We start from the raw sequence: 201991 nt of genomic DNA, 5'->3' as shown, positions 1-201991 counted from the left end.
TCTCCTTGGTGGCTTTTAAAAACAACCACACTATCGCACAAAAGCGGATCAGGAGGCCGTCCACCACATCAAGTCCATTACATCCATCATTAATAATGCTGGAGAGCAAAGCGAATGGGAAAATAAAGGTTGCGCAGTGGGCGCTAAACCAAGTGCCTCAAGCACATAAAAAGATTATACAAGCATCTGTTCTTTCAAGCCTGACTTACCCAGTTAATATTTTTAGGATTTATCCCAATATTAACAGCAGCTTGAATAGCCCGCTCTCTTAATTCTGTTGGCACATTAGGGGTACGGGATAACACCCAAAAGTATTTCGGACTGGATCCGGCGATTATCGCCCACTGGTAATCTTCGTCTAAGGCGACAATGTTGTAACCGCCATAGAATGGACCAAAGAAAGAAACTTTCAGCGCTCCGACGTCTTTCCCTTGCACAAACACAGCTGTTCCGGAAGCACGTTTGTGTCGATCGGATACTTCATCAACACCGCTATTTAGTACACTTACAGTGCCATCACCGTTAAGAGTATATTCGGCTGTCGTTTTGATTAAGCCTTTCTCGAAACGGTTGTCGACGCGGGCGACTTCAAACCATTTGCCAAGATAGCGGTTTAAATCAAACCCTGTGACCGGTACCACATTCTCAGGAATTTTAGGATTGCTTGCTTTATACAATTTATAGCCAGCGACTAATCCTATTGCGGCCAATAATATCTTTTTAGCGCTCATAACAAACTCCTGTTGGCTATAACATCAACGTATATAAGTATTTAGTGTTCCCAAAGCGATATGGATAAAAAGCAAAACCGCTTTGCATAACCTCATGACATATTCACTCATCATTGTTGCTTTATCAGAACATAAAGCGCATGGTGGGTACCTCGATAGTATTTGAAGCGGGCGCTATCGGTTACGGGTGCGACCCCCTAGCCCCAACAAGGATGGCGATGTGTCCTCCAGAAATATGCGTAAAAACAATCGTTTTCTGATACGCGTCTCCAATATGCGCTGTATATCACCAGTTCCTAGCTTAATTCAGCATAAGAGAACCATGTTGCATTTAAAGCATACAACAAACAACAGAAATGTAATCCACGCTAAGTTCTGCTGATATTTTACGAAGAAATTACATCAATTAAATTATGTTCAAATAAAGGAATGCATCATGGCAAAAGGTATGAATCGCGGAAACCGTGAAGCCAAAAAGCCTAAAAAAGATAAAACGGTAACAAATACAGCAACACCAGAACCGGGTGCCAGCCGGTTTCCAACACCTCAAAAAACTCCATTAAAAAAATAAGTTTTACTTATAATTTTATGGTGGCCTCTCATAAAATAAAATAACGAGGCCACGAAGTTAAGTCATTTTTAGCATCCTAAATATGATGAACTTTGCTCATAACATATACATTGGCATCTCAGATTTAAACGCGAATTCGCACAAGTGCATAATGACTATGAAAATTATATTTTTACTTTAACCCATATAGATTGGATACATCATGAATATGCCAGTATGGATTAAACCAGCTCTTTATGGAGCTGTGGCCGGAGCACTTGTTCTGTGGGCGGTTGGTTTCAGCTGGGCAGGCTGGGTTACGCAGTCGACAGCTCAGCAGCAATCAAGCAGCGCATCAATCGCAGCTGTAAGTACTGCCTTAACACCTTATTGCGTTGCATTATCCCAAAGCGACCCACGTGTTACAGACATCCTAGCCGAACTCAAAGCTGTAGCAGGATATAACAAAAGAAGCGTCATTGAAAAAGCAGGATGGGCTACTCCTTTGGGAACAGATAAACCTAACAACGATTTAGCAAGAGCATGTGCAGATGCACTAGCTGCTGGTTAATTTTCATTTTCTTAAAAAGCTACCATCCCATAGAAGAACTATGTGGAATGGGCAGTTAAGAATTAAAATACGCAAACTGAAAAAGGGCGTTTTAAACTGCCCTTAAATCAGATTATGCTTTAACTGAAAATCACGACGATACAAAATACCGTACATTCCTCTGAAGCAAGCAACGACTTAGCGTGTTTTATATCCCCAATCATCAGCTAAAGCGTCGAGATCACCTTTAAGATAATCGCCGTAGGTGGTATTTTCGCGCTACGTCTTTGCGATGTCTGCAATCTCCATGCCCTGTCCGGTAGCGGAGGCCTTTCTTCGCAATGACAATATACTTTTCCGCAAGATAGAATTGTACAGCTTAAAATTGCCCCCTCTCCTTGCTTGAACTTACGAGCGTCACCGTTCTTGGAGAACCAGTCATTGATAAGCATAGTTGCTGGTTTCATTACGCCATCCCCAACGCATCCATATAAAGCTAAAGCATGTCTCCCAAAAGTGGGCACCGGTTTTGGGATAAAGACATGCGTAAAAACAAAACGCTAGAGCGAGCACAGTGGATACGATTAAGTGCGACACGCTCTAGATATTCGCGGTCTTTTCATTGCCTTCACGCACTGAGCGCCAAGACCATTGGCTTACGCTCTGCAAGCCTTATAACCATGCGGATAGCTTGATTTGTTAATTGTGCTGACAACCGGATTATCTGCTCTAAAGCCGCCTTTAGCCGCACTGCTTGATTGAACCACTTAAAATATTGCCATCTGATCCACTCCATAGAATGGGATTATGATGACTAGCAATTGTCAATATACTTATGGTTAACAAACAACTACTCAAGCTACTTGAAAAAGACTAATACGTAGCCCTGTAGGCTCAAATGCAGCCTGACAAAAAGAAAATTCAAACCCATTCAATATGCAATGTAATTGAAACCCCGTACTAGCGGGGTTTTTAGTATGACAGACTAAATAGCCTTACTGGAAGCAAATTTATTTCTGTACCTAATCGAACTGAACCTCATAGGTCGTTTTAAACTGTTTTGGATCGGCTAATCGGTATTGCTTCAGCAATTCTTTCCACCCGTCTTTGCAACCTATCCGACATATTGATGGAAGTCAGAAGATAATCGACTAGCTTTTTTTGATGAAATTTGCCGGTTAAATACTGACGCATTGCTGAATTAGCTAATGCTTGACCTTCAGTACTATCGATTTTAATTAAAGTTGCAGTACACACCTGTAAAAGTGCTGCATTGATAATGGCAATATCCTTAGAATATAGCTGAGTGATTACATTGTTGGATGACATGTTTTTATCCCTCCGCCTTCGTAATGGGTTACCCAATGAAGACAAAAACATTATAGCACCTAAGTTTAGTATTACCTAACTATCCGGAATCAGGCCGGCCAGTGCAGTTTTTTTGTTGCCCTAATTTGACCAGATCCCCGGTCGGATGCAAAGTGTACATGGAATAATTACCATATTGGCAATTTAAATCCATCAACAGCGGGAAGAGACAATAGCCGTGATCCGCTAAATGATAGAGTTAGAAAATGTCCGCAGCTTTAAAGATTGCACACACAGATTTAGCAGATGCACAAAAGGTTACAGCCATATCCGCCGTCGACCTGCTAAGCACCCCCGCGATTATTCAAAACAGTCAAAACTTATGAAAATGCATGGAAAAACTACCACAAATGGTCGGCTGACTGGCTCCAGGAATATGGTGAGGAACTCCCGCTCCTTTATTACTGATTCAACAAGTGCTTGCGTGATGCCTATCTGGAAATCCGCATCTTCGTCACCGCACCTGTGACCGTCACCACAGAAGCCTTTTCATCGGCTCAGACAGCCGCTCCTCAATTTGGAGGCAGTTAGAAGCGGCAGGTTTTTTTGTACAGCATCAACCCGCTTGATCTAGTAGATAATAAGGAGCTCGCAGCATAAGCGCGGCACTTGAAATTCATACTGAAACAACAATCAGTGCAGCCAAAAAACCAAGGCAGTGCAGCCTTAACTCCAATGCAAATGGCATAATATCAGCTTATCCAAGGCGAAGCTGATTTAGGCTTAGTCAAAGAAATGTTGGTCGTAAGTAAGAAATTTGTAGCGAAACAAGCAAAGCGTTCCCTATCAGTTGCAATTTATATAAATAAGATTTAAAATATATATCCATAATAGATTTATTATTTAAATATAAATTAAAAAATATATTTTTATATAGAGTATATAATAGTAAAAGTAATTTTATTATCAATATTTTAGGATGCCCCGATGCTTAGTTCAATAGAATTATAGTCGATTCAGTTAAATCAACTGTATATGATATCGGGGTGAAATTCGCCCATGTTTATTCAGATGATATTTTTAATATACAAAAAATCAAATAGCCCGAGCACATTCCCAAATTATTTATAATGGCGAAAAACTTCATGACTTCCTAGATTGGTTAATAACTTATCCTGAATACAGACAACCTTTTTCAATTTTAAAGATAGCTTCCCATAAACCAATTCGCATAATTACAAATTAGATGACCAGAATATTGAGCTCTACAACATAATTAAACGAGCAAAAATAGTTTACACTTCAATTATAACCACTTAATTTAATTGAAGAAAAACTATTGACATTTATAAGGATAAGACACGAAAACAAGAAAAAACTCCGACCTCTTAATCAGGAGATCACAGGCTCGATCCCTGTCGCACCCACCAAACTCTCTTCATGATTTAAATATTCCGGCGTGACCGGAAAATATTTTGCGACAATAGCACAAGATAATGCTTCAACTCCCTCAATCTTAATTGCCGCTTCTTTAAAACCACAATAAGTCATGGTGTTTTTATGCTGCCTTTAAATTCTCTAGGGGAACGTATCGTTATTATTGGCCCTTCAAATGCAGGTAAATCCACATTAGCTGTTGCCATTTCACGCAAAATTGGCGTTCCTGCATACCATCTTGATCAATTTCGCCATTTACCCAACACAAATTGGAAAATGCGCGCCGATGAAGAGTTTGAAAACTTGCATAATCAGGCGATTCTAAAAGATCAATGGATTATTGAAGGCAATTACAGCAAATTAATGCCGGCACGGCTTGAGCGGGCAACAGGCGCCATCCTGCTGACATCCAATCGTTGGTTGCGCCTATACCGTTATTTCAAACGGACCCTCCTCAATAATCCTGATCGTGCCGGCCATTTGGAGGGTGCACAAGATGGCATCAAATGGGAAATGATCGACTGGATTGCTTTCAAAACCAAAGATAGTGATCAAAAATATTCCCGAATTCTACACGCTTCGCAACTGCCGCTTGTCGAAGTGCACTTAACCAATGAACTCAGAGCTCTTTATAAAGATTGGGATTTACAAGCTTATACCCGCAAACGACAAAGAGGTTAATTATGAACAATGTATTTGACAAATTCATCGTTCTGACAGGTGGGCCGGGTGCCGGAAAAACCAGCCTGTTGAATGCTTTGGCTCAACAAGGCTGTCACACTTCTGAAGAGGCAGGCAGAGGCATTATTCAAAGCCAGAATTTGATTGAAGGCCCTTATCGCCCCTGGATTGATCCTGCCGGTTTTGCCGAACAAATGCTAGGTTGGGAAATGCGCTCATGGCATATAGCTGAAAAAGCGGGATGCCTGACTTTTTTTGATCGTGGCGTACCCGATATTATCGGTTATTTGAACCTCACTGCGCTTGCAGTGCCAGCGCATATTGTTAAGGCCGCTGATCATTATCGGTATAATAATAAAGTCTTTATTCTGCCACCCTGGAAAGACATTTACGCTCAGGATGAAGAACGCAAACAAACCTTTGAAATTGCAATCGATACTTATAATGCGATGGTTACGGCCTATCGCTCATTAGGCTATCAGCTGATTGAAGTGCCTAAATTGGCGCTTTCCAGCCGCGTTCAATTTATTCTCGATCAAACAGCCGATATTGTTTAAATTGGCGTTTTCAGATTTTTCGACTGACCATCAAACCGGCTAGAATAAAGAAGATACCAATCGCGGTCGGAATATAAAAAACACTGACTGCCCAATCATCGGTAAATTTCAGACATTTAAAAATACCCGCATTGCACCAGAAATTGCTCAGGTAATAGAAATATAAACTACTTCCGGCACAGATAAGAACCCCGAAACTCATCAAAATAATTCTGGTCATACAGTGCACCGGTATCCAAAGCGCGTATTTATAAAAGTACCACAATAATAGCTTGAAGCTGCTGTAAAATATAGCAAGATCATAAAATTACGGAACCAAGACGGGTTTAGATCATTACAATAACAAGCACTACGATCGCAATGACTGCAAGGAGAACACTATGATAACCGGGCCACTATGTCGTGCAGCACGAGCACTAACTGAAATTTCTCGCGACCGACTAGCTTCCACTTCAGGCGTTGATGAAAAAACGATTGAGCATTTCGAAAGACAGCTCGATAAACCTGACGCTGCCACAATCGAAAAACTTCAAGATGCCTTGGAAGATTTAGGCGCAGTCTTTATACCGGAAGATACACGCGGTGTCGGTGTACGGTTGAAATTCACCGCTTCGGAAACCAGACGCCTTTCGACACTAGAAAGTGAAGGAGGCATTGTGCGCTCGGATGACGTGCCTTGAACTCATTCAAACAAAGCGACCCTTACGGGTCGCTTTTTAAATTTGATTACAACATTTATTTTTGCTGATGAAAGCGGATGTGAAGCTTATGCACTTCACTGGCAAAAGGTTCGACCGGCCCTTCAACCACTGTATCTTTGATCACTTCACCAATGCGAAGCGGCTTAACTTTGCCTGATTTTACGCCAAGCTCGCTTAGCCAAGTGATCAATTGTTCTGTGGAACTGGCATAAACAATGCGGCCAAGCTCCGCCCAACCATGCGCCGCTGCACACATCGCACAATGTTCACCGGATGTATAAACTGTGGCAGCCCGCCGTTCTTCTGGTGACATATTTTGCCCTGCCCAGCGGGCAATGGCAAATTCCGGATGCTGGGTATGATCGCCGCCTGCGACGTGATTGTGATCTTCAAAGAGAATTTTGCCATCAGCGGATACCAAAATCGAACCGAAGGGCTCATCGCCTTTATCAACAGCCACACTTGCCAACGCGACACAGCGTTGCAGATATTTATGATCATTTTCCGTAATCATCCACGTTCCTTTCTCGAAGTTTTTTTGCCTTATATTTTCCTGAAAAAAGCAGGATGCGCATATTTCTGCCGCAGTCTTCAATTTCATTAAATGGAATAAAATCAATTTTATAGCTTGAAGAATATAATTTCTCGTTGAATAAAGTATATTCAATAAATTTAATGCTTCAACATGTGTTAAATTTAATTGCGCATCAAATGAACGGAAAGGAAATAAATAATGGCCATCACCCGTAAAGATGAAGACCGCGCGCTGAATAAAGATGAGCTTGAGCTTGTTTCAAAATCGCGCCACCCTGAGCTTCAAGACCTTTCTGATGCTGAACTTAAATCTTTGATTAAACTGGTACGCGAACGCCGTGAAAAAGCAAAAACAGCTGCCAATCAACGCCGCCGCGAAATGAAAGGCCGTTCGGCACCGCGTGGCACGACGCCATCTACAGCTGATGACGGCTCCCGCTTGAAAGTCCGCGTTCTGGCCATGGCAATGAGCCGTTTGAATGCGGAAAGCCAGCGTCGTCAGCAAATGGCTGCTCATCTTGAGCTTATCGCCAATGCCGAACATGCATTGGAACTTAAAAAGGCCGCAGCCGACACCAAAACGCCTTTCAACACACGTCACGCTCATAAAGGCGTTAAAGATACCGCTGCCATCCGTGCAAAAAATCTGATCAACCCTATGGAACGTGGCCGTCAGAAAAAAGCAGCAAGCGTGGCACAGGCAAAAATCGACAATCGCCAGAAAAACGCATCCTGATTGATTTTAAAGCGAGGCTTCGTCAAGCCTCGCTTTTTTTAATGACTGAGCAGATGTTTTATCAAAACATAGTTTAAGTCGTTAGAAAATAGCTGTTTCATTGATTATAATCATTGCTACAGCCTGTAAAGAACAGCATTTTATCCGAGCGATAAAAAGGTAGTCCCATGTATAATCATATTCTCATCACCACAGACGGTTCCGCTCACTCCGAAAAATCAGTCGAGCAGGGTTTGAATCTGGCACAGAAGCTCAATAGTAAATCCACCATCATCACTGTCACATCGCCATATACCATTTCCGGTTTGCCGGGCGGCTGGACAGACACGCAGGCTTTCATTGACCAGTATGATCAAGAATGGAAAGATTATGCCGACAAAACGCTGAATGAAGCCAAGCAGCGCGCTGACGGATTGAACATCAAGGTTGATACACTGCATATGAGCAATATTTCAGCCGCCGATGCTATTTTGGAAGCCTCGAAGCAACTTGGCTGTGATTTGATCGTGATGGCATCACATGGCCGCACCGGCTTGAAGCGCATGTTGCTCGGCAGCCAGACCAATGAAGTCATCAATATGAGCCAAGTACCGGTTCTGGTCGTTCGTTGATTATCAAAAAAATCAAATTATCAATGAAAAGAGCAGTTCCAAGAGCTGCTCTTTTTTATTTTTGTCACAAATAAAGATGCCCGTCAGCAACTTTAACCGCACTGCCGCCAATACGCGCATTGATTAAAATCTGCTGTTTAACCTCCAGCTCCAGACGGATGCGCGACTGGCGCCCCATCTCGATGCCCTGTTCGATCCATAATTGCGCAATGCCATCAAGCGGCTGATCAAATTTATGCACGACCCCGGAAAAAGCAGCAACAGCCGAGCCGGTCGCCGGATCTTCATAAACATTGCCTTCAGTTACAAACATTCTGGCGTGATAATCACTGTCAAACAAACGCGTATCGCGGCAATAAATATAAACAGGCAATGAACGCCCGTTTACATTCGCCAGATTTTCACGCACAAAAACTGGATCAATAGAAACTTTGGCGGCAGCAATCATATTGGCAACCGGTATCATCAGATAAGGTGCACCTGCACTCCACACACCCGGCACATGATTTTCAAAACCAACCTCATGTGCACCAAGGCCGATGGCAGCAGCGGCTTCTTCACGCTCGATTTTAATTTCCAACTGTTTAGGCAATTGCGGCAAATCAAATTCGGCAAAACTTACTTTTTCCTGCCTATTGACGACACAGCGCACCAGACCGATTTTTTCTTCCAGAACAATTATCTGATCAACTTGCGCTTGATTTTGCAATCTTTCCACCAGCGAAATGGCGGTGCCAACGGTCGGATGACCGGCAAATGGCAGCTCAAAACCAGGCGTAAAAATTCTGATTGCTGCCCTATGCTGCGGATTATCAGCCTCGCAAATAAATACCGTTTCCGATAAATTAAACTCGCGTGCGATGGAAAGCATTTCCGCATCCGTCAACCCTTGTGCATCATGAACGATAGCAAGTGGATTTCCGGCCAAAGCCTTATCGGTGAAAACATCGTAGATTTCATAAAATCTTGCAGATGACATCCGGTAATTGCCTCACAAATCTGTCGAAATCAGAGGCGCTCTATTCAATAGAATAACGCCACTCCGTCGCGCCTCTATAGATACCCGATTTTCTTACAATGTCATCCACTGCTTAGAGTTTATTTATCGCTAAAATGCCAGTCCGCAAAAGCACGTACATATGTGGGGGTGTCCTCGCCCATCATTCCCGCCGCCGAAACAGCAATAACATCATCAAGTTCCGGCTCGACTTGTGCTGCTAATGTCTCACGAATTTGCGCCGTCAGTTCTGCTGCTGTTTTGTCAAAATAATGACGTTTGAACAAAGCAACCGAGCGATTTCCGGTGACAAGTATATAGCCCTCCTCTGCCTGTGCATCTCTCAAATCCAGCCCTGTTTCTTCTTTAACCTCACGGTGCATATTAAAATCATAATCAACGAAGCCGTTTTTCACATCATGATCATCAATCGAACCGGCAGGAAAATAGATGCGGGATGCGGCAGCCGTCGAGCCTCCCATACGCGCCGCGATAAGAACATTATCGGATGAGACGATCACCCCGATACCGAAAATATGCCAAGGGCGCACCGGTTCCTGATCTTTGCGCCAATACATCAATGTCGCATAAAAATCGCGGATAAAACCTGCTTCAAAAACACCATTTTCAAACCGTGCTTCAGGCGCCAGATAAAGCTCGCCGTTAAAAAGCGCCGACTGTCTTTTCACTTCCTGCTGCCAGTTTTCTGCAATCGCCTCACTGTGTTGCACTGCATAATCAAGCGGCCCATCCACAATGCGCACATCAATTTGTGTGGCTTTATAAACGGTATTTTCACGGCATTGATCCATTGATTTATCCCATTCAATTGATGCTGCACCATAGCGCACTGTGTTTGAAAATTTAAACGGTGATTATCCAAATAGATATCAGACAATAAAAAAAGCCGCCCTGCCTTATTGAAAAGACAGGGCGGCTTTCAATCATGCAAAAACTGCAAAATTAATTACGGGTGTTATCAACCAGCTTGTTCTTAGCGATCACCCTCGCGGCATAGCCGCGAAAATAACGAATTAGTTGCGGGTTTTGTCAACCAGTTTGTTCTTAGCAATCCATGGCATCATACCACGCAGCTTTGCACCAACTTCTTCGATCTGGTGATCGTCGTTCATACGGCGGATACCCTTGAAGCGGGATGCACCAGCTCTATATTCCTGCATCCAGTCAGAGGTAAACTTACCAGTTTGAATATCATGCAGAATGCGCTTCATTTCCTGCTTGGTTTCAGCATTGATCACGCGTGGACCCGAAACATACTCACCCCATTCAGCAGTGTTGGAGATCGAGTAGTTCATGTTGGCGATACCGCCTTCATAGATCAGGTCAACAATCAGCTTCATTTCGTGCAAGCACTCAAAGTAAGCCATTTCAGGTGCGTAACCTGCTTCAACCAGAACTTCAAAGCCAGTGCGGATGAGTTCAACAACACCACCGCAAAGAACGGCCTGTTCACCAAACAAGTCGGTTTCGCACTCTTCTTTGAAAGTGGTTTCGATAACGCCGGAACGACCGCCGCCAACGCCTGAAGCATATGACAAAGCCAGATCATGCGCATTGCCGGAAGCATCCTGATGGATAGCAATGAGGCAAGGAACGCCGCCACCTTTCTGATATTCGCCGCGCACGGTGTGGCCAGGGCCTTTAGGCGCAATCATCACAACGTCAACGGTCTTTTTCGTTTCGATCAGACCGAAATGAACGTTCAGACCGTGTGCGAAAGCAATCGCTGCACCGTCACGCAGATTAGCATGGATATGATCTTTATAGATGTCGGCCTGCAACTCGTCAGGGGTCGCCATCATCATCAGATCAGCCCATTTGGCTGCATCTGCAACATTCATAACTTCAAAGCCGTCAGCTTTAGCTTTAGCAACGGTTGCTGAATCTTCACGCAGTGCAATGCGGATTTTTTCTGCACCGGAATCTTTCAAGTTCAGTGCGTGTGCACGACCCTGTGAACCATAACCAACAATAACAACATTCTTGGTTTTGATCAGGTTTACGTCGGCATCACTATCATAATAAACGCGCATTTTAAGTGTCCCTTTGTTAAAGCGTGTTATCTTTTAAGGCTTCCTTGCGGTCGCCGTTCCTCTATGCCCCGTAGAGGGCAAAAAACTGTCGTGTTGCCCGTCTGGCATCACGAATAACTTCAGCATCATCCAGTTTGCGCTCATCCCCCAGCAGCAAACGAATTTGTATGTCACGTACAACCAGACCGAAAAATGTCCGGAAAGCTTCATCTGCATCATCAAAAGAAAGCAAGCCCGCTTCCTGCCCCATGGTTAAAACCGGCTTCAAACGCGCAGCCATTGCAGCGGGGCCGTTGGCCACAACTATACGCCCCAAGGCGGACTTACCCGAACCTGCATGACTGACCGCCAAACGGTTCAAAGCAATGGAAGTCTCGCCAGACAAAACCAACAACCAGTCACGGGCAAAATGTTCGAGCGTTGAAAAAAGCGCTTCTGCGTCCAGCTTTTCACGCGCCACCGGCACAACCCGCACTTTGGATGCTTGCCAGCGCACCATTTCAGTCAGCAAACCATCACGATCGCCAAACCATTTATAAAGGCTTTCTTTCGAGCAATTGGCAGCGCGCGCAATACCTGATGTCGTCAGCGCACGGTCGCCCCCTTCCACCAGCAAACGCAAGGCCTGCTCCAGAACATCGTTCTGACGCGGCGACAATCCATGCGAAAATTCAGCACGCATATTATCCGCGGCTTCATTATGCATTGAACTGTTTTGCGTATCTTCTGCTGACATGATGAATCAGAACCCCTCCAGATCTCAAATCTGTACCGTACGGTACGGTTCTTATTCATAAAAGGAGATTCCACACGCGTCAAGGGTGTTTTACATTTCAGCTAAATTTTGAAATTTTATTACGCTAAGCGCTTTAGATATTCACCTGTGTCCCGATTTCCACCACACGTCCTGTCGGAATATGGAAATATTGCGTCGCATCGGCGGCGCTGCGCGCCAATATAATGAAATATTTAGACTGCCAAAGCGGCATTTCTGATTGCGGTGAGGCTTTTAATGTACGCCGTGACAAGAAAAAAGACGTGGTCATGATGTCATATTTCCAGCCAAGTTTGCGGCAAGCCCCCAAAGCACGCGGGATATTCGGCTGCTGCATATAGCCAAAGCTCAACGTCACCTGCATGAAGCGCTCATTAAATTGCGAAACACGGGCGCGGTCGGCCGCTTTGACCCAAGGTTTATGCACTGTCGCAATAGTGAGAAAAACATTACTTTCATGCAAAACCTTATAATGTTTCAAACTATGCAGCAGTGCTGTGGGCGCCGAATGCAAATTGCTGGTCAGGAAAACCGCAGTGCCGGGCACCAATAATGGTGGTTTCTTATCCAGTTGCTTTACAACAGCCTCAAGCTCCACCTCGCTTTTACGGGTTTTAGCCAGCAACAACCGCGAGCCACGCACCCATGTCCACATGGTCAGACCAACGAGCATTGCCATCAGCAATGATACCCAACCCCCATCCAAAACTTTAAAAATATTTGCGGTGAAAAAGAGCAGATCAATTACCAGAAAACCAGCGATCAACGGCACAACAACAGCCAAACGCCATTTCCACACTTTGGACATCACAAAGAAGAACAGGCTGGTGGTCACCAGCATATTGCCCGTGACGGCTATCCCGTAAGCAGAAGCCAGATTACTGGATTTTTCAAAACCAAAAACCAGCAAAATCACCGTAAGGCCGATCACTAAATTCACTTTAGGAATATAAATCTGTCCATGCAGTTTTTCTGATGTGTGCTGAATTTCAAGTCGCGGCAGCAGTCCCATCTGCACGGCTTGGCGCGCCACCGAAAAAGCACCGCTTAGCACAGCCTGACTGGCAATCACGGTGGCAAGGGTTGCCAAAATCACCATCGGCCAAAGCGCAAATGTCGGCAACATCTGATAAAATGGCAGATCCGGCATACTACCATGAGAAAATACAAAAGCGGCCTGCCCGAAATAATTGAGCAACAGACATGGGAAAACAACCCAAATCCAAGCGCGCACAATCGGCTTAACGCCAAAATGCCCCAGATCGGCATATAATGCTTCCGCACCAGTCATCGCCAAAAACACGGCGCCTACGGTGATAAAAGCCGTTGCAGGGCTGGAAATTAAGAAATGTAAAGCAAAATAAGGGTTTAATGCAGCCATCACCGATGGGTCATCAAAAATATGATACAGGCCAAATCCGCCTAAAGCCAAAAACCATATCAGCATTATGGGGCCAAAGATGATTGCCACTCTGCCAGTGCCGTATTTTTGAATAGCAAAAAGCACCAACAAAATGGCTACCGTAATCGGCACGACAAAATGACTTAAATTGGGAGCAACTATTTCCAATCCTTCAACGGCGGATAGAACGGAGATGGCTGGCGTAATAACGGCATCACCAAAGAAAAGTGCCGCCCCACAAATCCCGACGCCTAAAATAATATCCGGATATTTTTTAACGCCGCTTTGCACCAGCGCCATCAGCGATAAAATACCGCCCTCACCGTTATTATCGGCGCGCAAAACAAAGAGCACATATTTGACGGTCACAACCAGCGTCAAAGCCCAAAAAATCAGTGAGACAACGCCTAAAATATCAGCGCGTTCGATCGCATCATCACCGCTTGCAGCACGCAACGCTTCACGAAAAGCATAAATCGGACTGGTGCCGATATCGCCATAAACCACACCCAAAGCACCGAGAATTAAAAGCCGCATCGAATCCGGCTTTGGATTGTCGATCTCCAGATCATCATTTTCAAAACGTGGTGGTTGAGACATATGCGAAAAACTGCTTCCGCTGTTCATGCTCTGACGCCTTATAAATAAAGTAATGCGGCTTGGCTAAGATAGGCATACATATTTATAGTCTGCCTGCAAGCGCCAAGACCGTTAACAAACGACATAAAAATTCGTTCCGTAAAAAAATGCATTTATTTAAACAAATGGCCTGCACGTCTCTACAACGTACAGGCCATGTCAAACAAACTTAAGTAATTGGGTGAAAGTTTAATACTCAACTTTCCAAAGCAGCGATAAAGCGCTTAACGCTTGCCTCCATTCCGTAAATCAAAGCATCTGCCGTCAAACCATGACCGATAGACACCTCTTTTAAAGATGGAATAACCATAGTTAGCGCTGTAATATTCTCGACAGTCAAGTCATGTCCAGCATTGATTTCCAAGTCCAGACTATCAGCTTTGGCAGCCGCCAGACGCAGCTGTTCCAATTCAATTAAAGCCTTTTGCGGCTGATCGTAACAGGCGCCATAAGGGCCGGTGAAAAACTCCACCCGATCCGCGCCCAAGTGTTTCGCAATGTCGAGACCCTTTTCGGTCGGATCAACAAACAGCGACACACGTATATGCTGCGCCTTCAAACGTGCAATGACAGGCACCAATGTTTCTGCACTTTTATCAAAATCCCAACCATGATCGGAGGTGGATTGCGCCGGATCATCAGGCACCAATGTCACCTGCTCCGGCTGATGCTTTTCCACCAGTTCCAGAAAGTCCTCGCTCGGATAACCTTCAACATTAAATTCGGCTTGCGGAAACTCATCATCCAAAAGTGCACGAATATCAGTCAGATCAGAAAATCTGATATGACGTTGATCAGGGCGCGGATGCACGGTCAACCCGCAAGCGCCAGCAGCTAAAGCAATGCGCCCTAGTCCTGTAACACTTGGCCATGGCAAATCACGTCGATTGCGCAACATGGCGATAGCATTCATATTTACAGATAATTTTGCCGACATAACCGCCCCTGTCTTTATCAGTTCAAGTGGGACTTGATTACAAACCCCGCATCCATTGGTCAATGATGCTATATTGGGGCAAGGTTTTTAGCGAAAGCCGGTTTTCAGCCGTCTTGCTATGCCACGAGAATGCCATTTCCTGCCCTCACACTGTTATCACTTAGCACAAGGAGAAGTTGTATGCGTAATGACACTGTTTCAGCCATCCGCAAAATTGAAACCAACCGGGATGATTTATTCGCTTATGAAATAGCGGGCCATATCACCAGTGCAGAAGTGGAAAACATCTATGGCTTGCTTACCGGTGCTTACAGCCAGCATGAAGCTATCGACCTTCTGATCCGGCTTGTGGATTATGAAGGTGTAGATTGGCCAACTCTGTTTTCGCAAACAACTCAGGATTTACGCAATGATGCACTCAAGCATCTTAAAAAATACGCTGTGATCAACGGGCCATTATGGCTTGAGGCCAGCATCGCACTGGTGCAGCCATTTCTCTCCGTCGAAATCAGAGCTTTCAATGCAGACGACGAGAGCGAGGCTTGGGCTTGGCTTGACGCCAAACCTGTTTGAACTTATTTGACGATGATCAACTGTTCAGCCGCGCGGGTGATGGCCGTATAAAGCCAGCGCTCGCGCGTATCGCGAAAGGCATAGCTTTCGTCAAACAGCACCACATTATTCCACTGCGAACCCTGCGCCTTATGGGTAGTAAGCGCATAGCCATAATCAAAATCATCAAAGCGCTTTTTGGTGCTCCAAGGAATTTCCGTATCCGGATCTTCAAATTGTGCTTTCAATAGTTTGATCTTGGCAACGCCGCGACCCGGCTCGTCATCTTCCGGCGAAACCAAAAGATTAATGCCCGGCTTCACGGTCTCGCGTGATGAAGTCATCACCTTCCACAATGAACCATTGAGCAAGCCTTTGGCCGGATCATTGCGTAAACAGACAAGCTTGTCGCCCGCTTGCGGATAATCGGCTGTGAAGCCTTTCAACTCACGCAGGCGCTGATTATAGCGTTTGCGCGTTCTGTTGGTACCAACCAATACCTGATCGGCTGCCAGCACTTCCGCCTGATCGACTTGTGATTTAGAAATCACCCGTGCACGGCCATAATCGCCATAAGCCAGATCACGCCCTTCCCGCACATCGAGCGCCATCTGGATGATTGGGTTGTCACGCGCTTGCCGGTGAATTTCAGTCAGCAGATAATCCGGCTCATGTTCGGTGAAAAAGCCGCCACCGGAAATCGGCGGCAGCTGACCCGGATCACCCAGCACCAAAATCGGTGTGCCGAAAGACATCAAATCGCGTCCCAATTGCTCATCAACCATCGAGCATTCGTCAACAACAATCATGCTGGCTTTGGCGACAGGGCTTTGACGGTTCAATGAGAAGGTCGGCGCAATGGATGTTTTACCCGTTGTTTCATCCTCAATCGCCTCTTCGCCTTTAGGGCGATAAATCAGTGAATGAAGGGTGCGGGCATTGCTCGCACCTTTGCTGCGCAAAACCTGCGCGGCCTTACCTGTAAAGGCTGCGAACTGAACATCGCCGTCGACGTGTTCAGCAAAATAGCGCGCCAATGTTGTCTTACCAGTCCCCGCATAGCCGAACAGGCGAAAGATCGGGCTACGACCCGCTTTCAACCATTTTTCGACTTCCTGAAGAGCCTGATCTTGTTCCGGTGAAAACTGCATACCCCTTCAGACAGGATTCGCCGCGTAAGGGCAAGACCAACCGGAACAAAGAGTGAAGATTATTTTAACATCGGCCAAAGACTGGCCACTAAAAGCAGGGCCATCACGATATTGAAAATTTTAAGCTTCACCGGATCAGAAAGCCAATTACGCAGCAAAGTTCCAAACCCCGCCCATAAGGAAACGCTAGGAAAATTAACCAGCGCAAAAACTACGCTCACCAGCAATAGTGACAGCCAGTAATTATCGTGACTGACATAAGTAGCAATGCCGGTAACACCCATCACCCATGCTTTCGGGTTTACCCATTGAAAAGCAGCCGCCTGCAAAAAGCTCATCGGCTTGCCATCCGCCTTTTTGCTTTCGCCAACACTCGTGGAGGTGGCAATTTTCCAGGCCAGATAAAGCATATAAGCCCCACCGGCAAATTTTAGCGCCAGATAAAGCGGCGGCACCATTTCCAGCAAGGCGCCAAGCCCCAAACCGATACCAATCAGCAGCACGAAAAAGCCAACACCGATGCCGATCATATGCGGCAGCGTGCGACGAAAACCAAAGTTTACGCCCGATGCCAGCAGCATCAGATTGTTTGGGCCGGGTGTGATTGAAGTTGCAAAGGCAAAAACTGCAAGGGTCAAAAATATTTCAGCAGACATAGCGCTGATGCCCTCCCGCGGGCGCAAAAATGGTGACTGCATGAAACATGCACATACAGCCACCTTTTATATAAAATTACATGCCTTGCGGGCCGCGGTTCATCGCAGAAACACCGGTGCGGCAAACCTCAACCAGCCCGAGCGGTTTCATCAGCGAAATAAACTGATCCACCTTGGCAGTTTTGCCGGTAATTTCCACAATGAAATGCTCGGTCGTTGCATCAACGATTTTTGCATTAAACGCATCGGTCAAACGCAAGGTTTCAGCGCGTGCTTCACCTTTGCCTGCCACTTTAATCAGTGCCAGTTCACGCTCGATCGGGCGATCATAGCCAAGCTCAATCGCGCGGTGGCTCAAATCGACCACGCGGTGAACCGGTACAATACGCTCCAGCTGATGACGGATCTGATCGAGCACATGCGGTGTGCCGCGTGTCACGATGGTAATGCGCGACAAATGCTGTTCGTGCTCGGTTTCCGACACGGTGAGGCTTTCAATATTATAGCCACGACCGGAGAAAAGACCAATCACGCGGGCAAGAACGCCCGGTTCATTATCAACCAGAACGGCCAAAGTGTGGGTTTCTGGTGTCTGTGTTTCGGTCGCAATGAAATATGCGGAACCGGATGCTAGATTTTGTGCATTCATAATATCTTCCCTCCGGCTCAAACGAGCAAACGACCTTCAGCATCAATGGCATTGGCAACAACTTCATCCGTTGCTTCATCCGGCAAAAGCATTTCATTATGCGCTTTACCAGATGGAATCATCGGGAAACAGTTGGCTAGATTAGCCACACGGCAATCAAAGATCACCGGCTTGTTGACGGCAATCATTTCTTCAATGGCTGCATCCAGTTTCGATGGCTTGTCGCAACGGATACCATGCGCGCCATAAGCTTCTGCCAATTTAACAAAATCAGGCATGGCTTCGGTGTAAGAATGAGACAAACGGTTGCCATGCAGCAATTGCTGCCATTGACGCACCATACCCATATATTGGTTATTCAAAATAAAAATCTTGATCGGCGCACCATGCTGAATGGCGGCAGACATCTCCTGAATACACATCTGGATAGACGCATCGCCGGCCACATCAATCACTAAGGCATCCGGATGGGCAATCTGCACGCCTAACGCTGCCGGCAGACCATAGCCCATCGTGCCCAAGCCACCTGATGTCATCCAGCGGTTCGGCTCGTCAAAATGGATAAACTGCGCTGCCCACATCTGATGCTGGCCAACTTCAGTGGTGATAAATGTTTTGTGCTTTTTAGTCAGCTCATTCAAACGTTCCAGCGCATATTGCGGCATAATAACATCATTATTCGTCTTATATGCCAATGAGTTACGGGCACGCCAACGCTTAATTTGATCCCACCAGCCGCCAAGCGCATTCTTGTCTTGGCTTGTGGAGGACGCACGAATCTGACGGTTCATATCTTCCAGAACATGCGCGACATCGCCGATGATCGGCAGATCAACACGAACGGTTTTATTGATGGAAGACGCATCAATATCAATGTGAATTTTCTTCGAAAACGGCGAGAAAGCATCCAGACGTCCGGTGATACGGTCATCAAAACGCGCACCAACACACAGCATCACATCACAATCATGCATGGTCATATTGGCTTCATAAGTACCATGCATACCGAGCATGCCAAGCCAATTATCGCCCGACGCCGGATAAGCACCCAAACCCATCAGCGTTGAAGTGATCGGGAAATTGCCAAGCTCGACCAATTCGCGCAGTAACTTGGAAGCAGCAACTCCGGAATTGATAACACCCCCACCGCTGTAGATGACCGGCTTTTTCGCCTTCAACAGCATTTCCACGGCTTGCGCGATATCACGGGTGTCGCCGTTTAAAACCGGACGATAACTGGTGCGCGGCGAAGTTTGTGGTGGTGTGTAGATACCGGTCGCGAACTGAATATCTTTAGGAATATCAACCAGAACAGGCCCGGGACGGCCCGTAGTCGCCACATGGATAGCTTCATGCAGGATACGAGACAGGTCGTTGACGTCTTTCACCAGCCAGTTGTGCTTGGTGCAAGGACGGGTGATGCCGATGGTATCAGCTTCCTGAAACGCATCCGTACCGATCAATGAGGTCGGCACCTGACCGGAAATGCACAACAGCGGGATGGAATCCATCAAAGCATCTTGCAAAGGGGTCACCGCATTGGTGGCACCAGGGCCGGAGGTTACCAGCATCACGCCGAGCTTGCCGGTAGAACGCGCATAACCTTCAGCCGCATGACCGGCACCCTGCTCGTGACGCACCAGAATATGCTGCACCTGATCCTGCTGGAAAAGCTCGTCATAGATAGGAAGGACAGCACCGCCGGGATAGCCGAAAATATGTTCCACACCATGGTCGATCATGGCCTGAATGACCATTTCAGCTCCGGTCATTTCCCGTTGTTCTGTCGAACCCGTGCCCGCCTCGCGTTTACCTGCAGTCATTTCCTTAGTTCCTGTCTGTGTTCACTTAATCTGCCGTTGTATTTTGATAATAAAAAAGGCTCCCTTTAGGGAGCCTGTCTTTCGCGCATGGGAGCTTTCGCCGGATGGTTACACCACCCTGCCCATGCGCCTTACCACCACAAGAATAATAAACTTTTTCATGAGTGAACAGTAATCACGGCTTTTGCGAAGGTCAACGCATAAATTCAAATAAATATTAAAAAAATCGCAAAATTCGCATGAAAATTACGTACATCTTGCTGCATCATTCCAATCCGACCGGCAAAAACCCGTCTTTTCATCAATCAGGCCCGTTTTTTCATCAATCAGGACGGTAAATCTTCCAGCTTTCATCCAACTGATTGCGAAACCACGTGCTTTGACGTTTGGCATATTGGCGCGTAGCTGTCACCGCCAGTTCAATCGCGCGTTCGCGGCTCAAGTACCCAGCCTGATAGTCAGCAATCTCGCGTACACCAATCGCTTTCATGGCAGGCAAGCTCGGGTCAAGCTGCAAGGCCATCAGCTTGGCGACTTCACCTTGGGCGCCACCATCCCACATCAGAGCAAAGCGATCAGCAATCCGCTCGCGCAAAACCGGACGCTCCTGTGTGACCACAAATTTCTGTGCCGCCTTTTCATCCACCAAAGCTTGGCCTGTCTGCTTTTGCCAATAAAGCAATGACTTTCCGGTGGCTTTGATAATCTCGAGGCTACGCAAAATGCGTTGACCATCGGCGGGCATCAGACTTGCTGCCATTTCCGGATCAATTTCGGATAGAATCTTGTGCAGATTTTCTGCGCCCTCATCTTCCATCCGGCTGCGCCAATATTGACGGATATCATCCGGTACATCAGGAATTTGCGACAAGCCACCCACAAGAGCGCGAAAATAAAGTCCTGTTCCGCCTACAAAGACCGGCACCCGACCTTGGTTTTCCGGCCGCGCCAACAAGGATTTCACATCATCGAGCCATTTGCCGGTTGAATAAGTAACCGATGGCGGCACATGACCATATAAATAATGCTGGGCTTCAGCCAAGTCTTCTTCTGGTGGCCGCGCAGTCAAACGATCCAAAACATCATAGACCTGCATGGAATCTGTATTTACAATGAAGCCACCGTGTTCTTTTGCCAGTTTGAGTGCAAGAGCTGACTTGCCGCTGGCGGTTGCTCCGGCTATCAGAATAGCATTCTTAACTGCTTCACTCATTACAGGTATTGCTCCATGTCATCGTCTGCGCCACTTGTTGCTACTCTGATTTCCAACCCTGAAGTGCATGCTCTCACCGCAAGTCTCGGCAGTAAAGCGTCAGAAGCAGTAAAGGCAAGCGGTCTTTACTGGCTGGCAGATGGCATTGCTTGTGATCTGGCTTTACCCAAAGACATCACCATTGAACAAGCCAAAAGTGAACTAGCACTTATAATCGGCGACGAACCAATCGATATTATTGTGCAGCCACAAGAAACCAGACGCAAGAAATTGCTGCTGGCAGATATGGATTCTACCATGATCCAGCAGGAATGCATCGACGAACTGGCCGAAGAGGCCGGTTTTCGCGATCAAGTGGCAGGTATCACAGCACGCGCCATGAATGGGGAAATTGCTTTTGAACCAGCTTTGCGTGAACGCGTGGCACTTCTTAAAGGTCTTTCCTTTTCCGTGATTGATCACGTCATTGCCAATCGCATCACCTTGATGCCGGGCGGCACTGAACTGGTGCGCACCATGAAAAAACATGGTGCTTATACCGCACTTGTCTCCGGCGGCTTTACTGCCTTCACTAATGTAATTGCAGAGATGGTCGGCTTTGATGAACACCGTGCCAATACATTGCTCACCCATGAAGGTCTCCTCACGGGTGAAGTCAGCGATCCGATTTTAGGTCGTGAAGCCAAAGTCGAGCGCTTGGAAGATATTTCCGCACGTCTTGGCATTTCCGTGGCTGAAGCGATTGCTGTGGGCGATGGTGCCAATGATCTTGGCATGTTGCAGCTTGCCGGCAGTGGTGTCGCACTGCACGCCAAACCATCGGTTGCCGCACAAGCAGAGATGGTTGTAAATTATGGTGACCTGACCGCCCTTCTCTATATTCAGGGCTATCGAAAAACGGATTTTGTCAAATGATTATCCTTGAAACTGAACGACTGATTATCCGCAATTGGCGCGAAAAAGACCGGGAATTGATGCATCGTCTCAACCACGATGATCAAATCATGGAGTTTTTCCCTTTCCGTCGCAATCGTGAAGAATCTGACCAGCTCTATGATCGCTTCTATAAAATGATTGTCGATACTGGCTACGGCTTTTACGCATTAGAGCGAAAAGACAATGGCGAATGCATCGGGTTTTGCGGGCTTGCCGAAACACATATGGAGCCATTTTTTAAAGATGGTACCGTAGAAATCGGCTGGCGTCTGATCCCTGAAACATGGGGCAAAGGCTATGTCAGTGAAGCTGCAAATGCGCTGCTCGAATATGGCTTTATGGAAAAAAACTTAGACGAGATCGTCTCATTTGCCGTTCATAATAATGAGCGTTCCACCGCAGTGATGAAACGTATCGGCATGAATTATGACCAGACACGTGATTTCTCTCATCCTAATGTCAGTGACAACTATCCGCAGTTGCAGCCCCATGTCACCTATGTGATGAGCCGCGATGAATTCTTGCAAAAACGTGAATCACATTCTGAGTAATCACGTTTAACGCACTGTAAAAACAATAAAAAAGCCGCCGGAAACCTTGATCGTTTCGGCGGCTTTTTTGTATAATCTGATGCAATTAATCGATACGGATGGTCACAAAACGCAATTCGCCACTGCGTGAGGCGAGCATAATCAAAGCATTTTTACGCCCCTGACGTTGCAACGCTTCAATGCGCTTTTTCACATCTTGCGGGGTTTTCATCACTTCCTGCCCGATATCGACAATAACTTCACCGGCTTCAATACGCTTTGTGGCAGCCGCTGAATTTGGTACCACATCCTGCACCACAACGCCCTCCACCTCATCATCAATACCATAGATGCCGCGCATATCATCATCCAACATACCAAGCTTCATACCCAAAACGTTTATGGCAGGCGCAGCGGGCGCTTCAGGCTTCGTCGGATCAATTACCTTATCACCACTTGTCTCAGCATCTTCTTGTGATGGTGCAAGCGCTGGCGGCGGCGCCTGATCTTCTGTTTCCAGCTCGTCACCATCCATCATCTCTTCATCTTCCTCATCCACGGAAGAAGATGCCTTGTCACTCTCGACCATACGGCCAAGCTTCACTTTAACTGTCTGCTCTTTGCCATCACGCTGGATGACAATATCAACCACATCATCAACGGCACTTTCCGCCACAAGACGCGGCAGGTCGCGAGCGGCCTCTACCGCCTTGCCATCAAAACTTAAGATCACGTCACCGGCTTTCAGCGCTTTGTTGTCAACCTCGGCATCATCAATCAGACCGGCAACCAGTGCGCCTTTCACTTCTTTAAGACTGAGGCTTTCCAGCATATCATCGCTGATAGGCTGGATACGCACACCAAGCCAACCACGGCGCACTTCGCCAAACTCTTTCAGCTGATCTAAAACGCTAGCCGCAATTTCTGATGGAATTGCAAAGCCGATACCAATCGAACCACCGGATGGCGAAATAATCGCCGTATTGATCCCGATGACATTGCCATCCATATCAAAAAGTGGGCCACCGGAATTACCACGGTTGATCGCTGCATCGGTTTGGATAAAACTATCATAAGGGCCGGAATTAATGTCGCGTTTTCGCGCCGAAATAATGCCAACCGTCACCGTACCGCCAAGGCCGAACGGGTTACCAATAGCCATCACCCAATCACCAATGCGGGCAGTTTCCGAATGCCCCAATTGTACCGCAACCAGCTTGCGTTTCTTCGGATCCACTTTCAAAAGGGCAATATCGGTTTTAGTATCGGTGCCGACAAGCTCAGCTTTCAATTTGCTGCCATCATTGAAATTGACGATGATTTCATCGGCATCCGCAATCACGTGATTGTTGGTAACGATAAAACCTTTATCCGCATCGACGACAAAGCCGGAGCCCAATGACTGCACTTTGCCGGATCGCTCATCACCGCCATTCTGATCTTTTTTCTTGAAATAATCGTCGAAGAATTCCTGAAATGGTGAACCTTCCGGTACATCCGGCACCTGAATAACACCGTCGCCCTCACCTTTAATCGTCTGCGACGTGGAAATATTAACCACGGCGTCAATCAAGCCTTCAGCAAGATCGGCAACCGATGCAGGGCCTTTACCTTTGGCGTGAAGTTCCGCAGCCGTCGACTGCGCCACAGCCTGATTGAATGCAATATCAAATGGCAGAGCCAGAGCTGTCAGGCTCAGCGCAATAATCGTGTTGCGAACCAATCCTGTTTTAAGTGCGGATACCATAAAGCCCTGCTCCAATATTCAAATCCCATATTCAATCACTGACACGCTAACTGAATGCTAAAACTTTAACAAAGCAACATTCAATAAGCAGCAGCCATAAAGTGCATAAATTAACAATGCCCCGCTCTATGCACAACACATTCTCAATGAGGCCATGTCATGAGACATTTTGATTTTTTAGTATTTTTTCTGATCCCGCATTCCAGCAGGATTAAGGCGTATCGTGAAAAAGGGCAGAACGGGCATTAAAAATTAGCCGCGTACCAACCAGACAATACCCACACCAATTGCAATCGCAATGATACCGGCCAAACGCAAAGCCTGTTCGGGTGCTTGGGTCACATCCCAAGCCATACGTTTTGCAATTAAAGGAAAGCCGCCGTAGAGCAGCCCCTCAAATACGAGGAGAAGTCCTACGGCGGCTAAAAAATCATTCATCACTTAAACCTGACGCACTTATTGTGCAGGAGCGGCAGAAGTTTCGCCCGCTGCATCACGCACGGCTGGTGCTGCTTCGGCATCAACGGCAGGCTTTGCAGTTCCGGCATCACGGAAGAAGCGGAAGAACTCTGAATCAGGTGAAATCACCATACTGGTATCCGGTGTCTGCAATGCATGTGCATAAGCCGACATCGAACGGTAGAATGAGAAGAATTCTGCATCACGGGAAGCGGATTCGGCAAAGATCCTTGAGCGTTCTGCTTCGCCCTCACCGCGAAGGATTTCCGATTCCTTACGCGCTTCGGCAATGGTTTCCACAACCTGACGCTCTGCCACCGCACGAATACGCTGTGCAGCTTCACGACCACGCGCACGCAAACGCTCGGCTTCAGCCAGACGTTCTGCCTTCATACGCTCAAAAGTCTGCTGTGACACTTCAGCTGTCAGATCCGTACGACGGATACGTACATCGACAATCGTCAGCCCCAGCGATGTTGCATCAGGACGCAGCTGGTCACGCAGTTCACGCATCATGCCTGAACGTTCTTCAGAAAGCGCTGCTTCAAAGCCACGCTGACCGTAAACGCTACGAAGAGCGGCATCCAGACGTGTACGCAAACGCTGTTCAGCCAGAACGGTATTACCGGAGACCGTCTGACGGAATTTACGTGCATCAGTAATACGATACACAAGGAAAGCGTCCACATCATAGAATTTACCGCCAGCAACCTGCACGCGGATATCATCCAGATCAAAGCGCAACAGACGGTCATCAATCATCTGCACATTGTCCGCTTCCAGAAAGCCAAATGGCAGCTTGAAATAAATACCCGGCTCTTCTTTTACATCAACGATCTGACCAAAGCGCAAGACAATCGCCTGCTGACGCTCATTAACGATGAACACAGAAGAATAGGCCAGCAATGCAATGACTGCGATCAGACCAGCAATTAACGGAAATCTGTTCTGAGCCATCTTATTGCGCTCCTTCATTATTGCGTGCCTGACCGTTTGAACGCGTCAATTCATTCAATGGCAGATAAGGCACGATACCCTGACCCGGCTCTACGATAATTTTCTTGGTGCCTTGCAGCACTTGCTCCATAGTTTCCAGATAAAGACGTTTGCGGGTTACTTCCGGTGCTTTCACATATTCGTCATAAACAGAGATAAAGCGCTGTGCCTCACCCTCTGCTTCCTGCACGATACGGTTTTTATAAGCAGCCGCATCTTCACGAACCTGTGCTGCTTCACCGCGAGCCTGACCAAGCTTCTGGTTGGAATACTGGTTGGATTCTTCTACAAAACGATCTTCATCCTGTTCGGCGCGCTGCACTTCATCAAAAGCATCAGCCACTTCACGTGGCGGCGCTGCATCTTCAATGGAAACCGCATTAATCTGAATACCGGCTTTATAATCATCCAATGTCTGCTGCACAATTGTGCGGACATCCTGTGCAATCACGCTACGATTATCACGGAAGACGTCTTGTGCCGGACGACGACCAACGATTTCACGGATCGCACTTTCAGAAATCTGCTGTACCATGTTGTCGGGATTTTGCACGTTGAAGAGGTAATCACGCGGATTATCCACACGGTAAAGTACGGAGAACTGAACATTAACAATGTTTTGGTCACCGGTAAGCATCAGGCCTTGTGTGGCTGTGCGTGAACCCTGCCCGCCAATATTGATCTGCTTTTCTACGATTTCAGCTTTTTCATAAGTTTCAATCGGCCACAAATGGAAATGCAAACCTGGTTCGGAAATTTCTTCCTTTGGCTTACCAAAACGCAACTCTACTGCAAGCTCATCCGGCTGCACGGTATAAACCGCCTGAAAAATCCAGAATGCAAAAGCAATAATCACTATCAAAATGATAAAGAAGGAATTACCGCCAGCACCTGTTCCGCCGCCGCCACCCGGAAACGCCTTTTTCAGACGATCCTGACCTTTGCGTAAAATATCCTCCAGATCAGGTGGCGTATTAGGGCCATTACCCTTTGGCTTCTGAGGGCCTTGGCCCCACGGTCCGCCATTATTGTTATTATCGCCGCTTCCCCACGGGCCGCCGCCATTTTGATTGCTCCAGGGCATCCTTACCTCTCGTTTGATATGCAAGAGGCATGAATGACCTCCCGACTTCAAATGGACTTACCCGTTTATAGGGATCAATCTACGCTCTTTCAACGCAAGCCGTGTAAATTAAAGCTGTTCTTGAGCAATATCGGGCTAAAAAACTCCGTTTTATTCAAGAAATCAACCTTAGGGCCTGCATCTACCCGTCAAACGGCATTTTTGCGTTGATAAACGCAAAAATGTGTCGGGTAATTGTCTTTTTCACCAGCAGGTACATCTTCGCTTGAAACCTCCTGCCACTCAGCCGGATCAAGCTCCGGAAAATCTGTATCACCCTCAATATCGGCGAGCACATGGGTCAAATATACCATATCCGCCATCGGCAATGCCTGACGATAAATATTGCCACCACCGATGATGCAAATCTCGTCTATATCTGTTTCTTGAAGCTGTTTTTTGGCCACATCAATTGCGGCTTCCAGCGAATGGACGACTGTCGCACCTTCAGGCGCAAAATCCGCATTGCGGGTAATCACTACATTCAATCGTCCGGGCAACGGGCGACCAATAGAGTCCCATGTTTTGCGCCCCATAATTACCGGTTTACCCAATGTCAGCGTTTTAAAACGCTTCAAATCGGTTGATAGACGCCACGGCATATCATTATCTTTGCCGATAACTCGATTTTGCGAGACTGCAACGACCATAGATATTTTAATTATTTTACTCATACCGCAATCGGTGCCTTGATAGTTGGATCAGCTTCATAGCCTTCCAGCTTGAAATCATCGAAAGTGAAAGCAAACAAATCTTTCACTTGCTTGTTCATTGTCATTACCGGCAGCACTTTCGGTGTACGGGTCAATTGCAACTTAGCCTGCTCGAAATGATTGGCATAAAGATGCGCATCACCAAGGGTGTGAACAAAGTCACCGGCTTCCAACCCGCAAACCTGTGCAATCATCATGGTCAGTAAAGCATAAGAAGCGATATTAAAAGGCACGCCCAAAAAAATATCGGCAGAGCGTTGATATAGCTGGCACGACAACTTGCCGTTCGCCACATAAAATTGAAAAAGACAATGGCATGGCGGTAAGGCCATTTCATCCACTAAAGCCGGATTCCACGCTGAAACAATTAAACGCCGTGACTGCGGATTGGTTTTGATCATGTGCAAAAGATTGCTGATTTGGTCGATAGAACCACCATCACGTGCGGGCCACGAACGCCACTGCGCGCCATAAACAGGGCCCAGATCACCGTTTTCATCAGCCCACTCATCCCAAATCGAAACACCGTTTTCTTTCAAATAAGCGATATTGGTATCGCCTTTGAGAAACCATAAAAGTTCATGGATGATCGAGCGCAAATGCAGCTTTTTGGTCGTTAAAACAGGAAACCCCTCTGCCAAATCAAATCGCATCTGATAACCAAAAACCGATCGTGTACCAGTGCCGGTACGATCACCGCGATCAATACCATTCGCTAGCACATGGCTCAACAGGTTAAGATAGGTTTGCATGGATGGGCTCTCCTGCTCGGTTAGGCTCATATCGATTCGTATTTTAAATATAGAAACAGCAAAGCTCTAACCGAGTCACGCGGCTAGAGCTTTGCAAGTCTCATATAAGCTAAAACGAATTAAAGCTATCTGCTATATCAGATTAAAGAGAGCCGAGAAGACCCAGCTGCTTTGCAGTCAGATAATAGAAGGTAACGCGATTTTTATTACGGTCGCCCTTCATCACTTCTGCCACATGGGCAATAGCTGCATCAGCTTTTGCTTCGTCAGTCACACCAAGCTTACGTCCAATCCAGCTTTCACGCACGCGCTTAAGCTCTTCCGGATCGCTTACTGCAACCAGAGATGCATCGCGGCTGCGCAATGCAATGCCCAGATGTTTGATGATTTTGTCTACAATCGCTTCATCTGCTGCCGCATCATAACGGCGCACATCGGCAAGATGGTCACTCATTTACCTACTCTCCTTCAAACAGCGCCTATACGCCCATATCAATGAAGACACTATAAGCTTAAAGCGCGTAATAGCTTGAAGATTGACCACCCTGTTATTTCTGTCAATGAAAAAAGCCTCGGCTTTCTCATAATCCGTCAGTGTTCAAATTTTTTATGCACAATCATCTAAAAAATGACGTTGATATGAAAGTCAGCCCTTCCATTCACGAATAAGCCTGACTATATAAGTTCTGCTGGCTTATGCCAGCTATGGTAATAAACGGACGGTGTAATAAACCATTTGGACCCGGGGGCGGTACCCGGCGCCTCCACCAGAACATAGCTAAAACAACAAGCTATGCTGTGGCGGGGGCGAAATAGGATCGACAAGGGTGTAAAGATCGCTCTTTTACTCGGCATGATACCACCGTTATCGGGTCAAACGAGTAGTTGCAAATGACAACAAAGCTCAGGGTTACGCTCTCGCTGCTTAATTGCGGTGCGAGAAACCCAACCTAAGTCCTTAGGGTTAGCACCTTAAGGCGGGGTCCGGAGGCACCTGGCAACAGAAGCCTCCACCTTCCCACATTTTTAATTCAGCCGATCACCGATGATTGCAGATCACGCATCTTCGGCTTCTTGCGCAATACAATCAGTGTCAAAACAAACGCTGTCACGATACTGAGCGTGATACCGGCCACCATCGGCAAAATTGTTCCGTCACTGAAAACTGACGAAATGCCGATTGCAAGGGCCGCCACCAAAAACTGCAATGTCCCCATCAAAGCGGAAGCTGTTCCGGCAATTTTCCCGTGATCTTCCAGTGCGAGCACGGCAGTGGTTGGGATAACCAATCCTAAAAAGCCGAAACCTGCAAACAGGAAACTTGCAATCATCAAGTAGGAATGCGCACCTGACAAAACCAAAACCAACATAGCGGTCAAGATAATCGCCGCACAACTGACCGAAAACAATACAACCCGCTTCAAGCCAAATCGGCTTGCCAATATGCCATTCAATTGCGACATACCGATAAAGGAAATCGCATTAACCGAAAAAGCCAGCGCATATTCGCGTGGTGTGAAGCCATATTGCTCGATAAAAACGAATGATGAATTGGCCAGATAAACCATGAAACCAGCCATACACATGGCGCCAATCATCACCAGACCAATAAAATTCCTATCTTTTATCAAAACACCATAGCCGGAAAGTGCTGAGTTCAGATTACTTTCCAGTCTGGCGGCCACCGGACGCGTTTCCTTTTGCCATAATGCCAGCAAGATAATGCCGGCAATAGCAGCCACCAGCACAATCCAGAACACCGCACGCCAACTATATGTGTCGATGATCAGCGAGCCGGACAAAGGTGCCATAATTGGTGACACAGAAAAAACCAGCATAAGCAACGACATCAAGCGTGCAGCATCCACACCGGTATAAAGATCACGCACGATTGCACGTGGAATGACCATGCCCGCAGCCGCACCTACCCCTTGTAAAAAGCGAAATGAGACCAGCATATCAATGCTTGTGGAAAGCGCCGCCCCCACACAACCAATAGCGAACAACATCAAACCACTATAAAGCGGCACTTTACGGCCATACATATCGGACAAGGGGCCGTAAAAAAGCTGCGAGATTGCGGCCGCAATAAAGAAGGTGAGCAAGCTCATCTGAACTGCACCGCTTTCGGCATTCAGATCAGCTCCAATATTGGGCAAAGCCGGTAAATACATATCAATAGCAAAAGGCCCGATTGCGGAAATCAGGCCCAAAACAAGAGCATTTCTCAAGAGTCCGGCGGGGGGCATAGGACAGACTTTCACCAGAATGAAGATAAGAGAGAGCTATAATATCGCCCCAATCTCACGGATTTGTGAAATAAGAATTGTTAACCGTTACGTCAAGTCACACAGGCGCATAAAACTAAAGTCATAAGCTCATATTTTTATCGTGTCGCATAAATGCAGTTTTTTCATCCATAAAAAGGAAAATAGCACGACCAAACTGGCATAATTTCAAAAAAAGAAATATATTTTTCAACACATGCCAATTAAAAAGATGAAACGAAATTCGCACTCACTTATGAAATCCACCTTGACATCCAAGGCCGAATCCGTGGGATAAGGAACTTATGGTTCAGGATATGCTGCGTTACGACATTCTTGCTCAGGAAGCCTTGAGAGGCGTCATCCGTAAGGTACTTGCGGAGGTGGCCAAGGCTGGCCTGCCGGGCAATCATCACTTTTTCATCACCTTTCTGACGGGTGCACCAGGTGTGCGCATCTCGTCCAGATTGCGGGAAAAGTACCCCGAACAAATGACCATTGTCATTCAACATCAATATTGGGAATTGGTCGTCACCGATCACCTGTTTGAAGTTGGCTTGTCTTTTGGCGACATTCCGGAAAAGCTGGTCATTCCTTATTCAGCAATCCGTGGTTTTTACGATCCTTCGGTTAATTTCGAGCTGGAATTTGATGTGTCCATCCTTGAGCCGGAAGGCGACAATGATAGTGAAGCTGTCATTGCCGATCTGGAAGTGCTGGAGCCGCAACCGGTAAAAACGGAAACAACAAAACCTGCCCGCAAATCTTCGGCAAAAACCAAAAAAGCCGATGCCGAAAAGCAGGAAGAAGCAAAAGAACCGACTGAAAACAAACCAAGTGCGGATGTTGTTTCACTTGATTCATTCAGAAAAAAATAAACAACAACCTTTAAACTGGATTCGTTGGCTATGAGCGACGTCGTCAATCTCAAACAGTTTAAAAAACAAAAAGCCCGAAAGAGCCGCGAAGATATTGCCCAGCAAAACCGCGTAACTTTCGGGCGTACATTGGCGCAAAAACAATTTGATAAAGTGCAATCCGATAAAACAAGCCGTTTTCTTGATCAAAACAGATTAGAAAAAACCAATCCGGACGACAAAAAGTCTTGAGCAAACTTGGCGCGCACAAGCTCAAAAAACATTCCGTCACCATTCGCGGCCATTCCACCAGTTTTACGCTGGAAGATGAATTTTACCACATTGTTTGTCGTCTTGCTGCATCACGCACAATGGCTTTGGCAGCACTGATTGCCGAAATTGACGGGTTACGTCCTGCCGACTGCAACCTCTCCTCTGCAATCCGCCTTTATGCCCTGCAAAGTGTCTTAAATGATCAGCGCGATAAAGCTTAAAAAGCAGCTTATCCTATCGCGGCGCATCTAGATCTTTTAAAAACTCTTCCACCGACTGACCGATGCTTTCCATATTATTGGGCGCTGCATCCTCGCTCTCTTGCGCTTTTTCTAAAGCTTTACGTTCGTCTTTCAGCAGTCGTTCACGCTTCAATCGCTCTTGGTTCAACCGTTCCTGTTCACGCTTTTGCGCTTCGGCTTTATTGCGCGCTTCCGTTTCCGCCAATGCTCTGTCACGCACTTCTTTTTGCGCCTTTAATCGTTCAGCTTCACGACGCAAATTCTGCTTTTCACGTAAAGCCGATTGCATGGCTTCTACCCGCTCTTGCTCTCGCTCCAAAGCGCGCTGTGTCAAAAACTGCACCAATGGTTGATGATCAGTCGTTATCTTGGGCGCGCTATATGTGCCGGACAATAAAACTCCGATAGCCGGATAACTACCGGCCATTGCCGCCCCGTCGTTGAATTTATAGGTAAAACGGCTGTTACCGTTAAGGCTCATATCAGACAAATCAATCTGCAGATCACTTTCGAGCACGCCCTTGCTGTTTTCCAGCCGCGTCAGCCCCATCCGTGCAACGCCACCGGCGATCATAAAATCAAACTGCGCATTGCTTGCTTCAAAGACGCCCTCACCGGTTGCCTGCGCCGCAATCGCTTCAAAACGCTTCGTGGTATTTTTCTGGCTTACGGTTTCATTCTGATCAGCTTGTTCCAGCATTTGCGGTAAATGCGCGGCATTAAGATGGGGCACAATCAATCCATCCACCACCAACTGCGCTGATCCGGAAAGCGATTTAATGACATCTGCAACGCTTGCACCACTGCCTTGCAATTTAGCCGTTAGCGAGGTCTTGCCGTTCAAAGGCGCGTCATCGCCCTTAAGCGAATTGATCTGATAAACATGTGTCAGATCAAAGCCTTTCCAGCTCATATCACCTGAAAAAAGTGCATTGCCTTCGCTATTTCGCAATTGAGCCATACCGGACACCTGACCGTCTTGCCAATTACCTTGCACATCGCTCAATTCAAGCTGATCATCTGTCTTGGCGATTTTAGCAGAAAAATCTTTGACGACACCATATTGCCCCACATCAGCAACAGCAGCCTTAACGCGCAGATCAAAAGAAAATGGCAGCATCGGCACACGCAAGAATTTTTGTTGCGGCCAAGTATTTTTACGGCTGGTAAAAGCATCTGTTCCAAGCATAATTTCACTCAGGAACTGCAAATCCGCATCATCCGCTTCCACCTCGCCACGCAACAAAGCACTGGCATTTTCAGGCTTTAAAGCTTCCAGCTTGGCGCTGATTTTATTACCAGAAACAGAACCTTGTAAATTTGGCAGCCGTATAATGCCTTTGGCAAATTGCACATCACTGACAAGCTCAACCGGAAGCCCCAGCCCGAAACCGGGCAGACTATAACCGTTGGACGCCAAAAACGGCTCAAAATTTTCAGCCTTTATATGCGCTTTACCGCTGGCGGTCACATCATCGGCCAATACGGTCACAACGCCATCAAATCCGGCTTTGGCATCAGGTGCCTGCAATTGGATTTGCGTGCGAACACCAATATTGAGGGCACCTTGCAGCGTAACGTCGGCTTCAAGCTCGCCAACCAATCCCAATGGCAAAACCGGCAGCCCAAGCAGCGCTAAAATCTGTTCGCCTTCTTCTGATTTAGCACGACCATTCAATTGGATTTGCAAACCTTCGTCGCTATTCCACTGACCACCGGCCGTTCCGGAAAAATCAAGCTGCATGCGTCCGGCTTTGCCATTCACACTAAAAGAAGTTTCACTATTCAATGCACCAGCTGAAACTGGTGCCTGATCTTTGCTATCCGCATTCTGTTTGATATGCGGTACCACGGTGCTGCCGATAAAGTTGATCTCGCTTTGGCTAAATAAATCCGGATATGCAAGACTACGCTTGAAAAGCGCCTGTACCAGCGGCTGATCAGGCATCATTTGCTGTAACCAACTGATAAAACCGGCCAGATCATCACTGAGCAATGTTGCGTCAACCGTGCCTGTCAATTCATCTTGATGAGGCTCGAAATTACCCGCTGCGGTAATTGTCGCCCCATTTAAATCCTGCAACATGAAACGGTCAAAATCCATTCGCCCGTTGCCGAACCGGAAGCGTGTATCAAGAGCACCGGTTGCACTGGCACCTAAAACCAGCGCATCCGCTTTCAAGGATACATTCAAAGCCTGATTACCAAAAGCCGTAATGCCTTCAACACTTGATAAAGGCGACATCATCATTTGCAGCGCCGCATTGCTGATCTTTTTGCTATGCAAATCCAGATCAATGGATGGCACACCACCATCCAACATCCGCCGGTAAAAAGATCCGGTCAATGACGTATCATCAAGGCCGATTTCCAGATCATCAATCTGCTGGATACGATCATTGAGAACAACCTTACCCGAAAGACCAATTCCCGATAATTGCCGGACAGTCTCATCAACATCTGCAGTCAACCACCCGACAAGGCCGGAGGGCTGACGCGAAGCAACCAATAGATTACCTTCAAAACCAAACTGATCGCCAAGTCCTAAATGACCTTGTGCTTCGACGCGGGTGCGCCCCGGCAAATCAGCCGAAAACTCTTTGATCTGCCACCCCTGCCCCTCAGGCACCGCACTAATGGTAATTGTGCGGATGGTTGTGCCGCCAGCAACAATGGCCGGCAATCTCAAATCAACACTGCCCGGAATGGAAGGCACCGGAATATTGCCGATAAATTTGCGGAAAGCTGCCAAAGGCTCTTTAAGCGGCACGGCCTCGCCACTTTGTTCACCAGCACTGCCACCAAAAAAGAATTGCTGGCCATCGGCGCTGATTTCAAAGCGCGGATCATCGCCAAAATTAAACTGTGCCTTGCCATTGACCACATAAGGATCATCAGCAATGCCCTGCTCCATTCGGAATTCATCAATGACAAATTGCTGGTCGCTGGCTTTAAACGTGCCCTGAATGCGTAAATCCGTCAGAAGACTGTTGGTTGTCTCCTGCACCCGATCACCTTTACCATCGCCTTTGGCATCCGTTTTTTCTAAATTCTTCTTCTTGGCCGGTTCAGGTGTGCGCAGATTAAAATTACCGGCATAGTTCAGCAAACCATCCTGCAATGTCACATCACCATCAGTTTCAAAACTCACCGCTTTATTTTCCGGCGTAAAACGGCTGCGTACTCTTAATGATCCATCCGGCTTCAACTCGCCGGTTGACAGATCAAGCGCAAATTTCTCGCTCTCGCTTTCCAGCGAACCATTCATTTGCCACGGGCCGGTAATATTGCGTGCCGATAAAACAGCATTGATGTTTTGTAAATCATGATGACGACCATTACGGCCATCAGTAATCGAAACACGACCATTGCTGACGGTTAGTTTTTCAACTTTGACCTGTGCATTGCCAAGCAGAGCATCCTCATGCCATTTCCAGTCCACCCGTCCTTTTTCATCCAGTGCAACTTTTAAAACAGGCTTTTCTACCTGCATATCAAAAATCAGCACTTCCCCGCGCAAAAACGGCATCAGTTCTGCATTAATTGAAAATTTATCAATGCTTAATGTCGTCGTGTCATCTTTACTGCCGACCAAAACATCAGAAAAAGTAACGGATGGAAAAGGCAAAAGCCGCGCATTGGCCGTGCCGCGCACATGAACCTCGCGCCCCATAATCCGGCTGGCTTCGCGCTCGAAATCAGCACGATAGCCTGTCCAGTTGATAAAAGGCGGAATGACCAGTGCAGCGGTCAGAAGCAAAACCAGGAACCCACCAACGATGACGAAAATGCGCCCCAAAATCTGGCTCCATTACTTTTGATTCATGTCTGATTACTGCATGCAACATAACGGCAACAGCTAAGCAACAACAAGGCAGCAAACGGCTACATGGGTCGATAAATCACATTATTCAGGCAATTTTATCGCCAAATCCCGCAAATTTTACAAAAATGATCAATCACACCTTTAAACCACAATCAAAAGCAATCATGTACAAACAGAAACGGCTTTGCAAAATTCTACAAAAATGAATTCGCCCTTGCAGAACAGTCGGAGAACAAGCTATACCCGAAGCACTCAGGAAAAGCGCACCCAGTACCTGATGCCATCCTTGATCTTTTATTTATATGAGTACACTCTCAAGCAATGTCTGACTTTCCTGACGATATGCCCTTCTTTGGTGAACCGGATGCCCCACGCGAACCGCAACAGCGTGTAGGCGGCGGCATTGCAGCGCGCGCTATGGCTGCGCGCAACCAGCAACGTGGCGAACCGACATATCTGACAGGATTGAACCCCGAACAGCGTTTGGCTGTTGAAACAACCGAAGGCCCTGTGCTGGTTCTCGCCGGTGCCGGAACCGGCAAAACCCGTGTTCTCACCACCCGCATTGCCCATATTATCAATCAAGGGCTTGCCTATCCAAGCCAGATTCTAGCCGTAACATTCACCAATAAAGCCGCACGCGAAATGCGTGAGCGTATTGGTGTGCTGCTCGGTGACTCGGTTGAAGGCATGCCATGGCTCGGCACCTTCCACTCCATTGGCGTGAAACTTTTGCGCCGCCACGCAGAGCTTGCGCATTTGCGCTCTGACTTCACCATTCTTGATACCGATGATGTTATCCGCCTCATCAAACAGCTGATCCAGGCTGAAGGTCTGGATGATAAGCGCTGGCCTGCCCGCAGCTTCGCCAATATGATTGATGCATGGAAAAACAAAGGTTTGAGCCCGTCGGAAATCTCCGAAGGTGATGCACGTGCCTTTGCTCATGGTAAAGGACGCGAACTTTACGAAGCCTATCAAAATCGTTTGCGCACGCTCAATGCCTGTGATTTTGGCGACCTTTTGCTGCATCCGATCCGCATTTTCCGCACTCATCCCGATATTTTGCGCGAATATCATCAGAAATTCCGCTATATTCTGGTCGACGAGTATCAAGATACCAACACCGCACAATATATGTGGCTGCGTCTGCTGGCACAGCGCCCGCAAAGCAAAAATCGCCCGGATAATCCGGATGGTTTTTCTGCCCAGCAAGGGGTCAATCTGTGCTGTGTGGGTGATGATGACCAGTCGATTTACGGCTGGCGCGGCGCCGAAGTCGACAATATTCTGCGCTTTGAAAAAGACTTTCCGGGCGCTGCCGTTATCAAGCTGGAGCGCAATTATCGCTCCACCGCCCATATTCTGGGTACTGCCGGTCACTTGATTTCCCATAATGAAGGACGCCTTGGCAAAACGCTTTTCACCGATGCGCCGGATCCCGATGACTCGCTTGTGCAAGTTCATGCCGCATGGGATTCGGAAGAAGAGGCTCGTGCAGTTGGTGAAGCCATCGAGCAGGCACAGCGCCACGGCCACAAGCTCAATGATATGGCGATTTTGGTACGCGCTTCGTTCCAGATGCGCGAATTTGAAGATCGCTTTGTCACGCTCGGCCTCAATTACCGCGTTATTGGTGGCCCGCGTTTTTATGAACGCCTCGAAATTCGCGATGCCATGGCCTATTTGCGCGTTGTTGCGCAAGGTGCGGATGATCTGGCCTTTGAGCGCATTATCAATACGCCGAAACGTGGCCTTGGCGATGCGTCAATGCGCCAAATTCATGATTATGCGCGTGAGCGCGGCATTCCGATGCTGGAAGCCGCCCATGATCTGGTGCAAACAGAAGAGTTAAAGCCAAAGCCTCGCTCTGCACTGCGTGAAGTGGTCGAAAATTTCTATCGCTGGCAATCACTGATCGACATCACCCCGCACACCGAATTGGCCGAAATGATTCTGGATGAATCCGGCTATACGGCGATGTGGCAGAATGACAAAACCGCCGAAGCACCGGGCAGACTGGAGAACTTGAAAGAGTTTATCCGCTCGATGGAAGATTATGAATCTTTGCGCGGATTTCTGGAACACGTCGCCCTTGTGATGGATGCCGACAAAAATGAAAACATGGACGCCGTCAATATCATGACGCTACACTCGGCCAAAGGGCTCGAGTTTGAAACCGTGTTTTTGCCGGGCTGGGAAGAAGGTCTGTTTCCGCACCAGCGCTCGCTCGATGAAGGCGGGCGTTCGGGATTGGAAGAAGAACGGCGTCTGGCCTATGTCGGAGTCACCCGTGCCAAGAAAAACCTGCATATCTGGTTTGTGTCCAATCGCCGTATTCATGGTATGTGGCAATCCACCATTCCATCACGCTTTTTGGACGAATTGCCGGAAGCGCATGTGGAAATTGCCGAAATGGACGGCAATTATGGCGGTTATGGTTCAAGCGGCGGCTACGGCCAGTCGCGCTTTGAAAAAGCCGACCCGTTCCAGAACTCCTATTCCACACCGGGCTGGCAGCGCGCACAACAAAACCGCAATGATGCTACCCGTAACAATTGGGGCTCACGCTCGGGTGCCAATGTCGAGCGCATCGGCTATGGCGAAGCGGATTCTTCTTTTGGTGCCGGTCGCGGTTCAGTTAAAACCCGCACGATTGATGGCGAAATTGTCAGTAAATCGGTCAATGACAGTAATTCTGATTTTAAAATGGGTGCCCGTGTCTTCCATATCAAATTCGGCAATGGCACAGTTACCGTTGTTGACGGCAACAAGCTGACGGTTGAATTTGATAAGGCGGGGCAAAAACGTGTTCTCGACAGCTTCGTGAAGCCGGTATAATTTTCTAATATTTGCAGTATTAGAAAATATTTTCTCAAAAATTGGCTTCATCAGGATAAACGCATCGCGTAACGCCTGTAAGCCGGAATAGCATAGCTTACTCCGGCTTATGGACTGAGATATTTTCAGTCGCAATGAATAATGGTTTTTAACCTCCCATTGCCGACTTTGAAAGTATCATCATGTCACAGTCACAAAGTGTCAAAACATCAGGCTCCAAACCGCTTTATCTGAACTTTGGTTTTCAGGTTATCGCGGCGATGATCATCGGCTTGATTCTGGGCTTCATCGCCCGCAACATGGGGTCAGATGCGGCAGGTAATGCCAACTGGCTCGCCGTCACCCTACAAACGATCGGCACCATTTTCGTGCAGATGCTACGCGCATTGGTTCCGCCATTGGTTTTCACCGCAATCATTGCTTCGATTGCCAATCTGGCAGCGCTTAACAATGCCGCCAAGCTGGTATGGCAAACCCTGTTATGGTTTGCGATCACCTCTTTTGTTTCCGTGCTGATCGGAATTGCACTGGGTCTGATCATTCAGCCTGGTATCGGTTCCGGCGTGCTGGAATCAGCGGCCAAAGCCCCTGCATCTTCAGGCTCATGGCTTGATTTCCTCAAAGGTCTGGTACCTGCCAATATTATCGGGATCGAAGCGTCAACCCGCTTGAATGGCACAGCCGCCTCCACCTCGCTCAACTTCAATGTGTTGCAAATCCTCGTGGTTGCCATCACAGTCGGTGTTGCAGCGCTTAAAGTCGGTGAAGCCGCCAAACCGTTCCTGACCTTCAACCAGTCTCTTCTTGTGGTGGTCAGAAAAATCCTGTGGTGGGTAATCCGCCTCACCCCCATCGGTACCATTGGTCTGCTTGGCCGTGCGGTTGCACAATATGGCTGGGAAACGCTCTCACAGCTCAGCTGGTACGCTGCTGCAATTTACATCGGTCTCGCCATCGTCTTGTTCGTGGTCTATCCCGTAGTGCTGATCATCCATGGCTTGAAGCCTTCACGCTTCTTTGCAGGCGCATGGCCGGCAATCCAGCTGGCCTTTGTGTCGCGCTCGTCAATCGGCACATTGCCGGTGACCGAAACCGTGACAGAGCGCAATCTTGGTGTGCCGCGTGAATATTCAGCCTTTGCCGTGCCGCTTGGTGCAACAACGAAAATGGACGGTTGTGCTGCCATTTATCCGGCTATTTCCGCCATCTTCATCGCCCAGTTCTTCGGCATTCAGTTAGGCTTGCAGGAATATGTACTGATCGCTTTTGTCTCGGTCTTGGGTTCTGCCGCAACTGCTGGTCTCACCGGCGCGGTTGTCATGCTGACACTGACCCTTTCCACGCTCGGTCTGCCACTTGAAGGTGTTGGTCTGTTACTGGCAATTGATCCGATTTTGGATATGGGCCGTACCGCCGTTAACGTTGCCGGTCAAGCACTCATCCCAACCATCGTAGCCAAACGCGAAGGTATCTTGAACGAAGAAATTTATAATTCGTCCAAGAATATCGACAATGCTGATCCATCAGAATTAATCGCACAACCTGCTTGAAAAAGCTTAAACATAAAACAAAAAATGCCGGGCTTTATTGTCCGGCATTTTTATTTATACCAATCATAACATAGGCCGCAGTTTATTGCGGCTTGCCTTTTTCCCACATCACATCGCCACGATAAAGCGGCACAGTGGAAAGTGAAGTTTTAGCCGAACCATCCTGCACCTGTGCCGCATGTGCCAGATAAAGCAGCGTATTGTTTTTCTGATCATAAATGCGGGTGATAATCAGCTTTTTCCAAATCAGGCTGGTGCGCTCGGCAAAAACACGCTCACCACCTTTGCCAAGCTTGATATCACCAATCGTAATCGGGCCTGTCTGTTCGCAGGAAATCGACGCATTGGACGGATTTTCAAACCAGTTGCCCTTTTGAAGGCGATCAATAATCCCGCGCGAGAAAGAAGCCAGATGGCAGGTGACGCCCTGCACCTTCGGGTCAGCGACGGCATCAATCACAATATCATTGCCGAACCAGTCCACACCGACTTTGCCCACATCTTCAGCCTGTGCGGGGTAAAGTGCAGCTGTTAAAAGTGCCGCAACCAATCCTGCCTGAAATAATCTATGCATTTGCCGGCAACCTTATTGTTGATGGATATTTTAAAAATTTAAAAATATAGATCAAACCGCACCGCTTGCAAGAAGGCAGACAGGGCAGAATTATTCTTGATTAACTCTTAGCTCCTCAGCAGCAATCACTTCCCACTTGTCCAGAAATTCAGAAATTTCCAGCATCTGTATATCCGGCATCGCGCGGTAGATCATCTCCACCGGCCAATCCCACCATTGCAGTTTCAACAAACGCTCAACAATTGCTTGCGGAAAACGTGGACGAATGGAACGTGCCGGAGAGCCAGCCACAATAGTATAATTGCCAACATCACGTGTCACCACTGCATTGGCACCAATCACCGAGCCATGACCAATGGAAATGCCCGGCATAATGACCGCGCCATGACCAATCCAAACATCATTGCCGATTGTCACACGCTTGGCTTGCCGATAGGCACGATAATCCATATCAAGTCCGATATGGCGGAAATATTCGTTCGGCCGATAGGTCATTTTATGCGAGGTCAGACGCTCAATCGGATGCTCCAACGCATTGATACGCACATTGGCAGCAATAGAGCAGAATTTGCCGATATCAGCATAAATACCCTCGCCATGACGTTCCATATAGGTAAAATCGCCGATCTTCACATCACGCAAAATAACCCGTTCGCCAATATCGGCATAGGGTCCAAGTTTGACCCCTTGCAATTTTGCATTGGGGTGAACCTTCGGCTCTCTGATCTCAAGGCGTTCAAAATCATCTGGTATCGTCAATTACAAAGACCTCATCAGCCGAAACTGCCGCAGCAGAACAATGGTGCTGGTTGCAAGTTTTTCTTACTATTTGTCTTAAGCCTATAACCTTGTTACATTTTGCTTGCACGGCACTTTTTGTCACCCTCCCTGACAATTAAATGCTATAGCAGTTTTAAGCTTCCCCCAAGCTCCTTAAGCTTCAAGAAAAGCTGGTAAAATTGGTAATAGATTTACGCGCGAAGGCTTGTAATTTATGAAAAAAATCCTCCCCCTCCTCATCATTGCAGTGGTTGCAGCCATCGTCGGCGTCGGCGGCTATACCTATATTCAGGATAAAAAAGCAACCAATCAGCCTTTTGGCGGCCCGCTTGATCTGATTGCCATGGACGGCTCAAAATTCACTGAAACTGATTTACGCGAAACCCCAGCGGTGATTTTCTTCGGCTTTACCCATTGCCCTGATGTCTGCCCGACAACCCTTTTTGAACTTGACGGCTGGTTCAAAGAAATAGGACCGGATGCAGACAAGATCAAAGCTTACTTTATCACTGTTGATCCGGAACGCGACACACAGGAAATCATGCAGACCTATGTCACCAATGTGTCAGACAAGATCATCGGAGTAACCGGCACACCGGAAAAAATCGCTGAAGCTGTAAAATCCTACCACATTTACGCTAAAAAAGTGCCGGGTGAAGGTGACAATTACAATATGGATCACACCGCATCACTGTTTTTGCTCGACAAAGGCGGTATGTTCCGCGGAACCATTGCATATGGTGAAAATCCTGATACAGCGCTTGAAAAGCTGAAAAATCTGGCCAAACGTAACAGCTAACCTATTGCTGAAATCGGGGCTTCATTTCAAAGCCCCTTTTTCGCTCTGCTTATTCCCGAAAGTGATTTCGCACTATGTCCCAATCCCGCCTCTGCTATGTTACGCAAAAAGACGAAGCTGAACAAATCTATGCTCAGCTCGAACCGATTTTTGAAGATGACGGCTATCCTATCGCCATTACAGAAGTGGACGAAGACAAGGAAATCTTCGAAGTTTCACTTTACATCGAAGAAGGTGCGGAAGAGCTTCTCAAACGCGTTGAAACTGTTGTGGGCACCGGCAAGTTCCAGATTGAAGAACTGCCGGATATAGACTGGGTTCTGCACTCTTTGGAAGGTTTGAAGCCGGTACGTGCCGGGCGCTTCTTTGTGCATGGCTCGCATGACCGCGATAAACTGACCGCCAATGATATTTCCATCGAAATTGATGCAGGTCTTGCTTTTGGTACCGGCCATCACGGCACCACAGCCGGTTGCTTGGAAATGATCACCGAATTGGTTGAAAAAGAACATCCCACCAATGCGCTGGACCTTGGCACCGGCAGCGCCGTGCTTGCTATTGCCATTGCCAAGCTTGCTCCGATTGAGGTTCTTGCCACCGACAATGACCCGATTGCCGTGACAGTTGCTGCTGAAAATGTGGTGAAAAATGGTGTTGCTGAGCATGTCACCACCGCAACGGCCGAAGGTTTCGACCACGCAATTTTCCGCAGCCATACCCCGTTTGATCTGATCGTTGCCAATATTCTGGCGCGCCCTTTGATGGATCTGGCACCCAATTTAAGCAGCCATAAAGCCGAAGGCGGCTCCATCATCTTGTCCGGCATTCTGGAAAGTCAACATGATGCGGTTGTCGAAGCCTATGAGGCGCAAGGCTTGAAGCGTCAAAACACCCTGCACCGCGAAGGTTGGGTCACCATTCATCTGAAATAATTTTCAAAGGGGCAATTATGAGCCAGACATTTCAGTCATTTGAAGTGAAATCAGACCCGTCTCACGCTTCCCCACGCGTGAGTATGCTGCGTGCGCTGATGGCAGACAATAAAATTGATGGTTTTTTGGTGCCGCGTGCCGATGAACATCAAGGCGAATATGTGCCGGAATGCGCACAGCGCCTTGGCTGGCTCACCGGTTTCACCGGTTCGGCAGGTGCTGCCCTTATTTTGAACGACAGCGCCTATCTGTTTGTTGATGGTCGCTATGAATTGCAGGCGGCAACCCAAACCGATCCGGCCATTTTCATCATTGAAAGCCTTGTCACCAATCCGCCTGCCACATGGCTCAAAGCCAATGGCAAAGGTTTGGTGATTGGTTTTGACCCGTGGTTGCACACCATCAATGAAGCCGCAGCTTTGCGTAGTGCACTGGAAGCCAATGGCGGGCGCTTGATAGCGCTTGAACAAAATCTCGTTGATCAGGTCTGGCAAGACCGCCCTGCCGCACCACTGGCACCGGTCACCATCCAACCGGCACGCTATTCCGGTCAGGAAGCAGCAGACAAAATTGCCTTGATGCAAAAAGCATTGAGCGAAACTGGCGCGTCGGCCACCATTTTGACCGATCCGTCATCGTCCGCATGGGTGTTCAATATTCGCGGCAAAGATGTTTCCAACACGCCATTGCCGCTTTGTTTTGTAATTCTGTCAAGCACAGACGCCCCCCAGATTTTCATTGACGAGCGTAAGCTTGCCATTGAGCCTCGCGCCTATCTCACCCAGCTTGCCACATTATGTGAACCATCAAGCTTGGAGGCAACCTTAGCCAAACGTGCGGCTGACGGCGAAATTTTCATGCTTGATCCGGCATTGGCGGCAGAAAAATTCCGCCTCATCATTGAAGGGGCTGGCGGCTCTTTTATCAGCGGCAAAGACCCTGCACGTCTGCCACGCGCCATCAAAAACAAAGCCGAACTTGACGGCAGCCGCACCGCTCATGAGCGTGACGGCGTTGCAATGGTGCGTTTCCTCTCATGGCTCGACACACAAAAGCCAAAAGATTTGACTGAAATTTCTGCCGCGCAAAAGCTAGAAAACTGTCGCGCCGAAACAGGCAAAGACTTCCAGATGCCATTGGAAGAACTGTCTTTCGACAGTATCTCCGGCAGCGGGCCTCATGGTGCGATTATCCATTACCGCGTCAATACCGATACCAACCGCCAATTTGAAAACGGCGATGTCTATCTGATTGATTCCGGCGGTCAATATCGTGACGGCACCACCGACATCACCCGCTCAATCGCTATCGGCGATGTGACGCCTGAGAAAAAGCGTGCCTTTACGCTCGTGCTCAAAGGCATGATCGCTATTTCCACCACCCGTTTCCCGAAAGGCACGCGTGGACAGGATATCGACGTGCTGGCACGCATCGCCCTATGGAAACAGGGCTTTGATTACGGCCACGGCACCGGCCACGGTGTCGGCTCTTATCTCTCGGTGCACGAAGGGCCGCAAAGCATTTCCAAGCGCGGCGATCAGGAACTGATGGCTGGTATGATTTGCTCCAATGAGCCGGGTTATTACAACCCGGGTTCATTCGGTATTCGTATTGAAAACCTGATTATCGTCACCGAAGCAACTGTACCTGAAGGCGGCGATCTGCCGATGATGGGTTTTGAAACCCTCACCTTCTGCCCGATTGATCTGCGTCTGATTGATAAAGCTCTGCTTTCTCCTGAAGAGATTGAATGGCTCAATCAGTATCACCAGCAGGTGCGTGAAAAGCTGACACCCCATATGGACAAGTCAGCCAGCGAATGGCTGGCAGAGGCAACCAGACCTCTCTGATAAACAAAAACACCGGCTCTGATATCAGAGCCGGTGTTTTACTATTCAATACCTAGAGGATGTTTTCAGGCTTCACCGACCAGCACAAACCACGCATCTTCATCAATCACTTCAATGCCCAGTTCCTGCGCTTTGGCAAGCTTGGAGCCAGCGCCTGGGCCAGCTACCACCAGATCGGTTTTCTTCGAAACCGAACCAGCCACCTTGGCACCATAGCGGTCAGCCATGGCTTTGGCTTCATCACGTGACATTTTTTCCAGCGATCCGGTAAAGACAATTGTCTTGCCTTCCACCGGTGAGCCTGTTGCCACAGGTGCGGCTTCATCAAGCGGTGTGACTTGCCCAAGCAGCGCATCCAGCACTTCTATATTATGCGGCTCGTGATAAAATTCGACAATCGCCTCCGCAACGATGTGGCCAATGCCTTCAACATTGGTTAGTTCCTGCCACGCTTCATTACCCTTGTCGCCTTTGACACCTTCGCGCGGTGCTTGAGCCGCCTTCACACTATCCGCAAACGCTTGATAAGAACCATAGCCACGCGCCAGACGCTTGGCGCTCACTTCACCGACATGGCGGATACCAAGACCAAACAGAAAGCGGCTTAACGCAATTTCACGCCGCTCATTGATGGCCGCATATAGTTTTTTGACCGAAACCGCACCAAAGCCTTCTATATTCTCAAGCTTTTTGAGCAGTGATTGGCTTTGGCGTTTTTCCAGCGTAAAAATATCGGCAGGGGTACGGATTTTTAAACTTTCATCTTCCGCATGGAAGAAAAACTCCACCTGTTTTTCGCCCAAACCTTCAATGTCAAACGCATTGCGCGAGACAAAATGGCGGATACGCTCAACCGCTTGCGCTTCGCAAATCAAACCGCCGGTGCAGCGCCATGCCGCCTCGCCTTCTTCGCGCACAGCATGACTGCCGCAAACCGGACATTGATGCGGAAACTGAAACGGCATCGCATCACTTGGGCGCTCGGATAAAACCACATCCACAATCTGCGGAATAACATCACCGGCGCGCTGCACAATCACCGTGTCGCCGATGCGGATATCGCGCCCCTCGCGCAAAGGCTCGCCTTTAAGGCCGATACCTTTGATATAATCTTCATTATGCAATGTGGCATTGGTCACCACCACACCGCCAACGGTAATTGGTGTAAGGCGTGCCACAGGTGTCAGCACACCCGTGCGCCCCACCTGAATGTCGATCTCGCGCAATATGGTGGTGGCCTGTTCTGCCGGAAATTTATGCGCAATTGCCCAGCGCGGGCTACGCGAACGAAAACCCAAGCGCTCCTGCAATTTGAGATCATCAACTTTATAGACAACACCGTCGATGTCATAATCAAGTTGCGCACGTTCCAAACCGATATGATTATAATGGGCAATGATATCTTCAATGCTCGTCAATCGTTTAGTCAGCGGGTTGGTGCAAAAACCCCACTGTTGAAACAATGCCACCATACCGGATTGTGTATCCGCTGGCATTGCCGACATTTCACCCCAGGCATAAGCAAAAAACCGCAACTTGCGATTGGCCGTTACTTTTGGGTCAAGCTGACGCAATGAGCCCGCAGCGGTATTGCGCGGATTGACATAAGTCTGCTTGCCTTCCGCCGCCATCTGTTCGTTCAATGCCAGAAAATCGCTTTTAGCCATATAGACTTCGCCGCGCACCTCAACAATATCGGGCGCAGAGGCTGGCAGCGTTTGCGGAATTTCCTTGATGGTTCGAATATTGGCCGTAACATTTTCACCCGTTGTGCCATCACCACGCGTGGCTGCTGTCACTAATTTGCGATTTTCATAACGCAATGACAGCGACAACCCGTCAATTTTTGGCTCCGCCGTAAAGGCAATCGAATTATCCGGCAATCGCCCTAAAAAACGATAAACACTCCCGACAAAATCACCGACATCTTCATCGGAAAAGGCATTATCAAGAGACAACATCGAACGCGCATGGGTCACTTGAGTAAAGCCAGCGACCGGTGAGGAGCCCACTTTACGCGACGGACTATCAGCACGAATAAGAAGCGGATAAAGCTTTTCAATGGCTTCATTGCGGCGCTTTAAAGCATCATAATCGGCATCTGAAATTTCCGGTTGATCATTACCGTGATAAAGCTCGTCGTGGTGAGCAATGAGTTTGGCCAACCGCTCCAGTTCCAAAGCTGCATCTTGTTCGCTCATATGATCAATAGAAATTTCACTCATTACCGTTCCGCAGGAATCAATTGAATATATGGCGAAGTCTATCGGACAATGCGCTTATCCGATACGCCATGACACGAATATTTAGCTATTTTGAATTCAGGCTTTTGCCTTGCCCGTCTCGCCAAGCAGACGTTCCGCTGCCGCTCTTGCCTCATCTGTTACACTGGCACCAGCCAGCATACGGGCAATTTCTTCTTGCCGTTCTGCCGTTTCCATCACACGGATAGAGGTGCTGACACGGTCACTCTTATCGGCAGATTTGGCAATCAGAAAATGCGTTGAAGCGCGCGCTGCCACCTGCGGTGCATGCGTAACCGACAAAACCTGCACACGCGAAGACAAACGCGACAAACGCTGACCGATCGCATCGGCCACCGCACCGCCAACCCCGGTATCGATTTCGTCAAACACCAGAGTTGGGGCCGAGCCTCGATCCGCAAGCGCCACCTTCAAAGCCAACAGAAAACGCGACAACTCACCACCGGAGGCGACTTTCATCATCGGCCCTGCACGGGTGCCCGGATTGGTGCGCACCCAATATTCAACAATATCAATGCCTTCGGCACTGCGCGCTTCCGCATCTGTCGTCATTTCGACGATAAATTCAGCGCGTTCCAGCTTCAAAGCCGGAAGCTCCGCCATCACCGCAGCTTTCAGATGCTCAGCCGTTTCATGACGCGCAGCCGACAAAAACTTGGCCACATCATCATAGGCCTTTTTAGCAGTAATCGCTTCAACTTCGAGCTTTTCCAGCTTTTCAGCACCCGCGTCCAAATCAACCAGATCGGCATCCATTTTATCGCGCAAGGCCGGCAATTCACTGACCGGAACCGAATATTTGCGTGCTGCAGCGCGAAGAGCAAAGAGCCGCTCTTCCACTTGCTCCTGCAAGCGCGGGTCAAAATCAATGGCACGAATGGCCGCTTCAATTCCATCTTGCGCCAGTGCCAGCTTGTCAAGCGCCTCATCAATCGCATTGATGACCGGTTCTAACAGTTGCGGTGCTTCCGACGCTTTTCGCTCCAAACGGCGCACCAGACTGGCAAGAGAAGGAACCGGTGAACCCTGCCCCGACAATAGATCATTGGCTTCGTTGACATCACTGGCAATGCGCTCGGATTTCATCATCACGGCGCGGCGTTCAGCCAAATCTTCTTCTTCACCTATTTGTGGATTGAGTTTATCCAGCTCCTCAACGGAGGCGCGCAAATAATCACCTTCGCGTTCTGCCGCTTCCACCTTGGCACGGTGACGGTTCAAAGCCTGCTCAGCATCGCGCCAAGATTTAAACTTTTCACGCACCACTTCCGTCTGGCTATCCAAGCCGCCAAAAGCGTCAAGCAGACTGCGATGAATATCAATATCGACGAGCGCGCGATCATCATGCTGACCGTGAATTTCCACCAACCTGCGGCCAAGCTCACGCAAAAGCGTAACACTTGCCACCTGATCATTGATGAAAACACGGGTGCGGCCATCGCCGGATTGAACGCGGCGCAAAATAATATCACCGTCGTCTTCCAAACCGTTATTGGCTAAAAAAACACGTGCCGGATGTTTCGCCGGCACATCAAAAACGGCTGTAACCTGCCCCTGATCGGCACCGTGACGCACCAGTGATGCATCACCACGCGCCCCAAGTGCCAAAGACAAAGAATCCAGCAGAATGGACTTCCCCGCACCGGTTTCACCGGTAAGCACAGAAAGTCCGCTGCTGAATTCAATATCAAGCCTTTCAATCAGAACTATATCGCGGATCGAGAGGTGCGACAGCATGAGGTGCTTTTCTTTATGCGCCGCCGCCGGTAATCAGCGCGCCGGCTTTCGACAACCATGAACCACTATTGTTGCGCGGCTCCAAACCACCCGACTGCAACAGCTTGTAACTATCTTTGTACCACTGGCTATCCGGATAGTTCTGACCCAATACCGAAGCTGCCATCTGCGCTTCGCTGGTCAGACCCAGTGCGTAATAGGCTTCAACCAAACGGGCGAGCGCTTCTTCTACGTGCCGTGTGTTGGAATATTCTTCCACCACACCACGGAAGCGCTTAACCGCTGCCAGATAGTCTTTGCGTTCCAGATAGTAACGGCCGACCTGCATTTCTTTACCGGCCAGCTGGTCACGCGCAAAACGTATTTTTGTTTTGGCATCTTCGACATATTCACTATCAGGGTAACGGTCGATCACTTCCTGCATAGCCGCAATTGCGCGCTTGCTGGCAGCCTGATCACGGGTTACATCCGGGATCTGACGGAAATAGCTTAAACCGATAATATAATATGAATAAGCGGATTCAGGTGATGTCGGATAAAGCGTATTATAACGCTTCGCCATATTGATCGCTTCTTCGTAATTGCCCTGACGGTAATTGGTAAATGCGCCCATCACGAGTGATTTACGTGCCCATTCCGTATAGGGGTGCTGGCGGTCGATAGCTGCAAACTTCTTTGAAGCCTCACCCAGTCGTCCAGCTTCAAGATTAGCCAATGCTTCATTGTAAAGCTTATCCGGCGCATCGATGGTTTCAACATATTTTGATAAATCAATATCATCATCTTTACTGGCACAACCTGAAAGGATTGCAACCACGGCAACCGTTCCCACAAGCATTGCGGTTGCTTTATTTACCGGGAATTTGAAACTCGTCATGCGGTCTCCGGCCTGCTGGCAGCGTCATTAAGACAAGAATAATACACCATCACAAGTTTTCTCATTTGGTGCATCTTATGGTCTGATTACATCCTTAACACGATAACTGTGAAAATATAAAGGATGCAACATTGAATCTATTGGATGTCCATAAATCACAAGCCGGCCCATTCAGCAATGATATTAAAGACATCTTAACCTTGGCATTGCGGATTTTTCACTCAAAAAATCGGTTTTTAACAGATAGATGAGTAAAAGACTCCACAATCGCGCCTCAACTTCCCTCATTGAAACTGGCTTATGAATAGAAAAATTGCTTAAGCCAACTCAATGATTTCATGTGTCGACTTATCATCAAACAATGCCTTCACCACATGGAAATTCATTTTATGCCCGCCCTTGAACGAACTGAAACGACCGATAAATGGTGTACCAAGCATCGCAAGGTCGCCAATGGCATCCAGTGTTTTGTGACGAACGAATTCATTTTCAAGCCGTAAACCACCTTCATTGATGATGGTATCATCATGACCAATCACCAGTGAATTTTCCAAGGAGGAACCAAGCGCCAAACCTGCGGCCCACAAAGTTTCAACATCTTTCATGAAACCAAAGGTACGCGCTGCTGCAATTTCATTCTTGAAGATATCGGCATCAAGATCAGCGGCAAATTTTTGCCGTCCGATCACGGTAGAAGAAAACTCGATTTCCACATCATAATGCAATCCGTCATAAGGCGCAAACTCTGTCCATGAACCATTATGTTCGATACGAACAGGCTTTAAAACACGGATATATTTACGTTTAGCAGACTGCACCTCGATACCCGCCGCGTCAAACGCATTGATAAAATCCAGCGCCGATCCGTCCAAAATCGGCACCTCTTCGCCATCCAGCACTATCTCCAGATTATCAAGCCCCAGCGCTGATACCGCAGACATCAGATGTTCAATCGTATGAATACGAATATCACCTGTGCCAAGTGTCGTTGACAGATCGGTAGAGCCAACCTGATCCGCATGGGCTGCAAAACGGTGTTGCACACCATCCGCATCTTCGCGGATAAACACAATACCGCTGTTTTCAGCTGCCGGAATTAACTCCAGATTGGCGACCTTGCCGCTATGTACGCCCACACCAGCCAACATTACCGGCTTTGCGAGAGTCTGTTGAAATGGCTTTAAGGTCATCACGCGTCATCCGAATTATTGTGTCATCATTATCAAACAGGCCTCATAAAGCACCTGTCTGATATAAGCTACCTTAGGCATAAACGACATTACGGCCAAATCATGCTCAATAGCCATAAAGCAGTGCAACTTATCGAGAAATATAAAAATGCATACTGTGTGGTCACAAGAGATAACGTGCTTTTTATATTTGTCAGAAGCGAATCGGGTTCATTATAACCGCCATCAAAAAAGCCCTCCCGATCTGAACCGGAAGGGCTTTTGATTTTTTAAAGACGCATCAGCTTAGTTGGACTGACGACGCAAGAATGCAGGGATTTCCAGCTGATCTTCTTCAGAAGCCGGGCGCTGCTGACGTGGAGCCTGTTCATTCAACTGACCACGGCGCGGAGCGTAGATTGAAGCATCCTGTGACAGCGGACGACGGGCTTCTGGCTGGCGCATGCCTGGTTCTGCACGACCTTGTGCCGGTTCCAGACGAGCAGCTGGCTGCTCTTCTTCACGACGGGTCAGACCGCTCATCAAACGATTGAGCAAGCCTTTAGGGCCGCGTTCTTCAGGAGCCGGTGCCGGTGCACGACGTGCATTCAGTTCCGCCTGAACCACCGGAGGAAAGTCAGACACCGAAGGCATGCGCGGAGCTTGGCGCGGCTGTGGTGCAGGCTGTTCCATCTGTGACTGCTGGTATTGCGGCTGAACCTGCTGCTGTTGCTGTGTGTGCAACTGAACCTGTGGCGCATGCTGTGCCTGAGGTGCCTGATGCTGAGCCTGCTGGCGCGGTGCTTGTCCACGGGCTTCCATGCTTTCAGGCGTTGGCGCCTGGAAAATACGGCTAGCCGGACGGAAAGACTGGTCTTCCTCACCCTGATAGAAAGGCATTTCTGCCTGTGCTGTCTGGGTGTTCTGCGGAGCCGGTGCTGCTTCTACCGAACGCGGCTGTGCTGGCTGTTCAACCTGTACAGGAGGTCGCAGAGCGCCATGCGGGGCTGGCTTTGGTGCAGCTGGCTTTACTGGTTGACGAAATTCCAGCGGCGCAGGCGCCGCATCTCCAATCTGCTTGTCAATGCCGGTAGCCACAACAGAAACGCGAATAACGCCTTCAAGACCTTCATCAAATGTTGCACCGAGGATGATGTTTGCATCCTGATCAACTTCTTCACGGATACGGGTTGCTGCTTCATCCACTTCAAACAGTGTCATATCACGACCACCGGTAATGGAGATCAACAGGCCGCGTGCACCGCGCATTGATGTTTCATCAAGCAATGGATTGGCAATCGCTGCTTCAGCAGCTGCAATCGCACGACCTTCACCTGAAGCTTCACCGGTACCCATCATTGCCTTGCCCATTTCACGCATAACAGCGCGAACGTCAGCAAAGTCGAGATTGATGAGACCCTCTTTGACCATCAAGTCAGTGATGCAGGCAACGCCTGAATAAAGCACCTGGTCAGCCATCGCAAAAGCGTCGGCAAAAGTGGTCTTGTCATTGGCAATGCGGAACAGGTTCTGGTTCGGAATAACGATCAGAGTGTCGACGTTTTTCTGCAGTTCTTCTATGCCGAGATCTGCGGTTTTCATGCGACGCTGGCCTTCAAAATGGAAAGGCTTGGTCACAACACCAACAGTCAGAATACCACGATCACGGGCAGCACGCGCCACAACAGGAGCAGCACCGGTACCGGTACCACCACCCATACCGGCGGTGACAAAGCACATATGGGTGCCGTTCAGGTGATCAACGATTTCGTCAATGCACTCTTCAGCAGCTGCGCGACCAACTTCCGGCTGCGAACCCGCGCCAAGGCCTTCAGTCACAGCAGCACCGAGCTGGATGATCCGGTCTGAGCGTGACATGGTCAACGCCTGGGCGTCTGTGTTGGCAACCACAAAATCAACACCACGAAGACCGGCATTGATCATATTGTTGACTGCGTTACCGCCGCCACCACCAACACCGAAAACGGTGATGCGAGGCTTCAGCTCTGTAATATCTGGCTTTTGCAGATTGATGGTCATTGTTCTTCGTTCCTCTTAAGCCTCTACACCGCCATTTGCCGCTGCGGTGTTAAATTGTTCTGAACCGATAATACGCCCGGCTACTCAAAAACTCTCTCTCAGCCATTGGCCGACACGCTGTATTCGTCCACCTGTCCCGGTCAGACGACCGGAACCGGCCAGCCTGATTGACCGCTCTTCGACACCCGCAATCTGCGGGTAGATCAACAAGCCAACGGTGGCGGAAAAAGCCGCTCCTTTGGCCGCATCCGGCAGGCCAGAAATCCCTAACGGCCGGCCGATCCGGGCATTGCGCGCCAGAATACGACGGGCTGCTTCCGGCATACCCGGCAGCTGGCTGGCACCACCGGTCAGCACAACACGTTTTCCAACGATTGTACCAAAACCGGACTGATTCAGTCTGTCACGCACCAGTTCCAGTGTTTCTTCAACACGGGCACGAATGATGCGCGTCAGGACTGAACGTGGATACTGATTTGGCATGTCGCGCTCATCATCACCAATCGGGGGAACGCTGATCAGATCGCGCTCATCCGCAGCACTTGGCAAGGCTGAACCATACATAACCTTTAAACGTTCGGCGTCTTCCATACGGGTGGAAAAGCCGCGCGCCACATCCATGGTGACATGATTGCCGCCAATGGCAATCGCATCCGCATGGATAAATTTACCTTCCGAGAAAACAGAAATCGTTGTGGTGCCACCGCCCATATCGATGCAGGCAACACCCATTTCCGCTTCATCATCCACCAATGCAGCCAAGCCGCTGGCATAGGGGGTTGCAACCATCGCTTCCACTGACAAATGGCATCGATTGATGCATAATTCCAGATTCCGCAAGGGGGCGCTATCGGCTGTTAACACATGCATGTCAACGCCTAAGCTATCACCAAGCATCCCCATCGGATCACGAATGCCGCGCTCGCCATCAAGCGTATAGCCAATCGGCAAGGAATGAACCAAATTGCGCTCTGCGGCGAGTGCCTGCTTGGCACCGGCAGATAAAACGCGGCGCACATCCGAACGGTCAACTTCATGACCACCAAGATTGATACTGGCCGACAAAATTTCGCTTTTCAAACGACCGGCAGAAATATTGACGATCAGACTGTCAACCGTCAAACCAGCCATACGTTCTGCTGCATCCACCGCCAGACGAATGGACTGTTCAGCCGCATCCAGATCAATAATCACACCGGATTTAACACCGTAGGATTTTTGATGGCCAATGCCCAAAACTTCCATACGATGGGTGCGACCCGGCAGCATCGCACTTTCATCACGCGGTGTCAGACGCGCAATCACGCAGGACACCTTGCTTGATCCCACATCAAGAACCGTCAAAAGACGCACCTTGCGCCCTGCCGATCCTGAATTTGCTGCCGACTTGTTACCAAAAATACTCATGCGCGTTTCCTCGCACGTGCGGCCTGCTGGCGTTCTTTTAATAATTTCTCACGTGCAGCCTGTCCGGTCTCCGTCAACAAAACAGTAACGCGGTCATTCAAACGCATATCAACGGATACAATATCACGGGACAACAAATTCTGATCCCGATCCAATTTCTCAATCTGTGCCAATGCTTTTTCAGGCTCGAATTCCGGCAGCATCACCCGCACGCCGTTTTCAAGCAATAAATCCCATCGCCGGTCTGCGACTCGAATATAGGCACGCACTTTCGATGCCAGATCCGGATGGATACTCACATCAGCAATAAAATCTTTGACGCGGCTTTCCGCACCTTCACCCACCACCAACGGCAACTGCGCGTAACGGCCCGAACGATAAGGTACAATTTCCTTACCCTCGGCATCAATCAGCGATAAGCGATCTTCATTTTGCCAGATTGCCTGCGCCTTACGCTCTTCAAGCGATACCAGCACGGTGCCCGGATAAATTTTACGCACTTCAGCGTTTTCGACCCAAGGCAGCTGCGAAATTTCTTCGCGCGCCCGCTCGACATTCAAACCGACCAGCGAAGTGGAACCGTCAAGATTCAACTGCCCCAGCACATCGATATCGGAAGTTTCAGAATTACCAACCACCTGAACACGCTCAATAGCAAAGCCGAGGGTTGAGGTTGTCACTTTGATGACATCGTCTGAATGACCACCAGCCACCATACCATAAGCACCGGTGGCCGCAAAAAAGCCGGTCAAGCCAATAGTACCGGCAAAACGCGGAATATGGATGCGCCCCTGAAACAGACGAGCGATAAAACGAAACGGTCTACGTAAGAATTTAGGCAATACAAAAGCAGCACTCTGCACGGACGACGCATGACGCATCGACGAAGCATTGTAATGAGCTTTAGCCTTTTTCTTTAACGCGAGCACGAAGCGTCCTCCACCATCCAACTCAGTAACGCACCAAAGGAAATACCTTCAGCACGGGCAATATCAGGCACAAGAGAGGTGGGCGTCATGCCGGGCTGCGTATTGACCTCCAGCCAAACCAGCTCGCCATCTTCTGAAAAACGGTCATCGTACCGGAAATCCGAACGACTCACACCTTTACATCCAATTGCCCTATGTGCCTCAAGCGCCATTATTTGAATTTTTTGGTAAATATTTGGTAAAATTTTTGCCGGACACTCATGCTTTGATGCGCCAACTACATATTTTGAATCATAATCATAGAACTGATGACCGACAGGAATGATCTCGCAAACACCAAGCGCCCTGTCCCCCATCACGGCACAGGTCAATTCACGCCCGCCGACATAATGTTCCACCATCACCTCATCGCCATATTTCCAGTCTGGTGATGATATGACTTGCGGCGGATGGGACTGATCTTCCTGAACAATCACCACACCAAAAGATGAACCTTCACGCACAGGCTTTACCACATATGGCGGCTTGATCGGATGCTCATTGCCCAAATCAAAACGGTTCATCACCACAGATTCAGCAACAGACACACCGGCAGCAGCAGCCACTTTTTTAGCGCGCGCCTTATCCATTGCCAAAGCCGAAGCCATCACACCGGAATGGGTGTAAGGAATTTGCAGAAACTCAAGAATACCTTGAATGCAACCATCTTCGCCGTAAGGGCCATGCAGCGCATTAAACACCACATCAGGTCGAAGCTCCGCCAAAACAGCCGCAACATTACGATCCATATCAATACGGCTAACGCGATAACCTTCCGCGTCGAGCGCCTCTGCACAAGCAGCACCTGATGACAAGCTGACAGGGCGTTCTGATGAAAAACCACCCATCAATACGGCAACATGTTTTTTAGCCATATGAGACCCCTCTCCTGTCAAAACCGATGCAAAATACAAAAAACCGTTTCCGGCAAAACTCGCAACAGAAAATATATATGTTCGAAACGAGAAAACCTCGTCGAATCAAATCACTGAACGCTTTACCCTAAAGAATCAGATCGTTGATTCTGTGGCAAGCCCCCAGAGAAATTTGTTGTTTGTTCGATATGCCGGAAACATCAGAAAAGACTCGGTTTCTTGGCAAAATAAGCATCAAAAAAAATATTTATTTATGCAAAATAAATTGAAATATGCACCCAATTAAGCGAGCACAACCGCATCTTCTGCAACCTGCAGTTCAAACAGGCTCTGACCTTCGCCAAACAAACCAATGCGTTTGATTTCCCATTCCAGCAAAATACCGGAATTTTCCAGTACCTTTGCCCTTACGGTTTCACCTAAACGTTCCAGATCAAAGCCGCTGGCCTCGCCATTATTGATCATGAAATTACAATGCATGACCGACATCTGCGCATCACCAATACGCAAACCTCGGCAACCTGCTTTGTCGATTTCCTTCCAGGCAGACGTACCTTCAGGATTTTTAAACGTCGAGCCGCCGGTTTTCTCCCGCACCGGCTGAACGGTTTCACGGTGATGCAAAACCTCGTCCATCGCTTGGCGAATAGTTTCAGGCTCGCCCTTCTTCCCTTCCAGAATAGCGGAGGTGAAAATCAGATCCGAGGGCACAGAAGAATTGCGATAGCTATAGCCCATATCGGCATTGCTCAAAACATGCAGATTGCCTTTTCTGTCGAGCGCACGCACCTCTACAACGCGTTCGCAAGTTTCAACGCCATTGGCACCGGCATTCATCCGCAACGCGCCGCCAAGCCCGCCCGGAATACCGCTATAAAAATGAAACCCTGCAAGCTGCGCCTCCAAGGCGGAAGCCGCCAGCCGCTTGTCGGTTGCCGCAGCTCCGGCCTTCAGACGCGTGTCACTCACTTGCTCGACGGTACCGAAGCCTTTTGCACCTAACCGCACAACAAACCCCGGTATGCCGCCATCACGCACCATTAGGTTGGAGCCGATGCCGACAACCATCAGCGGAACCTCTTCCGGCAATGATCTTAAAAATAAAGCGAGGTCTTCTTCATCGGCTGGTTGAAAGAACACTTGTGCCGGACCACCGGTACGAAACCAGGTGATTTTGTCCATTCCGGCATCAACTGTCATCTTACCGCGCAGACCTTTTAAACGGTCACCCAAACGCGCCAGAAGAAGCTCTCCGCTTTCCATGTTTTTATGCCTTATCCAGTGCAGCCAACTCGTCAGGCAGCGCATAAGCCCATTGAGTGATATTGCCCGCACCCAAGCAGATAACAAAATCACCTGGGCGTGCAATCTCATGCACTATAGGCGCCAAGTTTTCAGCTCCAGCGGCAAAGCGTGCATCACGATGACCGGCGGTTTTAATCCGTGAAACGAGATTTGGTGAATCAACGCCTTCAATCGGTTCTTCGCCAGCGGTATAGACCGGCGCCACAATCACAGTATCGGCGTCATTGAAGCAGGTTGCAAATTCATCATAAAGGCTGTGCAGACGCGTATAGCGATGCGGCTGAACAATTGCCACCACGCGACCCTTGGTGGCAGCACGTGCCGCATTCAGCACCGCGCGGATTTCCACCGGATGATGTCCGTAATCGTCAAAGACTTCAACGCCATTCCATGAACCGGTATGGGTAAAACGACGCTTCACACCGCCAAAGGCACCAAGACCTTTAACAATATCTTCTGCTGAAATGCCAAGCTCATAAGCCACCGCAATCGCGGCGGTCGCATTGGAGACATTATGCATGCCCGGCATTGGCAGGCGCAGACCTTCGATCAGCACCACATCGCCCTTGCGGGAGCGGATCTGCACGTCAAACACGCTTGTCGCACCGTCCATATGATGGTTGATATAACGCACATCCGCCTGCGGATTGTGACCGTATGTGATGATGCGGCGATCTTCAATACGGCTGACAAGTGCCTGCACTTCAGGATGATCAAGGCACATAACGCCAAAACCATAGAAAGGCACATTCTCAACGAACTGGCGAAAAGCCGCGCGCACATTGTCGAAAGAACCATAATGATCCAGATGCTCCGGATCGATATTGGTAATCACCGCAATATCGGCAGGCAGTTTCAGGAAAGTGCCGTCACTTTCGTCAGCTTCCACCACCATCCAGTCGCCGTCACCCATACGTGCATTGGTGCCATAGGCATTGATGATACCGCCATTAATCACGGTCGGATCGAGTTTGCCCGCATCAAGCAATGCCGCAACCATTGATGTGGTGGTGGTTTTGCCATGCGTGCCGCCAATGGCAATCGCATGACGGAAACGCATCAATTCGGCCAGCATTTCAGCGCGGCGCACAACCGGCAGTAATTTCTCGCGCGCTGCCATCAGCTCCGGATTGCTAGGCTTGATGGCAGTGGAAACCACCACCACATCCGCATCGCCCAAATTTTCGGCTTTATGGCCGACAAAAACCTCGATGCCCTTTTCACGCAGACGCTGCACATTAGCGCCATCTGCCTGATCGGAGCCCTGCACTTTATAACCAAGATTGTGCAGCACTTCGGCAATACCGCTCATCCCAATGCCGCCAATACCGACAAAATGTACGAGCCCGATATTTAACGGCATCTTCATCGACGCAGTCCTTCCTTATAATCTTTCACTGACTTACCAGCTGCAATAACCTCTGCCAGATCGGCAAGCAACCGTGTTGCATCAAGTTTGCCGGCAGTTTTTGCAGCTTCCGCCATTTTCATTAATCGTTGCGGCTCATCCATAGCGGCTTGAAGTATTTCCGCCAGTTTTTGTGGCGATAATTCTGTTTGCTTGATCACTTGAGCACCCCCCACATCTGCCAGCGCTTCGGCATTGGCGGATTGGTCATGGTCAAGCGCGTGAGGAAACGGCACCAAAATCGCCGGACGGCCAATGGCGGCAATTTCCGAAACGGTGGATGCACCAGAGCGCGCAATGATAAATTGTGCATCAGCCTGACGTGCCGGCAAATCACTGAAGAATGGCGCGACCTGCGCCCCCACACCTAGTTTTTCATAAATCGCGGTGACAGTTTCCTGATCTTCAGGACGTGCCTGTTGAGCAATCAGCAAGCGTGCCTGATATGCTTTCGGCAATAAAGCAATGGCTGCCGGAACTGCTTGGCTGAAATATTGCGCACCCTGACTGCCACCAAAAACCAGCAAATGAAAACGCTCATTGCCGCCTGAGAGTTGATAAGGCTGTTTCGCTGCTGCAACGACAGGTGGGCGCACCGGATTGCCGGTGGTGATGATTTTATCGGCGAATGCACCTTTGCCTTCCGACAAAAAGCCGCCCGCTATTGCCTGAACACGCGCAGCCAAACCTTTATTGGCACGCCCCATCACCGCATTTTGCTCATGAATAAGGGTCGGGATATTCATACGATGCGCCGCATAAAGCGGTGGCAAGGTCGGATAACCACCAAAGCCCACCACCAGTTTCGGTTTTAACTTTTTGAATAAAGAACGGCTGTCGAGATTACCGCGCCATAATTCCCACATGGTGCGGGCAATGGCGATAGGATTGCGCCCCGACAAAGTTGCCGAGCGGATCACATGCACATGGTCGGCCGCAAATGCACCGGAAAAGCGCTGTGCTCTGGCATCAGTTGCCAGATGCACATCATAACCGCGTGCGGTCAGTTCATAAGCCAAGGCTTCGGCCGGGAACAGATGACCACCAGTACCGCCGGCAGCAAGCACGATCACATCTTTTTGCATCATTTTTCTCACAGAGCCGGTGCCTGTGTCCCCATACGAACTGTTGCCGACATACGACCTTCCGGACGGCGGCGTGTTAAGGCCAGCAGAATGCCCATCGTGATGGCAATCGCGATCAGAGACGAACCACCATAAGAAATAAACGGTAATGTCATACCTTTAGCAGGCATCAGGTGCAAATTCACCGCCATATTAATGACCGACTGGAAGCCGAACAGAATGACCACACCGGAAATCGCCAGACGGCTGAACGGATCATTCTGGCGCTGTGCAATCAACAGTCCACGCACCACAATGAAGGCAAAAAGCAACATGATGAGCAGGCACAGGATAATGCCATATTCTTCTGCTGCCACAGAAAAGATAAAGTCGGTGTGACTATCAGGAATGATACGTTTGACGGTACCCTCGCCCGGCCCCTGACCAAACCAACCACCGCGCAAAATCGCTTCGCGTCCGCTATCTACCTGAAACGTGTCACCCTCACCGGTCATGAAGCGATCAATACGGCCAGCCACATGCGGGAAAAACATATAAGCGCCGAAAGCGCCAACAGCACCGATAACACCAAGCAGCAAAATCCAAAACATGTTCAATCCTGCCAGAAAGAACATACCGCCCCATGTGCCTGCTGTCAGCATGGTTTGCCCGAAATCCGGCTGCAACACCAAAAGGCCAACTACCAGCCCGCATAAAAGCATGGCGAAGAAATTGCCCGGAATGTCGGAGCGGCGCTGCTGCTCGGCAAAAAGCCAGGCGCAAATCACCACAAAAGCGGGTTTCATAAATTCTGAGGGCTGAATGGAAATGCCTAGAATAGAGATCCAGCGTCGCGCCCCTTTAACCTCAACGCCGATGAATAATGCGGCCACCATCATCAGCAGTGCCCCGATCAACAGGATCAGCGAATAACGGCGAATTTCCCGCGGCGAGCAAAAAGACACGCCGATCATGATAACCACCGCCGGAACCATGAAAAAAGTCTGACGTTCAACAAAGTGAAAACTATCGAGGCCGATGCGTTCGGCAACCGCAGGGCTTGCCGCAAAAGACAGCAAAATGCCTAACCCCATCAGGCTCAAACAGGCGGCAAGAAAGTAGCGATCAATCGTCCACCACCAATTTGCAACAGGGCCACGGTCAACACGACTTACCATCAGTTTGCCCCTTCAATCTTTCTCGTGCCAGCCAAAGAAAACACAAAATTACGAAATGCATCGCCGCGTTTTTCAAAGTTTTGAAACTGATCAAAACTGGCGCAAGCTGGCGACAAAAGCACAACCGGCTCCTGCGCCGCATCGGCTCCCGCATCCTGCGCTGCGTGGGTAACGGCAACCTCTAATGTATCAGAAATTTCATAAACAACATCATTGCCCAACGTGGCAGCAAAAGCAGCAGCCGATTCACCGATCAGATAGGCTTTGGCAATGCGCGGGAAAAATTCGCGCAAGGCTTCAATGCCACCGGCCTTCGGCACACCACCGACAATCCAGTAAATATTTTTGGCAAATGAAGATAAAGCCGGTGCCGTGGCTTCCGCATTGGTCGCTTTGGAATCATTGACAAACAATACTTTGCCACGGCGCGCCACCTGCTCCATGCGATGCGCAAGCCCCGGAAAGCTTTGCAAACCTGTTTCAATTTCTGAGGGGCTCAAACCAACGCTCATGCAAGCTGCAATCGCCGCCAAAGCATTTTGTGCATTATGGCTGCCACGTAGTGAGCCAATCGATTGCAGCGAGCCTAATGATTTCACATCGCCGGAACGCGCATAGAAAAGCTCTGATTCTTTAGCAAAATAGCCGTTTTGCAGCGGCTTATCTTTCGAAATACGAATAAGATGATCGCCTTTTACCGCCAAACTATCGGCAATTTTCACACAGTAATCATCATCAACACCGATAATCGCTACATCGCTTTGCGCCACCAGCCGCGCTTTAATCGCGGCATAATTGTCCATCGTGCCATGACGGTCGAGATGGTCAGGCGTTAAATTCAATAAAATACCGGCACTCGGATTAAGTGATGGTGCCAGATCAATCTGATAAGACGAACACTCAACCACATAAAACTTGTCTGCCGCTGGTGCATCCAAAGTTAAAATCGCAGTGCCGATATTGCCACCAAGCTGCATATCACGGCCAGCCGACTTTAAAATATGAGCAATCAGGGCTGTTGTGGTGGATTTTCCATTCGTGCCGGTAATGGCAATAAAAGGGCAATCCGGCGCCAAAAGCTGACGTTCACGCACAAATAATTCCACATCACCAATAATCTCGACACCGGCATCTTCAGCCAGTTGCACTGTCCAATGCGGTTTTGGATGGGTCAGCGGCACACCGGGCGACAAAACAAGGGCAGAAAACTGCGACCAGTCTGCCAGACGTAAATCACCGGTGGCGATGCCTTCAGCCTGCGCCTTGGCAACACTTTGCGGATTATCATCCCATGCAATGATCTGCGCGCCTCCAGCCACAATAGCCTTGGCAGTCGCAAGACCCGATCCCCCTAAACCAAAAAGGGCAATGGTTTTATCTTTTAATGCGGTGATCGGGATCATTGCAGGTGCCTATCGAGTTTAAATGCCCTTAACGGAGCTTCAATGTAGAAAGACCAATCATGGCCAGAATGATCGCCACAATCCAGAAACGGATCACGACCTGACTTTCCGTCCAGCCTTTTTTCTCAAAATGGTGATGGATCGGTGCCATCAGGAACACCCGCTTGCCGGTCAACTTGAAAGACCCAACCTGAATGATGACGGAAAGCGCTTCCACCACAAACAAACCGCCGATAATTGCCAGTACGATCTCGTGCTTGGTCGCAACAGCAACTGCACCCAACATGCCGCCAAGCGCCAATGAACCGGTGTCGCCCATGAAAATTGCAGCAGGCGGTGCATTGAACCAAAGGAAGCCAAGACCGGCACCAATCACCGCGCCAAGCACCACAGACAATTCACCCGTACCCGGCACAAAGTGGATCTGCAGATAATCAGCAAAAATCGCATTACCGGAGAGATAAGCAATCAGACCGAAAGAAGCAGCAGCCACCATCACAGGCACAATCGCCAAGCCATCCAGACCATCGGTAAGGTTCACCGCATTACCGGCACCAACCATGACAAAGGCTGCAACCGGGATAAAGAAGAGACCAAGATTCAAAACAAATGTTTTTACAAACGGGAATGTCAGCGAAGATGAAAATGGCTCCTGCCCTGCGCTCATAATGAACCATGCAGCAATACCGGCGATCAGAAATTCTAATCCTAACCGGGACTTGCCGGAAAAGCCTTTATCGGTCTGCTTTGTCACTTTCAGATAATCATCATAAAAACCAATCGCGCCAAACCCGACCGATACCATCAGCACAACCCAGACATAAACGCTGGAAAGATTAGCCCATAATAGCGATGAGACCAGAATACCGGTCATGATCATCAAGCCGCCCATTGTCGGTGTACCGGCTTTTTTGAAATGGGTCTGCGGGCCATCTGCACGGATCGGCTGACCACGCCCCTGACGCACACGCAAGGCATCAATGATACGCGGACCGAACAAAAAGACGATCAGCGCCGAGGTAATCATCGCACCGCCGGTACGAAACGTGATGTAGCGAAACACGTTTAATGGTGCCACATGGTCAGCAAAAAATGTTAAGAGCATCAGCATGGGCAGCTTATCCTTACAGGCATCATTTTTTATTATTCCCCAATCTTTATTCCACTGCCTCTGCTGGCGGGTAGCGGGTAATCAGGGCTTTCACAATTTTAGAAAACGCAATCGACATGGATGATTTGACCATCACCACATCACCTGCACGAATATCATTGAGCACAACCGGCAATAATTCATTGACGCTCTGCCCGTATTCAACATGAACTTCAACAGGCATCGCTGATTTCAGCACTGCCATTTCAGCGCCGCCGATATAAAGGGCGTTCACGTCCGCATCGACAATCGGTCGGGCAAGATCGGCATGAAGTTTACCCGATTGACGGCCAAGCTCCAGCATATCCCCAAGCACCGCAATGCGGCGACCACCCTCTTGCGGTTCAACCGATTGTAGCAGTACAAGGGCGGCACGCATCGAGGTCGGATTGGCGTTATAGCTTTCATCAATCAGTGTGAATGTGCCATCCCCGCAACGCAGTTTATAGGTAGCGCCGCGCCCCTTTTCCGCCTGCAAATCAGCCAGTGCCGCAATAACTTTTTCCATATCCGCACCAACAAGATGAGCCGCACCGATCACGCCCAGCATGTTCTGCACGATATGACGACCTGGCGCACCAATTTTGACCGCCAAAGTTTTCTTGCCAATGCGCATTTCAATATCGGAATAAGTCGGATGCAATTCGAGCCTGTTGAGACGGTAATCTGCTTGCGCATTTTCGCCAAAGGTCACGACATGCTCGACACCTGCTTCTTCAGCCAGAGCTTCCAACTGCTTGAAGCGTTTGTCATCACGGTTGAGCAGGGCATAACCGCCCGGCACAATGCCTTCAAAAATTTCGCCCTTTGCTGTGGCAATGGCTTCCAGATTAGCAAATTGGCCTAAATGCGCCGGTGCAATGAGCGTGATCATCGCCACATGCGGACGCACCATTTTCACCAATGGACGAATTTCATCGGGATGGTTCATACCGATTTCAAAAATGCCGTAATCAATATCGCGTGGCATCCGCGCCAAAGTCAGCGGTACGCCCCAATGATTATTGAAAGAGGCAACAGAAGCATGCACCGTTCCGGACCTGCTCAATACATGACGCAATGCTTCCTTGCTGGTGGTTTTTCCAACCGAACCGGTCACGGCAATGATTTGTGCTTGTGAGCGTTTGCGCGCAGCAATCCCCAAACGGGTCAGCGCTTCCAACACATCTTCCACCACAATCATCGGCACCTGCAAATTGCCGAAAGCCGCCAAACGCTTTTCGGCAACGACCATCAGACTCGCACCTGCTGCCATCGCGTGGGTGGCAAAATCATGACCGTCGAATTTATCACCTTTAATGGCAAAAAACGCCTCGCCCTCTTTCAGAGAGCGGGTATCAATAGAAATGCCTGTTATGCCTTTTGGAAGGGTGCCAAACGGGCGCCCTTCCATTGCCTTGACCATTTCATCAGCTGTCCACAGCCACTGGCTCATTCTTAATCTTCCTTCTGACGAGCCTGAAGCGCCAATGCGATTTCGCTGTGATCGGAGAACGGCAATACCTTATCTCCAACCGTCTGGCCTTCTTCATGCCCTTTACCGGCAACAATTAATGTGTCGCCTGTATTCATCATCGCAACGGCGGCCTGAATTGCCTGTTTGCGATCACCAATTTCCTGCACATTAGGTGCCGCCACCATGATTTCCTGTCGGATCACTTCCGGCACTTCAGTGCGTGGATTATCGTCGGTGACAATCACCACATCTGCCAAACGCGTTGCAATTTCACCCATAATCGGGCGTTTACCCTTATCACGATCACCGCCGCAACCAAAGACCACGATAATACGCCCTGTCGTGAACGGACGTACCGATGTCAGCACATTTTCCAACGCATCAGGCTTATGGGCATAATCGACATAAGCGAGCGCGCCATTTTCAGTCGAGCCCACCAAATCAAGACGACCCGGCGCACCTTTGAGACGCTCAAGCGCCTTCATTGCTGCTTGTGGCGGAACCCCTGTTTCAATGGCAAGCGCTGCCGCAATCAAAGCATTGGCCACCTGAAACTCACCGGCCAATGGCAGACTGACTTCAAAAATCTCGTCATTAATGGCGACTTCAATATGCTGACGGAAACGTTCATGCTCCAAACGCTTCAGTTTGATAAAGTCACCTTTACGGCCAACGGTCTTGATATTGCAGCCAGCCTGACGCGCAATTTCAATAGCTTTTTCCGAATAAACATCATCGGCAAAGAAAATAGCTGGCGCATTTTTAGGCAAAACTTCGGTAAAAAGACGCATTTTTGCAGCCAGATAGTCATCAATGGTCGCATGATAATCCATATGATCACGGCCAAGATTGGTAAATGCAGCAGCCGACAATTTCACGCCGTCCAGACGACGCTGATCAAGCCCGTGGGAAGAAGCCTCCATCGCCGCATGGGTCACACCTTCATCGGCAAGCTCTACCAAAACACGATGCAATTCCACCGGATCAGGCGTGGTCAGCGAATTATAATCACTGCGTGTTGGCGAGAAAACACCGGTCGTACCGATATTAGCAGCGGCAAAACCTGCATATTCCCAAATCTGACGGGCGAAAGAAGCAACCGATGTTTTACCGCTGGTGCCGGTCACAGCCACCATCACATCCGGTTGTTTGTTATAAAAAGCGCTTGCTGCCTGCGATAAAGCCAGACGCGGATCGGTAGTTTTAATCTGCGGGACACTCAAACCACCAGCATGGTCTTCATCAGTAATTACAGCCGCGGCACCGCGGGCAATCGCATCGGCAATAAATTGACCACCATCGGCTTTTACGCCTTTGAGAGCCGCGAACAAATAACCCGTCTGCACTTTACGCGAATCTGACGTCACACCTGTAATTGCGATATCTGCGATTTCCGGGCTCAAAATATTCGAGAATGCCGCGATTTCTTTCAATTTCATAATGTTCCAGACCCTGTTTGCTGACAGCCTCATCGCGGCCTGTAACTTTTTTTGTTACGAGCGCGAATCAGTCATTACCATATGAGACTACTGTTGAAGTGGTATCCTGTTTAAAATCAGGCTTTACACCCAAAAATGATGCTGATCGACGAATAATATTAGCGACCATCGGAGCAGCGTTCAAACCTGCGGTCGCACTATACATACCTTCTTCCGGTTTCGGCTCATCAATAATGGTCAAAACCACATAGGTCGGATCATCCATCGGAAAAGCTGCCAAAAAGGCGTTAAAACGCACATTATTGGCATATTTACCATTCACGACCTTTTCCGCCGTACCGGTTTTCCCACCGACACGATAACCTTTAACTTCCGCACGACGACCGGAACCGATTTCGGCATTGAGGCGATAAAGATAACGCATATCTTCACTCACCTTCGGCGAAACCACTTGAACGGCAACCTGATCGGCTTCGGCTTGTGAGCGCTTTAAGAATGTCGGCTGAATAAGCTTGCCGCCATTCATCAAAGCTGCCGAGCCGACAGCTGTTTGCAGCGGTGTTGTCATCATGCCGTGACCAAATGAAATGGTCATCGAATGAACCTTCTTCCAAACGCGCGGCTCTACAGGACGTGCCACTTCCGGCAGCTCCGTCTGCATGCGGTCAAGCAAACCAATGCGCTTCAAGAAATTGCGGTGACCTTCAATACCAACCGCATCGGCTTCTTTACCCGAACCAATATTGGAGGAGTAAATAAAGACTTCCGCCAATGTCAGCCAGCGGGCTTTACCGTGGAAGTCACGGATGGTCTGACGACCAAACACCATCGGACGGGTCGCATCAAATTTGGAATTGATGTTAAACAATCCGGAATCAAGCGCCATCGCCGTGGTAAAGGTTTTAATGGTTGACCCCATCTCGTAAGTACCGGCAGACATACGGTTGAGGCGGTCTTTTTCCAGCGCATTGACCGGATTGTTCGGATCAAAATCCGGCAATGATGACATCGCCAGCACTTCGCCGGTTTTTACATTAAGCACAACAGCACCGGCAGCAATGGCGCGGTATTTCTCCATCGCCTTTTCCAACTCGTCGCGCATAATGTGTTGCACGCGGATATCAATCGACAATTTGATCGGCTCAAGATTTTGTTCGCTCACAAGACCCGTAGAGCGCAGATCACTCAATCCGGCTGAATCAATATATTTCTCCATACCGGCAATCCCCTGATTGTCGATATTAACGAGACCGAGAATATGCGAAGCCGTTGGCCCGCCCGGATAAAAGCGTTTGGTTTCAGTTCTAAACCCAATGCCCGGCACACCAAGCGCCATAATCTGGCTTTGCTGGCGCGGGGTTAAGCCACGTTTGATCCATGCAAAACCGGAGCCGCTTTTCAGCTTCTTATAAGTTGCTTCCCAATCAAGATCAGGCAAAACGGTCGAGAGAAGCTCAATTGTTTCGTCCGGATCAATAATACGCTTTGGCTCGGCATAAAGCGAAGCGGTCTTGATATCGGTGGCCAGAATTTCACCATTGCGATCCAAAATATCAGGACGCGCTGCCAAATTATGGGCAGCTGATGCGCGATATCCTTCTTCGCGGTCGCTTTGCAATCCAAAATAAACCAGTTTACCACCAATAACGCCATAAATAGCGATGAAACAGGTCATCGCCATGATCAAACGGTTACGGGCGCGGTTGCCGTATTTTTTGCGATTGCCGTCAAAAGCCATATTGCCGGCAACTTTCACTTCCTGACCTTCAGCTGAAAAATCAGTATAGCCAGTGACCTCGGCTTTATTTTTTTTCGAGCCCTTCCAACGCATGACTACTGCCCCGCTTTTGCAGGGTTGACGCTGCCGGTGGCCATACGGTCGATGCCGGTCATATTATTGGCGATCAATGCATCACTACCTGAAATCAGCTTTTCGATTTCATCAACAGGACGATTAGGAATTTCATTGAACTGCACAATCTGCTTGGCATCGATATTTTGTAAGCTCAGTTCTTTGGCATAAACATCAACCAGATTTTGCAAACGACCAGGTTGCGTCATGAGGCTCCAATCGGCGCGCAGCAGGGTAATCGTATCTTTTTCCGACGCGATCTGGCGTTTCAGCTTATTGATGACAACTATCTGTTTTTCGGAATCATATTTGATCTTGTAAGTGACAGTCGCCGCCACCAACATTGCCGCAATCAGAATAAGGTCAAAAGTGCGCAGCACTGGCTCAACTCCTGCTCAGGTCTTGGGTGTCAGGCAATTTCGGCAAACCAAAAAGCGCGTAATCTGCCGCCATTGACGGCGCGTCTGTACGCATTCCGGCCCGCAATTTTGCTGATCTTGCCCGTGGATTACGGTTTGATTCTTCTTCATTGGCGCTCACGGCCCCCTTCACGACAGATGTGAAACTTGGCCGGCGTTCATAGACTTCCGGCATATGACGTGATCCACCGCTGCCACCGGCGCGGTCGGCAAAGAAGCGTTTGACAATGCGGTCTTCCAGTGAGTGGAATGTCACCACGACGAGACGCCCACCTGGCTTCAACCGTTCTTCAGCGGCGATCAGCGCATCTGCCAATTCATTCAGCTCTTCATTGACATAAACGCGCAATGCCTGAAACACGCGGGTTGCCGGATGAATACGATCTTTAGGATGGCGTCCCACCAGCATTTCAATCGCATTGGCTAAATCAAGTGTGCGGGTAAATGGCTCAACCGCACGGCGTTTCTCAATCATGCGCGCAATGCGACCGGCATGACGTTCTTCGCCAAGAAAATTAAAAATACGCGCTAAATCGCCGGTCTTCAAACGATTGACCACATCAGCAGCACTGGGGCCTTCGACCGACATACGCATATCAAGGGGTCCATCTTTTTGAAAAGAAAAGCCGCGATCCGCTTCGTCGATCTGCATCGAAGAAACACCGATATCAAGCACGATACCGTCAACTTGCTTACCCTCGCCCAGCACCTGCTCGATAGCTGCACCCAGTTGCGAAAAACGATTTTGCACCAGTGTAAACCGACCGGCAAACTCCTGTTCCATCGCACGGCCATTGGCAATCGCGGTGGGATCGCGATCAATACCGATCAGGCGTGCACCGGTTTGTAAAATTGCGCGCGAATATCCGCCGGCACCGAAGGTTCCGTCTACGAACACACCATTCTCATTAGCCTGCAAAGCGTCCAGCACTTCGCTGAGCATCACCGGAATATGACGTGAATAATCGCCTTCAGCCTGCACAGCCTGAGACTGTTTTGCGTCAATGTTCGCCATCACGGTCTCCCTTTCTTTCGCGTTATCGCCACTAAATCCGGCTCCAACTATGATTTTGCTGTCTTTTGAAGGCATTTCACTTCCGCAAGCATCGGCATATCGAGCAATTGAACTGAGATAAGCGTGTTTTTTGAGCACACGTTTCCCCAAGAATTAGTTATCCATCATTAAGCTTAATGAAGAGTTAGTCTTTTGCGCTGCAAGGGCTGCGGAAACCGCAATACACAAAAATTTTCGCAAAAAATTTTCACAAAATATGAATGTCGGAAAAGATCGGCAGCGGTGAGAAAATGTCAGTCGGTCTGTAAGCCGGGTTCTGTATGGCCGAGCCAGTGCTCGGCGTGGCAACCATTCATCTGGGACGGATGTCGCCACCCGCCTCATGCAACCCACCCGGACGGCTATCCGGAAACTGATTGCTGGTTCTTTCGAATCAACACGCCGTCCCTATTCGGTCTTGCTCCCGGTGGGGTTTACCTTGCCATTACTGTTACCAGCAATGCGGTGGGCTCTTACCCCACCCTTTCACCCTTACCCCGTCACCGCTTATGTCCGTAATGACACAACCGGAGACGGGGCGGTTTGCTTTCTGTGGCACTTTCCCTGAGGTTACCCTCGCCGGGTGTTACCCGGCACCGTGTTTCCATGGAGCCCGGACTTTCCTCACTCGCCGTCTTTCGACATATGACAAGCGCGGCTGCCCAACCGACTGACATCTGCCTTAAATGCTCTTTCGCAACAAAAGGCAACAAAAAAGCCGGATCACACCAATCAATCCGGCTTTTTATTCACGCAATCTCTTGAAGACCGAAAACCTTCAAAACTGCATAAAGCTTAGAACGAGCGCATATAGGCCTGTACATTGCTGCAATATTTGGCAGAAGTCGGGTTCATGCGCTTGGCACCATGGCCGGCATTATATTTGAGAATGGTGCCGCACACGCTGCCGCCACCAAGCTTTTGCGCCTGTGCCAGATATTTCATACCATATTGCACATTGGTGCTCGGTTCATAAAGACCTTTGGCAGAACCGGTATAACCCAAGCCGCGCGCTGTTGAGAGTTTGATCTGCATCAAGCCGATTTCACCGGCACGACCACGTACATGCGGCTGAAAATTACTTTCATGACGCACAACCGCATGGGCAAGCGCTGAGTTGACGCCGTAAGTGCTGGCATAATGATTGATGATGCTCGAATAACGGGTATTGCTCGGCTTGCTTTGTTTTACCGCAGATTTTTTAGTCACTTTAGGCTTCGGCAGATATTTGGCTTTGGCCGTTGTTTTTGTCTGCGCTTGTTTGTTGGTTTTTACAGATTTCTTGCTCGCATCAGACTTTTTCACAGCCTTGCTATCTTTAGACTTCAAAAGTTCCACCAAGTTTGTGGGACTTGATGCCTGCGCAGCATTTAAGTTAAAGCTAGCTACGGCGCCAATGAGGGCGCAAGCAAAAACAAATTTTAATTTCATAATGTACCGTTCTAAAAGAACACCCGCACCTTGGGAGATGTGCGAATGTTCAGTCCCTTTCGAAAATATTCCATTCAGTGATCGAGCTTAAAAAACTGCAATCATTAGGAATATCCTTGCTGATTAAAACTGCGCATTATCCATTTTTGTTAAGGATCGCAGTATGACTGGCCCCACGAGAACCTCACAAAATAAATTGGATACTCTCAAATGATCGGGGTAAGATTTGGCGTCAAAATGCAGCCGAAGATTGATCGGTAAAGTAAAGTTATCTTACAGATTGTAATAATTCACACCGAGAGCGTGATTAAACCGTTATGAATCAAATCATTAAGCAGTCAGATTTTTTAACGAAAAAAGTATTTTGTAAAGCGTCTCAATGGTTGAAACATCAGCGACTCCATCAACTTTGTGGCGACGAAAATGCCGCTGAAACGCATTTACGACACTTTCTGTCTCTGCGCCGAACACGCCATCAATGGTAATTTGATAGCCGACAAGTGCCAGCATCGATTGTAAAGCTTCGACCGGCTGGCCTGATTCTCCGCGTTGAAAAAAGCGTCCGCCTTTGATGGGGGCCGGCTCGACATAATGACCGACACCTGCGGCATATAATGTCTCCCACGGAAAATTTTGACCCGGATCAATTTTACGATCCGGTGCAATATCAGAATGTGCCAGCACACAATGCGGCTCGATCTGATGACGTTTGGTAATGTCTTGGCAAAGCTTGATGACAGCTTCGATCTGCACCTGCGGAAAGCTTGGAAAATCATGCAAAACACCGGCATTGACAATCTCTATTCCGATGGAAGCAGAGTTGATATCGCTCTCGCCCTTCCAGAAACTTTTACCTGCATGCCATGCACGGGCTTTTTCCGACACCATCTGCACGATACGACCGTCTTCATGTACGAGATAATGGGCAGAAACTTCGCGCGCCGGATCTTTTAAAATCTCAACCGCTTCTTGTGCTGTTTCCAACCCCGTATAATGCAAAATAATAAAACGGGGTGTTTTTGCGTCTTTACGCACGCCAAAATTAGGGGACGGATCAAGTTCGGCACCACTAAAATCGGCCTGAACGAGTTCCAGCTCTTCAAGCGATTGCGTCATATCCTGCCCGCCCATTCAATTCTCTCTTTTATTTCAGAATTCTTTCAATCTCAGCCCAGGCCGCATTGATATCCGCTAAACGATGATTGGCAATAGAGACAAATTCCCGCGGCAAGCCCTGCGCCACCAAGCGGTCGGGATGATGTTGTTTGACCAGCGCACGATATTGCGCTTTGGCTTGATCAAAGCTGGCATTGCGTTCCAACCCCAGCACGTCATAAGGATCACATTCGCCGCGCACGATATGACGGACTGTAATACGTTCAAACTCAGTTTCACTAAAGCCGAAAATCAGCGCAACATTGGTTAAAAATTCCAGTTCTTTTTCATGGACATAACCATCTGCCTTGGCAATATGAAAAAGTCCGTCGAGAATATCTTCCAGCAAATGGCAATTGGGCTGATCTTCACTGCAAAGACGCGCCAATTGACGTGCATAAGCTTCATATCCGGCCACATCCTGCTTGGCCAAATTATATAGCCGCGCCACATGGTTGGCTTCTTCGGCAGGAATTTCAAATATCTCCTGAAAAGCAATGATTTCTTTCTCGTTCACCACACCATCGGCTTTCGCCATTTTGGCCGAAAGCGCGATCATCGCGATCGAAAAAGCAACGCGACGTCTAGTGTCGACATCGCCTTCAAACAATGTGCGAACAGCTTCAATTACGCTCATCAGCGCATTTGTGGCTGTTTCACTCACAAATTCTCCAAGGCGAACCCAGATAGACATATGCGCTTTCTAATATTTAAAAGCTTGCAATGATAAACTGCTTATTGCTGGACAGGTGTTTTTTTCGCAGCCAGAAACTGCTTTGCTGATGCTTCGGCTCTGTCACCGGCAGCTTTGATCTGCTCGTCATTTTGCCCCACAGATTTAGCTGCAGATTCTGCATTTTTGCGGGCGCTTGCAACAATTTCAGCTTCTTGTTCAGGCGTCAAAACACCGGAATTTTCTTTCAAGGTTTCAAGCAAATCAGGCGCATCAACGGGTGCTTCCGGCTCTTGGACAGCAGGCACGGTTTCAGCAGGCTGCACGGTAGCAGGTTCTTGCTGAGGTGCCTCAGCATCATCTTTGCCGCAAGCCGTTAAGGCCGACAATGAAAACAGGATCAAAAAAGGCAGAGCGTAAGGTTTCATGCAATGATCTATAGACCAGACAAGTGATTGTTGAAATATCTAATTAAAAATTTCGCGACCAAATTCTTGGTTTCCTGCGCTATACCAAACTTTTCCAAACATGTGGTGGCCTGAAATCATTTCAGGCCACCACATTCTGCACCCTTCAGCAAGGTTCTGTGCAAAAATTTTAATTCGCAGGCGCCGGTGAAGTTGTATCAGGTGTTGTCGGCGCTGGTGCGGATGGTGCTGGCTCGGCTGGCGGCGTTGCAGCAGGGGGTGCTGCAGGTGCAGTCGGAGCCGGATCAGCAGGCATAGTTTCGGCCGGATTGTTGTTACCGGTATTTTCCTTCTTGCTGTCATCACAGGCAGCCAGACCCAGCATCATAACGACAGCCGAGGATGCAATAATTAGCTTTTTCATAATTGTCTCCTTCCGATGAAATTTGCTTCGTCAAAAGGTGAACTCACGAAAAAGAAAAAAGTTCTTTCAACTAATTAAACGCATCGTAACAATCAGAGAGTATCCCTATTTATTGTCCCGCTCGTTTTTAATCGCAAATAGTTGGGGTGCAAATGGTGACGCAACGATTCTGATCGCGTAATCCTAGCGCTTCAAGTGATTCTCTTTCATCAGGCCAGACAATGAAACGACTTGCAGTCACATTAACATTTCTCGCAAGTGCTGCGCTTTTAAGCGCCTGCACGACTGTGGATTATGATTTTTCTGATGTGCGCAAGCCGTCGACCCAAACCACCCAAATCAAACCACCGTCTGGTAATGTACGCGCGCCACGCTTCGGTGACCGCAAGCCGCATGAATGGACAGGTAAAACACCTTGGCACTATCCAATCCACGGTACTGATGTTTCTAAATATCAAACGACTGTTGATTGGAATGCAGTACGTAAGAGCGGTATTTCTTTTGCTTTCATCAAAGCAACCGAAGGCGGTGACCGTTTTGACGAGCGTTTCACCGAACATTGGGGAGCTGCACGCGCCGCCCATGTAAAGCGCGGCGCTTATCACTTCTATTATTTTTGCCGCACGGCAGCCGATCAGGCACGCTGGTTTATTAAAAACGTCCCCAACGACCCCTCCGCTCTGCCACCGGTTTTGGACATGGAGTGGAACGCCAGTTCACCAACCTGCAAATTGCGCCCCAATGCAGCAATTGTGCGCAAAGAAATGCAGACTTTCCTCAATATGGTTGAGAAACATTATGGCAAACGCCCGATCATTTATACGACCGTTGACTTCTTCGACGATAATGATCTGCGCCAATTAAGCCATTACCCATTCTGGCTACGCTCCACCGCAGGTCATCCGGATGAAAAATACGGGCCGCATCCTTGGACATTCTGGCAATATACCGGCACTGGTTCGATACCGGGCATTTCTGGCGACGCCGATATCAATGTCTTTGCCGGTGATGCCAATGCATGGAAAAAGTGGCTGGAAAGCAACAATGTCCGCTGACTCTGCAAAGGGCGCGCATTTTTAGCAAGTTTTGCTTCATTTTATAGATTTGATAGGGCAATAGATTAGGTCATTGTTGCTGACAGATTACTCTCAGCTTTTTTAAATGAGCTCGTCCTCCTATGAAAATTATATCCGGCCTTTGTGCATCTTTGCTTTTGGCATCCACCAGCCTGTCTTTTGCTCAAGTTCCGGCTCTGGCTCCGGCTGCCGCCACCACGCCTTCCTCCACGACCGAGGCTGTACCGCCAAAGCCTGCTTGCGAAATAGATTTCAAGCAGTGGATTGAAGATGTCGCAGCCGAAGCACGCGCTGAAGGCGTAAGCGACAAAGGCATTAGCGAATTACACAAAGCCTCGCTGGATGAAAAAGTGCTGGCGCGTGATCGTTCGCAGTCCGTTTTCAATTTGACCTTCATCGAGTTTTCAAAACGTCTGATTTCAGAAAACCGCCTGAAAAAGGGCAGAGAAAACCTGATCAAATATGCAGATGTTTTCCGCAAAGTGGAAGACACCTACGGCGTTCCGGGGCCGGTTCTCGCAGCCTTCTGGGGGCTGGAAACAGATTTCGGTGCCATTCAGGGTGATTTCGACACCCTTAATTCGCTCGTGACTCTCGCTTATGATTGCCGGCGCCCTGAATTATTCCGTCCGCAATTGATTGCACTTTTGAAACTTTTTGATCAGGGCGTTGTCGATGCCTCCACCACCGGCGCATGGGCTGGCGAAATCGGCCAGATGCAATTGCTGCCGAAAGACTATCTGGAGCGCGGGGTTGACGGTGATGGCGATGGCAAGGTTGATCTGAAAAACAGTGTCGCCGATGCGATGATGACTGCCGGACGGATGTTGAGCGAATTGGGCTGGCGCAAGGGCGAGCCGTGGCTGGAAGAAGTCCGCGTCACCAGTCAGGATTTGCCTTGGCAAGAATCCATCCGTGAAAACCGCAAACCGCACTCGCAATGGGCTGAATGGGGCATCACCGGCCGAGACGGCCCTTTAGGCTCAAATGATGGCGAAGCCTCATTGATGCTGCCATTAGGTCGTAATGGGCCAGCCTTCCTGTCCTATCCAAATTTTGACATTTTTGTGGAGTGGAACAAATCGATCGTTTACTCGACCACTGCTGCTTATTTTGCAACACGTTTGGCCGGTGCTCCGGCTTTTGATCACCGTAATCCTGATCAGGGGCTCGATACCGAGCAAATGAAAGAGTTGCAAACCAAGCTGCAGGCACGCGGTTATGATATGGGCAAAATTGACGGCGTCTTTGGTTTCCGCACCCGTGATGCGGTACGAACCGAGCAATTGCGCTTAAATATGCCTGCCGATTCATGGCCGACACCTGAACTATTGGAAAAATTGTAAAAAACAAAACTGGCAAGACCAATGTTATCAACATTACTGGTTGTGCTGCCCATTTTCGCATTGATTTTTGCGGGATGGGCAGCCGCCAAAACCCGCATTTTGGGCGGGCAAGCAAGCACAGAACTCAACCGCTTCGTCGTTTATCTGGCATTGCCCGCACTTCTTTTCGACATCACAGCCACCACCGATCTGCATGAAATCTGGCAACCGGCCTTTATCGGCGCTTTTTGTTTGGCGAGCTTCATCATCTTCGGTCTTGCTTTTCTTTCTCCGAGCAACAGGGGAAGAGATCTCACCACCAAAGCCATTGATGGCCTTAATGCCAGCTATCCCAACACCGCCTATATGGGGTTTCCGCTTTCCATGCTGGCTTTTGGCAGCGCAGCCATGCCGCTGGTTGCAATGGCAACCATCATCACGGTTTGCATCATCTTTGCGGTTGCCATCACTTTAATTGAGCTCAGCCGCCAAAAAGCAAGCCGTAAAGCAAAGCTTATCATCAAAACGATCGGCTCACTGGCACGCAATCCGCTGCTTTTTTCGCCAGCACTTGGCGTACTTTATTCCCTCTCCGGCCTGCCGCTGCCAGAATCTGCCCATTCATTTTTGAAGCTGCTTGGCGCAGCCGCCTCCCCTTGTGCCTTGGTGGCACTTGGTCTTTTTCTGGCAGCCAGCAAACCGCTGACCCGCACCAATATCAGCAGCATTTCATATCTGGTCAGCCTCAAACTGGTGGCTCAACCGGTGCTGGCCTATATCGCTGCGGTTTACATTTTTCAGCTACCGCCGCTGCTTACCCATACGGCTGTTCTGATTGCGGCATTACCAACAGGCACCGGCTCTTTCATGCTGGCTGAATATTACCGTACCGATGCGACAATAACCTCCAACACCATTTTGGTTTCAACCGTGATTTCGGTGCTGACTGTCTCTGCCTATCTTTCGTTGATTGCGTAAAAGCTGCTTCGTCAGAATCAAATCAAACCGCAAAAACGCTGCCACAACTATGAATTTCCGTTAATCCAGATGGCGTTTTTGTGTCTTTTCCGTGAATAATTCTTCATAAAATTAGCATTTAAATTCATATACTTACAAATAATCAGGTAATTATTTCTCTTAAATAGCCACAAAAATGCATGAATTTGCTTTGTTTTTGCTCATAAAGCCACTAGATTCATAGCATCTGCCAACGCATTTGCGCTTGATTAAAACCAAGTACAATCATGAAGGAGACAGACCTATGGGACTGACAAGACCTATGAACGTCCTGATGTTCTGCGCAGCATTCGCTTTTGTTGCAGCTGTGATTGTAGGCATCTTTCCTTGAAGCTGGGGTGCTTTAGGAAATAAAATAAAAAACCCGGGGCAAACCCCGGGTTTTTTATTTTTCCTCAATGCACTCGTTTCATGCAACCGTTTGCTGTTTCGAGCGCACACCCAACAAATGACAAATGGCATAAGGCAAATCGGCACGGTTCATTGTGTAAAAATGAAAGTCCTGCAAGCCGCGCTCCATCAAATCCATCACCTGTTCTGCTGCAATTGCGGCAGACACCAATTGATGCGTATGAGGATCATTATCAAGCCCTTCAAAACGCTCAGCCAACCATTCCGGAATATGCTGACCTGAACGCGCACAAAAGCCAACCAATTGCTTGAAGCTGTGAACAGGAAAAATCCCCGGCACAATCGGGATATAAACACCTGCACGGCGTACGCGCTCGACATAGCGCTCATAAACATCATTATCGAAAAAGAACTGGGTGATCGCGCGGGTGGCACCATTATCCACCTTTCGCTTCAGCATATCGATATCTGTTGCAAAATCAGGGCTCTCAGGATGCTTTTCCGGATAGGCCGAAACCATGATGTCGAAATCATCAATCGCTTTCAATCCGGCAACCAGCTCCGAACCATTATTATAGCCACCCGGCGTCGGCATATAAGCATTGCCCACACCATTGGCTGGATCACCGCGCAGCGCCACAAAGCGCTTCACACCCATTGCGGAAAAATCACGGATAACCTGATCCACTTCAGCTTTTGTTGCATCTACACAGGTTAAGTGTGCCGCCGGTGTCACATTGGTTTCGGTCAAGATACGCTGCACCGTACGTGCGGTGCGCTCACGTGTCGAGCCACCTGCCCCATAAGTAACGGAGAAAAATGATGGCTCCAAAGGTGCCAATCGCGTTACTGTTTCCCAAAGTCGGTTTTCCATTTCTTCGCTTTTCGGCGGGAAAAACTCAAAGGATACCCGAAGGTTCTTACCGCCCTCAGAACGTCGGGAAAGCCCGTAAAAGCGCATGAAACAGTCTCCATCAGTTTTGTGGCGGCGATTATCTGGCACAATACCACTTTAGTCTTGAATAATTTGCAAGCCGCAGCCAAGTACAAATCGACGGCTTTCTTTTAAAATGTCAGGCGATCAATTGACGTGGATCGCGCGCCAGCCAAAGCTTGACGGTCAAGCCGTCTTTCTTCGCATCTGTCTGTTTCAACTCTTGAATATCGGCCATTTCCAAACCTGCCTCACGCAGCCAGCCGGTCATCTGCTCGTCACTGAAACCAAGACGCAAATGCGCATGCTCTTCACGCAAGAATTCCAGCACATGCGGCGCAAAATCAACAATTAACAATCGCCCGCCAGCACGTACCGAACGCGCAGCTTCTCGAATGGCAGCCTGCGGATCATCCAAAAAATGCAGCACCTGATGGATGGTCACCAAATCAAAGCTTTCACGCTCAACGGGCAACGCATAAACATCGCCTTGGCGCACCTGCGCATGGGAAATGTCGGCCTGATCGAGATTGGCTCGTGCCACCATCAGCATGTCGCGGTTTATATCCACACCAACGCCACGCACATAAAGCGGCGCAAAGAGTTCAAGCAAACGCCCTGTACCCGTGCCAACATCAAGCATGGCCTGAAATGGTACATCACCTACAATATCTTTGACTGCTGTTTCAACAGCCCCTTCGGCAATATGCAGGCTGCGGATTTTATCCCAGCTTTGCGCATTGCTGCTGAAATAAGCGGTCGCCTGTTCCTGACGCTGTGATTTTACTTGGGCCAGCCGGTCAAAATCACGCTCGATCAGCGGATCTCTTTCATTAAGTCGCTGCAATGTTTCACGGATGATAGCACCAAATTCATTATTGTCTGAGAGGCGGAAATAAGCCCATGCACCTTCCTGATAACGATTGATAAGCTGTGCTTCACTCAACAGTTTCAAGTGCCGCGACACACGCGGTTGCGACTGACCAAGAATGAGGGTCAGATCAGAAACCGTCAGATCACCACGGGTCAACAGCATCAAAATACGCAAGCGGCTTGGTTCAGCCGCCGCTTTCAACACTTCAATCATTACATCAAGCTGCAAGCTCATACCGCCACACCCCTTATAGACATAAAGATATGTTTATATAAAAATTAAAGATTGCGCAAGTTGATAATCAGCGATTTACAACCAATGTGGGCAAGCTTCAAAACGTTCACATAAAGAGACACTGTCACGAGCTTGCAATTGCCTTAACTTAATGATCAATAAAACCAGTTAAGTAATAAAAGCAGAGCACTATGCAGGCCAAGACAAACCGGCAAAAACTCATCGCCAAATCTTTGACCCTTTTGATACCGGGTGCTCCTTTCAGCGATGCGGAGCCTATTCGCGCGGCCGCTCTCAGTCCGCATATGCGCGGACTAACACCGCCAGTTGCCTTATGGCTGGCAACGGTTGCCTATATCCGCCATCAATATACCGATTACGATGCTTTGCGTGATGAAGGTTATGATAAAGAATCTGCACGGTTTTTCGTGCTTGATGCGATTAATGACAAATTGACCGAATGGCGCGCAACCCGCCTGCTCTCACCCGATGATGATGAAATGCTGAGTTAAAAATGCAGTTTTCTTTACACCACAAAACACGCTAGACTAGAGCATGTCTCCCAGAAGTGGGCACCGGTTTTGGGATAAAGACATGCGTAAAAACAAAACGCTAGAGCGAGCACAGTGGATATGATTAAGTGCGACACCCTCTAGCAGCAATGCATTCCATCCCAAGCAAAGTTGATAATGTTCAGATTAACGCATATTTCCGATATTCATCTCAGCCCTTTACCGCCGGTTCGCTATCGCGATCTCGCCTCAAAGCGCATCACCGGCTATGTCAATTGGATGAAAAACCGCAAAAATGCACTGGAATGTTCGGTTCTGGATGATCTGATCAATGATATGAAAGCCCATAATCCCGACCACATCGCAGTCACCGGCGATCTGGTAAATCTGGCACTGAACAGCGAAATCGACATTGCACGTGCGTGGCTGGAAAATTTAGGCAACCCCGATCAGGTCTCTGTGGTTCCGGGCAATCACGATGCTTATGTGCCGGGTGCGTTGCGTAAATCCTGTCAGGCATGGGAACCATGGATGCGCGGTGACGGCATTGATAATGGCGGTAAAGCACCACAATTTCCATATCTGCGCCAGCGTGGCAACCTTGCCATCATTGGCGTTTCTTCGGCGCGCGCGACAGCGCCCTTTATGGCAAGCGGCGATTTTCTGCCTGCTCAAGCGCATCGTTTGGCATTGATGCTGGAGCGCGCAAAACAAGCAGGCCTGTGCCGTGTGGTGATGATCCACCATCCACCCATCCGCGGCGCTACACCAAATTACAGGCGCTTGTTCGGCATTGGCCGCTTTCAAAAAATCATTAAAAGTTATGGCGCCGAGCTGGTGCTGCACGGTCATACCCACCTGGCCACCCATTATGAGGTTGAAGGCACCAATGGCGCGACAGTACCGGTTATTTGTGTGCCATCCGCCAGCCAATCTTTTGGCGGCCATAAACCACCGGCGCGCTATAATATGTTTGATATCAGCAAAAGCCAAAATGGCTGGACTTGTGAATGGAGACAGCGCGGAATTTTAACGGAAGATAATAAAATCACCGCAATAGGCACGCATCAATTAAGCCTACCCGCCCGTTAAACTATGCAGGGCGGGCATTAACCTCTCTTGAAAAGTCAGGAACAAAAGCACCGCCCCAACCAAGGCGCCGGTAATAAACCATGCTAAGGCCGGCAAAAAGCCATTAGATGTTTGCGTGATCAACGGTGGCTTTGCATCAGACTGCACGGCCGAAACAGGTTTACTATCGCCCAATAACTGCTCCCGCTCCACCAAACGATCAGCAATATAAGCGGTGACACCTTCACTTACCCGCCTCATATCCGTTGATTGCGCCATCACTACCCGTCCCTGACGGCTATCACGCACAAACTTATATGTGCGCCGATCATTGCACATCATCACAAAAGCGGTCGCATCAAGCCAAAGCCTGGGCTGCATCCCTGATGAAACAGTAAAATCAAACAGATCGACATTAGCCGGAACGGCATCAAAAACCGGTTGCAAATCCGCTGCCAGCAAATCCAGCCGCGCCAGTTCTGCTTGCCTGACATCCACGATGCTGTCACCGCGATCCGCAGCAGCCATTTTGGCTTGTCGCATCGCATTGGCAAGCCGCAACGCCCCGTCGGAGTTTTGGACAGCATGTTGCGCATCAATTTCTTTCTCAAGATCATTTTCACGCATGATAGATCCCTTAGTAAGACTTGATGAAAACGTTCCGCACGGAAAGTGAATTAATAAGACCAAGCTTATTCAAATCATCCAATAGAAGCAATAATACGGCAATTCACAGTAACTTAAACACAAAAAAGGCGACCCGAAGGCCGCCTATTTTTCAAATATCAATGCAAATTTTATTCGGCCAACAGGCGATTGGCTGCCGAAACAATCGCTTCCAGCGAAGCAGACACGATATTGTCATTAATGCCGACACCAAAGATTTTGCCATTCGGATGGGCAATTTCCATGTAACAAATCGCGGTTGCGTCCGAGCCCTGCTGCAGCGAATGCTCCGAATAATCCACCACCGACAATTTGATGCCGATATGGCGCGATAACGCATCCACAAAACCATCAATTGGCCCGGTGCCGGTACCTTCAATATTTTTGATCACACCATTATCATGAATTTCGGCGGTCAGAATACGGCGGCCTTTATTGGCCGGATCAGCAACAGTGTGGTGATCCGCAAATTTGAGCCGTGCTGTTTCCTGCGTCACATAACGGGCGATAAACTCGTCGTAAATGCGCTTGGACGGCAGTTCCTTGCCTTCATCATCAGTGATTTTCTGAATGATTTCACGGAATTCCACCTGCAAATTACGTGGCAGGTTCAAACCGTAATCCTGTTGCAGAATATAAGCCAAACCACCTTTACCCGACTGCGAGTTGATACGGATGATCGCTTCATATGAGCGACCGACATCCTGCGGGTCAATTGGCAGATAAGGCACTTCCCACAATGGGGAATTGGCGGTTTTCTTGGCTTTCATGCCCTTATTGATCGCATCCTGATGCGAACCGGAGAAAGCGGTATAAACCAGTTCACCCACATATGGATGACGCTCAGGAATAACCAGCTGATTGGAATATTCGTAAACTTCCTTCATACGGTTGATGTCCGAGCAATCCAGTTCCGGGTCAACACCTTGCGTGAACATGTTCAAGGCCAGTGTCACCACATCCACGTTACCGGTACGCTCACCATTGCCAAACAATGTACCTTCCACGCGGTCAGCACCAGCCATCAAACCCAGCTCGGTGGCCGCAATGCCAGTGCCGCGGTCATTATGCGGGTGCAATGAGATAATCAGGTTCTCGCGATTATCCAGCTGACGGCACATCCATTCGATCTGGTCGGCATAGACATTCGGCGTATTCATTTCGACCGTGGACGGCAGATTGATGATCAGCTTGTTATCCGGTGTCGGCTTCACAATTTCGCTCACCGCATTACAGATTTCCAGCGCCACTTCCAACTCTGTTCCGGTAAAACTTTCCGGCGAATATTGGAAACGATAACCGCCACCAGCCTTGGCCGCCATATCAGTGATCATTTTGGCAGCATCAGTTGCGATCTGTTTGATACCGCTGACATCTTTGCCAAACACCACGCGGCGCTGCAATTCAGATGTAGAATTATAGAAGTGAATAATCGGTGTTTTAGCCCCTTCCAGCGCTTCAAAGGTACGGATGATCAGTTCAGGGCGGCACTGCACCAGCACCTGCAAGTCCACCTCGTCAGGCACATTGCCCTCTTCAATGCACCAGCGGCAGAAATCAAAATCTGTTTGCGATGCGGAAGGGAAACCGATTTCGATTTCCGGAAAGCCCATATCCAACAGCAGCTGGAACATCCGTGCTTTGCGGTCATGACCCATGGGGTCGATCAGCGCCTGATTACCGTCGCGCAAGTCAACCGAACACCAGATCGGTGCTTTTTCGATACGCTTGGACGGCCATTGACGGTCTTGCAGCTGTGTCAGCTGAAACGGCGCATATTTTGTCTGCGCCACCGGCATGCCTTTTTTGGCGGAAGCAACTGTTTTATCTGCAATATGGTTCATAACTATTCTCGTTCTTCGTGAACGATCTGCCCGCCACCCGCGGCTCAAACCGTTATTCGTTAACTACTAAAATTTCCGGATAATCGATGAAAAGATTATCAAAATTCAGACTATAAGGAGCATGGACCAGCGTGGTCTCTTGTCGACCGCCGGACGCTCCTCTTTAACGAGCCCAGCGATCGCCGCTAAGGCTAAGAAGAAGCGAGTTTAAAACACAAACATGTACAGCGCCACTCACGTGATCGCCGGAAAAAGATTTCGCCATGTTTAAAGTTTTACAAGCCATAGATGTATTTCTAGCGATTCACCGCAACAGTTGCAAGCCTGCAATCACTGATTTTAAAGTAAAATTTTGTGCACCTTTGCTCATGCAAAAGGCACCGCACAAGTGCCCGGTGGCAGCTTGGCTTCATCTTCCGGCTCAACATGGATAACCACAACCGCATTATCAATCTGATCGCGCAAAGCATCTTCGATACGATCACAGATAATATGTGCGTCACCAACAGTCATATGAGCCGCCACGACTAAATGAAACTCGATGAATGTCGCACGACCCGCTATGCGGGTTTTAAGATCATGTACCTCAATCGCCCCTTCGGCATTGGTGGAAATGATGTCACGAATATTCATTGTTTCATCAATATCAGCACCAACATCCATCAAACCCTGCACCGAGGAATTGATAACCTGCCAACCCTGCCACAAAATATTGATCGCAACGATGATTGCCAGCAGCGGATCAAGGATCGCCCAACCGGTGACAATAGAGGCTACCAAACCAATCAACACACCAGCGGAAGTTACGACATCAGTCATGATATGCTTGCCGTCGGCAGTCAGCGCCGGTGACTTGTCACGTTTGCCGACACGTATCAAAATTGTCGCCCAAATGGCATTGAGCACACCTGCGGCAATATTGATGCCAAGCCCCAGCCATGGCTCATCCATCAAACGCGGCGCACGCAATGCTTCCCACGCTTCACGGAAAATCAGCAGTGCCGCAACGATAATCAGTACGCCCTCAATCACAGCCGAAAAATATTCAGCCTTATGATGGCCATATGGATGGTTGCGATCAGCCGGCATATAACTGACCCGAATTGCCCACCAAGCAGCCAAAGCTGCAATCACATTAACAATGGATTCGAGCGCATCCGAATAAAGTGCCACCGAACCGGTCAGATGATAGGCCAGATATTTAAGCGCAAGGACAGCAAGGGCGACGGGGATTGACCATGCGGCCAATCGTTGAATCTTTTTCTTCGTATCCATGGTCAACCCTTTGACGTTTCACATCATTATCATGTGGAACGCGCCATCAATCAGGCACGTGAAATGCCCGAAAACGCTTTAAAATTGTCATTAATTACATGCTTCGAATTCGATAAGCTTATTCTCTATAACGAAACAAACTTAAAACCGAAACCCCCGCCACTTAAAAGCGGCGGGGGATAACAGATTTATCATCAATTTATTAGACTATACTAATATTTATGTTCGGGCTTTTGCCACCAGCCCTGCCACGACATTTTCAATCATCCGGATTCCGGCTTCATCTTCAAGAGTCATGATGGATTCCGGATGGAATTGCACCGCAGCAATCGGCTCATTTTTATGTTCAATGCCCATAATAATGCCGTCTTCCGTCACCGCTGTCACATCAAACACATCCGGCAAATGCTTTGGATCGGCATGCAGCGAATGATAACGCCCGACATTGAACCGTTCCGGTAGCCCCGCAAAAACCGTACCCGCCTTCAAAATATGGATCGGCGATGGTTTGCCATGCACCGGAATATCCAGCTGGTTGAGCTTACCGCCAAAAGCTTCCGTCAGTGCTTGCAGTCCCAGACACACACCAAAGATCGGCAATTTACGTGTGCGCGCAGCTTCAATAGTAGCCGTGCAATTAAAATCACTCGGCGTACCAGGTCCTGGTGACAACACCACCAAATGCGGCTTCACTTCATCAAATATCGCATCAGTGATCGGCGCGCGAACGGTTGAAACTTTCGCACCAGTTTGGCGGAAGTAATTCGCCAATGTGTGCACGAATGAATCTTCATGATCCACCAGAAGAATATTGGTGTCCTGCCCGACCATATCCGCTTCCTGCTTTTCTGTTTCTGCCTGCACTTTATGTGCCTCACGAATGGCTGTCAGCATAGCAGAAGCCTTCAATTCGGTCTCGGCCTCTTCTTCCTGCGGGTTTGAATCATAAAGCAAGGTTGCACCGGCACGCACCTGCGCCACACCGTCTTTAATCCGCACTGTACGTAAGGTAAGACCGGTATTCATATCACCATTAAAATGCATCATACCAACCGCGCCGCCATACCATGCACGCGGGCTTTTCTCATGATTTTCGATAAAACGCATTGCCCATAATTTTGGCGCACCGGTTACTGTCACCGCCCATGCATGGCTCAAAAAGCCATCAAAGGCATCCATATCAGCACGCAATCGCCCCTCAATATGATCGACCGTATGAATAAGGCGCGAATACATTTCGATCTGACGGCGGCCAATCACCCGTACAGAACCCGGATCACAGACACGGCTTTTATCGTTGCGATCAACATCCGAGCACATGGTGAGTTCAGATTCGTCCTTTTTCGAATTGAGCAGTTTCAAAATCTGCTCCGAATCCGAAATCGCATTTTCCCCGCGCTTAATGGTGCCGGAAATCGGGCATGTTTCAATACGGCGACCATTGACACGCACGAACATTTCTGGTGACGCACCCACCAGATATTCACCTTCACCCAGGTTGATAAAGAAACCGTATGGTGACGGATTGATGCTTTTCAGGCGGCGGAAAATTTCTGATGGCTGGCTTTCACAACGCTCATAAAAGGTCTGCCCAGGCACGACTTCAAACAAATCACCGCGTTTGAAACTGTCTTTGGCTTTTTCAACAAGTTTTGCATATTCGCCTTGGGTGTGATCGCCACGTCCCGGATTTTTGGTGGAAGGTTCAAACACTTTCGAAGGCGTTTCACGCGCCAAACCGTGGGTGCTTGTGCCATCGATGCTGAATTCATAAGAATCCACCCATGCTTTGGTGGAGTAATGGTCGACAATGACAATCTCGTCAGGAATAAACAGCACCAAATCACGCTGATCGTCCGGACGCTTCATCTTGAAATCAATTTTGTCGAATTGAAAAGCCAGATCATAACCAAAGGCACCGTAGAGACCTAAATTGGCGTCTTCTTCTGAGAAAAACAGGGCAACAATCGCCCGCAATACGGTGAAAACCGATGGCATGCGGGAGCGTTCTTCTTCCGCAAATACGCCTTGCGGCTCGGCAACCGTCAAATCAATGCGGGCGACATTCTGTTGATCGATGGTGACACAATCAATCAACTGCAACGCTTTTAAAATCGGCGCCAGCAAGATCTCACCACGCTTGTTCAGCGCTTCAATCCGCATAACACGACCATTGGCAGTGATGACAACAGGTGGATCAATAATGGCGGTATCCCAGCGGGTATAACGGCCCGGATATTCATAGTTAGACGAAAAAACTGCACCGCGGCGTGTATTTAAAACATCAATACGCTGCTCAATGGCACCTTTATAATCGATCAACTGACGCATGCGCTCAACGGTAATGCCGCCTTGGCTGACATGGGTATGTGTTTCGATCTTCGACATTTTAGTCATTCTATCAACCATTCTGTTTGCCATGATCTGCTTTCCCCCTCTGTTTAAGCTGGAAAACCGATCCGATCCTGTCCGCACGTCTTCAAATCATGCTTTTTTATCGGTCGTTATAAGGATATCGGGCAAACAAAAAGGCCGCCCGGATTACCCGTTGCGACCCCAAATTTCACTTTCGCTTATGCACAAGTGTTTCTATGGCCGCTGTTAACGGACCCACCACCAACCATTCATCAGGATGTGCGACTTGTTCATACCTAGTTGATAGCGCTGCCGGCGCATGAAGGCAACTGCAAAAATGCGGGAAAAAAAGAAAATTAACTTGCCTGTCAATAATGACAGTGTTCCCTCTCCCTGTGCTTCTCTATAAAGCCAACGCTTAACAAACAAAAACTGCACAGCACCTGATAAGCCTACACTGCAGCCAATTAACGTCATATAAAAAAAGTCCGGCCTGTATAAACAGACCGGACCATATTAAAGCTCATAGGTTGAGCAAATCAGGCCGCGAATTCCCGAATGCTGCTGCCTGTATGTTAAGGCGCTGTTGGCATTAAAAAAGCAACGCCTTAAAAGCAATGATTACGTGTAATATAAATTAAGTATGTCAAGTAACTACTACAGGTTGTATTCCATTGCAACCCATATTTCTAACAGGTTGTATTTTTTTTCAAACATGATCCTTAAACCTTTGAAGTCCCTTATAAAAAATTCGTACAATCTGAGCTGAAAAAATACAACCCGTATTTACAATGCATCACCCCAATCCGCACGACGGGCTTTTTTAAACAAATCACCGTCGCGTTTGGTGATGATTTGCTGAGCAATCGCACCATCATTGCGGCAGAGCTTGAGTTCGGCTTTACCACTACTGGTTTTAACCGGTGCCAACACACGGTTTTCTGCCCGCTTCCCCTCAAAGCGGGAAACGGCCAGGTAAATATATTTCTCATCTTCCCACGGCACATCAGCTTGTTTGGTCAGGCGATGCAATTTCGAACGCGCCACACGTCTGGAAAAGTGACACCAATCAGAACCATCAATCGCGCAAGTCAATTGATGCGGACATGGCGCCACAATAAAAGCCCCTGCCCCGATCAATTGCTGACGCGCATCCATAATCCGCTGCCAGCCAGCCGGTGTGCCCGGCTCAATGAGCACCAGCATATTCTCACATGCGGCCCATAGACGGCTAATCAGATCGGCACGCTCAACGCCAGACAACTCATCCAGTACATAAGCCAATGTGACGAGATCTGCCTTTGGCAATGCGGCGCGCTCTTTGACAATATCACGCGCCACCCAATCGACTTTATCCAAACCCGCTTCATCGGAGAGTTTGGAGCCCACCGCACGAATGGCACTGCTTGCTTCCATCAATGTAGCTTGGCGCAATTCTGGCCAGCATTGTGATGCAGCCCATAAAACAGTGCCAGGCCCCGCCCCCACATCCAAAAGCGACTTCGGGCTGAAATCTGGGCGCAACTCTGCCGCATAATCAAAGCTGGAAAAAACCGCCGCATAGGTGGCAGGCAAACGCGCTGCCAGATAGGCATAAGCTGCTAACTCGTCCGATAAATGCAGCCTTCCGTCACGCGTCTCGGCGCGGTAGCGCTTGGATAAAATGTCGGAAGCACGTTGCAAATCGGCCAACGCAACACCGGTCAGGAGGTTATCTACCCCCTGACGTAATCGTGCCGGTAGTTCCATAAAACTAAATCACCTTAAAATCAGCGCTCCAGAACCTGTCTGATATCCACCAGATTGGAACGAACGCGCAAAATGTAAAAGCCCATTGTGGTCAGATGCGACGGGGTAAACCAAGCATCCTGACGGCCATTGGAAACAATAGTCGGCTGCATATCCAAGGCATCACGCACCTGTTTTTCCATCGAATCCCAGATGCTGTCGAGATGCTTTTCCGACAGAACAGAGCGGAAATCGGAATGCGCTGCTCGCAACAAACCATAGTAGGCATAAAGCTGACCATAAGCGAACCAGAAACGGTCATCGGCGCGGGTATCAAACCAACCGGCATGATAATTTTCGGCGCGGTCTTTCAAGATCGCCGAAGTCGAACCCAGATCATTGGCGATACGGTCAATATATTGGATCAGATTATCGGCACGCGCATCAAACACGGCTTCACAATTTTCCAATCGCTTGTTAAAATTGCGGATATCTTTGATCGCAGAACGGTAATAGCTTGGCGTTGGCGTTTTCGGGCCAAACGGGCTCAAGCCGAAATACCATGAATCTTCCGCAAATTGCATATTGCCGCGCGCTTTTTGCAGATCTCCGTCCACCTGAGATGTGCCACGCAAGCGACCTAAATTATCAACAAGCTCAACCGTTGTACGACGTACGGCTGCGTTAATGCCACGCTGGAATGATGCTTTATTATCGAGAAATGGTGTTCTGTCCCAATCAAGACCAAAGAAGCCGGCCTTATAAAGCACCATCGAAGAAATCCATGCATTCTGATTGACGTTGAAGTCGGTCAGATCAGCAGTCACCTCAGCAATTGCGGAAATTGCGCAAGCTTTATCACCAACAGGCAAAGCGGCAGCCTGCATCGGCATGCTTGGTGTTTCAGGCTTTAGCTCATCAGCCGTATCGGTAGGCACGGTTTCTGTAGATGTTTCAGCTCTGGCATCTGCACCTTCTTCCGGTTTAACTGATTCAGTAACCGGTGTTTCAGGTGCAGGCTGGATCAAGGGAGTAATCGTATTATTGATCTTCTCACCTGGGGTACTCGCAGTCTGATAGGTATATTTCGCCGGATAATCCGGATCAAAATTCGTCCAGGCTTGTGTCTGCCAGATAAAATAGCCGTAGAGAAAAACTGTGCCAAGCACGACAACGCCGATGCCAGCCTTCCACAACAAGCCAAGACGCAAATAAATGCGCCACAGCGCACCAAGCGGGACGGCAATCACCCGTCCAATTGCTGCCAGCAAGCGCCAGATGAAAGAAACGACGCCGACAATACCATTCCACATACTGCTTCTTCCCTCTAACATGCACGGCAAGGCGGACTTGCCAAACACCTAATAATGTTACGATTATGCGTTTATCACTATATCTCTACACGCAATTGAAATAGAAACTAAATCCGTTTTCAACAAGCATCGCTATCAAAATAACCGGCAAAACAAATGTTTTTTTAATAAAAACTTGCGATTGCGCGCTTAATCCGTAACATCGCCCCTGTTTTCGCAAGCCAATAATATAGTTGCACCCTTGCAACCTAAGGCAATCCATCTGTTTTGAGCGCGCGTTATTTCTGCGTGTAAAACAGGAACATTTCCGTTTAGGGGTCAAATCCCTCGTAGAACTAAAGCAATTCATCTGTTATTTGCTAAACAAACGGAACCGGAAAAATTAAATTGAAAAAACCGGACAATGGAGAGATTAACAATGAAATCCGTAACTGACTATGCAGTGTCGCTCGGCCTGTGCGCAATCGCCTTTACCAGCCTGATGCCTGCCAGCGCAGCACTTGCAGCAGAACCGGCCAGTTGCTCGACCATACGTTTTTCTGATGTGGGTTGGACAGATATTACCTCCACCACAGCAGTTACAACCGAAATTCTAAAAAGCCTGGGCTATAAGCCTGACGTTAAGGTTTTATCCGTGCCGGTCACCTATGCGTCTTTGAGCAAAAAAGACATTGATGTGTTTTTGGGCTACTGGAATCCGTCAATGACCGCAGATTTGCAGCCTTATCTTGATGATAAAACCGTTGAAACCCTGCGCGTTAATTTGACCGGTGCCAAATATACCTTGGCCGTGCCGCAATTTGCCTATGATGCCGGACTGAAAGACTTTTCAGATATCGCCAAGTTTAAAGACCAGCTCGACGGCAAGATTTACGGGATTGAACCCGGTAATGACGGCAACCGTCTCATTCTGGATATGATCGAAAAAGACGCATTTGATCTAAAATCCTTCTCACTGGCAGAATCATCCGAGCAAGGCATGCTGGCGCAGGTTGCCAAAAACATCAAAGCCAAAAAGCCGATTGTTTTCCTTGGATGGGAACCGCATCCGATGAATAGCAATTTCGATATGGTTTACCTCACCGGCGGCGATGATTTCTTCGGTCCCGATCTGGGCGGCGCAACCGTTGAAACCAATATCCGTGCAGGTTACGCACAAGAGTGCCCGAATGTTGGCAAGTTCCTCACTAATCTGGAATTCCAGCTTGATATGGAAAACCAGATCATGGGCAAAATCCTTGATGATGGCGAAGAACCTGCCAAGGCTGCCAAAGCATGGATTAAAGCCAATCCGGTTGTCCTCGACAAATGGCTTGATGGCGTCACCACTGTTGACGGCAAAGATGGTTTGGAAGCTGCAAAAGCTGCCTTCGGCCTCTGAGTTCAATTATAGGATTGCAGGCGGGGTGCATTTTTGCTTTAACCCCGCCGTTTTCAATTATCGTTTAAGCTTTATTTTCATAAAAACGCAGCAGGAGACATTTCGTTGGACTGGCTGACGGACAATAAAATTCCGGTGGGTCGCACCGCCAAAACAATCGTAGACTGGCTCACAAATAATCTGGGCGGTTTGTTTGATGCACTTGCAGCAGTGATGCAAACACTGATTGATGGTTTGCTTTTTGCACTCAAAGCACCGCATCCGTTCATTCTGATTGCCATTTTTGCAGTCATCGCATGGGGGCTGCAACGCCGCATCAGCGTTGCAGTGCTGACCGTGCTTGGCTTTCTTTTCATTCTCAATCAAGGCTATTGGGATCAGACCTTGGAGACGCTCACCCTTGTGCTCTCTGCCTGTTTCTTATGCATGGCCATCGGGGTGCCACTGGGCATTGCTGCCGCGCATCGCCCGACACTCTATGCGTTCATGCGCCCTGTGCTTGATCTGATGCAGACATTGCCGACCTTCGTCTATCTCATTCCGGCGATTGTATTTTTCGGTATCGGCATGGTTCCGGGTCTGTTGGCAACAGCCATTTTTGTGCTGCCTGCCCCGATCCGCCTCACCCATTTAGGCATTTCATCCACACCGGAGCATCTGATTGAAGCCGGTGAAGCCTTTGGTGCCACAAGACGTCAATTGCTGTGGAAAATTGAACTGCCATACGCCATGCCGCAAATTCTGGTCGGGTTGACGCAAACCATCATGCTTTCTTTGTCGATGGTTGTGATTGCTGCACTCGTTGGCGCTGACGGCTTGGGTGTACCTGTGGTACGCGCACTCAACTCCGTCAACACCGCACTCGGTTTTGAAGCAGGACTGGTGATCGTTGTGGTAGCCATCGTGCTTGACCGGATTTTCCGCTCGGTGAAGGAATAAAAATAATGAGCATGATAGACCTGAACGATGTTTCTATCGTGTTTGGCAAACAGCCGCAAAAGGTTCTGAGCCTTGCCGATGAAGGTCTGTCCAGAGCAGAAATTCAAACCGCGACCACTCAGGTTTTGGGTGTTCACAATTGTGATTTGCAAATTGCCGAAGGTGAAATGCTGGTGCTGATGGGCTTGTCCGGTTCGGGCAAGTCCACGCTTTTACGTGCGATCAACCGGTTGATACCGGTGGCACGCGGCCATGTTTCACTGCAAGGCAAAAACGGACCTATTGATGTGGTCAATGCCGATCGCAAAACCTTGCGGCATCTGCGCACTGAAATCGTCTCGATGGTTTTCCAGCAGTTTAGCCTGCTGCCTTGGCGCACGGTGGTTGAAAATGTAGCTTTCGGCCTCGAAATCAACGGCATCAAGAAAGCAGAACGTCTGGCTCTAGCGCACGAACAACTGGAGCTTGTCGGCCTGCAAGACTGGGCAAGTCACAAGGTCGGTGAATTGTCGGGCGGTATGCAGCAGCGTGTGGGATTGGCACGCGCCTTTGCAACGGGCGCCCCGATTTTGCTGATGGATGAGCCGTTTTCTGCCCTTGATCCACTGATCCGCACACGCCTTCAGGATGAATTGCTGCTGCTGCAATCGCGTTTGAAAAAGACCATTGTCTTTGTCAGCCACGATCTGGACGAAGCAATGAAACTCGGCAATCGCATTGCCATTATGGATGGCGGGCGTATCGTCCAATGCGGCACACCACAGGATATTCTGCTCAATCCGGCGAGCCAATATGTAGCGGATTTTGTCACCCACATGAACCCGCTTGGCGTGTTGCGGGCTGCCGACATCATGTCGCCGCTTGATCGCAACAGCCCTGCCCGTCCTTTTGCCGCAACAGCGAGACCAGCAACACCGGTTCGTGATCTGATGAATGCGATTGCACAAAACGGCGGGGATGTCGGCATTGTCGATAATGGCAAGATTTTGGGCAAAATCTCTTCAGACGAGATTGTCCGCGCTCTTGCATGGCATCAGCAATCATAAAATCAATTTCTGATTTCAGCATATAAAAAAACCGCCGGATTGCTACGGCGGTTTTTTTAATTCCAACACAATGAATATTACGCAGAAGCAGCCAAAGCGCGGGCTCTGGCGCGAGCAGCCACACGCGCTTTGATAGTTTCCACATCCGCACGCGGCGTCGCGGAAAACAGCTTCTTGGTGTAGTCATGCTGCGGATTGTTGAACACGTCGTCACGTGAGCCATATTCAACCACTTCACCGAAATACATCACCATCACATCATCAGCGATATAGCGCACCACTGAAAGATCATGACTGATGAAAACATAAGTCAGGTTGAACTCTTCCTGCAAATCAGAAAGCAGGTTGAGAACCTGCGCCTGCACGGAAAGATCAAGTGCTGATACCGGCTCATCCAGCACAAGCAAGCTTGGGCTCAGCATCAAAGCACGGGCAATCGCGATACGCTGGCGCTGACCACCTGAAAACATATGCGGATAGCGGTTGAAGTGCTCACGCCCCAAACCGACTTTCAGCAACATTTCCATCGCTTTTTCACGACGTTCGGCTGCGCTCATTTTAGTATTGAGCAGCAGAGGCTCAGCCAATACATCACCGATTTTCTGGCGCGGATTGAGCGATCCATATGGATTTTGAAACACGATCTGCACCTTCTGGCGCATTTCGGCGGTGAGGCCATCGCGTGCAATATTCACATCCTTGCCGTCAATCAGCAATGTGCCGGAGGTTTGCGGATCAATAAGGGTCAGGATACGGGCAAGCGTTGATTTCCCGCAACCACTCTCACCAACGATTGCAAGGGTTTTACCCTTTTCTACGGTGAAATTGACCTCCTTGACCGCATGAACGGTTTTAGCCTTTCCGAACATGCCGCCCGACACATGATAGTCACGCACAATGTCGCGTGCTTCTAAAACAACTTCACTCATGCCGCACCTCCTGCGCGCGGTGCATCAAAGACGAAATCCGAAACAGTCGGCAAACGGTCGCCTGTTGCGTTTTCCGGCAATGCAGAAAGAAGTGCGCGGGTATAGGCACTCTTTGGCGCTGTAAACAGCGAGAGCACATCCGCATCTTCCATCTTGTGCCCTTTATATTGAACGATCACACGATCAGCAGTTTCCGCCACGACACCCATATCATGGGTGATCATAATCAGCCCCATGCCGTGCTCGGTCTGCAACCGCATCAGCAGGTCAAGGATCTGCTTCTGAATGGTCACATCCAGCGCGGTGGTTGGTTCATCGGCAATCAGCAGTTTCGGGTTGCAAGCAATCGCAATCGCAATCATCACACGCTGGCATTGTCCGCCCGACATCTGGTGCGGATAGCTGCCAAGACGATCCCCCGCATCACGAATACCAACGAGTTCCAGCAGTTCAATCGAACGTGCACGGGCAGCGGCTTTATTCATGCCCATATGCTGACGCAGCACTTCCTGCAACTGGAAACCTACGGTGAAGCAAGGGTTAAGACTTGCAATCGGCTCTTGAAAGATCATCGAAATTTCACGACCGATAATGGCACGGCGCTCGCTGTCGCTCAGCTTCAAAAGATTGCGGCCTTCAAACTCCATTTTATCGGCGGTTACTGTGGCAGTTTTTGGCAACAAGCCCATCACCGCCAGCATACCAACCGATTTACCGGAGCCGGACTCACCGACAATCGCCAGCACTTCACCTTTATCAACCGTAATATCGATACCATCAACAGCACGAAACGGGCCGGAAGATGTTTCAAATGAAACGATTAAGTTTTTAATATCTAACAGAGCCATCATCAGCTCCTTTTCAGCTTCGGATCAAGCGCATCACGCAAGCCGTCACCGATCAGATTGATTGCCAGCACCGTAATCAGGATTGCCAGACCCGGGAAGGTAACCACCCACCAAGCGCGCAAAATAAATTCACGGGCTTCAGCCAACATAGTACCCCATTCCGGTGTAGGCGGCTGTGCGCCCATGCCTAAAAAGCCCAGTGCTGCCACGTCCAAAATCGCGTTGGAAAAGGACAAAGTTGCCTGCACCACCAATGGTGCCAAGCAGTTTGGCAAAATCGTTTTGAACATCAGCCGCAGTTTTTTTGCACCTGCCAGCTTGGCAGCAATGACATATTCACGCTCTTTTTCGGCCATCACAGCCGCACGCGTCAAACGTGAAAAGTGCGGCAGCAACACAAGCGTAATCGCGATTACCGCATTGATGAGGCCAGGCCCCAAAATGGCAACCATCACCAGCGCCAGCAGCAAAGACGGGAATGCAAGCATCACGTCCATAATACGCATGAATGTATTATCGACAACACCACCAAAAAAGCCGGAGAGAAGGCCGATGGTAATCCCTACACACATGGCGATAATCACAATGACAAAGCCGACAAGCAGTGAATATTGTGCACCATAAATCAAACGCGAAAGAATATCGCGACCAACCGCATCCGTGCCGAGCGGAAAGCTCCATAAGCCACCATCCTGCCAGAATGGCGGGCGCAGCATGAATTCGCGATATTGTTCGGTCGGATTATGCGGCGCGACCAATGGCGCGAAAATCGCTACCAAAATGATTGCCGTAAAAACAAATAGACCGATCACCGCACCGCGGTTCACACTAAAATAAAACCAGAAATCCTTCAAACCGCGCATAGTTGATGGCGCATCTGAGGTTTCCGTCTGAACAGTTACTTCACTCATAACAGCCTCACTTATGCCGGATACGCGGATTGATCAGACCATAGAGAAGGTCAACGATCAAGTTTACAGCCATCACCATCATCGCAATCAGCAGCAAGCCACCCTGCACGACAGGATAGTCACGGCGTGAAATGGAATCGAGCATCCATTTACCAATACCAGGCCATGAGAAAATCGTTTCGGTCAAAATTGCACCGGCCATCAACACACCAACCTGCAAACCAATGGTGGTGATCACTGGTATCAGCGCATTGCGCAAAGCATGAAGACCGATAACACGACGCAGCGGCAAACCTTTGGCACGGGCTGTGCGGACATAATCCTCGCCCAACACTTCCAGCATGGCTGATCGAGTTTGACGGGCAATCACCGCTAACGGGATGGTCGCCAATACAATGGTTGGCAAAACAAGATGAGAAGCAGCAGAAGCAAAAGCGCCCTTTTGACCCGACAATAGACTATCAATCAGCATGAAGCCGGTGACCGACGGGAAATAATACATCAGCGAAATACGACCCGAAACCGGCGTCCATTGCAAAATCCCTGAAAACAGGATGATCAACAACAAGCCCCACCAGAAAATCGGCATGGAATAACCAACGAGAGCCGCGCCCATGGATGTTTGGTCAAACCATGATCCGCGTTTGACTGCGGCCAAAACACCTGCCGGAACACCAATCAACACAGCCAGGAGAATGGCGCAGGTGCTGAGCTCCAATGTTGCAGGAAAAAGTGTGAAAAACTCTTTCAGCACTGGCACTTTCGTCACGATTGACGCGCCGAAATCACCATGCAGAAGCTTCCATACATAATCTAAATATTGTTCCCATAAGGGACGATGAAAGCCGAACTGCTCCAACAGCTGCGCATGTCGCTCAGGCGAAAGTCCGCGCTCGCCTGCCATCAGCAATACCGGATCACCAGGCAAAACACGAACAAAGCCAAATGCGACAATCGTGATGCCGATGAAAGTTGGGATAAGATATAAAATCTTGCCAAGAATAAAACGTATCATTGTCCAATTGAAAACCGGGCGCTGAACTATTTGAAAAGTTCAACGCCCGGTATTTCCCCTTTACGGATTACTCGGAAAGATCAACACCGTCAAATCGGTGCGCACCCAGCGGGCTCATCTTATAACCAACAACCTTCTTGGACATTGGCATATAAACTGTGGAGTGAGCGAGTGTGTTCCACGGAGCCTGCTCTTTGAACAGCACCTGTGCCTGTTCGTAAAGCTTGGTACGCTCTTCCTGATCAGCCGTTATTTTAGCTTTGTTGATAATTGCGTCAAACTCTTCGTTACACCACTGTGCACGGTTATTGCCACCAACACCAGCGCATGAAAGCAACGCACCGAGGAAGTTGTCCGGATCACCATTATCACCTGTCCAGCCAAGCATCACAGCACCATCGCGGTCCTTTTCAGCAGCCTTCTTGAGGTATTCACCCCATTCCATCGAGACGATTTCTGCCTTAACGCCGGCTTTCGCCAAATCAGCCTGAATAAGTTCAGCTGCACGTCGCGCATTAGGCATATATGGACGGCTGACAGGCATTGCCCAAAGCTTCATTTCTGTCAGACCAGCATCTGACAATACTTTTTTAGCAGCTTCCGGATCGTATTTGTCGTCTTCAATGGTGTCGTTATAGCTCCACATTGTCGGTGGGATCGGGTTTTTGGCAACCTGACCGGTGCCCTGGAACACAGCTTCAATAATCGCGTCTTTATTGACAGCCTGATTGAGTGCACGACGTACTTCCGGTTTATCGAAAGGCGCTACCATGGTGTTGTAAGCCAGATACGCAACGTTCAAGCCGGCCTGTTCGTCAACCACCAAATTACTGTCGGCTTTCAGGCCATCAATATCAGCTGGTGCCGGATACGGGGCAATGTGGCACTCACCTGCCTTGAGCTTCTGCATGCGTACACCCGGATCGATGGTGATGGCGAAAACCAAATCATCGATCTTTTCTTTGCCTTTCCAGAAATCAGGATTCGCTTTATAGCGAATGACCGCATCTTTCTGGTAAGCTACGAAGGTGTAAGGGCCGGTACCGACAGGGAACTGGTTAAGATTTTCTTTTTTACCTTCAGCTTCAAGCTTGTCTGCATATTCTTTAGAGACAATAGAGGCAAAGTCCATGCCGAGGTTTGCGATAAAAGGCGCTTCCGGACGTGTCAGCACAAATTTGACAGTGTGATCATCAACCTTCTCAATCTTATCGATCAAGGTGGTCATTTCCATACTGTCGAAGTACTGATAAGAAATGCCAGCAGTATATTCATACCAAGGGCTGTTTTTGTCGCGCTGACGTTCAAAAGAGAAAATCACATCATCAGCAGTAAATTCACGGCTTGGTGTGAAGAAATCAGTGGTCTGATACTTTACGCCTTTACGCAAATGGAAAGTATATTCCTTGCCGTCTTCGCTTACATCCCAGCTTTCAGCCAATGCCGGTACAACTTTGGTGCCACCCGGCTCAAATTCTACCAGACGATTGTAAATCGGATGCGAAGAAGCATCGAAGGTATTACCTGTAGTATAAGGCGCAGGATCAAATCCCTCTGGTGACGCTTCCGAGCAATAAACCAATGTTTTTGCGGAAGCTGCACCGGTCATCCCGATGACACCTGCCATAGTAGCAAGTGCTGACGCTGCTAACAATTTTTTGTAAATTTTCATATGTAAATCCGCCTCCACGGAAATGTCGGTTTGCAGAGCCCCCATTGCGCTGCAATCAAACCCTATCGAAACCTTTGCTACTAAACTTTGCAAGCTCCGTCTGTAGAACTAAATTACAATATCAACCATTTTTCAGTCGATTTAGTAGATTTTTCTTCTAATTTTTATGAGTATGAAAGAAAATTGCGTTCAAGGCATTTTATTATCGCTAAAATATCATCAAAAAACCATCTCCATCAGAGCCGCAAAAAATCTTTTCTAAATCAAAATGATGGGCCGCCAACAAAAAGTGCTAACTTAAAATATGATTTTAAATATCCACTTTTATAACAAAATGTGTAAGCTGCAAAAATCTCAATCACAAAGCAGTGGAAACAATGCAGAATAATCCTGAACAAAATAAAGATGTCATTCGCCCAACCACACCGCAAGCCATCCAAATCGCCAAAACCTTGATCCGCACTGCCCGTTTTGCAGCGCTGGCCTGCATCTCGGCCAGCACGCAACGCCCCAATGCCAGCCGGGTCGCGCTTGCCACAGACAATGACGGCACGCCGCTCATATTGGTTTCAGCGCTCGCGCCGCACACAGCCAGCCTTATCGCCAATCCGTATTGTTCATTACTGGTCGGCGAACCGGGTAAAGGCGACGCAATGGCGCATGCCCGCATGACCCTGCATTGTACTGCCGTGCAAATCACCAGAGCACATGAAACTTACCAGCACTTGCGCATCCGCTATCTCAATCATAACCCGAAGGGCGCGCTATATGTTGATTTAGGTGATTTCAGTTTCTTTCGGTTGCAAGTGGACGGCGCCAGTCTCAATGGTGGTTTTGGTAAAGCTTTTAATTTGACCGCAGCCGACTTGATATGTGATGCGGATACCAGTGCAGCTATCGCAGTAGATGAAGCTGAAAATCTGGAAAATCTTAACAGTAATTACAAAGATAATATTCGCGCTTTTGCCAATAAATACATCAAAAACAATACATCCTCCACTACATGGGCGATCAGCGCTATTGATTCCGATGGTTTCAATTTGCGCGCTCAAGACAGCATTGAAAGAGTATGGTTTGAAAAGAATGCGCTGGATGGTTCATCAGCAAAAACTCAAATAATCTCACTATTACATGCTTGATAATGATGGATAATTTCAAGAAAACCCCATCATGTTTTTGTTTAATTTCAAGAAAGGCTTGCCAACTGAACTTTTCCTCGCTACTTATTTTGAGATAAAAATAGTTATTAATCATGTTGTCTTACGGGGGTGGAGCGCGGCATGAAGCATCAAATTAACTTTAATAATCTCGAACAACACGTAGACTATGCTGCTGATTTTTTAACAGCATTGGCCAATAATAAACGTCTTCTTATTCTCAATAAGCTTTTGCACAATGAGATGTCGGTGGGCGTTTTGGCGAAAGAAGTCAACTTAAGTCAGTCGGCGCTGTCGCAGCATCTGGCTAAATTGCGTGCAATGAACCTTGTTTCAACGCGCCGTGATGCGCAAACCATCTATTATATGGTTTCATCACCACATATTGAAACTATGCTTTCAACACTTGCCGGAATCCATCAGGCACCAGAACATCAGCGTGTAGCAGCATTTGCCTGAAGCTGGTGTCGGTTTCATCTGCGAAAGACAGATATTGGAACTGTTAATATCCCCGCCATTTCCAAATGGCGGGGTTTTCCGTTTGAACTATATTGTTCAATTACCGGCCAGCAGCTGCTAAAGCATGTCTCCCAAAAGTGGGCACCGGTTTTGGGATAAAGACATGCGTAAAAACAAGTTGTTAGAGTAAGCGCAGTGGATAAGATAAAATGCGACACGCTCTAGAAGGAAATAAATTTATCTCTCAGCTGACATGTTGCTCAATGACTACTTCTTTTCCTGACCATAATATTATTTATATCGACAACGCCGATGATGAGCGGCTGCTTGCTTATCATGCGATCAAGGAAAAAGATCTCGTCGGCAGAGACGGACTTTTCATCGCTGAAGGCAAATCGGTACTCAATGTTGCCTTGCGCTCAGAACGATTTGAAATCCTCTCGCTGCTGATATTAGAAAATCGTCTTTCGGGGATGGTGCAACAAATGGCGCTTTGCCCCACCGAACTGCCCATCTATGTCGTCTCTTCCGAAATCATGGACAAAATCGCCGGTTTTCATGTTCACCGCGGCATTCTGGCTGTTGGCAAGCAAAAACAGCCAAGCTATCATAGTCAATTAATTGCACAATTACCGCCGGAAGCCTTGGTGGTGGTCATGTGCGGTTTAAGCAATCACGACAATGTCGGTTCAATTTTTCGCAATGCAGCCGCTTTTGCTGCCGACGGAATTTTGATGGATCAAACCAGCTGCGATCCGCTTTACCGCAAAGCCATTCGTGTATCAGTCGGGGCGGCGTTGAAAACGCCCTATGCACGGGGCGGTACTATTGATGAAATCATCGAAGCACTGATTGCCGCCGATTTTGAGATTTTAGCTTTAAGCCCATCCGGAGCCATAAACATGCATCAAGTACCGCGCGTCAAACGTCGGGCACTTCTGCTTGGCACTGAAGGTGACGGCTTGCCACCTTATATTTTGCAAAAGCTACAAACTGCGCGCATTCCGATGGCAGAAGATTTCGACAGCCTGAATGTGGCGACCGCATCCGGCATTGCGCTCAGCCAATGCAGCCGTTTTTCACAATCATAAAACAATGTATTGACGAAAAACGACCAAACAAAAAAGCCGCCATGATTGCAATGACGGCTTTTTTTTGATTAATCACGTCAGCTGTTAAGCAGCAGTTACAACCGTTTCACCACTGACCAGACGGCGTAACATTGCTTCTGCTTCCGGTTCACGTTCCGATCGCTCGATAAAACCGCCGCCAAAGACGCGCGCAGTGTTGCTGTCATCAGAATAAAGCACGCAAGCCTGTCCCGGTGCAATGCCGCTTTCACCATCAATCAGCTCAACCCACACTTCACCGTCCTTGCTGTACAAGACAGCCGGACGCGGCGCACGGGTGGAGCGCACTTTGGCAAATACCGATACGCCCTCTTCCGGCAGTGCATCAATTGCCTGATCGCCGAGCCAATTCACATCGCGCAAGAAAACTTTATGGGTTTCCAGTGCTTCACGTGGGCCTACAATCACGCGCGAGCGTGCCGCATCCAGATGCACCACATATAATGGATCACCCGTTGCAACACCGATACCGCGGCGCTGACCAACCGTATAATGTACAATGCCTTCATGCTGGCCGATAATACGGCCATCAATATGGACGATTGCGCCCGGGCTTGCAGCAGCCGGATTCAGGCGCGAAACAATATCGGAATATTTACCCTGCGGCACAAAACAAATATCCTGACTGTCCTGTTTTTGCGCAACGGTCAGCTCCAGCTCTTCGGCAATCTTACGCACCTCAGATTTAGGCATACCACCTAAAGGAAAACGTAAATAATCAAGCTGTTCCTGGGTCGTTGCAAACAGGAAATAGCTCTGGTCACGATCCGTATCGACCGGACGGAAAAGTGAGCGGTGCTCACCATTGGTACGGCTGCGGATATAATGGCCGGTTGCTAAAGCTGCCGCCCCCAAATCACGCGCGGTCTGCAACAGATCGGCAAATTTTACGGTTTGGTTACACGTAACACATGGAATAGGCGTTTCACCCGCGATATAAGAATCCGCAAATGGATTGATAACCGCGTCGCGAAAACGTTTTTCATAATCAAGAACATAATGCGGAATGCCAAGAGTTTCGCAAACCCGGCGCGCATCTTCAATATCCTGACCGGCACAGCAAGAGCCGGCACGGTGCACAGCTGCTCCATGATCATAGAGCTGCAATGTCACACCAATAACATCATAATTCTCTCGTTTAAGAATGCCGGCCACTACAGACGAATCAACACCGCCAGACATGGCAACGACTATTCGTGTATCTTCCGGTCTTCCCGGCAGGTCCAAGCTATTCAACATCATTTTGGAATCCAGTCCTAGAGCGCACTGCCCTCGTTTCCAGCAATTTCGATTAATTAATGCCTATATAGGTCATAGTGCGGCATTTTGCCAAGCCCTACTCTCTCTTTGCACCAGAAAACTCGCAGATAACAATCAACTTTATATGAGAATCTGTTCTGCCAGTTGTGACGCTCATAACATCGCTTCACCATGGGCAATGATTAACATTCAGGGTGTTTATATTAACACTTCCCCCGCATCCAGTGCCAAAACGCGAATTGTGGCGAAAAATAAAATTAAAAAACATCTGTTAAAAGCCCTGAATTCCGGCCTTTTCACATCAATTTTTCAATTCGTTACCAAGGCGTTACCAGGTGCTTAGCTCTTTTTTAAAGCTGTGTGTCTAAAGTGAGTCTTGATTAGGTCCTTGAGTGAATTGTGTAGAGAGTACAATGACCGATCTGGTAAGACCACGAATTAAATATGTGATCGGCCCTGATGGCAGCCCGCTGACCATTGCCGATCTCCCGCCCGCCAACACGCGGCGTTGGGTTATACGTCGTAAGGCAGAGGTTGTCGCCGCAGTGCGCGGTGGTCTCCTTTCCCTTGACGAGGCATGCCAACGCTACACTTTGACGGTCGAGGAGTTTCTGTCCTGGCAGTCTTCAATCGACGAGCATGGTCTCGCCGGTTTGCGGACAACCCGAATTCAGCAATACCGCCACTAGGCTGTAGCATGATTTCGGGCAGTTATTTTAACTGGCCCTCTGGTCACGTGGCGGTTGAAAAACTGCGCCTGAACAGCTCAACACCTATAAAGCCGGCTTCGTGCCGGCTTTATCTTTTTTTAAAACTTAATTCTCAGATTATAAATATAAATAATGCCACCGAATATGCTGGCAGATAATTTTCAATACTGACGGGTTGGCATAAACAAAACGTCACGTCGGTGATCCGTTTAGCAAGCCACACGTCAATCCACGCCTGCACTCAAGTTGCAATGCTAGATAAATTCAGTTTATCAGAAAATATATCAAGCGAATCATTTTAACCGCAGCGCATTATCTGCCTCCGGTTCGTTTAGAATTGATTTTTAAAAAAACATGGCGCGTGCAAAGAATTAACAGGCGTCAAACAAGCACCAAAACAGCTAAGACCAGAGACAGCCACAAGTTGCAAATTTTGGGTTCCAGAATTTAAATGCCGGAAAAAGATCCGGCATTTTCCATTGATTCGTTTTAGAGCAAATTACGGTCTAAACTTCCCACCCCTGAATTTTTAAACCGTCATTCGATCAAATCAGCCAATCATCGCACGCCGGTCAAATGCAGGGCGTTCATCCATATCACGCAAGACTTTACCGTCACGCTCTTCCAGAGCTTCTGCCTTGGCAAGGTCAGCTTCCGCAACAACCAAATCGGCTTCAGCGGCTTCTTTTTGCACATGCAGATCGCGGATCGACACCATCAGATTATCACGGCGCTGGCGGGCAGCTTTGGCAAATGTCGGATAGGCAAAATGTGTTAAATCCGTAATGCCCGCTTTTTTCTCTTCCGAGATGATTTGCGCTTCCAGCTCACTGGCCATGCGTTCAAACTCACCCATCATGAGATCAAGCTGTCCGAGCTGACGACGCTTTTCCTTAACTTGAAAAAGCTTCAGCCTAACCAGACTTTCACGTGGTTTCATACGCAATACTCCTTGAAAACCAGCCCTGCAAAAACCTTCATCAGGGTGACCCCACACAACACACTTAAACACTTGAACTCTGTAAACAGTCCCAATTACAAAAAATAAGTTAAGATTTTTTACTTTTGGTAACCATTCCTTTACGAGCTTCCTTAATCATAAGCGTTAGGAATTAAGGCTCGGTAAATATGATGTGATTTTTTGGCAACGGTCAAAAAGATAGAGTCCAATGAGTCACTTAGCATAATTTCTTAAAGTGATTTGCGAACAATCACTGAAGGATAGTTATGCTTTGGATTCAATCGGATACGATATTTCTTTCAATGACAAATAAATATGCTTGCCAAAGGGAAACATATTTTGTTAACCATTTGCTGGCACCTTCACAATAAGGCAACGACAGTTCCGTGTGCTGCTTTGAAGGACAAAACTGGTCAGCTGCGGAAAGGGGATTTTGAAATGCGCGTCCTATTGATTGAAGACGACAGTGCAATTGCACAGAGCATTGAATTGATGCTTAAATCAGAGAGTTTTAATGTCTATACCACCGATTTGGGTGAAGAAGGCATCGATCTGGGTAAGCTTTACGATTACGATATTATTCTGCTTGATTTGAATTTGCCGGATATGTCCGGTTATGAAGTATTGCGTACATTACGTCTGTCCAAAGTTAAAACACCTATCCTGATCCTGTCAGGTATGGCTGGTATTGAAGACAAGGTTCGTGGCCTTGGCTTCGGCGCAGACGATTACATGACCAAGCCTTTTCATAAAGATGAGCTGATTGCACGTATTCATGCAATCGTTCGTCGCTCGAAAGGTCACGCCCAATCTGTCATCACCACCGGTGAACTTGTGGTTAACCTGGATGCTAAAACTGTTGAAGTTGCAGGCCAGCGCGTCCACCTGACCGGTAAAGAATATCAGATGCTGGAGCTTCTTTCTCTGCGTAAGGGCACAACCTTGACCAAAGAAATGTTCCTCAACCATCTTTATGGCGGTATGGATGAGCCGGAATTGAAGATTATCGACGTCTTCATCTGCAAATTGCGCAAAAAACTGGATGCTGTTTCCGGCAATCAGAGCTTTATCGAAACCGTTTGGGGTCGTGGCTATGTATTACGTGAACCGGATGAAGAAATGCGTGAAAGCGCTTAAGTTTCAAAGCTCCGAACTTGATAAAAACCCGCTTTTAGCGGGTTTTTTCTTGCGCTGAATCCAAATAAAAAGAATGTGTTTCAAGGTCAAACATAAAAACGCGACCTCAATCTAATAATCGAAGTCGCGTTTTGAAATACGATCAAGCGTTTAAAAGTCGTGCAAAACTATGCGCAATCAAGCGGATTTTTCAGCTGCCGAGAAGACAATTTCTTCTTCGCGGACGTCAACAGAGATTTCCATATTGGTTTCTTGTGCCAAAAGCAGAGTATAATACGGCTGAACCGCATGCGCATCAATTGGGTCTTCCGGAACAATGCCTGAATAAAGTTCCTGAAATTTAGGCGCGACACGCAGCATACGGCCTTTGACCGTAATTTTAAAAGCCGGATTAACATCACCATTTTCCAGCACGACATCAAGGTTACCACCGCGCGGGATGGCGGAATTGGCCACCAAAATAAGGTTGAGCAGCAGCTTCACCTTATTTTTAGGCAATAAAACACGGGCACCTTCCCATGAAAGTTCCGCTTTTTCATTTTTAAAATATTCACGCGTTACGCTATGAGCGTCACCAGTGTCGATCTGAACACTTGCTGATCCGGCTGCACCAAAAGCAATACGTGCAAATTGCAATCTGGCGGACGCATTGCGAGCACTGGCCTTGATCAGTTCCATTGCATCTTCGTCAGCGCCGCCCTCTTCAAGCAATTCCAGACCATTATTAATCGCGCCAACGGGTGAAATAATGTCATGGCAGATGCGGCTGCATAATAATGCACCAAGATCGAGAGCTGAAATAACGACGGGCAGTGACATAATTGATCTCCGGAATCTAATTTTTCAGCAGCATAAGTGAAATGCTGACCAAGCGGATGCGATGAAACGAATCACCTGTTGAAACTATCGATACAGTTCTGCATTGTAAGCGACAATAGAGCCGCTGAACCAACACGGTTTGTAGCTATTCTTACAAACAAGAAGTTTGCATATCTTTACGAAAACCGGTTTCTGCCATTTTTTTCAGCTACTTTGGCAACAATTTTATTTTGTAACCATTTAGCAAATGATTCGCTTTTATCATGGCGATGATTCTGCTCGCAGCCAAAGAGCCGCGTCGCTTATAAAATTAACAGGGTCGTATGTCAGACAGAGATGCGAGTAGCCAGAAGGAACCCAATATGGCCAACTTTCCCCTGTCGGGGCGCCTCGCGCGCTTCAAGACAATCACTTTCATGCTGCTGGCATTGATTTTTGCCTCAGCCCAAAACGCATATGCGAACAACACTTATACTGCCGCAGAAATCGTTGATTCAGGCCATCGTTTCTTCGGCTCCACCAGCGGCGGTATTGCATCGGCAATTGAAAAAATCTTCCAAAGCTATGGCCTTCCCAACGGCTATATTCTGGGTGAGGAAGGTTCCGGCGCATTTATCGGCGGCCTGACCTATGGTGAGGGTACTTTATTCACCAAAAATGCAGGTGATCACAAAACCTTCTGGCAAGGACCATCGCTCGGGTGGGACTTTGGCGGTCAGGGATCACGCGTCATGATGCTGGTTTATAATCTGGATGACATTCAGAGCCTTTACGGACGCTACGCCGGTGTTTCAGGCTCTGCCTATGTCATTGCCGGCGTCGGCTTCAATGTCGTCAAGCGCGGCAATATTCTGCTGGTGCCGGTACGTACAGGCGTTGGTGCCCGTCTTGGTGTCAATATCGGTTATCTGAAATTGACAAATTCACCAACATGGAACCCGTTCTAAAAACACTTTGAAAATAATGTGGGGCTGAAATCCCTTTTCAGCCCCAATATAAATCAACTAGCCCTCTTATAAGGGTTCCATTAAGATTGCGGCGATGGCTTTAAGCAATATGCAAGCGCCATTGGTTTTGCCAATTGGAAAGTTAAGCTGTGATTGAAACTGCGCTTTTCTTCATTCTTGGTTTTTTATGCGCGGTATTTATCGGCATATTCATTGCACCTGCCCTTTTCAAACGCGCATATAAACGCGCCCGCAAAGATGTTGAAACCTCGCTCCCGCTGACACTGGAAGAGATAAATGCCCGAACCGACGGCCTGCGCGCCCGTTATGCAGCCGAAATTGCCGGACTTGAAATGCGTATCAAACGTTCAGAGGCCACACGGGCCGAGCTAAATATTACCATCGGTAAAAATCACCAAGAACTCAAACAAATACCTGAGTTGGAAAACACCATTGCATCGTTGACCGAGAATAAAGCCCATCTTGAAGGCGAGCTCGAAAATCTTGGCATAGCCATGCAAGAGCAGCAGCGTGAATTAGCTGAACTCAAGCAAAATTATGCAGAGCTGCATCAGCTTCATGCCGAATTAAAAGAACTTGGCAATGTTACCAGACTGGAGCTGGCGGCTAAAGAAACAAATAATGATAATCTGCATAGTCAAATCGCAGAGCTCAGACGGTCACACAAGGATTTTGATATGCGCGAGAACAAACTCAAGGCTGAAATCACAGCCACCCAGACAGCGCTGAACAATGAAAAACAAAAAAATGTCCAATTGGAGCAACGCCTTGCCCGTCTCATCACGCTTTTGTCCGATGCTGAAGAAAAACTAAGCCGGAATTCTAAAGAACCAAGCGTTGAAGAAGAAAAAATCCGTGAAGAAATTCAGGAAATCGCTGCGGAAATGGTGCTTTCATCGGTAGAACAAGAAGGCGAACAGTCACCCATCCCTGCTATTTTAGCCAAAGAAGCAGCCGTCTCTGCTCTTGCCAATGCCAATGCTGGCCGCAAGTCAAAATCACGTAAAAAAAGCAGCCTTGCCAAGCGCATTGACTCGCTTTCCGGCAGTCGATAATGCTAATTGAGTGGTCATCACGCTGATTGGCCACCAATAATCAAATGCATTTTATGCCATGCTGCTTGAGTCAGCAGTCGGAGCAAGCAATGCCTCTCTTATCTTTGAGTGGAAAACCAATCATCATGCAGTGGGCGCTGATGATCGGCTTGTCTGTGCTTATCATCACTGTTTTGGAATATTTCAATCTGCCGGCGGGATTTCTGCTTGGCTCGATGATTGCGGCAATCATCATCGCCACTCATGAAGGCACAGTAAAGGTTCCGCAAACACCGTTTTACTGGGCGCAAGGTCTGATTGGTTGTTTGATTGCGCTTAGCATCAATGAAGCTTTCTTTCGCTCGATGGTGCTCAATCTGCCGCTCTTCATCTTTTCGGTATTGTTTGTTCTTGTTGCCAGCACCTGCCTTGGCTATCTGCTCGGCAAGTTAGACATTCTCAATCCCACAACCGCGATTTGGGGCTCATCGCCCGGAGCCGCTTCTGCACTCATTTTACTTTCTGCCGATTATGGTGCTGATCCGCGCATTGTCGCATTGATGCAATATTTGCGCGTCGCCCTTGTCGCTGGTGCAGCATCCCTTGTAACCCATAGTTTCATGGATGTTTCTGCTGAAGCTGCGGTAAGCGTTGACTGGTTTCCACCAATTGACTGGCACAATTTGGGCGCAACGCTGCTTTTTGTTTTTATCTCAGTCACCATCGGTAAATTTATCAGAGCGCCCTCTGCTCCCCTGATGCTGCCGCTGTTTGGCGGCATTGCCCTGCAAGAAATCGGCTGGCTCACCATTGTGCTGCCGCCTTGGTTGTTGGTCATCGCCTATGTACTGGTAGGCTGGCGTATTGGTTTAAGCTTTACCCGCGCCATTCTCGTCTATGCTTTGAAGGTATTCCCCTCAATCTTGCTGGCCATTATGTCACTGATTGTCATATGCGGTCTCTATGGCGCCTTTTTAAGTTATATGACCGGCATTGACCTGCTCACAGCCTATCTTGCGACCAGCCCCGGCGGTGCCGATACAATCGCCATTATCGCGGCATCCAGCAATGTAGATATTGCCTTCATCATGGCGATGCAGACATCACGGTTTTTTGTCGTGCTGCTGATCGGGCCTTGGCTGGCCAAAATCATCTCCCAGCTCATCAATAAACGCTCAGAAAAAACCACATAAAAAAAACCGGGCTTAAAGCCCGGTTTTTATTCACAACAGAAAATTTTAACGGCCGTAGAAACCACGGATCGTCTGAATAATCTTGTCCTGATCTTCTTCAGACAGATAAGCATGCATTGGCAAGCTCAAAATACGTGAAGGAAGCTCTTCAGAAACCTTCAAACCTGCTGGCGCAACAGGATTATGCTTGTAAGCATCCTGCAAATGCAAAGGTTTGACGTAATAAATAACGGAAGGGATACCCTCTTCGCCAAGCTTTGCGCGCAGATCATCACGCTTTTCAGCTTCGATCGAATATTGTGCCCATGCAGAGCGGAAACCATTCGGCGTGACCGGAACCTTCACCACATCCTTCAAGCCTTCATTGTAACGCTTGGCAACGATTTGGCGTTTTTCCATTTCGTCTTCGAGGATGGCCAGTTTTTCAATCAAAATTGCCGCCTGAATCGTATCCAGACGTGAATTCAGACCGACACGGACATTGTCATACTGGGTCTCGCCTTTGCCATGAAACAAGACTGAACGAAGCGTTTCAGCCAGTTCAGCGTCATTGGTGAACATTGCACCACCGTCACCGTAGCAGCCCAAAGGCTTGGCCGGATAGAAGCTGGTTGCGCCCACATGGCCAAATGCACCACACATGACATTGTTGGCTTTACCGCCGATGGACTGTGCCGCATCTTCAATGATGAACAGTTCCTCACGCTCGGCAATCGTCATCAATCGTGAATAATCAGCTGGCAGGCCGAAGAGATCGACCGGAATAACAGCCTTTGGCTGCAAACGGCCTTCCTGGCGGATCATCGCAATTGCATCTTCGAGATGATCGAGATTGATATTGTATGAATCCGGATCAACATCAATGAAAACCGGTGTCGCACCAACCAGTGCTACAACTTCAGCAGTAGCCGCAAAGGTAAAGGCCGGACAAAATACAGCGTCGCCCGGGCCGATACCACGTGCCATCAAAGGCATCTGCAGTGCATCTGTACCGTTGGCGCAGGCAATCACATGTTCAACGCCTAAATATTCACCAAGCTGCTTTTCAAATTCAGCAACTTCAGGGCCCAAAATATAGCGGCCTTCTGTGATCACCTTGGCAACAGCACTGTTTATCCGGTCTTCGATACGCGCGCGTTGCGCAGCAAGATCAATGAATTGCATAGTGGCTCCATAAAGACCGTGTTTTCAAATATCCGCAGAATTTAACTGCGAATCATATTCCATATGTAAGAGGTCGGTAGCTCTGCTACCATGCCTTACCTGTTCAAACTTTCGTGCTTTTATGAAACAGACTTTAAACTTTGTTAAAGGCTGCAACATTTTGGCACAGCACCGCCAGTTGGGAGGACTGACGGTGCCTAATTTTTAATTCGTTCTGTTGATTAACTGCTGTGCTTAACAGTGCCAGCAGTTAAAATACGCAGAACGCTGATGGCTTCTTCGCCGTCAGTGCGCGGGTTTTCCCGTGTTTCAATACAATGAATAAAATGCTCCAGCTCGCGCGTCAGAGGCATTCCTTCCTTGTATTTTACATAGTCAGGTTCGGCCATCGAAAATTCCCACGCATTATTATTGCGCCAGACCTTATGATTATAAAGGGCCAGTTTGCGCTCAAATGGCTCCATATCATCAAAGACGGCCATAGCTTTGCTGCCAACCACCGACAAACGACGCTCGCGATATGGGGTCAAACGCGAGGCAAACAAATGTCCGCGAATGCCATTCGGGAATTTAAAGTGCAGATGGGCAAAATCGCTCAAATGATCCAGTGTTGCGGTGCCTTCACCATGCACTTCGCTCGGCTCACAACCGGTGAGCGCCAAAATCATGGAAAGGTCATGCGGTGCGAGATCCCACAAAGCATCATTTTCATTGTGGAATTTTCCAAGACCGACGCGGTGCGAGTGAATATAGCGCAACTCGCCCAATTCACCGGACTTTACCAGTTCCATCAGTTTTTCAAACGCCGGATGGAAACGCAACACATGCCCGACCATAAAGATACGGCCATTGTCTTTAGCAAGCTTCACTTCTGCTTCAGCATCTTCCACCGTCAAAGCGATCGGCTTTTCAACCAGCACATCTTTGCCATTTTCAATAGCGCGCATAGCCATTTGTGCATGCAACTGCGCCGGAAGCGCCATCACGATGCCGTCAATGTCGGTGCGGGTGAATAAATCATCCACAGCCACGGCCTCTACGCCATGCTCGTGCGCGATTCGCTCTGCCCGTGCATGATCGGCATCAGCAACGGCCTGAAGCGCGCCCAAGCCCTTAAGTGTACGAATATGGTTGCTGCCCCAATAGCCACAACCCAAAACTGCGATACGCGGTGCCATATTTTGCTGCCTTTAATCTGAATAATTACCGTGTATCGGTGCAAATTATGGAAAACAAGCCTTTGATGCAATAAGAGTGCTTGACAGAGCGTCATTCCCCACTTATTACCCCGCATATTCCTTGCAAGAACAACATCTTGGTAGGTGCTTCACCCAAAGGTGACCACTTGAAAGTTCTTGAACAAGGCATGGCGGAGTAGCTCAGTAGGTTAGAGCAGAGGAATCATAATCCTTGTGTCGGCGGTTCGAATCCGTCCTCCGCTACCAAATTTCCCTTAAAACGTTAACAATATAAGTTCCCGCACAATGCATCTTTGCGAGTTTTTTGTGTCTGTATATTTATGTCCTTCATATCCATATGCACACTCTGCAAAGCTCGCGCGCCTCCCGTGGCAGTGACAGTACGCCAAAAAAACATTAAAAAAGGCGGCACATGAGCCGCCTCATTTGTAATAAGCTCGTTTTGACGGCCGTACTTATCAAGAGAACAAGCGCTCGCCCTGTTCATCAATGATCTGACGACCTTTATTAAGCGCGATATTCGCCGCATCCTCAATAGTCGGGCATTTATCGGCACGGATAAAACGATTTTCTTTCATTTCATCACCGATCTGCTTCGAGATCACTCCACAGACCTGATACTGCCCGCCTTCTTTAAACGGCGTCGCAACAACTAAAAAACCTTTATGCTCCAAACGTCCGGCTTCCTGCACGCTTTCCGCTTCATCACTCTGCGATTTGCCACCAAACAGACGTTTCAAAAAAGACATTCTACCCTCACCCTTAATCATCGCCGTTCATAACGGCCATATTAAAAAGCCACCCGCGATGAACGGGTGGCTTGAATTTTAAACGCTTAGCTATCCAGGAACGAACGCAATTTCCGCGAACGGCTCGGATGTTTGAGCTTACGTAGTGCTTTGGCTTCGATCTGACGGATACGCTCACGCGTTACCGAGAACTGCTGGCCAACTTCTTCCAGCGTGTGGTCGGTATTCATACCAATACCAAAACGCATACGCAGTACGCGTTCTTCACGTGGTGTCAAAGACGCCAACACGCGGGTTGTTGTGTCACGCAAGTTCGCCTGAATAGCGGAATCAATCGGCAACATCGCATTCTTGTCTTCGATGAAATCGCCAAGATGTGAATCCTCCTCGTCACCAACAGGTGTTTCAAGGGAGATCGGCTCTTTGGCAATTTTAAGAACCTTGCGCACTTTTTCCAAAGGCATTGCAAGCTTCTCGGCCAATTCTTCCGGTGTCGGTTCACGACCAATTTCATGCAGCATCTGGCGGGATGTGCGGACAATCTTATTGATTGTTTCGATCATATGCACCGGAATACGGATGGTGCGTGCCTGATCCGCAATCGAACGGGTGATCGCCTGTCTGATCCACCATGTGGCATAAGTCGAGAACTTATAACCACGGCGATATTCAAACTTATCAACCGCCTTCATCAGACCGATATTGCCTTCCTGAATAAGATCCAGGAACTGCAAGCCACGGTTGGTGTATTTCTTGGCAATAGAGATCACCAGACGCAGGTTCGCTTCAACCATTTCCTTTTTGGCAATGGCTGCTTCACGTTCACCTTTTTGCACCTGATTGACAATGCGGCGGAATTCACCAATCGAAATCGCGGTTTCGGTTGCCAGAATCTGAATTTCAGTACGCAGATATTCAATCGTACGCGCTTCTTTTTCAGCCAGTTCTTTCCAGCCGCGTGTCGTCAGGGTGGCAATACGCTCTGTCCAGTTCGGATCAAGTTCGCTGCCCTGATATTCCTTGAGGAAGTCTTCGCGGCGCACACCAAAAGATTCCGCCAAACGTAGCAACTTGCCTTCGTTCTGAACCAGACGCTTGTTGATGTCATAAAGCTGCTCAACCAGCGCCTCAATACGGTTCTGGTTCAGCGACAATGACTTAACCGCGGTAATCAGCTGATCTTTAAGCTCTTTGTAGCGCTTTTCCTGACTGTTGGACAATTCGCCGGTAGCAGCCAGACGGCCTTCAACCTGCTGATCCTGCAATTTGCGCAGTTTGGAATAAGTTTCCGCGATCAGGTCAAGAGTTTCCATGACCTGCGGGCGCAATTCCGCTTCCATCGCCGCAAGCGACAGGTTCACTTCGTCTTCATCGTCCTCGTCATCTTCCTCAATCGGGGCTTCGCCGCCGACATTGGTGATGTCGTCATCGCGCACACGGCGCTGGAAACGCTCTTCAGGACGCTTCTGTGCTTCTTCCACCCGTTCAATTGCTGGTGCCTGCTTTGCTTCAGGGCCGGCATAGGTGGTTTCAAGATCAATGATTTCACGCAGCAAAATCTGCTGGTCGTTCAATGCTTCACGCCAGATGATGATCGCCTGGAAAGTCAGAGGACTTTCACAAAGACCCGCAATCATGGTTTCGCGGCCAGCTTCAATACGCTTGGCAATCGCGATTTCACCTTCACGCGACAAAAGTTCAACCGTACCCATTTCACGCAAATACATGCGCACCGGATCATCGGTGCGGTCGGTTGGTTCTTTTTTGGTCGTCGTGGTGGCAACCGCAGTGCCGGAAGCTTCTACCAGCTCGCCGCCTTCTTCTGCGTCGTCTTCAGGCTCTTCGCGATCTGCGTCCTGCTCATCGTCTTCCACTACATTGATGCCCATATCTGAAAGCATCGCCATCGTATCTTCGATCTGCTCGGAGGTAACCTCTTCAGAGGGCAGCACAGCATTCAGCTCATCCATCGTGACATAGCCACGTTTCTTGGCGAGCTTGATCATTTTCTTGACAGCGTCGTCAGAAAGGTCGAGAAGCGGGCCATCAGTGGCGCCATCGCGCTCGACTTCAGCCTCTTCGTTTTCTTTCACCTTCGTTGCCATATACTTGTCTCCAGGCGACCGGGTCGCTTCTCTAAAGAATTAGATAGGTCGACGAACTTGTACACGAAGATACAATTCGTCTGTGTAATTCAGCCAGTATAAGATTGCCCTTAATAGGCAATTAACCCTATACCCTATGTACTGATATTAAGGCGATTTATGCTCATTTTAGCGAGTTTACGCGTTAAAATGAGCATTTAAGCTCGTTTTTGCCACGTATTTCAGCTTTTAAAGCGTGTTTGTTTTCGTCAATTTCACTACATCTTAAGTGCGACTCACATGATTCGCGCTAAAAAAGCGAATCATTTGTTGTCGCAAGGCAAAAGCTGTACATAAAACAACGACTTCAACTGCCCCTTTAACCCGCCTTCAACATCACATTAAAAGCCGCCGGCAGGTCTGCCGGAGGATAAACCAAACCCTTCAATCAGTGCTTCAGTGGCATCAGCTTTGCGAATTTCATTTTGAATTTCGAGCAAACGTCCAAAGACTTCTCCGGTTTCGTCATTCGCCATTGCCGTTTCAAGGGCTGCCTCAACTGCACGCAATTCCTTATGTAGTGTGCGTGCACGCTGATGCAAGTGAAGAGCCTGTTTTAATGCTTCGCGGGCATCATCTTCCGCAGCTCTTGTAGTAGCTGGCCAAAGCCGCGCACGACGCACAATCTGGTCAAGCTGCGCCAGTTCTTCCCCATGCCCGGCTTTGGCCAAAGCCTGATGCATGGCAATACCGTCTTCAACGCGCGAAAGAGCCAGCACATCCAGCATCGCCAGATGCAAATTGCGCAACTGCTCATGTTCCAGATCAAGCGCAGCCATGGCTTCAAAGTCTTCTTCCACCAAACGCGGATGATTGATGAGCGTCATCAAAATAGCAGTTTCGCGCAAAGGCGGCGCAATCGAACCACTGCCTGTGCGTCCGCCCTTTACCAGCGTTGAACGTGCAAGACTATCCGAAATAGTCAGACGAGCTGAACCTCCACCACGTTGTCCAAATTGCCCGAACTGATAATTGCCTTTGCCATTGCCGCCTTTATTTTTATTCCAGCCGGATGTCTTGCGGCCACGGCCAAAGAACTGCTGCGCCCGGTCGCGCATTTCCTGCCCGTAATGGCGACGAATATCCTCATCGGCAATTTTTTGGGTAATTTCACGCAAACGCGCTTCCAACTCGGCGCGCCTTTCAGGCGTGTCGAATGTACCGCCCATCGTTTCACGCATCCAGAGCATATCGGCAAGCGGCTTAGCCTCCTGAAGCACGGCACGAAACCCCTGTGCCCCTTCTGCCTTCACCAGATCATCAGGGTCTTTGCCCTCTGCCAACAAGGCAAAATGCAGCGAGCGACCGGGTTTAAGCACCGGTAGCGCCAGATCTACCACACGATTGGCCGCACGTAAGCCGGCCTGATCGCCGTCAAAACACAAAATCGGTTCAGGATTCATCCGCCATAACAAATTGAGCTGATCTTCGGTCAAAGCCGTACCCAGAGGTGCGACCGCTTGCCCGATGCCAGCCTGCGCCAAGGCAATCACATCCATATAGCCTTCCACCACTATAACCGGTTTGGCTGGCTGACCGCCTTGCGGCTGCGAGGCTTTACGTGCGCGCAAACCATTATAAAGCACACGGCCTTTATGGAATAATTCAGTTTCCGGCGAATTCAGATATTTGGCGGGCGCATCAGACGACATGGCACGGCCGCCAAAAGCAATAATACGGCCGCGCAAATCTTCAATCGGAAACATGATGCGATCACGAAAACGGTCATAGGACACCGGAATGTCAGGCCCCGCCACCACCATGCCGCACGCTTCCATCTGTTCTTTCGACACACCTTTGGAAGCTAAAAATTCTTTCAGTGCATTGCGGCTGTCGGGCGCATAACCGATACGGAATGTCTGCTGTGTGGTGGCTGAAAGCCCGCGATCACGCAAATAAGCGCGCGCTTTGGCACCATTGGCTGCCTGCAACTGCGCCTCAAAATAAGAAGCGGCTAAATCCATCACGTCAAAAAGCGTCGAACGCTGCGCCTCGCGTTGTTCCATCTCCGGATCACGTGCCGGCATCGGCACGCCAGCCATGTCGGCTACACGCTCTACCGCTTCGGGAAATTTCAACCCTTCCAGTTCGGTCAGAAAGTTAAAATGATCACCGCTGACCCCGCAACCAAAACAATGATAGCGACCTTTACGATCTTCGCAGTGGAAGCTTGGGGTGTTTTCCCCATGAAACGGACAACAACCCCAAAAATCGCCGCGTGACGGATTGCTTTTTTTGCGATCAAAGGGAACGCGCGTTCCAATCAATGTTGAGATCGGAACGCGGTCTCTGATCTCATCAAGGAAAGACGGCGGAAAACGCATATATAAAAACCACTTCTCGTAAATCCGTAGCCATGAAAGAGCATGCAGCAATCATGCGCACAGCAATTCAGAGCCGGAAATTTGAACCTTCATCCGGAAAATCAGAATATCACATATATAGAGCTAAGGTCGCTCAAATCCAAAGCTCTGTCACACGACATTTATCATTTAGTGCTTAACCCTGTGCAAAACTTATTTTGCGTGCCAGAACCATGATAAAACTCTGATGTATCAATGGTTGGATTATCCATATTTTAATTCTATATTGTGAGACTTAAGCTTAGGACTTAAAGCGTGATAAAATTTAATATAATCATACGCACGTCACACTTTTCTGGCCCATTCACATTGTTTCAAAACCAACGGAGGGGTAAAATTCATTGAGCGGCTCCGTTGTCCTTTTAAATTTGGCTGGTGCAGTAGCTTTGCTATTATGGGCAACCCGCATGGTGCGCACCGGTGTTGAAGAAGCCTTTGGCGAACAATTGCGCCGTGGTTTGCGCAACCGCATGCAAAATCCGTTGCTGGCCGTCGCTTTCGGCACCGGTCTTGCCATAGCGTTGCAAAGCTCCACCGCCGTCACATTGCTGGTCGGTTCTTTTGTCGGCTCCGGCTTTGTCTCTGGCCTTGCAGGACTCATGGCCGTGCGCGGCGGCGAGCTTGGCTCGGCGCTGGTTGTCAAAATCCTGACCTTTGACCTGACCTTGATGGTGCCGCTTCTGCTCGTTGCAGGTACTGCCATTTCCATGACCACAGAGCGCCATCAATGGCGCCAGATTGGTCGCATCTGCGTTGGTATTGCGTTACTGATCCTGTCACTGGAAATGACCTCGCACGCAACCGAACCTTTGCGTGACAGCCAGTTATTGCCGGTGATCGTCAATTATCTGAAAGGTGATCCGATCACTGCTTATTTGCTGGCAGCATTGATGACGTGGCTGTTTCATTCCAGCGTTGCCGCCATCATCCTGCTGGTCAGCTTTGCCTCACGCGGGTTGATTGATGCCAATCTTGCAGTCGTTATGGTGCTGGGCGTCAATCTGGGTTCATCTGTTATTGCGCCAATTCTCACCCGTAATGCTTCACCGGAAAACCGCATTGTACCGCTCGGCAATCTGCTAATGCGTGGTGCAGGCTCGCTGGTGATGTTGATTTTGGTTGAGACTTTCAACCCTGATTTAACGCTTCTTGGTCATGATTCTGCCTCGCAAGTCATCAACGCCCATATTGTCTTTAACGTCATCATTCTGATTGCCGGCATTCCACTTTCCGGTCTGGTGCTGCGCACCACCAAAGCATTGGTACAAATCAATGCGCATAAATACGGCCCTCAATCTCCGGCAGAGCTTGAACAATATAGCGCGCTGGATAAAGGTGCCTTAAAACATCCGGCACAAGCACTGGCCAATGCGACGCGCGAAGTTTTAAGCGTTTGTGAAACCGTGGAAGTCATGCTTCAGCGCATAATTGATGTTTTTGAAAAGCCTGACCAAACCCGTATTGATGAACTGGCCGCCCTTGATGACCGTGTCGATAAACGGCATATGGCGGTCAAACTTTACCTGACCCAGCTTGCCACACAAAAACTCAACCAAACCGAAGCAGCCCGGATGCAGGAATTGCTCGAAGCCTGCATCAAGCTGGAACAGGTGGGTGACATTATCGTGCGCAATATGCTGGTGCATGTACAGAAGAAACTTGATCAAAATCTGAACTTCACTGAAGAAGGCTGGAAAGAAATTGTCGAGTTTCACGATGTGGTTCTCTCCAATGCGCATCTTGCTTTCAACGTGCTGCTCTCGCGTGACAGCAATACGGCGCGTCAATTGGTGCAGCAGAAAGACCGTTTGCGTGAATTAGAGCGCGAAACCACGCGTCAGCATTTTGCCCGTCTTCGCGCCGGCTCTCCGCGCAGCATTGAAAGCAGTACTATTCATCTGGATACAATTCGCGATTTGAAACAAATCAACTCGCTATTGGCAGCGCTTGCCTATCCGGTGCTGGAAGAAGAAGGTCAGCTTGGCGGCACGCGGTTACGTAAGCTGCCGAAAAATCCAACCTCTGAAAATGCCTGACCATTAAAAAAGCCGCGCTTCATTTTTAAAGCGCGGCTTTTGATATTCTTGCAGGGCTTATATCTGACGCTAAAAGTTCCTTAACGAAGCTACATTTTTAGTTATCGCAGTGTCGTTTCAAAACATAGTCTCAGCACAGACGTTCTTTGACGAAGCTACATTTTAGTGGTCGCAGTTTCGCTTCAGAGCTTCTATCTTACGATAGCAGTTCTTTAACGAAACTGCTGGCCAAAGCAAAATCCATCTGGCCGGTATAGCGCTCTTTCAGCACCGCCATGATCTTGCCCATATCGCGCAATCCCTGTGCATCAATTTCCTTGATAATATCAGCACAAATCGCCTTCACTTCGTCAGCTGATAATTGCTGCGGCAGAAAATCACGAATGATTTCGATTTCTTCCTGCTCGTTTTGCGCCAGCTCCGGGCGATTCCCTTCTATATAAATTTTGGAGGAATCTTCACGCTGCTTGATCATTTTCGCCAAAATGGTCAAAAGCTCTTCATCGCCGACCGGATCCTTGCCAGCTGAACGATTGGCTATATCGCGGTCCTGAACGGCGGCCATAACCAAACGCAGTGTAGAAACACGGCGTTTTTCCTGTGCTTTCAAAGCATTGTTCAGTGCCTCAGTAATCTGCTGGCGCAACATCTTCGTCTCTCCTGACGGTCATAAAATTCAAAGGAATTTGTGCATTATTCATAAAAACCGACGGTCAGTACTATTAAAACTGCCATAATTGCAAATTATTTTGCAAGGATTGCGTGACAGTCATTGACCGATGCGTCGTGTTTCTCTATTGCCCAAGGCTTAGCAGAGAACTTTGACTATGCACAACGGCGGGAGCATCATATCCCGACGTCTTTACGTGTGTCATATGGCGAGAAACCGGTTTTGTTTCAAGTCACGCTGTGCAACGCTATAACATCAGCCCGATCAGGAGTGCCTCAAATGACAAATACCACACACACAACTGCACCCTGGTCCAAGACCAAGCCAACCGCTGTACTCGTTCTTGCCGATGGCACTGTCATCGAAGGTATGGGCGCGGGTGCAACCGGAGCAGTTGAAGCAGAAGTTTGCTTTAATACGGCCTTGACCGGATATCAGGAAATCCTCACTGACCCGTCTTATGCAGGTCAGATTGTTACCTTCACCTTCCCACACGTTGGCAATGTTGGTGCCAATGATGAAGATGTTGAAGATTTGACACCAGCCAATCATGCCGGTGCTGTCGGTGTCGTATTTAAAGCACCTGCAACGATTGCTTCCAACTACCGCGCCGGACAGGAACTTGATCCTTGGTTGAAAACCCGCGGCATCATCGGCATTTACGGCGTTGATACCCGTGCTCTCACAGCGCTTATCCGCGAAAATGGCGCACAGAACGCAGTGATCGCGCATGATCCAAATGGCAATTTCGACATTGAAGCACTGAAAACCCGTGCGAAAAGCTGGGCCGGTCTTGAAGGTCTGGATCTGGCCAAAGAAGTCACCAGCGGCCAGTCTTCGGTCTGGACACAAGCACCTTGGGTTTGGAATCAGGGCTACGGCGAATTGAGCGAACCGAAATACCACATTGTTGCTGTCGACTACGGTGTAAAGCGCAACATTCTGCGCATTCTGGCAGGCCTTGGTGCAAAAATCACCATCGTTCCAGCCACCACTTCGGCTGAAGATATTTTGGCCTATCAGCCGGATGGTATTTTCCTGTCCAACGGCCCCGGCGATCCGGCAGCAACGGGCGAATATGCGGTTCCAACCATTCAGAAACTGATTGAAAGCGATATTCCTCTGTTTGGTATTTGCCTTGGTCACCAGATGCTGGCACGTGCACTGGGCGGCAACACGCAAAAGATGCATCAGGGTCATCACGGTGCCAACCATCCGGTTAAAGACTACACCACCGGCAAGGTTGAAATCGTTTCGATGAACCACGGCTTTGCAGTGGATTCAGACAGCTTGCCTGACAATGTCGAAGAAACCCATGTTTCGCTGTTTGACGGTTCAAACAGTGGCTTGCAGGTTATCGGCAAGCCGGCCTTCTCCGTGCAGCACCACCCGGAAGCAGCACCTGGCCCGGAAGACTCACATTACCTCTTCCGTCGTTTTATCAACTTGATTCGTGCCAAGCGCGGAGAAGTTTTACTTCCAGAACGCGACGCAGCTTAAAGCCTGTAAAATTCAAGACAATAAAAAAAGCCGGACACCATGTCCGGCCTTTTTCATATCAACTGAAGCGTTGTTAAATCGCGCCACTGAATGTATCGCAGGCATCAAGCTTGCCGGTTTCAAAACCCCGTTTGAACCATTTTGCACGTTGTTCGGATGTGCCGTGATTGAAACTATCCGGCACCACATAGCCCTGTGAGCGCTTCTGCAAGGTATCATCGCCAATCTGGTGGGCGGCATTCAGCGCATCTTCCAGATCACCGCTTTCAAGCAAACCCTTTTGTTCAGTGTAATAGCCCCAGATACCGGCAAAGCAATCGGCCTGCAACTCAACACGAACCGACATTCTATTGGCTTCGACTTCGCTCATATTCTGACGCATCTGATTGAATTTTGGCAAAATACCCAGCAAATTCTGCACATGATGTCCGACTTCATGCGCCAAAACATAGGCTTGCGCAAAATTACCCGATGCACGGAAACGATTGGCCAATTCATCATAGAAAGTCAGATCAATATAAACCTTCTTGTCGCCCGGACAATAAAACGGCCCCGAAGCCGATGACGCAGTACCACAGGCAGAGCTCACGCGGTCCTTAAACAAAACCAGCGAGGGTGCCGGATATTGTGCGCCCTGTGACTGAAAAATACCGCTCCATGTATCTTCGGTTTCGGCCAGAATGGTGCGGACAAACTGTGTCATTTCATCATTTTGCACCTGTCCGCCTTGGGCAACAGAACGGCCGGATTGCTGTGACTGGGTTTGCGCCGGCATGGAGCCGTCATTAAAAAGCACAGCCCACGGATCAACACCTACAGCCTTCAACACGAAGAACATAATCACCAGAATGACGATGCCGGACACACCGCCGCCGCGCACGATACGAAAACCGGGGCCGCCAAATCCGCCGCCAAAACCGCCTCGGCCGCCACCCAAACCATTATCGCCGTTCACACGACGATCTTCCACATTGTCACTTTGCCTGCGGCCTTGCCAACGCATGCGCGAACTCCCTGTTCAGCTTTAACTTTTAAACTTATAGCACAAAATGGCCCAAACGATCATTTTGAGCTGTAACTTGCCCATTTTTATCTTCAACGATTGCATAGGCCATAGGGTTCCCGCACAAGAAATATGAATGAACCGATTTTGTGTTTCCCATTATTAATCACACAGAGATTCTTTATTCTATTCAGAAACACATTTTCTTTGACAAAAGACGTCTGCTGTTTATGCATATTTGCCAAATTCGCACGCCCCTCTGCTCTGACAGACACCGCTATGCAAAAAATATGGTGCTAACATGCAAAATAATGCCATAAAAATGAAATTAGAGGGTTCCGCTTAAAGCGATCATTGCCTATAAGGCACGCTTAGCCCAATAATTTAAATTGCCGCCAACCCGCCGGATATCCGTGCGGGCTTTTCTGGCAGGCTAAGCAAACAATAGGATGTCACCATGCCGAAACGTACAGATATAAAATCTATCCTTATTATCGGTGCCGGACCTATTGTTATCGGTCAGGCATGTGAATTTGACTATTCAGGTACGCAAGCTTGTAAAGCACTGAAAGAGGAAGGCTACCGCATCATCCTCGTCAACTCCAATCCGGCCACCATCATGACCGATCCGGATTTGGCAGATGCGACTTATATCGAGCCGATCACACCGGAAGTTGTGGCAAAAATCATTGCCAAAGAACGCCCCGACGCATTGTTGCCGACGATGGGTGGCCAGACAGCACTCAATACTGCTTTGTCCCTGCGTCGCATGGGTATCCTTGAACGCTATAATGTAGAGATGATTGGTGCCGACGCGCAAGCGATTGATAAAGCTGAAGACCGCGCTCTCTTTCGTGAAGCCATGCAAAAAATTGGTTTGGATACACCAACATCTTTCCTCGCCAATGCGACAGAAGTTAAAGAAGAAGACCGCAAAGCCCACGAAGCCCGCCGCGCAGAACTGCGCGCCAGCTTTTCAGGTGATGAACTTGATCAGGCGCTCGACAAGCTTGAAACCGAATGGCAGCTTGGTGAAAGCGACCGCAAACAGCGCTATATGGGTCACGCTTTATCGAAAGCGGCTCAAGCGCTTGATGTTGTCGGTCTTCCGGCCATTATCCGCCCGAGCTTTACCCTTGGCGGCACTGGCGGCGGTATTGCCTACAACCGTCAGGAGTTCTTCGACATTATTGAAGGCGGCCTTGATGCCTCACCAACTACAGAAGTGCTGATCGAAGAATCCGTTCTCGGCTGGAAAGAATATGAAATGGAAGTTGTGCGCGATAAAGCGGACAACTGCATCATCATCTGCTCGATTGAAAACGTTGATCCGATGGGCGTTCACACCGGTGACAGTATCACAGTGGCACCGGCCTTGACGCTGACCGATAAAGAATACCAAATCATGCGTAATGCATCGATTGCGGTCTTACGTGAAATCGGTGTTGAAACTGGTGGTTCCAACGTTCAGTTTGCGATCAATCCGGCCAATGGCCGTATGATTGTCATTGAAATGAACCCGCGCGTGTCACGTTCATCGGCTCTTGCTTCCAAAGCAACCGGCTTCCCGATTGCGAAAGTCGCAGCCAAACTGGCTGTCGGCTATACACTGGACGAGTTGGACAACGACATTACCGGTGGCGCAACCCCTGCTTCGTTTGAACCAAGCATTGACTATGTTGTCACCAAAATCCCGCGTTTTGCTTTCGAAAAATTCCCGGGCTCATCCCCTATCCTCACCACTGCGATGAAATCGGTTGGTGAAGTGATGGCTATCGGCCGTACTTTTCAGGAGAGTTTGCAAAAAGCTCTGCGCGGCCTTGAAACCGGCCTCACCGGTTTTGACGAAATCTCCATTCCAGGCATTGAAGACGGCGACGAAAAGAACGCCATCCGCGCAGCTATTGGCACACCGACACCGGATCGTCTGCGCCATGTCGCACAATCCATGCGTCTGGGCCTAACCAATGAGCAGATCCATGATGCGAGCAAGATCGACCCTTGGTTCCTCGATCAGATTGCCGAAATCGTTCAGATGGAACAGCGCGTGCGCGAACATGGTGTACCGCAGGATGCTGAAAACCTGCGTATGCTGAAAGCTATGGGCTTCTCCGATGCCCGTTTGGCCAGCCTCACCGGTCAGGATGCAAGCGACATCGCCAAGCTGCGCGCCGAGTTGAAGGTTCATCCGGTTTTCAAACGCATTGATACATGTGCTGCCGAATTCGCGTCTCCAACTGCTTATATGTATTCGACTTATGAAACTCCGTTTGCAGGTAGCACCGCATCGGAAGCTGGCGTTTCGGATCGTAAGAAAGTTGTTATTCTTGGCGGTGGCCCTAACCGTATCGGTCAGGGTATCGAGTTCGACTATTGCTGCTGCCATGCCGCTTTTGCACTGGGTGACGCTGATTATGAAGCCATCATGGTCAACTGTAACCCTGAAACAGTTTCGACCGACTATGACACTTCAGACCGCCTCTATTTCGAGCCGCTGACTGCTGAAGATGTGCTTGAAATCCTGCGTGTTGAGCAGGAAGCCGGCACATTGCACGGCGTTATCGTTCAGTTTGGTGGTCAGACCCCGCTGAAACTGGCTGAAGCGCTTGAAAAAGCCGGCATTCCAATTCTGGGCACATCGCCTGATGCAATTGACCTTGCAGAAGATCGTGACCGCTTCCAGAAGCTGCTGATCAAAAACGATCTCAACCAGCCGAAAAACGGCATTGCCTATTCGGTTGAACAGGCGCGCCTCATTGCCGGTGATCTGGGCTTCCCGTTGGTTGTCCGTCCTTCTTACGTGCTTGGCGGCCGTGCAATGCAGATCATTCAGGACGAACGCGGCCTGCAGTCATACCTGCTCGACACTGTGCCTGAACTGGTACCGGAAGACATCAAGGCTAAATATCCAAACGATAAAACCGGTCAGATCAACACATTGCTGGGCAAAAATCCGCTGTTGTTCGATACCTATCTGGTTGATGCGATCGAGGTGGATGTGGATTGCCTGTGCGATGGCACCGACACTTACGTTTCCGGTATTATGGAGCATATTGAAGAAGCTGGCATTCACTCCGGCGACAGTGCCTGTTCATTGCCGGTTCACACTTTGACACCGGAAATCGTTGCAGAACTGAAGCGTCAGACCGCAGCTCTTGCCAAAGCGCTCAATGTTGTCGGCCTGATGAACGTCCAGTTTGCAATCCAGAAGGGTCAGATCTTCGTTCTCGAAGTCAACCCGCGTGCATCCCGTACCGTTCCGTTTGTGGCTAAAGCCATCGGCACGCCGATTGCCAAGGTTGCAGCCCGCATCATGGCCGGTGAAAGCCTGAAATCAGCGCTTGATTCATATGGCGGCGAGCCGGATATGTCGAAGCGTCCGCATATTGCAGTCAAAGAAGCCGTGTTCCCGTTTGCCCGCTTCCCGGGCGTCGACACGCTTCTCGGACCTGAAATGCGTTCGACCGGTGAAGTGATGGGCCTGGATTACGACTTCGCAGTCGCTTTCGCCAAAGCACAGCTTGGTGCAGGTGTTGATCTTCCGCGTGAAGGTACAGTGTTTGTGTCGGTTCGTGACGAAGACAAAGAGCGCATTCTGCCAGCCGTCAAAAAGCTTGCCGATCTCGGCTTCAGTGTTGTTGCCACTGGCGGCACACAGCGCTTCCTCGCCGAACATGGTGTGAGTGCTGCCAAGGTCAACAAGGTTATCGAAGGTCGTCCGCATATTGAAGATGCAATCCGCAATCGTCAGGTGCATCTGGTCTTCAATACTACGGACAGTGCCAGCGCCGTGTCGGATTCCAAATCAATCCGTCGCGCAACTTTGATGCACAAACTGCCTTACTACACCACTATTTCCGGTGCAGAATCAGCCGCGGAAGCAATCGCGGCATTGAAAGCCGGTTCACTCAAAGTGCGCCCGCTGCAAGATTACTTCACTGCTTGACAGTAACAATAAAAAAGCCGGTGATGACCTCACCGGCTTTTTTAATGGCGATGATGTTATAAAAGGCTCATGGCATTTTCCATGTTCGTTTCCATAAAATCAGCTTAAACTAAAGCCGGTTTTTCTTTAAAATCCTTTATTATTTTGCTGATTTATCAATGATTTTTCATCAATTTATTCGCCTTTGTGCCCGCTTGTGCCTTCTTAAATAATAGCGTATAAGGCATGTATCGATTTTTCGGTCGAGTGACTTTGCGACCCGTGCGGCATGTTCGCGCTTCCTGACGATCTCCAATCCATAATTTCGATCCACGGGACGTGTGAAAACCATACGGACTTGACTCTATACGTTACGCAAAGGAATTTCCCATGGCTACGGGAACTGTAAAGTGGTTTAATACGACCAAGGGCTTCGGCTTCATTCAACCTGATCAGGGCGGTACTGACGTTTTCGTTCATATCTCCGCTGTTCAGCGCGCTGGCCTCAACTCCCTTGATGAAGGTCAGAAGGTTTCTTACGAAATCGTTCAGGATCGTCGTTCAGGCCGCTCTTCGGCTGACAATCTCGTTGCTGCTTAATAAGCAACAAGTGAGTTTCATGAAGAAGGCGGGTTTTTAACCCGCCTTTTTCTTTGCGCCTAACTTTCTTGTACCTATCCGGCACTTGTCCCGCTCTTCAATTTTGTAGAACATTAGTCAGCGCGACGGCTGAGGTGCAATTCTGTCAATTTCACATTCCTCGGCCAGCCGAAATTAAAATGTGACGAAATTTCCGTACCAAAATGCAAAGCTTTTCTTGCGCTTTGTTACCCGATGCGACATAGCAGAATGATAAAATCGCTAAAGCGCGATTTCATAATTTTCATCTGCCACTGAGGAGAATGATTATGGCATTTCTTGCCGACGCCCTTTCCCGTGTTAAGCCATCAGCAACGATTGCTGTCAGCCAAAAAGCCCGCGAGCTGAAGGCTAAAGGCAAGGATGTGATTGGTCTTGGTGCTGGTGAACCTGATTTTGATACGCCAGTGCATATCAAACAGGCCGCCATTGACGCGATCAACCGTGGTGAAACCAAATACACCGCTGTGGCAGGCATTATCGAGCTGCGCAAAGCAATTGTCGGCAAGTTCAAACGCGAAAACGGCCTTGATTATACGCCCGAACAAGTCATCGTCGGCACCGGCGGTAAGCAGATCCTGTTCAATGCATTCATGGCAACGCTCAATCCGGGCGACGAAGTCATTGTCCCTGCCCCTTACTGGGTCAGCTATCCGGAAATGGCAGCGCTGAATGGCGGCACACCTGTTTTCGTCAACACCCGTATGGAAGACAATTTCAAGCTGACTGCTGATGCGCTTGAAAAAGCCATTACCCCAAAGACCAAATGGCTGGTGTTCAACTCACCATCCAACCCAACCGGTGCAGCTTACACGGAAGCCGAGTTGAAAAGCCTGACCGAAGTGCTGGTGCGTCATCCGCATGTATGGATTCTCACCGACGATATGTATGAGCATCTCGTTTATGGCGATTTCAAATTCACCACCCCTGCGCAGGTTGAGCCGTCACTCTATGACCGCACCCTGACCATGAATGGTGTGTCGAAAGCCTATGCGATGACCGGCTGGCGTATTGGTTATGCCGCAGGCCCGCTGGAGCTGATCAAGGCCATGGATATGGTACAAGGTCAGCAGACCTCCGGTGCTTGCTCTGTGGCTCAGTGGGCAGCTGTTGAAGCGCTCAACGGCCCGCAGGACTTTATCTCCCAGAACAAAGCAATCTTCCAGGGTCGCCGTGATCTGGTGGTTTCAATGCTCAATCAGGCCAAAGGCATTACCTGCCCGACACCGGAAGGCGCATTCTACGTTTATCCGTCCTGCGCTGACCTGATCGGTAAAAAAACTGAATCCGGTAAAGTCATTGAAACTGACGAAGATTTCGTCTCTGAATTGCTTGAAGCAGAAGGTGTGGCCGTCGTGCATGGTTCGGCGTTTGGTCTTGGACCAAACTTCCGTATTTCCTATGCAACATCGGAAGACCTGCTTGAAGAAGCCTGCAAGCGCATTCAGCGTTTCTGCGCCAGCCTGCGTTAAGCTCTGCCTGCATTCTAGATAATAAAGGAGCCTGACGGCTCCTTTTTTTGTGGCTACATTCCTCAACACAACTACAAAACAGATCAGAAATTTAGACAAAAAAAAGCCGGACAAAACGTCCGGCTATAAAGTTTTGAAGGAGCGTAAAAGCAATCCTTCAGAGGGGAACACTCATGATGCGCAAATGGGAGGAGAAACGCATCACTGAGATGGCCTTTATATGCACTTATTAGCCGCCAATAACAACAGACCTTATCGCAACCCAGCCATGCATAAATCACATAGCTTTAGTGGAATTTTAAAATACAATAATATCAATGCCTTAATAGATTCACAAAATAAAAAAGGCTTAATCCGTGATTGGGACTAAGCCTTTTGGATAAGAGCCATTGCATCATTCATGCAATCAGTAAGCCCAGTTGCGTGCCTTCGAGAAGAGGAAATCACGAAACACATGCAATTTGGCTGAATTTTTCAATGCTTCCGGATAACAAAAGAATGTATCAAAGGATGGCGTTTCTTCCAGATCAGGCACCATTTGCACCAAACCGGCTTCTTTATCGACCATATAATCGGGCAATACACCAATGCCGATACCACGCTCGACCGCACGACGGATCGATTGCAGATTGTTGACCTGCAATGCCGAAACCCGCTCACTTCCATCGGTGCGGCCGGCAATTTCAAGCCAGTTAAGGCTGGTCAGATAGCTTGGTGCCATCTCACCAAAGGTGATAATACGATGTTCATCCAGTTGCTCCAGCGAGCTCAGCTTACCATATTTGGCAACATAAGCGGCAGAGGCATAAACATGCATATGCACCGTAAATAAACGGCGCTGGATTAAATCAGGCTGCTGGGGCTGGCGCAGACGGATTGCACAATCCGCATGGCGCATGGTCAGATCCAGTTCTTCATTGTCGAGAATAAGCTGCAATTGCACATCAGGATAAAGTTCGATGAATTCCTGAATACGCTCCATCAACCAGCCGGTACCAAGACCAACGGTCGTAGTGACGCGCAACCGCCCGCTTGGCTTTTCTTTACTGTCAGCCAATTTCGAACGGACATTTTCCAGCTTCATCAGCACATCATGTGCCGTGCGATACAAAATCTCACCCTGTTCGGTAAGAATAAGACCGCGCGCATGCCGGTGAAATAACGGCACACCGACATCTTGCTCCAAGGCACTTACTTGCCTTGAAATTGCTGATTGCGACAAATGCAGCGTCTGTGCGGCGTGGGTAAAAGACCCTGCCTCAGCTGCTGCATGGAAAATACGCAATTTATCCCAGTCGAGCGGAGCGACCACGTGTATCCCCTTTTTATTTTATTCGGCTGCTTCGTTGACAGTTTCCTGAGCTGCCAGCCAACGTTCTGCTTCCAAAGCTGCCATACAACCAAGGCCTGCGGCCGTTACTGCCTGACGATAGACATCATCTGCCACATCACCGGCTGCAAACACGCCCTCAACATCGGTTGCGGTTGAATCCGGCGCCGTCCACAAATAGCCATTTGGCTTCTGCTTCAGTTTACCGGCAAATAGCTCCACCGCCGGAGCATGTCCGATCGCAACAAACACACCATGCGTTTCAAGTTCGCTCAGTTCTCCCGTCTGAACATTCTTCAAACGCACACCTGTGACAGTTGCACCAACCGGCGGCTTTGCTTCATTGCCCGTTATTTCATCAACAACACTGTTCCAGATGACTTTCACATTGTCACGCTTCAACAAGCGGTCATGCAGGATTTTTTCGCCACGCAGAAAATCGCGACGGTGAACAAGGGTTACGGATTTGGCGATATGCGAAAGATAAAGCGCTTCTTCAACCGCAGTATTACCGCCACCAACTACAACAACATCACGGCCGCGATAGAAGAAACCGTCACAGGTTGCACAAGCGGATACGCCGCCCCCCATAAAGGTCTGTTCACTTTCCAGACCAAGCCATTTTGCCTGCGCACCGGTCGCGATAATCAGTGCATCGCAAGTGTAAACAGTGCCTGAATCACCGATCAGCTGAAATGGACGCTGATCAATCTTCACTTCCGTGATGAGATCATAAGCAATTTCCGCGCCGACATTTTCGGCCTGCTTTGCCATCTGCTCCATCATCCACGGACCCTGAACCGGATCGGCATAGCCTGGATAATTTTCCACTTCCGTGGTGATCATCAGCTGGCCGCCCTGCTGCATGCCGGTGATGATCAAAGGTTTTAACATGGCACGCGCTGCATAAATGGCCGCCGTATAACCGGCAGGACCAGAGCCAATAATGATAACTGGCGCATGACGCTGTGACATGAAAAATTCCTCTCGGGCATAAATTTAAGGGCAACAATCAGCTATTTGACTGACTTGTCAGAATCATCATTTTCAATGTTGGCAGCTAACTGGCCAGACATTGTGTCCAAGGTAAGTTCCAGCATCACCATTTGCAAGATAAGTGCTCGGCAATGACCTGTTTAGCCACAGCTTGTGGCATAAAAAACATAATGCTTATCGCCATCCGCCGCATTGCAGGAAATTACGACAGCGGCTAAGAAGAACAGCTCATGCTTTTGTCTTATGTCCGGCCACGGAGAAGGTGCCATTTTTCGTTCAGTCAGTAATATTTGTGCGCGCTTCGGGCTGATCATGGCTGTGGCTATGCTACTGCCGGCAGCTATTGACCTGCGCGATAATAATGATGACTGGCTGGTTTTTGTGCGCTCTTCAGCAGCGACTGCCGCTTTTTGCACCATGGTGCTGGCGGCAACACAAGGGCAGCATATCCGCTTTACCCCACGGCTCGGCTTTTTACTCACCACCAGTATCTGGCTGACAGCTGCTTTTTTAGGTTCCGTACCACTTTATTTTTCGCATCTGCCGATTTCTTACGCCACCGCATTTTTTGAAGCAATTTCCGGCGTAACGTCTACTGGTGCAACCGCCCTCACCCAACTTGATGAAATGCAGCGCGGTATTCTGCTTTGGCGCTCATTACTATGCTGGATCGGGGGTATCGGCTTTATCGGTTTGGCACTTTTGATGCTGCCATCTTTGCGCGTTGGTGGCTTGGCACTGTTTCATATGGAAAATTCCGACAAATCGGAAAAAGTGCTGCCGCGCATGAACCAGATCGCGCTCGGTATCGTGCTGGCTTACGGCACCATGACCACTGCCTGCATTATCGCTTATTTTGCTGTAGGCATGAATATGTTTGATGCGGTCAATCACGGCCTCACCACTGTTGCAACAGCAGGTTTTTCCACTCATGACAATTCTCTCGGATTTTATGCCGGCAACAAAGCATTATTGATCGTCTCGACCATCTTTATGGCACTTTCAGCCCTGCCGTTTATTTTCTACATCAAAGCTTTAACACCCCGAAGCAACAACACATTATTCGATCCGCAAGTGAAATTGTTCTTTGCCATTGTCATCAGCTTCAGTTTTGCACTCGCCATAGTTTTACGCGTTGGCCAGAATATTCCCTTTGGCGATGCGCTGATATCGGCATCCTTTCATTTTGTTTCCGTCATCACCACCACCGGCTATGCGACAGAAGATTATTCGCTTTGGGGGCCTCCGGCACTCGGCATTTTCTTTCTTGCATCTTTTTTAGGCGGCTGTGCCGGCTCCACATCGGGCGGCATCAAGATGAACCGCCTGATCATTTTAGTCAGCCTGACCCGTGCCAATCTCGCGCGTCTGATCATGCCGCATGCGGTGATCAAAATGCATTATGGCGATTCAGAAATTACCGGCGACATTGCCCAGGTCGTATTGCTCTATCTATTTCTCTACATTGCTTCACTGGTGATCGGCGCAGTTCTTCTTGCCAGTGTGGGTTTAGATTTTATCACCGCTTTTACCGGCGCATTAACAGCGCTTTCCAATGTCGGCCCCGGCCTTGGCGAAACAATCGGGCCGGTCGGCAACTATTCAACTGTTCGTGACAGCGCATTATGGATCTTAAGTTTCCTGATGCTGGCGGGACGTTTGGAACTGGTAACTGTTTTCATCCTGTTTACAAAGGCCTTTTGGGTCAAGTAAGACAGTATTGCTGCCCTATTTAGGCTATAAATGGCGGGTTTCAAGCTCCTCAACACCCATAATGAATGATTTACATCCGCACGAAATTTTTGCTAAGAGCAATAATGCATTACTGCTCTTGGGAATCACACATTATTATTACAAATTATCGCAACTTCATTGCGTACGGAGTTACTAATGCCTATTAAGGCTGACCTTGACGAGATTGATTGGAAAATTCTTAGAGAGCTGCAAGATAATGGGCGCATCACGAATGTCGAGCTGGCCGAAAGAGTAGGTATCTCTGCTCCGCCTTGCTTACGTCGCGTTCGCAAATTGGAAGAAAGTGGCGTCATTAACGGTTATCGCGCAATTTTGAATGGCGCGACGTTGGGTCAGGATCTGGTTGCTTTCTGTTCGGTTGGCTTGCATCGTCAGTCCGATGCCGATTTAAGAGCCTTTGCCGAAAAGAGCAAATTATGGCCGCTTGTACGGCGTGCATGGATGGTTTCCGGTGAATCGGATTTTCTCTTGCACTGTGTCGCACCTGACCTGAACACCTTCCAGACCTTTGTTATTGAAGAACTCACTTCAACACCTAATGTGGATTCTGTGCGGACCGCACTCACAATCCGCTCGGTTAAAAATGAACCGCTGTTGATTATCTAGAGCGTGTCGCACTTAATCGTATCCACTGTGCTCGCTCTAACGTTTTGTTTTTACGCATGTCTTTATCCCAAAACCGGTGCCCACTTTTGGGAGACATGCTCTAAAAAGCATCATAAAAACAAAAACCCCGGCATCGACCGGGGTATTTTTATATTCGGCATTATCCAAAAGCCCGATCATTGATCAAGCAATCACCAAATATACAGCCCTGACAGATAAGCGCGCAAACAGGTCTCGCGCCAGCTTGAAAAGCACAACGATCTGCATCGCCGCAGCCACATCAATAAAGCATCAGGCTGCGACAGTGCTTAAAAGCAATTGCGCGGCCAAAGCCGACGCACCCGCTTTGGTTCAATTATTCGGTAACTGTAATATTTACAGCTTTAGGGCCTTTGCCACGACGATCAGGTTCAGTTTCGAAAGAAACCTTTTGATTGTCAGTCAGACCTGCCAAGCCTGATGCCTGTACAGCAGAGATATGTACGAAAATATCTGCGCCGCCATCATCAGGTTTGATAAAGCCAAAACCTTTTTCATTATTAAAAAACTTGACCAAACCGGTCTGTGCCATTGGATCCGTTCCTTTTCCTGGCGCTGCGTTCTCATGGGAGAAAACAGAATTATCGACCGCCAAACGCACCACACGCCCGGCGGAGGGTCATGCAGGCAGTTCTCGAAATAAGGGAAGGAGCTGATCATTGCCGGTTGTCCGACTCGGAACTTATAGCGGTTCCGACACGCAATTCTTCCTGTCTTCCATTGTTCGCAAAATGCCCGAACCATTGAAGACTGCGCGAACTAAGGCGATTTGGCAAGCAAATTTTTTGATTTTAAGATCATACGACCTATCATTTAGTATGACTGCATATACAAGATGCAATATAATTACAAAAATTGTCATTTGTTCATGTATATTATTTCTTAATATCAATATTGATAAAAAGCTATTCTCTACTATCAGCTCTAATAAAAAGCTGATGATCGTTTCATCCTGTCAGATATGCATTGACAATGCTGCCACTAACGGTTGCGGGTCACAATACAACCACCACCAGAATCGCGTAATTTATTGCAGATATTGTCTGCTTCCGCACGGCTATCAGCGCCAATACGCACGGCATAAATCCCCCGTCTGCCCATCGCTGAACGCTGTCGGCTGATATGCGGCTCCTTACTGCCAATGATGTTTTTATAGTGTTTGCGCAAACGTCCCCACTGCGCGACAGCAACAGCGCGCTTGAAATTACCTGCAACCTGAATGCCCCATGGTTGTGGCTTTATCCTGGCTTGAGCAATCATGCGGGTCGCAATAATCGGCAGTCTTTTGCAAGCACTCAAAAAATCCAGTTCTTTATCCAAAGGTTGCATCTCTTTGGAAGGCGCGCCAATAAAATCATCCGCATAGGTACCGGTAATATCGAGCACATAACTTTCAGCTTCGAGCGGCAAAAAGCCACCGCGATTAAGCCAGCCACGCACCCGGCCGGAACCCGCATTATAAGCTGCAGCCGCTAAACCCCAATTGCCAAACTCCCGTTTCAAATCCGCCAGCAAAGCGGCAGAGGCCGGGATCGCCTGACTATAGTCAAAAGGATCGGCGAGCCCTCGCTCGCGTGCAGTGGCTGGCATAAATTGCGCAATCCCCTGCGCACCGACAGGACTAACGGCCAAATGATCAAAGCGGCTTTCTTTCCAAATCAAACGCGCAAAAAAACCCGGCGGAAGCTGATGGATTGTGGCAGAATCCTCCAGCAACAAACAAACTTGTTCAATGTCAGGCGCTTTTTCCTGCAGTGTTTGCGTCGTCAATTGCGCATCTGTTTCGGCAAAAGATATCTGCGACCCGAAATAGAAAACAGCACCAAGGAGCAGTCCAGATAACAATTTGTAGGGCTTAACTGTTTGCCGCATTCATCAATGACCCAGCCTGCTATAACGCCAAGACGTTAAATGGTAACAGCTTTCAAGCCTGCCAACTATAAAATTCTAAGTCGGCATTCATACGATTTCTATTGCCAAACCTCATAAGAAAATTCATTCTGAAAATATATCGCATTTTTTCGGTTCTGATAGAAAACTATTTTCAGAGCTGACAAGTCTTGCAGAAAAATCAACGCTTAGTGAAAACTGGAACAAAATATCAAACCAGTTTAGCTAAATAAACATTCAGAGTGTTTACATTATGATAAGTTTCAAAAAACTTGGTCTGATATCTGCATTACTCGTTCTATCCGGCTGCGTCGTTGAAAGTAATAACAGCAACCGTCCTGTTGTAAAACCACATCCAGTACAAACCGCATGCCCTTATATTTACGCACCAGTTTGCGCTCAACGTAATAATGTGCGTAAAACCTTACCAAATCAATGTGTAGCCAATGCTCAAGGGTATAGAGTTATCTCGCAAGGCGAATGTGGCAGCCGCCCTAATAACGGCTGGGGCAACAATCAAATTCAGCCAAACCAACCCCATCGGCCGCGTCCGCCCCAACTTAAACCTACAAAACCATCAAACATGGCCTGCACCAGAGAATTCAAACCTGTTTGCGCCATAAGGGGCAAAGACAAACGCAGTTTCGCTAATGCTTGCGAAGCACAACGCGCCGGTTACCGTTATGCCAAGGCGGGGCAATGCTGAGCATAAAAAACTCTGATGTATAAAAAACGGCCTGTAAAAAACAGGCCGTTTTTTATTGCCAACGCAAATCAAAGATAAGACAAATTAATAAGTTCATTTATGCCAAAAGCTATTGTGACGTTTCCATGTCTGGATTATGACAACCTGACCATAATTCATGACAGTTTCTCTATTTTAATAAAATGAACTTTGACAGGCATAAGAATGATCGAAAAGAAACGTCTCGCCTCTTTTTTCCTGATGGTCTCGCTTCTTTATTCTTTGCGAAAATATTTTGATCTTGGGAATATTGAAACTGTTCTATACTTTATTGGCGCTATCATTATTTCACGCCTGATCCCGTTCAATGACGACAGAAATATCAATAAAAGATATTATCTGTTGTGGAGCTTCATTCCGCTTCTGCTGATGACAGCCTATATGGGCATTTTTCTCATTTTTGGCGATTTTGATTTCGGCGCCGTGCTCTATCACATGGAAATGGGTGTTGATGGCGGCAGGCCAACAGTACAGGGCAACAGAGTTGTCTTCCTTGTGCTGTCTTTTCTCAGCTTTCTCATTCCGATGTTGTTTTTCAAACGCCATGATAAACGTTTCAAAACATTGGATCCGCTTATCGCGGTCATATTGTTGATACTCAATCCGTTTTTCTGGAATGTTTATGATTTCTACTATGGCAGAAAAGACCAGACACTCTTTGAAAATTATGTGCAGCCACCTTTGCAATTTGCGAACGGCGTTAACAAGAAGAACATCATCATTATTTATGCCGAAAGCACAGAGCGTACCTTTGCCGAAATTGAACACGGCGAGGAGATATTCGCCGAATTTTTAGAGTTGGCTGCGACAGGTATAGAAGCACAGGGTTTGCGCCAGGTTACCAATACCGGCTGGACAATGGCCGGTTTCATGACGTCACAATGTGGTGTACCATTGCAACCGCGTGGCCTTTATCGCGGCAATAATTTTTCGCGTCATAAAGATTTCTTCACCGGTATTTACTGTCTGCCGGATATTTTAAGCGCCAATGGTTATCATACCGAATATATGAATGGCGGCGGTCGCAACTTTGCCGGTCTTGGCGCTTATCTGGACGATCACCATTTCAACCGCACAACCCATTTTGATAATTATGAAAAGCTCGCAGGCGACTATACCAGCTATTGGGGTCTTTATGATGACACATTGCTGGATCTTGCAGAAAAACGCATCGAAGAATTGCATCAGGAAGAACAACCTTTTGCATTTTTCATGGCGACCATTGGGGGCCATGCTTCAAGCGGTTTTCCAACCCGCACCTGTAAGAAAAATATAGAGCAAGGCAATTTAAGCGGCATGCAATTTGCCATTAAATGCTCCGGCTATCACATCCAGAAAACCATCGAGACACTGCGCGCCAAAGGCTTGCTCGAAAACACCATCGTTGTGGTACATAATGATCATCTGATCATGGATAATCCGCATTCTGATGAGCTTAATCAATTCAACCGTATGGACTACTTTACTGTTGTAGGTGACGGTATCGAACCGCGCGTCATCAAGCGTGAAGCTGCAATGTTTGATCTTTTCCCGACCATTCTTGAACTGTTAGGTATGAACCTGCCCGATGGCCGTGCCGGTGTCGGTCGCTCTTTGTTCAATGGCAACAAAAATATGATGGAAGAACTCGGGCCGGACAAACTCAATGAAGTGATCCGGAAAGATCGTTCCTTGCGCCAAAAAATGTGGAATGAGAAACGGCCTGAGCTTTAAAATGAGCTTTAAAAAATGAAAAGTAAAAAGGAGGGCAATGCCCTCCTTTTTTAATGCCGCAAACTGAACAACTTTAACGACCCGGCCTGCCAGTTTTACCCGGACGACGTTTTTTACGTGCCATTTCGCCCGCATCTTCATAAGAGCCTATACCAATGCGGCCACGTTTGATAAATTCTCCGTCATCAACCGGTACTGCACCCGTATGACGCGGTTTGGCAGTGTCGGTGCCCGGCCCCATATCATCAAGTGACGGCTTTTGGAACAAACTCTTTTCAGGCACATCATCAACGGTGCGGTGTAGTTTGCGCCCGGCATTGTGGCGTCCTTTGGTGCGCCCCGTCACCGGACTTTCCAGCTCCACTTCACGCGCCATCGGATCATCTGAAATCGCCAGTTCGGTCTCGCGCAGGCGTTTCAACTCATCACGCAGGCGCGCCGCTGTTTCAAAGTCAAGATCAGACGCCGCCGTCCGCATTTCTTTTTCCAAATGCTCCATATGCGCTGCCAGATTGTTGCCGACCAAAGCTCCTTCTTCGGCAAAGCCGGAAAGATTGGCACGTACGTGATCCTGCTCGTAAACGGAATTGAGAATATCAGTGATATTCTTACGCACACTGGCCGGTGTGATGCCGTTGGCTTCGTTATAAGCCACCTGCTTGGCACGACGGCGCGTCGTTTCTTCCATCGCGCGGCTCATCGAGCCGGTGATCTTGTCCGCATAAAGAATGACCTTGCCGTCAACGTTACGCGCCGCACGGCCGATGGTCTGGACAAGCGATGTTTCAGAACGCAGGAAGCCTTCCTTGTCGGCATCCAGAATAGCCACAAAGCCACATTCGGGAATGTCGAGACCTTCACGCAGCAAGTTGATACCGATCAGCACATCGAAAGCACCAAGACGTAAGTCACGAATGATCTCGATACGTTCAAGCGTATCAATATCGGAGTGCATATAGCGAACGCGCACACCCTGCTCATGCAGATATTCGGTCAGATCTTCAGCCATACGCTTGGTGAGTACTGTCACCAATGTACGGTAGCCTTGCTTGGCGGTTGCGCGAATTTCGCCCAGTACATCGTCAACCTGACTTTTTGCCGGACGCACTTCCACTGGCGGATCAATCAGACCGGTCGGACGAATGACCTGCTCGGCGAAAACACCGCCCGCCTCCTCCATTTCCCATTTACCAGGCGTTGCCGAAACAGCCACAGTTTGCGGGCGCATTGCATCCCATTCTTCAAACCGTAACGGGCGGTTATCCAAACAAGATGGCAGCCGGAAACCATATTCTGCCAATGTCGCTTTACGTCTGAAGTCACCTCGATACATGCCGCCGATTTGCGGAATGGTCACATGGCTTTCATCAATAAAGACAAGCGCATTATCCGGAATATATTCAAACAAAGTCGGAGGCGGCTCTCCTGGTTTGCGACCCGTCAAATAACGGGAATAGTTTTCAATCCCCGCACAAACGCCGGTTGCTTCCAGCATTTCCAGATCAAAAGTGGTGCGCTGCTCCAAGCGCTGCGCTTCCAGCAATCGCCCTGCTCTCGTCAGTTCTTCCAAACGATCATGCAGTTCTGATTTGATCGATTTAATCGCCTGATTAAGTGTTGGCCGCGGCGTTACATAGTGCGAATTTGCGTAAATTTTGACCGATTGCAGGTCGCCGGTTTTTTGCCCGGTCAGCGGGTCAAATTCGGTAATGGTTTCAATCTCGTCGCCGAACATCGAAATACGCCAAGCGCTGTCTTCCAAGTGGGCAGGAAAAATTTCAATCGTATCGCCGCGCACACGAAAAGAACCACGGACAAAATTGATATCCTGCCGTTTATATTGCTGGGCGACCAGATCGGCAAGCAATTGGCGTTGATCCAGCCTATCACCAATCTTCATCTCGAAAGTCATTGCGGTATAGGTTTCAACCGAGCCGATACCGTAAATACAAGAAACCGACGCAACGATAATACAGTCATCGCGTTCCAGCAGCGAACGGGTCGCCGCATGGCGCATCCGGTCGATCTGCTCGTTGATCGATGATTCCTTTTCAATAAATGTATCAGAGCGCGGCACATAGGCTTCCGGCTGATAATAATCATAATAGGATACGAAATATTCGACCGCATTATTCGGGAAGAAGCTTTTGAACTCACCATAAAGCTGGGCAGCCAATGTCTTGTTCGGCGCTAAAATGAGTGCCGGCCGCTGCGTTTCTTGAATAACCTGCGCCATGGTGAAAGTTTTACCCGAACCCGTCACACCAAGCAGCACCTGCGTGCGATCACCATCCTGCAAGCCTGCAACCAAATCTTTGATCGCTGTCGGCTGATCACCGGAAGGAGTAAATTCGGTCTCCAGCTTGATCGCCAGACCACCTTCAGACTTCGCAGGTCTGACAGGTCGGTGTGGTGTCCATAATTCACCGTTTTTAAACAACGGGTTACCGGACTCAATCAAGTCAGACAATGCCTGCACGGTTGCGGTGGCACCTGAAGTTGCGATCTTATCGGCATCTTCCAGTGCCACATCAAGCCCAGAAACCGGATTGAGCCCCGCAGCCGCACGCTCTTTGGCTGTTGCGGCCGTACCGATTGAGGTCCCGCGCGATGTCCGCGCTGAATTAATCTTGGTATTATCGGCCTTCTTCGCCGGCTTTTTAGTCGCTTTCTTCACAGGCTTTGCAACCGCATCCTGCTCGGCTGCATCACTGATTTCCTTTACCCAATCAGAAATCGACGCGCTGAATGGCGCACCTGACAATGATGGCTGCGGTGCTTCGGCAAAACCTGAAACACTGTTTTCAGTGTCCTGTTCAGGAAACGGTGGCTTGTCTTTTGAAGAGGTCATGATGCTAATATGGCGATCTCGCTGAGGAAAGAAAAGAGCATGACGCGAAATTGCCCCATGCCCTTAGCCTATATAGTACATTACCAGAACATCCGGATCAAACCAAGCAAAAATCAGTTGGAGCGATGCGGGCGCGGACGAGCGTGATTACCATGCGGACGCCCCGGTTTTTGCCAATGCGGGCGGTTTGGTCTGTTTGGCCTGTCCCAGTTCGGACGCCCGGGACGATTATGATTCCAATTCGGACGATTTGGACGATGCGGACGGTTCCAATTCGGACGATCATAATAACGATCACGGTAATAACGGTCATTACGACTATTGATCGCCGAACCAATGACTACACCTGCAATCAGCGGAATTCCGATCGCTGCTGCATTATTGGAAAAATTATTCGACTGGTAATTGCCCGATGAGCCAACACGTGTTGCCAAATAACGCGATGACGCCCAACCATGCAACCCGCCATAACGCACCTGACACCAGCCATAACCACTGGTACAGCCGTTAACATCCACGCGTGCGCCATTGGGGATCGCACCCAATGTCCGGTATTTAGTACCCGGTCCGGTACGTACATTTAAATCAGCCGTAACAATTGCATTGGCTGCCTGCGCAGCACCTGCTGCAAGTAGACCAACTGCAAGAAAAGCAGTTCTTAATAGAGTTTTCATGGGGCAGCTCCTGTTCAAGCTATAAATGGATAACGCATGAAAGGGCTTCTCCGTTCCCTCGTCATCAGCACTTTATCATATGAGATAAAAATAGAAGTGGGAATTGTCTTCATTAAGGCTTAAATCCATCACCACATGATTTAATTATCCGGAGTGCAAAATGACTGAAACTGCCACCCCAAAAGGCATATTGACCATAAGAACTCAGGCCATGCCGTGCGATGCAAATGCTGCTGGCGATATTTTCGGCGGTTGGGTTATGGCACAAATGGACTTGGCTTGCGGTATTCGTGCAGCAGAACGTGCAGGCGGACGTGTTGTTACCGCAGCAGTGCGCGAAATGTCTTTTGCCAAACCCGTCAAGGTTGGTGACACTTTGTGCATCTATACAGACATCGTTAAAGTCGGACGCACATCGGTTACGCTCAAGGTTGAAACATGGGCACAACGTTATTTGTCACAGCAGATGGATCTGGTTACACATGGCGAATTTGTCATGGTGGCATTGGATAGTGATGGCAAACCGACACCTGTCGGCGATGACCCTGCAAACGCCTGAGCCATACAGATAAAGCACTATTTACAAGAATTATGGGTCTGGCAGCGCGATAGTCTGAGACTTTCAATATCCTGCTCTTCTGCCAGACCCAGAATATCCGGCTCAGCGGTTGCTGCTGCATGACGAAATGGCGCGGCTTCATTCACACGCACGGTTTCTTTAGGCATCACGCGCAACGGATCACCGGCTCTGTTGTGCTGTGTGCAACCTGCCACCAGCAAAACTGACATCACTGCAAAACATATCCATACCGGTCTCATCAGACCTGACGTTTCTTCGGGATAAACTGAAATGGCGTTTCTCACCTCTCCTGCAATCCTTCCCATTGTTCTGCTTGTCATATCCAATGTTTTTATGACCACCGCGTGGTACGGTCACTTAAAATTTCCGCAAGCCTCGCTCATTACAGTTATTTTCGTCAGTTGGGGTATCGCGCTGGCAGAATATAGTCTGGCAGTACCAGCCAACCGGATCGGATCGACTGTTTACACAACCGCTCAACTGAAAACAATTCAGGAAGTGATCACACTCATTATCTTCGCCCTGTTTTCAGTGTTCTATCTGAAAGAAGCTTTCAGCTGGAACTATCTGATCGGCTTTGCACTGATTGCACTCGGCGCATCCTTCATCTTCAAGGCGTGAGGGTGATCGGACGTCTTCGTGCAACCAGCATCGGTATAATTTCAACGGCCAGCATTGAGATGAAAATCAATGCGCAACCGACGAGCCCCGCAAAAGACAGACGTTCACTCAGGAAAATCGCACCAAACAATGCGGCAAAAAGTGCCTCGGAGGAGAGAAAAATCGCAGCCTGTGGCGGCGTGGTATAACGCTGCCCAATGGCCTGCAAGGTGAAGGCGACACCGGATGAAAACACACCGGTAAACAGCAATTGCTTCCATGTGGCACCAACAGCCGACCAATCCACCTCGCCTAGTGCAAAAGCAAAAATAAAGCCGACGACGCCGCAAGTTGCAAATTGCACCACGCTTAAGGTAATCGGGCGTCCGGTACGGTTCGCCTGCCCAATCAGCAGCACCTGCAGCGCCCAGAAAAACGCACCGAACATCACCAGCCAATCACCTTGCTTCAATGCGCTTAACTCGCCACCCGACAAAAGATAAATACCAGCCAATGCCGCTAAAGAACATGGCCAGATAATACCATGCGGCCATGCGCGAAAAATCAGCACGCCCAGAACCGGCACCAAAATCAAATAAAGGCCGGTCAGGAAACCGGCATTGGTGACTGATGTTGTCTGCAAACCAATTTGCTGGGCGGCAAGTCCGATAAATAACACAAGCCCAATGGCCGCAAAGAAAAAATAGTCACGACGGCTAAGACGTTTTCTGGCCCTTTTTCCTTCCGCCATTGCCATCGGCAGAATACTGAAGCTCGCAATAACAGAACGTACCGCAATAAACATAAACGGTCCGATACTTGCCATGGCGGTGGACTGGGCAACAAACCCCATTCCCCAAATCATACCGGCGAGCAAAAGAAGGAAATTGGCCTGAAGGCGTGACATTTTAAAACCTGCAAGAGCTGGAAAGACCTGAATAGCAACTCTATTCACTGCCATCAGCTATAGCCATAGTTCAACCAATTCAGCAAGTCTTGGTAGATATAATCACCTGTTCACTCTTGCTGAAGTTGCAGTATATATAACTGCAATCAACAAAAAAGCCGCTCTTTTGAGCGGCTTTCTTCACGTGCAAGCAACAAGCTTATTCACTTAATCCGAATAGCAGTTCGCCTGATCAATCTTCAGCCAACCGTCAATCAAGAATTATGGGCGAACAGCGGTCACTTCGATTTCAACCAACCATGCCGGGCTTGCAAGTGCTGCAACCTGCATAACTGAACGTGATGGCAGGTTAGGCTGCGCTTCGGTACCGAAGAACTGGGTATAACCTTCCATGAAACCAGCAAAGTCCATCTTGCCGTCCTTTTCCGGATCGCCAACAAGGAAAACCTGCATTTTGACAACATCGCTCATTTTCAGATCAAGCGAAGCCAATGATTTTTCAATTGACTTGAAAACAGTTTCGGTTTGCGATTTTGTATCGCCATAAGCAGCAATAGTGTTCTTGTCTGCTTTTTCATCGACAACAGTCGGAACGGCACCGCTCAGGTAAACGGTCGTCTTTCCAGCCGGTACTTCTACTGCCTGAGCAATCGGGAAATTTGAACCCGGTGTCTTATGACGAATAACATCTTGAGCAAAAGCCTGACCTGAAAGCATAACGCCTAAAGCGCAAACTGCAGCAGCTGTCAAATTCTTCATGGATATTTCCTTATATCGATTTACACTGCGATAAGCTTGATAAAAAGTGGCGAGAAAATGGCCGGAACGAACAGATGCCGTGTTATACACACGGCATCTGCGTTTTATCATTAACGGTTATCCGCAACATCCTGAGCTGTGACAGGCTCTTGGTAGTCGTTGCCGAAATTGGTACGGATATATGTCACAACGGCAGCAATCTGCTCGTCATTCATCATCTTGCCAACTGGCGGCATGCCCTTCAAACCGTTCAAAAGAACGTAGATCGGGTAGCTTGCTTCTTCCAAAGTTTCATTTTTGGCCAAAGCAGGGTAATGGCCTGCACCTACTGCACCTTTGCCCTCTGCCATATGGCAAGCCTGACAAACGGTTTCATAAAGTTCCTGACCGGTCTGGGCTGCAAAAGTGTTGCTGGTGCTCAAACCAGCACCGGCAGAATCTGCCAGAGCGGCTGGAGCAGCTACGCCAAGAATGGCAGCTGCGGTAGCAGCCAGCGCCAATGGGCGAACCATAAGAGAAATATGTTTCATTTTAATGTTCCTTTCATCGAGCCGAAGAAAAGCTAAAGGGAAACCCCTTAACCTTTGATCACGCGCTCATGAAGTCTGGTGATTGCATCAAGTGACGAAAGGATCGCACCTTCCTGCCAGCCAGGGATGTAAGAGCAATGCTCGCCTGCAAGCACAACGCGACCGTCGATTTTGCAGAGATTCTGATAATGCTCTTCGCGCATTTCATCAGTCCAGTCACCGGCACAACCTAATGTGTACGGGCTGCGATGCCATGCCCATGTCACACCGTTTTCAAATTCTTCCTTGTACTGAGGATGAATTTCTGCACCATATTCAACAGCTTTCGCAACGCGATCAGCAGGTGACAGGGATGTGAACTCGTATGAGTTTGGACCATTCCAGGTGTAACCACCGAGCAGAACGCCCTTGCCACCCATGTTGTAATTGGTGCTTGGATATGAAATCTGGCGAATCGGCAGATTGGTGAAGCTGATACCACCGAAAATGTGCTCGTCTTCTTCCCAGAAACGGCGTTTGAACTGCAAGCCGAACTTGACGGAAGAAACGTATGGAACAGCGGCAATTGCAGCCTTCATTTCAGTGCCGAGATTGGTTTCGATCTGGGCAAGAATCGGCAGAGGAATGGTGCAGATACACCAGTCAGCGCTTTCTTCTTTCATAGTACCAGGATTTTCAACATCTTCATAAGTGACGGTTACGCCCTTATCATTCTGCTGGATCTTGGTGACCTTGCACTTGTAGGTGATGAGATCGCCCACTTCTTTGGCAAATGCTTGACCGATCACGCCCATACCGCCAACCGGCTGGAACATGGTTGTCTGGAATTCGTAATTGGTGAAATTACTCAAAAACTTCCACAGACCCGAGCGCAGCAGCTCTTCCATTTTGTATGGTTCGCTTGGAACCGGCTTGGCACCCACACCGCCACCTGGATCTTTATCGTAACCACGGAATTCTGCGGTATGCATGCTCTTCACATAGTCGAAGTTTTCATCGAGCACACCCCAAGAGCGCATGGCTTCAAGCAGGATTTCCTGATCTTCTTTGGTGACGATATCGTCAAGACCACCCTTCTTGGTTGCTTTTGCAAGCAGACCCGCAGAATGGCTCTGAAAATCGATCTTCACATCGCGAACGCGCTGTGGCTTACCGCCAAAAGCTTCGGTTGAATGCAGGAATGCATTGTAGTTCAGCTGCTGGAACGGCTCCAGCTTGACGCCGAGACGCTTACAATAATCCAGCAGTGCATGGTGATGGTAAGGAATACGCCAAGGGCCCAAGTTAATGTACTGGTCTTTGTCGAATTCACATGTCTGGGTTGTTCCATCAATTTCGGTAAACTTGTCACCACCATGAACAGTCCAGTTACGACCGCCCGGACGATCATTATATTCGAGGATCTTAACCTTGTAACCAGCCTGACGCATTTCGAGCGCTGCAGTCATACCTGCAAGACCTGCCCCCAGAATCAAAACTGTTGCACCCTTTGGGTCACCGTCAAGTTTAACCGGTCCCTTATAACCGGATTCAGCGGCATGACCAAGACTTGTCATTGCCTGATACATCACCGCACCACCGGCTGTAGCGCCGATCAGCGAGAGTAAATCCCGGCGTGTAAAATTCGAAAACGCTTTTGTGCGATTCATTGTTAAAGTTCCTCTTCACTATCCGATAACCATAATTCAGTATCGACATCGGTGAGACCTTATAGCCCCCACAGAACCCCCATAACTAGTATTAGTCCAAATACAGTCAAATAAAAATTATTTATGATGACAATCAATTTTAGTAATATATTGCGGACAAAAGATTATATTTAGAAAATAATTGTAAATGCAAGCATAAACAATAGCTCTACTTAAGTAGAACTTACCAAGCAGTGCTTTAAAGCTAAATTTTTCAAACCAACGCGGTGGCTGGATTTACAGCTCAGCCAATTTAAACATGAGGGTTTTACACTACTATTGTAATGTAACCAGCTCACACCATAATGCCGTAAAAAGAACTGTTTGACAATTGCCCGCTAAAAATTGGTAGTATGCCTTATCAATTCCGTGTGAATTAGCAAGTCCTGTTACAAATTCAAAAGCAAAAAACGTAAAAATAAACAAAACCCGCTACCACAAGCAGAGATTTAAGTTTAAGCGTCTGTCTACATGATAATAATGCCAGCATAGCAAACCGCCATGTCTGACATGACAGCCTTATTTCAGCTCTCCGAAGCCGTAAAAAAGCCTTTAGATGAGAATGTTTCGGGAAAAGTTTATTTTCCGCGTGAAAAGCCTGCAACAAATGCTATACTCTCGCAAAGATGAGAAATAGACGGTACCGAAGATCGGCCTTCGGTCACCGTTTTCTTTTTGTCTGCCGTCATGATGTTTAACCGTTTGGCACATAAAGAACTGGCACTTATAAGTGGTCAGCATATGTGCCTCTCGCATAATTTTAGCCTGCTTGGCTCACGAAAGGACAGGGTATGGACAAATTTCCGATGACACCCGGCGGTTTCGAAAAACTGAAAGAAGAATTGCGCACCCGTCAACAGGTGGAACGTCCGAATATTATCCAGGCCATCTCGGAAGCAAGAGCACACGGCGACCTTTCGGAAAATGCCGAATATCATGCTGCTAAAGAAGCGCAAAGCCACAATGAAGGCCGCATTTCCGAACTGGAAGACCTGATTGCCCGCGCCGAAGTTATTGATGTCACCAAATTGAGCGGCGACCGCATTAAATTTGGTGCAACCATCACTTTGATTGATGAAGAAACGGAAGCTGAAAAGATCTACCAGATCGTTGGTGATCAGGAAGCGGACGTCAAACAAGGGCGTATTTCCATCTCATCCCCGATTGCACGCGCGCTGATCGGCAAAGGCGAAGGCGATACGATCGAAGTGAACGCTCCTGGCGGCTCACGTTCTTATGAAATCCTGAGTTTCAAGTTCGTCTAAGAGCTTAAAAGTAGATGCAGGTTCCCGTCAGGCAAACAGAAGTGATCGCGCCCAACTTCAAAAAGCGCTTATCCGGTGTCACCTCCACCATTGTTCAGCTCATCCCACTGCAAAAGCGCGAAGGGCTGAATATTGCCACGATGGGCCCCGGATTGCCTGATGATCTGCCACATCTGAAATGGACGGCCATCTTCTCCTTCTGGAGCAAGCCGGAAAACCGTCCGTTTCGCATCTGGCATGCAAGACGCAATATTGAAATGATTGCCGGTATCCTCATGCGTGATGTGCTGCGGATGAAATTACGTCTTGTTTTTACCTCCGCCGCACAACGCGATCATAAACCCTTCACCAAATGGCTGATCCGCCGGATGAATGCGGTGATTGCCACCAGTGCTCGTTCGGGCAGCTTTTTGAAAGTGCCGCACACCGTCATTATGCATGGTGTTGATTTGGAGCGCTTTCATCCGCCTGTCGGCCAAGAGGATGATTTTGCGGCTTCCGGCCTGACCGGTAAATACGCCATTGGTTGCTTCGGCCGCGTACGGCATCAAAAGGGCACCGACCTTTTTGTCGATGCTATGATCAAACTGTTGCCGGATTATCCGCAATGGACAGCCGTCATTACCGGTCGCACTACCTCAGAACATCAAGGCTTTGAAAACGACCTGAAAACACGCATTGCCGAGGCAGGCCTACAAGATCGCATTTTGATTTTGGGTGAAGTGCCCGATATTCGCGTTTGGTATCGCCGTCTTACACTTTATGTTGCACCATCGCGCAATGAAGGTTTCGGTCTCACGCCATTGGAGGCCATGGCTTCCAAAACCGCGGTCGTGGCAAGCAATGCCGGTGCCTATGCCGAAATGATTATCGAGGGCAAAACCGGTTCGATTGCGCCAGCAGGTGATGGCGATGCTTTAAGAGAAGCGATCCGCCCTTATTTGGCATCGCCTGATATGGCGAAAGAGCATGCTGAAGCAGCACTGCTGAACACCCAAAAATATTTCCCGCTGCAACGCGAAGCGGCTTCCATACGTGAAGTCTATGAGCAGGTTTTCGCGCAAAGATAATTCTTTTTACATTCCCTCTCCATCTCGGCTGGTGGTTATTCAACCATAGCTGTGCTCGTTTTTGCACAAATTCGAGCGTTTGAATTTCGTTCAGCTTCCATTCATGCAGCATTGTTTATCAATGCATCATCAGCTGCCAATGTGCAGTGACACGAATTCAGTCCCTCCCGCCTGAGTTCACAGCAAAAGTTTACTCCCGAAGGAGAAGCAGAATGAACAAATTTTTGAGGACCGCAATTTTAAGCCTTGCCGCAGCAGCAGCCGTTGCAGCCCCGATCAGCACTGCATCCGCCGATTCATGGCGTGGCAATGGTGGCTGGAACAGTGGTCGTCATGGTGGCTGGCATGGCGGCCGTAATGACTGGAACAGACCGCGCCCGAACTATGATCGCCCACGCAAGCGCGACAGAAGCGATGCGATTGCTGCTGGTGTCATTGGTCTGGCAGCAGGCGCAATCATTGCCGGTGCCCTGTCCCAGCCAAGCACCCCAAGCTATGCACCGCCTCCGCCACCGCGCGTTTATTATCCGCCGCAACCTGCCTACAACGCCTATCCGGCAGCTCCGGCTCCAGTGCAATATCGCGGCGGCGCTCAGCCTTGGTCACAAGCCTGGTACAATTACTGTTCGCAGAAGTTTCGTTCTTTCAACCCGAAAACCGGCACTTACCGCGGCTATGATGGTGCCGACCATTTCTGCGTTGCCAACTAAACCCAATAAAAAAGCCCCCGAACTCCACCGTTCAGGGGCTTTTTTTCTATCTGTTGCACTCAAACAAGAAATGGATTGCCGCGACGCTCATCACCAAATCGGCTGCCCGGCCCATGACCACATAAGAAGCCGATCTCATCGCCAAGCGGCAGCAATTTGTTTTTAATTGAACTGATCAGGGCATCATGATCACCACCAGGTAAATCTGTTCGACCGACAGAGCCATTAAACAACACGTCACCCACCAGCGCGAAAGATGCCGCTTCATTATAAAAAACCACATGCCCCGGCGAATGCCCCGGACAATGGAAGACTTCAAAATCATGACCGGAAAACGACACATGATCGCCTTCGTTCAACCATTTGTCTGAAGCAAGATTGCGCATTTTATCCGGCAAATTATAGCGCGCAGCGGAGCTTTCGACATTAGCCATCAGCTCTTTATCATCGATATGCGGACCGATGATATCAACGTTCAGCGCTTCTTTCAGATCAAGCGCCCCGCCGACATGATCAAGATGCCCGTGGGTGAGCCAAATGGCTTCCACATCAACATTATGGGCTTTAACAGCTTCAGCAATACGATCAGCATTGCCACCGGGATCAATCACAACACCTTTTTTGGTTTCGCTGTCAAACAGCAAAGTACAGTTTTGCTGGAATGCCGTCACCGGTATGATTATTGCCTGTAGTTGCCCCAAAACCTGCTCCGTTATTTTTAAAAGCCATATCCACAAATATGCCGCCTCTGCAATACAAACAAGGCATTACCGACATCGAACAGTCATTAAAACATAAAAAAAACCGATCACTTTCATGACCGGTTGTAAATCAAACATATAGCCAACAGAATATAAGGCAGCCGAAATACCAAGACTGCCTTATTAAACATTTCCGGCTCAAATGATCACATTGAGCGCCCGCGATAGTACGGCATACTCCGGATGTTTTTTATGCTCTATTGGCGGTTGCGTTTTTGATCATACCGATGATTGCGGTCAAAACAATACCGCCGACACCACCACCGGCAAGTTGCCCGATTGTGCCATTCAGAAAAGAATCAAGGCTGCCATTGTTCAACAGCGGCAATAATTGTCCCAAAATGACACCGCCGATACCACCGGCAACTGTATTACCTGTTGTACCGAGACTCAAATTCTTGACAGCGCCGGCAATATTGCCACCAACTGCACCTGAAACTAATTGTAACACGATAGGCAGAAGAGCTTCCATGACGTATCCTTCCATCAAGGTTTTGCATGAGATTCAAGGTTCCAGCATCTTGATGATCATCAGAAAGCCAATAATGTCAAATAAATTACGATTCATTTACTCATAAAAAAGCATTAACCACAGTCTTTACTGGCAAACATACATATAAAATCTGTTTATCATTTTTGTAAAATGAGTAATTAACAATCGGGTAACATAATAATAAAACAGGATGAATAACGTTTTTACCATTCACAGGAATAGCCACGCATGAGTGGCCTGCGTCATTGAAATCATTTGCACATACTGACATATTCATAACCGTATGACCGGAGCCATGATGTGAATTCTGAAAACATAACTGCCTCAGTTGAGACCCCGCTTTCTGCACGTGAGGCAGACAATCTCGATATTATCGAACTTTTGTTCTTCTCTTATCGTGATTTTACCGCTGATCCGGATCTCATCCTTGAGAAAATCGGCTTTGGTCGCGCGCATCACCGCGTACTTTACTTCATCAATCGTAAACCCGGCATGACGGTCGCGGAACTTTTGGAGTTGTTGCGCATCACCAAACAAAGCTTGTCACGGGTTCTCAAACAATTGATTGATACAGGCCACGTGGTGCAAATCACAGCTGCTCATGACAGACGTCACCGGAAACTTTACCCGACTGAGGCGGGCCGTACTTTGACATTATCGCTGGCAACGCCCCAGTCTCACCGCATTGCCAAGGCACTGGAAAATTGTTCGGAAGAAGAGCGCCATATTATTGAACGCTTTCTCTATAAAATGGTAAACTCCGAGCAACGCGCCCAGATCGACAGTTTTGATCCTGCAGATTATGGTAACGTGACGGAACGTCCCTTTGTAAAAAACGGTATTACCTCATCTTGATACCTGATAAAGATAATTTAAAATATGGAGTGCGCTATGCTCGTTGAAGATCAACTTATCTCAGATGATGCACCGCACCTGCTGGTTGTTGATGATGATACCCGCATCCGCAGCCTGCTTTCACAGTTTCTGACTACCAGCGGTTTTCGCGTCACAATGGCTGCGAGTGCCGCTGAAGCGCGGCGTAAGCTGGAAGGCATTGATTTCGACCTGCTCATACTCGATGTGATGATGCCGGGCGAAACTGGCGTTTCGCTGACCCGCTCATTGCGTGAGAAAAAAACCGTTCCCATTCTGATGCTGACGGCATTATCGGAAACCGACAGCCGTATTGATGGTCTGGCGGCCGGTGCCGATGATTATTTGCCAAAACCGTTTGATCCGCGCGAATTGCTACTGCGCATCAATAATATTCTGCGACGCGGTGCGCCTGCGCTGCAACCAAAAATCGAGCAAATTGTCTTTGGCCCTTACACATTCTTCATTCCGCGCCGTGAATTAAAAAAAGGCAGCGAGGTGATCAAACTCACCGACCGTGAACGCGATATTATGGCAATTTTTGCGGAGCGCGCCGGTGATACTGTACCGCGCCACGAACTGACAGGTACAGAAGGCGAAGTAGGTGAGCGCACTATTGACGTGCAGATCAACCGCCTGCGCCGTAAAATCGAACAAGATCCGGCCAATCCGATCTGGCTACAAACTGTGCGCGGCATCGGCTACAAGCTGAGTATCGAATAAGCCTGCCGGTTTTACAATTTAACAAGATCAGAACGAAAAGGGATAAAATTTGGCGACTGAGGCTTTCAGACCATGACACACCCTTGGAAGGCTCTGAAACACTGGTTCAGCACGTGGGTTCCAAAAGGTCTCTATGCGCGCTCGCTGATCATTATCATCGCGCCGATGGTGCTGTTGCAGTCGGTAGTGGCGTTTGTCTTCATGGAACGCCACTGGCAAATGGTCACCGAGCGTCTTTCAACGGCGGTTGTGCGCGATATTTCCGCTATCATTGATCTGCTTGAAACCTATCCGCAAGAAGCCGATTATGAAAATGTCATCCGCATCGCCCAGCAGCGTTTAGCGCTCAATATTTCCATTTTGCCGCCTGATCCGCTGCCAGCACCAAGCCCGAAACCATTCTTTTCCATTCTTGATTATTTTTTGAGCGAAGAAATCACCCGTCAGATCAATCGGCCATTCTGGATTGATACAGTCGGCGATTCCGATCTGGTTGAAATTCGTATTAAACTTGAAAATAATGTCTTGCGCGTTTTTGCACGGCGCTCTCAAGCCTATGCCTCCAATACCGGCATTTTCCTCACATGGATGGTCGGCACAGCGCTGGTACTGCTGACAATCGCAATTTTCTTCCTGCGTAATCAGATCAAGCCAATCCAGCAACTGGCAGATGCCGCCGAAAGCTTTGGTAAGGGCCGCGCCATGCCCGAAGGCTTCAAACCGCAAGGGGCGGAGGAAGTGCGCAAAGCCGGTATTGCTTTTATCCAGATGCGTGAGCGTATCGAGCGCCAGATCGAGCAGCGCACTGCCATGCTGAGCGGGGTCAGCCATGACCTGCGCACCATCCTGACACGCTTTAAATTGCAGCTGGCTCTAGCTGGAAATTCACTGGATACAGAGCCGCTCAATCAGGATATCACCGACATGCAAACCATGCTGGAGGGTTATCTGGCTTTTGCGCGTGGGGAAGGTTCGGAAGAAACGTCTGTCCTTGATCTGCAGATCTTGTTCGACCGGCTTAAACATGACAGCACTTTGCGCGGCAAGGATTTAACAGCCAGTATCGACGGCGCTCCGGAAGTAAAAGTCCGCCCAAATGATTTCTCCCGACTGGTGTCCAATCTCGTTTCTAATGCCTTGCGATACGCGCATAAAGTAGAGGTACAGGCTCGTCATAAGGATGGTTTCTTGGAAATCACGGTTGATGATAACGGCTCAGGCATTCCGGAAGAAAGCCGCGAAGATGTGTTTAAGCCGTTTGTGCGTCTTGATGCAGCGCGTAATCAGGATGCAGGCGGAACCGGCCTTGGCCTTGCCATTGCACGCGATATTGCGCGTAGCCACGGCGGTGACATCACATTGCATGACAGCCCGCTCGGGGGCTTGCGTGCAGTCATTCAAATTCCGGCATAATAAGCGGCATAAAAGCCAGCAACTTATTGTAATTTATAATTATTTTTAAAAATGTTAATTCTCAAAAATAGGAAATTAAACATGAATTTTGCAAAATATTTTTTATTATATTAGATAATTGGGCTTCTAGCTTTAACATCTTTATCTGTTGTCAGAGCAGCTGAGACACCCGTCCAACCATGTATTGATTGCGGCACACCGACTGGTGGCGTTTATACGGCTCCCAATACAGATTTACCTCTTTATCCTGATTGTTTCATCAAAGAATATGGTTCGCCAGTCTGGAATAATGGCTTAGGCAAATGGGTTCCTTCAAGTGATGGTGGTGGTGGTGGCGGCGGTTCACTGGAATGTATGAATAGTTGCCACATGCGAAAAATGGAGCGCAGATGATAGGCCCTCACAACTATAAAGAACTGGAATTAATGCTTGCTAGTTTAAAACCAATGGCTCGCTTTGCAATTGAGTTGGACTTACCTGAAACAGCCACAGACCAAGGCTTTGATCAACATGTAAAGTCAGGAAAAATCAAAACATATAGCGCGAAAGTACGAACGGACCACCAATAGAAAGGCGATATTACTACCTCGAAGGAGAAGAGTGGCGCGTCAAAATAAGTGAACTTATTTGGAAATCCATTGGTTCAAAACTATTAAGTGAGCTTACTACCGATGATCTTCACCGGTTAGATGGTTGGTTATTGGGATATTCCAGTGAAGATATTGAGGATTTTATTCAACAAAAAAATGCTGGAAAAACAAATAGCAATCTTTAAGAAGGAAAAGTGCCCTCCCTCTATTTCACAACATACGGCCGCTTAAGATTGCAACAGCAATCTAACGATTAAAATAATCTACCGCCATTCGGGACGGTCTTGTCGGTTGTCACCAACACCACATCACCAGCTTCATCAGGCATGCCGAGTGTCAGCACTTCCGACATAAATGGGCCGATCTGGCGCGAAGGAAAATTCACCACTGCCATCACCTGTTTGCCCACCAGATCTTCCGGCTGGTAATGTTTGGTAATCTGCGCCGATGTTTTCTTCACCCCAATATCGGCACCAAAATCAATTTTCAGTTTGAAGGCAGGTTTACGCGCTTCCGGAAAAGGCAGTGCTTCAATAATGGTACCGGCACGAATATCGACTTTTTCAAAGTCGCCCCATGTAATCGTATCGGCAATCACGCTTGTCTCACTCATATCCGTTCCCTATTTTTATTAAGTCCAACTGTTGGTCAGGCTTGAATTTTCAAGCCTGACCAACAGTTTCAAACAATACACTCTCCATCGCTTCACGCGCTGTAACACCCGACCAGACAACAAACTGGAAGGCTTGAAAATAGGTTTCGCAAGCTTCAATTGCGCTGGAAAGCAGCACTTCCACCTGACGGCTGGTCGGCTCTGCGCCACCGGCCAGCAAAAGGGATTGGCGATACATAATCGCCCCTTCCTGTCGCCACAGATCAAAATGCCCCATCAAAAGTTGCTCATTGATCAGTGATAGCAAACGCAGCACCTCGTTTACACGCGGTTCCGCCACTTTAATATCAAAGGCGCAGGCCAGATGCAGCGCCTCGTAATCTTCCATCCATGAAAAGGAAATATGATAGTCAGTCCAGCTTCCAGCGACAGAAATAGCAATTTCGTCGTCTCCAGTGCGTTCAAAAGACCATTCATTTGAATTAGCGACATGTTCAATCACATCTACAGGATGTAATTCACGTGCGAATTCAAGCTCCACAAGGCTCATATCTGTTTCCTGTCCTGCACGCATAAGCGCATTTTTAGTCCGGCGAACATGATGCTCACCTGGTTCGCTCTGTTTGCAGCGCAAAACACTCGCGCAAACAAAGAAACCGGATTGATAGGCTGAACCAGAAACCACCGCTCAGGCGATTTATCGTTCAAGGGCACACGCACATACGCAACTAATACAGGCCAAATAAACTGACCCAGTGACTCTGGAAAGCAGTCTGAAAAACGCCCAGACCTACATATAGCCCCACAAGTAGCCCCCACCACTTGAACTCCATGACCCTGATTTCGAATCATGTAGTGTTTTCAGTCTATTGATGCAGACTCTGAGCGCTAGTCCCTTTTATAAAAACTGACACGAAAGGATGTGGAAACATGAAAACGGGCGCCGTCGCGCCCGTCGTTAAAGGATTCAATCACAAGGGATTTTCGCTCTTTCAGCCTGTTGATAAATTTCTTGTTAAAAACTTTATTCAACAGCGTAAAAACGATAAAAGCAGCAAATTCTGCTTATGAATCAGAGCCAAGCTTGGTTAACCGAGCTTCAAGCGCTTCAATTTTCTGCAACAGAGCTGCATTTTCTGCACGCGCTTTAATGGCCAGATCACGTACAATTTCGAATTCTTCACGCTGCACCACATCCAATGCATTGAGAACGCGCTCACCCTGCGAGCGCAGCGCCGTTTCAACTTCGCCACGCACGCCTTGCGCAGCCCCTGCAGCATCGGTCACGAGTTTGGCCAATTCATCCAGAATTCTGTTCGATCCGCTGGTCATGACTATCATCCTTGTCATTTGCACAAAAGGCAGGCTGCCCGTTTGATTTAACTATTAATAGGCCTCTTTGCAGATTTAAGTGCCATCTAGCTTCGATGCAAGCAGGGGAATTGAAATCTGCCACTGGAAAAAACCATCCAAGATCGTTTATATAGCGGATCAAAGGACTTGAAGATATGTTATTTAGTCCGAATTTATTTACAGCAAGGTTTGCACGATTTCCGGAGAATATGAATGTCCAGTCCACTCCTGCCTCTCTCGAGCCTTGCTTTCCCAGATATTGATCCGGTTATTTTCTCGATCGGGCCGCTCGCTATCCACTGGTATGGTTTGGGCTATATTATCGGCATTTTATTTGCATGGTGGTATGGCAAAAAACTGCTGCAAAACCATCGGCTCTGGGCGCATAATCAAGCGCCGATGCAACCGGTCATGCTTGATGATTTTGTCGTTTGGGCAGCATTGGGCATCGTGATTGGTGGCCGTCTCGGCTATGTGCTGTTTTATAATTTCAGCTTTTATATCGCTAACCCGCTGGCTATTCCGGCAATCTGGGATGGTGGAATGTCGTTTCATGGCGGTATTCTCGGCACTACCATCGCAATGATCCTTTTTGCCCGCTCGCGCAAAATTGCCGTTTGGAGCATGTTCGACGTGATCGCCGCTGGTGTGCCGGTTGGTCTTGGTGTTGTGCGTATTGCCAATTTCATCAATTCGGAACTTTGGGGACGTGTCAGTGATGTGCCTTGGGCATTTTACTTCCCTAATGGCGGTGAACTCCCACGCCACCCAAGCCAACTTTATGAAGCAGCGCTGGAAGGTTTTGTGCTTTTCATCATTCTCGCCATTCTCGTTTGGGGTTTCAAAAAGCTCAAAAAGCCAGGCTTCATTGCCGGAGCATTTGTTGGCGGCTACGGCATCTCGCGCATTATCGTCGAATTCTTCCGCGAGCCGGATGCACAGCTTGGTTATTTAGCTGGTGACTGGCTCACCATGGGCATGGTTTTGTCGGTGCCAATGGTATTGCTCGGTCTTTGGGCAATGATCCGCGCGCAAGTTTCAGCGTCTGAAGCCATGCGCCCGTAACCGGACAATAAAGCACCATGTCCTCATCCAATCTCTCTGAGCGTTTGAAACGCCGCATTGAAGCGCAAGGCCCAATCACGGTCAGCGAATATATGCTCGCCTGCCTTGGAAACCGCGAGGATGGATATTACATGGTGCAGGAACCATTCGGCGCCGAGGGTGATTTTATCACAGCGCCCGAAATCAGCCAGATGTTCGGCGAATTAATCGGCGTTTGGTGTGTGTCGCAATGGATGGCAATGGGCAAACCGGACGCCTTCATCCTTTGTGAAATGGGGCCCGGTCGCGGCACATTGATGAATGATTTGCTGCGCACGGCCCGTCAATTAAACCCTGCTTTCATTGAAGCGGCAACCATCACCATGGTGGAAACCAGCCCTCGCTTGGCGGACATTCAGCGCCAGACTTTAGAGCACTTCGACCTGCCGATCACATGGAGGAGTGATTTCCAAGCGCTTGAACAGCAACCGCTGATTATGGTTGCCAACGAGCTTTTCGATGCTTTGCCGATGCGCCAGTATGTGAGAAAACAAGGGCGTTTTCACGAGCGTGTTATTGCATTGGATGAAAATGGCGCATTTATTTTTACACTCAGCAATCATAGCATTGATGCAAGCCTCCTGCCCGCCGATCATAAGTCTGCGCCGGAGGGCGCGATCTTTGAGGTCGCACCGGCGCGCGCAAGCCTGATGCAACAAATCAGCGAACATATCATGCAATTGACCGGCAGCGCCCTGCTGATCGATTATGGCCATATCACCCAAGGCTATGGCGACACGCTGCAAGCCATGCTCAAACACAATTTTGATGATGTTTTTGCCCATCCGGGCGAAGCCGACATCACCAGCCATGTCGATTTTTATCATCTGCAACAGATTGCACAGCATGCAGGGTTGAACACAGCCACACAGACCCAAGGTGAATTTTTATTGAGCATGGGCTTACTTGACCGCGCCGGACAATTAGGCCGCGACAAATCATTAACCGAACAGCAACAATTACAAGCCGATGTCGAGCGGCTGGCCGCTCCAGATCAGATGGGAAACCTCTTTAAAGTCCTAAGCATCAGCTCACCCTCCATCGCACCTTTGCCTTATGATGTGCTATCTTCTGCTGGCAATTAATCCATAACCATTCGCCATTCTTCGCATTGACAAGCGCGCAATGCTCCACCACCATCATGTTTTTTGACGAAAGCTTTTTTCAATGCCAACCGACGTTACAAAGCCGCAGCCGCAGCAAGCAGCACAACTTGAAAAAACCGGAAGCCAGTCCGGCCAAACAATCGTTCACGGTTTTTTCAATCGTGTCGGCGGTATTTCGGAAGGCATATATGCAGGTCTTAATGTCGGCACCGGCTCCAATGACAATCAGGATCATGTGGCGGAAAATCGTCGCTTGGTGGCGGATTTCTTAGGGGTAAAGCCTGAGAATCTCATCACCGTGCATCAGATCCACTCGCCTGATGTGGTGAAAGTAACCGAGCCGCTGAGTTCGCCAAAGCCACAAGCCGATGCAATGGTCACCAATGTTCCAGGGTTGGCACTTGGTGCACTCACTGCCGATTGCGGCCCTGTGCTTTTTGCCGATCATCAAGCCGGTATTATCGGCGCGGCTCATGCCGGCTGGCGCGGTGCTTTGGGCGGTGTTTTGGAAAATACCATTGCCGCCATGATTGAACTGGGTGCTTCGCGCGAAAATATCGTCGCTGTTTTGGGGCCGACCATCGGGCCTGAAAATTATGAAGTAGGCACTGAATTTTATCAGAAGTTTTTGCAACAAAATAAAGATTTTGCCAAATATTTCACGCCTTCTGTGAAGCAAGATCATTATATGTTCAATCTCTGGCGCTTTATCACCGACCGCTTGGAAAAAGCGGGGGTGCAGGCGACAGCACTGGAAGAATGCACCTATGCGGATCAGAAAAGGTTCTTTTCCTATCGTCGTACCACACATCGGGCCGAGCCAGATTACGGCCGCCAGATCGCAGCTATTGCGATAAGGGAGTAACAGATGGCACTTCACTTCGAACCGGAAGAATACGCCGCAAGACGGGATCGTCTGAAGCTTAAAATGGACGAAGAAAAGCTGGATGCGATTTTGCTGTTCGCGCAGGAAAGCATGTATTGGCTGACCGGCTATGACAGTTTCGGTTTTGGTTTTTTCCAATGTCTGATCGCTAAATCAGACGGCTCCATGGTGCTGTTGACCCGTGCCGCAGATGTACGCCAAGCGCGCCATACCTCCAATATCGACAATATCATCCAGTGGACAGATCGAGACAATGCAAATCCAGCGGTAGATTTGCGCAATCTGTTGAGCGAACTGGATCTGCTTGGCAGCCGTATCGGCATTGAATATCAAACCCATGGCCTGACCGGTTCCAATGCCCGCAAGATTGATGATCAATTGCAAAGCTTTGCCAAAATCATCGATGCCTCGTCTTTTGTCGATCAGCTGCGCTTGCTGAAAAGTCCGGCAGAAATCGGCTTTATCAAAAAAGCTGCCGAATTAAGCGATGAAGTGCTGGATAAAGCGCTGGAACTCATTCAGGCCGGAGCCAGTGAGGCCGATATACTTGCCGCCATGATCAGCGCCAATATTGCAGCCCACGGGGATTTTCCGGCTAATGATTATATTATCGGCTCAGGCAAAGACGCGCTGCTCTGCCGCTATAAAGCGGGACGACGCAAATTGAACAAAAATGACCAACTCACGATGGAATGGTCAGGTGTTTACCGTCACTACCATGCGCCAATGATGCGCACAGCGCTGACCGGAAAACCATCAAAACGCCATCTGGAGCTTTATGAGGCCGCCAGCGAAGCGCTTGCAACGGTGGAAAAATCATTAAACGCCACGTCCAGTTTCGGTGATGTGTTTGAGTCTTATGCAAAAGTAATGGAAGCGCACGATCTGACGCGTCATCGCATGAATGTCTGCGGATATTCAGTAGGCGCACGATTTGCGCCAACATGGATGGAGCCGCAAATATTCCATGCCGGAAATCCGGAGCGCATCCAGCCGGACATGACGCTTTGTGCTAATATCATCATTATGGATTCCGACAACGAAACTGCGATGACACTGGGGCAAACCTATTTGACCACCAATGCAGCGCCTCAATCACTCAGCCGTCATTCTACCGAGCTGATTGTTAAATAGACGAATATATGATTATTTATGAATGCGTGTTTCATGCGGCTTTTCATGAGTTGAGCAGCCGCATTTCAGGAGCATAAACGGACATGAATAAATATCAGTTTTGGAGTGTTCTTTTCTTTTGCGCGTTTTTGAGTGCCTGCAATAATACGCAGTCGGCGCTAGAAATTGGAAATAACAATACGGTCGCCAGTGCTCCGACAACACCTGTGAGCGCCAGTGCATTGCCAAGCCCAGCAACTGGCAACACAACAAACACCACTGGCGGTATGCCTACTGCTACCACGCCAACAAGCACGGTCACAGCTGCCCGCCCTGTGGCCGCCGCACAAAGCCTCTATATCGCACCAATCATCGGCGCACCGCTCAATGTAGTCACTCCCCTCACCCAACGCCTCAATCAAACAGCACAGGCACGAGGGCTAACTTTAACCGGCAATGAGAACAATCCGTCCGCACATGTTCTCAAAGGTTATTTTTCAGCTCTTGCCGATGCCGGACAAACCACCGTTCTTTATGTCTGGGATGTGCTTGATCCGGCCGGAAACCGTCTGCACCGAATCCAAGGCGAACAAAAAGTACAAGGTACAACTGCTGATTCCTGGGGTGCCGTGACACCAAATGCCATGGAAGCCATCGCCGATCAGACAATACAGCAATATCAAAACTGGAAAAACAGCTCTAAATTATGATAAAAATATTGCTGAAAAATCTAATTTGATGACAAAAAAGTAGAAATGGGTCATTTTTTAGGAAAATAACCCACAGAGCCTGTGGGAAACTAACATTATATCACAATATTAACAGAGTGTGACCAATCGACCCTTTGCAATTTCTACGAGTCTTTGTAAAAGGCCGCTAATCCGAGATATAGCTTCTAACCGCCGCAAGCCCTGGAATTTATCGATTTGGGAAGCTTGCAGCATTGGCATATCTGCGGTGGTGTTTGGAATCCGCGCATGAGCGTAACCGGAATGGTTCAGGTTTCACGATCGTGCGTCATCGCTTAAGAACAGCGTCAGAGGCAAAATATGAAACTTTTCGCGGGCAACTCCAATCAGGTTCTTGCCGAATCTGTTGCTAATTATCTTAACATTCCGCTCGGTAAAGCCGTTGTGAAGCGTTTTGCCGATCAGGAAATTTTTGTCGAGATTCAGGAAAATGTACGTGGTGAAGACGTTTTCGTTCTTCAGTCCACATCCTATCCGACCAATGATCACCTGATGGAATTGCTGATCATGATCGATGCTTTCCGTCGCTCATCAGCACGCCGCATCACTGCCGTGATCCCTTATTACGGTTATGCACGTCAGGACAGAAAGCCGGGCCCACGCACGCCAATTTCTGCCAAGCTCGTGGCCAACCTCATCACAGAGGCCGGTGCAAATCGCGTTCTGACCCTTGATCTTCATGCAGGTCAGATTCAGGGTTTCTTCGATATCCCGACCGACAATCTTTATGCGGTTCCGGTTATCGCCCGTGATGTTAAGGCCAATTACGAAACATCTAACTGCATGGTGGTTTCACCCGATGTAGGCGGTGTTGTTCGTGCCCGTTCATTGGCAAAACGCATCGGTGCCAATCTGGCAATCGTCGACAAGCGCCGTGAACGCGCTGGCGAATCTGAAGTGATGAACGTCATCGGTGAAGTGTCCGGCAAAGATTGCTTGCTGTTTGATGATATCGTTGATTCCGGCGGCACGCTCTGCAACGCGGCTGAAGCTCTGCTTGAAAAAGGCGCATCCAGCGTCACCGCTTACATCACCCATGGTGTTCTCTCTGGGGGTGCGGTAGCACGTATTGCTTCTTCCAAGCTAAAAGAATTGGTGATCACCGATTCCATTCAGCCATCAGCCAACATTATTGCGACGCCAAATATCCGCGTTCTCTCGATTGCACCACTGATTGGTGAAGCCATTGCGCGCACAGCTGCGGAAGAATCCGTATCCAGCCTCTTCGACTGATATTTGAAAAACGCAGACAATCACCAAGACTGTCTGCGCTTGATACCGACATATAAAAAAGCCGCCGGATTGATCAAAATCAGGCGGCTTTTTTTATGTCCTAAAAGAGTGAATACTTATTCAGCAGCTGCATTTTCCTCGGCCACATCATCCCGGGCATTCGGATCACCTGCGGCCGTCTCGCAATCAAGATCAGGAAAAGCGACAATACGTTTTCCGGTAAAATCATTACGCACAACCAGCAGCCCGCGCTCTTCAAAATAGGTCAGCAACCGACGGGCACGGCTGGTAGAGTGGCTGCCATAGGCACGCGCCAATGCTGCATCAGAGGGGCATGGCGCTTGCGTGACCGCTGCTTGCGCCACAATCAAAAACACGCCTTGCACATCATCAGTCAGGCTTTCAGACAAGGCCAAAGCCCGCTGCCATGTTTCAGTCGATGCGGTATCGCCATCAATGCTTGCCTGTGCCAAAGCCAAACGGCGGCGGAAAGCAGGCAATGCCAGCGGCTCACCCGGCACACGGTGAATGCGGCAGCGCACCAGAAAATCCTGATAAAGCACCGCAACAGAGCGAAATGAAGCTTCCGGATCTTCGATGATTTGGCGCATCACCTTGTCAATCAACTCTTCACGCTCAGCCTCGATAAGACCTGGGAAAACCGGCTCGGGAGGCTGTTCTGCTTCCGGCTTTGGTTTTGTTACTTGCGCTAAAATTTCAGCCGTGGATGGTGCCGGTGGCGGCGGTGCCGGACGGCGCACCAATGGACGTACTTCATCCGGTGACGGTGTAAATATCAAATCCATCGCATCAACCGGCGCATCGGGTAGCGGCATCAGTTTCGGGCTGGAAGATCGCGCGGATGTTTGCACGGCACCAATTTTGATCGGCAATGGACGGCGCGATAAAGCAGGCCCCAATGCAATAAAATGACCACGCTGCAAATCGCGGAACATTTCTGCCTGACGACGTTCCATGCCTAAAAGGTCAGATGCACGCGCCATATCAATATCAAGAAATGTTCGCCCCATCAAAAAGTTGGAGGCTTCTGCGGCCACGTTTTTTGCCAGTTTTGCCAAACGCTGCGTGGCGATGACACCAGCCAGCCCACGTTTACGGCCACGGCACATCAGATTGGTCATAGCGCCCAGCGACACTTTGCGCGCTTCATCGGACACTTCACCGCCTACAGCAGGCGCAAAAAGCTGCGCTTCATCGACCACGACCAGCATCGGATACCAATAATCGCGCTCGGCATCAAAAAGACCACCCAAAAAGGCAGCGGCCGCGCGCATTTGCTGCTCGGCATCCAAGCCCTCAAGATTAAGCACCACGGAAACACGATGCTGACGGATACGACCGGCAATACGAGTCAGTTCCGCTTCGGTGCGCGCTGCATCCACAACCACATGGCCATATTCATCGGCAAGGGTCACAAAATCCCCTTCCGGATCAATGATGCATTGCTGCACCCATTGCGCGCTTTGTTCTAATAGACGGCGTAGAAGATGAGATTTACCCGAGCCCGAATTGCCCTGAACCAACAAGCGGGTTGCAAGTAGCTCCTCCAGATCGAGCATGGCATTTTTGCCGCCGGCGCCAAGTGCAGCCGTCGATCCTGCATTACCCGACGCGGTTCCCCCCGATAAGGTGCCCATGTCGATGCCGACCTTCATCTCGCCTCCTAAAATCATATCAAGAAAATATCGTCGCGATGATGATCGCAGACTCAATATGCTAAAAGCATTTCCCCGTGCCTAACATTTTTGCACCACCAAATGCCAGCCTCTAACGTCGCAGACACAAAACGCCCCACAGGATGCATGATTTGCAGGTCGGATTTGCACGGATAATTACTTCAATCAGATAAAAACGACCAGCAAAACTTGCACATTTGCGCTCTATCCTTTATAGACCCCGCATCCGCGTAGACACCCTTGGAGGCAACGCGGAATGGAGCATCGTCTATCTGCAAAGTGGCAAGCCACTTACAGCAGATTTATTTGTGTTTCATGTTGTTTGTTTTCAATGAGATAACGGGCAACACTCCAATACACATTCGAAAGGAAATGCCATGAGCGAAACCAAAGTGCTCAAGGCCGAGGCGCGCACACGGGTTGGTAAGGGGTCCTCCCGCGAACTTCGCCGCAACGGTTTGATTCCAGCTGTTATTTATGGTGACAAGCAGGCTCCCCTGTCTATTGCTGTCTCTTATAAAGACGTTTACTACAGAATTCATGGCGGTGGCTTCAAAACCACAGTGACCACCATTGAACTCGACGGCAAGAAAATCCAGGTACTGCCTAAGGATTACCAGCTTGATCCAGTTCGTGACTTCCCTCAGCACGTTGACTTTCTGCGCGTTTCCGCCAAGTCAATTGTTGAAGTGAACGTACCTGTTCAGTTCATCAATGAAGAAAAAGCTCCGGGCCTGAAGCGCGGCGGCCTGCTCAACGTCGTTCGTCACGAAGTTGAACTCGTTGCACCTGCGAACGCAATTCCGGATGCAGTCGTTGTTGACCTCGAAGGTCTCGACATCGGCGCAACCATTCACATTTCATCTGTTAAACTGCCTAAGGGCGTGACCCCTGTTATTCAGGATCGCGACTTTACAGTTGCAACCATTGCTGCTCCTGGCGGCGGTGTAAAAGATGAAGCTGAAGGCGAAGCTGAAGCAGAATAATGTCTGTTGAAGCGTGTTGCGAAGGTTAGAAATCCATGCTCCTCATTGCAGGTCTTGGCAATCCCGGCCCCCGTTATGCGCAAAACCGACATAATATCGGGTTTATGGCGGTGGATGAAATATTCCGCCGCCATAGCTTTTCCAAATGGCAGAAAAAATTTCAGGCAGAAATTGCCGACGGCACCATTGATGGTGAAAAAACCCTGCTGATCAAGCCACAAACTTTCATGAACCTTTCCGGCCAGTCCATTGGCGAGGCCATGCGCTTTTACAAGCTGCAACTTGCTGACCTGGTGGTGATTTATGATGAGCTGGACTTACCGGCAGGAAAATTGCGCATCAAAACCGGCGGTGGTTCAGGCGGTCATAACGGCATCAAATCCACTGATGCGCATATGCAAGGTTTGCTGGGCTCTAAAGACTATCGCCGTATCCGTTTAGGCATCGGTCATCCGGGTGCGAAAGAACTCGTGCATAATCATGTTCTCGGTGATTTTGCCAAATCTGATCAGCAATGGCTTGATCTTCTCCTTGGCGCGATCAGCGACAATGCTGCGTTTCTTGCCAAGGGACAAGACAACTCCTTCATGAATAAAATTGCGCTGGCAATGGGTGAAGGTAATAACCGCCCCAATGCAGGCGGCAAACTCGCGGATGCAGCTCCAAAGGCTGCGCCCAAAGCACAAAGTCATATCCGGCAGGCACGCCCGACATCGGGCAGACCTAATATACCGGAATCAGGGCCAATGGCTGATATGCTGAAAAAGCTGTTTGGTAAGAAAGACTAAAACACTACTTTTTCTGGACGGGACATTGCGCGCTCTTGACCTTGCCCCCTTCCGTATCCCATAGCCATTCTAACTTAAAACTTATTGAGACAGGTATAGTCATGGGTTTCAAATGCGGCATCGTCGGACTGCCCAATGTCGGCAAATCAACACTCTTTAATGCGTTGACGCGCACCGCTGCTGCACAAGCTGCCAACTATCCGTTCTGCACTATCGAGCCGAACACTGGTGAAGTGGCTGTGCCTGATCCGCGTATGCGCGAAGTGGCGAAGATTGCCGGTTCCAAGGAAATTATACCGACCCGTATTTCCTTTGTTGATATTGCCGGTCTCGTGCGCGGTGCATCCAAAGGTGAAGGTCTGGGCAACCAGTTTCTGGCCAATATCCGTGAAGTAGACGCCATCGTACACGTGTTGCGTTGTTTTGAAGATGACGACATCACCCATGTTGAAGGCCGTATTGATCCGGTATCCGACGCGCAGACCGTTGAAACCGAATTGATGCTTTCTGATTTGGAAAGCCTCGAGCGCCGTATCGTTCAGATCCGCAAACGCGCCACCGGCAAGGACAAAGAAGCCCTCACAGTTTTGCCGATGATGGAAGAATCGCTAAAACTCCTGCAAAACGGCCAGCCGGTGCGTATGTTGCTGAAAGACATTGCCGCCGAGGATCTGGCAATCTTGCAGGGGCTCAACCTTCTGACCTCCAAGCCTGTGCTTTATGTTTGCAATGTTGCCGAAGACCAATCTTCAACCGGCAATGAACATACCAAAGCTGTCGAAGCCATGGCGGCCTCACAGGGCGCAGAAAACGTCATCATTTCTGCCGCGATTGAAGCAGAAGTTGCGCAATTGGCTGATGAAGAAGCAAAAGAATATCTGGATGCGATGGGTCTGGAAGAGCCAGGCCTCGACCGCCTGATCCGTTCCGGCTACAAGCTGCTTGATCTGATCACTTACTTTACCGCAGGCCCTAAGGAAACGCGCGCATGGACAATCCAGCGCGGCACCAAAGCACCGCAGGCAGCAGGTGTTATTCACACAGACTTCGAGCGTGGATTCATTCGCGCCCAAACCATTGCTTATAACGATTACATCACTTTGGGCGGTGAAGTTGCCGCCAAAGAAGCCGGTAAAGCACGAGATGAAGGCAAAGAATATGTCGTACAAGACGGCGATGTCTTGCTTTTCCGCTTCAATACATGATCAATTAAGGCCAGCCTCGCTGGCCTTTTTTCTTATGTGATTTATGTCGAAAGGTATCTGTTTTGAACGCAAAATCTGCTTATGAAGATTTCCATGAAGGCCGCGTTTTCAATCTCGGCCCCAAAACGGTGAGCGCCGAGGAAATCATCGCTTTTGCCAAAGAATATGATCCGCAACCTTTTCATCTGGACGAAGCGGCAGGCAAAAAAAGCATTCTGGGTGGCTTGGCAGCTTCAGGTTGGCACACATGCTCCATGCTGATGCGGATGATGTGTGATGCCTATATGCTGGAAGCCACCTCGCAAGGCGCACCAGGCGTTGAATTTACCAATTGGAAGCACCCTGTGCTGGCAGGCGACACACTAACGGGCACGACCACCGTTATCAGCGGACGTGTACTCAACTCACGTCCGGGGCTTGGCATTGTCACACTTTTGCATGAGTTGAAAAATCAGCATGGCGTCACTGTATGCGAAGTACAGCATAAGTTGATTTTGAAACAGCGTGCCGCTGCTCAAATGTGCGCTCAACAAGGAGCTGCATCATGAGTGTCATCGATGATATGCTGAACAAAGAAGTTATCCTTGGCAGCTTTACCTTCACACAAGAAAACATCATTGAATATGCGCGTCAGTTCGATCCGCAATATTTTCATGTTGATCCGGTAGCTGCCAAAGACAGCCTGTTTGGCAATTTATGTGCCTCCGGCTGGCATTCGGCTTCAGTCTGGGTAAAACTCAACATCCAATCACTGCAACGTGAAGTCGCCGAAATGATTGCGAAAGGTGAAATACCACCCGTCTTTGGCCCCTCTCCCGGCTTTACCAATCTGACATGGACAAGACCTGTTTTTGTCGGTGACACATTAACCTACACCCGCATCATCACCTCTATTCGGGCACTGGAATCCAAACCCGGCTGGTCGATGATCACCATGATTTGTGCTGCACGTGACGAGAAAAACGAAGAAATACTACGCTTCGAAAATGCAGCGATGATCAAGCTACCATAAGTCGCTTCACAAGTCTCACTATCAGATAAATAAAAAGCCCTGTCAGTTTTGACAGGGCTTTTTTTATATAAGTATTTTTGAGCAGCTTAGTCGCCTTCGAAAGCCACCAAAGTGCGCACATGCACACCCAAAGCTTCAAGCTTTTTACGGCCGCCCAGATCAGGCAGATCAATCACAAAACAGGCCGCAACAATTTCAGCGCCCATTTGCTGCAACAATTTACAAGCAGCCTCAGCCGTGCCACCAGTTGCGATCAGATCATCGACCAGAATAACCTTTTCACCCGGCTTGATGGCATCGCGATGCATTTCCATCTCGTCGATGCCATATTCAAGACTATAGGCAATCCGCACAGTTTCATAAGGCAATTTACCTTTTTTACGGATCGGTACAAAACCTGCCGACAGCTGATGCGCCATCGCACCACCCAAGATAAAACCACGCGCTTCAATACCCGCAACCTTATCGGCTTTGCCACCGGCATATGGATAAACAAGTTCATCCACAGCACGACGAAAAGCCTGTGCATTGCCCATCAGCGTGGTCACATCACGGAACTGGACACCCTGTTTTGGGTAGTCCTTGATTGTTCTGATTGCCTCTCTGAGCGTCGACTGTATTTCTTTGTCCATTGAGACAATCCTTTAATTGACATTATCCATAACAGGTCAAGCTTATAGGCTTAAGACCCTGTTATGATGCATATGCACTTCCAGCAACGGAATCGCAAACCATTGGAGCATAATAAGAGTAACCAGTGATAACAAATTGATTTAAAGCAATGCACACAAGCTTTTGATCGCCATAAAAAAGGCGCCAAAATATAAAAAAGGGCGCTGGAACAGCGCCCTTAATTTCAAAATGATCGCTTAAAAGCTTAGTCTTTTAGCTGTGCAAAAATTTGACGTTTCGCGATATAGACCAGACCTGCAAACAGAGCCAAGAATATCATAACGCGGAAACCAATTTCTTTACGCTTTACCAGATGCGGCTCTGCTGCCCACATCAAGAATGCCGACACGTCATGTGCATATTGCTGCACAGTCTGCGGGCTACCGTCATCATAAGTGACAACATCGTCACTCAAAGGACTGGCCATAGCCAATGATTTTGCCGACAAGAAATACGGATTGTAATACGTACCTTCAGGAATTTCCATCCCTGCAGGTGGCTTTGCACTATAACCTGTCAACAGTGAGTAGATGTAGTCCGGACCAGCTTCAGCATATTGTGTGAAAATGTCGAAGATAAATGTCGGGAAACCACGCTCGGCTGCACGTGCTTTGGCAATCAAAGACAGATCGGGCGGGGCTGCACCATTATTGGCTGCAGCCGCTGCCTGCACATTCGGGAAGGGGGACGGGAAATAATCTGTTGGAACGGCTTTACGTTCAAACATATCACCTTCCGCATTTGGACCATCTTCCACTTCATATTCAGCAGCAAATGCTTTCACTTGATCTTCTGAATAACCCAAATCTGACAGATTTCGGAACGGAACATATTCCAGCGAGTGACAAGCTGCACAAACTTCTTTGTACACTTTTAAACCACGCTGCAATTGACCTTTATCATAGGTTCCAAACGGCCCCGAGAAACTCCAGCTTTCTTGATGTGGCTTTAGAATCGGATAATGATCCGGTTCTGCCGGTTCGCTAACGAACTCTTCTTGAGCAAAAGTACCGCCCATTGTCAGACCGAGCGCAACCATTGGAGCAATTCCGAGGGCAGCGAAACCGGTGAGGAACTTTTTCATATTTCTAGTCCTTCATTAACTTTCGCTACACTCAACCAGGGATTTTTTCTGGCGTCAGATGCGCAGGCTTGCCTTGTTTCTTTTCCAACACTGCTTCGGTAATCGAATTCGGCAAACGCTTCGGCTTTTCGATGAGACCAAGCACTGGCATGATCACAAGGAAGAAAGCGAAATAATAGAGGGTACCGATCTGTGCCAAGGCTGTGTAGATACCTTCTGCAGGACGTGAACCCAGCCAGCCAAGGAAGACGGCGTTGAACACGAAGAGCCAGAAGAACATCTTGAACCAAGGACGGTAAACCGCTGAACGCACTTTCGAAGTATCCAGCCAAGGCAATACGAACAGCACTGCAATGGAGCCGAACATCGCCAATACGCCACCAAGCTTAGAATCGATCGGGCCGATATTGAACGTAATTGCACGCAGGATTGCATAGAACGGAAGGAAGTACCATTCAGGCACGATATGCGCCGGCGTTTTCAATGAATCCGCTGGAATATAGTTATCCGGATGGCCAAGGAAGTTCGGCATATAGAAAACGAAATATGCGAAGAACAAGAAGAAGACCAACGCACCAAATGCATCTTTGATGGTTGCATAAGGCGTAAACGGCAGCGTATCCGTTTTCGACTTCACTTCGATACCTGTCGGATTGGTCTGACCGGTCACATGCAGGGCCCAAACGTGCAGGATCACCACACCGACAATCATGAACGGCAGGAGATAATGCAGCGAGAAGAAGCGGTTCAGCGTCGGGTTATCAACCGCAAAACCACCCAGCAACAATTGCTGGATCGGTTCACCGATAATCGGGAACGCGGTGAAGAAGCCGGTGATCACTGTTGCACCCCAGAAAGACATCTGTCCCCAAGGCAAGACATAACCCATGAAAGCTGTCGCCATCATCAGCAGGAAAATGATCACGCCGAGAATCCACAACAGCTCGCGTGGTGCCTTATAGGAACCATAATAAAGGCCGCGGGCAATATGCAGATAAACAGCAACAAAAAAGAAGGATGCACCATTCGCGTGCATATAACGCAACAACCAACCGAAATTGACGTCGCGCATGATTTTTTCAACGGATTGGAAGGCAATACCGGTCGATGCAGCATAGTGCATGGCCAGAACAATACCTGTCAGCAACTGCGCAATCAGCATGAACGACAAAATGCCACCGAAAGTGTACATATAGTTCAGATTGCGCGGTGTTGGATAAGAAACAAATGAATCATAAACCAGACGCGGTAATGGCAGTCTGTCATCGAACCATTTTTCAATGCCGGTACTCGGCGTATATGTGGAGTGTCCGCCACTCATGTCTTCTCTCCCCTGAACCACTAGCCGATTTTGACGACAGTATCGGATACAAACGAAAACTGTGGCACAGCCATGTTTTCAGGTGCAGGGCCGCTGCGAATACGACCAGCAGTATCATAATGAGAACCGTGGCACGGACAGAACCAGCCGCCAAAGATACCGGCTTCACCAAGCGGCACACAGCCAAGGTGCGTACAGACACCGATCATGACCATCCAGTTTTCCTTACCCTCACCAGCAGAGCGGGCGATGTCGGTTGCCGGTGTGTCGGCTGCCAGATTGGCATTGCGTGCTAACGGATCTTTCAGGTCGGCCATACTGGTCGACTTGGCTTCTTCAATTTCTTTAGCGGTGCGGTTGCGGATAAAGACCGGCTTACCGCGCCACTTCACTGTCAGCGATGCACCTTCCTGAACGGAAGAAACATCCACCTCAATAGAAGCGGCGGCCAATGTCGATGCGTCGGGACGCATCTGATCAATAAATGGCCAAGCCAGTCCGCCGGCGCCAACTACACCGACCATCCCTGTCGCTATGTACAGAAAATCACGCCGTGTCGGCTCAGCCGTGTCGTGTGCGCTCACGTGCCAATTCCTTTCCAACCTGCATATTCAAATTAATCCTCTCCCCTTGCCCATTTTTTTGATTAAGCAAAATCAAATGAGAATCTCATTATTGCTTATAAAACGGCCGCGAAATTTACATTTCTATTTTGGTTTAGGTGCAGAGTAAAAGCTTGTCCAGTCAGTATGCAATCATGACGGCACGATGTCGCAGGTAAAACCATGGGTTGTTTTATCCGTTCTATATGCCGAAGCCACTTTACTGCTCAGGCTGAATGCCACCTAAAAAACCACCGGACTGACGCGCCCAAAGGCCCGCATAGATGCCGCCCAGTGCCAATAATTGCTGATGTGTTCCCTCTTCCACAATCCGCCCTTTATCCATCACCACCAGTCTGTCCAGCTGTGCAATGGTCGACAAGCGATGCGCGATAGCAATAACAGTTTTGCCTTGCATCAGCTGCATCAGATTCTCCTGAATGGAAGCCTCCACTTCCGAATCCAGTGCTGATGTTGCCTCATCCAAAATCAGGATCGGCGCTTGTTTTAAAATTGCACGCGCAATTGCAATGCGCTGGCGCTGACCGCCCGAAAGTTTAACACCGCGCTCGCCCACAAAGGCATCAAAGGCTCTACGCCCCTGAAAATCTTCCAGCGCTTCAATAAAGCGGTCGGCTTCAGCCTGACGTGTCGCCTTCAGCAAATCCGCTTCCGAGGCATCATTGCGTGCCAGCATGATATTATCACGCAGTGATCGATGAAGCAGTGCTGTTTCCTGGCTCACAACCGCAAAGGCCTGGCGCAACGAGCTTTGCGTCACATCCCGTACATTCTGCCCATCAACCAGAATCGCACCTTTTTCGACATCATAAAGGCGCAACAGCAAATTGATCAGCGTGGTTTTACCAGCGCCCGAATGGCCGACCAATCCGACACGCTCACCACCTTCAATCGTCAAATTGATCCGGTCAAGCACGCCGGCATCTTTGCCATAATGAAACGTGACATCGCGGATTTCAATTTTGGCTTTGGTAATCTCTAATGGTTTGGCATTGCTGCGATCTTGAAGCCCGAGCGGCTCGGACACCAGACGCATTGAATTTTCAATCAGCCCAAGCTGGCGCAACATACCATTAAGCTGCATCATCAAACGCCCGAGCAGCATATTAAGACGCAAAACAAGGCCAAGGGTAAAAGCCACTTCACCGACGCTGATGAGATTTTTCGTCCATAAATCGACGGCAATAGCCGCAACAGTCACAATCATCAGCCCCGACAGAGCAGTAAGCAGAATACGCACACTGGAAAGCGCACGCATAAACGGCCAGATCGATTCAAGATACCGCTCAAAGCCATTTTTTAAATAACGTTCGTCATCATCAATCGTATTGAGCTTGATGGTTTGAATGTTGGAATAACTATCAACAATGCGACCATTGATCATTGAACCGGCCTCAGCCGAGGCTTCCGCATATTTGCGCACCCGCGGCAGATAGGTGCGGGCGATAATACCAAAAGCCACAATCCAGATGATAACGGCTGCGGCCAAACGCCAATCCAGCCGTCCGACCAGAAACAGGGTGGTAGCGCTATAAATCGCCATAAACCAGACCACCTGAATGAAACTTTCAATCAGATCGCCTGCTGCCTGCCCCGCTTGCCAAACCTTGGTGGCAATGCGTCCAGCGAAATCATTTTGGAAAAACGCATAAGACTGACGCAGCACATAAGAATTCGCCTGCCAGCGGATCATATTATAAAAGCCGGGAGACATGGTCTGTCCTTCCAGCATTGTATTGATCGCTGTCACCAGCAACCGAATCAACACCACAGTGACAAGCATGAATAAAATTTCAGTACCGGCCATGTGCCAAAGTGCTGTCCAGCTGCGCTCGCCGCCCGCTTGTCCGGCTTGGTCGAGAATATCAACCAGACGTCCGGTAAAATAGAAAAGCCCCGCTTCCACAAGCGGTAAAAGCCCGCCAAAAACTAATGAAACAAGAAGCGGCCCTTTGGCCTGCACCGCATAATGCCATAAAAATGCAAGTGTTGTGGATGGCGGGCGCAACTGATCCGGCTCGCGGAACGGGTCCACCCAACGCTCAAACCAACGATACACTGCATTCATCAAATATCTGTTCCCTCGTTCTTTTTATGGCTCACATCCAAGCATAGTGAAATTATAAGTAAAACCATTTCTTTTAAAATCACTGTTTTCAAAGAAAAAGGCACTTAAGATTTCCTCTCAAATGCCTTTTTCTTTTATGCGTCGAATCCTAAGAAGCCGCCCGATTGTCGCGCCCAAAGACTGGCATAAATACCGCCTTTGGCAATCAGTTCTTCATGGGTACCATCTTCAACAATGCGCCCCTGATCCATTACGATCAAACGATCAAGTTCGGCAATCGTTGACAAACGGTGTGCAATGGCAATCACGGTTTTGCCTTCCATCAGTGTGTAAAGACTATCCTGGATGGCAGCCTCCACCTCGGAATCAAGTGCCGATGTTGCTTCGTCCAAAATCAGAATCGGTGCATCTTTCAACATCACACGGGCAATGGCGATACGCTGACGTTGACCACCGGAAAGCTTTACGCCGCGTTCACCCACATGCGCATCCAGTCCTCTGCGGCCTTCCGCATCACTTAAATTCGGAATGAACTGATCGGCCTGTGCCTTAATCAAAACGTCACGTAAAGCTTGCTCACCCGCATCAGGACGACCGTAAAGAATATTGTCGCGTACCGAGCGATGTAAAAGTGATGTGTCCTGCGTCACCATACCAATATTGCCACGCAAACTATCCTGATTGACCAGTACAATATCTTGACCATCGATCAGAATGCGTCCGCTTTCCAGATCATAAAAGCGCAATAACAAATTGACCAGAGTCGACTTACCGGCACCTGAACGTCCAACCAAGCCGACCTTTTCACCGGCACGGATTTTAAGCGACAGATCTTGAATAATACCGGAGCCTTTGCCGTAATGGAAGCCGATTTTATCAAATTCCAGCGCACCGGATTTGACAACGATTTGCGGCGCATTGGGTACATCCACCACATCATGCGGAAGGGCAAGAGTTGAAATACCATCCTGAACCGTACCGATATTTTCAAATAATGCGGTCATTTCCCACATGATCCATTGCGCCATACCATTGAGGCGCAGCACCAGACCAATACCAACAGCGACAGCTCCAACACTGACCAAAGCGCCAAGCCACAACCAAATACCGATAGCACCGACAGCCAGCAGTAGCAGACAATTGCTCAAATAAAGCAGGAACTGTAACACGGTGATCAGGCGCATCTGTTTGTTGACGGTCACCTGAAATGCATCAAGGCTTTCACGCACATAACTTTCTTCGCGGCTGGAATGCGAAAAAAGTTTAACGGTTGCAATATTGGTGTAACTGTCAACAATCCGACCGGTCATCAATGAGCGCGCATCTGCCTGACTTTGCGAAATCGCCCGTAAACGCGGAATGAAATAATAAAGCAGCAGAATATAAACGCCGAGCCAGACGGCAAACGGCATCATCATGCGCCAATCTGCAGAAGCTGCAATAATCAGTGTGCCGGTGAAGTAGATGATGACATAATTGAGCACATCCAGCAATTTCATCACCGATTCACGCACCGCCAAAGCTGTTTGCATCAGCTTGGTAGAGATACGTCCGGCAAATTCATCCTGAAAGAATGTCATCGATTGGCGGATCAGATAACGATGCATCATCCAGCGGATACGCATCGGGAAATTACCGATCAACGCCTGATGGAACAATAGCGAATGCACCAGCACGACAGCCGGCAAGGCCACCATGACAACACCGGCAATCAGGCCTAAACGCCAGCCCTCATTGCTTAAAAAGGTCTCACGTGACTGCTCGGAGAGCCAGTCGACGATATGACCGAGAAACGCAAAAAGCGACACTTCGATGATCGCCAGCAATGCAGTGAAAAAGGCCATCAGTAACAGCCACGGCCATGCGCCTCTTGAATAAAAGAGACAAAATGCGATCAGACCGCGCGGCGGTTGCAACGCCAAGCCGTCGAACGTATCGGGATAAGGATTGAGTCTATTTTCGAACCATTTAAACATGGTGTTTCCTACAATAAATAGAAATTTATTCCAAGTAAAATAAAGAACAAAGCACGAATATTTACTGCATGCTTGCATTAAACGGCGGACAATATCAGAATGTGAATTGCCTCATCTTCAAATTTGCGATACCCGCGTGACATGAATTTACGTATTGCACTTTACCAGCCAGATATCCCGGGCAATACAGGCACCATACTGCGGATGGCCGCATGCTTTGGCCTTGTCGTTGATGTGATTGAGCCTGCTGGTTTCGACCTCTCCGACCGCTCGCTGAAGCGCTCCGGTATGGATTATCTGGCCAAAGTGACATTGAAGCGTCATCTCGACTGGGCGCATTTTGAAGACTGGCGGAAAGCTGAAAACAAGCGCACCATCCTGCTCTCGACCAAAGCTGCCACCGCCTATACGGATTTTCAATTTCAGGCCAATGACATTCTGCTTTTCGGTCGTGAATCCTCCGGCGTACCGGACGATGTGCATGAAAGTGCTGATGCGCAGCTGACCATCCCGATGTATGGCGACGCACGTTCATTGAATTTAGCTTTGTCCGTCGCTATGACCACTGGTGAAGCCATGCGACAATTGAAATTATAGTTTCAACCCTCCCCTCCCAAAGAATGAGAAAAACATGAAAACCACCCTCAAAACCTCCATCGCACTTGGTGCTTTGCTGGCGGGCGCAAGCTTTGCTCAAGCAGAAGAAAAGATTGAACCGAAAGTGATGATCATCACCATGTTCGGTCAGGAAGCCAAGCCTTGGCTCGATGGTGAAAAATTCACCAAGCATATCGCCCTGCCGGGCTTGAGCGCGGAATATCCGAATGTGGATTGCACCGACGAAGGCCTGTGCCACGTCACCACATCGATGGGTCTGGCCAATGCTGCCAGCACCATTTCCGCTGTCACATTGAGCGACAAATTTGACCTGACCAAAACCTACTTCCTGATCGCGGGTATTGCGGGCGTTGATCCGGAACAAGGCACACTTGGTTCGGCACTATGGGCAAAATATTCGGTCAATTCCGGCCTCAATCACCGTATTGATCTGCGTGAAGCGCCTGAAGTGTGGTCAACCGACAGCTTCCCGCTTGGCGCCAATTCACCGGAAGAAAAAGCCAAATGGTCGGCTGGTTCTGAAGTCTATGCACTCAACCCTGCTTTAGCCGATTATGCCTTTGAAACCACCAAAAATGTCGAGTTGGCCGACGGTGACGGTGCAAAAGAATATCGCAAACATTACACCCAGCAAGCAGCGCTTGGCACACCGCATGTCGGCCAGTGCGACACGCTTTCCAGCGACACCTACTGGCATGGTACCAAGCTTGCTGAAGCTATGGCGAAATGGGTCAGCCTCTTCACCGATGGCAAAGCCAATTACTGCACCTCGCAGATGGAAGATAACGCAACCCTGACCGCTTTGAAGCGCGGCGCTGATGCCAAACGTCTCGATTTCGACCGCATTGCTTTGCTGCGCACCGCTTCAAACTTTGACCGTCAGGGACAAGACCAAACCCCGCTTGAATCACTTAAAGACAATTCCGGCGGTTTTGCGCTTGCCACCACCAATGCTTACCGCGTTGGCAAGACCTATGCCTCATCCATCATGAAGGATTGGGACAAGTGGGCAGAAGCTCCGCAGGTTAAAGCGGCTGAGTAATCGCTTCCCAATAGAAAATGCCGGTGTAAAATTTGCACCGGCATTTTTTTTAAAACTGATCTATCAGATATCAATCCGCAGTTGGTAAACGGCGGATGGTAAACTGGATGACATCATCCGGCATCTCGCACCAACTTTCAATTTCCGTCCAATAAGCGGATTTTGGAAAAGCTTTGAACCATTCCTGTGCTTTTTCACGCGCCTCCGCACGGGGCAAAGCGAAGGTCTGGCGCACAAAACCGTCTTTCGGCATCCGCTTGGGCTGACCGCGATTCTCGCGCAATTGCCGCCTTAAACCATGAAGTGGCGGACGGGCTGGAATATTTTTCATATACGCACCTCCCCCCAAATTTGGGTAGCAATTTCAGGTAGAATAAGGCGGCTCGTGAAAAATAACGAGTCTTTTCTTGGGGAGCATGGGTCAGCCGGTCCTTAACTTTAAGGATTTCATTGGCCATAGAACCATAATTTGCTAAGAAATTGATGAAGATAAAGCATTTCCAGCAGAAGTGGATACCGGTTTGCGTTGGATAATGCGTAATAACAAAAGACAAGAGTGGTTCTGTGATTTCGTTTTAACCGGAACCGCTCTAAAGATTAAATTGAATTATTTTTCAATATCACGCGTTCCTTGAAGGAAAATACATGCAAAGCTCCCATGATCCTGCAAACCTTCCCTTGGATCTCGAAGAAAAAAAACGTTTGGCACATGAATGGTTCAGTGAACTGCGTGACCGGATTTGTGTAAGCTATGAACAGCTTGAAGATGAGCTGACAGGCCCGCTATCCGACCGTGAGCCGGGGCGTTTTGTGCGCACCCCTTGGCAAAAAGATGAAGGTCGCGGCGGTGGCGGCATCATGTCGATTATGCATGGCCGTGTTTTTGAAAAAGTGGGCGTGCATGTGTCGGAAGTTTACGGCGAGTTTTCACCGGAATTTCGCGCACAAATTCCCGGCGCTGAAGAAGATCCGCGTTATTGGGCAAGCGGAATTTCGCTGATAGCGCATCCGCAAAACCCGCATGTGCCAACCGTACACATGAACACCCGCATGATCGTCACCACCAAGACATGGTTTGGCGGTGGTGCTGACTTGACGCCAATGCTGAATAATCGCCGCACACAGGAAGATCCTGACACGCAAGCTTTCCATAAAGCGTTCAAGTTCATCTGCGACAAGCACAGTGCGACGGTGGATTACGACCATTATAAACAATGGTGTGATGATTATTTCTTTCTTCCGCATCGCAATGAACATCGCGGCATTGGCGGTATTTTCTACGACAAGCTGCAATCACCGGAAGAGTTGGGCGGCTGGCAGGCCGATTTCAACTTCACCCGTGATGTGGGACGTGGTTTCTCGGTTGTCTACCCGCATATTGTACGCCAGAATTTTAACAAAGACTGGTCGGTCGAAGAGCGTGATGAACAGTTGATCCGCCGCGGTCGCTATGTTGAGTTCAACCTGCTTTATGATCGCGGCACCACATTCGGCTTAAAAACCGGCGGCAATGTCGACTCAATCCTGTCGTCGATGCCACCAGCGGTGAAGTGGCCGTAAGCAGTTATATCAAAAAAGCCGGACTGCACTATGCAATCCGGCTTTTTTTAATATTTACAAATGGGTCAGCAGCTTTTCACGGCTTTCCTGAAAACCGGAATCAACCCAAAGCTTTTCCAAGCTTTTAAGAGCTGCCCCCAGTTGCGGGCCTTTTTCAAAGCCACGTTCCAACAAATCGCTACCCGTCACCGGAAAGACCGGCAGTTCAAAATTCTGGGCGATTTCCAACAAACGTGCATAACTCCCGGCTTTAATCATCGCCTCGTCACTATTCACCGCTTCAAAACGCGCACGCGCATAAGCCAGATGAATATGATCAGTCACTGCTTGGCGGCTGCTATGATAAAGTAATTTGCGCAATTGCATGTCAGTCATTTCCGGTTTGATTGGCTCAAGCCGCGCCCATGCTTCCAAACGCGCACGCTCGGCGTTGGACATTTTCATGCGGCTCCCCAATTCACTCATGCGCGCAGCATCGGGCGGCACCAGGCTCTCCAAGCGCAGCAAGGCATCCACCTGCCAACCTAAGTCTTTTTCTGCCTGCACCAAACCATGCACGGCATCAATGCCCCATTTTTCACTTTCCGGCAAAATCAGCGACAACACACCAGCCTGTCGCATCCATAATAAAGCGCGTGACGGGTCTTGTGCCGATAGGAGTTTTTTCAATTCTGCCCAAATGCGCTCAGCAGACAATTGATGAATGCCGTCTTTCAAACGCGCTGCCGCCTTCAAACCATCCGTGTCGGGGCGCCCTGCACCATACCAAGCAAAGAAGCGGAAAAACCGCATAATACGCAAATAGTCTTCACGGATACGCTCTTGCGGCTCGCCGATAAAACGCAGAACCCGTTTTTCAATATCGGCAATTCCGCCAACATGATCAATCACATCACCTTCAGCGGTCACGTAAAGTGCATTGATGGTAAAGTCGCGGCGCAGCGCATCCACTTTCCAATCCTTACCAAACACCACTGTGGCATGACGACCATCGGTTTCAATATCAGCACGCAGGCTTGTGACCTCAAAAGCAGAGCCATTGATCACCACAGTCACAGTGCCATGCTCAATACCGGTCGGGATCGTTTTATAGCCGGCAGCGATTGCTTGGCTCGTCACCTCTTGCGGGTTCCAGCTGGTTGCAATATCAATATCACCAACCGAAACTCCAAGCAGACTATTGCGCACCGCACCACCCACCACGCGTGCTTCCTCACCATCATGATTAAGCAATGCAAACAGGCTTTGTAGATCAGCGTTTTCGAGCCACTCAGCCCTGTTTAAATTTGTTTGGGCTATAGGTGTAGGTTCGCTCAACGGTAAAGCCTTTCATAAATGCCGCGAATAATTCCGGCAGTAATGCCCCATATAAATCTCTTCCGATAGGGCATTGTATAATAAAATCTTTCACGCCCGTTCATCATCCGGCTTTCCTTGTTATGGTTGGCAGGATTCATCAAAAAAGCCAGCGGCACTTCAAATATATCCACCACCTCATCAGGATTGGCCTGCAAAGGCGCATCGGGATCAATAATCGCCAAAACCGGCGTGATAGAAAAACCGCTGCCGGATAAATAACGCGGCATCTGAGTCAGTGTTTCGGCAAAATGCGGTTTTAAACCGATTTCCTCATCCGCCTCACGCAAGGCGGCAGCCATGATGCTCGGATCTTCCTTGTCCACCGTGCCACCCGGAAAGGCGATTTGGCCGGAATGACTGCGTAATGCTGCGTTGCGTAATGTGAGAATGACATTGGTGTGGTCGCCTCTGTCCACCACCGGAACCAACACTGCCGCATCGCGCAATTTTAACCCCGTCATAGTGGCCGCGATATCAGGGTTGAGCACGTGATCACCTGACGGCCTTTCGTTTTCCGCTAAAAATCCACGCGCCCGCTCGGCAAATCCGGCTGCACTAAAATCAGGTAATTTAAATTCTTGTTTTTCGCTCAAATCATTCATACACAAACATTCAATCCGTTTATAATTCTGCAGACAATCGCTCAAGATCACGCATCGCCATCACGGCGAAAACCTGCCCCTTGGAACGGATGACAAACATTGCCTCGCCGTCCACATCCGCCTCTTCGCCCAAAGCCAACAAATCATAGGTCAAAGCACGGGTCAGGCGCGCTTCCAACCTTCCGCGCACATTAATATAGGGTTTCACACCACCGGTTACAGCATCAATTTCAAAACGAAGCGGATGATGTGCATCTGCCTCAACATAATCATCCAAATGGGTGCGAAAACGCAAAAGCTGATCTGGCGAAACGCTCATTTCAACAGCGATAAAATGCGCATCCTCAACCCTGATGCCAACTTTTTCCACCGGCGTGACCAGATAAGTTTTACCATCCGCATCTTTACGCAAAATACTGGCAAAAAGCTTCACCATTTCTTTGCGTGTGATGGGCGAGCCCTCATGGATCCAACTGCCATCGGCGCGAATCTCCATGTCTATATCGCCGCAAAAATCGGGCGCCCATTGCTCCACTGGTGGCAAATCTTTTGTTTTTTTTGTCTGCGCGCCGGCATTTTGCAAGATTGCCGCCATTTCAGCGATATTTTTACCGCTAAAATCCGGCCTTTTCGGGGACACTGTCTGCGGGGGGCTGCTTTTTACCATCCGACTCGGCTAATCCTGTTCTAATCTGCGGGCATGTCATGAAATGGTCACCGTTTCACGGCTTGCTCACAACGCGTCAGCATAGCATAAGTTTTTATTCTCACGCTGATCAGTGCGCTTATTCAGTTATCTGTTTATGTGTATTTATTTAAACCATTGGCAAAGTACCGCAAAAGAGGTCATTCATGCATGTTTCCGCCCCAACTCTCAAGCAGGATCCACAGAACATGATCACTGAGGCGGAAAAGGCGCTGCACGATATTGCGCAAATCCGTGAGCAGATTGCCACCACAATTTTCGGGCAGGAAGATGTTATTGAGCGTACTTTGCTGGCAGTTCTTGCTGGCGGTCATGCTCTGCTTGTCGGTGTACCGGGACTTGCCAAAACCAAACTGGTTGAAACTTTAGGCACCGTTTTAGGGCTTGATGGCCAGCGCATTCAGTTTACCCCCGATCTGATGCCGTCCGATATTACCGGCTCGGAAGTGATGGATCAGGATGGCGACGGCAAACGTTCCTTCCGCTATATCAAAGGCCCTGTTTTTACCCAGCTCCTGATGGCCGATGAAATCAACCGAGCATCCCCGCGCACCCAGTCTGCCCTTTTGCAGGCGATGCAGGAATATCACGTCACCGTTGCTGGTCAGCGCCATGATCTGCCAGCGCCCTTCCATGTGCTGGCCACCCAAAATCCGCTGGAACAAGAAGGCACTTATCCGCTGCCGGAAGCTCAGCTTGACCGTTTCTTGATGCAGATCGACATTCTTTATCCGGAACTTGATGCCGAGCGTCGCATTTTGCTGGAAACAACCGGCACGAAAAATGCCAAAGCAGAAGCAGTCATCACGGCACAGCGTTTGCAGGAAATGCAGGCGCTTATTCGCCGCATGCCGGTCACCGACAGCGTTGTGGATGCCATTTTGGCGCTTGTGCGCGCTGCCCGCCCTGACGCTGATAATGATCACGCCCGCAAAAACATTGCCTGGGGGCCAGGCCCACGCGCTAGTCAGGCGCTGATGCTGTGTGCCCGTGCGCGCGCGCTTTATCATGGCCGTTTTGCACCATCCATTGATGATGTAAAAGCCTTGGCCGAGCCAGTGCTGCAACATCGTATGGCGTTGAATTTTGCCGCGCGTGCCGATGGTCTGCATGTGCGCGATGTGATTGCGGATTTGGTGAAGGCCACAGTTTAATGGCAGTAATCGGAACATCAGCCGAAATTCAGGATCGCGGACAGGCGCTCGCCAATGCGCATAGATTAGCCGCGCAAATTCCTGAACTTCTCGTGCAGGCACAGCAAATTGCCCATACGGTGATGAATGGCTGGCACGGCCGCCGCAAACGCGGTGCAGGTGAAAATTTCTGGCAGTTCCGGCCTTATAGTCAAGGCGATACGATCAGCCATATTGACTGGCGCCGTTCCGCCCGTGACGACCATACTTATATCCGCGAAAAAGAATGGGAAGCTGCACACACTATCTGGCTGTGGAGCGATGTTTCGCCTTCCATGCTTTATCGTTCTAAGCTGGCACAATCGTCAAAAGAAAGCCGCGCGCTCATTCTCACACTCGCTATGGCCGATATTTTATCGCGCTCCGGCGAGCGTATTGCATGGCCGCAATTGCTCAATCCTTTCAGCAACCGACGCGGTGCTGAAAAGCTTGGGGCGGCATTGATGAATGCAACAGACCTACCGGCACTGCCGCAATTTGGTGCATTGAAACGCTTTAACGAAATCATTCTTTGCAGTGATTTTTTGCAACCCGTTGAAGAATTGCAAAGCCTTTTACAATCACTTGCCAATCAGGGAGTGCGCGCACATCTGGTTGAAGTGGCCGATCCTGCAGAAGAATTGTTTCCTTATTCCGGACGCACCGAATTTACCGATCCGGAAACCGGTGAGGTTCTGGTGGTGGGACGCGCTGAAACCTATACGCAAGATTATCAGCGTCTTTATCAGGCGCGCCGTGCCGAACTGATTGATTTTTGCAAGCGCCGAGGCTGGAGCTATACGATCAGCCGGACCGACAAACCCATGAGCCAAGCTCTGAGCCATATTCATAATGCCTTGTCATTTGCACCCAACATATCATCAAGCGGGGCATTTTAAATGACTGGCCTTCCGTTAAGTTTTACTGCGCCTTATTTGCTCATAGGACTACTCGCACTTCCCGTGATCTGGTGGCTGTTGCGCATCACACCGCCACGTCCGACACGTGAGGTTTTTGCACCGCTTGCCATTTTGGCGCGGTTATTGCACCATGAAAACACCCCGAGCAAAAGCCCGTGGTGGCTGACATTATTGCGTCTCTTGATTGCTGCTTTGGTTATTATCGCTCTGGCAAATCCGGTCTGGAACCCACCTGCCCGCTCAGGCATTGCTGAAAAACCGCTCGCACTCATCATTGATAATGGATGGGCTTCAGCGCTTGAATGGCAATTGCGGCTTGATACGGCGGAAAGCCTGATCAAACAAGCTGAAGAGGCTGAGCAACCGATCTATCTTTTTGCAACGGCTGAAAATTCTGAACAGACTTTCGGCCCGTTTGATGGAGAAAGCGCGCGCAAAGCGCTTAATCTCATCAAACCGCGTGCAGTTTCGTTGCAACGCGGTTTTGCTTTTGAGCGGGTAGAAACAGCGCTTGAAAAAGCGGGACGCCCGCATATTGCGTATCTCTCCGATGGCTTGAAAACCGCGGGCGATGAACTGGCTTTCCGGCGTCTCAATAAAGTTGCCGGATCAGTTGATTGGTACCCGTCGGATATTGCTTCTCTTGTTGTTCTCAATAATGCCGAAAACACCAACGACAGTTTGAAAATCACCGCCACCCGCGCTGCCGACAATAAAGCGCCGCAGCAATTTTCTGTCATTGCCTATGATCAGAAAAACCGCTCGCTTGGCCGTGCCGATGTGCAATTTCTCGCCAATGAGGTAAACACAACGGCTGATTTCTTTGCACCCGTCGAAATGCGCAATGATGTCACCATGTTGCATATTGAAGGAGCTTTTCAAGCGGGCGCTACCTATCTGCTCGATGCTGCCAATCAGCGCCGCCGTGTGGGGCTATTGTCGGGCGGCTCAACCGATATGTCACAGCCGTTGCTGTCGCCGCTTTATTATATCAATAAAGCGCTTGAACCATATGCCGATTTGATCAACCCTGCTGCCGCTGATCTTTTGGAAGCAGTGCCGGAATTGATCGCACAAAAACCGGCCGTGATTATCATGGCCGATGTTGGTAAATTGCCTGAAAATGCCGAAAAACAGCTGGTCGAATGGGTTGAAAACGGCGGCACCTTATTGCGTTTTGCAGGTTCAAAACTCGCCAATGTCGAAGCAGATGATAAGCTGCTGCCGGTGATGCTGCGCCGTGGCGAGCGCTCGCTCGGCGGCGCTTTATCATGGACAGAGCCACAGCATTTACAAGATTTTCCTAAAAACAGCCCTTTTGCCAGTTTGAAAACGGCTGGTGATGTCACGGTCAAACGACAGGTAATTGCCGAACCGTCCCCAGATCTTTTCGACAAAACCTATGCAAGCCTCACCGACGGCACCCCGCTTGTAACCGGCGAACAGCGCGGCAACGGCCATTTGATCTTGTTCCATGTTGCTCCGGATAGCAGTTGGTCGAACCTGTCGCTATCGGGCACATTTGTTGAAATGTTGCGCCGCACCTTAGCGCTTTCACGCCAATCCAGCCAGCCAGATAATGCAACAGAACCAGCTATGTCTCTGCCGCCATTTTTAAGCCTTGCTGCCGATGGCACTTTAATACCGCCTGCCAAACAGAGTTTACCGCTAATAATCAAAAGAGATCAGGCTCCCAAGCCGGATTATCAAACACCTGCCGGTTTTTACGGCACGCAAGACAATCTCTTTGCGCTCAATCTGCTGGATAAAGATGCCAAGCTGGAGCCGTTAGAACGCCCCGCTTTAACCGTGCCGGTGACCGTCCAAAACTACCTTGAAAAAACAAGCTTTGCATTGCGCGGGCTGTTCTTGGCAGCATCCGCTTTATTGCTCGCGCTCGACAGTGCTGTGCTGCTTTATTTGAGCGGTGTTTTCAATAAACGCCGCCGACAATTATTAAAAGCTGCGATCATTCTTTGTGCACTTGGCGGTATGCAACATCTCTCGCCAACGCCGGAAGCCATCGCGCAAGAGCAGACCGAGCCGCAGCTGCATGATGACAGCAAGCCCGATGATGATGCGATCATCAACTCGCTTTCACAAACCAGACTTGCCTATGTCATCACCGGCAAAGCCGAAACCGACGATATAAGCCGTGCCGGTTTGCGCGGGCTGACCTTTGCCCTTGCCGACCGAACAACGATTGAAGCCGGAGAAGCAATGGGTGTTGATCCGGAAAAAGATGTTTTGGCATTTTATCCGTTGATCTATTGGCCGATTGAAGCCGATGCCCCGATGCCAAGTGACGAAAAAATCGCCAAAATCAGTGCCTATATGCAGCAAGGAGGCACGGTTTTATTCGATACGCGCGATCAACTGACTGCCGGTTCTCTTTTTAACAATGCAGGTTCGGCAAACAATCAGCGGTTGCGCGCCATTCTCAATCAAATGAATGTGCCAGCCCTTGAACCGGTGCCTGAAAATCACGTCATCAGCAAAACATTTTACATCATGCCTGAATTTCCGGGGCGCTTTACCGGCAGTCCCTTATGGGTTGAAGCCACCAAAAGCAGCAATGATGATGCCAGTCGCCCGGTCAGTGCCGGCGATGGTGTCAGTTCCATTCTCATTACGGCCAATGATTTTGCCGGTGCATGGGCGGTAAATGAACAGGGTGAACCGCTTTATCCGACCATTCCTAATGATCCGATGCAGCGCATTTATGCTCTTCGTGGCGGCATCAATATCGTAATGTATATGCTGACCGGTAATTACAAATCCGATCAGGTGCATGTTCCCGATCTCCTTGAGCGGTTAGGCAAGTAAGCGGTGAAAAAATGACTTATGTAAATTTCGAACCGCTTTTTGATCTCGTTACTCTGCTGCTCATATTGGCGCCGCTGACACTGATGGTGCTGATCGGTTTTTATGTCCGTAAACGCGGTTGTTTTTTGCGCCTTCTGGCACTTGTTGCCTTGGGTTTGGCATTGGCCAATCCGGTTATCATTGATGAAAATCGTGAACCACTGAAAAGCACTGTCGCCGTGGTGGTTGACCGCAGCCAAAGTCAGGAACTGGACAAACGCAAACAAGCTACGGATGAAGCGCTGAAAGCCCTCACCGGGTATCTGGCAGGACTGCCGCAATTTGATGTACGTGTGGTGGAAGCAGGTGCTGTTGATGATAATAATGACGGCAACGAAACCCGGTTATTCTCATCTTTGAGCAATGCTTTGCGCGATGTGCCACCCTCTCGCATTGGTGGTGCCATTATGCTCACCGATGGTCAGGTGCACGACATTCCTGCAGATGCGCAGGCATTAGGTTTTAATGCACCAGTACATAGTCTGATTACCGGTAAGCCGGATGAATTTGACCGCCGTATTGCATTTAACAAAGCCCCGCGCTTTGGCATCAGTGGTAAACCATTGCAAATGTCTTTCACCGTAACAGATCAAGGCAAATTACCAGCACAAGACACAATTACCAATGTCAAAATTCGCATCAATGGCAAAGAAGTAAGCCAGCAACAAGCCCGTATTGGTGAGGAAACCTCGCTTACCATCGAACTACCACATGCGGGTGCAAACATCATTGAGCTCAGCACCGATGTGCTTGACGGTGAAGTGACCGGCATCAACAATCAGGCGGTTGCGGTCGTTGATGCAATCCGCGAAAACCTGCGTGTTTTGCTGGTATCGGGTGAACCTCATAGCGGTGAGCGCACATGGCGCAATCTGTTGAAATCCGACACCGCTGTCGATTTGGTGCATTTTACCATTTTGCGTCCGCCGGAAAAACAGGATGGCACACCGATTGAAGAATTATCGCTGATCGTCTTCCCGACGCGTGAGCTGTTTGTCGATAAGGTCAATGATTTTGATCTGATCATTTTTGATCGCTATCAGCATCTCGATGTGCTGCCGCTGCTCTATTATGATTTCATCGCGCAATATGTCGAAAATGGCGGTGCTTTGCTGGTAGCAGCAGGGCCTGAATATGCTGGCTACTCATCCATTGCCCGCACACCGCTTTATAGTGTGCTGCCTGCCTTGCCGACAGGTGAAGTGACTGAAAAAGCCTTTTACCCGCGTCTGACCGATGCCGGAAAACGCCATCCCGTCACCCGCGGCCTTGAAGGCAGTGATCAAGAGCCGCCACAATGGAGCCGGTGGTTCCGAAGTATTGATATTAATACCCCGCAAGGCGAAGTGGTGATGAGCGGGCCGGACAACAAGCCGCTTTTGGTGCTCAGCCGTGTGGGTAAAGGCCGTGTGGGCACGTTGCTTTCCGATCAGGGCTGGTTGTGGGCGCGTGGCTTTGAAGGTGGCGGCCCCTATGCGCCGCTTTATCGCCGCATTGCCCATTGGTTGATGCAGGAACCGGATCTGGCCGAAGAAGCCCTCACCGCCAAAGGTGATGCGCGCTCATTAAAAATCACCCGCCAAACCATGAGTGATAAGGCTGATAAAGCCACTATCACCACGCCTTCGGGCAAAGAAATCGAGCTGGAGTTAAAAGAAACCCAACCCGGCCTGTTTGAAACCGTATTGGAGACTAAAGAAGTCGGTCTTTATCAGATCAAAAACGGTGATTATGAAACGCTTGCCCATGTCGGGCCAGTCGATGCTCCGGAATTTACCGATATTATTTCAACACCTGACAAGCTTACCCCGCTGGCAAAGCTTACCGGTGGCAATGTCATTCGTTTGCATGAAGCAAAAAATGACGCGGTCAAACTGCCGCAAATCGTTGCCGTAAAAGATGGTAAAGCTGCCTCAGGTGATGACTGGATGGGTTTGCGCGAAACCGCCGATACACAGCTTAAAAACGTCAATCGTCTACCACTTTTCTCCGGCTTTTTAAGTCTGGCGGCACTGCTGCTGATCTTCACCGGCCTGTGGTACCGCGAAGGGCGATAAGATGAAAAATCAGGCATCAACATGACATGCGATGCCTGATTACCTGTTTTGAATTTCAGGACGCTTTTTTCAATACGAGAGCTGGCGCAGCCTGACCGGCATAACGCATCATGCCGGAAACACCCTCCATCGCCCCCTCTTGCAATTCGCAAGCCAGCAAACGACGCGGATCAACCGGTGCCGGCATGGTTACCGAACCTGGTTTGATCATCTTGAAACCAAAAGGGCCATAATATGGCTCATCCCCCACCAACACGATCAGCTTGTCGCCAACAGCTTTTGATGCATCCATCGACATTTGCATCAAATGGCGACCAATACCGCGGTTTTTAAATTCTGGTCTGACCGCCAAAGGCCCAAGCATCACAGCTGGTGTGCTGCCGATTGTAACGCGGGTCAAGCGCACCGAGGCAATCACTCTGTCGCCATCAAGAGCTACAAAAGACAAGCCCTCATCATGCGGGCCACCCTCACGGATAAAATGCGCAGCTCTGGTAAAACGACCCGGCCCGAAAGCCTCAGCATTAATGTCTTCGATCTGCTGGTTATGCGCAGCATTTTCCTGCACGTAGGTCAGTTCTGTTTGCTTCATGGCAATATTCGCATTCTTGAGAGTGTAAAGGATGGCCGTTGGCCTTCAGGCATGCAAGTTCAACGCTTTAAAAGCGCTCACCAGTCTCATCGTCGGATGAAAAGCATACCTGTCAAAACACGTCTCCAAAGGGGCATTCATTGCCCGCGAACAGTTCCCACCTAGCACCAATAAATCTTCACGTAAAGTGGTGTTACACTGTGTTCACTCATATCATGGCTGTAAATATACAGTTTGATCGCTATTTATATAAAAAGACAGGGTCAAAACAGGTGCGGAAGCGTCATGTTTCAATATAAGGAAATTATCCCATGGGACTGCTGGTAGACGGTAAATGGCATGATGTCTGGTATGATACCGATAAAACCCAAGGCCGTTTTGAACGTTCCAAATCGCAATTCCGCAATTGGGTGACCAAAGACGGCTCGGCTGGTGTCACGGGACGCCATGGCTTTAAAGCAGAAGCCGGACGCTATCATCTCTATGTTTCTTATGCTTGCCCCTGGGCGCACCGCACATTGATTTTCCGTGCGCTCAAAGGTTTGAGCGATATTATCTCGGTATCTGTCGTTGATTATTATATGGGCAAAGACGGCTGGACTTTTAAAGGCGAACATGGCGCCACCGGCGACACGCTTTATGGTTCAGAATTTCTGCACCAGATCTACACCCGCGCCGACCCGCAATATTCCGGCCGTGTTACAGTTCCGGTTTTGTGGGACAAAAAACTGCAAACCATTGTCTCCAATGAATCGGCAGAAATCATTCGTATGTTTAATACGCCCTTTGATGAATTCGGCAAGAGTGATGTCGATTTTTATCCGGAAGCTTTACGCACCGAAATTAATGCGCTCAATGATTTCATCTATCCGAACATCAATAACGGTGTTTATCGTGCCGGTTTTGCAACCTCTCAGGAAGCTTATGAAGAGGCTTACAAGGATGTTTTTGCAGCCCTTGACCAGTTAGAAATTCGTTTGCAAAATAACCGTTATTTAACAGGTTCAGCGTTAACTGAAGCTGATTGGCGTTTGTTCACTACATTGATCCGTTTTGATCCGGTTTATGTCGGGCACTTCAAATGTAATTTGCGCCGGATTGAAGATTATCCGGCTCTTTCAAATTACACCCGCGAACTGTATCAATTTGGGACAATTGCTGAAACGGTGAATATGGAGCATATAAAGGGGCACTATTACACCAGCCATAAAACTATCAACCCAACCGGGGTTGTGCCTTTAGGGCCGGAAATTGATTTTAATACCCCACATGATCGGGCGCGTTTGAGCGCCGACAGATCATATTAAAGCCAAAGGTTGCGCGGATATGAATCAACTTATCAACGAAGTTCATCATGCTATTGATGAGGCTAGTATTTCCCGTTTGGTACGGGAATTTTACACCCGCGCACGCCAAGATGACCAGATCGGTGAGATCTTCAACAGCAATGTAGAAGACTGGGAGCATCACCTTCAAACCATTACCGATTTCTGGTCGTCGATCATTTTGAAGACTGGGCGCTATGACGGGCGCCCACTACCGCCGCATCTGCGGCTTGGCTTACAGGAAAAGCACTTCGACCGCTGGCTTCATTTGTTTGAAAAAACAGCCCTCGAAATCTGGCCCGAAGAAGCAGCCAATATTTTTATCTACCGTGCCAAGCGCATTGCCGACAGTTTTGAAATGGCAATTTCCACACAGGCCGGTGAATATAAAAGCCCGCGCCACAGCCGTCGGGTATAGATTATCGGCCTGAATAGAGCATCAAAATAAAAAATCCCTTTGCCATCAATGTTGCAAAGGGATTTTCTGAATCAACTAATTAGTTCTGTTTGGCGCGCATCAACATGCCATAAAGATCGCGCGGTTCATCCGGATCGGCCAGCATATCCAGTTGCACGAAATAATCCGTGCCTTCCAATTTGTCGCGCACATAACGCAATGCCGAAAAATCTTCCGTCGCAAACCCGACCGAGTCAAACAATGTGATTTGCTCCTTGGTCGTGCGCCCTGCTTTTTTGCCGGTAATCACTTCCCACATTTCGGTGACCGGGTGATCTTGCGGCAGTTGCTGAATTTCACCTTCAATGCGGGTCTGAGGGGTGTATTCAACAAAAATATCCGAGCGATGTAAGATGTCGGCATGAAGCTCGGTCTTACCCGGACAGTCGCCGCCGACACCATTAATATGCACACCAGCGCCCACCATATTGTCGGTGAGGATCGTGGCATTTTGTTTGTCAGCCGTCACAGTCGTGATGATCTGCGCCCCTTCAACTGCGGCCTCAACAGAAGAACAAATTTGAATATCAAAACCTGCATCTTTTAAATTGACCGCAACTTTTTCGCTGGCCGTGCGATCAATATCGTAAAGACGCAAATAATCGACACCCAGCAAAGCTTTAAAAGCCAGAGCCTGGAATTCACATTGCGCGCCATTGCCGATCATTGCCATGGTGCGGGAATTTTCCGGTGCCAGATATTTGGCGACCACCGCAGAGGTTGCAGCTGTGCGCAGCGCCGTCAGCATGGTCATTTCGGTCAGCAAAATCGGATAGCCTGTGGCAACATCGGCAAGCACACCAAAGGCAGTGACCGTCTGCAAACCTTCGCGCGTGTTTTTGGGATGGCCATTGACATATTTAAAACCGTAAAGCGTGCCGTCACTGGTCGGCATCAGCTCAATCACGCCTTCATCGGAATGAGCCGCAACACGTGGGGTTTTATCAAACAGCTCCCAGCGGCGGAAATCTTCTTCCACATAGGCTGCCAGTTCTTTCAAAAAAACATCAACACCAATATTGAGCACCAGTTTCATCATGTGATCGACACTGACAAATGGTACATTATTCAATTTTACGGACATGCTACCTCACTCCCCCGTATAACTCACCGTCGGGCGATCCATCACACGACGCCCAAACAGACTGGCGGTTAAATCCACCATCACATGCGCGGTACGTCCGCGCTCATCCAGAAACGGATTAAGCTCCACCAGATCGAGGCTCGTGACCAAGCCACTATCATGCAGCATTTCCATAATCAGATGCGCTTCGCGGAACGTCGCGCCGCCCGGCACAGTGGTGCCAACGGCTGGCGCTATCTGTGGATCAAGAAAATCGACATCAAGGCTGACGTGCAACATGCCGTCTTCACGTTTCACACGAGCCAGAAAATCACGCAACAACACGCCCACACCGTGCTCGTCAATAACGCGCATATCATGCACGGTAACACCGGTTTTGCTGATCATCTGGCGCTCTGCCGGATCAACACTGCGAATGCCCATCATGCAAATATTGTTCGGGTCAACAGGGGCAGCAAGGTCCGGATAATAACCTTCAAACCCGGCCTGACCGGTATAATAAGCAACAGGCGTACCATGCAGATTGCCGCTGTCGGTGGTGTTTAGATTATGAAAATCCGTATGCGCATCCAGCCAGAGCACAAAAAGCTTTTTGCCTTTCTCGCTCGCATAGCGCTGCACACCGGCAACAGAACCAGCGGCCACCAAATGATCTCCGCCTAAAAAGATCGGGAAACCCTCACCTGCAAGCTGATAGGCTTTTTCACTAGTTGCTTTAATCCATGCAACCGTCTCATTAAGATTTTTAATCACCAAATTAGGATGGGTGAGATTGCCTTTTTCTGCCGGCACCAGATCACCCAGATCTTCCACTTTATGACCAAGCTCTGTGATCGCCTGAATAAGCCCAGCTGCCCGAAAACCGTTTGGCCCCATATTGCAGCCCATACGTCCGGTGCCTTCTTGCACCGGCACTCCGATAATTTTGCAATCCATCCGCAAACCCTCATTTTTTAAGTTTTCAGTTGAGCATAAGGCACTGGCAAAACGAACAGGTCGAATTGGCAAATATGTTATTTTAACTTATCATAATGGCAGATTAATTTATCACTTTGGAAAATCATGGATTCGATTGACGAAAAACTCATCACATTATTGCGTCATAACGGGCGGCGCAGCATCTCTGATTTGGCGCTCGAAACCGACCTTTCCCGCGCCACTGTGCGTGCCCGCATAGAACGTCTGGAAAAATCAGGCGACATTCTTGGTTATACGGTGATTTTGCGCGCCGATGCCGTCGAACTACCCGTACGCGGCATTATGATGATTGAAATTGAAGGCCATGTGACCGACCGTATTGTGCGCTCGCTCGGCGGCTTTGCCGAAATTTCCGCCATCCACACCACCAATGGCCGCTGGGATTTGATCGTCGAACTTGGCGCTGCAACACTCTCCGATTTCGACGCTATTTTGCGCCGCATCCGTTTGCTTCCGGGCATTACCGCAAGTGAAACCAATTTGCTTCTGGCCACTCCGCGCAGCACCCGCGCCCGTCTATAAATAAAGCCATTAAAGCAAGCTCATTTCCTGTGGATGTGCTACATAGATGATGCAGTTTGATTGCATAAGGCTCGCAGCCAACTATCATTCTGTAATGAATAAACAAGGTTGAATTACATATGGCAGACGACATCAAGCGTATCGCTCCCCTCATCGCAACGGAAATCAATGCGCGGCCGGAACAAGCCGCCGCAGCCATTCAGTTGCTCGATGAGGGTTCCACTGTTCCTTTTGTGGCACGTTACCGTAAGGAAGTCACCGGTGGGCTGGACGACACGCAATTGCGTACTCTCTCCGAGCGCCTGACCTATTTGCGCGAGCTGGAAGCACGCCGTAATACCATTCTTGAATCGATCAATTCGCAAAGCAAGCTGACACCTGATCTGCAATTGAAAATTGCCGGTGTCGCCACCAAAGCCGAGCTTGAAGATATTTATCTGCCCTATAAGCCTAAGCGCCGTACACGCGCCGAAATTGCCCGCGAGCGTGGCCTTGCACCACTGGCCGAAGCTATTATGGCTGACCGCACGGTTGTGCCTGCAAAATTGGCTGAGACCTATGTGCAAGGTGATGTCGCCGATGTGAAAGCTGCCCTTGAAGGTGCGCGCGACATTATCGCTGAAGGTTTTACCGAAAACGCCGACCTGCTTGGGCGCTTGCGTCAGCACATGCGCTCTAATGCACATATGCGCTCCAAAGTGGAGAAAGGCAAGCAAGAAGCGGGCGCTAAATTCTCCGACTATTTCGACCATTCAGAGCGCTGGAGCAATATTGCCGGACACCGCGCACTTGCTATGTTGCGTGGCCGCAATGAAGATTTTCTCTCCCTCGACATTGAAGTCGATGAAGACGACACTTCACCGCTCAAGCCTGTCATCCGTATGATTGCCGCCAGCTACCAGATCGGCAACACATTGCCTGCCGATCAATGGCTGATGGAAGTGGTCAACTGGACATGGCGCGTCAAGCTTTCTTTGTCGCTGTCACTTGATTTAATGCGTGAATTGCGTGAGCGCGCAGAAGAAGAAGCCATTCAGGTTTTTGCCCGTAATTTGAAAGACCTGCTGCTCGCCGCCCCTGCCGGATCGCGCGCTACCATGGGACTTGATCCGGGCATCCGCACCGGTGTCAAAGTCGCGGTTGTTGATGGCACCGGCAAACTGCTTGACCACTCGACCGTCTATCCGTTTCCACCGAAAAATGATCTGCGCGGCTCGCAAGCCGAACTGGCAGCGCTCATCCGCAAACATAAGATCGAACTGATCGCCATTGGTAATGGTACCGGCAGCCGCGAGACCGAACGTCTGGTGGTGGATATGTTAAACGACATGCCTGCTCCAAAACCACTGAAAGTCATTGTGTCTGAAGCGGGTGCATCGGTCTATTCAGCATCCGAAACGGCAGCGGCAGAGTTTCCTGATCTGGACGTTTCCATCCGTGGTGCGGTTTCCATTGCCCGCCGTCTGCAAGACCCGCTGGCGGAACTTGTGAAAATCGAGCCGAAATCCATTGGCGTCGGCCAATATCAGCACGATGTTGACCAATCACGTCTCGCCCGCTCATTGGATGCTGTGGTGGAAGATGCGGTGAATGCGGTTGGCGTTGATCTCAACACCGCTTCCGCTTCGCTGCTGGCTCGCGTTTCCGGTCTTGGGCAATCCTTGGCTGAGGCGATCATTACGCACCGCAATGAAACAGGCCCTTTCAAAACCCGTAAAGAGCTTTTGAAGGTTCCTCGCCTCGGCAACCGCACCTTTGAGCAAGCAGCAGGATTCTTGCGCATTCCGGATGGTAAAGAACCGCTGGATGCCTCTTCAGTACACCCTGAAGCCTATGGCGTTGCCAAAAAAATCGTTGCAGCCTGTGGCCGCGATGTACGCGCTCTGATGGGTGACAGCTCGATGCTGAAGGCGCTCGATCCAAAACTTTTTGTCGATGAGCGCTTTGGTCTGCCAACGGTTAAAGACATTATCGCAGAACTGGAAAAACCAGGCCGCGACCCGCGTCCGGGCTTTAAAACCGCGACCTTTGCCGATGGCATTGATGACATCAAAGACCTCAAACCCGGTATGCAACTGGAAGGCACCGTCACCAATGTGGCTGCCTTTGGTGCTTTTGTAGATATCGGTGTGCATCAAGACGGCCTTGTGCATGTCTCACAACTGGCTGACCGTTTCGTCAAAGATCCGCATGAAGTGGTGAAAGCCGGTGATGTGGTAAAGGTGCGCGTGACGGAAGTCGATGTGCCACGCAAGCGCATCGGCCTGACCATGCGCAAAGATGGTGGTGGTGAAACTGCCCCTGCACCGCGCACAGCCCAAAAGACTGCACCACAGTTTAAAAATAAGCCGCAAAACAATGCAAAAAGTACCGAAAGCTCGCAAGGCGCTTTTGGTGCGGCATTGCTGGAAGCGATGCGCAAAAAGTAAAAAACAAAACGGGCTTGTCAGTTGATGACAAGCCCGTTTTTTTATTTCTTCTGCACCTGCCCCAAAATCCATTGGCAGAAAATCTGCGTCAGCGGATTATCAAGTTTGCCCTCCGGCACCACCAGATAATAATCATTATCCGTCTGCAACGGCTGCTCAAACAACACCTGCAATTGCCCTGATCGCAACTCCTGTTCAATCAGATAGAGCGGCAGAAGTGCCACGCCCATGCCAGCAATGGCCGCACCAATCACCATGGAAAACTGATCAAAACGATGACCGTGATAGGCAGATTGCATCTCGCATTCGCACATTTCAAACCACTGCGCCCATAATTTCGGCCGTGTTTCCAAGTGCAACAAAGCCTCTGCCTGCAAATCTTCCGGCACATTAAATGACCGCCCTGCAAGCAAAGCCGGTGATGCTACCGGCACAATCATTTCACTGCACAAATAGGTGCAACTGGCATGCGCCCAAACCGGTTTACCATAATGAATGGCTAAATCAAAAGGCTGCTCGTCAAAATCAAAAATCGTCGAGCGCGAAGCAATATGCAGAGCGATACCGGCATGGTTTTTGGTAAAATCCGGCAAACGCGGCATCAACCAGCGATTACCAAAGGTCGGCAAAGTGGCAATACTCAAAGCGGATGTGGATTGCGCCGATGCCATCGCCCGCAACATTGTATCTTCTGTCTGGCTCAGGAGCCGCCGCACTTCCGGCAAAAATTTCTTGCCCGCATCAGACAATAAAATCCGCTGGCGTACCCGCTCGAATAACAACACACCCAGCTGGTTTTCCAGCTCTTTAATCTGGCGGCTCACAGCACTTTGTGTCAGGTTAAGTTCCAAGCCAGCTTGCGTGAAACTGCCGTGACGCGCTGCACATTCAAAAGCTTGCAAATTACCGATATCCGGTATCAGCCGACGATTAAGCTTCATTCCGATCTCGCATCAACATAGTTATTTTAATTGCAATCTTAGGCCAAAAATCGCTGATATAATACTATAAATTCATGAAGACGTGTCGTGAGCATAAAGGAAAATACCCAATGACAAGCGTAAACAGCAATGTGAAAACAGAAACCGCAGAGCTTCTGACCCGTCTTGGTGTGCAAAACTCTCTTTTTAGCAGCGGCAATCTGGATGCTTATACGCCTGTCACCGGCGAAAAAATCGCTACCATCCCAGCGCATAATGCAGAAGATGCGGCACTTATCATTGATGCCGCGCATGACGCCTTTAAAGAATGGCGCATGGTGCCTGCACCGCGCCGTGGTGAATTGATCCGCTTGTTCAGCGAGGAACTGCGTGCCGCCAAAGACGATCTCGGGCGCCTCGTTTCCATTGAAGCGGGTAAAATCACCTCCGAGGGTTTGGGCGAAGTGCAGGAAATGATCGACATTTGCGATTTCGCCGTCGGTCTTTCCCGTCAGCTTTATGGCCTCACCATCGCAACCGAACGCGCAGGCCACCGCATGATGGAAACATGGCATCCGCTGGGCGTTGTCGGTGTAATTTCTGCATTCAACTTCCCTGTTGCGGTTTGGGCATGGAACACCGCTTTGGCGCTTGTCTGCGGCAATAGCGTCGTGTGGAAACCATCCGAAAAAAGCTTACTCACAGCACTTGCCTGTGACGCTCTGCTGGCGCGTGCTCTGAAGCGCTTCGGTGATGCTCCGAAAAATCTTTCCTCTGTGCTGCTTGGCGATAAAGCGATGGGTGAAGCGCTTGTTGACAACGCAAAAGTTGCGCTCGTTTCCGCCACCGGTTCCACCCGTATGGGGCGCGAAGTGGGCCCTCGTCTGGCCAAACGCTTTGCTCGTTCCATTCTTGAGCTTGGCGGCAATAATGCCGGTATTGTCTGCCCGTCAGCCGATCAGGATATGGCCTTGCGCGCTATTGCCTTTGGCGCGATGGGCACAGCCGGTCAGCGTTGCACCACCATGCGCCGCTTGTTTGTGCATGAAAGCATCTATGATCAATTTGTGCCGCGCCTGCAAAAAGCCTATCAGTCAGTGTCCGTCGGCAACCCACTCACCAGCACCGCACTGGTAGGCCCTTTAATCGACAAACAAGCTTTTGATGCGATGCAGGCAAGTTTGCAAAAAGCTTCCGCCAATGGCGGCAAAATAACCGGCGGAACCCGCGTCGATTTAGGATTTGAATATGCCTATTACACCAAGCCAGCTTTGGTAGAAATGCCGAACCAAACCTCACCCGTCACCGAAGAAACCTTTGCCCCTATTCTTTATGTGATGAAATACAGTGATTTTGACGATGTGCTGGAAAAGCACAATGCGGTTGGCGCTGGGCTTTCCTCTTCCATCTTCACGCTGAATTTGCAGGAAGCGGAGCGTTTTCTTTCGGCTGAAGGCTCTGATTGCGGCATTGCCAATGTCAATATCGGCACATCGGGCGCAGAAATCGGCGGTGCGTTCGGCGGTGAAAAAGAAACGGGCGGTGGCCGTGAATCGGGTTCCGACGCATGGAAAGCCTATATGCGCCGCGCCACCAATACGATTAATTATTCCAAAGCCTTGCCACTGGCGCAAGGTGTATCATTCGACATTGAATAATGGAAAAAGCCCCGATTTTCGGGGCTTTTTTGTATTCATCCCATTCGCTCGGAAGCGTAAGAATCCGGGCTTGCCGGAAACACAACGGTGCGATCACCATTTAAAAATGTGCGGTGATGAATATGGGCATGAACGGCACGTGCCAATACCTGCGCTTCCACGTCACGCCCGATCGACACATAATCAGCCGAACTTTGGGCATGGGTCACACGCGCCACATCCTGTTCGATAATCGGCCCTTCATCGAGATCGGCTGTCACATAATGCGCGGTCGCACCAATCAATTTTACCCCGCGTTCATAGGCTTGTTTATAAGGGTTTGCCCCTTTGAATGACGGCAAGAATGAATGGTGAATATTGATGATGCGGCCTGACATTTTCTGGCACAGATCATCCGACAAAATCTGCATATAGCGCGCCAGAACCACCAGCTCGGTGCCGGTTTCTTCAACAATCGCCATCATGCGGGCTTCGGCTTCCGCCTTGTTGTTTTTTGTCACCACAATATGATGGAACGGAATATCATGATTGACCACCACTTTTTGATAATCAAAATGGTTGGAAATAACGCCGACAATATCAATCGGTAGCGCACCGATTTTCCAGCGATAAAGAAGATCATTCAGGCAATGGCCAAAACGCGATACCATCAGCAGCACTTTCATGCGCTCATTCGTGTCGTGAAATTCAAAATGCATCTCAAAAGGCGCGCCGACTTCGCCAAAACCGCTGCGCAGCTCCTCCAGCCCCGCCCCTTCCTCGGAAATAAAGCTGATGCGCATGAAAAAACGCCCATGTTTGAGATCGTCAAATTGCGCACTGTCAATGATGTTGCAACCCTTCGCCGTCAGATAGCCCGAAATCGCGGCAACAATACCGCGGGACGCACGACAGCTCACCGTCAAAACATAATTATGCATTTTATTTCCTCAAAAAACCCCATGCTCCTCCACCCGGAGCGTTCGCCAAAATTGCATGGCAGCTGTAATGCACTGCCCACATTGCACCCGCAAGAGTAATCTTGGAAAATTTATCGGTCAGGATGTTCGTCGATGCTGAGTTCAGCGACAAAATCATAGGCATCGCCACGATACATTGTGCGGGTCAGTTCCACCACTTCACCGGTTGTCAGATAGGATACCCGCTCGATCAGCAAGGCGGGTGCATTGGGTGGGGTTTTTAACAATTGTGCATTTTTCTTGTCTAATGCTACCGCCTGAAAACGTTGCTGCGCGCGTACCGGTTCATAACCCTGCGCCATAAAAGCCTTATAAAGCGAGCGGATATTATCAAGTCCATCGCCTAAATAATGACGCGGTACCACAGCCCATTCCAGCGCCAATGGCATCTGGTCAACGAGGCGCAAACGATGCAACCGCACAATCTGAGTATTACGTTCAATTTGCAAAATTTCGGCTTCTTCAGCGCTTGGAAAAGCAATCTTCATATCCAGCGTTTTGGCTTCGGGCTGTTTACCGCGTGCTAAAATGGCTTGCGAAAACGATGTCAGTTTCCATAAAGGCTGGCTGATACGCGCCGGACGCTCCGCTATAAATCTGCCGCTGCCGTGGCGCGTTTCAATCAATTGCTGATCAGCTAGCACCTGATAAGCGCTTCGCACCGTGACACGGCCGATACTGAGCATATCCGCCAATTCACGTTCAGGCGGCAAGGCACTGCCCGCAGGCAAGACATCTTGTTGGATCAGCTTTTTTAAAACAGAGGCTAAATGTTTATAAAGCGGCCCGCTGCGTTCCTGCTCGCGCAAGCCTGTAAGTTCAATCGCTTCTTTTAAACTGATTTGCTCCATGATAGATGAATAGAACCTGTATGGAACCATTTAGCAAGAGCTGTTTTAACTTTTAAGCCGATCAGGTGATCAATTGAGCTTTCAGTTTCTCACCTTTTTCGCTCAAACTATAAAAACTGCGCTGAGTGCGCTCATCCCGTCGGGTAATTGTCAAAAAACCATCTTCCGCTGCCAGATAGGCAAGCGCACGCAGCACCAATGCGTGTTCAATTTCAAACAGCCTTGAAAACGAGCGGCTGTCATGCGCCCCATCCAACAGCAATGCCGCGATAATACCAGCGCCCAAACGGGTTATCGGCAATTGCTTTGCTTCAATTGCCTCAACCAAAGTAACAAAATGCTTTGTTAAATCAGACAGTTGAATTGTATCCGATATTTCTCTGTAAGCCGTCTCATGCTGGCTCATGCGGCAAGCTTTGCAGTTTTTCGAAAAGTAACAATCACCGATTTGGATGTGGGTGTATAGCTTTCGTCGCCAAAACTCACCAATGGCACCAGCACATTCATTTCCGGATAATAACCGGCCACGCATCCGCGCGGAATATCATATGGCACGAAGCGGAAATTCTCGGCAACCCGCTTGATACCATCATCAAACTGGCCGATAATATCGGCTCTGTCTCCGGCTTCAACACCCATTTCCGCCATATCAGCCGGATTGACAAACACCACCTGCCGCTCACCATAAACACCACGATAGCGGTCATCCAT

Annotated in this window: 183 protein-coding genes, 1 tRNA gene, 2 other RNA genes and 2 pseudogenes; 77 read left to right on the top strand and 111 right to left on the bottom strand. The window is 49.0% G+C overall.

The annotated features are described in order from the left end of the window. Nucleotides 1–194: 194 nt before the first annotated feature. Nucleotides 195–731 (bottom strand): lipocalin family protein, encoded by a 537-nt coding sequence (locus tag JNC77_RS09585; protein ID WP_374831849.1) that lies wholly within the window; start codon nt 729–731, stop codon nt 195–197. Nucleotides 732–1167: 436 nt separating this feature from the next. Between JNC77_RS09585 and JNC77_RS09580 the strand changes: the two genes are divergently transcribed. Together JNC77_RS09580 and JNC77_RS09575 are read left to right on the top strand one after the other, a co-directional pair. After that, complete coding sequence (locus tag JNC77_RS09580) at nt 1168–1302, top strand: hypothetical protein (protein WP_374831847.1); 135 nt, start codon at nt 1168–1170, stop codon at nt 1300–1302. A gap of 202 nt (nt 1303–1504) precedes the next feature. Next, the gene (locus JNC77_RS09575; protein WP_374831845.1) at nt 1505–1852 is read left to right on the top strand and encodes a hypothetical protein; all 348 of its coding nucleotides are present in this window, start codon (nt 1505–1507) and stop codon (nt 1850–1852) included. 1029 nt (nt 1853–2881) lie between these two features. Here the strand turns inward: JNC77_RS09575 and JNC77_RS09570 are convergent. Both JNC77_RS09570 and JNC77_RS09565 read right to left on the bottom strand, forming a co-directional pair. Further along, on the bottom strand, nt 2882–3160 hold the full coding sequence (locus JNC77_RS09570; RefSeq protein ID WP_374831843.1) for a hypothetical protein: 279 nt from the start codon (nt 3158–3160) through the stop codon (nt 2882–2884). Nucleotides 3161–4531: 1371 nt separating this feature from the next. Then, nucleotides 4532–4690 (bottom strand): hypothetical protein, encoded by a 159-nt coding sequence (locus JNC77_RS09565; protein WP_374831841.1) that lies wholly within the window; start codon nt 4688–4690, stop codon nt 4532–4534. Nucleotides 4691–4699: 9 nt separating this feature from the next. Between JNC77_RS09565 and JNC77_RS09560 the strand changes: the two genes are divergently transcribed. Both JNC77_RS09560 and JNC77_RS09555 read left to right on the top strand, forming a co-directional pair. Further along, entirely contained in the window at nt 4700–5257 is a 558-nt protein-coding gene (locus JNC77_RS09560) for a P-loop NTPase family protein (RefSeq protein ID WP_374831839.1), read from the top strand. A 2-nt stretch (nt 5258–5259) separates the two neighbouring features. Next, nucleotides 5260–5814, top strand: coding sequence for an AAA family ATPase (locus tag JNC77_RS09555; protein ID WP_374831837.1), 555 nt, complete (start codon nt 5260–5262; stop codon nt 5812–5814). 10 nt (nt 5815–5824) lie between these two features. Here JNC77_RS09555 and JNC77_RS09550 read toward each other — a convergent pair whose 3' ends face one another. Then, nucleotides 5825–6034 (bottom strand): hypothetical protein, encoded by a 210-nt coding sequence (locus JNC77_RS09550; RefSeq protein ID WP_374831835.1) that lies wholly within the window; start codon nt 6032–6034, stop codon nt 5825–5827. Nucleotides 6035–6194: 160 nt separating this feature from the next. Between JNC77_RS09550 and JNC77_RS09545 the strand changes: the two genes are divergently transcribed. Further along, nucleotides 6195–6494: a helix-turn-helix domain-containing protein gene (locus JNC77_RS09545; RefSeq protein WP_374831833.1), complete on the top strand. Its 300-nt coding sequence runs from the start codon at nt 6195–6197 to the stop codon at nt 6492–6494. A 55-nt stretch (nt 6495–6549) separates the two neighbouring features. Here the strand turns inward: JNC77_RS09545 and JNC77_RS09540 are convergent, their stop codons facing one another. After that, nucleotides 6550–7029, bottom strand: a complete 480-nt coding sequence (locus JNC77_RS09540; RefSeq protein WP_374831831.1) for a nucleoside deaminase — start codon at nt 7027–7029, stop codon at nt 6550–6552. 219 nt (nt 7030–7248) lie between these two features. Here JNC77_RS09540 and JNC77_RS09535 point away from each other — a divergent pair, with 219 nt between their 5' ends. Both JNC77_RS09535 and JNC77_RS09530 read left to right on the top strand, forming a co-directional pair. Further along, on the top strand, nt 7249–7785 hold the full coding sequence (locus JNC77_RS09535) for a hypothetical protein (protein ID WP_374831829.1): 537 nt from the start codon (nt 7249–7251) through the stop codon (nt 7783–7785). Nucleotides 7786–7952: 167 nt separating this feature from the next. Next, nucleotides 7953–8396, top strand: coding sequence for a universal stress protein (locus tag JNC77_RS09530; RefSeq protein WP_374831827.1), 444 nt, complete (start codon nt 7953–7955; stop codon nt 8394–8396). 64 nt (nt 8397–8460) lie between these two features. Here JNC77_RS09530 and JNC77_RS09525 read toward each other — a convergent pair whose 3' ends face one another. The 6 genes from JNC77_RS09525 to JNC77_RS09500 form a co-directional block, all read right to left on the bottom strand. Then, nucleotides 8461–9375 carry a PhzF family protein gene (locus JNC77_RS09525; RefSeq protein ID WP_374831825.1) on the bottom strand — a complete coding sequence of 305 codons (915 nt, stop codon included), beginning with the start codon at nt 9373–9375 and terminating at the stop codon, nt 8461–8463. Between the two features lie 119 nt (nt 9376–9494). Continuing rightward, entirely contained in the window at nt 9495–10205 is a 711-nt protein-coding gene (locus JNC77_RS09520) for an NUDIX hydrolase (protein WP_374831823.1), read from the bottom strand. A 222-nt stretch (nt 10206–10427) separates the two neighbouring features. After that, nucleotides 10428–11447 (bottom strand): ketol-acid reductoisomerase, encoded by a 1020-nt coding sequence (gene ilvC, locus JNC77_RS09515; protein ID WP_374831821.1) that lies wholly within the window; start codon nt 11445–11447, stop codon nt 10428–10430. A gap of 61 nt (nt 11448–11508) precedes the next feature. Beyond that, the gene (locus JNC77_RS09510; RefSeq protein ID WP_374831869.1) at nt 11509–12129 is read right to left on the bottom strand and encodes a TetR/AcrR family transcriptional regulator; all 621 of its coding nucleotides are present in this window, start codon (nt 12127–12129) and stop codon (nt 11509–11511) included. 187 nt (nt 12130–12316) lie between these two features. Next, nucleotides 12317–14224, bottom strand: a complete 1908-nt coding sequence (locus JNC77_RS09505) for a potassium transporter Kup (RefSeq protein WP_374831867.1) — start codon at nt 14222–14224, stop codon at nt 12317–12319. 235 nt (nt 14225–14459) lie between these two features. Then, complete coding sequence (locus tag JNC77_RS09500) at nt 14460–15200, bottom strand: pyridoxine 5'-phosphate synthase (protein WP_374831819.1); 741 nt, start codon at nt 15198–15200, stop codon at nt 14460–14462. Nucleotides 15201–15380: 180 nt separating this feature from the next. On the opposite strand from JNC77_RS09500, the gene JNC77_RS09495 reads away from it, so the two are divergent. Then, nucleotides 15381–15773, top strand: a complete 393-nt coding sequence (locus JNC77_RS09495; RefSeq protein ID WP_374831817.1) for a SpoIIAA family protein — start codon at nt 15381–15383, stop codon at nt 15771–15773. A gap of 2 nt (nt 15774–15775) precedes the next feature. Here the strand turns inward: JNC77_RS09495 and JNC77_RS09490 are convergent, their stop codons facing one another. The 5 genes from JNC77_RS09490 to miaA form a co-directional block, all read right to left on the bottom strand. Further along, complete coding sequence (locus tag JNC77_RS09490; RefSeq protein ID WP_374831815.1) at nt 15776–16903, bottom strand: ATP-dependent DNA helicase; 1128 nt, start codon at nt 16901–16903, stop codon at nt 15776–15778. A 59-nt stretch (nt 16904–16962) separates the two neighbouring features. After that, nucleotides 16963–17559 (bottom strand): LysE family translocator, encoded by a 597-nt coding sequence (locus JNC77_RS09485; protein ID WP_374831812.1) that lies wholly within the window; start codon nt 17557–17559, stop codon nt 16963–16965. A 76-nt stretch (nt 17560–17635) separates the two neighbouring features. Further along, a complete protein-coding gene (gene ilvN, locus JNC77_RS09480) occupies nt 17636–18208 on the bottom strand; it encodes an acetolactate synthase small subunit (protein WP_343804001.1) in 573 nt (190 codons plus the stop codon). 17 nt (nt 18209–18225) lie between these two features. Beyond that, nucleotides 18226–20031 carry an acetolactate synthase 3 large subunit gene (locus tag JNC77_RS09475; RefSeq protein WP_374831810.1) on the bottom strand — a complete coding sequence of 602 codons (1806 nt, stop codon included), beginning with the start codon at nt 20029–20031 and terminating at the stop codon, nt 18226–18228. 322 nt (nt 20032–20353) lie between these two features. Then, complete coding sequence (gene miaA, locus JNC77_RS09470; protein ID WP_374831808.1) at nt 20354–21244, bottom strand: tRNA (adenosine(37)-N6)-dimethylallyltransferase MiaA; 891 nt, start codon at nt 21242–21244, stop codon at nt 20354–20356. 15 nt (nt 21245–21259) lie between these two features. Between miaA and serB the strand changes: the two genes are divergently transcribed. After that, nucleotides 21260–22159, top strand: a complete 900-nt coding sequence (gene serB, locus JNC77_RS09465; RefSeq protein WP_374831806.1) for a phosphoserine phosphatase SerB — start codon at nt 21260–21262, stop codon at nt 22157–22159. Further along, nucleotides 22156–22731 carry a GNAT family N-acetyltransferase gene (locus JNC77_RS09460; RefSeq protein ID WP_374831804.1) on the top strand — a complete coding sequence of 192 codons (576 nt, stop codon included), beginning with the start codon at nt 22156–22158 and terminating at the stop codon, nt 22729–22731. The genes serB and JNC77_RS09460 overlap by 4 nt, the downstream gene beginning before the upstream one ends. Nucleotides 22732–22816: 85 nt before the next feature. Here the strand turns inward: JNC77_RS09460 and JNC77_RS09455 are convergent, their stop codons facing one another. The 7 genes from JNC77_RS09455 to JNC77_RS09425 form a co-directional block, all read right to left on the bottom strand. Next, nucleotides 22817–24457: a Do family serine endopeptidase gene (locus JNC77_RS09455; protein WP_374831802.1), complete on the bottom strand. Its 1641-nt coding sequence runs from the start codon at nt 24455–24457 to the stop codon at nt 22817–22819. A 252-nt stretch (nt 24458–24709) separates the two neighbouring features. Next, nucleotides 24710–24895 carry a DUF2065 domain-containing protein gene (locus JNC77_RS09450; protein ID WP_374831800.1) on the bottom strand — a complete coding sequence of 62 codons (186 nt, stop codon included), beginning with the start codon at nt 24893–24895 and terminating at the stop codon, nt 24710–24712. An 18-nt stretch (nt 24896–24913) separates the two neighbouring features. Then, nucleotides 24914–25873 (bottom strand): protease modulator HflC, encoded by a 960-nt coding sequence (gene hflC / locus JNC77_RS09445; RefSeq protein ID WP_374831798.1) that lies wholly within the window; start codon nt 25871–25873, stop codon nt 24914–24916. Between the two features lies 1 nt (nt 25874). Next, a complete protein-coding gene (gene hflK, locus JNC77_RS09440) occupies nt 25875–26996 on the bottom strand; it encodes an FtsH protease activity modulator HflK (protein ID WP_374831796.1) in 1122 nt (373 codons plus the stop codon). Nucleotides 26997–27184: 188 nt separating this feature from the next. After that, nucleotides 27185–27709: a dihydrofolate reductase gene (locus JNC77_RS09435; RefSeq protein ID WP_374831794.1), complete on the bottom strand. Its 525-nt coding sequence runs from the start codon at nt 27707–27709 to the stop codon at nt 27185–27187. Further along, nucleotides 27706–28500 carry a thymidylate synthase gene (locus tag JNC77_RS09430; RefSeq protein WP_374831792.1) on the bottom strand — a complete coding sequence of 265 codons (795 nt, stop codon included), beginning with the start codon at nt 28498–28500 and terminating at the stop codon, nt 27706–27708. The genes JNC77_RS09435 and JNC77_RS09430 overlap by 4 nt, the downstream gene beginning before the upstream one ends. A gap of 142 nt (nt 28501–28642) precedes the next feature. Beyond that, a complete protein-coding gene (locus tag JNC77_RS09425; RefSeq protein WP_374831790.1) occupies nt 28643–28954 on the bottom strand; it encodes a DUF2853 family protein in 312 nt (103 codons plus the stop codon). A 195-nt stretch (nt 28955–29149) separates the two neighbouring features. On the opposite strand from JNC77_RS09425, the gene ssrA reads away from it, so the two are divergent. Further along, nucleotides 29150–29515, top strand: a transfer-messenger RNA (tmRNA) gene (ssrA, locus tag JNC77_RS09420). Between the two features lie 16 nt (nt 29516–29531). Here ssrA and JNC77_RS09415 read toward each other — a convergent pair. Beyond that, on the bottom strand, nt 29532–30749 hold the full coding sequence (locus JNC77_RS09415) for a multidrug effflux MFS transporter (RefSeq protein WP_374831788.1): 1218 nt from the start codon (nt 30747–30749) through the stop codon (nt 29532–29534). Between the two features lie 323 nt (nt 30750–31072). Here JNC77_RS09415 and JNC77_RS09410 point away from each other — a divergent pair, with 323 nt between their 5' ends. From JNC77_RS09410 to JNC77_RS09400, 3 genes are read left to right on the top strand one after another with little or no spacing between them, the layout of a single operon-like run. Beyond that, nucleotides 31073–31645, top strand: a complete 573-nt coding sequence (locus tag JNC77_RS09410; protein ID WP_374831786.1) for an SspB family protein — start codon at nt 31073–31075, stop codon at nt 31643–31645. A gap of 30 nt (nt 31646–31675) precedes the next feature. Continuing rightward, on the top strand, nt 31676–31876 hold the full coding sequence (locus JNC77_RS09405) for a DUF4169 family protein (RefSeq protein ID WP_374831784.1): 201 nt from the start codon (nt 31676–31678) through the stop codon (nt 31874–31876). Further along, nucleotides 31873–32118 (top strand): ribbon-helix-helix domain-containing protein, encoded by a 246-nt coding sequence (locus JNC77_RS09400; RefSeq protein ID WP_374831782.1) that lies wholly within the window; start codon nt 31873–31875, stop codon nt 32116–32118. Before JNC77_RS09405 ends, JNC77_RS09400 begins: the two co-directional genes overlap by 4 nt. A 13-nt stretch (nt 32119–32131) precedes the next feature. Here JNC77_RS09400 and JNC77_RS09395 read toward each other — a convergent pair whose 3' ends face one another. Continuing rightward, nucleotides 32132–35938 (bottom strand): AsmA family protein, encoded by a 3807-nt coding sequence (locus JNC77_RS09395; RefSeq protein ID WP_374831780.1) that lies wholly within the window; start codon nt 35936–35938, stop codon nt 32132–32134. 348 nt (nt 35939–36286) lie between these two features. On the opposite strand from JNC77_RS09395, the gene JNC77_RS09390 reads away from it, so the two are divergent. Both JNC77_RS09390 and JNC77_RS09385 read left to right on the top strand, forming a co-directional pair. Then, entirely contained in the window at nt 36287–38806 is a 2520-nt protein-coding gene (locus JNC77_RS09390; protein WP_374831778.1) for an ATP-dependent helicase, read from the top strand. Nucleotides 38807–38988: 182 nt separating this feature from the next. Then, the gene (locus tag JNC77_RS09385; RefSeq protein WP_374831776.1) at nt 38989–40356 is read left to right on the top strand and encodes a dicarboxylate/amino acid:cation symporter; all 1368 of its coding nucleotides are present in this window, start codon (nt 38989–38991) and stop codon (nt 40354–40356) included. An 82-nt stretch (nt 40357–40438) separates the two neighbouring features. Here the strand turns inward: JNC77_RS09385 and JNC77_RS09380 are convergent, their stop codons facing one another. Together JNC77_RS09380 and JNC77_RS09375 are read right to left on the bottom strand one after the other, a co-directional pair. Then, on the bottom strand, nt 40439–40930 hold the full coding sequence (locus tag JNC77_RS09380; RefSeq protein WP_374831774.1) for a CreA family protein: 492 nt from the start codon (nt 40928–40930) through the stop codon (nt 40439–40441). Nucleotides 40931–41020: 90 nt separating this feature from the next. Beyond that, the gene (locus JNC77_RS09375) at nt 41021–41689 is read right to left on the bottom strand and encodes a DapH/DapD/GlmU-related protein (RefSeq protein WP_374831772.1); all 669 of its coding nucleotides are present in this window, start codon (nt 41687–41689) and stop codon (nt 41021–41023) included. A 235-nt stretch (nt 41690–41924) separates the two neighbouring features. On the opposite strand from JNC77_RS09375, the gene JNC77_RS09370 reads away from it, so the two are divergent. From JNC77_RS09370 to JNC77_RS09360, 3 genes are all read left to right on the top strand, one after another. Further along, nucleotides 41925–42509, top strand: a complete 585-nt coding sequence (locus JNC77_RS09370) for an SCO family protein (protein WP_374831770.1) — start codon at nt 41925–41927, stop codon at nt 42507–42509. 74 nt (nt 42510–42583) lie between these two features. After that, the gene (locus tag JNC77_RS09365) at nt 42584–43441 is read left to right on the top strand and encodes a 50S ribosomal protein L11 methyltransferase (RefSeq protein WP_374831768.1); all 858 of its coding nucleotides are present in this window, start codon (nt 42584–42586) and stop codon (nt 43439–43441) included. Between the two features lie 17 nt (nt 43442–43458). After that, the gene (locus JNC77_RS09360) at nt 43459–45291 is read left to right on the top strand and encodes an aminopeptidase P family protein (protein WP_374831766.1); all 1833 of its coding nucleotides are present in this window, start codon (nt 43459–43461) and stop codon (nt 45289–45291) included. Between the two features lie 65 nt (nt 45292–45356). On the opposite strand, the gene ligA is transcribed toward JNC77_RS09360, so the two are convergent. From ligA to JNC77_RS09235, 25 genes are all read right to left on the bottom strand, one after another. Further along, complete coding sequence (ligA, locus tag JNC77_RS09355; RefSeq protein WP_374831764.1) at nt 45357–47516, bottom strand: NAD-dependent DNA ligase LigA; 2160 nt, start codon at nt 47514–47516, stop codon at nt 45357–45359. A 96-nt stretch (nt 47517–47612) separates the two neighbouring features. After that, entirely contained in the window at nt 47613–49292 is a 1680-nt protein-coding gene (gene recN / locus JNC77_RS09350) for a DNA repair protein RecN (RefSeq protein ID WP_374831762.1), read from the bottom strand. Between the two features lie 13 nt (nt 49293–49305). Further along, nucleotides 49306–50169, bottom strand: coding sequence for an outer membrane protein assembly factor BamD (locus tag JNC77_RS09345; RefSeq protein ID WP_374831760.1), 864 nt, complete (start codon nt 50167–50169; stop codon nt 49306–49308). Nucleotides 50170–50486: 317 nt separating this feature from the next. Then, a complete protein-coding gene (gene lpxC / locus JNC77_RS09340) occupies nt 50487–51359 on the bottom strand; it encodes a UDP-3-O-acyl-N-acetylglucosamine deacetylase (protein ID WP_374831758.1) in 873 nt (290 codons plus the stop codon). Nucleotides 51360–51644: 285 nt separating this feature from the next. Next, on the bottom strand, nt 51645–53378 hold the full coding sequence (gene ftsZ, locus JNC77_RS09335) for a cell division protein FtsZ (protein ID WP_374831755.1): 1734 nt from the start codon (nt 53376–53378) through the stop codon (nt 51645–51647). Between the two features lie 84 nt (nt 53379–53462). Then, a complete protein-coding gene (gene ftsA / locus JNC77_RS09330; protein WP_374831753.1) occupies nt 53463–54785 on the bottom strand; it encodes a cell division protein FtsA in 1323 nt (440 codons plus the stop codon). Then, nucleotides 54782–55714: a cell division protein FtsQ/DivIB gene (locus JNC77_RS09325; protein WP_374831751.1), complete on the bottom strand. Its 933-nt coding sequence runs from the start codon at nt 55712–55714 to the stop codon at nt 54782–54784. The genes ftsA and JNC77_RS09325 overlap by 4 nt, the downstream gene beginning before the upstream one ends. After that, a complete protein-coding gene (locus tag JNC77_RS09320) occupies nt 55702–56628 on the bottom strand; it encodes a D-alanine--D-alanine ligase (RefSeq protein ID WP_374831749.1) in 927 nt (308 codons plus the stop codon). The genes JNC77_RS09325 and JNC77_RS09320 overlap by 13 nt, the downstream gene beginning before the upstream one ends. Before the next feature lie 282 nt (nt 56629–56910). Then, complete coding sequence (gene murB / locus JNC77_RS09315; protein WP_374831747.1) at nt 56911–57891, bottom strand: UDP-N-acetylmuramate dehydrogenase; 981 nt, start codon at nt 57889–57891, stop codon at nt 56911–56913. Between the two features lie 4 nt (nt 57892–57895). Further along, entirely contained in the window at nt 57896–59302 is a 1407-nt protein-coding gene (gene murC / locus JNC77_RS09310) for a UDP-N-acetylmuramate--L-alanine ligase (protein ID WP_374831745.1), read from the bottom strand. Continuing rightward, nucleotides 59299–60426 (bottom strand): undecaprenyldiphospho-muramoylpentapeptide beta-N-acetylglucosaminyltransferase, encoded by a 1128-nt coding sequence (gene murG, locus JNC77_RS09305; protein ID WP_374831865.1) that lies wholly within the window; start codon nt 60424–60426, stop codon nt 59299–59301. The genes murC and murG overlap by 4 nt, the downstream gene beginning before the upstream one ends. A gap of 8 nt (nt 60427–60434) precedes the next feature. Continuing rightward, nucleotides 60435–61583, bottom strand: coding sequence for a putative lipid II flippase FtsW (gene ftsW / locus JNC77_RS09300; RefSeq protein WP_374831743.1), 1149 nt, complete (start codon nt 61581–61583; stop codon nt 60435–60437). Further along, a complete protein-coding gene (gene murD / locus JNC77_RS09295; protein WP_374831741.1) occupies nt 61583–62986 on the bottom strand; it encodes a UDP-N-acetylmuramoyl-L-alanine--D-glutamate ligase in 1404 nt (467 codons plus the stop codon). The genes ftsW and murD overlap by 1 nt, the downstream gene beginning before the upstream one ends. A gap of 28 nt (nt 62987–63014) precedes the next feature. Further along, nucleotides 63015–64097: a phospho-N-acetylmuramoyl-pentapeptide-transferase gene (gene mraY, locus JNC77_RS09290; protein WP_374831739.1), complete on the bottom strand. Its 1083-nt coding sequence runs from the start codon at nt 64095–64097 to the stop codon at nt 63015–63017. 46 nt (nt 64098–64143) lie between these two features. Beyond that, a complete protein-coding gene (locus tag JNC77_RS09285) occupies nt 64144–65571 on the bottom strand; it encodes a UDP-N-acetylmuramoylalanyl-D-glutamyl-2,6-diaminopimelate--D-alanyl-D-alanine ligase (protein ID WP_374831737.1) in 1428 nt (475 codons plus the stop codon). Nucleotides 65572–65573: 2 nt separating this feature from the next. Next, nucleotides 65574–67031 (bottom strand): UDP-N-acetylmuramoyl-L-alanyl-D-glutamate--2,6-diaminopimelate ligase, encoded by a 1458-nt coding sequence (locus JNC77_RS09280; protein WP_374831735.1) that lies wholly within the window; start codon nt 67029–67031, stop codon nt 65574–65576. Between the two features lie 67 nt (nt 67032–67098). Further along, complete coding sequence (locus JNC77_RS09275; RefSeq protein WP_374831863.1) at nt 67099–68769, bottom strand: peptidoglycan D,D-transpeptidase FtsI family protein; 1671 nt, start codon at nt 68767–68769, stop codon at nt 67099–67101. A gap of 95 nt (nt 68770–68864) precedes the next feature. Continuing rightward, nucleotides 68865–69263 carry a cell division protein FtsL gene (ftsL, locus tag JNC77_RS09270; protein WP_374831733.1) on the bottom strand — a complete coding sequence of 133 codons (399 nt, stop codon included), beginning with the start codon at nt 69261–69263 and terminating at the stop codon, nt 68865–68867. A 4-nt stretch (nt 69264–69267) separates the two neighbouring features. Beyond that, complete coding sequence (gene rsmH, locus JNC77_RS09265; RefSeq protein WP_374831731.1) at nt 69268–70317, bottom strand: 16S rRNA (cytosine(1402)-N(4))-methyltransferase RsmH; 1050 nt, start codon at nt 70315–70317, stop codon at nt 69268–69270. A gap of 289 nt (nt 70318–70606) precedes the next feature. Beyond that, an RNA gene (gene rnpB, locus JNC77_RS09260) (RNase P RNA component class A) lies at nt 70607–71030 on the bottom strand. A gap of 121 nt (nt 71031–71151) precedes the next feature. Further along, nucleotides 71152–71787: a lytic transglycosylase domain-containing protein gene (locus tag JNC77_RS09255; protein ID WP_374831729.1), complete on the bottom strand. Its 636-nt coding sequence runs from the start codon at nt 71785–71787 to the stop codon at nt 71152–71154. Between the two features lie 330 nt (nt 71788–72117). Continuing rightward, nucleotides 72118–72918, bottom strand: coding sequence for an N-acetylmuramoyl-L-alanine amidase (locus JNC77_RS09250; RefSeq protein WP_374831727.1), 801 nt, complete (start codon nt 72916–72918; stop codon nt 72118–72120). A 13-nt stretch (nt 72919–72931) separates the two neighbouring features. Further along, entirely contained in the window at nt 72932–73636 is a 705-nt protein-coding gene (locus JNC77_RS09245) for a TerB family tellurite resistance protein (protein WP_374831725.1), read from the bottom strand. Between the two features lie 41 nt (nt 73637–73677). Then, nucleotides 73678–74043 carry an antifreeze protein gene (locus JNC77_RS09240; protein WP_374831723.1) on the bottom strand — a complete coding sequence of 122 codons (366 nt, stop codon included), beginning with the start codon at nt 74041–74043 and terminating at the stop codon, nt 73678–73680. A gap of 169 nt (nt 74044–74212) precedes the next feature. Continuing rightward, nucleotides 74213–74446, bottom strand: coding sequence for a hypothetical protein (locus JNC77_RS09235; protein ID WP_374831721.1), 234 nt, complete (start codon nt 74444–74446; stop codon nt 74213–74215). 221 nt (nt 74447–74667) lie between these two features. Between JNC77_RS09235 and JNC77_RS09230 the strand changes: the two genes are divergently transcribed. The 3 genes from JNC77_RS09230 (at nt 74668) to JNC77_RS09220 (ending at nt 77825) form a co-directional block, all read left to right on the top strand. Further along, the gene (locus tag JNC77_RS09230; RefSeq protein ID WP_374831719.1) at nt 74668–75501 is read left to right on the top strand and encodes a GH25 family lysozyme; all 834 of its coding nucleotides are present in this window, start codon (nt 74668–74670) and stop codon (nt 75499–75501) included. A 122-nt stretch (nt 75502–75623) separates the two neighbouring features. Further along, nucleotides 75624–76868: a lytic murein transglycosylase gene (locus JNC77_RS09225; RefSeq protein ID WP_374831717.1), complete on the top strand. Its 1245-nt coding sequence runs from the start codon at nt 75624–75626 to the stop codon at nt 76866–76868. 21 nt (nt 76869–76889) lie between these two features. After that, nucleotides 76890–77825 carry an AEC family transporter gene (locus tag JNC77_RS09220; RefSeq protein WP_374831715.1) on the top strand — a complete coding sequence of 312 codons (936 nt, stop codon included), beginning with the start codon at nt 76890–76892 and terminating at the stop codon, nt 77823–77825. 448 nt (nt 77826–78273) lie between these two features. Here the strand turns inward: JNC77_RS09220 and metF are convergent, their stop codons facing one another. Both metF and JNC77_RS09210 read right to left on the bottom strand, forming a co-directional pair. Continuing rightward, nucleotides 78274–79176, bottom strand: coding sequence for a methylenetetrahydrofolate reductase [NAD(P)H] (gene metF / locus JNC77_RS09215; RefSeq protein WP_374831713.1), 903 nt, complete (start codon nt 79174–79176; stop codon nt 78274–78276). A gap of 112 nt (nt 79177–79288) precedes the next feature. After that, entirely contained in the window at nt 79289–80257 is a 969-nt protein-coding gene (locus JNC77_RS09210) for an ArsR/SmtB family transcription factor (protein WP_374831711.1), read from the bottom strand. Nucleotides 80258–80448: 191 nt separating this feature from the next. On the opposite strand from JNC77_RS09210, the gene JNC77_RS09205 reads away from it, so the two are divergent. Together JNC77_RS09205 and JNC77_RS09200 are read left to right on the top strand one after the other, a co-directional pair. Continuing rightward, the gene (locus JNC77_RS09205; protein ID WP_374831709.1) at nt 80449–80769 is read left to right on the top strand and encodes a DUF2293 domain-containing protein; all 321 of its coding nucleotides are present in this window, start codon (nt 80449–80451) and stop codon (nt 80767–80769) included. A 177-nt stretch (nt 80770–80946) separates the two neighbouring features. Further along, the gene (locus JNC77_RS09200; RefSeq protein WP_374831707.1) at nt 80947–81861 is read left to right on the top strand and encodes a metallophosphoesterase family protein; all 915 of its coding nucleotides are present in this window, start codon (nt 80947–80949) and stop codon (nt 81859–81861) included. Here JNC77_RS09200 and JNC77_RS09195 read toward each other — a convergent pair. The 7 genes from JNC77_RS09195 to JNC77_RS09165 form a co-directional block, all read right to left on the bottom strand. Continuing rightward, nucleotides 81847–82467, bottom strand: coding sequence for a hypothetical protein (locus JNC77_RS09195; RefSeq protein WP_374831705.1), 621 nt, complete (start codon nt 82465–82467; stop codon nt 81847–81849). The two genes, JNC77_RS09200 and JNC77_RS09195, sit on opposite strands and share 15 nt — an antisense overlap. A gap of 170 nt (nt 82468–82637) precedes the next feature. Next, the gene (gene leuA / locus JNC77_RS09190) at nt 82638–84350 is read right to left on the bottom strand and encodes a 2-isopropylmalate synthase (protein WP_374831703.1); all 1713 of its coding nucleotides are present in this window, start codon (nt 84348–84350) and stop codon (nt 82638–82640) included. Nucleotides 84351–84716: 366 nt separating this feature from the next. Continuing rightward, on the bottom strand, nt 84717–85625 hold the full coding sequence (locus JNC77_RS09185) for a cation diffusion facilitator family transporter (RefSeq protein WP_374831701.1): 909 nt from the start codon (nt 85623–85625) through the stop codon (nt 84717–84719). A 219-nt stretch (nt 85626–85844) separates the two neighbouring features. Continuing rightward, nucleotides 85845–88022 carry an anthranilate synthase component I gene (locus tag JNC77_RS09180; RefSeq protein WP_374831861.1) on the bottom strand — a complete coding sequence of 726 codons (2178 nt, stop codon included), beginning with the start codon at nt 88020–88022 and terminating at the stop codon, nt 85845–85847. Nucleotides 88023–88226: 204 nt separating this feature from the next. Beyond that, the gene (locus tag JNC77_RS09175; protein WP_374831699.1) at nt 88227–88457 is read right to left on the bottom strand and encodes a hypothetical protein; all 231 of its coding nucleotides are present in this window, start codon (nt 88455–88457) and stop codon (nt 88227–88229) included. Between the two features lie 309 nt (nt 88458–88766). Further along, entirely contained in the window at nt 88767–89729 is a 963-nt protein-coding gene (locus JNC77_RS09170) for a small ribosomal subunit Rsm22 family protein (protein ID WP_374831697.1), read from the bottom strand. 20 nt (nt 89730–89749) lie between these two features. After that, nucleotides 89750–91042 (bottom strand): DUF2333 family protein, encoded by a 1293-nt coding sequence (locus tag JNC77_RS09165; protein ID WP_374831695.1) that lies wholly within the window; start codon nt 91040–91042, stop codon nt 89750–89752. Between the two features lie 460 nt (nt 91043–91502). Here JNC77_RS09165 and JNC77_RS09160 point away from each other — a divergent pair, with 460 nt between their 5' ends. From JNC77_RS09160 to choV, 3 genes are all read left to right on the top strand, one after another. Beyond that, nucleotides 91503–92402, top strand: a complete 900-nt coding sequence (locus tag JNC77_RS09160) for a choline ABC transporter substrate-binding protein (protein WP_374831859.1) — start codon at nt 91503–91505, stop codon at nt 92400–92402. Nucleotides 92403–92507: 105 nt separating this feature from the next. Then, nucleotides 92508–93341 carry a choline ABC transporter permease subunit gene (choW, locus tag JNC77_RS09155; protein ID WP_374831693.1) on the top strand — a complete coding sequence of 278 codons (834 nt, stop codon included), beginning with the start codon at nt 92508–92510 and terminating at the stop codon, nt 93339–93341. A 5-nt stretch (nt 93342–93346) separates the two neighbouring features. Continuing rightward, on the top strand, nt 93347–94387 hold the full coding sequence (gene choV, locus JNC77_RS09150) for a choline ABC transporter ATP-binding protein (protein WP_374831692.1): 1041 nt from the start codon (nt 93347–93349) through the stop codon (nt 94385–94387). A 77-nt stretch (nt 94388–94464) separates the two neighbouring features. On the opposite strand, the gene JNC77_RS09145 is transcribed toward choV, so the two are convergent. The 5 genes from JNC77_RS09145 to JNC77_RS09125 form a co-directional block, all read right to left on the bottom strand. Next, nucleotides 94465–95316 carry a dipeptide ABC transporter ATP-binding protein gene (locus tag JNC77_RS09145; RefSeq protein ID WP_374831690.1) on the bottom strand — a complete coding sequence of 284 codons (852 nt, stop codon included), beginning with the start codon at nt 95314–95316 and terminating at the stop codon, nt 94465–94467. After that, nucleotides 95313–96164, bottom strand: a complete 852-nt coding sequence (locus JNC77_RS09140) for an ABC transporter ATP-binding protein (RefSeq protein ID WP_374831688.1) — start codon at nt 96162–96164, stop codon at nt 95313–95315. The genes JNC77_RS09145 and JNC77_RS09140 overlap by 4 nt, the downstream gene beginning before the upstream one ends. A 2-nt stretch (nt 96165–96166) precedes the next feature. Continuing rightward, nucleotides 96167–97075 carry an ABC transporter permease subunit gene (locus JNC77_RS09135; protein WP_374831686.1) on the bottom strand — a complete coding sequence of 303 codons (909 nt, stop codon included), beginning with the start codon at nt 97073–97075 and terminating at the stop codon, nt 96167–96169. Nucleotides 97076–97082: 7 nt separating this feature from the next. After that, entirely contained in the window at nt 97083–98090 is a 1008-nt protein-coding gene (locus tag JNC77_RS09130) for an ABC transporter permease subunit (RefSeq protein ID WP_374831684.1), read from the bottom strand. A 67-nt stretch (nt 98091–98157) separates the two neighbouring features. Continuing rightward, a complete protein-coding gene (locus JNC77_RS09125; RefSeq protein ID WP_374831682.1) occupies nt 98158–99762 on the bottom strand; it encodes an ABC transporter substrate-binding protein in 1605 nt (534 codons plus the stop codon). A 377-nt stretch (nt 99763–100139) separates the two neighbouring features. Between JNC77_RS09125 and JNC77_RS09120 the strand changes: the two genes are divergently transcribed. The 3 genes from JNC77_RS09120 (at nt 100140) to JNC77_RS09110 (ending at nt 102469) form a co-directional block, all read left to right on the top strand. Further along, complete coding sequence (locus JNC77_RS09120) at nt 100140–100901, top strand: HugZ family pyridoxamine 5'-phosphate oxidase (protein WP_374831680.1); 762 nt, start codon at nt 100140–100142, stop codon at nt 100899–100901. Between the two features lie 141 nt (nt 100902–101042). After that, entirely contained in the window at nt 101043–101378 is a 336-nt protein-coding gene (locus JNC77_RS09115; protein ID WP_343803798.1) for an ArsR/SmtB family transcription factor, read from the top strand. Nucleotides 101379–101641: 263 nt separating this feature from the next. Then, nucleotides 101642–102469 carry a TrmH family RNA methyltransferase gene (locus tag JNC77_RS09110; RefSeq protein ID WP_374831678.1) on the top strand — a complete coding sequence of 276 codons (828 nt, stop codon included), beginning with the start codon at nt 101642–101644 and terminating at the stop codon, nt 102467–102469. Between the two features lie 84 nt (nt 102470–102553). Here the strand turns inward: JNC77_RS09110 and mnmA are convergent, their stop codons facing one another. Beyond that, nucleotides 102554–103750, bottom strand: a complete 1197-nt coding sequence (gene mnmA, locus JNC77_RS09105; RefSeq protein WP_374831676.1) for a tRNA 2-thiouridine(34) synthase MnmA — start codon at nt 103748–103750, stop codon at nt 102554–102556. Nucleotides 103751–104181: 431 nt separating this feature from the next. Between mnmA and sciP the strand changes: the two genes are divergently transcribed. Beyond that, nucleotides 104182–104457 carry a CtrA inhibitor SciP gene (sciP, locus tag JNC77_RS09100; RefSeq protein ID WP_184219152.1) on the top strand — a complete coding sequence of 92 codons (276 nt, stop codon included), beginning with the start codon at nt 104182–104184 and terminating at the stop codon, nt 104455–104457. A 571-nt stretch (nt 104458–105028) separates the two neighbouring features. On the opposite strand, the gene JNC77_RS09095 is transcribed toward sciP, so the two are convergent. Next, complete coding sequence (locus JNC77_RS09095; protein WP_374831674.1) at nt 105029–105418, bottom strand: flagellar export protein FliJ; 390 nt, start codon at nt 105416–105418, stop codon at nt 105029–105031. 459 nt (nt 105419–105877) lie between these two features. Here JNC77_RS09095 and ctrA point away from each other — a divergent pair, with 459 nt between their 5' ends. Continuing rightward, a complete protein-coding gene (gene ctrA / locus JNC77_RS09090) occupies nt 105878–106576 on the top strand; it encodes a response regulator transcription factor CtrA (protein ID WP_374831672.1) in 699 nt (232 codons plus the stop codon). Nucleotides 106577–106753: 177 nt separating this feature from the next. Here the strand turns inward: ctrA and chpT are convergent, their stop codons facing one another. After that, a complete protein-coding gene (gene chpT, locus JNC77_RS09085) occupies nt 106754–107395 on the bottom strand; it encodes a histidine phosphotransferase ChpT (protein WP_374831670.1) in 642 nt (213 codons plus the stop codon). A gap of 416 nt (nt 107396–107811) precedes the next feature. On the opposite strand from chpT, the gene JNC77_RS09080 reads away from it, so the two are divergent. The 3 genes from JNC77_RS09080 (at nt 107812) to JNC77_RS09070 (ending at nt 110590) form a co-directional block, all read left to right on the top strand. Further along, a complete protein-coding gene (locus JNC77_RS09080; protein WP_374831857.1) occupies nt 107812–108342 on the top strand; it encodes a DUF1134 domain-containing protein in 531 nt (176 codons plus the stop codon). Between the two features lie 149 nt (nt 108343–108491). Then, a complete protein-coding gene (locus tag JNC77_RS09075) occupies nt 108492–109418 on the top strand; it encodes a coiled-coil domain-containing protein (RefSeq protein WP_374831668.1) in 927 nt (308 codons plus the stop codon). An 89-nt stretch (nt 109419–109507) separates the two neighbouring features. After that, entirely contained in the window at nt 109508–110590 is a 1083-nt protein-coding gene (locus tag JNC77_RS09070; RefSeq protein ID WP_374831666.1) for an AbrB family protein, read from the top strand. A gap of 45 nt (nt 110591–110635) precedes the next feature. On the opposite strand, the gene JNC77_RS09065 is transcribed toward JNC77_RS09070, so the two are convergent. Continuing rightward, nucleotides 110636–111754 carry a DegT/DnrJ/EryC1/StrS family aminotransferase gene (locus tag JNC77_RS09065; protein ID WP_374831664.1) on the bottom strand — a complete coding sequence of 373 codons (1119 nt, stop codon included), beginning with the start codon at nt 111752–111754 and terminating at the stop codon, nt 110636–110638. A 221-nt stretch (nt 111755–111975) separates the two neighbouring features. Beyond that, nucleotides 111976–112932, bottom strand: coding sequence for a Gfo/Idh/MocA family protein (locus tag JNC77_RS09060; protein ID WP_374831662.1), 957 nt, complete (start codon nt 112930–112932; stop codon nt 111976–111978). Between the two features lie 190 nt (nt 112933–113122). On the opposite strand from JNC77_RS09060, the gene JNC77_RS09055 reads away from it, so the two are divergent. Then, nucleotides 113123–113199, top strand: a tRNA-Met gene (locus tag JNC77_RS09055). 212 nt (nt 113200–113411) lie between these two features. On the opposite strand, the gene JNC77_RS09050 is transcribed toward JNC77_RS09055, so the two are convergent. The 3 genes and pseudogenes from JNC77_RS09050 to dnaG all read right to left on the bottom strand — a co-directional run. Further along, nucleotides 113412–113702 carry an HlyU family transcriptional regulator gene (locus JNC77_RS09050; RefSeq protein ID WP_374831660.1) on the bottom strand — a complete coding sequence of 97 codons (291 nt, stop codon included), beginning with the start codon at nt 113700–113702 and terminating at the stop codon, nt 113412–113414. 86 nt (nt 113703–113788) lie between these two features. Continuing rightward, the gene (gene rpoD, locus JNC77_RS09045; RefSeq protein ID WP_374831658.1) at nt 113789–115807 is read right to left on the bottom strand and encodes an RNA polymerase sigma factor RpoD; all 2019 of its coding nucleotides are present in this window, start codon (nt 115805–115807) and stop codon (nt 113789–113791) included. 1057 nt (nt 115808–116864) lie between these two features. Further along, nucleotides 116865–118170 (bottom strand): annotated as a pseudogene (gene dnaG, locus JNC77_RS09040) (DNA primase); the annotation flags it as partial. A 380-nt stretch (nt 118171–118550) separates the two neighbouring features. Here dnaG and JNC77_RS09035 point away from each other — a divergent pair. Further along, on the top strand, nt 118551–120245 hold the full coding sequence (locus tag JNC77_RS09035) for a Na/Pi cotransporter family protein (RefSeq protein ID WP_374831656.1): 1695 nt from the start codon (nt 118551–118553) through the stop codon (nt 120243–120245). Nucleotides 120246–120441: 196 nt separating this feature from the next. On the opposite strand, the gene JNC77_RS09030 is transcribed toward JNC77_RS09035, so the two are convergent. Then, nucleotides 120442–120894 (bottom strand): GatB/YqeY domain-containing protein, encoded by a 453-nt coding sequence (locus JNC77_RS09030; RefSeq protein WP_374831654.1) that lies wholly within the window; start codon nt 120892–120894, stop codon nt 120442–120444. Between the two features lie 300 nt (nt 120895–121194). Here JNC77_RS09030 and carA point away from each other — a divergent pair, with 300 nt between their 5' ends. Further along, a complete protein-coding gene (gene carA / locus JNC77_RS09025) occupies nt 121195–122415 on the top strand; it encodes a glutamine-hydrolyzing carbamoyl-phosphate synthase small subunit (RefSeq protein ID WP_374831652.1) in 1221 nt (406 codons plus the stop codon). Between the two features lie 73 nt (nt 122416–122488). Here the strand turns inward: carA and ypfJ are convergent, their stop codons facing one another. Beyond that, nucleotides 122489–123418, bottom strand: coding sequence for a KPN_02809 family neutral zinc metallopeptidase (gene ypfJ / locus JNC77_RS09020; RefSeq protein WP_374831650.1), 930 nt, complete (start codon nt 123416–123418; stop codon nt 122489–122491). A 457-nt stretch (nt 123419–123875) separates the two neighbouring features. Here ypfJ and carB point away from each other — a divergent pair, with 457 nt between their 5' ends. From carB to JNC77_RS09005, 3 genes are all read left to right on the top strand, one after another. Beyond that, nucleotides 123876–127364, top strand: a complete 3489-nt coding sequence (gene carB / locus JNC77_RS09015) for a carbamoyl-phosphate synthase large subunit (RefSeq protein WP_374831648.1) — start codon at nt 123876–123878, stop codon at nt 127362–127364. Between the two features lie 369 nt (nt 127365–127733). After that, nucleotides 127734–127943, top strand: a complete 210-nt coding sequence (locus JNC77_RS09010; RefSeq protein WP_374831646.1) for a cold-shock protein — start codon at nt 127734–127736, stop codon at nt 127941–127943. 308 nt (nt 127944–128251) lie between these two features. Then, nucleotides 128252–129454 carry a pyridoxal phosphate-dependent aminotransferase gene (locus JNC77_RS09005; protein ID WP_374831644.1) on the top strand — a complete coding sequence of 401 codons (1203 nt, stop codon included), beginning with the start codon at nt 128252–128254 and terminating at the stop codon, nt 129452–129454. Nucleotides 129455–129860: 406 nt separating this feature from the next. Here the strand turns inward: JNC77_RS09005 and JNC77_RS09000 are convergent, their stop codons facing one another. Together JNC77_RS09000 and trxB are read right to left on the bottom strand one after the other, a co-directional pair. Next, nucleotides 129861–130766: a LysR family transcriptional regulator gene (locus JNC77_RS09000; protein WP_374831642.1), complete on the bottom strand. Its 906-nt coding sequence runs from the start codon at nt 130764–130766 to the stop codon at nt 129861–129863. Nucleotides 130767–130784: 18 nt separating this feature from the next. Then, the gene (gene trxB / locus JNC77_RS08995) at nt 130785–131759 is read right to left on the bottom strand and encodes a thioredoxin-disulfide reductase (RefSeq protein ID WP_374831640.1); all 975 of its coding nucleotides are present in this window, start codon (nt 131757–131759) and stop codon (nt 130785–130787) included. A 333-nt stretch (nt 131760–132092) separates the two neighbouring features. Here trxB and JNC77_RS08990 point away from each other — a divergent pair, with 333 nt between their 5' ends. Together JNC77_RS08990 and JNC77_RS08985 are read left to right on the top strand one after the other, a co-directional pair. Continuing rightward, the gene (locus JNC77_RS08990) at nt 132093–133493 is read left to right on the top strand and encodes a TrkH family potassium uptake protein (protein WP_374831855.1); all 1401 of its coding nucleotides are present in this window, start codon (nt 132093–132095) and stop codon (nt 133491–133493) included. 177 nt (nt 133494–133670) lie between these two features. After that, nucleotides 133671–134141: an Lrp/AsnC family transcriptional regulator gene (locus JNC77_RS08985; RefSeq protein WP_374831638.1), complete on the top strand. Its 471-nt coding sequence runs from the start codon at nt 133671–133673 to the stop codon at nt 134139–134141. Between the two features lie 355 nt (nt 134142–134496). Here the strand turns inward: JNC77_RS08985 and JNC77_RS08980 are convergent, their stop codons facing one another. Next, nucleotides 134497–134712 carry a cold-shock protein gene (locus JNC77_RS08980; protein ID WP_374831636.1) on the bottom strand — a complete coding sequence of 72 codons (216 nt, stop codon included), beginning with the start codon at nt 134710–134712 and terminating at the stop codon, nt 134497–134499. Between the two features lie 449 nt (nt 134713–135161). Beyond that, the gene (locus JNC77_RS08975) at nt 135162–136052 is read right to left on the bottom strand and encodes a transglycosylase SLT domain-containing protein (RefSeq protein WP_374831634.1); all 891 of its coding nucleotides are present in this window, start codon (nt 136050–136052) and stop codon (nt 135162–135164) included. Nucleotides 136053–136323: 271 nt separating this feature from the next. Here JNC77_RS08975 and JNC77_RS08970 point away from each other — a divergent pair, with 271 nt between their 5' ends. Both JNC77_RS08970 and JNC77_RS08965 read left to right on the top strand, forming a co-directional pair. Continuing rightward, nucleotides 136324–136776 (top strand): Kazal-type serine protease inhibitor domain-containing protein, encoded by a 453-nt coding sequence (locus JNC77_RS08970; RefSeq protein ID WP_374831632.1) that lies wholly within the window; start codon nt 136324–136326, stop codon nt 136774–136776. Between the two features lie 204 nt (nt 136777–136980). Beyond that, a complete protein-coding gene (locus JNC77_RS08965; protein WP_374831630.1) occupies nt 136981–138528 on the top strand; it encodes a sulfatase-like hydrolase/transferase in 1548 nt (515 codons plus the stop codon). 73 nt (nt 138529–138601) lie between these two features. On the opposite strand, the gene uvrB is transcribed toward JNC77_RS08965, so the two are convergent. Both uvrB and JNC77_RS08955 read right to left on the bottom strand, forming a co-directional pair. Further along, the gene (gene uvrB / locus JNC77_RS08960) at nt 138602–141379 is read right to left on the bottom strand and encodes an excinuclease ABC subunit UvrB (RefSeq protein WP_374831628.1); all 2778 of its coding nucleotides are present in this window, start codon (nt 141377–141379) and stop codon (nt 138602–138604) included. Between the two features lie 113 nt (nt 141380–141492). Next, complete coding sequence (locus JNC77_RS08955; RefSeq protein ID WP_374831626.1) at nt 141493–142053, bottom strand: SH3 domain-containing protein; 561 nt, start codon at nt 142051–142053, stop codon at nt 141493–141495. 160 nt (nt 142054–142213) lie between these two features. On the opposite strand from JNC77_RS08955, the gene JNC77_RS08950 reads away from it, so the two are divergent. Then, entirely contained in the window at nt 142214–142612 is a 399-nt protein-coding gene (locus JNC77_RS08950) for an acyl-CoA thioesterase (RefSeq protein ID WP_374831624.1), read from the top strand. 17 nt (nt 142613–142629) lie between these two features. Here the strand turns inward: JNC77_RS08950 and JNC77_RS08945 are convergent, their stop codons facing one another. Then, entirely contained in the window at nt 142630–142842 is a 213-nt protein-coding gene (locus tag JNC77_RS08945) for a hypothetical protein (RefSeq protein WP_374831622.1), read from the bottom strand. Nucleotides 142843–142903: 61 nt separating this feature from the next. Here JNC77_RS08945 and JNC77_RS08940 point away from each other — a divergent pair, with 61 nt between their 5' ends. Next, a complete protein-coding gene (locus JNC77_RS08940) occupies nt 142904–143254 on the top strand; it encodes a DMT family protein (RefSeq protein ID WP_374831620.1) in 351 nt (116 codons plus the stop codon). On the opposite strand, the gene JNC77_RS08935 is transcribed toward JNC77_RS08940, so the two are convergent. From JNC77_RS08935 to JNC77_RS08920, 4 genes are all read right to left on the bottom strand, one after another. Continuing rightward, on the bottom strand, nt 143244–144140 hold the full coding sequence (locus tag JNC77_RS08935) for a DMT family transporter (protein WP_374831853.1): 897 nt from the start codon (nt 144138–144140) through the stop codon (nt 143244–143246). The two genes, JNC77_RS08940 and JNC77_RS08935, sit on opposite strands and share 11 nt — an antisense overlap. A 261-nt stretch (nt 144141–144401) precedes the next feature. After that, nucleotides 144402–144899, bottom strand: coding sequence for a RidA family protein (locus JNC77_RS08930; RefSeq protein WP_374831618.1), 498 nt, complete (start codon nt 144897–144899; stop codon nt 144402–144404). A gap of 110 nt (nt 144900–145009) precedes the next feature. Next, a complete protein-coding gene (locus JNC77_RS08925) occupies nt 145010–145429 on the bottom strand; it encodes a c-type cytochrome (protein WP_374831616.1) in 420 nt (139 codons plus the stop codon). 47 nt (nt 145430–145476) lie between these two features. Beyond that, a complete protein-coding gene (locus JNC77_RS08920; protein WP_374831614.1) occupies nt 145477–147078 on the bottom strand; it encodes a flavin monoamine oxidase family protein in 1602 nt (533 codons plus the stop codon). Between the two features lie 540 nt (nt 147079–147618). Between JNC77_RS08920 and JNC77_RS08915 the strand changes: the two genes are divergently transcribed. The 4 genes from JNC77_RS08915 to JNC77_RS08900 all read left to right on the top strand — a co-directional run bounded on the left by JNC77_RS08915 (nt 147619) and on the right by JNC77_RS08900 (nt 150162). Beyond that, on the top strand, nt 147619–147747 hold the full coding sequence (locus JNC77_RS08915) for a hypothetical protein (protein ID WP_374831612.1): 129 nt from the start codon (nt 147619–147621) through the stop codon (nt 147745–147747). 161 nt (nt 147748–147908) lie between these two features. Further along, on the top strand, nt 147909–148382 hold the full coding sequence (gene greA, locus JNC77_RS08910; RefSeq protein WP_374831610.1) for a transcription elongation factor GreA: 474 nt from the start codon (nt 147909–147911) through the stop codon (nt 148380–148382). 14 nt (nt 148383–148396) lie between these two features. After that, nucleotides 148397–149452: a glycosyltransferase family 4 protein gene (locus JNC77_RS08905; RefSeq protein WP_374831608.1), complete on the top strand. Its 1056-nt coding sequence runs from the start codon at nt 148397–148399 to the stop codon at nt 149450–149452. Between the two features lie 212 nt (nt 149453–149664). Then, nucleotides 149665–150162, top strand: a complete 498-nt coding sequence (locus JNC77_RS08900) for a BA14K family protein (RefSeq protein ID WP_374831606.1) — start codon at nt 149665–149667, stop codon at nt 150160–150162. 59 nt (nt 150163–150221) lie between these two features. Here JNC77_RS08900 and JNC77_RS08895 read toward each other — a convergent pair whose 3' ends face one another. After that, the gene (locus JNC77_RS08895) at nt 150222–150863 is read right to left on the bottom strand and encodes an MBL fold metallo-hydrolase (RefSeq protein ID WP_374831604.1); all 642 of its coding nucleotides are present in this window, start codon (nt 150861–150863) and stop codon (nt 150222–150224) included. 250 nt (nt 150864–151113) lie between these two features. Next, nucleotides 151114–151395, bottom strand: coding sequence for a hypothetical protein (locus JNC77_RS08890; protein WP_374831602.1), 282 nt, complete (start codon nt 151393–151395; stop codon nt 151114–151116). A 321-nt stretch (nt 151396–151716) separates the two neighbouring features. Here JNC77_RS08890 and JNC77_RS08885 point away from each other — a divergent pair, with 321 nt between their 5' ends. The 3 genes from JNC77_RS08885 (at nt 151717) to JNC77_RS08875 (ending at nt 154425) form a co-directional block, all read left to right on the top strand. Beyond that, a complete protein-coding gene (locus JNC77_RS08885; protein ID WP_374831600.1) occupies nt 151717–152271 on the top strand; it encodes a MarR family winged helix-turn-helix transcriptional regulator in 555 nt (184 codons plus the stop codon). A 36-nt stretch (nt 152272–152307) separates the two neighbouring features. Next, nucleotides 152308–153012 carry a response regulator gene (locus JNC77_RS08880; RefSeq protein WP_374831598.1) on the top strand — a complete coding sequence of 235 codons (705 nt, stop codon included), beginning with the start codon at nt 152308–152310 and terminating at the stop codon, nt 153010–153012. 72 nt (nt 153013–153084) lie between these two features. Further along, complete coding sequence (locus JNC77_RS08875) at nt 153085–154425, top strand: ATP-binding protein (RefSeq protein WP_374831596.1); 1341 nt, start codon at nt 153085–153087, stop codon at nt 154423–154425. A gap of 843 nt (nt 154426–155268) precedes the next feature. On the opposite strand, the gene JNC77_RS08870 is transcribed toward JNC77_RS08875, so the two are convergent. The 3 genes from JNC77_RS08870 to JNC77_RS08860 all read right to left on the bottom strand — a co-directional run bounded on the left by JNC77_RS08870 (nt 155269) and on the right by JNC77_RS08860 (nt 156960). Continuing rightward, nucleotides 155269–155628, bottom strand: a complete 360-nt coding sequence (locus JNC77_RS08870) for a tRNA-binding protein (RefSeq protein ID WP_374831594.1) — start codon at nt 155626–155628, stop codon at nt 155269–155271. A 49-nt stretch (nt 155629–155677) separates the two neighbouring features. Beyond that, nucleotides 155678–156178, bottom strand: a complete 501-nt coding sequence (locus JNC77_RS08865; protein ID WP_184219647.1) for a type III secretion system chaperone family protein — start codon at nt 156176–156178, stop codon at nt 155678–155680. Between the two features lie 515 nt (nt 156179–156693). Beyond that, nucleotides 156694–156960: an accessory factor UbiK family protein gene (locus JNC77_RS08860; protein ID WP_374831592.1), complete on the bottom strand. Its 267-nt coding sequence runs from the start codon at nt 156958–156960 to the stop codon at nt 156694–156696. Between the two features lie 234 nt (nt 156961–157194). Here JNC77_RS08860 and lgt point away from each other — a divergent pair, with 234 nt between their 5' ends. The 6 genes from lgt (at nt 157195) to JNC77_RS08830 (ending at nt 163172) form a co-directional block, all read left to right on the top strand. Then, complete coding sequence (gene lgt / locus JNC77_RS08855; protein WP_374831590.1) at nt 157195–158046, top strand: prolipoprotein diacylglyceryl transferase; 852 nt, start codon at nt 157195–157197, stop codon at nt 158044–158046. A 17-nt stretch (nt 158047–158063) separates the two neighbouring features. Then, the gene (locus JNC77_RS08850; RefSeq protein WP_374831588.1) at nt 158064–159170 is read left to right on the top strand and encodes a class I SAM-dependent methyltransferase; all 1107 of its coding nucleotides are present in this window, start codon (nt 158064–158066) and stop codon (nt 159168–159170) included. A gap of 82 nt (nt 159171–159252) precedes the next feature. After that, nucleotides 159253–160056, top strand: coding sequence for a peptidoglycan editing factor PgeF (gene pgeF / locus JNC77_RS08845; RefSeq protein WP_374831586.1), 804 nt, complete (start codon nt 159253–159255; stop codon nt 160054–160056). 3 nt (nt 160057–160059) lie between these two features. Beyond that, entirely contained in the window at nt 160060–161211 is a 1152-nt protein-coding gene (locus JNC77_RS08840; protein ID WP_374831584.1) for a M24 family metallopeptidase, read from the top strand. An 83-nt stretch (nt 161212–161294) separates the two neighbouring features. After that, complete coding sequence (locus tag JNC77_RS08835) at nt 161295–161900, top strand: hypothetical protein (protein WP_374831582.1); 606 nt, start codon at nt 161295–161297, stop codon at nt 161898–161900. Nucleotides 161901–162239: 339 nt separating this feature from the next. Further along, nucleotides 162240–163172, top strand: a complete 933-nt coding sequence (locus tag JNC77_RS08830; RefSeq protein ID WP_374831580.1) for a ribose-phosphate pyrophosphokinase — start codon at nt 162240–162242, stop codon at nt 163170–163172. 116 nt (nt 163173–163288) lie between these two features. Here the strand turns inward: JNC77_RS08830 and JNC77_RS08825 are convergent, their stop codons facing one another. After that, nucleotides 163289–164848, bottom strand: a complete 1560-nt coding sequence (locus tag JNC77_RS08825; RefSeq protein WP_374831578.1) for a helicase HerA domain-containing protein — start codon at nt 164846–164848, stop codon at nt 163289–163291. Between the two features lie 398 nt (nt 164849–165246). Between JNC77_RS08825 and JNC77_RS08820 the strand changes: the two genes are divergently transcribed. The 5 genes from JNC77_RS08820 (at nt 165247) to JNC77_RS08800 (ending at nt 168860) form a co-directional block, all read left to right on the top strand. Then, the gene (locus JNC77_RS08820; RefSeq protein ID WP_374831576.1) at nt 165247–165855 is read left to right on the top strand and encodes a 50S ribosomal protein L25/general stress protein Ctc; all 609 of its coding nucleotides are present in this window, start codon (nt 165247–165249) and stop codon (nt 165853–165855) included. Between the two features lie 35 nt (nt 165856–165890). Further along, nucleotides 165891–166643, top strand: a complete 753-nt coding sequence (gene pth / locus JNC77_RS08815; protein WP_374831574.1) for an aminoacyl-tRNA hydrolase — start codon at nt 165891–165893, stop codon at nt 166641–166643. A gap of 101 nt (nt 166644–166744) precedes the next feature. Further along, complete coding sequence (gene ychF / locus JNC77_RS08810) at nt 166745–167848, top strand: redox-regulated ATPase YchF (protein ID WP_374831572.1); 1104 nt, start codon at nt 166745–166747, stop codon at nt 167846–167848. A 62-nt stretch (nt 167849–167910) separates the two neighbouring features. Next, nucleotides 167911–168396: a MaoC family dehydratase gene (locus JNC77_RS08805; RefSeq protein WP_374831570.1), complete on the top strand. Its 486-nt coding sequence runs from the start codon at nt 167911–167913 to the stop codon at nt 168394–168396. Further along, the gene (locus JNC77_RS08800; RefSeq protein ID WP_374831568.1) at nt 168393–168860 is read left to right on the top strand and encodes a MaoC family dehydratase; all 468 of its coding nucleotides are present in this window, start codon (nt 168393–168395) and stop codon (nt 168858–168860) included. The genes JNC77_RS08805 and JNC77_RS08800 overlap by 4 nt, the downstream gene beginning before the upstream one ends. An 86-nt stretch (nt 168861–168946) precedes the next feature. Here the strand turns inward: JNC77_RS08800 and JNC77_RS08795 are convergent, their stop codons facing one another. The 6 genes from JNC77_RS08795 to JNC77_RS08770 all read right to left on the bottom strand — a co-directional run bounded on the left by JNC77_RS08795 (nt 168947) and on the right by JNC77_RS08770 (nt 176604). Continuing rightward, nucleotides 168947–169492, bottom strand: coding sequence for an adenine phosphoribosyltransferase (locus tag JNC77_RS08795; RefSeq protein WP_374831566.1), 546 nt, complete (start codon nt 169490–169492; stop codon nt 168947–168949). Between the two features lie 245 nt (nt 169493–169737). Next, nucleotides 169738–170616, bottom strand: a complete 879-nt coding sequence (locus tag JNC77_RS08790) for a cytochrome c1 (RefSeq protein WP_374831564.1) — start codon at nt 170614–170616, stop codon at nt 169738–169740. Between the two features lie 31 nt (nt 170617–170647). Continuing rightward, nucleotides 170648–171937: a cytochrome b gene (locus JNC77_RS08785; protein WP_374831562.1), complete on the bottom strand. Its 1290-nt coding sequence runs from the start codon at nt 171935–171937 to the stop codon at nt 170648–170650. Nucleotides 171938–171957: 20 nt separating this feature from the next. Continuing rightward, the gene (gene petA / locus JNC77_RS08780; protein WP_374831560.1) at nt 171958–172521 is read right to left on the bottom strand and encodes a ubiquinol-cytochrome c reductase iron-sulfur subunit; all 564 of its coding nucleotides are present in this window, start codon (nt 172519–172521) and stop codon (nt 171958–171960) included. Between the two features lie 238 nt (nt 172522–172759). Then, nucleotides 172760–174628: an ABC transporter ATP-binding protein gene (locus JNC77_RS08775; RefSeq protein WP_374831558.1), complete on the bottom strand. Its 1869-nt coding sequence runs from the start codon at nt 174626–174628 to the stop codon at nt 172760–172762. A gap of 134 nt (nt 174629–174762) precedes the next feature. Next, the gene (locus tag JNC77_RS08770) at nt 174763–176604 is read right to left on the bottom strand and encodes an ABC transporter ATP-binding protein (RefSeq protein WP_374831556.1); all 1842 of its coding nucleotides are present in this window, start codon (nt 176602–176604) and stop codon (nt 174763–174765) included. 141 nt (nt 176605–176745) lie between these two features. Here JNC77_RS08770 and JNC77_RS08765 point away from each other — a divergent pair, with 141 nt between their 5' ends. Continuing rightward, complete coding sequence (locus JNC77_RS08765; protein WP_374831554.1) at nt 176746–177201, top strand: tRNA (cytidine(34)-2'-O)-methyltransferase; 456 nt, start codon at nt 176746–176748, stop codon at nt 177199–177201. 34 nt (nt 177202–177235) lie between these two features. Beyond that, nucleotides 177236–178264: a purine-nucleoside phosphorylase gene (locus JNC77_RS08760; RefSeq protein WP_374831552.1), complete on the top strand. Its 1029-nt coding sequence runs from the start codon at nt 177236–177238 to the stop codon at nt 178262–178264. Nucleotides 178265–178334: 70 nt separating this feature from the next. Here the strand turns inward: JNC77_RS08760 and JNC77_RS08755 are convergent, their stop codons facing one another. Then, complete coding sequence (locus JNC77_RS08755) at nt 178335–178595, bottom strand: hypothetical protein (RefSeq protein ID WP_343803463.1); 261 nt, start codon at nt 178593–178595, stop codon at nt 178335–178337. Between the two features lie 314 nt (nt 178596–178909). On the opposite strand from JNC77_RS08755, the gene hemF reads away from it, so the two are divergent. Beyond that, on the top strand, nt 178910–179824 hold the full coding sequence (gene hemF, locus JNC77_RS08750; protein WP_374831550.1) for an oxygen-dependent coproporphyrinogen oxidase: 915 nt from the start codon (nt 178910–178912) through the stop codon (nt 179822–179824). Between the two features lie 54 nt (nt 179825–179878). On the opposite strand, the gene JNC77_RS08745 is transcribed toward hemF, so the two are convergent. From JNC77_RS08745 to JNC77_RS08735, 3 genes are read right to left on the bottom strand one after another with little or no spacing between them, the layout of a single operon-like run. Beyond that, nucleotides 179879–181123 carry a CCA tRNA nucleotidyltransferase gene (locus JNC77_RS08745; RefSeq protein ID WP_374831851.1) on the bottom strand — a complete coding sequence of 415 codons (1245 nt, stop codon included), beginning with the start codon at nt 181121–181123 and terminating at the stop codon, nt 179879–179881. A gap of 14 nt (nt 181124–181137) precedes the next feature. Continuing rightward, a complete protein-coding gene (locus JNC77_RS08740; protein ID WP_374831548.1) occupies nt 181138–181785 on the bottom strand; it encodes a CoA pyrophosphatase in 648 nt (215 codons plus the stop codon). 19 nt (nt 181786–181804) lie between these two features. Then, nucleotides 181805–182452 carry a DUF1285 domain-containing protein gene (locus JNC77_RS08735; protein ID WP_374831546.1) on the bottom strand — a complete coding sequence of 216 codons (648 nt, stop codon included), beginning with the start codon at nt 182450–182452 and terminating at the stop codon, nt 181805–181807. Nucleotides 182453–182637: 185 nt separating this feature from the next. Here JNC77_RS08735 and JNC77_RS08730 point away from each other — a divergent pair, with 185 nt between their 5' ends. From JNC77_RS08730 to JNC77_RS08715, 4 genes are read left to right on the top strand one after another with little or no spacing between them, the layout of a single operon-like run. Then, complete coding sequence (locus JNC77_RS08730) at nt 182638–183645, top strand: AAA family ATPase (protein WP_374831544.1); 1008 nt, start codon at nt 182638–182640, stop codon at nt 183643–183645. Beyond that, on the top strand, nt 183645–184562 hold the full coding sequence (locus JNC77_RS08725; RefSeq protein WP_374831542.1) for a DUF58 domain-containing protein: 918 nt from the start codon (nt 183645–183647) through the stop codon (nt 184560–184562). Before JNC77_RS08730 ends, JNC77_RS08725 begins: the two co-directional genes overlap by 1 nt. After that, nucleotides 184563–187409, top strand: coding sequence for a DUF4159 domain-containing protein (locus JNC77_RS08720; protein ID WP_374831540.1), 2847 nt, complete (start codon nt 184563–184565; stop codon nt 187407–187409). It abuts the gene before it with no gap. 11 nt (nt 187410–187420) lie between these two features. After that, nucleotides 187421–189505 carry a hypothetical protein gene (locus tag JNC77_RS08715; protein ID WP_374831538.1) on the top strand — a complete coding sequence of 695 codons (2085 nt, stop codon included), beginning with the start codon at nt 187421–187423 and terminating at the stop codon, nt 189503–189505. Nucleotides 189506–189560: 55 nt separating this feature from the next. Here JNC77_RS08715 and JNC77_RS08710 read toward each other — a convergent pair whose 3' ends face one another. Then, nucleotides 189561–190097 (bottom strand): GNAT family N-acetyltransferase, encoded by a 537-nt coding sequence (locus JNC77_RS08710; RefSeq protein ID WP_374831536.1) that lies wholly within the window; start codon nt 190095–190097, stop codon nt 189561–189563. A gap of 311 nt (nt 190098–190408) precedes the next feature. On the opposite strand from JNC77_RS08710, the gene JNC77_RS08705 reads away from it, so the two are divergent. Both JNC77_RS08705 and JNC77_RS08700 read left to right on the top strand, forming a co-directional pair. Beyond that, the gene (locus JNC77_RS08705) at nt 190409–191404 is read left to right on the top strand and encodes a glutathione S-transferase family protein (protein WP_374831534.1); all 996 of its coding nucleotides are present in this window, start codon (nt 190409–190411) and stop codon (nt 191402–191404) included. Nucleotides 191405–191423: 19 nt separating this feature from the next. Then, nucleotides 191424–191840, top strand: a complete 417-nt coding sequence (locus JNC77_RS08700) for a group III truncated hemoglobin (RefSeq protein ID WP_374831532.1) — start codon at nt 191424–191426, stop codon at nt 191838–191840. 79 nt (nt 191841–191919) lie between these two features. On the opposite strand, the gene ocd is transcribed toward JNC77_RS08700, so the two are convergent. Further along, a complete protein-coding gene (ocd, locus tag JNC77_RS08695) occupies nt 191920–192963 on the bottom strand; it encodes an ornithine cyclodeaminase (protein WP_374831530.1) in 1044 nt (347 codons plus the stop codon). A 6-nt stretch (nt 192964–192969) separates the two neighbouring features. Beyond that, complete coding sequence (gene rocF / locus JNC77_RS08690; RefSeq protein WP_374831528.1) at nt 192970–193899, bottom strand: arginase; 930 nt, start codon at nt 193897–193899, stop codon at nt 192970–192972. Nucleotides 193900–194025: 126 nt separating this feature from the next. Between rocF and JNC77_RS08685 the strand changes: the two genes are divergently transcribed. Both JNC77_RS08685 and JNC77_RS08680 read left to right on the top strand, forming a co-directional pair. Next, nucleotides 194026–194463 (top strand): Lrp/AsnC family transcriptional regulator, encoded by a 438-nt coding sequence (locus tag JNC77_RS08685; protein WP_374831526.1) that lies wholly within the window; start codon nt 194026–194028, stop codon nt 194461–194463. 119 nt (nt 194464–194582) lie between these two features. Further along, complete coding sequence (locus tag JNC77_RS08680) at nt 194583–196892, top strand: Tex family protein (RefSeq protein ID WP_374831524.1); 2310 nt, start codon at nt 194583–194585, stop codon at nt 196890–196892. Nucleotides 196893–196933: 41 nt separating this feature from the next. Here JNC77_RS08680 and JNC77_RS08675 read toward each other — a convergent pair whose 3' ends face one another. Next, nucleotides 196934–197833, bottom strand: a complete 900-nt coding sequence (locus tag JNC77_RS08675) for a LysR family transcriptional regulator (RefSeq protein WP_374831522.1) — start codon at nt 197831–197833, stop codon at nt 196934–196936. A 110-nt stretch (nt 197834–197943) separates the two neighbouring features. Between JNC77_RS08675 and amaB the strand changes: the two genes are divergently transcribed. Next, the gene (gene amaB, locus JNC77_RS08670) at nt 197944–199470 is read left to right on the top strand and encodes an L-piperidine-6-carboxylate dehydrogenase (RefSeq protein WP_374831520.1); all 1527 of its coding nucleotides are present in this window, start codon (nt 197944–197946) and stop codon (nt 199468–199470) included. A 35-nt stretch (nt 199471–199505) separates the two neighbouring features. Here amaB and purU read toward each other — a convergent pair whose 3' ends face one another. The 4 genes and pseudogenes from purU to JNC77_RS08650 all read right to left on the bottom strand — a co-directional run. Beyond that, on the bottom strand, nt 199506–200390 hold the full coding sequence (purU, locus tag JNC77_RS08665) for a formyltetrahydrofolate deformylase (RefSeq protein WP_374831518.1): 885 nt from the start codon (nt 200388–200390) through the stop codon (nt 199506–199508). 110 nt (nt 200391–200500) lie between these two features. Further along, nucleotides 200501–201280, bottom strand: a complete 780-nt coding sequence (locus JNC77_RS08660; protein ID WP_374831516.1) for a GntR family transcriptional regulator — start codon at nt 201278–201280, stop codon at nt 200501–200503. Between the two features lie 61 nt (nt 201281–201341). Beyond that, nucleotides 201342–201686 carry a hypothetical protein gene (locus tag JNC77_RS08655; RefSeq protein WP_374831514.1) on the bottom strand — a complete coding sequence of 115 codons (345 nt, stop codon included), beginning with the start codon at nt 201684–201686 and terminating at the stop codon, nt 201342–201344. Then, nucleotides 201683–201991, bottom strand: a pseudogene (locus JNC77_RS08650) (CbbBc protein); the annotation flags it as partial. The pseudogene JNC77_RS08650 and the gene JNC77_RS08655, both read right to left, overlap by 4 nt.

It is taken from the genome of Paenochrobactrum pullorum, assembly GCF_041929845.1.
Classification (GTDB): Bacteria; Pseudomonadota; Alphaproteobacteria; order Rhizobiales; family Rhizobiaceae; genus Paenochrobactrum; species Paenochrobactrum pullorum.
Note: the sequence above shows the minus strand (reverse complement) of the source record. Positions and strands in the feature narration are given on the sequence as shown.

Coding starts and splice junctions, on each gene's coding strand:
- JNC77_RS09230 (WP_374831719.1), top strand. CDS start 74,668: ATGAAACGACTTGCAGTCACATTAACATTTCTCGCAAGTGCTGCGCTT.
- ilvN (WP_343804001.1), bottom strand. CDS start 18,208: ATGAATGCACAAAATCTAGCATCCGGTTCCGCATATTTCATTGCGACC.
- leuA (WP_374831703.1), bottom strand. CDS start 84,350: ATGAACCATATTGCAGATAAAACAGTTGCTTCCGCCAAAAAAGGCATG.
- lgt (WP_374831590.1), top strand. CDS start 157,195: ATGTCCAGTCCACTCCTGCCTCTCTCGAGCCTTGCTTTCCCAGATATT.
- ypfJ (WP_374831650.1), bottom strand. CDS start 123,418: ATGCGTTGGCAAGGCCGCAGGCAAAGTGACAATGTGGAAGATCGTCGT.
- JNC77_RS09435 (WP_374831794.1), bottom strand. CDS start 27,709: ATGAGTAAAATAATTAAAATATCTATGGTCGTTGCAGTCTCGCAAAAT.
- JNC77_RS08980 (WP_374831636.1), bottom strand. CDS start 134,712: ATGGCACAGACCGGTTTGGTCAAGTTTTTTAATAATGAAAAAGGTTTT.
- JNC77_RS08785 (WP_374831562.1), bottom strand. CDS start 171,937: ATGAGTGGCGGACACTCCACATATACGCCGAGTACCGGCATTGAAAAA.
- miaA (WP_374831808.1), bottom strand. CDS start 21,244: ATGAGTGAAGCAGTTAAGAATGCTATTCTGATAGCCGGAGCAACCGCC.
- JNC77_RS09170 (WP_374831697.1), bottom strand. CDS start 89,729: ATGGAACTACCGGCACGATTACGTCAGGGGGTAGATAACCTCCTGACC.
- JNC77_RS09220 (WP_374831715.1), top strand. CDS start 76,890: ATGTTATCAACATTACTGGTTGTGCTGCCCATTTTCGCATTGATTTTT.
- JNC77_RS08825 (WP_374831578.1), bottom strand. CDS start 164,848: ATGAAGGTCGGCATCGACATGGGCACCTTATCGGGGGGAACCGCGTCG.
- hflK (WP_374831796.1), bottom strand. CDS start 26,996: ATGCCCTGGAGCAATCAAAATGGCGGCGGCCCGTGGGGAAGCGGCGAT.
- JNC77_RS09385 (WP_374831776.1), top strand. CDS start 38,989: ATGTCACAGTCACAAAGTGTCAAAACATCAGGCTCCAAACCGCTTTAT.
- ychF (WP_374831572.1), top strand. CDS start 166,745: ATGGGTTTCAAATGCGGCATCGTCGGACTGCCCAATGTCGGCAAATCA.
- JNC77_RS09005 (WP_374831644.1), top strand. CDS start 128,252: ATGGCATTTCTTGCCGACGCCCTTTCCCGTGTTAAGCCATCAGCAACG.
- JNC77_RS09575 (WP_374831845.1), top strand. CDS start 1,505: ATGAATATGCCAGTATGGATTAAACCAGCTCTTTATGGAGCTGTGGCC.
- rocF (WP_374831528.1), bottom strand. CDS start 193,899: ATGGATTGCAAAATTATCGGAGTGCCGGTGCAAGAAGGCACCGGACGT.
- JNC77_RS08935 (WP_374831853.1), bottom strand. CDS start 144,140: ATGTCACGCCTTCAGGCCAATTTCCTTCTTTTGCTCGCCGGTATGATT.
- JNC77_RS09570 (WP_374831843.1), bottom strand. CDS start 3,160: ATGTCATCCAACAATGTAATCACTCAGCTATATTCTAAGGATATTGCC.
- JNC77_RS08920 (WP_374831614.1), bottom strand. CDS start 147,078: ATGAATCGCACAAAAGCGTTTTCGAATTTTACACGCCGGGATTTACTC.
- ilvC (WP_374831821.1), bottom strand. CDS start 11,447: ATGCGCGTTTATTATGATAGTGATGCCGACGTAAACCTGATCAAAACC.
- JNC77_RS08990 (WP_374831855.1), top strand. CDS start 132,093: ATGGCTGTGGCTATGCTACTGCCGGCAGCTATTGACCTGCGCGATAAT.
- JNC77_RS09050 (WP_374831660.1), bottom strand. CDS start 113,702: ATGTCTTTTTTGAAACGTCTGTTTGGTGGCAAATCGCAGAGTGATGAA.
- JNC77_RS08900 (WP_374831606.1), top strand. CDS start 149,665: ATGAACAAATTTTTGAGGACCGCAATTTTAAGCCTTGCCGCAGCAGCA.
- amaB (WP_374831520.1), top strand. CDS start 197,944: ATGACAAGCGTAAACAGCAATGTGAAAACAGAAACCGCAGAGCTTCTG.
- JNC77_RS08790 (WP_374831564.1), bottom strand. CDS start 170,616: ATGAAAAAGTTCCTCACCGGTTTCGCTGCCCTCGGAATTGCTCCAATG.
- JNC77_RS09550 (WP_374831835.1), bottom strand. CDS start 6,034: ATGACCAGAATTATTTTGATGAGTTTCGGGGTTCTTATCTGTGCCGGA.
- JNC77_RS09250 (WP_374831727.1), bottom strand. CDS start 72,918: ATGGGCGGGCAGGATATGACGCAATCGCTTGAAGAGCTGGAACTCGTT.
- JNC77_RS08915 (WP_374831612.1), top strand. CDS start 147,619: ATGTCTGACATGACAGCCTTATTTCAGCTCTCCGAAGCCGTAAAAAAG.
- pgeF (WP_374831586.1), top strand. CDS start 159,253: ATGCCAACCGACGTTACAAAGCCGCAGCCGCAGCAAGCAGCACAACTT.
- ctrA (WP_374831672.1), top strand. CDS start 105,878: ATGCGCGTCCTATTGATTGAAGACGACAGTGCAATTGCACAGAGCATT.
- JNC77_RS08870 (WP_374831594.1), bottom strand. CDS start 155,628: ATGAGTGAGACAAGCGTGATTGCCGATACGATTACATGGGGCGACTTT.
- sciP (WP_184219152.1), top strand. CDS start 104,182: ATGACCGATCTGGTAAGACCACGAATTAAATATGTGATCGGCCCTGAT.
- JNC77_RS09455 (WP_374831802.1), bottom strand. CDS start 24,457: ATGGTATCCGCACTTAAAACAGGATTGGTTCGCAACACGATTATTGCG.
- JNC77_RS08875 (WP_374831596.1), top strand. CDS start 153,085: ATGACACACCCTTGGAAGGCTCTGAAACACTGGTTCAGCACGTGGGTT.
- JNC77_RS09380 (WP_374831774.1), bottom strand. CDS start 40,930: ATGCATAGATTATTTCAGGCAGGATTGGTTGCGGCACTTTTAACAGCT.
- JNC77_RS08675 (WP_374831522.1), bottom strand. CDS start 197,833: ATGAAGCTTAATCGTCGGCTGATACCGGATATCGGTAATTTGCAAGCT.
- JNC77_RS09115 (WP_343803798.1), top strand. CDS start 101,043: ATGAAGCATCAAATTAACTTTAATAATCTCGAACAACACGTAGACTAT.
- JNC77_RS09135 (WP_374831686.1), bottom strand. CDS start 97,075: ATGAGTGAAGTAACTGTTCAGACGGAAACCTCAGATGCGCCATCAACT.
- JNC77_RS09475 (WP_374831810.1), bottom strand. CDS start 20,031: ATGACTGCAGGTAAACGCGAGGCGGGCACGGGTTCGACAGAACAACGG.
- JNC77_RS08955 (WP_374831626.1), bottom strand. CDS start 142,053: ATGAAAACTCTATTAAGAACTGCTTTTCTTGCAGTTGGTCTACTTGCA.
- purU (WP_374831518.1), bottom strand. CDS start 200,390: ATGCATAATTATGTTTTGACGGTGAGCTGTCGTGCGTCCCGCGGTATT.
- JNC77_RS08735 (WP_374831546.1), bottom strand. CDS start 182,452: ATGGTAAAAAGCAGCCCCCCGCAGACAGTGTCCCCGAAAAGGCCGGAT.
- JNC77_RS09255 (WP_374831729.1), bottom strand. CDS start 71,787: ATGAAATTAAAATTTGTTTTTGCTTGCGCCCTCATTGGCGCCGTAGCT.
- JNC77_RS09430 (WP_374831792.1), bottom strand. CDS start 28,500: ATGCAAACCTATCTTAACCTGTTGAGCCATGTGCTAGCGAATGGTATT.
- JNC77_RS08880 (WP_374831598.1), top strand. CDS start 152,308: ATGCTCGTTGAAGATCAACTTATCTCAGATGATGCACCGCACCTGCTG.
- JNC77_RS09560 (WP_374831839.1), top strand. CDS start 4,700: ATGCTGCCTTTAAATTCTCTAGGGGAACGTATCGTTATTATTGGCCCT.
- ligA (WP_374831764.1), bottom strand. CDS start 47,516: ATGAGTGAAATTTCTATTGATCATATGAGCGAACAAGATGCAGCTTTG.
- ftsA (WP_374831753.1), bottom strand. CDS start 54,785: ATGAGTATTTTTGGTAACAAGTCGGCAGCAAATTCAGGATCGGCAGGG.
- JNC77_RS08800 (WP_374831568.1), top strand. CDS start 168,393: ATGAGTGTCATCGATGATATGCTGAACAAAGAAGTTATCCTTGGCAGC.
- JNC77_RS09185 (WP_374831701.1), bottom strand. CDS start 85,625: ATGGATACGAAGAAAAAGATTCAACGATTGGCCGCATGGTCAATCCCC.
- JNC77_RS09390 (WP_374831778.1), top strand. CDS start 36,287: ATGTCTGACTTTCCTGACGATATGCCCTTCTTTGGTGAACCGGATGCC.
- JNC77_RS09200 (WP_374831707.1), top strand. CDS start 80,947: ATGTTCAGATTAACGCATATTTCCGATATTCATCTCAGCCCTTTACCG.
- JNC77_RS08755 (WP_343803463.1), bottom strand. CDS start 178,595: ATGAAAAATATTCCAGCCCGTCCGCCACTTCATGGTTTAAGGCGGCAA.
- JNC77_RS09485 (WP_374831812.1), bottom strand. CDS start 17,559: ATGTCTGCTGAAATATTTTTGACCCTTGCAGTTTTTGCCTTTGCAACT.
- JNC77_RS09070 (WP_374831666.1), top strand. CDS start 109,508: ATGCCTCTCTTATCTTTGAGTGGAAAACCAATCATCATGCAGTGGGCG.
- JNC77_RS09030 (WP_374831654.1), bottom strand. CDS start 120,894: ATGTTGCGCCAGCAGATTACTGAGGCACTGAACAATGCTTTGAAAGCA.
- JNC77_RS09450 (WP_374831800.1), bottom strand. CDS start 24,895: ATGAATGATTTTTTAGCCGCCGTAGGACTTCTCCTCGTATTTGAGGGG.
- JNC77_RS08795 (WP_374831566.1), bottom strand. CDS start 169,492: ATGGACAAAGAAATACAGTCGACGCTCAGAGAGGCAATCAGAACAATC.
- JNC77_RS08940 (WP_374831620.1), top strand. CDS start 142,904: ATGGCGTTTCTCACCTCTCCTGCAATCCTTCCCATTGTTCTGCTTGTC.
- JNC77_RS08820 (WP_374831576.1), top strand. CDS start 165,247: ATGAGCGAAACCAAAGTGCTCAAGGCCGAGGCGCGCACACGGGTTGGT.
- murG (WP_374831865.1), bottom strand. CDS start 60,426: ATGCAAAAAGATGTGATCGTGCTTGCTGCCGGCGGTACTGGTGGTCAT.
- JNC77_RS08830 (WP_374831580.1), top strand. CDS start 162,240: ATGAAACTTTTCGCGGGCAACTCCAATCAGGTTCTTGCCGAATCTGTT.
- JNC77_RS09510 (WP_374831869.1), bottom strand. CDS start 12,129: ATGCGTGCTGAATTTTCGCATGGATTGTCGCCGCGTCAGAACGATGTT.
- JNC77_RS09425 (WP_374831790.1), bottom strand. CDS start 28,954: ATGAGTGACCATCTTGCCGATGTGCGCCGTTATGATGCGGCAGCAGAT.
- JNC77_RS09245 (WP_374831725.1), bottom strand. CDS start 73,636: ATGTCTATCTGGGTTCGCCTTGGAGAATTTGTGAGTGAAACAGCCACA.
- JNC77_RS08860 (WP_374831592.1), bottom strand. CDS start 156,960: ATGACCAGCGGATCGAACAGAATTCTGGATGAATTGGCCAAACTCGTG.
- JNC77_RS08760 (WP_374831552.1), top strand. CDS start 177,236: ATGAAAACCACCCTCAAAACCTCCATCGCACTTGGTGCTTTGCTGGCG.
- JNC77_RS09125 (WP_374831682.1), bottom strand. CDS start 99,762: ATGAAAATTTACAAAAAATTGTTAGCAGCGTCAGCACTTGCTACTATG.
- murC (WP_374831745.1), bottom strand. CDS start 59,302: ATGAAGATGCCGTTAAATATCGGGCTCGTACATTTTGTCGGTATTGGC.
- JNC77_RS09345 (WP_374831760.1), bottom strand. CDS start 50,169: ATGACGAGTTTCAAATTCCCGGTAAATAAAGCAACCGCAATGCTTGTG.
- JNC77_RS09060 (WP_374831662.1), bottom strand. CDS start 112,932: ATGGCACCGCGTATCGCAGTTTTGGGTTGTGGCTATTGGGGCAGCAAC.
- JNC77_RS08700 (WP_374831532.1), top strand. CDS start 191,424: ATGAATCAACTTATCAACGAAGTTCATCATGCTATTGATGAGGCTAGT.
- mnmA (WP_374831676.1), bottom strand. CDS start 103,750: ATGATGTTGAATAGCTTGGACCTGCCGGGAAGACCGGAAGATACACGA.
- JNC77_RS09160 (WP_374831859.1), top strand. CDS start 91,503: ATGCCTGCCAGCGCAGCACTTGCAGCAGAACCGGCCAGTTGCTCGACC.
- JNC77_RS09205 (WP_374831709.1), top strand. CDS start 80,449: ATGCAGGCCAAGACAAACCGGCAAAAACTCATCGCCAAATCTTTGACC.
- uvrB (WP_374831628.1), bottom strand. CDS start 141,379: ATGACCTCTTCAAAAGACAAGCCACCGTTTCCTGAACAGGACACTGAA.
- carA (WP_374831652.1), top strand. CDS start 121,195: ATGACAAATACCACACACACAACTGCACCCTGGTCCAAGACCAAGCCA.
- ftsW (WP_374831743.1), bottom strand. CDS start 61,583: ATGGTAAGTCGTGTTGACCGTGGCCCTGTTGCAAATTGGTGGTGGACG.
- JNC77_RS09415 (WP_374831788.1), bottom strand. CDS start 30,749: ATGCCCCCCGCCGGACTCTTGAGAAATGCTCTTGTTTTGGGCCTGATT.
- JNC77_RS08720 (WP_374831540.1), top strand. CDS start 184,563: ATGACTGGCCTTCCGTTAAGTTTTACTGCGCCTTATTTGCTCATAGGA.
- greA (WP_374831610.1), top strand. CDS start 147,909: ATGGACAAATTTCCGATGACACCCGGCGGTTTCGAAAAACTGAAAGAA.
- JNC77_RS09520 (WP_374831823.1), bottom strand. CDS start 10,205: ATGGATCAATGCCGTGAAAATACCGTTTATAAAGCCACACAAATTGAT.
- JNC77_RS08740 (WP_374831548.1), bottom strand. CDS start 181,785: ATGAATGATTTGAGCGAAAAACAAGAATTTAAATTACCTGATTTTAGT.
- JNC77_RS09180 (WP_374831861.1), bottom strand. CDS start 88,022: ATGACTAAAATGTCGAAGATCGAAACACATACCCATGTCAGCCAAGGC.
- JNC77_RS09530 (WP_374831827.1), top strand. CDS start 7,953: ATGTATAATCATATTCTCATCACCACAGACGGTTCCGCTCACTCCGAA.
- JNC77_RS08710 (WP_374831536.1), bottom strand. CDS start 190,097: ATGAAGCAAACAGAACTGACCTACGTGCAGGAAAATGCTGCGCATAAC.
- JNC77_RS08925 (WP_374831616.1), bottom strand. CDS start 145,429: ATGAAACATATTTCTCTTATGGTTCGCCCATTGGCGCTGGCTGCTACC.
- JNC77_RS08835 (WP_374831582.1), top strand. CDS start 161,295: ATGAATAAATATCAGTTTTGGAGTGTTCTTTTCTTTTGCGCGTTTTTG.
- hflC (WP_374831798.1), bottom strand. CDS start 25,873: ATGGCTCAGAACAGATTTCCGTTAATTGCTGGTCTGATCGCAGTCATT.
- pth (WP_374831574.1), top strand. CDS start 165,891: ATGCTCCTCATTGCAGGTCTTGGCAATCCCGGCCCCCGTTATGCGCAA.
- JNC77_RS09120 (WP_374831680.1), top strand. CDS start 100,140: ATGCAGAATAATCCTGAACAAAATAAAGATGTCATTCGCCCAACCACA.
- JNC77_RS09285 (WP_374831737.1), bottom strand. CDS start 65,571: ATGAGCCAGTGGCTGTGGACAGCTGATGAAATGGTCAAGGCAATGGAA.
- JNC77_RS08840 (WP_374831584.1), top strand. CDS start 160,060: ATGGCACTTCACTTCGAACCGGAAGAATACGCCGCAAGACGGGATCGT.
- chpT (WP_374831670.1), bottom strand. CDS start 107,395: ATGTCACTGCCCGTCGTTATTTCAGCTCTCGATCTTGGTGCATTATTA.
- hemF (WP_374831550.1), top strand. CDS start 178,910: ATGCAAAGCTCCCATGATCCTGCAAACCTTCCCTTGGATCTCGAAGAA.
- JNC77_RS08660 (WP_374831516.1), bottom strand. CDS start 201,280: ATGGAGCAAATCAGTTTAAAAGAAGCGATTGAACTTACAGGCTTGCGC.
- JNC77_RS09555 (WP_374831837.1), top strand. CDS start 5,260: ATGAACAATGTATTTGACAAATTCATCGTTCTGACAGGTGGGCCGGGT.
- JNC77_RS08950 (WP_374831624.1), top strand. CDS start 142,214: ATGACTGAAACTGCCACCCCAAAAGGCATATTGACCATAAGAACTCAG.
- JNC77_RS09505 (WP_374831867.1), bottom strand. CDS start 14,224: ATGTCTCAACCACCACGTTTTGAAAATGATGATCTGGAGATCGACAAT.
- serB (WP_374831806.1), top strand. CDS start 21,260: ATGTCATCGTCTGCGCCACTTGTTGCTACTCTGATTTCCAACCCTGAA.
- JNC77_RS09500 (WP_374831819.1), bottom strand. CDS start 15,200: ATGTCGGCAAAATTATCTGTAAATATGAATGCTATCGCCATGTTGCGC.
- ocd (WP_374831530.1), bottom strand. CDS start 192,963: ATGTCCGTAAAATTGAATAATGTACCATTTGTCAGTGTCGATCACATG.
- JNC77_RS08655 (WP_374831514.1), bottom strand. CDS start 201,686: ATGAGCCAGCATGAGACGGCTTACAGAGAAATATCGGATACAATTCAA.
- JNC77_RS09065 (WP_374831664.1), bottom strand. CDS start 111,754: ATGCAATTCATTGATCTTGCTGCGCAACGCGCGCGTATCGAAGACCGG.
- JNC77_RS08985 (WP_374831638.1), top strand. CDS start 133,671: ATGCCTATTAAGGCTGACCTTGACGAGATTGATTGGAAAATTCTTAGA.
- JNC77_RS08890 (WP_374831602.1), bottom strand. CDS start 151,395: ATGGAAGCTCTTCTGCCTATCGTGTTACAATTAGTTTCAGGTGCAGTT.
- JNC77_RS08715 (WP_374831538.1), top strand. CDS start 187,421: ATGACTTATGTAAATTTCGAACCGCTTTTTGATCTCGTTACTCTGCTG.
- JNC77_RS09235 (WP_374831721.1), bottom strand. CDS start 74,446: ATGAAAAAGCTAATTATTGCATCCTCGGCTGTCGTTATGATGCTGGGT.
- rsmH (WP_374831731.1), bottom strand. CDS start 70,317: ATGGCGAACATTGACGCAAAACAGTCTCAGGCTGTGCAGGCTGAAGGC.
- JNC77_RS09320 (WP_374831749.1), bottom strand. CDS start 56,628: ATGGCTAAAAAACATGTTGCCGTATTGATGGGTGGTTTTTCATCAGAA.
- JNC77_RS09365 (WP_374831768.1), top strand. CDS start 42,584: ATGTCCCAATCCCGCCTCTGCTATGTTACGCAAAAAGACGAAGCTGAA.
- JNC77_RS09210 (WP_374831711.1), bottom strand. CDS start 80,257: ATGAGCTTGCAGCTTGATGTAATGATTGAAGTGTTGAAAGCGGCGGCT.
- JNC77_RS08975 (WP_374831634.1), bottom strand. CDS start 136,052: ATGCGGCAAACAGTTAAGCCCTACAAATTGTTATCTGGACTGCTCCTT.
- JNC77_RS08765 (WP_374831554.1), top strand. CDS start 176,746: ATGAATTTACGTATTGCACTTTACCAGCCAGATATCCCGGGCAATACA.
- trxB (WP_374831640.1), bottom strand. CDS start 131,759: ATGTCACAGCGTCATGCGCCAGTTATCATTATTGGCTCTGGTCCTGCC.
- JNC77_RS08685 (WP_374831526.1), top strand. CDS start 194,026: ATGGATTCGATTGACGAAAAACTCATCACATTATTGCGTCATAACGGG.
- JNC77_RS09535 (WP_374831829.1), top strand. CDS start 7,249: ATGGCCATCACCCGTAAAGATGAAGACCGCGCGCTGAATAAAGATGAG.
- JNC77_RS09145 (WP_374831690.1), bottom strand. CDS start 95,316: ATGAGTGAAGTTGTTTTAGAAGCACGCGACATTGTGCGTGACTATCAT.
- JNC77_RS08705 (WP_374831534.1), top strand. CDS start 190,409: ATGGGACTGCTGGTAGACGGTAAATGGCATGATGTCTGGTATGATACC.
- carB (WP_374831648.1), top strand. CDS start 123,876: ATGCCGAAACGTACAGATATAAAATCTATCCTTATTATCGGTGCCGGA.
- JNC77_RS09405 (WP_374831784.1), top strand. CDS start 31,676: ATGAGCGACGTCGTCAATCTCAAACAGTTTAAAAAACAAAAAGCCCGA.
- JNC77_RS09130 (WP_374831684.1), bottom strand. CDS start 98,090: ATGATACGTTTTATTCTTGGCAAGATTTTATATCTTATCCCAACTTTC.
- JNC77_RS09280 (WP_374831735.1), bottom strand. CDS start 67,031: ATGAAATTGAAAGAAATCGCGGCATTCTCGAATATTTTGAGCCCGGAA.
- JNC77_RS09095 (WP_374831674.1), bottom strand. CDS start 105,418: ATGAAACCACGTGAAAGTCTGGTTAGGCTGAAGCTTTTTCAAGTTAAG.
- JNC77_RS09175 (WP_374831699.1), bottom strand. CDS start 88,457: ATGACGTTAATTGGCTGCAGTGTAGGCTTATCAGGTGCTGTGCAGTTT.
- JNC77_RS09195 (WP_374831705.1), bottom strand. CDS start 82,467: ATGCGTGAAAATGATCTTGAGAAAGAAATTGATGCGCAACATGCTGTC.
- JNC77_RS09410 (WP_374831786.1), top strand. CDS start 31,073: ATGGTTCAGGATATGCTGCGTTACGACATTCTTGCTCAGGAAGCCTTG.
- JNC77_RS08725 (WP_374831542.1), top strand. CDS start 183,645: ATGGCAGTAATCGGAACATCAGCCGAAATTCAGGATCGCGGACAGGCG.
- recN (WP_374831762.1), bottom strand. CDS start 49,292: ATGCTGTCGCACCTCTCGATCCGCGATATAGTTCTGATTGAAAGGCTT.
- mraY (WP_374831739.1), bottom strand. CDS start 64,097: ATGCTGATGCTCTTAACATTTTTTGCTGACCATGTGGCACCATTAAAC.
- JNC77_RS09165 (WP_374831695.1), bottom strand. CDS start 91,042: ATGTTAGAGGGAAGAAGCAGTATGTGGAATGGTATTGTCGGCGTCGTT.
- JNC77_RS09275 (WP_374831863.1), bottom strand. CDS start 68,769: ATGGCTTTTGACGGCAATCGCAAAAAATACGGCAACCGCGCCCGTAAC.
- JNC77_RS08865 (WP_184219647.1), bottom strand. CDS start 156,178: ATGAGCCTTGTGGAGCTTGAATTCGCACGTGAATTACATCCTGTAGAT.
- JNC77_RS09080 (WP_374831857.1), top strand. CDS start 107,812: ATGCTGCTGGCATTGATTTTTGCCTCAGCCCAAAACGCATATGCGAAC.
- JNC77_RS09540 (WP_374831831.1), bottom strand. CDS start 7,029: ATGATTACGGAAAATGATCATAAATATCTGCAACGCTGTGTCGCGTTG.
- JNC77_RS09580 (WP_374831847.1), top strand. CDS start 1,168: ATGGCAAAAGGTATGAATCGCGGAAACCGTGAAGCCAAAAAGCCTAAA.
- murD (WP_374831741.1), bottom strand. CDS start 62,986: ATGATCCCGATCACCGCATTAAAAGATAAAACCATTGCCCTTTTTGGT.
- JNC77_RS08775 (WP_374831558.1), bottom strand. CDS start 174,628: ATGAATGCAGTGTATCGTTGGTTTGAGCGTTGGGTGGACCCGTTCCGC.
- JNC77_RS09545 (WP_374831833.1), top strand. CDS start 6,195: ATGATAACCGGGCCACTATGTCGTGCAGCACGAGCACTAACTGAAATT.
- JNC77_RS08730 (WP_374831544.1), top strand. CDS start 182,638: ATGCATGTTTCCGCCCCAACTCTCAAGCAGGATCCACAGAACATGATC.
- JNC77_RS09490 (WP_374831815.1), bottom strand. CDS start 16,903: ATGCAGTTTTCACCGGAACAAGATCAGGCTCTTCAGGAAGTCGAAAAA.
- JNC77_RS09140 (WP_374831688.1), bottom strand. CDS start 96,164: ATGGCTCTGTTAGATATTAAAAACTTAATCGTTTCATTTGAAACATCT.
- JNC77_RS09460 (WP_374831804.1), top strand. CDS start 22,156: ATGATTATCCTTGAAACTGAACGACTGATTATCCGCAATTGGCGCGAA.
- JNC77_RS08965 (WP_374831630.1), top strand. CDS start 136,981: ATGATCGAAAAGAAACGTCTCGCCTCTTTTTTCCTGATGGTCTCGCTT.
- JNC77_RS08930 (WP_374831618.1), bottom strand. CDS start 144,899: ATGAAGAATTTGACAGCTGCTGCAGTTTGCGCTTTAGGCGTTATGCTT.
- JNC77_RS08770 (WP_374831556.1), bottom strand. CDS start 176,604: ATGTTTAAATGGTTCGAAAATAGACTCAATCCTTATCCCGATACGTTC.
- JNC77_RS09495 (WP_374831817.1), top strand. CDS start 15,381: ATGCGTAATGACACTGTTTCAGCCATCCGCAAAATTGAAACCAACCGG.
- JNC77_RS09360 (WP_374831766.1), top strand. CDS start 43,459: ATGAGCCAGACATTTCAGTCATTTGAAGTGAAATCAGACCCGTCTCAC.
- lpxC (WP_374831758.1), bottom strand. CDS start 51,359: ATGACCTTAAAGCCATTTCAACAGACTCTCGCAAAGCCGGTAATGTTG.
- JNC77_RS08945 (WP_374831622.1), bottom strand. CDS start 142,842: ATGTCAGTTTTGCTGGTGGCAGGTTGCACACAGCACAACAGAGCCGGT.
- JNC77_RS08850 (WP_374831588.1), top strand. CDS start 158,064: ATGTCCTCATCCAATCTCTCTGAGCGTTTGAAACGCCGCATTGAAGCG.
- JNC77_RS09240 (WP_374831723.1), bottom strand. CDS start 74,043: ATGAAACCTTACGCTCTGCCTTTTTTGATCCTGTTTTCATTGTCGGCC.
- JNC77_RS08970 (WP_374831632.1), top strand. CDS start 136,324: ATGATAAGTTTCAAAAAACTTGGTCTGATATCTGCATTACTCGTTCTA.
- choV (WP_374831692.1), top strand. CDS start 93,347: ATGAGCATGATAGACCTGAACGATGTTTCTATCGTGTTTGGCAAACAG.
- JNC77_RS09225 (WP_374831717.1), top strand. CDS start 75,624: ATGAAAATTATATCCGGCCTTTGTGCATCTTTGCTTTTGGCATCCACC.
- JNC77_RS08905 (WP_374831608.1), top strand. CDS start 148,397: ATGCAGGTTCCCGTCAGGCAAACAGAAGTGATCGCGCCCAACTTCAAA.
- JNC77_RS09565 (WP_374831841.1), bottom strand. CDS start 4,690: ATGACTTATTGTGGTTTTAAAGAAGCGGCAATTAAGATTGAGGGAGTT.
- ftsZ (WP_374831755.1), bottom strand. CDS start 53,378: ATGACCATCAATCTGCAAAAGCCAGATATTACAGAGCTGAAGCCTCGC.
- metF (WP_374831713.1), bottom strand. CDS start 79,176: ATGCGCTTTTACGGGCTTTCCCGACGTTCTGAGGGCGGTAAGAACCTT.
- rpoD (WP_374831658.1), bottom strand. CDS start 115,807: ATGGCAACGAAGGTGAAAGAAAACGAAGAGGCTGAAGTCGAGCGCGAT.
- JNC77_RS09010 (WP_374831646.1), top strand. CDS start 127,734: ATGGCTACGGGAACTGTAAAGTGGTTTAATACGACCAAGGGCTTCGGC.
- JNC77_RS08680 (WP_374831524.1), top strand. CDS start 194,583: ATGGCAGACGACATCAAGCGTATCGCTCCCCTCATCGCAACGGAAATC.
- JNC77_RS09525 (WP_374831825.1), bottom strand. CDS start 9,375: ATGTCATCTGCAAGATTTTATGAAATCTACGATGTTTTCACCGATAAG.
- murB (WP_374831747.1), bottom strand. CDS start 57,891: ATGGAAAGCGGAGAGCTTCTTCTGGCGCGTTTGGGTGACCGTTTAAAA.
- JNC77_RS09110 (WP_374831678.1), top strand. CDS start 101,642: ATGACTACTTCTTTTCCTGACCATAATATTATTTATATCGACAACGCC.
- JNC77_RS09370 (WP_374831770.1), top strand. CDS start 41,925: ATGAAAAAAATCCTCCCCCTCCTCATCATTGCAGTGGTTGCAGCCATC.
- JNC77_RS09585 (WP_374831849.1), bottom strand. CDS start 731: ATGAGCGCTAAAAAGATATTATTGGCCGCAATAGGATTAGTCGCTGGC.